The organism is Chryseobacterium ginsengisoli (assembly GCF_039542325.1).
Lineage (GTDB): Bacteria > Bacteroidota > Bacteroidia > Flavobacteriales > Weeksellaceae > Chryseobacterium > Chryseobacterium ginsengisoli.
Map to the genome: position 1 here is coordinate 576,715 of NZ_BAABHX010000001.1, position 230,686 is coordinate 807,400.

A 230,686-nucleotide genomic window follows, 5' to 3' on the forward strand; every position below is an offset into this window, starting at 1 on the left:
CAAAGGAGGGGAATTCCAAAACGCATATTTTCGCCGGAGATATTTACAATTGATTTACAAAGTAAATTGACGGTTCATATTTTATATCTCTCAAAAAAAATTAACAAATCACTTACAAACTAAAACCCACAATTCACATTTAACTCTTATTTTTGCAATATGAACTATTCTGCGGAGCTCAAAAAATTCGTAACCAGCCAATATGTGTATTCTGCCATCAGAATTACATTAGCTACTGTCTTACCTTGTTTGGTTCTCGCCCACTTCGGAATTTTAAAGGAATATTTTCTTTTTCCGTTGGGAACAAGTTTCGTTGCACTGACCGATCAGCCGGGACCATTTATCAGAAGAAGAAATGCACTGACTTTTGCCATTATCTGCTTCGTATTTGTTGCTTTGATTGCCAGTTTGGTCATGCATTTTAAAGTTTTGGTCTTTGCAGAAATCATCGTTTTCGGAATGTTTTTCTCCCTAATCGGAGTTTACGGACAGAGATTAGCGGCAGTCGGTTCGTTATCATTAGTTGTTCTTGCCATCTTTATCGACGGACATTTGACGGGTGTCAATATTTTAAAAAGTTTATTGATTTTTGCTTCAGGCTGCGCATGGTTTTTATTGATATTTTTAATTGTCACGACCATTCAGCCTTATAAACTGGCAAGTCAGATGATTGGAGAGAATTATCTTCAGTTAGCTGAATTTTTAAAAATTAAAGCGAATTATTATCAAAAAAATCCTGATTTTGATAAACTGACAACACAGGTTATCGCCAAACAGATCGAAATAAAAAACCTTCAGGAAGAAACAAGGGAAACCGTTTTCAAAACAAGGGTTATCGTCAATGAATCCACGACAACAAGCCGTTTATTAATGCTGATGTTGTTGAATTCAATGGATCTTCATGAAAAATTGATGACTTCAGAAAGTGATTATGAAAAACTTCAGAAAATTTTTGACGACACAACCATTCTGGTTAACATCCATGATTATCTGAATTTACTTGCAGAAGAAATAACTAACATCGGAATCTCACTTCAAATCGGAACGAGAGCAAAACCTATGTTTAATCTCGATGTTGAATTAAGAAGTTTAAATCACAATTATTTCGATCTCAGAAACAAAAAAATTTCTCCTGATAATTTTGAAAATTTCATGGTTTTGCGTCAGATTTTAATGCGTATCAATGAAATCACGAAAGAGATCAACGAAATTTATAAAGTTTTTTCACAAGATGTAAAATTGGCAAAAAGTCTTTCCACAGGTTTGGATTTAAAAAAATTCATGCCGAATGAAGAGAAACTTAATTTTAAAGTTTTAAAAAATAATATTTCATTTTCGTCGTCACATTTTCGTCATGCATTAAGAATAACGATAGCTTTATTGTTGGGATATTTGTTTTCATTATTTCAGCTTTTGGGAATCGGACATACATATTGGATCTTAATTACCATTGTTGCCATCTTAAAACCCGCCTACTCCATCACCAAAAAAAGAAATCTACTGAGATTATACGGAACGATTGCCGGTGCTTCGATTGCCTATGGAATTCTTCATTATCTTCATATTAATGAAATTTTGTTTGCCATACTTTTATTAAGCATGATCATGTGTTTCAGCTTTCTGAAAGGAAGATATTTTTGGGCGGTTTTATTTATGACCATTTATGTTTTCCTGAGTTTTAATTTTTTGAGTCCTGGAAATGTTAACATTATTTTCAGGGACAGAATTGTAGATACAATCATTGCTGGAGTAATTACTTCTTTGGTTGCTTATATTGTGCTTCCGGTTTGGGAACATACGCAGAATTTAGATTTAATGAAAAAATCTGCGGAATCTAATTTATTGTATTTTCAAAGTGTGATTTCTAAGTTTCTGGAAGAAGATTTTGACGTTGAAGATTATAAAGTAAAACGTAAAAATGCTATCATTTCATTAGCCAATCTTTCGGATAACTTTCAGAGAATGATCTCTGATCCTAAAAATCAACAGAAAAAACTGGAAGTCGTACATCAGTTTGTGGCAACTTCACATCTGATAACTGCTTACACCGCTTCCCTTTCTCAATATGTAAAAGATGACGAAAAATATCCTGAAATTGATGCAGAAGGCTGGAGCAGAAAAATTGAAGCAGAAATGCAGAAGATCACAAATATTCTGAACGGAGATAAAATCACGGAAACATTAAAAATGGAAAGCCGTATCGAGCCGGAAGATTCTTCTCTTGATGATCTTATTTTAAAAAGAAGAACCGAACTGCTTGAAAATGAAACTTACGACCTTAGAGATCCTGATAAAATTTCGCATTTAACGGAGCTTAAAAATATCCACGACGTTTTGGAACTGATTTTTGATGTTGCCAAAGAACAGCGAAAAGTGATCGAAAAATATAAAAACGAAACTGAAGGAATAGAAACAATTGAAACCGCTATTCCTCAACAATCGTAAAGCAGTAATCGTCGAAGAATTCTACTCTCGCTTTAAATTCGTCGGAAATCTGTTCGTCATAAACTCTGCATTTAATATGATGAAGATGTTTTAACTCAAAAGGTCTTACTTCGTAATGTTTTTTCAGCGACCAGTGTTTGGAATGGTGAATTTTATACATACTTTCTTTCACGCTCCAGATGATCGTATAATAGGTTGATTCATTATCGAAAGGAATAAAACCTCTTTCATTTTCGAATGTGAATTTATCGATTACCCTTAAAATTTTAGGATTAAATTTTTCAATATCAATTCCTATTTTATTTTTAGAAATTGCAATCGCAGCAAAAGGAAAAGAATGTGTAATTGAAATTTCTGCATCTTTCGGAGACAAAAATGGTTCTCTTTCTTTATATAATATTTTTGAATGCGGTTTTAAACCTTTCAGAAGTTTTCGAACCATCAAAACCTCTAATAATTTTTTCGGATGATAATCTTTTACTTTATCTGCGTTTTCAGGTTCTAAAAGTATATTGATATCCAAATCTTCCGTTTCATCGTATTTCCATACAAGAATCGTGGCATTGTCATCTGAAAAATCGCGGTAAAGAGGCATTGGATTATTTTATTTTGCAAAAGTAATAAAAAGATAACTATTTAAAACTTTGATAAGACCATGCAAAAATTCAACCATAAAAAATAGGTTAATTCATTTCTGAAAAAACCTATCATTATTTAAATCTAGAATTTCAATTTATTTAGACTGATGATTTACATCGTTTCTATGTTCCATAATTTCAAGATTCTGATCTACAAAATACGCACTTCCGAATCCGTTTACATAAGAACCTTTCACTGGATGAAGACCGATTAAGATAAAATCTTTCATTTCAGCAATTACATCAACTACTTTTCCGTGAGTTTCTTTTAATTGAGAAACGACAGCATTCCAGGTTTCAGAATCTCTTTCAACCTGAGAAGTTGAAGCTTCGATTGTTAATCTCTCACGAGCGTAAATTTGTTTTGTCGCAGATTCATCTTCAATGAACATCACTGAAGTTTTTCTTCCGTCAGCAAGATTTTTAGTATGTTTCGCCATGAAAGAAACAAGGATATAAAAAGTATTTTCTACCTGTACAAAAGGTGCATAGCTTGAATTAGGCGTCCCTTCTGCATCTACCGTTGCCAAAATAATACTTTTACTTCTTTCAATTAATTCCTTTACTTTCGGAGTCAATGGTTTTGCTTGTCTTTGTGCTTCTTCCTGAGTACTTGTATGATTCATAATAAAGATTTATTTCTGCAAAAATAGCTTATTTAGACTAAAGAAAAATAATTTTCTTTTATGTATAATTTCATGCAACCGATCTCAAAGTTCTGTTTTTGTATCTAAATTATAAATCGTAATTTTGCATCTTATTATAATTTAGAATTTAAACTTATTCATTAACATATGAGTACTACAACACAATACGTTCCTTATAAAGTTAAGGACATCTCCCTTGCAGAATGGGGAAGAAAAGAAATTACCCTTGCAGAAGCAGAAATGCCAGGTTTGATGTCTATCCGTGAAGAATACGGACCGTCTCAACCGCTTAAAGGTGCAAGAATCGCAGGATGTCTTCACATGACAATCCAGACAGCTGTTCTTATCGAGACTCTGGTAGCTTTAGGAGCTGAAGTTACTTGGTCTTCTTGTAATATTTTCTCTACGCAAGATCACGCTGCTGCTGCAATTGCTGCTGCAGGAATCCCGGTTTACGCTTGGAAAGGTCTTAATGAAGAGGAATTCGACTGGTGTATCGAGCAGACTTTATTCTTCGGTGAAGACAGAAAGCCATTAAACATGATCTTGGATGATGGTGGAGATTTGACGAACATGGTTTTCGACAGATACCCAGAATTCACAAAAGATATCAAAGGGCTTTCTGAAGAAACTACTACAGGAGTTCACAGATTGTACGAAAGAATGAAGAACGGAACTTTGGTAATGCCTGCAATCAACGTAAACGATTCAGTTACCAAGTCTAAATTCGACAACAAATACGGATGTAAAGAATCTGCAGTAGATGCTGTAAGAAGAGCTACAGATATTATGTTGGCTGGAAAAAGAGTTGTAGTTTGCGGATATGGAGACGTAGGTAAAGGTACTGCTGCATCTTTCAGAGGAGCTGGTTCTATCGTTACTGTTACTGAAATCGATCCAATTTGTGCGCTTCAGGCTGCAATGGACGGTTTTGAAGTAAAAAGATTAGATACTGTGGTTGATAACGCAGATATCGTAATCACAACTACAGGTAACTTCAACATTGTAAGAAAAGAACATTTCTTAAAATTAAAAGATAAAGCTATCGTTTGTAACATCGGTCACTTCGATAACGAAATCGATATGGCTTGGTTGAACGAAAACTATGGTCACACAAAATCTGAAGTGAAGCCACAAGTTGACATCTATACTTTGGAAGAAGGTAAAGAAGTTATCATCCTTGCTGAAGGTAGATTGGTAAACTTAGGTTGCGCAACTGGTCACCCTTCTTTTGTAATGTCTAACTCTTTCTCTAACCAGACTTTGGCTCAAATCGAACTTTGGAACAACTCTGCAGCTTACGGAAACGAAGTTTATATGTTACCTAAGCATTTAGATGAAAAGGTGGCTGCTCTTCACCTTAAGAAATTAAGCGTTGAGTTGGAAGTTCTTTCTACTGAACAAGCTGAATACATCGGTGTTGATGTAAAAGGACCATACAAACCTGAGTATTACAGATACTAAAAATTGTCATCCTGAGCTTGTCGAAGGATCTCAGCATATAAAAACTCTCCTATTTTGGGGAGTTTTTTTGTTTTAAGAGCTATTTGATTACTTTGAAATCTGGATTTATTTTTATCTAAAACTTTTTATTGTTCTTCTATGATTTTCAGGCTTTCGGGGATTCGGCGTGGCTTTGCCACGCCGAATCCCCGAAAGCCTGAAAAAAACTTAAACAATTGCCTTCATAATAATGCACAATAAAAATACCATATTCCAGTTGTTGGAGATAATTAAATAAAATTGATATATTTGAAGTCTTTAACAAAAACATTAAACATGAAAAAGCAAAATGTGTCAACCGCATTTATAGCGGCATCTTGGGTTGCCTTAGGAGCCGGAATGATCGGTTTTATCGTTGGTCTTGCAAGAGCTGAAATGCAGCTTAACGAAAAAGGTTATTATTTCACTATTTTATTATACGGTCTATTTGCCGTTGTTTCTTTACAGAAAGCCGTTCGTGACAGATTAGAGAATATTAAAGTTACAGATATTTATTACGGAATCTGTTGGTTTGCAACTCTGTCTTCTATCGTTTTATTGGCTATTGGACTTTGGAATGCCACGATTCTGCCTAGCGAAAAAGGTTTCTACGGATTTGCCTTCTTACTGGCTCTTTTCGGAGCGATCGCCGTTCAGAAAAATACCCGAGACAATATGCTTCAGGAATAAATAAAAAACTCTCCAAATTCGGAGAGTTTTTTATTTATAACTATTTTCAGGGATATGATTTTTTGTTAAAGTTTTTCATTTGTATCTATATTATAATTAATATTTTAAATAAATTATTATTTTTACAATAATTAATTCACAAAATATTGATATGTTTAAAAAACTAATAACCATTTTTCTATTTATTTCTTTAATTCAAATCATTAATGCTCAAAATGAGTTTATCACTATCTGGAAGCCTGGAACAGCACAACAGATTAAATTTCCGGGAAGAGGTACTAATTTTAATGTATATTGGGAAGAAGTTGGATATCCTATTCATAACGGAACAATAAACAATATAACATCTGATAAAGAATTTATTGTCAACTTCGGAATTTCTGCGAACCCAACACCTGCCAATGCAACTTACCGTATAAAAGTCAGCAACGGAAGCGGAAATTTTAATCAGGTAAGATTTTTTGACAATACTTTATCTCCTGCATATTCATGCACAGATATGTACAAAATTATAGATATTGCACAATGGGGAAATATTCATTGGCAGAGTTTTGATAATGCTTTTGTCCTTTGTGCAGAAATGAACGTTTCTGCAACAGATGTACCTGATCTAAGCTCTGTTACCACAACCAGAGAAATGTTCTTCCTTTGTGGATCACTCATCGGAAATGCAAGTTTTAATAATTGGGATACATCAAATATTACAGATATGTATAACATGTTTGGAGAAGCCATAAACTTTAATGCGCCTGTAGGAAATTGGAATGTCTCAAATGTGACGAATATGGCTTATCTATTTGATTATACTTCATTTAATTATCCACTTAATAATTGGGACACTTCCAACGCGACCAGAATGGAGCATATGTTTCATGCTTCTGCTTTATTTAACCAGGATATCAGAAGCTGGAATACTTCAAAAGTGACAGACATGACCGAAATGTTTCATGAAACTTCTTTTAACCAAAATTTAGGACAATGGAATTTAAATGCTCTTACCAATGCTGAAGATATGTTTTTGAATTCGGGAATGAGCTGCGAAAACTATGATAATACTCTTTACGGATGGAGTCTGAGCTCTGCAACTTCAAGTAATGTCAATCTGTCCAGTACTTCGCCTTTGGTTTATTCTCATCCCGAAGCTGTAAATGCAAGAAATTTTCTTATTACATCAAAAGGATGGACAATTTCCGGAGATAGCTATAACGGAGAATGTAATTCTTTTCTTTCAACTTCAGAAGCTTCCATAAAAAATGAGATGTCAATTTATCCAAATCCAACTTCTGATTTTATTTATATTAAAAATTTAAAAGGATCAAACAATTACAAAATTCTCGATCTAAGCGGAAGAATTATTCTTCAAAATACTTTAAGTAAAGAAAAAATAGATGTACATTCTCTTACAAACGGAAATTACATTTTGCAGATCATCACAAAAGATAAAACACAGAACTTTAAATTTATTAAAAAATAGAAAAAGCCTCACAAAATGTGAGGCTTTTTTAGTGAATTGTGATTGGTCGATTAAAATTTATAAACAAAATTGACCATTCAAAATTCGCTTATTTATCAAAGTAGTTCGGATGCTGAGCTTTAATATCATCAACCGTTCCCAAAACTTTATCTTTCAAAGAATTCTGATATTTTTGAAGATTTTCAGCTACCAATTCGTCTGAACTTCCAATGATCTTTGCAGCTAAAATCCCTGCATTCAAAGCTCCGTTCAAAGCAACAGTCGCTACCGGAATTCCGCCCGGCATCTGAAGAATCGACAAAACAGAATCCCAACCGTCGATAGAATTACTCGACAAAATAGGAACCCCGATCACAGGCAAAGTTGTACAACTCGCTACCATTCCCGGAAGATGCGCTGCTCCTCCTGCTCCCGCAATGATCACTTTTAAACCTCTTTGTTTCGCTGTTTTTGCATAATCGAACATTCTTTCCGGAGTTCTGTGTGCAGAAACTACCGTCAATTCATACGGAATGTCTAAAGATTTTAAAAAATTCGCTGCCAATTCCATGATCGGTAAGTCGCTCTGACTTCCCATAATAATTCCTACCATTCTTCAATTTATTAGATGTTCAAAGATAAAGAAATTTGTTTGGATTTTTCATTTCGAAATGCCGACGGTGAAACGTCATTTAGTTTTTTAAAGAAACGATTCAAGTGGCTTTTGTCTGTAAAACCAAATTCATCAGCAATTTCATTGATTCGCATTTCGCTGTGTTTTAACCGGTTTTCGATTAATTTAATTTTATAATCAGTAATATATTCATTTAAATTTTTCCCTGTCTGATTTTTAAAATATCGACCGATATATGTTTTTGAAACCCCAAAAATAGCACTAAGATTTTCACTTGTCAATTTTTCTGGTTCATAAATATTCCCGTGAATATATTGAATAATATCAGCAGCTCTGTTTTCCGTTTTTTCATCAATAAAAGATTCTCTTTGAATTAAATTTCGCGCAACAATCGTCAGAATCGACTGTACCAACAATTGAATAACTTCACTGGAGTACAGTTTTCCATTATTCATTTCAATAAATAAACTTTGGACTAAATAGTCAATAGTTTTTCCGTCTTCATTTCCATTAATTACACAACTTTCAAAACCATTTATACTTGAAAAAGCCTGTTCCATCCGTTTTAAAAAAGTATTTTCAATTTTATTATTTTGAAAAAATACGCGGTTGAATCTTATGAAAAATAATTGTGTTTCAGTTTCAAAAGTGAAACGGTGAGAATCTTCAGGTTTAAGCAAAAATAAATTTCCCCGTTTATAATTAAACTGATTTCCATTAATATCCTGAAAACCCGTTCCCGAAACAATATAAACTAATTCAAAAAAACTCACACTGTGTTCTCCTCTTGGGCAAATAGCCATGGGTTGTTTTAAATCCAATTCGAAAGGCTGTTGTAAAAAATCTTTTTTCATGACAATTATTTACACTTTTATGATGTAAAAATACAACAATTCAAGTTTAAAACATCCGAAATTTGTATCATAATTAATTCAATATCAAAATGAAAGCAATCGTATTAGAAGAATTTGGAAAACCATTAATTTTAAAAGAAATCGAAAAACCTCAACCAAAAGACAATGAAGTTTTAGTAAAAATAAAAGCAAGCGGGTTAAATCCTTTAGACATTAAAATCAAAAACGGGCAAGCTTCACATGCTCAAGTTACTACTCCCGCAATTTTGGGAATTGATATGGCTGGAATTGTTGAGGAAGTTGGTAAAAATGTGACAAATTTCAAAATTGGAGATGAAGTTTATGGAATGGTAGGAGGAGTCGGCAATAATCAGGGAACTTTGGCAGAATATATTGCTGCACACGCAGATCTTTTAGCTTTAAAACCTAAAAATATTTCATTCAAAGAAGCTGCAGCCACTCCATTGATTTTTATTACAGCTTGGGAGGGTTTAGTTAGCAAAATGAATATCAAAAAAGACGAAAATGTTTTGATTCATGCTGGAAATGGCGGTGTTGGTCATGTCGCATTGCAAATTGCGTTGGCAAAAGGTTCAAAAGTTTTCACTACAGTAAAATCTGAAAATATTGAAGTAATAAAAAATTATCCTGTTGAAATTATTAACTCAGATGAATTATCTGTAGAAAAATATGTTCAGGAATTTACCAACGGATCAGGCTTTGATGCCATTCTTGACACTGTTGGACTTTTGGATGATTCTTTTAAAGCTGTAAAACAATATTCGGGTCACGTCGCAAGTATTTTGGGTTGGGGAACTTATAGTATTGCTCCGCTTTCCTTCCGAAATGCAACCTATTCCGGAGTTTTTACTTTGTATCCTTTGTTATCGGGTGAAAACAGAAAACATTATCGCGAAATTTTAAACGAAGCCACAAAACTTTTCGAAGAGGGGAAATTAAAAATCAATGTTGATGAAAAATCTTATTCATTAGATCAGGCAAATGATGCCTATAATGATATTGAAAATAGAATTTCCAAAGGAAAAACCGTCGTTGAAATCGATTAATCACAAAAAGGCGTAAAAGTTGTTCTGTTACCATAAAAACCCTGCAAACTGTACCCGTTGAATATATTTTAAATTAAATATTTTTGCTAATTACACGCCACTATTTTGAAAGATTATAAACTTACGCTTGCTATCTGCACTGTTGCCATTGTTTGGGGAACGACATTTTTATCCATCCGTGTTGCGGTGGAAACAATTCCGGCGTGGTTTGTAGCAGGAATCCGTCAGTTTTTGGCTTCTTTGATTATGCTTTCAATCCTTCTCTATCGTGGACAGTTTCAATGGATCGGCTGGAAAAATCTGGGTTATCAACTTATCTTTTCATCATTAATGTTGATTATTGCAAACGGACTGACAACTGTTGCAGAAGAAACCATGACAAGCAGCCTGACTTCGTTGATAAGTGCAACCTCCCCTATTATTGTGTTCTTGGGAAGCGTCGCGCTTGGATTACAAAAATTCACAATCAGGGCTTTAATTGGAATTTTAATGTGTTTTGGAGGAATTCTTTTTATTTTTTGGGATGGAATAAAAGATCTTGCAAATCCAGACTATCGATTTGGAATTTTGCTTCTGTTTTGTGCAATCGGCGGTTGGGCTTCCGGAACGATTTTTACTAAAAAATTGAACATTCAAAGTAAAAATATTTCATTAAATCTGTTCTATCAATTTGCTTTTGCAGGAATTGTACAGATAATTTTCGCCTTTCTGTTTTCTGAAAATTATAATTTTGAAAACTGGAGTATCAAAAGTATTTCTGCAATGCTCTATCTTTCAGTTTTCGGTTCTGTAGCAGCTTTTTTTGCTTACCATTATGCTTTAACAAAAGTTTCTCCGGTTCAGGTTTCTATTTTAGCTTACATCAATACTATTATTTCTATATTTTTGAGCTGGCTGATTTTGGATGAACAAATTTCCGTTAAGTTTATTATTGCTGCAATTTTGATTATTTTGGGGGTATTTGTGATTAATTATAATCCGCAGATGTTTAAAAAACAGAGAATTGAGTAACTTATCAAATACAATAAGTGTTATTTAAATCTCTTTTACGATGATGAGTAAAGTTATTTTGGCTAAAAATAAAAACTGAATTATATTTGCATCCTTAAAAATAATAACCCTTTTCAAATGAAAAAGTTTTTTGCAATATTATCTATTTTATTTTTGTGTTCCTGTAATTCTGATGAGAATGACGCTTCTTTACAGGAGCAACAATGCTTAATCACAAAATTTAATAAAGCAAATATTATAAACGGACAACAGTTTTACACATCCGAATATGTTTATGATGGAAATTTAATTATAAAAAAACTTGATTACAATATAGTAGATAATACTCCTTCCGGGCAGATGTATCCTACCTATACTCTTCAACTAAAAACAACAACAGAAATTCAGTATAATGCTTTGAAGCAACCTGTAAAAATAATTGAAGGCGTAGATTATAACAACATGCAAAACATCGATTATTTACAATATGATAACCAAGGCAGACTGTCCGAAAAGAACAGGGTATCGACTTATTTAACAGATAATACTTCTTCAACTAAAAATTTTAAATATACCTATAGCTCAAGCAACAAAATAGTTCTGATCAATGAAAAAACCACCAACAGTTGGGGAGATGTATATGGTGAAAATACTAAAACATTATCTTATGATACGAATGGAAATCTTAGAGAAATTGAACAGATAAATGCAGGTAATTCAGGATTTAAAGTTGTTACGAAATATGATAATTATGATACCTATAAAAATCCGTATGCCAATGTAAATGTTCCTTTTGAAGATATATTTTTCTTACGACTTTCAAAAAATAATTATAGGAAATACATCAAAACAACATATATGAATGGTGTTCCAACGCCTCCGTACGAAAACTATGAAATTAGCGGATATGAATATAATGAAAACGGATATCCTAAATTTGCTGAATATAAGTGTAATTAAAAATAATAAAGACTGCTTTTTGAAGGCAGTCTTTTTCAATATCTAAAGGTTTTAATTACTCCGCAATCACTCTCACCATTCCTTTCACCATCACCAACTTTTCCATCAATTCTTCTTTAGAATCTGCCAAAACATTGATATGCCCCATTTTTCTTCCCGGTTTTGTTTCTGTTTTTCCGTAAAGGTGGATATAGGTTTCTGGCAGTCTCAGAACGTCTTCCATTCCTTCATAAATTACTTTTCCTGAAAAACCTTCTGCTCCAACTAAATTCAGCATTCCGCTGTAAATGATCGCATCCGTATCTGCCAAAGGTAAATTTTTTACCACACGATACATTTGTTCAAACTGAGAATTAGCATTTCCTTCCTGACTTTGGTGTCCTGAATTGTGCAATCTCGGAGCAGTTTCATTTACCCAGACTTTTCCTTCTTTATCTAAAAATAATTCGATTGCAAAAAGTCCTGGAGAATTGATCGCGTTCAAAAATTTCTCTGTTATCGAATTAATTTGTTCTTCAATACCTTCTTCCAAGAAAACCGGACAAATATTAAAATCCAACAAATTCAGTTTCGGATCGGCAACCATTTCCGTTACAGGGAACGTTTTTGTTTCTCCGTTTTCGTTTCTTGCAACAATTACAGAAAGTTCCTTATCGATATCCACCAATTTTTCAATGACAGAATCCTGAATCCAAAGGTTTTTCATATCTTCATTCGTACGGATCACCTGAACTCCTTTTCCATCATAACCTCCAGTGCTCATTTTCTGTACAAAAGGCAACGACATTTTAATTTCATCAGAACTTCCATCCATCACTTCAAATTCCGGACTTGGAATATCATGAGCTTTATAAAATTCTTTCTGAAGTATTTTTTGTTGAATAGTTTTAATAATATTAGAATTCGGAACGACTTTTATCCCCTGATTTTCCAGTTCTGCTAAAGCATCTGCATTTACATGTTCGATTTCGATCGTTACAACATCTTTATCTTTACCAAAATTCAGAACAGTTTCATAGTCATTAAAACTTCCTTGTGTAAAGTAAGAAATATTGTGACAAGGCGCATCAGAAGCAGGATCTAATGTATAAAATTCATCATCGTATTTCAAAGCTTCCTGAATCAGCATTCTGCCAAGCTGCCCTCCTCCTAAAATTCCTATTTTCATTTTTTTTACTTTTATTTTTTCTATTAGATTTAATTTTTAACTTAAAATTTTAAATTCTCGAATTGTCATTCCGACGAAGGAGGAATCTCTTTTTTATATAGATTCCTCACTCCACTTTATTCCGTTCTGAATGACAGCAAAATCTTAAATTTTATCAATTTTCAAATATCCCAATCCCATTAAGTTTTCCTGATTTTCTGCATCCGATTTTTTTAGGACGATTGAATATTTTTCTTTCATTTTTTCAGGCAGAATATCATTGACATTGAAAATATCATCGATATCAACGCCATGCTTATCATCAATATGACTTACTGCACCTTCGAATCCCATTGTTTTATAAAATTCCGTAGACTTTGCTTTTTTTACAATATCTCCCATCGAATTTCCAACCATCAAATGCTGCTCGTGAAATTCCTCAAAAAATCCTCTTTTATATCCTCCAAGATTAATAAAATACAGTTGTTCTTCTGAAGTTTTTTCACCTTTTCCAACAATTTCAACTTCATATCCGTCGGCAAATTTCACTTCCTGATAACAATCCAAATGAATCTTTCCGTCCGCTTCTTTCCAGAATTCTTTCATATCCGGAACAAGATCTTTCAGATTTTCTGCAATCCCGAAAAACACATCATGCTGCTCAATATTCCTACCTTTCGGTGTTGCGCCGAGGATGATATAAAATAATTTCATTTAAAATTCCGTTTGTGCAAAAATACGTCAAATTTATCTTTTTTAAACGTTTGGCAGACTAACGCAATAGTTTTATATTTGTAGCATGTCAGAAATCATTATTCTCTTCCTTGGAGCAATTTCGGCAGGACTTCTGGGTTCACTGACCGGTTTAGGAGGAGGAGTTATCATTATTCCTTTATTAACGCTGGGTTTCGGCGTTCCTATGCATTATGCAATTGGCGCTTCTCTTATTTCCGTGATCGGGACTTCTTCCGGTGCGGCGGTAGCTTTTGTAAAAGAAGGCTTTACCAATATGAGGATCGGAATGTTTTTGGAGATCGGCACGACAGCCGGAGCAATTATCGGAGCTTTGGTTTCGGGAATGCTTAATCCGAATACGATCGGAATTATTTTCGCCAGTATTCTTCTTCTGACGGTTATTTTAAATTTAAAAGGAAAACCTGATCATCAAGCTCCCGTTATTAAAGGAAGTCTTGAGGAAAAACTAAAGTTATACGGTACTTTTCCGGATAAAGGCATTTTGAAAAGCTATTCTGCAAGAAATACAGTTCCGGGATTTTTAATGATGATGTTTGCAGGTGCAATGTCTGGATTATTGGGAATCGGTTCTGGTGCTTTGAAAGTTTTGGCGATGGACAATATGATGAGATTGCCTTTCAAAGTTTCTACAACGACGAGTAATTTCATGATCGGCGTAACCGCAGTTGCGAGTGCAATGATCTATTTTCAAAGAGGTGAAATTATTCCTGTAATTGCAGCTCCGGTATTGGTAGGTGTTGTAGTCGGAAGTTTCATCGGGTCAAAAACTCTGATGGTTTCGAAAACAAAAAAATTAAAGGTATTTTTTGCCATTGTCATCACGATTTTATCAGTTTATATGATGTATAACGGTATCAATAAAAGTTTCAGATAATGAAAAAGAACTTCACTGATGTAGATCTGAATCGTTCCGTAGGAAATTTGCTAAGATTGGGGGTCATTCTTTCTGTTGCAACTTCACTGATTGGCTTTATTAAACTTTTTATAGAAGGTTTTGAAATGCCAAAAAAATATACGAGCTTAGATATTGGTTCTTCTTCCGAAAAAGTTTGGGGGCACTTTTGGCATTCTCTGTGCGCAGGAGAAGGAATGGCAATTATTCAGTTAGGAATCCTTATTCTGATCGTTACTCCCTTAATGAGAATCGTTTTTGCTTTGATAGGTTATTTAAAAGAAAAAGACTACGTTTATGTAGTCATTTCTTCGATTGTTTTGGCAATTATGGCAATCAGCTTTTTTACTGGTTATGCACATTAATATATTTTTTACTCGGCTATTTTTTTAAGATAATCTTTTTCTAAAGAATCAATTTCGTCCAGATATTCTTTTTTATTCATGAAAACTTCAGGATTATATGGATCTTTTGGCTGATGTTTTTTGTGTAGATCAAACTGACTTGCGTGTGAAGCCACCCAAATATCAAAATCAAGCTTTTTCATTTCTTCTAAAGTATATTCATAATCTTTCTGAATCGTGGGATAAGAAGCAACTTCAGAAAATTTCTTATCAATAATAATTGTAGGCATATTGGCTATTAAAACCTTATATTTTCTCTTATTATCTTTGGTTTCAAACAAAAAACTGCATGATCCTTTCGTATGTCCCGGATGGTGAAGCATCATCAGTTTGGTATCTCCAAGCGTTATAAAATCTTTATCTTTTAAAACTCGATCCGGATTAACAGGCTCAAATGTAACTCCGTATTTTCCCAATTCATAGTCAGATTTTCCACCGCTTTTCAAGACATCTGCATCTTCCTGATCGACATATAATTTTGCGCCTGTTTCTTTTTTTATCGCAGCCATTGCTCCTAAATGATCATAATGAGCCTGTGTAAGTAATAATATTTTGGTATCATTGTAGTTGAAACCGAGTTTCTTAATATTATTTTTAATCATCGGAAGCGAATCTGCTAATCCTGTATTAATTAAAATATTCCCTTTTTTAGTAACTATTAAATACGAAGCCAGATCATAAGTTCCCACATAATACAAATTTCCGGCAACCCTGAAAGGTTCATAAGGTTGCGACCATTTTGCAGGATGATCTTTAGGTTCATTTACAGTTTGAGCTTGAAACTGAGAATTCAGCAACGCAAGAGCGAAAACAACAATATATTTCTTCATCATTATAATTAATTTATCCTTTAAAATTAGATTATTTTTTACATTTCATAAAATTCCAATGGCAACTGATCCGGATCTTGGGTAAAGAAAAACTCCTTTCCTGTAAATTCATCTATTCTGATTTCTTCACAGTTTAACCCTTTTTGAATTAATTCCTGACGTTTTTCATTCACATTTTCAACGGAAAAAGCCAAATGCCTTAAACCACAGGATTCTGGTCTGGAAGGTCTTTTCGGAGGATCGGGAAATGAAAAAAGCTCGATGATATAATGATCTCCGATAGCCAAATCTAGTTTATAAGACTGTCTTTCTTCACGATAAACTTCACGGATGATATTTAATTCCAACACTTCAGTATAGAATTTTTTGGAAACTTCATAATTTGAGCAAATGATTGCAATATGATGGATTTTCATTTTAAATTTTATTTTAAATTTTTACAGTTATCTTTTCTTCTTGTATCAATTAAATATTGGATTTTCCATTCTCCATTTTGTTTTACCAACTGAAAACTGTTTGCTCCGCAATGAGAAAATTTGCCTTTAAAATAAAAAGAATATGGTGTAAAAACACTCGCAAGATTTCCATCAACATGAATGGCTTCAATCGTGATTCTTTCATCCAGATCATCTTTTGTCATTTTTGAAATCGAAGCAATGAAATCTTTTATATCCTCATTTTTTACGCCTTCTTTTGTAATGGTTTGAAGAATTGCGGTTTCTGAAAAAGTTGTTTTTAATAATTCCGAATCAGCATTTTTCATGGCAAGAAATAAATTACGGATCGGCTTTTCAACTTCTTTATTCTCGGTTTGCTGTCCGAAGCAAAAACTCCCGAACAATAAGGTAATAGCGAATATTTTATTCATAATATCTGTTTTATCTTGTGATCAAATAAAAATAGAAAAATAATTGTTAAACTATGTATCAATTCACAAAGTTTAAACGTCAATTCAGGCGAAAAGTTATAAAATTGAATTAAATTTATCCGTTTATTTTGATTGATATGTGGATATTTTATCTGGTTCTGACTTTTTTGTTTTTAATTTTAACCATACTTCCAAAAATTCAGCATTCTCACTGGATTTTTCGTGTTCCCGAATTTGGTAAAATACAGCTTACTTATTTTATATTTTTCACTTTTATTTTAGGGTTTTTGATTAATTCCTCGGAGAATTTCTGGTATTATCAAAGCCTTTTGCTTGTAATGTTTGTTCATCATGGTTTTACGCTTGTAAAATATACCCCGCTTTACCGTGTTAAAAAATACACTCAACAATATCAGTCTTCTGAAAAACTGCATTTTATTTCTGCCAATGTTTATCAGTTTAATAAAGAATATGAGCGATTTATTCAGTTAATAGAAAAATATCAACCGGGAATGTTCCTCACAATGGAAAGCAACGATGATTGGGAAAAAGCGCTTCAACCTTTGGAAAAAGATTATCCTTATCAACATAAAGTGACATTGGAAAATACTTATGGAATGCATTTTTATTCAAAAATTGAGATTAAAGATTCCAAAACGCATTATTTTGTTGCCGACGATATTCCAAGTATTGAAGCACATTTGAGAACAAAAGACGGATTTTCATTTGTCTTTTTTGGAGTTCATCCACCGCCACCAAGTCCGACGGAAGAAGAGACATCGAAGGAAAGAGATGGTGATTTGCTGAGTGCGGCAAAACGCGTGAGAGAAATTCACGAACCTATTATCGTTGTAGGTGATTTTAACAATGTTGCATGGTCAAAATCTTCTATTCTATTCAGAAAAACAAGCAATTTAATTGATCCCAGAATCGGTCGGTCTTTTGTCTCAACTTTTCACGCCAAATACCGTTTGCTGAGATTTCCGATCGATCTTATGTTTCATAATGAAAATATTTTTATTAATGATTTAAAGACACTTGAAAATTTTGGTTCCGATCATCTTCCTGTTTATTGTGAATTCTTTATTGATCATAAAAATGATGGACAGGAAGAACGAATTGATTACGCGACACAAGAAGAAAAAGCCGAGGCTGAAGAAATGATTCAGGAAGGAAAAAAAGAGGACGGAAATCGTGATGCTGTGGTGACGGAGGATTGATTTCTTTTGATTATCATAATAAATTTTGGCTAAAGCCAATTCTTTGGTCATAAAAAAAGCGGGCTAAAGCCCGCCTCTATCGATATTTTTTTATAAATTAAAACCTCATCACATCCCTCACTACTCCATTATTCTGAGTATGTTGTAATAATTCAGTTTCAATAAAAGATTTTATTTTTTCTTCAGAACCATCATTCGGGAATAGAAGATGTACATTTGCGCCTGCGTCTAAAGTGAAAAATAAAGGCAAATTAGTTTCTCTTCTGAAATCCCAAATTTTATTGATAACCTCCAAAGTTCCGGTCTTCATTAAAATAAATGCAGGATCACTCATCATCATCATGGCGTGAAGCGTCAATGCTTCGTGTTCCACCAATTTAATAAAACTCGGTAAATCTCCATTGGCTAAAATTTCTTTCATCGGTCCGAAGTTTTCTCTTGCTTCCTGAAATCTTCTGTCTGCATAAGGATTTGTATTCATCAAACTGTGTCCAACAGTTGAAGAAACAGTTTTCTGACCTTCATGAATCAATAAAACCCAATCGTTAAAGTTCTTGAAAATTTCATGAATTTCATCGTTCGGATATTGTACTGCAAAAAGATCTGAACTGTCTTTTATTTGAGACTGTCCCCAAACAACTAAGCCATTGTACAAGCTTCTGCATGCGCTTCCGCTTCCCAATCTTGCTAAAAAAGATGCTTTTCTTAATGATTCTTCTTTTGTGTCAATTTCTGAGAAAGTCTCATCCAATTTCATCAAACACTTTGCAATAGCTCCAAAACCTGAAGCCGAACTTGCAATTCCTGAGCTGTGGGGAAATGTATTTTCTGTTTTTATGATATATTTTCCTTTTAAAATCCAAGGAAGATATTGTTCGATATTTCTGAAATATTTTTCGATTTTTTCTGCGAATTTTACTTCTTCATTTCCCGCTAAGAATGTTTGCACAGAAAATGGCTCATCAGCTAAAAATTCCATTGTAGTGTTTGTTTTACAATGATTTAAAGTATAACTGATACTCGGATTTGCAGGAATCTGATTGTCATATTTTCCCCAATATTTAATCAGAGCGATATTTGACGGGCAGCTTTCTGAAACCGTTTGGTTATTTATCGTAAAATCTTCTTTTCCTAAAAATTCTTGTGTTGTTGTCATAATTTAGTTTAAAAATCAATTTAACCACAAATCGCACAAATATATTCACAAATAAAATCTTCGATTTCACAAATTTGAACGATGGGCTAAAAATTTTATTTAATACATCTTTTCAATAAGATCTGCATATTTCTTCAAAACCACATTTCTTTTCACCTTTAATGTAGGTGTGATTTCTCCTGTGTTAATGTCAAAATCTGAAGGCATCAAAGTAAATTTTTTCACCTTCTCAAAATCTGATAAATGGTTTTGTAATTCTTTTAATTTTTCTTTATAAAAGTCGTTTACCTTTTCGTTTTTCACGATTTCTTCCCAATTGGTAAACGTGATATTATTTTTCTTAAGAAAATCCTGTAAAAACTCAAAATTCGGAACGATCAACGCTGAAACAAACTGTCTTCCTTCCGCAATTAATACAATCTGATTGATAAAATTATTATTAGTCAGAACATTCTCAATCTGTTGTGGAGCGATATATTTTCCATTTGAAGTTTTCATCAAATCTTTGATTCGGTCTGTAATGATCAAATTTCCTTTTTCATCAAATTTCCCAGCATCACCTGTTTTAAACCAGCCGTCTTCTGTGAAAACTTTCTGCGTTTCTTCAGGTTTGTTATAATATCCTTTCATGATACCGTCTCCTTTTGCCTGAATTTCATCATTTTCACCGATCCTGATTTCAACGCTTGGTAAAGGAAGTCCACAAGTTCCATGCTCAAAATGAGTCAGAGGAAAGGCTGTTAAAGTTGCTGTAGTTTCCGTCAAACCGTAACCAACCGTAATGTGAAGTCCCATTGCTTCAAACAATTGCGTAACATCGGGCGAAACAGAAGCTCCTCCACAAGGCATAAACCAAAGTCTTCCACCCATTTTTTCCTTCACTTTATTAAAAACCAAAGCATCGGCAACCGAATGTTTCATCATCAATCCAAAAGGAACTGACTGCTCTTTTCTTTTTAATTCTGAAACCTGTTTCCCGACCTCTACTGCCCAATCAAAGATTTTTTTCTTTACTGATGAACCTTCTTCTGCTTTTTCCAACACTCCGGCGTAGACTTTCTGGAAAAATCTCGGAACAACGCACATCATCGTAGGTTTTACTTCTTCTAGTGCTTTTGCAATATTTTTCGGATCTTCAAGGAAATAAACTCTTGCGCCACCGTAAAGACAAAGCAAACTCCAGCTTCTTTCGAAAACGTGAGTTAACGGTAAAAAAGCAAGTGAAAGCTCCTCTTCAAAATTTTTAAACTTAAAAAATTCAAAATGCGCATCGAATGCTTTGATGAAATTTCCGTGAGTCAGCATTACTCCTTTTGGGGTTCCTGTTGTTCCGGAAGTATAAATTAAAGTAGCAATATCATCATATTCTTTCTTACAAAATTCAAGTTTTACGGAAGATTTTGCGATGAAATCCTCTAAATAAAAACTGCTAAATTCCTTCTTGATCCAAACCGCTTTTTTAGAAATAATAATCGTTTCAAGATTATTTTCTTCCTTCTTTAAAATTTCTAAAGAAGCATCATATTGAGCCTGATCTCCGACCAAAATAATTTTTGTGCCGGAATCATTGATGATATATTCTGCCTGTTCAGCATTGTTGGTTGAATAGATCGGAACCGTAACTGCGCCTATCGAAAGTGCCGCCAAATCAAAAATCATCCATTCGGAAGAATTTTCTGCATAAATAGCAACTTTATCATTTTCCTGAATTCCTGCATTTAAAAGCGCATTTGCTGTTTTGGAAACAACTTCACTGAATTTTTGCCAGCTCAATTCCTTCCATCCTGCATCTTTCTTTTTAAATCCAATTGCAGATTTTATAGCATGCTTTTCTACATTTTTTTTGATAATTGCCTCTGCAAGATTCATTTCTTCAACTTTTTATCGTTAATATAATTATTCAAATGAAAATCAACACTTTCTGAAACAGAAATAAATTGATAATCCAGTTTTTCTTTAATTTTTTGATTGGAAATCACATTGAGAGTAGAAATAGCTTCAATATTTGTTTTTGTGATCATTCTTAATTTTGGAATAAACCATCCGAACAGAATATTTGCCCATCTTCCCAAATTCAGCTGAAATTTTGAAAGGATTTTAGCTTCTTTCAATCCTAATTTTGATCTGATCTGTTTTCCTAATTCTGCGTAACCTTTATTTTCAGAAATGATGATAAAACGTTCTCCAAAAATATTTTTCTCCATCAACTCTAATGAAATTTTAGCAACATCTCTCACATCAACATAACTTGTTCCGCCGGAAAACGTAAAACTATTGTTCTCAAAAGTCGGAAAAATATCTCCGCTGCTGTTTCCCCAATTTCCGCTTCCGATAATCATTCCGGGATTGATGATGACAACGTTCAAACCTTCTGCAGAAGCTCTCCATGCTTCCATTTCAGAAAGATGTTTTGATAATGAATAGGCTGAATGTTCCAACTTCGGATTAAAATCAGATTCTTCGTCCAATTCTCCTTTTTCATTAAAGTTATCAAGTACAGCGATCGAACTTACATGAAGAAATTTTTTCACGTCAGAATTTTCGCACGCATACAAAAGATTTTCTGTACCTTTTATGTTGGTTTTATACATTTCTTTTTCATCCTTGGGATGAAAACTTACTTTTGCGGCACAATGATAAACCTCATCAACGCCTTTTAAAGTACTCTGTAAGGAATTGATATCATTAAAATCCACATCGATCCATTCAATTTTATTAAAAAAATCGTCGGGATTCTCCGTATAAAATGTATAGGAATGTCTTACTTCGTTTAAATTGCTCGTCGGCCTTTTCGCTGCACGAACGTTTTTCCCTTTTTTTAAAAGTTCTAAAACGATTACTCTGCCCAAAATTCCGGTCGCTCCCGTTACAAAAACCATCAGTTGATATTACTTGATTGCTTACTAAAATATGATAATATTCTGCGTTATGCAAATTTGCGATTTTTAAGGGAGAATTCAATTTTTAATTGATGAGAATAATAAATAAATTTGAAAATAAAGTTTAAAAATTTTATTTAATTTACTCTGTCAGGCTGAGGCTCTCGAAGCCTTATTGCAAACCCTTCGAGAACCTCAGGGTGACATATCGCTAATACTATCTGTTATATTTTGATATTGTTTAAAAAAGAAAACGGGCTAAAGCCCGTTCCTATTGATGTAAATATTTGTTTTAATTTAAATTTAAGCTAAAACCATATTATTTCTTCTCGGAGCTTTGTCGCATAAAAGATCTGCGATACTTTTAGAAATTTGATTTTCTTCTGTAAGATTATCAAGCCAGAAGAATTCTCCGGCTGAATTGATTTCGATGAAATAATATTCATCTTCAGGAGAAACGATCATATCAATTGCGCCATAATCAACATTATAAACATCTAAAAGTTCCAAGAGTTTGGCTTCAATGTCAGTCGGAAGTTCAGTCGGAATCCATTTATCTATAAGATTTACTCCATCTTTTCTCCAGTCTATTTTTGCCTTTTCGGATTGTTGAGAATCGATCTCGAAAGCGTAAACATCGCGACCGACAATTGTAATACGCAGTTCTTTTTGCTTTTCAATTTTCTTTTGAAACTGCATCGGACAATACAAAAGTGTATCTAGTTCTTCCAATTTTTCTTCATTGATAACATTTGTGAAAACTACACTTTCAACACCATCTTCATAAATTGCAAAACCTGTCTGCATTTTTGCTACAACATTTTTGTGCTTCAAAACGAACTGTCTTGCCTCTTCAGGATTATTGGTGATGGCTGTTTCAGGAATTTTCAATCCAATTTTATCAGCTATTTTCAACTGTTCTTCTTTGCTGTCTAACCTTCTGTAAACACTAGGTTTTCCCAAGGAATATGCATCAATTGATTCTAAAAATCCAAAAAGTGTATTACGAACTTCTCCCATCGCAGCTCCATAAAATTTAGGATCCAGTTCTTCTCTCAAACCATTTCCCATATTGTAAGCTCTTCTGTACCAAACTGCTGCAATATCATCCAAACGATGCTTTTTTTCCGGAGTTTCAAGAATTGTAATCCATTTTCCATCTTCGAAAGTTGTTGACAATTTATTTTTTAAAGGATAATCATCTACATCGAAACGAATAACTTCGCAACCGTTTTTATCTATGTATTGCGTTACTTTTTCAATCGAAAAATTATCTTGAGTATGTGTAATTATTAAAATTTTATTCATTAGTTTTTCATTCTTTTTATAAGGTTATCGGCAATTTTTTCTGCAATCGGGAAATTTAAATCTTTTTGCAGCATTCCCCATTCTCCCTGTGGATTGACTTCAAGAAAATAATAGTTTCCATCTTTTCCTTTGATCATATCAATAGCTCCGATGTATAGTCCCATTTCCTTCATCATTAATGTGAGATTTTCTTTAATATTTTTAGGCAAATCATAAGTTGACCAAAAATAATTTCCTTGGGCAATTCTCCAGTCGGTATTTTCGCTGTTATTAATTTTTCCCGTAAAAAATTCACCATCCAAATAGACGATTCTCAATTCATATTCTTTGTCAATATAAGGTTGGAAAATCATCGGACAGTATTCAATATCAGAAATATTTTCTAAAGAATTTTCATCGATCAGATTTGTTGAAAGAAAGTTTTCTCCAGCCATCGACTTTGTAATGGCTCCGTGAAGTTTGGCAACCATTTTTCCGTTGCAGTTTTCATGAAAAAATGCCGTGATTTCATCTGAACTATTGGAAAAAATCGTTTTTGGAATCGTTAAATTATTCTTTTTTGCCAATTTCAACTGATGCATTTTATTGTCATCAATTTTATTTTCATTCTGAAGAGGATTGATCCATGGAATATCTTCTAACAAAGTAAAAAGATTATAACGCAAACTTGCATATTCTTTTAGGAAAATTTTTGTGTAATCTTCATCCAATTCTTCTGGAACGGTAATTCCCCAAGCTTTTCGATGCCAAACAGCTTTTATTTCATTAGAATTTATTGTATTTCCAAACTCATCCGTTAATTCGAAAAAATCTTCATTAATACTAATTTTCTGAAGATGGTTCAACCGATCGGAATTCAATCTGAAATAAGGAATATTTTTAGTTTTTAAATATTCAAAAAAGATATCAATATTGTAAAAATCCTGAGAATGCGTAATACAAAGAATCATTTGCCGATTTTATTAAAAAAGGAAACTTAGAGTGTAAGTTTCCTTTAATGTTACTATGTGAATTTGTTGTCTTTAAATAACAAATTACTTTTTATACAGTTGGGACATCATCGTCTCCATCTGAAGGATATTTCATTGTATGAACCATATCTAAAGTCGGCTTTGTTGGCTGATCTGTGATCTTTGCCGTGATTACACCATCTTGTGTTGCAATCGTAACATCTGTTCCTCCTTTGATCTTTTCAGGATCCTGAAGTTGCTTTTCTAAAAATGAAGCGAAAAAAGGCTTCTTTTTTGAATCTTTGTTTTTCATAACTATTTTATTTGGTAAATTTTAAGGATGATAAGGCTCCAACGGTCCTCCAGGATTAAAACCACCTTCATCACTGTCAGACGGATACTTCAGCGTTACCGGAGTATCTGCTGCAGGTGTAGTTGTAGGGCTGTCTAAAGTCTTCAACGTAAACACTGTATCAGTAGTTGGAAGTGTAACAAAGTCAGTAGTTGGACTTGTAGATAAACCTCCTCCCTGAATTTCTTCAGGATTCTGAATTTGCTTCTCTAAAAATGAAGCGAAAAACGGCTTTTTTTTGTCGTTGTTTTTCATAATGTTTGTAATTTGAGATTGTTAGTAATATGGTCAAGTTTTTTTATACTTCGTTTCCACCTTCGTCTCCGTCGGATGGATATTTCATTGTCTGAGCTGTATCCAGAGTAGGTTTTGTTGGGCTGTCCTGAAGCGAGGTAGTCACAGAATCTTTAAGCGGTGCAGTTGCATTATCCTGCAAAGCAGTAGTGATTGTTCCTGATCCCCCTTTGATTTTTTCAGGATCTTCAACTTGTCTTTCTAAAAATGAAGCGAAGAAAGGCTTCTTTGGTTTTTTATTTTCCATAGTATTAATATTTAGTGATTTAGGAATGACTAAAGTATTAAAAAAATTCACACAAAGAAGAATAAATTTTCATTTTAAGAAAACTTTAACAATTTCAAACAAATAACAACATTATATTAATTTATATTCAAAAATTCTTTGACAACATTAGCAAAATCAATAGGATTCTCTGCCTGAACCCAATGTCCTGCATTTTTTATTGTTACAATTTTAGCTTTAGGGAATTGTTGTTTTATAGCGAATTCATCCTGAGGAAGAATATAATTTGACTTTTCTCCTGCAATAAATAAAGTTTCTCCTTCAAAAACTCCGAATTTTATCGCATTAGAGACAAACTCGTTGTATTTTTCTGCCAGAGTTTTCAAATTAAATCTCCAATTCAATTTTTTATTATCGTCCCAATACAGATTTTTCGTCAAAAACTGAATCGTAGATCTTTCAGGAATATATTGACTTAAAACAGCTTCCACTTCATTTCTGGAATTAACGGTATTAAAATCAACAGTTTCCAAAGCCTTGATAATTCCCTGATGATGTGGAGGATATGCTTTTGGAGTAATATCGACAACAATTAGTTTTTCAACTTTTTCCGGATATTTTATTGCAAACTGCATTACTGCTTTTCCGCCTAAAGAATGTCCTAAAATGTGAGCTTTTTCCATTCCGTAATGATCCATATAACGAAGAATATCGTCTGCCAAATCATCATGAGACATGTATTCAGAATGAAAACTTCTTCCGTGATTTCGAAGATCAATTAAATGTGTTGGTAAAAATTCACCAAAATCTTTTCCGAAAGTTCCCCAATTATCAAGCATTCCAAACAACCCGTGAAATACCAAAAGCGGTGTAGACGAAAGATTTTCGCCAAATATTTTTGAATTTAAAATTTCCATATTTTTTTATAAGATGTTAGAAGCTAGAAATTAGAATTTAGTTTTGCACTGCGTTTACTAACATTTAATTTCTAACTTCCAGTTTCTGTTCTACCATTTTGCCAATCTCTTCAAATACGCCTGAACCGTATTTTCTAATCCCATATACAAAGCTTCGGAAACCAAAGCATGACCGATGGAAACTTCCAATAAATTCGGGATATTGTCTGAAAAATATTTTAAGTTGTCTAAACTTAAATCATGCCCTGCATTTATTCCCAAACCAAAATCGGCAGCTACAATTGCTGTATCATAATAAGGTTTTATTGCAGATTCTTTATTTAAAGTATAATTTTTTGCGTAGGCTTCTGTGTACAATTCTATTCTGTCGGCTCCGGTTTTTGCGGCATATTCTATCAATTCCGGTGTCGGATCAAGGAAAATTGAAGTACGGATTCCTGCATTTTTAAACTCAGCGATAATTTCTGTAAGAAAATCTAAATGTTTTTTAGTATCCCAACCTGCGTTTGAAGTAATTGCATCGTCTGCATCAGGAACCAAAGTTACCTGTTCCGGCTTTACTTCCAAAACCATATCTATAAAAGATCTGTGAGGATTCCCTTCAATATTGAATTCCGTTGTAACCAAAGGTTTAAGATCATAAACATCTTTTCTTGTAATGTGTCTTTCATCGGGTCTTGGATGAATCGTAATTCCCTGTCCTCCAAATTCCTGAATTTTAATTGCGGCTTCCGTTACGCTTGGCGTTTCACCCCCTCTTGCATTTCTTATCGTTGCAATTTTATTGATATTTACACTTAGTTTTGTCATTTTTTACTAATGATTTTTTGAAATATGGTTTTGACGGATAGAGCATTAAGCGGAAATTCAGCAAGTACATGTATCATGCTGAGAACAAATAATACCGTCAAACCTGTTTGATAATTATATAAATACAAAGCTATCGATAAAATCCAAATTCCTAAAACGAAAATCATTTTTTTTAGCTCCAAAGACTTTGCCCAGCCTATCACTGAAGTCTTTGCAAACCAGTTCAGGTAATGATAAGTATAAGCAAATGCGATGAAAATCTGAGCTTTTAAAACTACATTGGTTTTAGAAATATTTTTCCCGAAAAAGAAAACGAGCTGATCATTAATTATTTTAAAACCTGTAGAATTAAATATTTTTTCAGCATTAATTCCGGAAAATACAAGATTTTCAACTGGCAGAAAATAAATTACAAAAGGAACAGATAACAGCAACATAATATTGATCAAGCCAAATGAATCAGGAGCTTTAAAATATCCAGAAATCATAAAGAAAGTCGTAAAAACGTAAACGTGAATTAAAGTAGGAATAAATAAACCTAACAAAATAATTAAGTTTGGCTTAAAAAAATATAATAGTCCTACAAACAAAATTAAAATTCCGAGAAGTAATTTTGAAGTTCTGTTTTTTAAGACAAAAAGCAAATAGCTGCAAAAAATAAAAAATATCGATAAAATAATCCCCGAAAAAATATCAGCTCTGAATAAATAGATATTAAGAAAAGGAAGAAAAAGTAATGCTGCAATCAGAACTGCGAAGAAAATAAATACGCCGACATCAGATTTTTCAAGGAAAAAATTTTTATTTTTCAACCATTGCAATTCTGTAAGATAATGTAAAGGACCAAGAAACGCATACGAAAACAAAAAAACATCAAAAGGCAAAGCACATGCAGCGATAAAGGAGATCAAGAGCATTAAACAATTGATAAGCTCAACATTTTTGTTGATAATAATTTTCCTCACCCAATATAATGCTAAACTTTCACACTTACCTGCATTACCTGCAAATCAAATTCTTTTGAAGCCACCAATAAATGGTCAAAAATATCTGCTTGAATCTGTTCAAAATGCTCCCATTTCGAATCATTGGCAAAACAATAAATTTCCAACGGCAAACCTTGTGGCGTAATATCCAACTGGCGAACCATCATCGCTCCGTCCTGATCTACATCAGGATCATTTTCAAGATATTTTTGAGCGTAGTATCTAAAAACTCCGATATTTGTTAATTGCCTGCCATTTACGATTTTATCACTATGTTTCAGATTTTCTTTTTCCTTTTTTAATTCAATGCTTTTTCCTTCCAGATATTCTGAAATGAGATTGATTTCTTTCAAACGGTCAATATCTTCTTCTGTTAAAAATTTAAAAGAATTGATATTAAAATAAATCGATTTTTTTATTCTTCGGGTATTCGATTCCGACATTACCTGAAGATTTTTGATCTCCGTTGTCAACAAATCGTAAGTAGGAATTGAGGAAATTGTTTTATCAAAATTGGTAATTTTTGTGGTCAGAAGACTTATGTCTGAAATATTCCCTTCAATACCGTATTTCGGAATACCGATCCAGTCACCGACCTTTAAACTTTTAGAAGTTGAAACGTGAATCCCCGTTACAAATCCTAAAATCGTATCACGGAAAACCAACACCAAAACTGCTGTAATTGCTCCTAAGCTTCCGACAATAGTAGAACCTTTTATCCCAAAAATAACACAGATTCCGACAATTGAAAAAATGAAAATCCCTAGAATTTTCATGGTCTCGGAAATGGCATTCAGAGCCATTATTTTGTAGAAATCCTGCTTGATTGTGAAATAATTTCTAAATGCAGTAAGACCACGGTAAAGCATTCCTGCGAGGATTAAAACAAATCCTAAATTAACAGATCTTATTATAAATATGTTGGTTTTCGGTAAAGAATTCGGAGGAAATATCGATGTCTGAATACCTGCAACAATTCCCAAAGCAAGAAGATGTCCCAAAGAATTGGTGACTTTAGACTGATAAATGGATTTTATAACAGGAAATTTTGTTTCATTTCTAAAAAAACGAAACACAAAATTGATTATAAATTTAAAAATAAAATCTGCCAATAAAAATATAGCTATCAGCAAAGACAACTTTACCATAGCATGAAAAATCCAATCTAAACCGGATGGAGAGATCTTAGTAATATAAAGATAAAGCTGCTCGCTCAGCTCCTGTATAAAATTCTTGGTTTCTTGTAATTGGTCGTTCATTATAACAAATTTAATAAAATTTAGATTCACATCAACCCTAATAAAATAGGAATTTTTCACAACATTCAGGAATAATTATTAACAATTATTTAAAATAAATTAACAATTAAGATACATTTAATAATAAAATCATTAATTTAGTCTTCTAATAAAAAACTATAATTTATGAGAAAGTTTAACCTCTTATTCATTTTTATTGTTCTCCTCTCACTTGGCTCTTGTAGTTCAGAGGTCGAGAATCCCTCACAAGTAGCAGTTGACAATACTGTAAAAACCGGAAAAATCACCGGAAAAGTGATGTCACAAAACGGAACCAAACCTATTGGAGGCGCCTCGGTTTTTACTTTTGATGAAAAGTATAAAATCTATTACACAGCTTCTGATGCAGATGGTAATTTCACACTAGATGCTCCCGTTGGAAATCATACAATTCACATCCAGACTGGTAATGGTAGCAATTTCCGTACAGAAATTTCCGCAACGGTAAAAAATAATGAAACTTTAAGTCTAGATGCTGGTCAAACTAAACTGAATCAGGTTGCAAAAATTGCTTACGTAAAAGGAACGTATGATAAAATTGAAGATATTATTCAGACTTTAGGATATACTGCCACTGAAATCACAAATAATGATCTTGCTAACTTAACGACTATTGCACAGTACGATATCATATTTCTTAACTGTGGCTCAAGAAACAATTATTCTTCAAATCCGGCACTTTACAATGTAATTGATGGTAATTTGGCAACTTTTGTTGCTAATGGAGGAAGTATTTATGCTTCAGACTGGGACGTTGCATATTTAGTAGGCGGAACAACCAATACCAATAACTGTTCCCTTGCGGGAGGATTTGTTCCTGATACAAAATTATGCTCTAAAAATATCGGAAACGTAGGTACAGTAGGCGCTACAGTAAATAATGCGGGACTTACAACAGCTTTGGGCTTCAATACACTTAATATTGATTTTGATTTAACTGCATGGCAAAAAATAGTGAATTATGACCCAACTTATTGGGAAGTTTTAGTTAAAGAAACTTCAACAAATGATGCTTTAATGATCAGAACAAATCATTTTACAGCAACAGGAACTCCGACTACACCAATTGGAACGACTACAACATTTGCAACTGTTTGTATTACTCTTCCGGGAAATATTCAGGTAACTATCTCGGTTCCTCAGGTATTAGTTCCTTATCTGGTTGCATTAGGCGCAACTGTAGGACCTTGTTCAGGAGCTTCTAATAGTGGATATATTTATTACACTACTTTCCATAATCATGCTTCAGGAAATATTGGAAATGCAGGTGTGATTCTTCAATATGTTATCTTAAACCTATAATAAAAACTTCAGCTTAAACATGGAAGTGGCTTTTATGAAGCCACTTTTTTTATATCTTGCATCTATAAATTTTTAAAGAATGGATACAACATTAATCAATATTCTTTGTCTCATCCTTTTATTTCTCGGAATTTTAGGAACCTTTCTTCCTGTTTTACCGGGATTGTTATTGAGTATTTGTGGCTTATTAATTTATAAATTCGGGACAGATTCGGATTTATCGATGATTTATATTTGGGCATTCGGAATTCTTACGGTGATTTCGGCTGTTTTAAGTTATGTAATTCCTGCAAAAACGAACAGAAAATATGGTGGAACACGTTGGGGAAGTATCGGTTCCATTGTTGGAACTATTGTCGGAATATTTTTGCCAATTCCTTTAGGATTTTTAGTCGGAATGTTTGCGGGAGTTTTTATTGGAGAACTTTTACATGACAGCAAAGACATGGCAAAAGCCTGGAAATCAACAAAAGGAGCTTTTATTGGGTTCATTTACGGAACAGGTTTTAGTCTTGTGGTAGGTGTGGCAATGTTTTTAGTTGTATTTTTGGATATGCTTAACGTTATTTAAAAAGATTATGTTTAATAAAGTCATCATATTTAGTTTAGGACTATTGTCTTTAATTAATTGTAATGCTCAGAAAGAGCCTAAAAAAAATGCAGAAAGAACATGGAGTTCTACTGAGATTAAAGAAACAACACCCATGAAAGGTGAAAATATTATTTATTTCAACGAAGGAGAAAAAAAATTCTTAAAAGAATATCAAATGAATGTCGCTTTCAAATGGATTTCTGAAGACAGCCGTTGCCCAAAAGAAGTAAATTGCATTTGGGCAGGAGTTGCCGTTGCCGAAATGGAACTCATGGGTACAACAACCCGACCAATGACTATAAAATTGGCAAGTCTTGACAATAAAGGAAGAAATTACAATAAATCTGTGGATTTCAATGGATATACGATTACTTTAGTAGACGTTAATCCTTATCCAACTCAAGAAGTTGGAGCAAATGCTCTTCATAGTAAATACAAAATAGGAATTACCATTAAAAAGGCAGGAGAAAATCCTACCACGAAATAGGCTTTTTCCCTTTTGAAACCAAATATTCATTAATTTTTGAAAAAGGTTTGCTTCCGAAAAATCCTCTGTGAACAGAAAATGGTGACGGATGCGCAGACTTTAAAATAAAATGTTTAGCCGGATCTATGAGTTCGGCTTTTTTTTGTGCAAAAGCGCCCCATAATACGAAAACAACATTCTCTTTTTTATCCGAAATTTCTTTAATAATATAATTCGTAAATGTTTCCCAACCTAGATCTTTGTGAGAATTCGGTGTATGTGCGCGAACCGTTAATGTTGCATTTAACAATAAAACTCCTTGTTTTCCCCAATCATCCAACTCTTTTGAAGTTCTTACAACTCCCAGATCATCTTTTAATTCAATAAAAATATTTTTAAGGGAAGGCGGCGCAGCAACCTGTTCGGAAACAGAAAAACACAAACCATTTGCCTGAAAATCGTTATGATAAGGATCTTGTCCGATAATCACTACCTCAACATCATCGAAAGGCGTAATTTCCAAAGCCCTGAAAATCTGATTTTTCGGTGGGAAAACTTTTGTCGTTGCATATTCCTGTTTTACTTTTTCCCAAAGATTGGTAAAATATGGAGTGTTTTTTATTGGTGCTAAAATTTCTGTCCAGGTCATAAATTTAATTTGAGAATAGTTCAATTTGAAAATTCAATTTTTACGCCAGACTGTCATTATGAAAGAATCGCGTAGTAAAGAATCTAATAGCAAATTTAATGATTAAAAAAGAAAAGTAGATTTCTCCTTCGTCGAAATAACAAGTGAAGTATCATTTCTTCAAGCTAAAAACCAAATTATCAGGAAAACCTTCATCTTCTCTACCCTCTTCCAACAAAAAATTATGTTTTAAAAGAATGCCTTTCGAGTTTTCATTAAATTTATTGGTCATTGCCACCATTTCTTGCAAATGTAAATCATTAAAAGCAAAATCTATAACTGCATTCAAAGCTTCCGACATGATTCCCTGTCTATGATAATCGGGTAATAATTCATAACCAACTTCTGCAATTTTTCGATCTTCGGAAAATTTCCAAAGGCAAATCGTTCCAATAAGATTGGGCTGATCTTTTAAAGAAATTCCCCAATAAAAAGTCTCATTATTTTGGGTTCTCTCTTTTATCGTTAAAATAAATTGCAGTGCATCATAATTGTTTTTCGGAGAAATTCTCTGTACAAATTGATTGATGATTTCGTTGCTTCTAATTTTCAAAATATCATCAACGTTACTTTCGTTGATTTCTTTTAATTGTAGTCTTTCAGTTTCTAGTTTCATATCTCAAATTTAGTAAAAGCTGATTAATAGATATTTTCAAATTTCCAAATTACATCATTTTCAAATAACATTCATATTTTCTCACTAAATTTGCAGTGTGTATATAAATAACGAAGATTTAAACGAATTAGAGTTTCCGCAATTGCTCGCGGAAATTTCTCCTTTTGCGTATTCTCCGAAAACGAGAGAAAAAATTCTTCAACTTCGTCCGATGGAAATTGACGAGGCAGAACTTTCTTTGAAAAAAACTTCCGAATATTTGTCGAGTTTTGAAAGTTCAAATGCGATTCCGTTTGATGAATATGAGGATATTGATAATGAGCTGAAAGTAATGCTTATCGAGAATTATCGTCTGGAAAACAGCTCTTTCATCAGAATAAAAACGCTTACGGAACAAATCGGAAAGCTGCAAAAGTTTTTCCCAACCATGCCCGAAACTTTTCCTACTTTGATTCAGGATGTTTCTGTGTTGGAATTCAAAAAAGAAATTATTGATAAAGTTGATAAAGTTTTTAACCGTTTTGGTGAAGTAAAAAGTGAGGCTTCTCCAATTTTAAAAGAGTTAAGGGCTGAAATGCAGGTTGCCAAAAAAGCAATTCAGGAAAATTTCAACCGTGCTCTGTTCAATTACGGGCAAAGTGATTTCTTGGATGATATTCGCGAAACGATTATTGATGATCAAAGAGTGTTGGCGGTAAAATCTGCCTACAAAAAAAGAGTGGCGGGAAGAGTTTTAGGACTTTCAAAAACAGGTTCTATCACTTACATGCAACCGGACAGCGTGGTAAAACATTACTTCAAACTTAAAGAAAGCGAAGAAGAAGAGAAAAAGGAAATCGACAAAATTCTGAGAAAATTAACCGCAGAACTGGCAGAATTTCAACCTCAGCTTTGGAGATATCAGAAGTATATTTTTGACCTTGATTTAACGAGAGCTAAAGCAAAATTTGCAGAGTTAATCAACGGAGTTTTACCGAAAATAAACCGTCACAGAACTTTAAGATTAAGAGAAGCTTTCCATCCTTTATTATTTTTAAGAAATAAAGCGGAAAACAAAACTATTTTCTCCCAAACCCTTACTTTAACGGATCATAACAGAATTATCTGTATTTCAGGACCGAATGCAGGAGGAAAATCAATCACTTTGAAAACTGTTGGATTACTCCAACTGATGATCCAGAGTGGAATTTTAGTTCCTACTCATCCAAAATCCGAAATGTTTTTCTTTGATAAAATCATGACCGATATTGGTGATAACCAATCTATTGAAAATCATCTTTCGACTTATTCGTCGAGGTTGAAGAAAATGGGAGGAATCATCCGTGAAGCTGATGCAAATACGCTTTTATTGATTGATGAATTCGGAACAGGTTCCGATCCTGAATTAGGTGGTGCTTTGGCTGAAAGTTTCCTTGAGTTTTTCTATGATAAAAAAAGTTTTGCGATCATTACGACGCACTACACAAACATCAAATTGGTTATTGAAGAGCTTCCGAATGCAGAAAATGCAGCAATGCTATTCAATGAAGAAACGCTTGAACCAATGTATAAACTGGAAGTCGGACAAGCCGGAAGTTCATTTACTTTTGAGGTAGCGGAAAAGAATAAAATTCCAAGATTTATCATTCATTCTGCGAAGAAAAAAGTGGAACATGATATTGTGAATCTTGATAAAACGATTGTAAAACTTCAACAGGAAAAATATGAGGTTGAAAAACTTAAAACCGACCTTGCCGAAAGAAAAGAATCTGTTGAAGACAAACGTGACAATCTGCAAAAACTGAATGAACAGCTTCAGCAAAAGTTATTTAATTTCCAGAAATTGTATGAAGAAGAACATCGTAAACTTCAGTTTGGAACCAAGATCGAATCGTTTATCGACAGTTATGTAAAAGGAAAATCGAGGAAAGATGTCGTGAAGGATTTTGTGAAGATTTTGGAACAGGAAAAGTTCAGAAAAATCGGAGCTGACAAAGATGAATCTAAACGACTTCAGGTTGTGAAAAGAAAAATTACGCAACAGTTGAAGAAAGAAGATGTTATCGAAAAAATCATTGAAACAAACGAGAAAATTGAAGAAAAACGCAAAGTTGACCGTGCTCTTTGGATGAAAATCGGACAACGTGTTCGTATTTCGGGAAGTACAAGTGTCGGGACAATCGAGAAGATTTCGAGGAATAAGGTAATTGTTAATTACGGAACGTTCAAGACAACAATTAATGCAGATGAACTGGAAAGGATTTAATATCTAATGATGACTGTAAAAACACAGATTACATTCAGGGATTTTTTGATGTTTCATTTGAAAAGTTCTTTAACGAGGCTTATTGCTTTCCCTTTATTAGTTTTATCATTTTTTGTATTAAAGCAATTTATGGATGGTGAATCTGAGAGAGATATTTTACAATCGGCTTCGATGTGGTTGGGAATTTTATTCTTATTTATTATTATCCGGTCTTTCCTCCGTTTGAGATTTGCATTTAGTTCAAATAAAAAAATTCAGGAAAGTATTTCTTATACTTTTACGAATGAAAAGATTCGTACAGAAGGTGAGACATTTGATGGAGAATTTGCATGGGATTCCGTTCATAAAGTAAAAGAAAACAAAGAATGGTTTTTGATTTATCAAAGTGCTCAAACAATGAATATGGTTCCGAAAAAGTTCTTTACGAAAGATCAGATTGTTGAGCTTAGAAATATTATTAAAAATAATAAAGTACGGTCAAAACTTAGAAACGATTAATTCAAAAAATAAAAAGTTAGTAAATAGATTAAACTATGACTGTAAAAACTAAAATCTCTTTTAAGGAATATGTTAAATTAACCATTAATATTTTATTTGAAAAAATTATACCCAAACTAATATTTATTTGGATATTTCTTGCTTTTGTTTCTAGTATTATTTCTTATATTTTCCATCCTGAAAATACCCAAAATTTATTAGGAAACATTGTACTTGTTTTGTTTATACTATTTCTATCTATCATTAAATATTTACAATTGAGGAAAATATACAAAACTAATACAAATATAAAAGAAGAATTAGCATATACTTTTTCAAATGAAAAAATCATTATACAGGGTAAAACATTCAAAAGCGAAATAGAATGGAAAACAATTTACGAGATTCGAGAGCTTAAAAATTTATTTTTAATACTTTACGATTCACATTCAAAAAATATGATTCCGAAAAAAGATTTCACAAAAGATCAGATTTTAGAACTTAGAAATATTATTAAAAGTAATAATGTAAAATCAAAATTAAGAAACGATTAATTCAAAATAAAAAAAGAGCGTCCTAATTGACGCTCTTTTTTTACGTTTTAATGAATTTCAATTTCACCGATTTTTCTTTTTCTTTTATATGAATAAAATAAACTCCCTTTAGTAAATGGCTTACATCTACAGTTTTATTTTTAATTTTTCCTTCTTTTACTTTTTGCCCAACTGCATTATAAATTTCAAAATCTGAATCGGAAATCATTCCTGAAATATTTAGAATATCAGAAACAGGATTTGGAAAAATACTAAGATTTTCGAATTTGGTTTCATTGGTTGACAAAACTTCTGGTCCCAATTTTACAACCCAAAAATCAGGATATGTCGGAATTCCGTAATGAGAAGAAACATCACCATCGTTCGAGTAAGAATATCCTGTCATGATAAAGCCACCATCCGTTGTCTGACTCACAGACTGTCCAAAGTCACCTAAACTACCTCCCATTGATTTTTGCCAGATTACATTTCCGCTACTACCTATTTTTACAATCCAAAAATTAGCTGAACCTGTAGGATTTCCGACTGCATCTCCATCGTTCGATGAAGAGTATCCGGCAAACACGTATTCTCCATTCCCTATTTCTTTTATGGAGTTAGCTACATCATTACCTGTTCCACCTTTAGATTTCGCCCATACGATATTGCCGCTTCCATCCAATTTGATTATCCAGGCGTCATTAGTAAATAAATTCCCATAGTGATTATGTATAAGACCATCGTTCGACCTTGAAAATCCGGCAACCATATATCCTCCGTCGGATGTTTGTATTACAGATTGTGCATTATCTGTACCACTTCCTCCAAAAGTTTTCTGCCATTGCAAATTTCCTGTACTATCTAGTTTTAACACCCAATAGTCATATTCACCATAATTTTGCGTTATATCACCACTATTAGACGCTGTAGCTCCTGCAACAATATATCCACCATCAGAAGTTTGCTTGGCATCTAAAGCTATTTCTGTACCATATCCCCCAAATGATTTTTGCCATTGGATATTACCCGTGCTATTAATTTTTACAATCCAAAGATCAGTATTATTATAAGATAAATGACCAATAGCGTCCCCATCCGTCGATGATGACTCACCTGCTACGATATAACCTCCGTCTGAAGTTTGCTGAATTGAGTAAGCTGCATCCTGACCGTTTCCTCCAATTGCTTTTTGCCATTGAATGTTGCCATTAATATCTAGCTTAACAACCCAAAAATCAGCATAGACACTCCCGTGATAACCAGTCACATCACCGTTGTTAGAATATGTTTGCCCGGCAACAATATAGCCACCATCCGAAGTTTGCTGTATAGAATAAGCATAATCGTAATCACTTCCTCCTAAAGATTTCTGCCATTGAATATTTCCACTGCTATCCAACTTTACTACCCAATAATCACCATTGCCGTGATTTCCTGTTACATTACCGTCTGTAGAAGGAGAATAGCCAGCTATAATAGAACCACCATCCGAAGTCTGACATACAGAGGATCCTTGATCCCAATTGCTTCCTCCAAGTGTCTTCTTCCACTGAATAGAAGGAGCAGTTTGCCCCGCCATTACAAGCGAGAGCATCAATGTTAAAATTGAAAATATGTTTTTCATTGTTAATGAGTTGTGAAAAGTAATTTAGAGAATTTACTTTCTTCATGATTAATTAAGCGTCAAAAATAAGAATTTTCAGTAAATAATATCCAGAAGTATTGGTTTATAAGAAATATCTAGTTTATATATTTGGGCTACAAAAATCAAGAATGATAAAAAGTGTAAAAATTTTATGGATTTTCTATTTAAAATTGTTAATTCCTGCCGTTTCATTTTCCCTTCTTATGGATTCACAACTGGGATTTACTATAAATGGCTTTGGATTATGCTTTTTAGTATTTTTTCCGTCACTTCACTTTTTAATTTATGAATTAAGGTTAAAAGATGAATATTATTTTTATGCAAACTTTGGATTCTCAAGATTATTTCTTTGGATATTTACTTTATTATTTAGTATAACCGTAAATATGATCACAAAATTTTTATGAGCAAGCTACATGTCGACAGTATCACAAAATCTTTTGATGAAAAGAAAATTTTAAGAGATATTTACATCAGTTGTGAAACAGGAAAAGTCGTTGGATTATTGGGAAGAAACGGGTCGGGAAAATCTACTTTGCTGAAAATTATTTTCGGAACAGAGAAAGGCGATTCTCAATTTATAAGAGTCGACGATGAAGTTTTGCAAAATCAAACGGACAGAAAAGGAAAAATTGCTTATTTACCTCAACATTTTTTTCTTCCTAAAGGTATTAAGATTAAAAATTTAATTCCGCTTTTTTGTAATAGAGAAAATTCTGACAAACTCTTTGAATTAAATTTAATTAAACCTTTTCTTAATGAAACTTCAAGAAATCTTTCAGGCGGAGAAAAGAAAATCGTTGAAGTGTTGTTGATTATTTATTCAGATTCAAAATTTGTTTTGCTTGATGAGCCTTTCAATGGACTTTCCCCAAAAATAACAACGGAAATACAAAATATAATCAAAGAACAATCGAAGCACAAAGGAATCATTATTTCAGACCATCGATATCAGGAAGTTTTGGATATTTCAGATGATATTTATCTTCTTTCCGATTCTTATTTAAAACAAATTAAAGATTTAAAAGAATTGCAACAATATAATTATCTGCCAAAAAGTATTTAATTTATATATTTGAACTGTCAAAAAATTTTTCATGATGATTTCCGTAAACAAAGCGTTTTATTTATCAGTTTTTAGTCTTTTTTCTTTGGGTTTTGCAAAAGGTCAGGATAAAGTTCCTTTCGGTGTTGTAAAAGCTGAGGAAGGTTATGCAATGGTGCGTGTTCACAAAGAAGATTACCGAAAAATCATTGATAAGATCCGCATGAAAACAGGAGACGTATTTATTTATGTAAAACCTGCTCCCGGAGAAACAGAATGGATCTGGATAAAATATCCTGAAAAAGAAGACACAGAAAAACCTTTCGTAAGATATGACAGCATCACGAAAGAAGGAATGGTAAATAAAAACCGTGTTGTTTTTGTTGATAAACTGCCACAATTCACTCCTTCAAAATCTAAAAATGGGAAATCAATAATTTTCACGGACGATACGAATCCAAAAATTCCCGGGAATCAGAGAACAAAAGTGATTATTGATGTTTATCCTTCTTATGCAAATATCAAAAAACAGGAAAAAGACGCCAACGGAAATATCATTAAAGTTGACAAAGTAAAATCTTGGGGTGTTGGCAAAGAAATTCCTGAAGGAATGACGGAAATTAAATCTGTACGAGTTCAGCAACCTGGAAGAGGTTCTGTTTTTGTGAGAGATGCTATTAAAAATATGTTCCAGCCGACAATGGATTTCAATAATGTCGGAGTTACTGCGATCGACAATAATCATATTTTCCTTTATATGACGAATGGTTCGGGTGAAAACAGATATACCACGATCTGGACAATAAAGCAGGGAAAAGCTGAAAGCCAGATCATTTACAAAAATCCGGAATAATTCGTTAATAATCATTATTTTTGCAACCGAAAAGTTATAAGTTTATAACTTTTCAGAAAATGGTTTTGCTTAACTGCAGATTAAAAGGGAATCGTGTGAAAATCACGGACTGTCGCGCAACTGTAAGTAACTGAAGTCTTTATTAAAAATCCACTGTGCAAGTCATGGGAAGGAAATAAAGATGTTACAAGTCAGGAGACCTGCCTTTTTCTTTCAACAAAAAACTTTCGCGATTTGAAGTTTATTGATCTAATGGATGTTCAGAGATTTCCGTCTCTGTTGTTTTCTGTTGTTTTAATACATTTCATTTTGCATTAATTTAATAATGAAATATGACTACAGAAGAAAGAATTGAAGCATCCGAAACCCGAATTTTTAAAGCGGTTTTTCCTAACACAACCAATCATTACGATACGCTTTTCGGTGGTACTGCGATGCAGCTGATGGATGAAGTGGCGTTTATTGCAGCAACAAGATTTGCAAGAAAACGCGTAGTAACCGTAAGCAGCGATAAAATCGATTTTAAAAGATCGATTCCTGCAGGAACAATTGTTGAATTGATCGGGAAAGTTTCTCACGTAGGAAATACCAGTATGAAAGTAAGCGTAGAAATATATACCGAACAAATGTATTCTTATGAAAGAGAAAGAGCCATTGTTGGTGATTTTACTTTTGTGGCAATTGATGAATTCAAGAAACCAATCCAAATACTATAAATAAAGAGCTCAGCGGCAAAGTTCGCTGAACTTTTTTTATTTTTTATTTCCCACAGATTTCACGGATTTTCACAGATGATTGCGTATATTTTTCTTTTTTAGTTTAAATTAAACCATAAACATCTGTGAAAATCCGTGAAATCTGTGGGAAAAATATAAATTATTTCAAAACTTTTTCAGTCTCTAAGTTTTTAATTAACAAATGCTGAAAAGCCTCCCCCATTTCATCAGAAGCTCTGACAATAGCATTTTCCAACATATTTCTGATCTGTTTTTCTGTAACTCCGGCTTCCGTCCAGCTTTTTCCTGAAGTGTGAGAATTTAAAATGAAAGGCATGATTCTGTCAATTGCACAGGCAAAAATCGCATCAGGAGTTTGTTCCTCCTCAAATTCCAGCCACATATTGAAAAACTCTGTTCTTAACGGTTCATCCAAAATTCCGAAAATCTTTTGAGCTGAAATCTTTTCTCTTTCAAATTTCCCAACCATTGCAGCTTCGTCAAATAAGAAAGTATCTCCAGCTTCAATTTCGACCAAGTCATGAATTGATAACATTCTGATCACTCTTAACAAATCAATATCCGCTCTGTTTTTCGCATATGGAAAAAGAATCTGAGCCAAAATAATGATCTGCCAAGAATGTTCCGCCGTATTTTCTCTTCTGGAATCATCTGCATTATAATTTCTCCTCTGTACATTTTTTAAGGCATCAACTGCCAGAATAAAATCGATTTCCTTTTGTATCTTCATTGTTAATCTTTATAATATTCGTTTATTGGATAGGTTTTAACGTTTTGTATCCATTTATCATCGATGAATTCACGTTTTGTCACGACTACTTTTTCTCCACCCATCGCATCTTCTTCCAATTCGTAGACTTTGAATAATCCTCTTTGAGGAAGAACAGAATATTCCGTTGTAATATGCCAACAACATCCTGATTTTGAATAGGTAATTAATCTTTTTCGTTCAGAATCCGTATTAAACATTCCTAAATTATCGTGAGCAAGAGCGGTTAATTCTTCACTTGGAACAAATTGTTTTCTGGTAATATTAAAAACATAGACATCATATGAAGGTCCGCCATAACTACTTTCATTTCCGTTTCTAATGGCGATATCTTCCGTTCCGTCAAAATTAAAATCATCAAAAATCAACGGACTTTGTTCATCATATAATTGAATGATATTTGCAGTTGGTTTTTGATTTTCATTTAAATAAAAATTCAAATCATCGGATGTTAAGGTCTGAAACTTTTTGAAAGTCTTTTTATTAAATAATTCAATAGTCGCTTTCCCTTTACATTCTTCTTTATCACAGTTTTCAACATTAATTTTAACATCATAATTCTTTGATGCATCTTTTAATTCAAACTGATTTTGGGCAAAAACTGTTGTCCCCAAAAGAATAAACGGTAATAAAAGTCTGGAATTAATCATATGTGATTTTTTAATTGAATTTTTTTCAAACAAATTCTATACAAAAATAAGGGTTTTGATTTAAAGCTATTTTATATAAGAGATTAATTGTATTTTTAATGGAAATATATCATATGTCTTCTCAATTCAATTATCCAACGGAAATTAAAGGAAAAAGAAAATTGTATTCTTTATTTAAAGGGGTAAAAAATCCGTTGGAAGTTATCAGTGGAAATCATGACATTGCGGGAGATAATTATTACATCAAAGCCAGTTTTACGGATAAAAACTTTATTTTTTCCCAGGATAAAGAATTCACAGAATATATTTTAAAGCAAAATCACAAAAATTATTTTAAATCTGAAATACAGTCCATCACTTTAGGAAAATATCTCGGAAACGGTCTGTTGACAAACAACGGAAAAGATTGGCTCAAACAAAGAAGACTGATTCAACCCGGTTTCAGTAAAGCAAAAATTGCGAATCTGGTTTCTATTATGGAAGAGGAAATTGATGCAGCTTTTCAATTATTTAATAAAGAAACAGAGGTCGATCTGTACGATTTTTTTCATACACTTGCTTTTAATATTGTTGCGAAAACTCTTTTCAGCTCAGATATTGACGAAAGTAAGGTTAAAGAATTAGGTAAGATCATTACCGAGGTTCAGGAAGTTTTTGCAAAAGAAGTTCGTTTACCTTTTTATTCACAAATTTTAAAAATATTTGGCGTAATTGATAAAACGATTGCGAAAAGTAACAGATCAAAAGCCATTATTCAAGGTGTTTTGGATAAACGAAGAAATTCGGGCGAAGAAAAAAATGATTTGCTTGATATGTTGATTCAGACGCGATATGAAGATACAAACCTTCCTATGTCCGATGAACAGCTTGTTGATGAAATGCTTATTCTTTTCATTGCCGGTCACGAAACTACGGCAAATGCTTTAAGTTTTATCTTTTTTGAGATCAGCCAGAATCCTGAAGCGGAAAAAAAATTAAAACAGGAAATCGCAGAAGAAGGGGAAAATATTTTCACAACTGAAAGCTTAATGAAAAAATCTTTCACTTCAAATGTTATCAAAGAAGCAATGAGACTGCATTCTCCGGCTTGGGCAATTGACCGACAAGCTTTAGAGGACGATAGTTTTAAAGAATATTCTTGGTCGAAAGGAACTTTAATTATTCTTTATATAACAGGTTTACACAGAAATCCAAAATATTGGAAAGATCCAAACTCCTTTATCCCGGAACGTTTTGATGATGAAAATGCGAAGAATTTTGCTTACTATCCTTTTGGAGCAGGTCCAAGACTTTGCATCGGTGAACACTTTGCCATGATGGAAATGGCTCTTATCGTCCGTAAATTCTACAAAAACTTCAGTTTTATATCATATCAGAACAAATTGGAGAAAAAGGCGCTTGTCACTTTAAGAACAACCAGCTTAAAAGGTAAAATTATTAATAAATTAATCTAATTTTTCTAGATTCTTCATTTCTCAAATTTCACCATTAAAAATAATTAAACTGATTTTCAAATAGTTACATTATTTATTTGTGTTTTTTCACTACTTTGTATTGCATATTACCATTTTAATTACATATCTTTGTAATGTAAAATCGGAATAGGTTCAACTAGCTAGGAACCAACCTTCGAAAATTATATAACTAATTAACAAAACTTATTAAAGATGAATACTGAAAATACCAAAGCGCAAATGCGAAAAGGAATTCTGGAATTCTGTATTTTAAGTCTCATCAATATTCGCGAAATGTACGTTTCCGATCTAATAGATGAACTGAAAAAAGGAAAACTGGATGTAGTGGAAGGAACACTCTACCCTCTTTTAACAAGATTAAAAAACGGTGAGTTTCTCTCTTACAGATGGGAAGAATCTACTGGAGGACCACCAAGAAAATACTACCAGATAACAGAAAAAGGTAAACTGTTTTTAGATGAACTTCAAAATACCTGGAACGAATTAACAGATTCAGTCAACCAAATCACTCAAAAAAATTAAAAAACAAAGCTATGAACAAGACACTCTCAATAGGACTCGCAGGTTTTTCTTTTACAATAGAAGAGCACGCATATATAAAGCTTAGCGATTACCTTAATGCACTGAGAAGCTCATTGGATGCTTCGGAAGCGGAAGAGGTAATGCATGACATAGAAATCAGAATGGTAGAAATCTTTAATGATACCATGGCAAAACGTGAAGTAATCAATGACTCCGATGTAGAAAGAGTAATTGCACAGATCGGAAGCCCTGAAAAAATTGAAGAACAGGAAGAAGCATATTATTCTGAGAAAAATACAAAAAGAACTAATACCTCAGGAACTGAATATTCTGACAAAAAGCAATTGTTCCGTGACCCTGAAAGACAAAAAATTGCAGGTGTTTGCGCAGGTTTAGCTCATTATATCGGAATGGATATTACTGCAATGAGAGCAATCTGGCTAGGAATTTTCATCCTAGGAATTTTCACAGCGGCTGTTTCATCAACCTTAGTTTTCTTGCTTTATATCATCCTTTGGGCGGTATTGCCAAAAGCAGAAACTGCAGCAGATTTCCTGAAAATGAAGGGAAAGCCTATGAACTTCGACAATCTTAAGAATGAGTCTAATAAATTGGTGCAGTTTGCCAACGAATCTACTCAGAGGGTCGGAGAAATCTACAACGAAAACAAACCATACATCGATAACGCCGGGAGCGGATTGTGGAATGTTGTAAGATATGTTTTAGGTGGAATCTTTGCATTTATGTCTTTATCTTGTTTAATCGGAGTATTCGTAGTATTCGGTTTCATGGGAGCAGACAGCGACTTCCCTCCTATCAGCCAAATGAATTTCTATTTTGATAATGACAGCATGAAATACATCATCATGGCATTGATCACTTTAGGAAGCTTAATTCCAGCGATGATCTTCGGGTTATTAAGCATCAAATTAATTTCTCCTAAAACAAAATTGAGAAATACAGGTTGGGTAATCGGAGCATTGTTCCTTGCATTGATCGCTTTGGGTACTTATTTCGGATTCAGCATGGCAAAACAGGAAATGTTCCTTAAAGGTCACAAAGAAGATACTGAAGAAGTTGCAATCAATACACAATCAGACAGTATTTATGTTGATTTCAAGCAGGTTTCTATTCCTCAAAACTTTAAAGGATATGATGATGATCTTTATTCTGATAAAGTTTCGGTATATGAAAGAGATTGGATTCATGTAGATGTAACGAGAAAGGCTGATATTAAAACTCCTTATTTAATCATCAAAAAAGAGGCTAAAGGATATAATCTTCCGCTAAACGTAAGTGTTCCTGTAGAAATCGTAAATAATAAAGTAGTTCTTCCGAATTATATTAGATACCCTTACGAACACAGATTTAGAGATTACAGCATCGATTATGAATTGGTACTTCCTTTGAAAACAGTGGTAATTCCTGTAAAACAAGACGGAATAAGCTTTAACGGAGATCTGAATGCAGACGGAATCAATGATGACGATCAGGAAAAAGACGAAAACGGAAAAATTAAAATCGAAAACAATAAAATCACAGTAAACGGTTCTACAATTGAATACAATTCTGATGATAACGACAGCGACAGCATTATCGTAAACGGAAAAAAAGTTCCGAGCAACCAAGCCGACAAAGTAATTGATTCTATGAAAAACAGCATCAAAAAAATGAAAGGCGGTAATGTAGACATCAAAGTAAACGAAGGTAAAAACGAGATTTCCATACAAACTAAATAACTAAACTGCAGAGAGTGGCAGAAGGTGTGAATGAATAACACAACCGTTTGAAATTCACACTCTTCTTCTCTCACAGAAAGCAAAAAATATAAATATTTAGTTCTCTATGTAAATAAAAATCTTTACATTTGTGTAGAAAAAAAATTATAACCAAAACACTCAAAAAAATATTCAATAATCATGGTACAACTAGCACTGGAAATTGTAATGAAAATTGTTGATTTAATCAGCAGTTTATTTTAAGAGCGATAATATTTCAATATATTTGTAAAGTATAACCACTTTGGTTATACTTTTTTGTTTTTAATTCAAAGTATATGAGAAAGCTGATTGGCAAATTAATGCTAAAATTAATGGGTTGGAAGGTCGTTTTACAAGGCGACGCAAACAGCCTGAACAGGTGTATTCTGGTCGTAGCACCACATACTCACAATATGGAATATATCCTGGGAAATCTTGCCTATTGGTCATTAAAAAAGCCATTAAAAATCATCATTAAAGATGCTCATACAAAAGCTTGGTACGGAAGCGTAGTAAGAGGTCTAGGTGGAATCGGAATCGACAGAAGCCAGAAAAATGATTTGGTGAATTTCGTAGCCAATCAGTTTGCAAAAGATAATTTCAGCTTGGTAATCACTCCGGAAGGGACAAGAAGCTGGGTTCCGAAATGGAGAAAAGGTTTTTACCACATGGCTTTGGCAGCAAAAGTTCCGATTGTTTTGGCGGCAGGAGATTTTAAAAGGAAGATCGTTTACTTAGGGTATACTATTCCTTATGAAAAAATTGCATCAGTTCCATTTGCAGAAATCATGCAGGAAATTCAGGATTATTATATTAAAAATGATATTGGTCCCAAAATTCCTGAAAACTGGAATCCGAATATCATGGGAAATGATTCAGACGCTAAAAGTTAGAAGTTAAAAAATTACTCATTACTTATCAAAATATGTATACGAAAGATAAAACAAAGGAAGAAATATTAGAATTCATCAATAATTGGGGTGAAGAAACATTCGCGAAAACCCTTGATATAAAATTCATAGATATTGATCTTGAAAATGAAACATTAACAGCAACAATGCCGGTTTCACCAAGAATTCATCAGCCTTTCGGAATTATGCACGGTGGTGCAAGCTGCGTTTTGGCAGAAACAATGGGTTCTAGCCTGTCTAATATTTTCATTGACGGAGAAAAATATTTTGGAGTGGGAACGAATATTAATTCCAACCATTTAAGAAGTAAAAAAGACGGAATTGTAACGGCTGTTGCAAGATTTATCAGAAAAGGAAAAACAATGCACGTTTCTGAAATTGAGATCCGTGATGAAAAAGGTCAGCTTATCAATCATACAACGATGACGAATAATATTATCAACCGATAGAATTTTAATTTTTATTAAAAAAATATAGAACTCAAAAAATTTTTTTTGAGTTTTTTTGTTTTCAGACTGCAACCTTTTATTTTTTCTGCATCTTATAAGAAAATTAACAACCATGAAAACTTTAATTTTACCTTTTTTATTTTTATTGATGTTTGCAGTTTCATGCTCTACAAATGACGACATGGAAGCTGTGAAAAAAAATGTTCTCTCATATGATGTATACGTTGCGGGCAGAGACAATTTTAAAGCTTGTTATTGGAAAAACAATGTTAAAACAGATTTAGCCTCTACCGACAGTACAACCGCCACCAAAATTATTGTTGAAAATAACGACGTACATATTTTGGGAAATAACAGTTCTAATGCTAACAGAACTTATTATTACTGGAAAAATAATGTAAGACAAAACTTAGGACAATATTTGGGAATTCCTATAGGACAATATTATCAGATTTTAGATATAGCTATTGATAATAATGATACTTATTTCCTTGGATATTATGATACAGTTTCTCCTATTGCTCATGAAAGATACGCTTTGTGTATCTGGAAAAATGGTGTAAAAACAGTTCTCAATACATCAGGAAGTATTATTTATACCACTTCAAAGCTTAATATTTACAATCATCAAGCGTATGTTTCTGCATTAATATATGATGTTACGACCAACCTAATTCAGTCTGGGTACTACATCAACTCCACTTTTCATTCCGTTCCAGGTATCACTTGGGTAGGAAATTTTGCAGAAACAATAAATGGTATTAGTTTTCTTTATATTAAAAATCAAAATTATTATTCCAGACAGTTATCTACTAATACAGAAACCCTTGTAGATAGCAATGTAAATTCAAACCTTAATTTTGGAAAAATCGTAGGTGAAACATCTTCTAATGATCAATATGTAATCGGATCTATTTTCCTGAATAATTATTATTACAAAAATAATGTTCAAACAATGTTTCCTTTAGATTCCAACTATCCGATGATTCAGGATATTTTTGTACTTAATAATAATTTATATCTCATAAAACAGCAAACAACATCTAATGCAAGTAAAGTTTACATTAATAATGTAGAAACTCAAAGCATTAATAACACTACAAATATATTCGGAAGTGGGTTCAATTCTATTTTTGTTTTGGCAAATTAAAAATATTTTCAAAAAAACTGCAACCTTTTTATTTTTTGGCATCTTTACAGTATAAAACCAAAGTTTTGTGAAAAATTATTTCATTTATCCTTTTTATTAAATTTACTCTCGTCCTGCGTAATTGCAGGATGGGGTTAATTTAAAATTTAAAAATATTTAAGATGAATAGTAACTTTATATTTGTCTTCACCGAATCAAGAAAGTATGATGCAAAAAAATAATAATTTAGACTGGCAAAAAGTCTACAGCAATTATTCCCCAAAACTTTTAGGGATTTGCCGAAGGTACATACAGGATATTTACACTGCCGAAGATATTGTGCAGGACAGTTTCATTACAGCAATTCAGAAAAATGACCAATTGAATGATGAAAAAGCATTGTTTGGCTGGCTTAAAAAAATTGTTGTAAATAACGCTTTGCAGCATATTCGTAAGCACAGTAAAGATACCTTTATCACTACAGAACCATCAGAAATTCCAGATACCTATTCAGAAATGGACAATCATCTTTTGGAAGAAAAAAATGTCTTCATTTACGATTTTACAAATGAAGAACTGCTGTCTTCTATAGACAGCCTTCCACCCCATCACAAATCTGTTTTCAATTTATATTTTATTGAAAATCATTCGCATGCAGAAATCTCCGGTTTATTAGGAATTACTGTAAATACCTCAAAATCTCATCTTTTGAGGGCGAAAAAAGCTGTTCAGAATTATTTATTAAATAACGTTGTCAATCACAACACGCCGAAAAAGAAAATGGCGCATTTGCTTGTTATTTTAGGACTTGGCGGATTACTTTGGGCACAGACATTTCAAAGTAAATTTTTGAATTTCACAATTCAGCCTTCTAAAAAACTACAAATTCCATCTGATATTGAAATTAATAATTTAAAATTTTCATCTTCAAATAAGACTTGGAAAAAGAATGTCATTGTCGGAGTAACTATTTTAATAATTATTGTAGCTTCTATCTTTTTATTAAATCCAAAAAATTCATCTTTTATAACAATAAATGATTCTACCGTTTCATCAAATTTGACAAATCAAAAAATTGAAACAAAGGAAAACCAAATTAATAGAAATGAAACGATTTCAAATTCAAATTTGGAACAAAATATAAATCAAGATCAAATCTATTCTCCAAATAATAACCATGAAAATTCATCAAAAATACAAGTATATGAAGAAGAAAAAAGCTTAAAAAGTAAACAAAATTTAAAAAAAACGATGATTAAAGATTCTGTTAAAGAGGTTCCGCAAAAAGTAATCGTGGTCAAAAAAATCATCAAAAGAGATACTATTTTTGTAGATTGATAAATTGAATAGCCAATGATTTTTTTAAAAAAAATATTATTTCTTTTTTTTATTCTAACTGTAACCTTTTCATTTGCCCAAAAGCATAAAAAAGGAAAAGTTGATACTGTCTATGTTTACGAAAAAGTAATTGTATATGATACTGTTTATTTATTAAAGCAATTACATTTCAAAAAAAATGACTTGATTTTTCCCGAATTAAAAGTTCAGGAAACTAAATTTGTAATCGATATTTACAAACAAGAATTGGAAAAACAGAGAGCTTCAAGAAGAGCAAGATTACGAAAACCCGTTACTTTTCAATATGGAATAGAAGGCGGGATTGGCTTTAAAAGTATAAACTGGGCAGTGCAAAATTCCGAAAGTAAGCCGCAATTCGGAGAAAATCTGGGACTTTGGGCTTCTAAAAGTTTCTTTAATTCTCAATTATCATTACTATTTTCAGCAAATGTCTATCATTGGAACTCTTCTTTTGATCTTGATGCCAACAAAGATGACACTTATCTCAATGGATTTTACTTTACCGAAGATAATCAGCCTTTATTATTTCAAAGATTTAATAATAAGCATTTTGAATATGCACTTCAGCTTAAATTTATTTACGAATGGAAGAACATTCGCCCTTTTGCGGGAGTTTTAGCCAATCGAAATACTTATAAAATGCAATTTTTGGTTCCTGAAAATAATATTCTGAATAAACAGGATGATTTTAAAACTAATCAGACGAATTTAGGGTTTTCTTTAGGACTTCAATACAGAGTTTTGAAACGCATTCTTTTGTCTGCCGAATATCAGCAATATAATATGAAGAATATTTCGCTAAAAAACAGTGATTTTGATTTTGAGATTTTTAAGAGTAATAATACCTTTGCTGAAAGAAAAATTAATTTTGGAATTTCTTACATAATTTCAAAGCTATGATTTTCGAAAAAGTATTAGATAATGATTTATTTCAAATTTCCATTCGACGAAAAACTGTACTCTACAGACGAAAATTCCAACAAAAACAACATAATTTTTTATTCTTTTGATGGTTTAACGCGAATTGATTTTAATGGAAATATTCTTGAAACAGATCAGGAAAATTTTGACCAAAAAGCAATTTCAAGTAAATCTTTACCGGAAGATAAAAACGAATTCGTCGCTGAAACCAAAAATGAATATTTAAAAAATCTTGAGAGAGTAATTGAAGTGATCAAAGAAAATCAACTTCCTAAATTGGTTTATTCCAGAAGAAAAATTTTCACAGATTTCAATGAAATTGATTTAAAAGAGAGTTTTAATAATCTTTGTAAATCTTATCCAAATGCTTTCAGATATATTTTCATTGATGGTGAAAATTCCTGGATGGGAGCTTTCTCCGAAGTTTTAGGAAAATTCAATAAAAAAACTCATGATTTTGAAACGATGAGCCTTGCAGGAACACTTCCTGTTTCAGAAAACTGGTCGGAAAAAGAAGTTGAAGAGCAAAAACCTGTCACAAATTACATTAGAAATATTTTAAAAAATTATTCTGAAAACATTAATGAATCAGAAACTTACGATCATATTTCAGGAAATATCAAGCATCTCAGAACAGATTTCAAAGCAAATATACAACCTGAATATTTAGATAAAATCATTCAGGAATTGCATCCAACTCCGGCTGTTTGTGGAATTCCGAAAGAGTTTTGTAAAGAAACTATTCAACGTTTAGAAAAATTTCCACGTGAATTTTATGCAGGTTATATTAAAATTGAAACTGAACAAACAGTGCAATATTTTGTAAATCTTCGTTGTTCAAAACTTTATAAAAATTCTGTTCATCTATTCGTAGGAGGCGGAATTACAGCCCAAAGCAACCCGCAAAAAGAATGGATCGAAACGGAACTGAAATCAGAAGCTGTTTTGAAAAATCTGGTGATCTCTTAAAAATTTTATGATAGAATGCTTCGAGAACCTCAGCATGACACCGTTAAAAATTTAATGTTTAAAAGTAAACAGTTAGTATTAGATATGTCATGTTGAGGCTCTTGAAGCATTATCTACAAAAAAACCTCATCCAAATTGAATGAGGTTTTTATATAAATCGTGTAATTCTAATTATTTTCTTACTCCTACTTTACTCCAAGTATTCATTACCAAAAGCAAAATAAGACCTATCGCTGCTGAAGCAATTGAAAATATTTAGGGCTTAGAACTATTTTTTATCTAAAAGGCTTTTTAGTAAAGCAATTTGTTCATCTTTTTCTTTTATTCTTTCTTCATATTGTTGAATAAGTTTTTCTGAAAGGAATTGATTCATTACATAACCTGCATTATTAGCGTGTTCACCACTGTTATTATTAATGATTGTCATTCCTTCAGGTAGTAAATCTGTTAAATCTTTATCGTAGATTTTTGCAATTTTGTCTAAAACAAATACATCAGGAAAACTTTTATCCGCTTCATATCTTCTGTAGGTAGATTCTGAAATATCCAGTTTTTCGGCAATTTCTATAGTAGAAAATCCTTTTTCTATTCTCATTCCTTTTAGTTTTTGACCAATTTTCATGCAATTTTGTATTTAAACAAAGGTATTTAAAGTTTTTAAACTTACAAAATAAATACTAATTCATAATTGAGTGAAAATTAGTCAAAAATGCATAATCTTTTGTCATTTTTGATTGTAATAGTTAGGGATTAAAATTTTAGTTTTGTAATATGTTCTCGCGATAACATAAATGTGTAAAAAAAATTAATTAAAAACATTTTAAAAAATTAAAATTGTATGAAAAATTTATTTAAATTAGTGTGTTTTATAGCAGTCTTAGCAGGAAGTTTTGCATTTGGACAAAGTACTTCAAATCAAAAAAAGCCAATCATTAAAGTTATTCATTGTAAAAAAATTACAGTTACTGTGCATATTGGTATTGTAGATGTAGGGACTGATATTACCGGTTGCTTGGTGACAGTAGATGGTTTACCAGTGATGGTCTGGACAAAACAGGCACAAAATCAAACCGATGGACAGCCAAAATATATTTATGTAAACGAGAAGGAAATGATGGAAGCCTTAAAAGTTAAAGATTCTAAGGAACTTGAAAACCTTAAAATAGTCAAGAGCGGTATTTGGGATTATGATGGCGAAAATTATATAATAAATTCAGAATTAGATTATAAAATTGTTGATCTTGACGGTCAGAGATATTTTGCGTTTCCTATTGTAAAAGCTGAATAAGTTATAACAATTAAAATTATAATCAATGAAGAATAAAATTATATATATTCTAATACTTTCACTTTCTATTTTATTATTAATATTCTTTTTCAAATCTACAATATTTAAGAATGCAACTATTACAGTTAATAAAAATGTGAAAATCGAAAACTCACCATTTTATAAAAAATATTATAGTCGTGATAAAGTAACCGTTGTGAATATCTGGGCGACTTGGTGCAAACCTTGTTTGGAAGAAATTCCTAGTTTAAATAAACTTAAACAAGAATTTAAAGGCAGTGAAATAAATTTTATTTCATTTTCAGTTGACAACATAAATGATCTTGAAAAATTAAAAAAGTTTAATGCTACTAAAAAATTCGAATGGGAAGATATCACTGTTGAGAATTTGGACTATAAAAAAGAAATAGAAAATTTATTTTATAACAATTCTTCAGGTTCCGGTTTTATCAGTGTAAATTCATTAGATGTTCCAAAGACTTTGATTATTAAAAATAAAAGTGTGATAAAGGAATATAATGGTTTAATTGATTATAATGAGATTTCAGAATTTTTAAACAAGGAATTAAAGAAAAACTAATTCTTATCTATCACATGAAAATTAAGAAAATTCTGTTTTTATTTTTCATAAATATTTTTCCGTTCTATTTAAAATCTCAGACTACAATGTCAGGTTTAGACAAAGGTTTGGCAATTGGTAATATTTTGGTACAGGGCTATATTGCTTTAAAGGGAAATGGCACAAAACCAGTAGATCCTAATGCAAAAACGGTAGACAGCTTCTGTTTTAAAAATAAAATGGATGAGAAGATTACCATAAAGTTCAATGGGAAAATAGAAGATGATGAGGTGAAAAAAGAGTTCGTCATACAAAAAGGCGAAAAAGAGTGTGCTTATAATTTGCCAAAAGGTATTTATACATATGAAGTTTTACTTTCAAGTAAGGATACTTATCAAAAAGGTGAATATAAAGTTTCGGAAGAAACTTTAATGACAATAAATCATTAAAAAATAATCCTTTCAGAACTATATTCTGAAAGGATTTATTTTTAATAAGTTTTAAATTATGTACTTTGGATTACGCATCAAAATTTAGCAACACATAATATGAGAAACAATTTTATACAGCTTTTAATTCTTTTATATGTAACATGGTACGCAAATGCCCAATCATTTGTTATACAATATGATTATTCTAAGCATGTTATGAAAGACAGCACGAGAATAGTTTCACAAAATACTTTTTTAAATATTGAGGAAAATCATTCTACATTTTTTAGTGAAGCTCCTTATTTAGCTGATTCTATTATTGCATCAGACGAGAAGCTCGGTAAGAAGATTAATTTTAAATCATTACCCGCTGATTTACTCGGCTGTTATATTCGAAAAAAACTCTCATCTAAAGAAGTTGTTTATTATTCTGATGAATTTGATGAACATGAATACAAATATACTGAAGAACCAAAATTCTTATGGAAAATAAGCAAAGAGAGCAAAGAAATATTAGGATTCAAGGCGTATTTGGCAACCACACAGTATGCAGGAAGAAACTATAAGGCTTATTTTACTTCTGAAATTCCTATTCAGGATGGTCCTTATAAGTTTTTTGGATTACCTGGTTTAATTCTTGAGATTTATGATGAAAAAAAAGATCACCATTTTTTGGCGATTGGTATTTCAAAAGAGAAGAAAATTTCTATTGATGATCGTATTTCAACAAGGAAGTATATTGAAACCTCGAAATCAAAATTTGTAGAAATGAGAAAAAGTCATATTGAGGCACCAATGAAAAGAACGTTTGAATTGATGAATAATACTCAAATCTATGAAAAAAGAGATGCAAACGGCAATATGGTCGACATGAGAAAACTACTTAATGAAATGCAGAAAAAAATGATTGAAGAATATAAAAATGAAAACAGAATTGAACTTTAAAAAAACAAACAATATGAAAAATAACTTTTTATTAGCATTCGTACTTTTATTATTTGCCTTTGCTACAGGCAAGGCTAACAACAATTATACAGACAGAGACGACAAAGAATATTTTAGTTCTTTTAGAAAAAATGAAGAACCAAAGAATAAAAAATTTAATATACTTAATAAAGATTCTGAAAATGCCGGTGAGTCTTTTTATGTAATTTATAAAGAAAATTCTTTAGGTCAAGGCTTCTATTTTAAAGTAATATTGGATAAAAATGAAAAGCCAATAGCAACTTATTATGCAAACGAGGGTCGTCAAAAGCTTTCTGACGCAACCATTAAAAATCTTAAAAAACTTTTGTCTGGTCCAACAGGAAAAATGTCAACTTCTACTGGTCCTATCACAACAACTCAATGCGTAACAAATTGTCATCGTACAAATGGATGCTATAGTAAACCTACAGAAACAGGCGTTTTACTATGCTCGCTTGAATGTGGAATTGCGTGTGCATAAATTTAAAAAAAACCTCTTTCAAATTGAAAGAGGTTTTTATATAAAATAGTGTAATTCTAATTATTTTCTTACTCCCACCTTACTCCAAGTATTCATTACTAAAAGCAAAATAAGACCTATCGCAGCTGAAGCAATTGAGAAAACAAACTTCAGGTTATCTTCAGATAAAATATCCGATTGCCAGTCCAGAGCATAAAGATTGATTGCGATAAAAACGATAAACAGTACCAAAAATACTTTATAAAACTTCTGCATAACTCTTAAAAATTAATATAATTCTGCACCAATTGCGCAAAATTTGCGGTGAATAATTTAATTGAAATCGCCAACAGGATAATTCCGAAAACTTTCTGTAAAATTGCCAATGTAGCATCTCCCATTTTCTTCTCCAGCCACGTCGCAGATTTCAGCACCAAATATACGAAAATTGTGTTGAGAATAATTCCAAAAATGATATTAATATCATGAAATTCAGCTTTCAAAGATAGTGTAGTCGTTAAAGTTCCTGCTCCTGCAACCAACGGAAATGCAATAGGAACGATAGACGCTGCTTTTGCTTCCGAAGTTTTATTAATTTCAATTCCCAAAATCATTTCTAAAGCAATGATAAAAATTACGAATGCACCCGCAATCGCAAAAGAATTTACATCAACTCCGATAAATTTTAGAATTTTATTTCCTACAAAAAGGAAAACAAGCATAATCGAACCTGCCGTAAGTGACGCTTTTCTAGCCTCAATCTGCCCGAACTTTTGCTGAAGACTTACCACAATCGGGATAGACCCGATGATATCAATCACTGCAAAAAGAACCATAAAACAGGTAATAACTTCTTTTATAGAAAAATCATTAAATATCTCCATTTCTTTGCAATTAATAATTTCGCAAAAATATGAAAATAAATTGATTATTTGCTAATCTGAGAATACAAATTAACGATAGCTTTTAAAAGTTCGTCTATTCCTTCAACAGATTTTACAGGAGCATATTTTTCGATCTGAACTTTTTGCGTAAGACTTCTGTATTCTTCGGCAACTGCAGATCCTTTAGAACTTTCCAGAAAGTTTCTGAAATCCTCCACAGAGCTTTGAGAATATTGATTTCTCACTTCAAGATCAAGCTCATCGAATGTTTGAAAGAACTTTTGATAATCTTCATTATCTTTAAGATTTTCCAAATAACTAAAATAGTCATTCACATCCATTTTGAGGCTTTCTCTGATCTCGCTTTCAGTTTCAGCTATAGAACCTAAAGGTTTTGAAGGTACAGTTTCTTTAACTGTTCTACGATTTTTTTGCCAAGTTTTAAATAGCAGATAAGCTATAAATAGCACCAACAAAATAGTGATATTGATGAAAAGTATATTCCAATGAAACTTACTTTTTTCTTTTACTTTAAATGAAGTCGTTTTTAAAACAGGTGTATTTACAGTTTCAAGGAAAGTATTGGTATATTCATTTACCTTTTCAACTGTTGTACGGGATTCTAAGATCTGTTCGTGAGAAAATGCATTCACAGCCAAAGTTTCCTGTCCAAGATCTACATATTCTTTACTGGAAGGATCAAAGAAAGCAAACTGTTCTGTTTTAATAACAATTTCGCCTGCTTTTTTAGGAATAATAACATAATTTGCCAAAACTTCACCTTTCATTCCCGTCATTCCTACAGAAACTTTTGAAGTAATTTTCGGAGCAAAAACTTCATAATCCGGAGATTCTGCAATTTTTGGAAGTTCCATATTTTTTATATTCCCTTCCCCGCTTACTTTTACAACAACATTGATGGGCTTTTTAACTTCAGCTTTTTCTGTTGAAGCATTAGCAACACTTACATTAAAATTTCCTACAGCATTTTTAAAACATTCAGGAGAACCTTCCGGAAGTTTTTTAACGTTGATTTTTACTTTATTGGAAACAACCTTGTTTTTATGCGAATAAGAGTTAATAGAAGCTGAAACTCCGGGAACATCAACATATCCTGATTCATTAGGAAACAGCATGAAGACGGCTAAAATCTGTGACGCCATATTTCCGTTATCAGAAGGATCAATCTCAGATTTTGCAAAGCTTACGGGATAGACATCTAGATTCTCCTGCTCAGGAAGATGAATATTTCTCACCTTTCTGAAATTATCCATACTTTTAGAATAAACCTTTAGAACAGCAATTGTAGGTTGATTTTGATACACCTCTTTATCTTCGATTTCCATGTTTAAATAAACATTCTTCGAAGTATTTTCAGCAACAGAAGCTTTCTTTTCGATATCTTTTATAAAAATATCAAATGGCTCAGTTTTGTAGATTTTATTATTGATTGTAATAAGAAACGACCCGATTTTAATTTTGCCTTTTTCTTTTGGTTCAAGAGCCAATCTTGTTACAGACTGTGAAACATAAGTGCTTGTTGTAGGATCTATGAAACCATTGCTTACTGATCCTGTCCCGATAAGATTAAATTTGGAGAAATCCGGTAAACGTAATTTGGTTTGCTGACTGTATTCATTTCCTTCAACTTCCAAAACAATACTAAGGTTTATAACATCTTTTCCGCTATAGCTTGTTTTATCCGGAGTTACTGTAAGACTTACCTGTCCGTAAGAGATTACGGACACCAAAAGGAATAATATGTAGGTAATTCTGTACTGCATCACCAATCTTTCTCGTTGCTTTCTGGCATCGAATAAGAATTTTTATTCAAAATTCTTCTGGCGGTTTCTTTTTCTTTGTCGCTTACTTTATTGAGTATTTGATTTTCAAGATCTTTTGGGATTTTGCCATCGTTATCCTGTTTTTGGTTGGGATCATTTCCCTGACCTTTACCTTGATTTTGCTGGCCTTGTCCCTGATCCTGTTTTTGATCTTTCGGACTTCCTTTTTGATCATCATTTTGTTGTTGGTCTTTACCACCGCCTCCTTTACCAGAGTTATTTTGTTGTTGTTTTTTTTGTTGGTTTTCTTTATCCTTCAATTTAGCAATTTCATAATTTTTTCTTGTTGCCTCGCTGTAAGGATTTTGTTTTAAGGATTGTCTATAAAATGTTGCAGCTTTATCAGGCTGGTTCATTTGCATATAGGTATTTCCTAAATTATGAAGAGCCGCCGCTTTATCCGGAAGTGTCTGAGAAAGTTTTTGTGCCGTCTCGAATTCCGCCTTTGCCTCTTCGTATTTTTTACTTTTATATAATGCGTTCCCTAAATTGTAATGTGCCGTAAAATCTTTACCATTGGTTCTTATCGCCTCCAGATACTTTACAGACGCTCCATCATAATCTTTACCGTTAAATTTTTCGTTCCCTTCATACACTAAAGTTCTATAGTTTTTCTGACCAAACAGAAATCCTGAGTGCATGAAAGCCATAATAAACGACAAAAAAATGATTTTAGTATTCATCAAGTGCAAAATTATTCCTTTAAATGTTAATAAACAGCGTTTTATTTGTTAAAATTGGGTTAAAGTAATTGTCTGAAATTGAGACAAAGAATCTGAATATTATACATTAAAATCTCTTTTAGGATTAAAAATATAAATTAAGAAGAAGAAAAATATCGAAACTGCCAGAAAATATTGATAATAATGGTTTGCATTCTGCGATTTCACCATCGTTTCGGAAGATCCCATTTTCTTTTTCAAAGCATCTAAAATTCTATCAGGAGCCTCGTTGATATTATTTCCGTCAATGTAAGATCCGCCAGTCGCTTCAGCCATTTTTTTCAGTGCCTCAGTTTGTCTTTTTGAAATTACGGTCTGTCCGTTCATATCATTTTTATAACCCATCAACTGACCGAATACATATTCCGGAACAGGTGCTCCCTCATCCGAACCGATCCCTACAGAAGTGATCATAATTCCTTCACTTTTCGCTAATCTTATAGCCGCATCATCGTTTCCTTCGTTATCCTCACCGTCACTTAGCAAAACCACTTTTCTCGCGTCTTTGCTTACATTTTTAAATTTTTCTGCAGCGATTTTCATTCCATTTAAGAAATCAGTTCCTTGAATCTGCATTGAGTTTGTTTCAATTCCGCTGATGTATGTTTCTGCAGAATTGTAATCTGTAGTCAAAGGCATAATTGAAGTTGCCTGTCCTGCAAAAATCACGATTCCAACTTTATCACTTCTTAATTTTTGCATAGTCTGAAGCATCAGATTTTTCGCTTCCGTCAGACGACTCGGGTTAATATCTTCCGCATTCATCGAATTTGAAACATCTAACATGAAAATCACATTATTTAATTTCTGATTGGTTTTAATCTCTTCCGAGCCGCTTAATAAATCAATGATTGAAAAAATTAAAAATAATGTTCCCAATAAATATAAAGCCGGAAAAAACTTAGTAAACCCAGATCTTTTCTCGAATAAATGCTCATGAAACTGGCTATCTGCAAAAATTTCCCTTTTCTTTTTTTTCCATTTTAAATAACGAACCAAAAAGAAAGCTAACAGCGGCAAAAGCAACAGTAATAATAAATACCAATAATTTCCTAAATACCAATCCATTAACTTAAAATTTTATACAATACCCATCTCAACAAAGCATCCAAGAACAAAATTCCCAAAGCAATCCAAAGGAAAATTTTAAAATATTCCTGATAATTAAATAATTTCGAAACTTTCACATCAGATTTTTCCAATTGGTTGATCTGATCATAAACTTCTTCCAAACTGCTATTCGATGTTGCCCTGAAATATTGTCCGCCTGTCATCTGAGCTATTTCTTTCAAAATAGGTTCATCGATTTTCACTTCCGTTTCAGTAAAAACCAAATCACCAAAAATATCCTGTTGAGTCGGCATCAAAGCATATCCGTTTGTTCCGATTCCGATGGAATATACTTTAATTCCGTTATTTTTTGCCAATTCTGCAGCAATTGCAGGAGGCATTGCATTTTCGATCGTATTGACACCATCCGTCATTAAAATGATGATCTTACTTTTTGCTTTGCTGTTTTTCAAATGATTTACCGCAACAGAAAGTCCTTCTCCAATCGCTGTTCCCGGTTGTAATTCTAATGGATTCAAATTATTCAATTCATCTACAACAACCTGATGATCGGAAGTTACAGGAACTTTTGTAAAAGCTTCACCAGAATATGCAACCAAACCAATTCTGTCATTTGGTCTTTTATTAACGAATTTAATTGCAATATCTTTTAAAGCCGTCAAACGATCAGGTGTAAGATCTTTTGCTAACATACTCAACGAAACGTCAACGGAAAGCATAATATCAATTCCTTTTGTATCATCTCTGTCCTGAGAAACTGTGAAAGTTCTCGGTCTTGCCATTGCAATAATTAAAGCGGAAAGAATGATATATTTTGAAATTTTCAAAAAAAACATCACAACCTGGATTCCGCTACTGTCGCCCATATTTTTGACGGTAGGAACTTTAATCCCCTTTCTTTTTTGTGTACTTACATCTCGAAATAAAAGTGGAATAAACAAAAAGAAAAGCGCTAAAAACCACGGACTAAAAAACTCAAAATTAAACATCTTTTCTCAAGTTTTCGAATTCCAAATCTTTTGATGATCTTTTCACAAAATCTCTGATGTCTGCCAAATCTTTTTCCATAGTTTGCTGATCAGGAAAAGTTTTCGCAAATTTCACAAGATCACCTCTCAAAAATACATCTTCCACCACTTTTTCGTTTTCCTGAGAAATCGTATTGTTTTTCTTCATTAAATCAATTAAATCATCCGTGAGCAAAACATCTGCCGGTAAACGGTATTGGTTTGTGATAAATTTTCGTGAAATATCAATCAATTCAACATAAAATGAACGATAATTTCCACTTTCCACATATTTTTTCTTTTTAAGAGAATCAAGCTCTTTTAAAGTCTGATTCGTTGCTACGGCTGGTGAATCTTTAGATTTCCTGCCGTATTTAATGAACATTACAATCGCAATAATTAAACAAATGACAGCAATTGCAGCCAAAATATAAAACTTATACAGTTGCCAATAATCTGTAACTTCGAGTTTTACATCTTTATTATTCATAATATCATTGATCTGATCGGCTTTTTGAGCAGTATTGATCACATCAATTTCGTAAGGAATCGTTTTTAAAACTTTTCCGTTTACTTTAAATTCAAGTTCAGGAATTGTAAATTTTCCTTCATCAAATACGGCAAATTCAATTCTTCTGTAATAAACATCCTGAGTCTGCGCAATACTGTCCTTTACCTCTTCAAAATGAAAAGGCAGAAGTTCGTTTTCAGCAGCGGCAGAAACTTTCTCATTATGAAGATTATTGATCGTTATAACGATATGATTCACCTCGCCCAATGCGATGGTTTTCTTCTCAACACTGGAAGAAAGTATCTGTGAAAAAGCATTTGCACAGATTAAAAAACAAAATATAAATAATAGTTTTTTCAATTTTTATCATTAAATTTTACCATTACATTTGTCATTCTGACGAAGGAAGATCTTTAATAGATTGCTTCGTCGCTACTCCTCGCAATGACAAAAGAATGTTTAATTTTTATTTCTTCTGAAAATAATTATACAACAATTTTGAATAATCCTCGCCAGTATTAATATTCATAAAACTCGTCGAACTATTGGCAAAATCTTCTTCCAGAGCTCTTAATTTCTTCTTCTGAGCTTCTGCAAAAGTATATCTCCATCTTGCACTCGAAGTATTTGCCCAAACTTGCTGTCCTGTTTCTGCATCATATAATAAGGTATAACCAACATCTGGAATTTCATTATCTTTTTCATCAAAAATCCTCATTCCCAACAACTGATGCTTTTTGGAAGCAACTCTCAACATTTTAGAATCATATTCATCTTCAAAATCCGAAAAAAGGAAAACCAAAGATTTTCTTTTGAAAATTCCCATCATATATTCCATTGCCTTATCTACTTTTGAAACTGCGGGAATATAATCTGCTGTCAAAATATTACTGATAATCGAAAGAATATGCTTTCTCCCCTTTTGTGGCGGGATGACTTTATATACTTTATCGGCAAATAAAATTAACCCAACTTTATCATTATTTCCTGCTGCTGAAAAACCCAAACTTGCGGCAATTTCTGCAACATATTCACGCTTCAGCTGATTTTTCGTTCCATAATCCATGGAGGAAGAAATATCAACCAACAACATCATTGTAAGTTCTCTTTCCTCTTCCATTACTTTCACGAATGGTTCACGGAAACGAGCCGTTTTATTCCAGTCAATTCTGCGGATTTCATCTCCGAACTGATATGGACGAACCTCTGAAAATGTCATTCCCTGACCTTTAAAAGCACTGTGATATTGCCCCATCAGAGAAGCTTCCGTCTTCTTGCGAGTACGGATTTCTATCTGCTTGACTTTTTTTACAATATCTTTTATCTGCATATTTTGTGTTTGAGCGTTTTAGAGTGTTTTAAAACTTTCATCTTATTTAAACTCAATCGAAACATTGAACCATTCATCATCAAATTTCGGACTGTATTTTCTATAGAAATTAATGGCTGGTTCGTTCCAGTTCAATACCTGGAAAACCATTCCGCTGTATTGATTTGATTTTCCGTATTCCATGGTTGCTTCAAATAGATTTTTTCCGATTTGTTTCCCTCTTAATCTCTCTGTTACCACCAAATCTTCTAAATATAGTCTTCTCCCCTTCCATGTTGAATATCTGTCATAATACAAGGAAATCCCAACAATCTCTCCATCAAATTCTGCTACAAAAGCTCCCCAAACCGGAGATTTCCCAAAGCCGTCCTCAATGAATTGCTCTAAAGTTAAAGTAACTTCGTGTAAAGCTTTTTCATAATCAGCCAATTCTTTGATCAACTCCAACATCGGAGCACAATCTTGCTGAACCGCCTTTCTAATTACTACTTCATTCATTTATGGAGCTTGGATTTTCGCTAAAATTCTATTTACGATTTCTTCTGACGAAATTTCTTCCGCTTCTGCTTCGAAAGTTAAACCAATTCTGTGTCTTAATACATCTTTTGCCAATTCTTTTACATCTTCAGGAATCACGAACGCTCTTCCTCTCAAGAAAGCGTAAGCTCTGGAAGCAATCGCCAAGTTAATTGACGCTCTCGGAGAAGCTCCGAAACTGATATAATTTTTAAGCTCAGAAAGACCATAATTTTCAGGAAAACGAGTTGCAAAAACCATATCCAGAATATATTTTTCGATTTTTTCGTCAAGATAAATTTGGTTGATCAATTCTTTTGCTGCAACAATATGTTCAAGAGAAATAACAGGCTTCACAGTTGGTTGGTGCGAAGTAGAAACCATTCTCATGACGGTTCTTTCATCTTCAAATTTAGGATAATCAATGGTACATTTCAACATGAAACGATCGCTTTGAGCTTCCGGCAAAAGATAAGTACCTTCCTGATCGATAGGATTTTGCGTTGCCAACACCAAGAAAGGTTTCGGAAGTTTCATTGTTTCGTCTCCAATTGTTACCTGCTTTTCCTGCATTACTTCCAAAAGAGCAGACTGTACTTTTGCAGGAGCACGGTTGATCTCATCTGCCAAAACGAAATTTGCAAAAACAGGACCTCTTTTTATAGAAAAATCATTGTCTTTTACATTATAAATCATCGTTCCCACAACATCCGCAGGAAGCAAATCAGGTGTAAACTGAATTCTCGAAAACTCACCATGAACAGCTTCTGCCAGAGTTTTTATCGCCAACGTTTTAGCTAATCCCGGAACTCCCTCCAAAAGAACGTGACCATTCCCCAAAAGACCAATCAAGAGACGGTCTATCATATATTCCTGCCCAATAATAACTTTATTGATTTCCTGTCTCAGGAGAGAGAAAAAGTAGTTTGCTTCTTTTACCTGTTCCGTCAATTGACGAATATCTTCAGCTTGATTTATCTCTGACATAGCTTAATTTAAAATAATTGGTAAATTTCTAATAAATACTTGCATTAATCAACACAATTAATGCCATATTTGAGTTAAAGTTTGTTAAATATTCCAGCATTAATGCGAGATTCTGAATACATGAAACCTTAAAACTCAATAGGATTATTTGAATTTTTCATAAAATTATATAAATTTTGCTTTAATCCAAGGTTCAAAAATTGTCATTTCCAGTTTATTAAACTATTTTTGGTGATTAAAAATTTTGCAAAATGAATTATCATTTTCAAGCTCACAGACAAGTTAGAAAGAACCTTTTGGATATTTTACAAAACACTTCTCACGAAGACCTTTTGTTGATTCCTGATGGTTTTAACAATAATATTTACTGGAACATTGCGCACACTGTTGCCACTCAGCAACTTTTACATTATTACTTGAGCGGAAATCCTTTCAGAATTGATAAATATTGGGTTGAAACATATAAAAAAGGAACTTTGCCCAATTTATCTGTTCAAAAATCTGAAGTTGAGGATTTGGAGTTTTTACTCGTGGAAACTTCCAAAATTTTGATGAAAGATTACGACAGTGATTTTTTTTCAGACTATACACCTTATACCACAAGTTTCGGGATGGATCTGAAAAGCATTCAGGATGCAATAATTTTTAATAATATGCATGAAAGTATACATTATGGATACATTTTATCGCAAAAAAGAGCAATTTTAGGAGAAAAAGGAAGATAGTTTTAAAAGTAAATTTTACTTCGCAAGTCAATCATTAAGTGTGAATCTTTTCAACTTAAAAATTGATTTCAAAGTAGGTCTACCTTTAACAATTCAATATTTAAAATAATAAGATGACAGATAAAAAAGACGATTTTATTTTCGGGCTTCGTCCCGTAATTGAAGCTATAGAAGCGGGAAAAACGATTGATAAAGTTTTCGTGCAGAATGCATTGCAGGGAGATATTTATGCAGAATTAAAAACAATTTTAGCGAAAAATAAAATCCGTCCCAATTATGTTCCGGTTGAAAAACTGAACAGATTTACAAGAAAAAATCACCAAGGAGTAGTTGCCTTCATTTCGGATGTTCCTTTCCATAAAATTGAAGATATTGTTCCTCAGTTATTTGAAGAAGGAAAAACTCCGTTTCTATTGATTTTGGATCGACTTACAGATGTTAGAAACTTCGGAGCAATCTGCAGAACAGCGGAATGTGTAGGAGTTGATGCTGTAATTATTCCTGAAAAAGGAGGAGCGCCACTTAATTCTGACGCTATAAAAACTTCAGCAGGAGCACTTTACAATATTAAAATTTGTAAAGAACCAAATTTAGCTCACGTTGTAGATTTTCTTCAACAAAGCGGTATTTCTGTATTTGCAGCAAGTGAAAAGGCTCAAAAATTAATTTATGATGTTAATTTCACAGAACCTTGCGCAATTGTAATGGGTAATGAAGAAACAGGAATTTCAAAAGAAGTTCTGCATCATTCAGACGAAAAAATAAAACTTCCAATTGAAGGAAAAACACAATCATTAAATGTTTCTGTAGCTTGTGGCGCCATTTTATATGAAGCTGTAAGACAGAAATTCACGAAAGCAAATTAATTCGATCACACTTAAAAAATCTGAAAATGAAAAACATAGCTGCATTAGCGCTAATTTCAACAATAGCATTGGTTTCTTGCAACAAAAAAGAAACTACAAAAGTTACCAAATTCGATCCTAAAACAGGAAAAACAATTACTGTAGAAGTTCCGGCTGATTCTGTAGCAAAAGTGGAAGAAAACCCGGCAATTAAAGATTCTGCAGGGATTTTTAAGCAAACTTTTAAATTAGAAAAAGGGAAAACTTATCCTTTGACAACGTATCAGAGAGATACAAAAACGATGACCGATCCTAAAGGTCAAACCATGAACGGAACGAGCGAATCTACGGATGAAATGTCGTTTACCGTAAATGATATTAAAGGAAATATTTATGATATTACTTTAAATCTTATCGCAAAAAGAAATTCTCAGACAGCGCAAGGGAAAACTATCGTTGTAGATACGAAACTACCGATTCCGAAAGAAGAAGACCTTAAAATGATCTGGAACATCAACAGAGCATTAACTGGAAATAAGCTAAACATGAAGATGGATACAAAAGGAAATGTAATCTCAATTACAGGTTTTGATGCTGTTTACGCTAAAGTTGCCAACTCTGTCGGTACCATTGTTAAAGATAAAAATCAAAAAGAAAGTGTTGTTGCAAGTCTTAAAGAATCTTTTAATGAAAAAGTTTTAAAGGATCAGTTCACTAAAAATTTAACGATTATTCCTAAAAAAGGAGCGAAGATTGGAGAAAAATGGACAAACAGCGAAAATGCTGATGCACAAGGAAAAATAAAAGTAACATCAAATTATATCTTAAAAAGTGTAGGAAATGGTATTGCTGAAATTTCTGTAACCGGAGGAATTCCTAAAAAAACAGAAAAACAGAATCAGGGAGAAGTTACTCACAGTTTGAGCAGTGAACTATCACAAAACGGAACGATTAAGTTTGACCAAAACACAGGATGGATCACCAATCAGAATATTTCTGTGAAAACTACGCAGATTGAGACCATTTCAAACGGGAAAGAATCTCAGTCGATGACAAGTGTTTCTAATTCTTCTGTGATGGTAAATCCTTCCGGGAAATAAATATACGAGTTTTAAAGTTGAAGTGTCGGAGAGTTAAAATAAAAAATTTGAGCATTTAATTATGATGAAACATATTTTTGAGTTCGTACTCGCAACGATTATCATCTATTTTGTCTGGAATATTTTGAAGAGAATTTTCTTTAAAACTTTCCATAGTTATGTGTTTGGAAACAAACATAATAACAAAAACAGACAAAATCCGGATCTGCAAAACTCAAATAATACGAAGAAAAAAATCAACTGGGATGCAGAAACTGTTGATTATGAAGAGGTAAAAGAAACAAAAGACAAAAGGTAATAATTCCGAAAATAAAAGATAATAACCATCAACATGGCGAAAAATAAAAACTTAATTTATATTGCAATTTCATTAGTTGTATTTATAGTTTTAGCATTTTTATACTCCACTCCTGTTTTCACGGGAAAACAGCTTTTCCAGCATGACATCGTCCAATATCGAGGCGGAGCAAAAGAACTTCTCGATTACAGAGCCGACACAGGAAACGAAACATATTGGAGTGATTCCATGTTTGGAGGAATGCCGACTTATCAGATGGGAAGCCAGTTTAAAGGTGATATCATCAAACAAGTTGACTCAAAATTGAACTTTCTTCCAAGACCTGTCAATTATCTTTTCCTGCTTTTCGGAGGATTTTTCCTTTTGGGAATGGTTGCTGTCAGAAACTGGAAATATGCACTTTTGGGAGCCACTTTTTTTGGACTTTCGACCTATTTTTATATTGCGATTGCAGCCGGACACAACGGTAAAATCAACACTATTGAATATTTCGCCCCGCTTTTAGCCGGAATTTTATTGGTTTACATTAGGAAAAGTTACATTTGGGGATTCATCGTCACGACTTTGTTTATGGGTCTTCAGATCGCAGCGAATCACCCACAGATGACGTATTATCTTTTCTTAGCCTTAGGATTTTTATTTATATCTGAATTAATCCGTGCAATCCTGCAGAAAGCTCCAATGAAACATTTTGTGATCTCTTCAGGAATTATTGCAGCTTCTTGTTTGATCGGAGTTGGTATGAATTCTCAAAGAATCATGGCGAATTCTGAATACATCAAAGAAACCGTTCGTGGAAAACAAATCCTTACTAATAAAGATCATTCGGAAGGAAATTCTGGAATGGATAAGAAAAGTATTCTTGGCTGGAGCTACGGAAGATTGGAAACTTTAAATCTTTTTATTCCGAGATTAATGGGAGGCGGAAGTCAGGAGCCGGAAGGAAAAGAAATGATGGCTAAAATTCAGGGACTTGTTCAGGAAAATATTTCTTCTCAAGCTGAATATAACAATTTCATGCAAAACTTTCAAGAGGGTTTTGCATCTCCAACTTATTGGGGAGATCAACCCGGGACTTCCGGACCAGCTTATCAGGGAGCAATTGTTTGTTTCTTAGCGCTTTTAGGATTCTTTTTTGCATGGAAAAAATATCGTTATTGGATTTTAGGTGCTTCTATATTGACCGTATTTTTGGCTTGGGGAAGCAATTTTATGGCACTTTCGGATTTCTTTATAGATTTTGTTCCGTTTTATAATAAATTCAGAGCACCATCATCAATATTAGTTGTAGTGGAATTATTATTTCCATTAATTGCTATTATTGGATTATACAGATTCTTTACCGATGAAAAACTGACGGAAGAATACAAAAAGAAAGTCCTTCTTTACGTTGGTGGCGGAACATTAGGTTTTGTTTTAATTTTATTGATTTTTGGGAAAGCTTTATTAGGTTTCCATACCGAAAACGAAAAAACGTATCTTCCTCCTTTCCTATTGGATTATTTGGTTGATGAAAGATTGAAATTATTCAGAATTGATGCTATCAAAGCATTTATTTATGTTGCAATTGCAGCGGGTGCATTGTTCTTGGTTTTAAAACAAAAATTAAATCAAAATATCGCCTTAATTATCATCGGACTAGTAAGTTTATTTGATCTTTGGTCGGTAAACAAACGTTATCTGAATGATGACAATTATGTTGATAAAATCTTTGCAGAAAATCCTTTTCAGACAGAAAGTTCAGATTTAATGGCTGAAAAAGTTCAGGGAAATCCAAATCTTGAACCTATTTTGGCAAACGTAAATGTTAACAAAACACTGGAAACAATTGCTGAAAAAGATAAAACGCATTATAGAATTTTCAACAATATTTTAGGGACATTCAGTGAGACGAATACTTCATATTTTAAATCTTCAATTGGTGGTTATCACGCTGTAAAACTGAGAAGATATGACGATGTAATTAATGAATACTTCCAAGTGATGGATTCTGTAAAAGTTCCGAATATCTTAGGACTTTTAAATGCAAAATATCTTGTTTTAGGCGGACCGGAACAACCACAGGCAATTCCAAATCCAAAAGCAAACGGAAATGCCTGGTTTGTAAGCGATCTTAAATTCGTAGAATCTCCTAATCAGGAAATCAAGGCAATTGGAGTAATCAATAGTAAAAAGACAGCTGTAATTGCTTCTTCCGACAAAAAATATTTTGATGGAAAACCTGTTCAGGCAGATTCGACAGCGTTCATTAATTTAACAAAATATCAGCCGAACGAATTAGAGTTTAAATCTCAATCAAAAACTCCGCAATTGGCTGTATTTTCTGAAATTTATTATCCTCACGGATGGAAATTCTTCATCGATGAAAAAGAAGTTCCGTATATCAAAGCTGATTATTTGCTTCGTGCCGTTCACGTTCCTGCCGGAAATCACCATGTAAGGATGGTTTTCGAGCCTGAAGTGATTGAAACAGGAAAATGGTTTTCTCTTATTTCATTCGGATTATTTATTTTATTAAGTGGTTTCGGAATTTTCTGGATGAATAAAAATAAGAATGAGAAAGTTCAGCCTAAGGCAATTTAAATTACACAATGTCATTCTGAACGAAGCAAAGCGCAGTGAAGAATCTCTCTAAAATGAACATAAACACAATGCGATGAAAACTTTAGGAACTCATAATTATTATGTCTACATATTGACAAATAAAATTAAAACAGTTTTATATACTGGAGTAACTAATGATTTAGAAAAAAGATTATATTGGCATCGAAATCCAGAAGCTGTAGATAAAAGTTTCACCTTTAAATATAAATGTTTTTATTTAGTTTATTTTGAACATTTTAAGGATATTGATACTGCAATAAACAGAAAAAAACAAATTAAAGGCTTGGTTAGAAGTAAAAAAGAAAGTTTAATTAACGAATTTAATCCAACTTGGAAATTTCTAAATGATGAAATTAAATGAGATTCTTCATTCCGTTTCACTTCATTCAGAATGACAAAAAGAACGCATAGTTTACATTAGAATTAATGGAACAAAAAAAAATATTGATCATCACCTATTACTGGCCTCCTGCGGGAGGTCCTGGTGTTCAAAGGTGGCTGAAATTTGCAAAATATTTACCCGAATTTGGATGGAAACCCATCATTTTTACTCCCGAAAATCCGAGTTATCCTTTGTTGGATGAAAGCTTGATGAAGGATGTTCCGAAAGATCTTGAAATCGTAAAAACAAAAATTTGGGAACCTTATCAGTTAGCCGAAAAACTTAATAAAAGCAATAAAAAATTCAAAGCCGGACAGTTTGATGTCGGTAAAAATCAAAGTTGGAAATCAAAACTTTCGATTTGGGTCAGAGGAAATTTCTTCATTCCGGACGCTAGAGTTTTTTGGGTAAAGCCTTCTGTGAAATTTTTAGAACAATATTTAAAAGAAAATAAAATTGATGTCGTGGTTACTTCAGGACCGCCACATTCTCTGCATTTAATTGGTTTAAATTTAAAAAAGAAACTTCCAAACCTAAAATGGATTGCCGATTTCCGCGATCCTTGGACTGAAATCTCTTATTATAAACATTTAAAACTCACAAAAAGTTCCGACAGAAAACATCGTCAAATGGAAAGTGATGTTTTTAAAAATGCAGATATTACATTAGCGACAAGCTATACCGATGCTGAAAATTTTCGTAAAAATGGAGCAAATTCTGTTTGTATTACCAATGGTTTTGATGAAACAGATGCTTCTCAAGCTCTAAAATCTTTAAGTTCTCAAACTTTTACATTAAGTTACATTGGCGTTTTGGAACAGTTGAGAAACCCTGAAAATCTTTGGAAAGTTCTTGATGATTTGGTCAAAACAAATGCTGATTTTGCCGAAAACTTTACCTTGAAATTTGCAGGAAGAATTGATGATAAAATTTTAAATGAGATTGAAAATTCAAGTTTAAAAAATCATATTCTGAATTTAGGATACATTTCTCATGACAAAGCTGTTGAAGAAATGGAAAAATCTTCACTTCTATTGATAACAAATTTCCCAAACGAATCTTCGAAAGGAATTATTCCCGGAAAAATTTTCGAATATTTGGCGACAGGAAAACAGATCATTTCATTTGGTCCGGACAAAGCTGATGTTGCAAAAATTCTTGATGAAACAAATGCAGGAAAACATTTTAATTACAACGATTCGGAAGCCATCAAAAATTTCATTTTAGAAAAATTTGAACTTTGGAAAAGTGGAAATCTTCTCGAAAACAATCAGAATATTGAGCAGTTTTCAAGAAGAAATTTAACTGAAAAATTGGCTGAAATTTTATAATTAAATTGTCCATTGATCATTAATCACAGCAATTAAATAATATTTTCCCTGAAATTCTTCAAAAACCAAACGAAGGCATTTCCAATCCATTTCGGAGTTGGCTTCTGAACCTTTGATAAAGTTTTCTGTAAAATCAGATTTTGGATAAATTTCCTTTAAATTATTCAGTGAATTTCCTTTTCCCTGGAATTTATTTAACGAAACCTGTCCGGTTACAAAATCTTTTGAATACACCCACTTTGTAAGATAATCATTGATTGTTGCTTTGTACAAATCTCCGGAACCATCCATTGATCCCCAAGTGAAAATAGTTTTCATTGGTTGATATTTCACAAAATCTGATTTTGAAAAAGTTTTATCTTCTTTAGGGTTTACAAATGCATACATCGAAAATCTTACTCCTTTCTCTGGATGAATAAAATCTTCGAATTTTGCATAATTTTTATCTTTTAAACTTTGTATAATTTCTTCATTGGCTTGTTTCAAAGCATCTTCTTTATTAGTAATATTCTGACTAACATTTATACTGTCAGTCTTTATGTTTTGTGTTGAATCTGTTTTATCATTAACAAATTTATCTGGATTTTTCTTACATGCAATAACGCTTAAAACAAATAATGAAATGAATATTTTTCTCATATTTAAAATATTTGATGAACAAAAAACAACCAAAACAGATGCCATAAAAATACCTATGATAGATAAGTTCTTTTGTTTTGTTCCAACTTTTTCTAAAGGTTTTTAAGTAAATTTGTTCAATGGAAATTTTGGATATTCTTATTATCGGAGGCGGACCAATCGGGTTGAATTGTGCGTTAGAAGCTCAGAAAAATAATCTCACTTATTTAATTATTGAAAAAGGAACAATTGTAAATTCATTATACAATTATCCGTTGTATATGAGATTTTTCTCAACTGCCGAAAAATTGGAAATTGACGGAATTCCTTTTATTTCAACAGCTCCGAAACCCGGAAGACAGGAAGCTTTGGAATATTATCAGGGAATTACGAGACAAAGAAATTTACATATTAATTTATACGAAAAGGTTGAAAAAGTGACTAAAGAAAATGAAGTTTTTGAAATTGAAACTTCAAAAGGAAAATATTTCGCCAAAAACGTCATTATTTCAACAGGATTCTATGATATTCCGAACTTAATGAATATTCCGGGAGAAAAATTACCCAAAGTAAAACACTACTATACAGAACCTTATCCTTATGCAAAACAAAAAATAGTTGTGGTAGGTTCAAGTAATTCTTCTGTGGATGCTGCATTGGAAACTTATCGAAAAGGAGCAGAAGTTACCATGATCATCCGTCATTCTGAAATTTCAAAAAATGTAAAATATTGGGTAAAACCTGATATTGAAAATAGAATTGCAGAAGGAAGTATTAAAGCATATTTTAATTCTGAATTGATTGAAATTAAAGAAAATTCGGTCATTTTTAAAGATGAAAACGGAGAAATCAAAGGAATTGAAAATGATTTTGTTTTGGCGATGACGGGCTATCTTCCAGATTTTGATTTTCTTAAAAAATCCGGAATTGACTTACAGGGAAAATGTTTAAATCCGTTTTACAATACAGAGACGATGGAAACCAACATTTCGAATTTATATTTAGCAGGCGTAGTTTGCGGGGGAAAAGATACGCATCTCTGGTTCATTGAAAATTCAAGAATTCATGCTGAAATGATCATGAAGAATATTATTTCGAAAAAATAGCTTTTTCATTAAAATAATATAACAAATACATCATTAAGTATTGTTATTTTTGAATACTTTACTTTTAATATGAAAAAAATTTCGCCCTTTTTAGTTTTCTTTACAATATTATTTGCCAATAATATTTCGGCACAATCAGATAGTATTAACGTTTACGTTACCGCAGCGCTTAATATTATGAAAGAAAAATCGGTCAATAAATCGAAGGTAAACTGGACAAAAATTTATAATAATACATTAAAAGAAGCTTCAAAAGCAAAGACCATAAAGGAAACTTATCCTGTGCTGAAAAATGCACTCATTGCATTAGAAGATGCTCATTCTAATTTTTATCCTGAAGATGTTGTCAGAATATATACATTAGGATATGAAGCGACAGGTCAGGAATTTCCAATAATTAAGGGTGAACTGTTAAAAAATAAATATGCTTACATCAGCTTACCCAATATCGGATCATTTAATAATGATGATTGGAATCTGTATATAAATACTTTTTATTCGAAAGTCAATGAGTTTCAAAAACATAATCCGAAAGGCTGGATTATTGATCTAAGAGACAATTTCGGAGGAATGCTATATCCGATGTACGCTGCTGTTGCTCCTTTTTTAGATAACAAAAATGTTGTCGGAACTAAAGATGCCGAAGGAAAAATTGATTATTTCAATTATAAAAGCGGTAAATTTTATGAAGGCTCAAAAGTAACTCAACAATTTCAACTAAAGGAAAAAGAGCCTAAAATTGCAAAAAAACCAATTGCCGTATTGGTGAATAAAGTAACCGGAAGTTCTGGAGAGTTTATTACGGCTGCTTTTGTCGGTCAAAAAAACGTAAAAATCATTGGTGTAAATACTCAGGGTTTAACTTCAGGAAATCAGGAATATAAGTTATCCGACGGGTCTTTTCTTGTATTAACCATAGGAAATATCGTCGACAGAACGGGAAGGGAATACTCAAAAATCGGCGAAGGTATTTCTCCAAATATCGCCGTTGAAAAAGTAACCGATACAATAAAAAGCAATGAATCTTATCTTAAAAAAGCATTTGATTATATTGACGGAAAATAATTTTAATCTGGAAAAAATAAATTGGAATTAAAATTTTCAGAATTCATAAAAATCAAAAAAAGCTGCAAAAAATGCAGCTTTCTTTATCTAATTTAGTTTTCTACTATTCCTTTTTTATCTTTTATCATCCACGGAACGATAAAGTAAAACGCAACAGCAATAATTGTCGCTAAAATTCCGGTTCCTATCCACAAAATTGTAAATCCTAATTTTTCAGCAATTAAAGTTCCTAAATAAGGAGTTACGATAAATGCGATGGAAAACGAAATTCCATTCAAACCCATGTACGATCCTTTATTATTTGTTCCCGACCTTAAAGCAGTAATTGTAGACATAAATGGTAATGCCCAGATTTCACCAACACAGAGTAAACTCATTGAAACAACTAAAGTTAAAATACTGTAATCAAAAGCCAACATTGCATAAGCAAATCCACAGATGAATGTTCCTAAAAGCATTGTTGCCGCCAAACTAAAATATTTTTCTGCAATTTGAACGAGCCCCATTTCGAGCAACACAACCAAAAATCCGCTATATCCTAAAATATAACCAATGTTTTGCTGACTCAAATGAGCCGTATCTTTATAGAAAATAGTCAATGTACTGAATAACTGAAAGAAACAGATCGAAAAAAGCATACAAAAGAAACAGTAAACCAAGAATTTACCGTCCCGATACGGCGAACTTTCTTTTTTAATTTCAATGACTTCTTTTACTTTTTTGGCTTTTAATTTTGCCAATTGATTACGTTTTCTGAAAAAAACAATGTATAAAATACCTGCCGACAAAGCAGCAAAAGCATTACTGAAAAATAAAAATTCATAAGAAATTGCCGATAAAATTCCACCCAAAGCAGGACCAATTGAGAATCCTAAATTGACCGCCATTCGGTTTAATGAAAATGCTCTCGTAATTTTGTCTGGTTTTGCATATTTCGTGATTGCTACTGAATTTGCAGGACGAAAAGAATCGCTAACAATACTTTGCAATAAAATAATCGTTGCAACTCCCACTTCAGTTTTAAAAAGAGGAATTAAACAAAACAACGGAACACTCAATAATAAACTGAGGTACTGCACTCTGTATTCTCCGATTCTGTCTGTAATAAATCCGCCCAGCCAAGATCCGATTACAGAACCAATTCCGAAAAAGCTGAGAACAATTCCTGTATTTTCTATGCTGAATTTAAGATTATCAGTCATATAAACTCCCAAAAAAGGAAGTACCATCGAGCCTGCCCGATTGATGAGCATTACCAACGCAAGCATCCAACTTTCCTTCGAAAGCCCTTTGAATGAGTTGGTATATAAATATATAAGTTTCACAATTTCTAATGTTTAGTTTAATAATTTGTTATTTGATTTTTACCATAAAAAAACAGGACTTAAAAAATTAAGCCCTGTTTCATTTATATGATATAAATAAATTTCTACTCCGGCTTATAAGAGTCTTTTAATGTAACAGTTCTGTTGAACACAAAATTTGTATCCGTAGAATCCTGATCCTTCGTGAAATAGCCAATTCTCTGGAATTGAAGAGGTTCTCCAACTGCCACGTCTTTTAAGCTAGGCTCACCAAATCCTTGAATAATATTGACAGATTCAGGGTTAATGAAATTTAAGAAATCTACATCTTTCTCAGCATCAGGCTGTTCTACAGTAAATAATTTCTCATAATTTCTTATCTCAACAGGAATCGCATGTTTTGCAGAAACCCAGTGAATGGTACCTTTCACTTTTCTTAAACTCTCCTCAGTTCCACTTCCGGACTTAGATTTCTCGTCATACGATGCGTAAATCGTAGTGATTTCTCCATTTTCATCCTTCTCTACTCTTTCACCTTTGATGATATAAGCAGATTTTAGACGAACTTCACCTCCTAATCTCAGTCTAAAGAACTTGTTTCCAGCTTCTTCCTTGAAATCTTCACGCTCAATATATAATTCTCTTGAGAACGGAATTTCTCTCGTTCCGGCGTCTTCCTGTTCGTTATTATTTTCCGTAGTCAACCATTCTTCATTTCCTTCAGGATAGTTTTCGATGACCAATTTGATAGGATCAACAACCGCCATTACACGTTTTGCAACCTTATTTAAATCTTCACGAACACAGAAGTCTAATAATTGAATTTCAATTAAATTTTCTCTTTTTGCAACTCCAACTTTATCAATAAAATTCCTGATTGCATTCGCCGTGAAGCCTTTCCTCCTCATTCCGGAAATCGTAGGCATTCTTGGATCATCCCATCCATTCACTACATTTTCAGCAATCAGCCTTTGTAGTTTTCTTTTGGAAGTGATCATATAAGAAACGTTCATCCTTGCAAATTCTCTCTGCTTGTTTTTAACCCTTCCTTCTTCATAAACCTGATCTAAATACCAGTTGTAAAGTGGTCTGTGGTTTTCAAACTCTAGAGAACATAGCGAGTGTGAAATTTGTTCGATATAATCAGATTCACCATGTGCCCAGTCGTACATCGGATAAATTTTCCAAGCTGTACCCGTTCTGTGGTGAGGTTTATTCAAAATTCTATACATAACAGGGTCACGCATATTCATATTTGGCGAAACCATGTCAATTTTTGCACGTAAAGACATTGAACCACTTTCAAATTCACCGTTTTTCATCCTTTCGAATAAATCTAATGACTCTTCAACAGGACGATTTCTAAATGGAGATTCAATTCCCGGCTCTGCAGGATTTTTTCTTTGCTCAGTAATCACTTCAGACGGCTGCTCATCAACGTAAGCTTTTCCTTCTTTGATTAACTGAACTGCCCAATCGTAAAGCTGCTGGAAGTAATCGGATGCGTACAAAACTTTATCCCATTTGAAACCTAACCATTCAACGTCTTTCATGATAGAATCTACGAATTCCTGCTCTTCTTTTTCAGGGTTCGTATCGTCGAAACGAAGGTTTACGGGAGCATTGTATTTTTCACCCAAACCGAAGTTGATGCAGATCGCTTTTGTATGACCTACATGCAGATAACCGTTTGGTTCAGGCGGAAAACGGAAACGGATCTGATCATTTTTCAGACCGTTTGCCAAATCATCTTCGATAATTTGCTCAATAAAATTGAGTGATTTTTTTTCTTCTTCCATTAAAATTCGCTTTAAATGCCGATTGAAACGACAATTTGCAAATTTAAGAAATTTTAAGGGTTTATGAAAATTATAATTTAGAACTATAATTATTAATGATTCAATATTTTTGTTTAACTTAGAAATGACTAAAAAAACCGCTTCTCAAATCTCTCAAACATGGCTGTTTACATCTTAAGCAATCGGAAAATCATTCGTCACAAAGGTGAAAAAGCAGATTCTTTTTCCAATGACGAATACTCGATCCCTAATTTCAGGATCGCAAAATGTGATTTTGACAACTATAAAGAACCCACTGCGGCGGCTAAAAAAAAGAAAGATTATACCAATCGGAATATTCTTGATTATAAATTCTTCTCCGAGCCCGAAAAACAAGGTTATCAAGATGTTTTGGACGTTTTGCTAAGTGAAAAAGGAATTAAAAAATCAACATTAATAGCCAATAATCTTGGCGGAACACAGAGAATGTTCTACGAATTGTATAAAAATATGTCTTCTACAAAAGATAGAAGTGATGTTTTGATATTTATTCACGGTTATGCCTATAATTTCGATGATGAATTAAAAGCTATTCTTGATCTTAAAAAACTATTTGTAGATAATCCGGCTTCTCCTGTTGAACATATTTTATTTATAAGCTGGCCTGCTTCAAACAGCATAGTTCCATTGACTTACTTTGATGATAAAGCTTCAAGTATCAATTCCGGAGCATCTTTGATGAGACTTTTTTATTTTTACACCCAGTTTTTAAAGGATATTTTTTCAAATCGTGACTTGATTCCCTGCAATCAGAGAATTCATATTATGGCGCATTCGATGGGAAATCGTGTTCTCCAAAGTATGTTGTATAGCTTAAAAAGAGAAAATATTCTGAGAGTAATCGATCAGGTTTTATTATTAAATTCTGATGTGACTTATAAAGTTTTTGAAGATTCGGAAGACTCATTTAATAAACTTCCTTTGTTGGCAAATCGAGTTTCTATTTACTTAAACAGAAAAGATCTTATTCTTGGAATTTCACAGTTTACGAAAAATATTCTGACGCCAAGACTAGGAAAAAACGGACCGAGCGATATTGAAAAATTCAAAGACATTGTTTCGGTTATCGACTGTACATTTGTGGAAGATGATGTCTTGAATTCGTTCAAGTTTGAAGTGGGAAATCATTGGGGATACCTTTCCAGTTCGATGGTTCAGAATGATATTTTCCAGAATTTATATGGTATTGACAGAAATTTAATAACAAACAGAACAAAAAACAGTGACAATATTTTTACAATTAGTTCATAATTAAGAAAACAGACTTCATGAAAAAAGTCATACTTTAACGGCTGAAATTATTTTTGGTTGTGGCATAAAGATTGTAAATTAGTTTGCACAGAAATATTAACATTTTAATATCATGAAAAAGGTTAAAAGCAAGTTTTCTTCATTGTTAGAATACATTAAGAAAGCTATTTTCGTAAAAGATGTGATTTAATAACCGAGTATAAACCGTAAAAACACACAATTATCCGACTAAAAAACTACTATTATTAACAAAATCAACGATTTAAATCTACAATACATTTCAAAGTTTTTTTTGGCTTTGATGTATTGTTTTTTTCATTTTTAAAAAGTAATTCACTTTAATGTGTGTTAATGTAAGTTAAAAACATTGTACAGTAGAAAAAAGAATTTCATATTTACATTACTAATCAAATTAAAATGTTCATTATGAAAAATCTACAAAAAATCAAAAGAGAGACATTAAAAACAATCAACGGAGGAAGACCTCCTCTTGGATGCAATAACTGGAATCCGGCAGCTATGTGCTGTAGATCATGGGCTCCGGACTACTGTGGTCAAGCTACCTGTCCAGATTCACCTGCTCCAGCGTGCTAATCAATTTATTTCAGTTATGTTTTGAACCATAACAACTCATTTCTGAGTTCCAAATCGGATTCAAAATTATTGACAAATAAAGCTCCGGTGCCCAAACCTTGCGGCATCGGATTTTTTTTGGTAAAAGTATATTGAGCAATTGCATTCAGACCAATATTGCTTTCCAATGCAGAAGTAATCCACCAACCGATATTGTATTTTTCAGCAAGAGAAATCCATTCATCAGATCCTGAAAACCCACCAACTAAAGCTGGTTTTAGGATAATATATTGCGGTTTTATTGTTTTTAAAAGCTTTTCTTTTTCATTAAAGTCAATAATTCCGATTAATTCTTCATCCAAAGCAATCGGAGTTGGAGTTTCGGAGCATAATTCTGCCATATCATTCCAATTTTCTGCTTTTATAGGCTGTTCGATAGAATGAATATGCAAATCCGCTAATTGTTGTAAAACGACTTTTGCTTCTTCTTTATTAAAACCTCCGTTTGCATCAACACGAAGTTCCAAAGTTTCATTTGAAAATTTTTGTCTTAATTTTTGAAGAACTTTATGCTCAGATTCCCAGTTGACACCAATTTTCAACTTAATACAATGAAAGCCATTTTCCAGTTTATCCTGAATCTGTTCTTCCATATAATCGATGTTGCCCATCCAGATCAAACCATTGATAATGATTGGACTTTTCCCTTCAGTAAACTCACTTGGGAAATAAAGATTTTTACCATGTTTCAAATTCAAAATGGCTTGTTCGTGTCCAAATAAAATAGATGGAAAATCTTTTAAATTTTCCTTTAAAAACTCAGAATCCTGTTGAATATTTTCACAAAGCCATTGAAGTTTTTCTTCATAATTCGGTCTGTCATCAAAACTTAGTCCCCGAAAAATAGCGCACTCTCCTATTCCTTTTCTTCCGCTATCTGAAATTTCAAGAAAAAAAGTTTCCTTTTCATGCAAAACGCCGCGAGATGTTCCACTCGGGCGCTTGAATTCTAATAAATATTTTGAATATTCTGCTTTCATTTATTTTACGCTGTCAATTCGCATAAATTCTTCTGCTTTTTCAACCATATTGACGCTTCCACAGAAAAATGGAATTCTTTGATGAAGTTCTGTAGGCTCAATTTCCAAGATTCTTCTGAAACCGTCTGTTGCCTTTCCACCTGCTTGTTCAGCCAGGAAAGCCATCGGATTACATTCATATAATAATCTTAGTTTTCCGTTTGGAGCCTGTGAATAAGATGGATAAATATAAATTCCACCTTTCAGCATATTTCTATGGAAATCAGCAACTAACGAACCAATATATCTTGAAGTATATGGTCTGTCGCCTTCTTCCATCTGACAATATTTAAGATAATTTTTAACTCCTTGAGGGAATTTAATATAATTTCCTTCATTGATAGAATAAATTTTTCCTGTTTCCGGAAATTTCATATTCGGATGAGAAAGATAATAAGTTCCTAATGATGGATCCAACGTAAAACCGTTCACACCGTTTCCTGTCGTATAAACAATCATCGTTGAAGAACCGTAAATAACATATCCTGCAGCAATCTGATTGATCCCTTTTTGTAAAAAATCTTCCAGCTGAACCGGAGTTCCAGGTTCAGTAACTCTTCTGTAAATTGAGAAAATAGTTCCTACAGAAACATTCACATCAATATTTGAAGAACCATCAAGAGGATCGATCAAAACAACATATTTACTTAAATGACCGTTTTCACCACATTTAATGTCAATAAAATCATCATTTTCCTCAGAAGCAATTCCGCAAACAACCTCTCTCTGAGACAAAGCCGTAATAAAAATTTCATTAGCAATTACATCAAGCTTTTGCTGTTCTTCACCCTGAATATTCTGGTTTCCGGCAGCACCTGTAATGTCTACAATTCCTGCTTTGTTTACTTCCCTGTTTACTACTTTCGAAGCTAATCTTATTGCACTTAGAAGGCGAGAAAATTCACCTGTAGAATATTGGAAATCATCCTGTTTATCAATAAGAAATTCTCCTAAAGTCTGTAATGGCTGATCTGACATATTTTTCTTTTTACGTTTTCCCCAAATTTCGTAAAATTTATCACATAAGGAAAGGTTTTCTTTTAAAACACCTTATCACTTACTAATCAACACTATATAAGACAATATACTTACTACACTCAAAATTTATTTATGAAAACACCTCCCGTTTTGTTGAAGCAATCTGAATAATTTAAACTATTTACTGATTTTAATAAAATCTTAAGCCCATCACATTGAAAGGCTATTTCATATCTCATTGTAAATTTATAATTTTGACACCCGTAAAATATTCCCACAAATTTTATCTAACAATTTTATTATTAACAATTTAATGAAAATTTTCAAGTTTGGTGGAGCATCAGTAAAGGATGCTGACAGTGTAAAGAATGTGTCCATGGTGCTACAAAGCCAAGGATTTGCTAAATGTTTGCTGGTAATTTCAGCAATGGGCAAAACGACTAATGAGTTGGAAAAAGTTGTAGAACTTTATTTCAAGAAGGATAACTATCAAACTGAGATTGAAAAGATAAAACGAAAACACATGGAAATCGCGGAAGGTTTATTCCCCGAAAATCATGCTGTTTTTGCCGAAATCGATTTATTTTTTGATGATATCGATTCTTTTTTAAGAAGAAACAAATCTCCGAATTACAGCTTTGTTTACGATCAGGTTGTAAGTTGTGGAGAAATGATTTCTACTAAAATTGTGAGCGAATATTTAAATGAAATCCAATTCACGAATCAATGGCTGGATGCAAGAGATTATGTAAAAACAGACAATTCTTACAGAGAAGGTATTGTAGATTGGGGGAAAACTGAAGAATTTATTTCAAACTTAAATAAAGAAATCTGCTACGTTACTCAAGGTTTCATTGGTTCGGATGAAAATAATTTCACGGTGACTTTAGGAAGAGAAGGTTCGGATTATTCAGCTGCGATTTTCGCTTATTGTTTAAATGCAGATGCGATGACAATCTGGAAAGACGTTCCGGGAGTAATGACAGGAGATCCTAGAAAATTCAAGGATGTAAGTCTTCTTTCGAATATTTCTTATGAAGAAGCTATTGAAATGGCGTATTACGGCGCGAGTGTGATTCACCCGAAAACATTACAGCCGCTTCAGCAAAAAAATATTCCTTTTTATGTAAAATCTTTTGTGGATCCTACCAAAGAAGGAACAAAAGTAGGTGCTTCAGAAAAAAATCAAAGTGAAGAATCTTATATTTTAAAAGAAAACCAAACATTGCTGAAAATCTCGACAAGAGACTTCTCTTTCATTGCAGAAGATCACATGAGTTTAGTTTTCGGACATTTATCTAAGTACAAAATTAAAGTTTCTTTGATGCAGAATTCAGCAATTTCACTAGCTTTATGTTTAGAAGATAAATATAATACGGTAGATGAACTTAATGAAGATTTGCAGAAAGTATTTAAAACAGAAATTGTAAAAAATGTATCTTTATTTACCGTAAGAAATGCGAAGATGGAGAACATTGACAAATTTTACCAAGAAAAAAGTGTATTATTGGAGCAGATTTCGAAGAATACTCTTCAAATGGTAACACAATAAAAACTAATTGCGACTAAACACAATATGAGTTTAATTTCGAAAAACGATCTAATTCAAGCTTCCGGCTTAAGTAAAATAGGATTTCTTAAAAATCCTGTAGCATCTGCTGTTATGAGCATTGCTAAAATAAATGAAGTAAACAGACTGTATGATAAGCTAAAAGATAAGGAAGGTAAAGACTTTTTCGACTCATTTGTGAGAGAGCGAAACTTAAGCTATGTAGCTTTTGAAGAAGATCTGGCAAAAATTCCGAAAACGGGACCGTTTATTTTGGTTTCGAATCATCCGCTTGGAGCGATTGACGGGATTTTGATGTGCAAGATCTTATCGGAAGTGCGTCCGGATTTCAAGGTGATGGGTAATTTTCTTTTGGAAAAAATCAAACCCATGGAACCGTATGTAATTTCCGTAAACCCTTTTGAAAACAGAAAAGGAGCTTACAGCAGTTCTTCCGGAATGCGCGAAACATTGAAGCATTTGCAAAACGGAGGCTGTGTAGGTATTTTTCCGGCAGGAGAAGTTTCGAACAAGAATAATCCTTACGGAGAAATTTTAGATAAAGAATGGGAAAAACCGGCTCTTAAGCTTATCAAAATGGCAAAAGTGCCGGTCGTTCCTATGTATTTTCATGCGAAAAACAGCAGATTATTTTATCAGGTTTCAAAAATCCATCCGAATCTACAGACTCTGATGCTTCCTGCAGAAATGATGAATGACAGGGAAAAGCCAATCCGTGTAAGAATCGGAAGACCAATTGCCGTAAAAGCAATGGATGACATGGAAACCATCGAAGAACTGGGCGAATTCCTAAAACGTAAGGTTTATATGATGAAATCTTACTATGAAAAAAGAAAATCTCTGGCGCAAAGTATCAATCTGCAGAATTTATCTGTAAAATTTCCTTTATTAAAAGAAGAAAATATTGTTCAGAATATCATCGACGAAACTCCGAAAGAAGATATTTTAAAAGATATCAATAAACTGAAAGGTACAGACAAAATGTTTTTCAGTAACGGAAATTACGAAGTTTACTTTACAAATTACGAAGAAATCCCTTCTATCATGAGGGAAATCGGACGTCAGAGAGAACTTACTTTCCGTGCGGTGGGTGAAGGAAGCAACCTTCCTTTCGATCTTGATGAATACGATAAACATTATCATCATCTTTTCCTTTGGGACAGCGCTGCGGAAAAACTGGTGGGAGCTTATAGAATGGCTTTAGGCAAAGAAGTCATGAAAAAGTCTGGAATTAAAGGCTTCTATACGAGTTCTTTGTTTGAATTCGAGCAAGACATTCATCCTTTCTTTAAAAAAGTGATCGAAATGGGGCGAGCTTATATTTGTCAGGAATATCAGCAAAAACCATTGCCGCTTTTCCTTTTATGGAGAGGGATTGTGCATGTTTGCTTAAGAAATCCGGATCACAAATTTTTGATGGGAGGTGTAAGTATTTCCAATAAATTTTCTGAATTTTCAAAATCTTTAATGATTGAGTTTATGCGTTCGAATTATTATGATTCTGCAGTTGCTCAATACATTACTCCAAGAAATGAATACAAAGTAAAGCTTCGCGACCGCGATAAAAACCTTTTCTTTGATGAAATGGAATCTGATTTAAATAAATTGGACAAAATCATTGATGATCTGGAACCGGAACTGAGATTACCTGTTTTAATTAAAAAATATATCAAGCAAAACGCCAAAGTAATTGCCTTCAATGTAGATCCAAACTTCAATGATGCGATTGACGGATTGATGTACATAAGAATTAGTGATCTTCCTGAAAACACGATAAAGCCTGTATTAGAGGAAATGAGCGAGCAAATAAGAAAGGAGCAGGAAAATAATCAGACTGAAAATCAATAGGTTTTAAGTTTTGTTAAAAAAAGTACTGTTAATACTTGCTTCATATACGAAAACTTACTACTTTTGCATCACTTTAAAACAACGAAGTAAAAAGAATGGTTTCTTAGCTCAGTTGGTAGAGCAATGGATTGAAAATCCATGTGTCCCTGGTTCGATTCCTGGAGAAACCACTTAAAAAACCACCTGTAAAAAGGTGGTTTTCTTTTCAAAAATGTTTTAAAATAAAATTTGCGAGAGTTAATAATTATTATTATTTTTGCACCACTTCAAAAACGAAGTACAAACCAAATGGTTTCTTAGCTCAGTTGGTAGAGCAATGGATTGAAAATCCATGTGTCCCTGGTTCGATTCCTGGAGAAACCACATCATTAACGAGTAAAAATCGTCGAAGCCCCTTAAATAGGGGCTTTTTTGTTACCTATAACTGAAAGTTTGTAGTATTCTGAGGTATTCTTTCCCAAAATTTATTCCCCCTATAACTACCCCTGTTGAAATCAAGGGGGAAATTTTGTACTTAATTTCTTATTTTGAGTCAAATTTGAAACGAAAATTAAGCTTGTAAAATTTAAAAGCTAAAAATAAAATGGACTACTCTATTCCAGAATTATTAAATTTTCGATTTTCGAGCTTCTTTTTTTGATTTATATAAGATATAAAAAATTTCCCCCTGTAAACCTCAAGGGGGAATTTTCGTAAATCTCCGATTTCAAACATAATATGAAAAGATTAGTTCTGATTTCAAGGTATAAATCGATACTAATGCAGCGTATCTAAATTTGATATTATTAGCTAATAAAACTTGAATTTCCATTTTTGAGGTATATATCGACATGGAAATTTGAGAATTATCGTCAAAATATAATTTTTTTATTTTATTAAAAATAATTAAATATCTGATTTTCAATGATTTAATTTTTATTATTGATGACAATTTTATAACTTCGCTCCTTTTTTAATTTTTAGAAGAGTTAATGTAAATGGAAGCAAGAATAGTTCTTGCGTAATTATTAAAAATTAAAAAAGAAAGGTTATGAAAAAACCATATTCAGTATCGATTATCCTAAGAACGGATAAAAAAGGAATTGACGGAAAATGTCCGCTTAATGTTCAGATAAGATTAAATTCTAAAGTATTAAAGCTTCCTGCAAAACAAAAGGTGTTTCCCGAAGAGTGGGATAAAAAAAGTAAGACTTGTATTGGTAAAGGCTTCGGGGAGATTAATATATTTTTAAAAGAAATTGAACTTAAACTAGAAAAATTCTGTATGAATAAGATTAATAACAATCAGCTTTTAACGATTGATATTATTAAAGATTACTACAATGGGATTAATCTTAACTGTTTTTATACTGTATTCGATAAAATGTTTGAAATCAAATCTCAAAAACTTAAAGAACCGACTATTTATAAGTATAATCTACTGAGAAAATACTTAAAAGAGTTCAAAAAACAAATAGATGTGGTTGAAGTCGATTTAATGTTTATTGAGAGGTTTGAAGCGTTCCTAAGAAAGAAGGACGTAGGTAAGCATGGAATCTCTAATCATCATAAGAATCTGGATGCTATTATAAATCTAGCGATTAAGCATAAGCTAATGATAGAAAACCCTTATATCAACAAAGAGTATAAGGAAAACTCTGAATGTTTAGAATTTCTTACCCCAGACGAGCTTGAAAGTTTTTCTAAAATAAAATTAAATCATGATTCTGGTCTAAAATTAACGAAAGACCGATTTTTATTTTCCTGTCTGACGGGATTAAGACATTCAGATATTAATACCCTTACGATAGGGGATATTGATTTGAAAAATAGGATGATTACCAAAGAACAGATTAAAACGGGTAGAATAGTTAAAGTCCCCTTAAATACAAGAGCTGTTCTAATGGTTAAGAAATACGGTAAAGGAAAAGATAAGGACGAGCTTTTATTTCCTAGCGTGGCGAATCAAAATGATAATATGAGATTAAAAACTCTTGCGAAAACGATAGAGTTAAATAAAAACCTAACTTTCCATGTATCTAGGCATACTTTCGGAACGATGATGGTTAATTATTATCAAACCCCTATAACGATTGTTAAAGAAATGATGGGACATACCGATATTAGTATTACGGCGAAGTATGCCAATGTAAATACCGATATAATGAAAGAAGCCATGAGAAATAAGTTTAAATTTAAAGTTTCTTAGATTCTAAATAAGGGTAACTACAACACTATAAAATTAGTAGTTACCCTAAAATTTTATCTATATTTGTAGCAGATAAAATATAATTTAAAGATAAAAGCGTAAGCTGTTTATTCTCGTAGTCGAAAACTGCCAATTTTCTTATACACCGAGACTGAATAGTGAAACGCCCCGTTATGCGTGGGCTTTTCCTATTAGGTGTATGGGTATGGCAGTACCTCGATTACTGATACGGTTAAGTTCCACGCTTTTTCTATGTATATATTTAAAGCTGTTTTGGAACTGACGGCATTAATTATTAATCGTGGGAAATCTTGATAATCGCTATTCTAACCGCAATTCTGGCGGTAACTACACCTCATTAATTGTAATCGTTTTATTGGTTTTGTTCTTTGGCACAGCAATATTTACTAAGCCTGATAAATTAAGTGTTGAAAACAAAATCGTAGATAAGCTAATGTTAACCCAACCCAACCTTGTTAAAATTTTTAAAAATTTACTTTTCGGAGAAGAAATGAACGAGCAATATGCCCAGAATTTTATAAAAAATACTCTCAGGAAAAATGGATATAAAAATATTGGGATATACGATGAAGATTATGTAATTCTAAGAAAAATTGAGTTCCGTAACGAAGATTCAGGCGAAAGCTTAATTACGGGTTACGGTATGTTTGATTATACAAAAGTTGTTATTGACTATACCAAAGGTAATATGAACGAAAACGATACTTCTGACGATAGAAATAGTTTAGACTATGGAAAACCTAATTACAAAAGAAAAATAAATGAATCCCATAATTATTACGAAAGTGCTGCTTATAAGTCCGAGCTTTCTAAGCAATCTGCTAATAAGAGTAACTCAAAAACAGAAGAAAAAGAAGCTGAATCGGCTATCGGTCGTTTGATTAAAAAACAAAATAAATCCGCTGATTCCGACGACTATAAAAAGAAAAACGAACCTAAAGAAGATTCTATAAAAATATAACCATGAAAAAACTATTATTAGTCGCTACCCTATCCATGTTTTCTATCGCCTTTTCTCAGACTCAATCTTCGGATTATGATAATAAGGTCAAAAATTTGAAAACTTTTGTAAAGAATGTTTATAACAACGATTCTACGAAAATTAAAACCTATATCAAAGATGAAAGTAACGGGAAAATATTTTCCTGTAAAAACAAAGGATATTGAGTCCGAGTTCGGTTTTGAATTTTCAACGGTCTATGAGTTTGTAAAGAAAAACGATAAAATTGCTTATATCAGAAAAACTCCGATTAGCCCTAGCGGTGATTCTAGTATAGAGTACGAATATTATTTTGATGAAAATAAAAGATTAATCGGTGCTGAAAAAAATGTAAGCTCATTTTACGGAGAAAATAGCGATGTACTACGTTATAATGTAGAATATCTATTAGATAACAAAACAGATAAGCTTGAACGAATAAACGAATATTACGCTGATATAGACGGAAAAAAATTTGACCCGAAATCTCCCAAGCTTAAAAAAGCTCTAAAGGAAGGAATGATTGATGGATTTATAGAATATTTAGATAAAATTACTTTCAGGGATTTGGAAAGTTTCATGAAAACGGAGAAGATTAAATATTACAAGTAAAATATTTTGTTAAAATAAAAAACTAATTCTATTAAAAATTAATATTCAATCAACATTGGGTTAAATTATCTTTAGTATTTTTTATATTAAAGGAAAATCTGCCCTAGTTTTTAGCTTGTACTAAGGATTCATGAAAAATAAAATAATACAAGTAAAATGTAAGTAAAAGCAAGATAAACTTTACTGAAATAATAAGGTAAAAGTTATAAGACCAAATGCAAGGAAAGCAAGTAATTATTTCCTACTCAGGTTATATGATATTAAAAACTGAAAAAATAGGAATATTTAGAGGGGATTTTACTTTTTTGCCTTGAAGAAGCTTCGGGAATGCAAGTAGAAGAGTTGAAAAGTGCCGAAAATCACTTTAAAAGTAATTTGAGTATAAAATTACGTCTCTCGATATGATAAGGCAAAAAAATATATGTTACGACGACTTTTGACGCTTCTGCGAAATAGATTTGTAAAATGAAATAAAATACAGGGAAAATACCTATGTCTCGAAATAGGATTTTACCGATATTGTCGCCAAATTAATTCGAGAAAGAATTATTGAAATTTCTTCCCTCAGGAATTTTGGTAATTTAATGATACTATAAACAAAATGATGATTTAAAATAATGAAAATTAATTTTACTGTTTTGATTTTTATTCTCTTCGGGATAAAAGGATTTTCGCAGATACCCGATATTCTCGGTATCCCGAATCCTACGCCCTCTGTAAATAAAAATCCTGCTCCCAAATCTTCAAGTTCTGTAATTGTTAATTCCGCTGTTCTTCCAACGGAAAAGCCTTCTTTTGATGTAAAGTCTTCCCGTCGTGAAAATATTCATTCTCGAACTGAAAAAATAATTGCGGAGGATATGAGGCAAATGACGAAAGATGAGGAAGTAAGAATACAAAAGGAGAACTACGAAAAGGCGGAGGAAAAAGAAAACGCTATCTATAATTTTCCCTCTCTTTCAGATAAAATTGGTGTAAAATCCTATTATGATGCCTTCGATAAGCTTTCGTCTTTAGATACTGATAATTATTCCGTCGGAGAAGCGAACTTTATTGTAGAAAACGCCTACTTCGATAATAAAAAAAGTTTTACGAAGTTCCGTTCCCAGACCAAAGAAACTGTAAAGCTCCTAAAACGTAAAATGAGAGAACTAAAATTAGATACTCTCAGTAATAGCTCTAAAAATCTGATGCTTTTTAAGTTTCTTTCCGAAGACATGAATATTAAGGGAAAATCCCATAAAGCCCTGAAATATGATTTCGAGGATTACATGGGAAAGAAAGATTGGACGAAAATATTTGTTGATAAGCTCATAGAAAAAGGAAGCGGTCAATGTCATTCGATGCCCTTATATTATTTAATTCTTGCCGAAGAATTGGGAGCCGAAGCCTATATATCTTATGCTCCAAATCATAGCTATGTTCGTTTTATGAATGAAGAAGAACAATGGATTGATGTAGAACTGACGAACGGAATGTTTACGGGAAATTCTTTGATTTTGGAATCGGGTTATATAAAATCCGAAGCCCTGCAAAACAAAATCTATATGAATAACCTTAGTAAAAGAGAGCTTTTATCCCAGTTTTATACTGATTTAGCGAATGGGTATATTCATAAATATGGCTATGATAACTTTGTATTTAAAACTATAAATAAAGCGCTGGAACTCTCTCCGAATAACATATTTGCGAATATGATAAGAGCTAATTATGATATTTCCCGATTTGAATTCGCCATGAAAAATTTAGGAATTAATCCTAAAAATAAAGAAGACCTCCAAAATATCCGAAATTATCCTAAAGCTGTTTTTCTTCTGAATAAAGCGAACGAAAGACAGGACAAAATAGAAAATCTGGGATATGAGTTTATGCCCGAAGAAGCTTACGAGAGTTGGTTAAATAACATGAAAAAAGAGGATAATAAGCAAAAAAGCGAAGAAATGGCTGAAAGGATGAAAATAATTGATGCTCAAAAACAAAAAGAAAGAGCCGAAGCCTTGAAGAAATCCTCACCAGCGAAAAAAGAAGAAAAACCTAAAAACAATGAAATCCCGAAAGCGTGGCTTTAATAATGATGAAAAATAAAAATTATTTAATAAAATTAAGTTTCCTGATAAGCTTTCTCCTTTGTAACCTTATTTCTGCTCAGGAAGTAAAAAATGTTTTCTTGGAAAACACCGATAAAGAAAACCGATTTTATGATGAAGCGTATCAGAATATTGATAATATGCTGAATGATAAGCAGGAATATAGCTTTAAAAGTGCTGTATTTGGTGTAGAAAATGCCTATTATCAGGGAAAGCTAGATATACCTCAGTTAGAAAGAGAAATAAGCTTTTTGAAAGCCTTTTCTGGTTCGATACTGAAAAGCCGAGAATTGAATTATTCTGAAAGCGATAAAGATAATGTAAGTAAATACGCTGCCGTTTTTTCTATTATGTGTCAGTCGCTTCCTGTAATGGTAAAAGATACCGTTATCCAATACAAACCTTTTAATTATGACTTTGAGGATGTATTCGGGCATAAAGAAATCTCTAACCTTTTTGTATCGAAGTTATTATTGACGAAAAAAGGGAATTGTAATTCTATGCCATATTTGTATAAAATACTAGCTGAAGAATTGGGGGTAGATGCGAATTTGGCGTTAGCTCCAAACCATGTTTATATAAAGCACCGCATAAAAACGGTAGGTTGGTATAATACCGAACTTACAAGCGGAATTTTCCCCGAAGACGGTTGGCTGATGGCTTCGGGCTATATCCATTTGGATGCTATTAAGAACGGAGTTTTCATGAAGGCTTTGAATAATAAAGAAAGTTTAGCGCTTTGCCTTTTCGACTTGGCTCAGGCTTACAATAAAAGTTTTCCCGAAAACGACGGAAGTTTTGTTTTGAAATGTACGCAAAGAGCGGTTGAGGTTTATCCTTTTTTCGCAAAAGCCTTGATATTGAGGGCTGAAACGCATAAGAAAATGTTTGAAGAGGTAATGAACGAAGAAAATCTAAGTCCCGATCATCCAGAAAATATAAAACTTGCTTTGAGAAATCCGAAAGCAAAAGAACTGTTTGAAATCATGAAAAAGGAATACGGCTATATCTATGAAATAGGATACAGGCAAATGCCCGAAGAAATGTACTTGGATTGGCTTGTATCATTAAAAACGGAAAGAAATAAATACGAGAATAAAAAATTAAATAACTTTGTAAAATAACCACAAAATGAATATGAAAAGAAGTTTACAGATTACTCTGTTATTGTTAGTTACGCTAGGAATAAACGGAACTTTCGCCCAGAAAAAGAGTTCCTCCCGAACGAAAACCGAAAAACCTTATGTAAACCCCGTAAAGCTTACAAAGGAAGAAAGAGCCAGACCGTACATGGATGAAGTTTTAAAAAGCCATGATGAACTTACTCCCGAAGAAGCCGAAAGAAGAAGAAAAAACATTGAAGCGGGAAATCCTTTTAAGAAATACGGCTATTATCCGAAAGTAGCAACGTTGAGTAAAGGAAAATATTTAGAATTTCATGATATGGATAGTATTGTAAGTATCGGTTCTATCCGTTACAATAAAAAAACGAAAGATATTATTGAGTTCAGAGAAATAGATTTAAGTGACCCCGATGCACAACCGTATTTAGATACCGCAGGACGTTGGTTTTCTCCTGACCCTTTGAGTGAAGAGTTTAGTAATTGGTCGCCTTATAATTTTGTATTTAACAACCCTATAAGTAATATTGACCCTGACGGTAGAGCGCCTTTAACTGATTATAAATTACTCCAAAATGGTGAAGTACAAAGATTAAATCCTTTGGACGGCAGTGAAAAAAGAAAAGATGATAGATTATTTACGACTGATGCTTCTGGAAAAGTAACGTCACAAAGTAGTGTTTTTACCGTAGACAAGAAAAGTGCAGGTGAAGTTTCTATAATAGGGCAACTAAGCCAAACTAATGACGGAAAATTGAGTGATTCTTTTGGGATGGCATTAAACCCATTTTTCTCTGAAGGATTTTCTAAAAACTTAGATACTGCTTTTAATCTTTATAACTTCTTAGATAACAATACAAATAGTGGTATTGAATTTTCTCTTGCTCAGTATAGCGATAAAAGTGGTGATTATTTTCAAATAGCTACTAAACATGCTTTAAATAGCTCGGATATTAAATCGAATAGGTTTTCAAATGATAATTTAGTTTGGTCGGCTCATAATCATGATGGAAAGATTGGACTAGACTATATGAATGTTGGAAATCAATGGGCGCAAGATAAAGTTACTATGAATAGTATCTTTAGAAGTAATGCAAGTAAAGGATTAGGTTTTCCTAGATTTTTTACTGTAAATGATAATAATCGAATGATAGAAATAACAGGAGCTGGGCAAAATACGAGTAAAACATATCCGTTTAATGTTCAGTTTTTAAAATCCCTTCAAAGAGTTTATGGTAAATAAAATAAAAAAAATAGTTTTCTTTCTCTCTCTTTTATTTTTATGTTTTTGTAATAAAAAACATAACGCTCCTCCTGCATTCAGTATTGATAGAAAAAATACTTTAACTGTAGAAAATCAATTGTATAATAAAATTAATTTATTTGTTGATTCATCAAATTGTAGAAAGGATAAAGTTATTGCTGTTAGATATCAGAAGCTTGATAATAAAGAGTTTGTGCAAATATCTGCACAGAATGTTTTTATTACTGATTCTTTATATGCTTTAAAAGAATATAATGGACATCTTTTGGCTGTTTATAATAAAGAGTTTTTTGATTATGTAATTATTTCAAATGAACTTGAACGGAAAAAAATGATTAAGAAAAATGATATTTTTGACTTTAATAAAAATAATCAAACCGAAACTAGTATTCCATGTTTTGATTTGTATGAAATAAATAATAAAAGATTAATTCCAGTACCTAAAAATACTTATTATTATAATAATCTTTTTGCTGATCCTCCAATGCTACCTCCACCTCCGCCTCCTGTAAAATAACGTTATTTAAGAAGGTATATTTAAATCAATAAACAAGAAATTTAGAAAGTATTGAAATATTTTACGGAAAACCGTATTAATATTTCGATACTTTTTTTTAATTTTTACTTTTTATAAAACTAAAACTTTAACTATGGGAATTACAAGAGGATCAGAATGGAGAAAATGGGATTTACACCTCCATACGCCTTATACTTTTTTAAATAGATATAAATGTGAAGAAGCTGAATTTATTGAAAAACTAAAGAATGAAAATATATCGTGTATAGGATTAACAAATTATTTTAAGTTCGACGATAGAGAGTTTGAATTAAAAGATAAACTTGAAAAAGAAGGAATAATAACTTTTTTGAATCTTGAAATTAGATTAGATTATCAGAATAAAGATGATGATTGTCTTGATTTGCATGTTATATTCTCTAATGACGTTACAAAGGAAAATATTGAGAAATTTCTACATAATATGAATGTAAATATTAGCGGAAATGATAAAAAATGTATTGATTTAACTGAAAAATCAGATTTTGAAAACGCTGTAATTAATTTCGATAAATTGAAAGAGTGTTTAGAAGAAGAATCAATTGGTTTACGTGGAAAATATTTAATCGGATTCTTGTCTAGAGGAAAAGGTAATGCTCGAACTAGTACAAACTATGAGAAATTAACGAAATATGCGGATATTCTTATTCATTCTACGGATAATCCGAAAAATATAGAAGAAGATTCTAAATTTTGGCTTAGTTATAAAAGACCACTTTTACAGAATAGTGATGCTCATAGTCTTGATAGTATAGGTAAAAAATTTACTTGGATAAAAGCTGAAACCACATTTGAGGGTTTAAAGCAAATAATATATGAACCTGATGAAAGGATAAGAATTCAAACGGATGAGCCTGAATCTGAAAAATTAGATAACTTAATGATTGAAGAGATAAGTTTTCAATCATCTGATAATAAGTTTACCCCTGAAATTATAAGATTTAATAAAAATCTAAATGTAATAATTGGAGGGAAATCATCAGGAAAATCTATATTACTCTACAAAATTGCCCGAACTTTAAATGCTGAAGTTTTATTAAATACTGCCGATGAAGATTTATTGAAAAATAATATTCTAAAGTACAAAGATACAGATGATAATAAATTTAAAGATTTGTATGACCTATCTGAAAGTGATAGCCATTTTAATTTTAAAGTTAAATTATTTTCTGGAAGTGAGCAATCAATCATTGATAGACCTGACCATTCGAGTATTCTTCCTAGTATAAAGTATATTCCTCAAAATCATTTATCTAATTTAGTAGATAAAAGTAGAAAGAATGGAAATACTTTAAAAAAATTAATTAGAGACTTAATTTTAGAAGATTCAGAATATAAAAAGAAATATAATGATTTTGTTGACAAAGCGATTAGAAACGATTATCAAAGAGAACAAGATGTAGATTATTATTTTTCGTTGAAAGATGCGATTAAGAAAAAACAAGAAGAATTATTAACAAGAGGAGATACTAAAGCTCTTGAGGAGGGTATCGCTTCTAATAAGAAAAAACTTGAACAATTAAGTATTGCCTTTAAGCCAGAAGAATCGGAAGAATATAAAAATTTGAATGAAAGAATAAATCATCTAAATATTGAGGAAGGTAAAATTAATTCTGATTTTGATAAGATTAAAACTTTCAACGATGAAATAAAGAGCGTTCTTAGTAGCTTTGTAAATCGTAAACGTCTCTTAGGGGAGTCGTTAGAAATTGAAATAATTAAAACTGATTTTTTACATAAATATAATTTTATAGATGATTCTTTGAATAGTGTTAATGAAATAGAAAATGAAATTAAGAAAAATGAAGAAGGAATATTTATCCAAGAAAATATATTTAAAACAAATCTATTAAGAATTAGAGAAGAACAAAATGATATAAAAAATAGATTAAGACCTTTTATTGAAAAACTTGATAATCAGAAACAGATTGAAACTATTCAAACAAGTATTTCCGAAGATCAGAAAAAGTTGAGTGAAATTCAACAATTTAAAAAAGAAATTGAGGATAATATTGTTGTTCTAAATGAACAAAAAGAGAAGATTTTTAGTGAATTTGAAAAAAACTTTGAACTTTACGCTAAAATCTTAGAGGAATTAAAACCTAGAATAATGTTGTTAGAGGGGCAAGACGATAAAGTTGATATTATAGGCTCTGTTAAATATAATTATCCTGAGTTTAGAAAAATGGTTGATTCAATAATTGACGGTAGAAGTTTTAATAATGAAGGATTCGAGTATTTATATCAATACGAAAAAACTAGTGGTGTAAAGACTGCTCTTTCAGAAGTTGATTTTAGCTCTATAAAAAATGGGTTGAAAAATCTATTTGAAAAAATTGAGAATAATCCTGGTATATTAAAAGGGAATAATTCAGAAAGGGATGCTTGTAAAAAAATATTAACAGATAATTTTTTTGACCATTGGGATGTAAAATCTGATAATGATGATATACATAAAATGTCGACTGGTAAGGCTAGTTTTGTATTATTAAAACTGATTATTAAACTTAGTAAAGATAATGGACCAATATTAATTGACCAACCAGAAGATAATTTGGATAACCGCTCTGTTTCAAGAGAACTAGTTGAATATTTAAAATTAAGAAAAAGAGAAAGGCAAATTATTCTGGTAACTCATAATCCAAATATTGTAGTAAATGCGGATGCTGAAAATGTTATTGTAGCTAATCAAAATGGGCAAAACGATACTGATAGTGAAAGTCCATATAAATTTGATTATATAAATGGCGCTTTAGAAGATTCATTTAGTCATGAAGATTGTAAAGATTTATTGAAAAGTATGGGTATTAGACAACATATTACGGAAATAGTGGAAGGAGGTATGGATGCATTTAAGAAGCGAGAAGAAAAATATGGTTTCTAAATTCTAAGATATATAAGATGTATATTAAACGTAAATATAGAAGATTAAGGATAATAGACCTCTTACAGCAATTTTTTTTCCGATAGGTAATGATAAATATGTTATTGAGCCTTTTGGAAATGCCTTAAAAATCAATTTAAAAGTGACTAGAGTATAAATTAGTCTTTAACGAATTTTAATTGATTTTTCTGTAGTTAGCTTTGATGCAGAATTTTATTTAATTATCTTTGATATGGTAGTTAATACAAAAAAATAAAATACCCAGTAAAATATTCTGAATTAGAGAATTATTTCTACGGTCTATATTCTACTGTTGATGAAAGTAAATTTTTGATAGTCAAAAAATAGAATTTGCTTTCTTGTAGCTTATTGTTTTGAAGCACTACAACATAATCTTGAAAATTTATAATTAATATGAGAATGACTTTTAAAGAAAACGATTTTGTTCGGTATATGGGAAAGCCAACTTGGGAATATGATCCAACTAAAGAAATAATAGCTCAAATTTATAAGATTGATAGTCAATTTTCGAGTTTGATTATTGGGACTAATAAAATTGATAGCCCAATAAATTTGTTAAGACCTATTACTTCTGTAAAAGAACATCTTGAAAATTTAGGGTTAGTTGCAGAACAAAAAGTAAATTTTACTATATATAGTCTTGGGAGTTTGAAAATTTCGAGTATAACTATTATTATTCCTCAAAATTTTATAAACCTTGGGTTTTGCTTAGGAGACGTATCAACTTTAAGCGATGAGGAAATAATAAAAAAATATTTTGATGAAGATTTAAATTTTAATAAAGAAAAATTTAATGATGATTATCCTGATTTAAATAATTTAAACGATTTAATATACGAGTATTCTAAATATTTTGACTTCAAAATAGACAAACTTTTTAAACACTTTGTGTCTTAATGTCCGAATAAAGCATGACTTTATTTCTTCTTAATGTATTGATTCTCTATAGATTTTGGTTTGGCAAAATTCTAGCGATGAAAATATTAAATTGAAAAATATAAATATGGAAAATAATATTACTTGTTTTAGTTGTGATTTTACTCTAGATAAACAATACAAATTTTGTCCTAGTTGTGGAACGAATGTTAAATGTAAAAATTGTGATACTCTTTTGGTAAAAGGGGCGAAATTTTGTTTTAATTGTGGAACTAGTATTTATGAGGAAAATAAAATAATTGTAAATGAAAACATTAATACAATAAAATTTAAAGAAACTAAAGAAGAAAGAGAATATGAAGTAAGATTTACTAACGAAACAGCTAGTCAGGTTACTAGTGTCGTTGCTGGAATGATACCCAATAATTCTAAAATTTTTAAATCGAATATTACAGATAGTAATTTAGTAGAATATGAGTTTGTAGATGAAGTAAAAGATGATTCTAATGAATCTGAAAATGTAATAAGTTTTAATTCTGACGAAAGCGGTGAAATAAACAATCCACTGCCTGTAGATGTGTCTGAAAAAGGTTTTTCTTTCCCGCATATTAATGATTTGGCTATAAAATATACAAACTTTAGCGAAAGAGAATGGATACTTATATATGCCTTCTATGAATCGGGTTTTGGGAAAAATCAATTTACCCGAGACGGAGTATATCAAAGTTATAAAGATGCTCGATATACGGTGATTAGAAGAAAAAACTTCGCAGGTAATTGGACTAAACTTTTTAAGGAAAATTTTTCTACTGTTAAAGATAATAATTTAATTCTCACATCAATTGGTATTGAAAATGCCAAGAAACTTTTGACTAATCACTCTGAAAAATTGTCTAAGCCTACTAATAAAGTAAAATCTAACGTTCAAAATAAAACCTCTAAATCTGTTGCTCAGCAAAGTATTAAGTTAGAAGAATTTGATATGTATGTAAAAGATGGATTGGAAAGTTTAATTAATAAAGTTAATCCAAATTCAACAAAAGAATATATATTATGTATAGGATATTATATAAATCATATCTTAAAGAAAGAATATTTTTCTGATGGAAATATTGATTTTGCATTTAAAAGTTTAAAATTACCTAAACGACCTACTGGTTTACGACAAGTGATTAAAAATATAAAATATCGAGATTTTTGGGTTGAAATTGTAGAGTCACAATATTGGAAACTTAGCCGTAAAGGAGAATTAGAATTTGAAAAAATGCTTGGTAATGCAAATTGAAGATTATATTGATAGTCTAGATGATTTTGATGGACTTTCAGCTAAAGAAAAGATAAAATATGTAGCTTATTTTTATTTGATTTCACAAAATGTAGATAATTTTAAATCTTCTGATCTCTTAAATGTATTTCGTACTCTGCATCTAACAACTCCTAATAGTATACCACAAATTATAAGTAATAATTGCAGTGGAACTAGTCCTTTATTTATTAAAAAAGAAGAAGGTTATGCTTTTAATAGGAGTATAAGAAAGAAATTAGATGATGAATTTAATTTAAAGCCGTTAAAAGTAACCTTAACAAATAATTTATTTCCTTTAGAATTATTAAATAATACAAGAGGCTATATTGAAAAAATAGGTAATCAAGCTATATTTTGTTATGACTACGGGCAATATGATGCATCTCTTGTAATGATTAGAAAATTACTTGAAACATTAATCATTGAAATATTTGAAAAATTTAAAATTCCAAATGAAATAAAAGATAGTGATGGAAATTTTTATATGTTAGCTCAGCTAGTTGATAATTTAATTTCTAATAGTAATTGGAACCTTGGAAGAACTACTAAACAATATTTACCTAAGATAAAAAAATTAGCTGATACAAGTGCGCATAATAGAAGATTTAACGCTAAAAAATCAGATATAGATCAATATAAAAATGAACTAAGAATGATTATAGAAGAGCTTTTACTTATAGTTAATTTTTAATTAAGAATTATAATATTCCAATTTTGGGGTATATATCGAAGACGATTTTAGAATCGTCTTTTTTATGTAAAATTTTTGCTACTGATAATTAACACTTTACGTTTTTTCAATAATTTAATAATCCTTAATTGGCTGTTTCCTGTTTTCAGAGAGTTTATATAAGTAGAATATAAAAATATATGCTATGGCAAAAAATTTAATCTACTTTATAAAGAAATATTTAAAACTAAAAAGACAAGTCAGTGAGTTGGAAGTATTGCTTCGAGAAATCTCTTTTAATGATATTATTAGTCGGGAGGAGTTTCTGAAAAATTATAGCCTTAATACTAAAACTTTTGATAAGTACCGAAAAGCTGGATTAGTTGTTTACCAGCCTGTAAGAAATGGGAAAATATTTGTAAGTTTAAAAGAATTTGAAAAATTTTTAAAAAAGAGATAATCATGGTTGATGTTATAAAGTTTTATATTGATAATATAGAAATTGATGAAAATATCCTCAAAACTAAATTTATAAAAACTTCTTCCTCAGAAAGCGATGTAATTAGGTATAAATATGATTTTCATAATTCCGAATTATTTAGTGATAGGAAAAAAAATGTCAAAGAAGGGAAATCTGACTATGAAAAAAAGAAACCGTCTAAGTTAACTCATCATTATATTTATTTTATAATTAAGGTTGGAGAAAAAAAGGGTAAACTAATATTTAATCAAAATATTAGAAGAAATTGGATTGATTACATGAAGGTTGCCGATAAAAAAGGGATTGAATATAATTGTAGTCCTTTTGATAAATCAATGCCCAGAGTTTTGTTAGATTTAGAATATGAAAACTTTATTGATATTATTGAATTATATGCCGTAGAGTTTAGAATCCCTAGAATTATATTTTGGAGTGCTGATGTTACTCAAGTCGAACTTGGAGCAAACTTAAAATTTTCTACTAAAATAAAAACTAAAAATGGTTTTGAAAGAGTAAGCTTAAATGGTATGCTTTCATCTTTTGGAAGCTTAAAGAATGTTCCTGAAAAAGATACATACGGCAGAAGTGGAGTCCGTTTTAAAGCAGATACGTTTGAAATAAGTATCTACGATAAATTGAAAAGGATAATCTTTACAAAAGAAATGTTTGCTAATAAAAAAGACTCTATAAAAGCATATAGAAGAAAAAAAATTAATGAAAGAAATCATTTTCTCCGATATGAATTAAGAGTAAAAGAGGTAAGTTCTTTTAGAAGAGAAAGTTTTTTTAGGAAATTAGATACTTTACAGGATATTAAAGATAATTGGAATAACCTTTTAACTGCACTCTTTGATACTGCTAAAGAAATTGATTTTGTAGACTTCTTATCTCCAGAAATAGAAACCGAACTTATCAAGTCTCAATTAAAAAGTAAAGCTAAGAAACCTTTTGTTGAATATTTAATTTATCAAGCCGTAAAAGAAATGGGATATACGGACTTTATTCGAGATATTATTCCTCTTGTAAATGTTAAAGAAAGAAGAAAATTTCAAGCTGAGGTAGATGAAATTTACGATAAATTCAGAGATAAAAATTACTATGCTACATCTTACGAAAAGATGTTTTTAGATGCTCTTGAAAAAAGATTGGATTCGTTAACTTAAAATTTCCTATTATATAATAGCTCTATCTATACCTTATAATTAGAATATATAGACTTAGCTATTAAAGAAGGTTATATACTTTGCGCAAAATTTTTGATTTTTTGATTTCGGGTTTCTTTAATAATCTTGATTGAATTAAAATTAAAAATTTTTAAGTGCTATAATCCCGATTACTTAGAAAATAATTATAATCTGAAACGTGCTTGATTAATAAGGCGAATTTCTGCTGATTTTCGCCCGAAGTATAAATTTATTATTTCTGAATTAAAATTGAAATTTGAATAGTGGAAAACCGAATTTGAAGCTGAAAGAAAAGTTACTTATCTACGGATTAAAAATTCTTTAGATAGCTCCGCCCTACTCTTTCAGAATAATATTCGTTTTCCTAGAAACTTTTAATAAGGTTTGAAAACTGGCTTTATTTTATTTTTAATAGAAACTTACCTTTCAGGATTATTAATTGATTTTCTCCTTATTAATCGAGCTTATATTTTATTTTTAAAATAATATTATGAAAAAAATTAGTGAACTATCGATAGCAGATTTAAAAGCTGCTCATGATTTTGTAAAAACCTCCTTAGATTCTAAGGAAATAGAAAATAATATGAAAGAAGAAGATGTTACTTCAGAACGTATTGAAACTTCTGAGAAAATGAGTAAATTGGAAAATTATCTCTATCATGAATTACTAAATAGGGTTCTTTCTTTAGAGCCTTAAAAATTAATTTTTATTTTTAACGGATTCTCATTTTTTAGTTTGTATTTTTGATTATAATTTATCATATTAAATACTTTGATTTAACTGTAAATAAAATTGATTTACTTTGATTAAAAAATGCGCAAATTTCCCCTATAATTCCCCCCGTTGAAAATCAACCCATGATAAGCGCTCTATTTATGTGGAAAGTTTATAAAATCGGTGGGTTCTGGAGAAACCACTTAAAGTCATCTCGATTGAGATGACTTTTTTGTTTTCATTCATCCGACTTTCAGATCGTATTGTTAAATCCTAGTTAATACAATAATAATCCCGCTTAATTTACATTCAAAATAAGTATATTCGCCTTTTAATTTTTATTTGGATAAAATGAAGAAGATTATCTCTGGATTATTTTTATTTTCTGCCATTACTGCATTTGCTCAGGAAGCCGTTAAATTTCAGGATCTTCCTTTCAAAGAGCTTGTAGCTAAAGCGAAGAAAGAAAACAAATTACTTTTCATCGACGCCTATACTTCATGGTGCGGTCCATGTAAAATGATGGAAAAAAATACTTTTACCCAAAAAGCTGTCGGAGATTATTACAATGCTAATTTCGTCAATGCAAGATTTGATATGGAAAAGGGAGAAGGAAGAGAAATTGCCACAAAATTTGGCGTACGTTCCTACCCTACTTATCTTTTTCTAAACGGGGACGGTGAGCTTGTTTCTCAGAATTTTGGGTATATGGAAGGCAGTCTTTTCGTTTCTATGGCACAGGATATAAATTCCCCGAATAACAAAAAAGGTTCTTTAAAGGAGCGTTTCGCAAAAGGTGAAAAAGATCCGGAATTTTTAATTAACATTATGAAATTAAATTCTTCATCAGATTTTGATTTTGCTAAACAAGCTTCCGAAAGATACTTTGAAAACAAGAAAAAAACGGAAGAATTCACAAAAGACGATGTCGGATTATTATTATTTTTCTTAAAGTCTACTGAAGATAAAAATTACAAAACTTTCACCGAAAGAAAAGCCGAAATCATTAAGTTTTTACCGGAAGAAACCTATAAGGAGTTTGATAATCAGATAAAATTAGGAAAAATTGTTGAGCAGTCTATTGACCAGCAAAATAAAAGAATCAATGATGATTATTTTATGAAAACCGCAGAACCTTTAGTTGGGAAACATGACGCGGAAGTAAAACTTAATCAGACAAAACTAAGTTATTACGAGCAAAATGCTAATTTTCCGGAATATGAAAAGGCAGCTTTAGCTTATTACAAAAATTCAGAGGCTTTTGAACCCAATGAATTATTAAAAGCAGCCTGGGTATTTTCTGAACATATAAAAACTGTTTCTTCTTTAAAAAAGGCAGCAGAATGGGCAGAAAAATCTGTAATGCGTGGCGAAACATCAGAAAATACTTATATTTTAGCAAAACTTTATTACTTAACAGGAAATAAAGACATGGCAAAAACATATGCTGAAATGTCTAAAAATATGGCAGCTCAGTCTCAAAAAGATTCTACTTTAGCAGATGAGTTATTAAAACAAATAAAGTAACGAATGTCGAAAATAAAATTTCTTACAGGATTTTTAACCTTATTCCTATTAGGTAATTTAAATGCTCAGGAACTGGAGCAAAAAACTGAAACCAGTGTTTACATAAAAGGAAATGCTCTGCTTATTCCTATCGGAGTTGTAAATGTAGCATTAGAGCATCAATTAAGTAAAAAGATTACCGTACAGGGCGATGTTCTTGTTTCTCCGTGGAAATCTTTTTCAGGACACGAACTGCAGTATTATTCTCTTTCATTAGAAGGCAGGTATTATTTCGATGAAGCTTTCAAACATTGGTATATCGGAGCAAATATTGCAGGTTCTCGCTTTATAGTACAAAAATGGAATTACTGGAAAGATGGCATCACCATAAATGAAGATACAGGAATCAGTTATAACAAATCTGATCTATATCAAAAAGGGTATTCCTTAATATTGGGTATTACAGGTGGTTACCAATTTAAGGTTTCGGATAGATGGAACGTCGATATTTATGCTGGTATAGGAACTTCACAGGATTTTTATAAAGGCTATGATCGTACAACCGGCAATCGTTATGACAGCGCAAAAGATTACAATAAAAGTGGCGAAATCATTCCTTACAGAGGTGGCGTCATGATTTCTTATAAATTAAAATAATCCAATGAAACTATTCGGAAAAAATCATATTATCATTTGTGTTATTACTTTTGTCATTCTGTTTTTAATGAACTATATCGGAAATAATCAGGCTGATAAATTACAAACCGCTTTAATGATTGCAGTTGCAGGAGTTATTGGTTTATCTATCGGGCTTATTATTATGAACAAAGGAAAGAATGATAAAACTCCGCCACAGGATTTTGATTAAATTAAATTTTAAATAAAATAAAAAAGGTCAATTGTGAATTACAATTGACCTTTTTTATCAGTTTTCGTAAACTATATATTTAGTTCTGATCTTTTCAAATTTATTTAAATCCGACTTCCAGGATTCTTTTATTTCTGATATTGACTTTCCTGCAATAATCTGTCTTCTCAATTCATCGGTTCCAGCCAAAGTATCAAACCAAAGATTTTTACCCGCAGCAGCTTTTAAGAAAAAATCTAATTCGGAATTTTTATAATTTTTGTAGGCTTTAATAACCCATTCAAGATTTAATTCTCTCAAATCAGTTTTATAATCTGAAAGATTTTCGCCATAACATAATTTTCCGTTTAAAAATGGATCTTTCGCTCCCGAAGTCGGTTTTGGAGTAAATTGATAAGGCAAACTTGTCGTCCAAGGTGAACCATAAATCTGGAAAGGTAAATCCGTTCCTCTTCCTACGGAAACCTGCGTCCCTTCAAAAAAACACAAACTTGGATATAGATTAATCGATTTATCGTTCGGTAAATTTGGTGAAGGTTTATCTAAAATCGAATAACGTAATTTTTTGTGATAATCTTTCATCGGAATTAAAGTATATTTTGCCTGAACTCCATCTTTAAGCCATTTTTCTCCATTCACCATTTTTCCGTATTCTCCGATCGTTAAACCATAAACAACAGGAACTTCGTGCATCCCGACAAAACTTGTCCATTTTTTCTTTAAAACAGGACCATCTGTATAACCGTCATGCGGATTTGGTCGGTCTAAAACCATAACCTCAACATTATTTTCCGCTCCGGCTTCCATTAAATAGGTTAAAGTTGAAATATAAGTATAAAACCTCACTCCAACATCCTGAATATCAAAAACTACGATATCAATTCCTTTTAACTGTTCAGGCGTTGGTTTTTTATTATTTCCGTACAAAGAAACAATGGGAATTTTAGTTTTTACATCTACTCCATTCTTTACTTTTTCACCTGCATCTGCATCACCTCTGAAACCATGTTCAGGAGCAAAAATCGACTTAATTTTGATTCCGTTTTTTACTAAAAAATCAACAACGTGAGTTTTGTCACTCATTAATCCTGTTTGATTCGTCACAACACCGATCGTTTTCCCTTTTAATAAAGGTAAATATACTTCAGGTTGGTCTGCGCCGGTTTTAAAACCACCGATATTAGTAACCTGAGAATAATATTGATTGAATACTCCTAAAAAAATTAGGCAAATAAGAAGTAAATTTTTAATTTTGAAATCTAAATTCATACGTTTGAAATTTCCTTTATATTTCTCTAGAAAAATAGCGTTTTCCAAAGATAACAAAAATAACCTATCAAGGGTTATCATCTTCATCGGCAGACTTTCTGTGGCGTTGGGAATTATTGTTTCTTTGATTACCGTTTCCACAGGATTTGGTTCCAAGAAAGCTATTAAAGAAAGATTAGCGGATTTCAGCGGACATATTACCGTAAAATCCACAAGATCAAATTCTTCTTATAACACTTCCGTTCTCGATAATCAAGGATTGAGCATAAAAAAAATACAGGAAATTCCAGATGTAGAAACCGTTCAGAAATATGCAATGGTGACGGGAATTATGCGTAACCAACATAATTTTGCCGGGATTATTTTTAAAGGAGTAGGTAAAGATTTTGATAGTTTAAGATTCAAAAAATTTCTGATTGCAGGAACTTCTCCAAAAGTAACGGAAGTTGGTTATTATAATGGTGTTACTATTTCACAAAAGATTGCGAACGATCTTCATTTAAAAGTAAACGACAGCATTGTGACTGTTTTTTCAAAAGCTGATCAAAAACCTATTTACAGAAATTTTCAGGTTGTAGGAATTTATAGAACCGACATCAAAATGATTGACGATCAGTTCGTTCTCGGAGGAATTAATCATGTAAGAAAAATTCAGGATATGAAGCCTGATGAAATTGGCGGACTTGATATTTTCTTAAAAAACGTAAATGATATCGACAGTGATTTTCCTGAAATCGAAAAACTGATCGGCTATAAAAATTACGCAGAAAAAGCTACAGAAAAATTCCCTCAAATTACCGATTGGATCAGTATTTTTGATACCAATATCGCATTGATTATCATCATTATGTTAATTGTTGTTGTCATCAATATCATTATGGTTCTTTTGATTTTGATCATTGAAAGAACGAATTCCATAGGTTTGTTGAAAACTTTGGGAGCAAGTAATTCTCAGATCAGAGCGACTTTCATTAATTATACTTTGATTATTATGATTCCGGGACTTTTGTATGGAAATGCGATTGGTCTTGGTTTGATCTTGATTCAGAAGTTTTTTGGAGTTATTAAATTAAATCCTGAAAATTATTATGTAAGTACCGTTCCGGTAGACCTGAATCCTATTGCAATTATTTCAATTTCTGTCGGGATTTTGTTTATTTCCGGACTGGCTTTAATTGTTCCGAGTTATTTGATCAGTAAGATTTCTCCAGTAAAAGCAATTAAATATAATTAATGGATAGTTGACTGGAAATGGTTGATTGTTGATGGGAAATTCTATAATTCCATATATATATTCTCAATGAATTAAATATTCATCAAGCTTATTATTCCATAGAAATTCAGACAATTTTTCTTGTTAATCTTAATGGTTTAGATTCCTTCGAAATGACAAAAAAACTGTTGATTTTCTTAAGATTTTCTAATTTGATTTCCTCGCAATGACAAATGTTCTGATGACGACAAAAATCCTAGCCCCGATTGCAGTGGAAATCCTTTTTTGAAAAAAAAGATTGCAACGGAAAGCGGGAAATAGCTCCTAAAAATTAATCAATAGCAAAAAATAATTACTGAAAATTAATTGATTGACTGATTATTTTTAATTCTTCATTCTTTATAATTCATTTTTAATTATCCTGAAAACTGTATCTTTACGCCGCATATAAAAAACATTTATGAAATACGCACAAAACATCCTTGAAACCATCGGAAATACACCATTGGTAAAGCTTAACAAAGTTTTAGGTGAAGATTTTCCGGCATTGGTTTTGGCAAAGGTTGAAACTTTCAATCCGGGGAATTCTGTGAAGGACAGAATGGCTCTGAAAATGATTGAAGACGCAGAAAAAGACGGAAGATTAAAACCTGGAGGAACGATCATCGAAGGAACTTCCGGAAATACAGGAATGGGATTGGCCCTTGCAGCGATCATCAAAGGTTACAAATGTATTTTTGTGACGAATGCTAAACAATCAAAGGAAAAATGTGATATTCTTCGTGCTGTTGGAGCTGAAGTAATCGTTTGTCCTACAGATGTTAAGCCTACAGATCCGCGTTCTTACTACTCAGTTTCAAAGAGATTGGCAAAGGAAACAGAAAATGGATGGTATGTAAATCAATATGATAATTTATCAAACAGAGCGGCTCATTATGAGTCTACAGCTCCTGAAATCTGGGAACAAACGGAAGGAAAACTGACTCATTTCGTAGTTGGAGCCGGAACGGGAGGTACGATTACAGGTTGCGGAACTTTCTTCAAGGAAAAAAATCCGGATATTAAAGTAATCGGAGTTGATACTTATGGTTCTATCTTAAAAGAAATTCACGAAACGGGAGACATCAATTTAGGAAATGCTTACACTTATATCACAGAAGGTATTGGTGAAGACATTCTTCCTGAAAATTATGATATGTCTGTAATCGATCATTTTGAGAAAGTTACGGATAAAGATGGTGCTGTTTACGCAAGAAAATTGGCTAAAGAGGAAGGAATTTTCTGTGGATATTCTGCGGGAAGTGCGATTGCTTCTCTGGTTCAGATGAAAGATCAGTTTACAAAAGATGATGTCGTTGTTGTACTTCTTCATGATCACGGTTCAAGATACGTTGGGAAAATCTACAATGATGAGTGGATGAAAGAAATGGGTTGGTTGGATTAATCAGCTTTTCATTATAAAATAAAACTCAGAGTGTTTGCTCTGAGTTTTTTATTTATTCTTTGATATTTTTGTTTAAAATTTGTTTTAATAAGCTGTAATCCTTTTCGCTCATTGACTTCTTCGGAAACATATAATTGTACTTTCCTTCAAGGGTAATAAATTCGTTATTACTGTCGAAATAATTAAAATCTTTCCATTCGCTAGTCTCTTTTTCACTGTCAATATTTACGGTGAAGAAATTTTGATCGAATGTGATTTCGTAGATTTTACAGTTTTCAAGTTTGTTTAAATAACTGTTAACCTGTTTTTTCCATCTAGAAACCTTATTAATACTTACAGAAAGAAAAACAGCACAAAGCAAAAACAGAAAACTTACAAAATAGAAAATCCCGAATTTCTCTTTTGTAAAATCATCTTTAAAGAAAAACAGAATCAATAAAATTAATCCAACAACAATCGTCGTAACTGTTTTTCCTCTCGTTGTCGATGAAAAAAACAAACTTCCCTGATTTCCGCTAAAATAGATGCCCTCGAAATCCTGTCTTTTAGGTTTTAAAACAATTACCTTTTCTTCGCTCATAATTATTAATTTGTTCTGACGTCTGCAAAGATAGAGTTTTCATCTTATCCTCAATAGATTCCATCAACAATCAACCACAAACTATTAATGATCTTCATATTTGTCGTTGATTCTCGAAAGTTTGTTCATCAGTTCACGATTTCTTTGCTTTAAATTTTCCATTTTTTGAAGCATTTCATGAATGACTTCCAATCCGGGAAGATTGATTTCCAAGTCGTAATGCCAGTTTGTAAACCTCTCAAATATTGGTAAATCTTCATACATCAGATAACGGATTTCATTTTCTGTCTGAATATTCAGCAATCCGGAATCTACCAATTCATCAAAAAAAGTGATCTCAATATTGTATATTTTTACGAGTTCTTCTCGCGATATTTTTTCACTCATTGCTTAGGAATTTTTAAGTTGTTCAAAAAGTTCTTTCTGCTTTTCAGTCAAATTTGTTGGTAATTTTACGTCATAAGTCACAAACAAATCTCCAAATTGTCCGTCTTTTTTGTAGACCGGAAAACCTTTTCCTTTTAATCGTACGGTTGTTCCGCTTTGAGTTTCGGGTTTTACTTTAAGATTTACACTTCCATCAAGCGTATTTACTTTTACGTCGCCTCCCAAAACCGCGGTATACAAATCAATCGGAACTTTTGTTTTTAAATCATCTCCAATTCTTTCAAAATTCGGATCAACAGCAATATTAAATGTAATGTATAAATCGCCATTCGGACCGCCATTAAAACCTGGATTTCCGTGACCTTTTAATTTGATTTGCTGTCCATCATAAACTCCTGCCGGAATCGTAATTCTGACTTTTTTACCATTAATATCAAAGGTTTGTTGGTGAGTTGTTGAAGCTTCTTTTAAACTTAAATTCAGTTCCGCATTAACGTCCTGTCCTTTGAATTTCCCCGAAGCACTTCCTCTCGAACTTCTACCGAAACCTCCTCCTGCTCCACCAAACATATTTTGGAAAAAATCTGAAAAATCTTCACCTTCCCCAAAATCAGCACCGGAAAATCCCCCTCCGAAATTTCCTCCCTGACTTTGATATTGTCTTTGCTGTTGCTGAGCTTTTTCATATTCTTCGCCATGTTTCCAGTTTTCACCATACTTGTCGTATTTTGTACGATTTTCGGCATTACTGAGAACTTCATTGGCCTCATTCAGCTCTTTGAATTTCTTTTCAGCTTCCTTGTCATCGGGATTAAGATCCGGATGCAGTTTTCTTGCTAATTTTCGGTAAGCTTTTTTAATGTCTTCCTGTGTTGCGTTTTTGTCTACGCCTAAAATTTTATAGTAATCTATATAAGCCATAGAAACGATGTTTACTCAAATTTAAGAATTTTATGACTGAAATTTATATAACGGAATGTTAAAAATTAAGCTATCTTTGATTAAAAAGCACGCATGAAAGAAGTGTTGAAAAACTACTCGGGAATCTTATTTTTACTTTTGGGAATCACTGTCGGAAGCATCATCGGAGTTGTTGCGCCGAATATTGTTGATTATCTGAAACCTTTAGGAGATATTTTCCTGAATCTTCTTTTTGTGAGTGTGGTTCCTTTGGTATTTTTTGCCGTTTCCAATTCGATTGCATCATTAGAACAGGAATCCAAATTTGGAAAAATCATGGTGACAATGGCTTTTACTTTTTTGTTTTTTATTTTAACAGCAGCTGTTTTCACTATTTGCGCAGTGTATCTGTTTCCGGTTTCTGGAGTTTCAGGAAGTAAGGAAATTGTGGAAGAAGCGACAAATAGTGACAGTTGGGGAAACAGAATTGTAGGATTTTTTACCGTAGGAGAATTTACCCAGCTTTTCTCAAGACAAAATATGTTGGCTCTTTTGATTTTTGCTTTTATGACAGGATTTTCAGCCAGAAAAGCGGGAGAAAAAGGACAGGCTTTCAGAGCGTTTATTGCTTCCGGATATGAAGTGATGAAAGAATTGCTTTTATTAATTATGAAAATTGCTCCGATTGGTTTGGGAGCGTATTTTGCTTTTCAGGTGGCAACTTTAGGACCTCAACTTTTCGGATTTTATGCTAAACCTTTAGGACTTTATTATATTGCCGGAATAATCTATTTCATCATATTCTTTTCATTTTATGCTTTCATTGCCAACGGGCAAAATGGGGTAAAAAGTTTTTGGAAAAACGCTATTTATCCAACATTAACAGCTTTGAGTACATGTAGTAGTTTTGCTACAATGCCTGCAAATTTACAGGCTGCATCGAAAATTGGCATTCCGAGTCAGATTTCTAATATTGTGATTCCGATTGGGACTACTTTGCATAAGAATGGTTCGTCGATGTCTTCTATTATTAAAATCTATGTAGCTTTTTTAATTATCGGAAGAGATTTTTTTGATCCGATGAATTTATTGTTAGCATTAGGAATTACTGTTTTCGTAAGTATTGTTGCAGGTGGAATTCCGAATGGAGGATATATTGGTGAAATGCTGATGATTTCGGTTTATAAATTACCTCAGGAAGCCATTCCTGCAGTGATGATTATTGGAACTTTGGTTGATCCTTTGGCGACTGTTTTAAATGCAGTTGGACAATTGGTAGCTTCGATGTTTGTGAATCGGTTTGTAAAAGTTTGATTCTATTTTAAACACAAATTACACAAATGTTTTGCACTAATTTTCATTAATGACTTTATTTAAATTGATATGAACTCTTTTTATAAAAATATAGGATTACATGATCATTTGAACTTCAGTATAGAGATGGATTCTTCTGAATTTGTTGAAAATCTGAAAAAAATTACTTATAAAACAAATACGACTTTCATATCATTTGTTCCTGATAATGCCATTCCTACACGATTTGAATATCGGGGAATTATCCATAAAGATCATTTCACAATTAAAAGAAGGTTACATTTCTTCGATTTTAATGTTCTTCATTCCATAATAAAAGGAAATATTTCAGAGGAAAATAATGAAACACTGATTAAAATAGAATTTACACCTTTTGTTACTCATTTTCTCGCTTTGATTTTTTTGCCTTTTTTTTGTTTATTTATTGCTATACAAATGATTAAAGCTGAAAACAATTATTTTATCATTGCTCTTCCGATAATTTTAACAGTCATTCAGTATTACGGTTTGAAAAGATGTATAAAAAGAGACAAGTATGATTTTGAAAGAGAATTGAACTTTATTGCTCAAAAAAATAATCAGTTTAAAAACTACAAATAAATTATTCGCTTCGTTTTACAGGTTCTAAATTTTCAAGTTCTTCACGAGTGAAAAGCTTATAAATGACCTTAAATGTTTTTCCCAAAGGCGTTTCCAAGGAAAATCCACCTGGTCCGAATCCGTCTGTAACATCTAATGTGAAGTGAGAATATTGCCAATATTCGAATAAATCGCGGTCGATCCAGAATTCGTGATGGTTGATAGTTCCGATCATGGCATCGTTCATTCTTGGAAAATATCCTCCTTTTTCGAAACATTGCGGCTGTGTTCCTTCACAACATCCTCCTGCCTGATAAAACATCAGATCTCCATGTTTTTTTTCGAGTTCCCAGATCACTTCCAAAGCTTTTTCTGTGACGGCTACTCTTGATATTTTGGTTTCCATTTTTTTTGTTTTGTTGAATTAATTACCTTGTATAAAGGCTTATCATAATTTTTGTCATTCCACAGGAATAACAAAGACGCTGAATTACTTTATTTTATTATTTCTTTGAGATTGCTTCGTCGCTTCGCTCCTCGCAATGACCTTTAGTAAAGTTATAAAAGTTCGGCGAAATTTCATTTCGCCGAACCCATAAAATTCAATATAATTTAGCTTGGACTTCCTGCAATATCAAGAACGATTCTTCCGTCGATCTGTCCGGCTTTCATTTTATCGAAAACTTCATTAATATCTTCCAGCTTCGCAGCCGTTACAGTTGCTTTTACCAAACCTTCATTGGCAAAATCAAGCGCTTCCTGAAGGTCTTTTCTTGTTCCAACAATTGAACCTCTTACTGTTATTCTCTTCAGAACCGTTTCAAAAATCGGCAGTTCGAAAGATCCCGGAGGAAGACCGTTTAAAGCGATTGTTCCTTTTCTTCTTAATACATCGATTCCCTGTTTGAAAGCGATTGGTGAAACAGCTGTGATCAATGCACCATGCATTCCGCCAACTTCTTTATGTAAATATTGTCCGGGATCTGTTTCTTTTGCGTTAACAACCAAATCTGCTCCTAGTTTTTTCGCCAATTCCAATTTATCATCTGCAACATCAATCGCTGCAACATGCATTCCCATTGCTTTTGCGTACTGAACTGCAACATGTCCCAATCCACCGATTCCTGAAATGGCAACCCATTCTCCCGGTTTTGTTTCTGTTTCTTTTAAACCTTTATAAACTGTAACTCCCGCACAAAGAATCGGAGCAATTTCTAAAAAGTTGACATCCGATTTTAAATGTCCTACATATCTTGAATCTGCAATCACATATTCTGCGAAACCTCCATCAACACTGTAACCTCCATTTTTTTGAGCTTCACAAAGCGTTTCCCAGCCTGTGATACAATAATCGCAACATCCACAAGCTGAATATAACCACGGAACTCCAACCGCATCTCCTTCTTTCACCTGGGCTTCCGGTCCGCAAGCAACGACAATTCCGACACCTTCATGACCGGGAATTAAAGGCATTTTTGGTTTTGCAGGCCAGTCGCCATCAACTGCATGTAAGTCTGTGTGGCAAACTCCACAAGCAATAACTTTTACCAATACTTCATATCTTCCGGGTACTTTTACAGGAACTTCTTCGATTTTTAAAGGTTGTCCATAGCCTTGAACAACTGCTGCTTTCATTGTTTTTGGAATCATAGTTTGATTTTTTGAGTTAGTTTTTTGTTTGATTTTTGGATATAAATTTCCTGCTCACCCGAAATTTCAGATAAGGACAAATGGTTGTTCGCGTGAGGGATAGGAAGGGTCTCGTTTGAAAAACGAGAGTGCGGAGCACCGAAACGAAGTGGAGCCCTGGATAGCCCGACCGTTTTTCCCCGTTGCCGAGACGGGGAAAACGGGCACGCCCTAATATTTAAAATTAAAAGAAACCTAGTTTGTTTTTGTTGTAAGAGATCAACATATTTTTTGTCTGACGGTAATGATCCAACATCATTTTGTGGTTTTCACGACCGATTCCGGACTGTTTGTAACCTCCGAAAGGTGCTCCTGCAGGATAAGAATGATATTGATTTACCCAAACTCTACCCGCTTCGATGTTGCGCGGAATATTGTATAACTGATGCGCATCTCTTGTCCAAACTCCCGCTCCAAGTCCGTAAATTGTATCATTTGCGATTTTCAAAGCTTCTTCTTCATCTTTGAATGTTGTAAACGCCAAAACAGGTCCGAAAATCTCTTCCTGAAAAATTCTCATTCTGTTGTTTCCTTTGAAAATGGTAGGTTGGATGTAATATCCGTTTTCCAAACCTTCTCCAACATTGTTTACATCACCTCCAACAAGAACTTCTGCTCCTTCTTCTTTTCCTAATTTGATATAAGAAAGTATCTTATCCTTCTGAATCTGAGACGCCTGAGCTCCCATCATTACAGTTTTATCCAAAGGATTTCCTACTTTTATGGCTTTTACTCGTTCAATAACTTTTGCGATGAAAGCATCCGCAATGTCTTCCTGAACCAGTAATCTTGATGGACAAGTACAAATTTCCCCTTGGTTTAAGGCAAAAAGAACTGCGCCTTCAATTGCTTTATCTAAAAATTCGTCATCTGCATCCATTACCGAACTGAAGAAAACGTTTGGTGATTTTCCACCCAATTCTAATGTTACAGGAATAATATTTTCTGTTGCATATTGCATTACCAAACGTCCTGTAGCCGTAGAACCTGTAAATGCTGCTTTGTTCACTTTTGGATTGGTAACCAACGCTCTTCCTAGTTCTGCACCAAAGCCATTCACAATATTTACAACTCCATCAGGAAGCAAATCACCGATCAATTCCATTAAGACCATGATAGAAATCGGTGTACTTTCTGCCGGTTTTAAGACAACACAGTTTCCTGCTGCCAAAGCCGGAGCTAATTTCCAAACTGCCATTAAGATCGGGAAATTCCAGGGAATGATCTGAGCGATAACTCCAAGTGGTTCGTGAACAATTAATGAAACCGTGTCTTTATCCAATTCATTGTGAGAACCTTCTTCTGCTCTGATTACCGAAGCGAAATATCTGAAATGGTCGATTGCCAAAGGAATATCTGCTGCTAAAGTCTCTCTTACTGCTTTTCCGTTATCAATCGTTTCAACCGTTGCAATGTATTCAAGATTTTGCTCGATTCTGTCGGCAATTTTGTTTAGAATAATACTTCTTTCCGTAGATGAAGTATTTTTCCAGCTCTGAAATGCTTTTTCCGCTGCGTTAACTGCCAATTCCAAATCTTCTTTTGAAGAATGTGCCGCCTGTGTAAAATTTCTTCCGTCAACCGGAGAAACTACGTCAAAATATTGTCCGTTTACAGGAGCTGTAAATTTTCCGTCAATATAGTTATCGTATCTGTTTTTGAATTCAGGCCACTGTAATAATGTCTCTGATTCTTGTTGTGTTGTAGTGCTCATATTTGTACAATTTTAATTTTTTATCTAAAGCCAAATTACACTTACCTGTGACATTCGTATAGCACAATCGTACAAAAAAACATCAAAATCGTACAGAGCATAAATTTTATCATTTCATTAACAGTTATGTAAATCGATAATTTTCTATATTTGAGTAAAGAGGCAATAAAAAATGTTTAGAAATGAATGATAATAAATTTTTATTAAATACTCCTGAATTAAAGAAGGAAAATCAGCTTTTAAGCCTAATTGAAAATCAGACAAAATTCAATCTAAACAACTGTGAATTTAGCATATATGAAACGCACAAAGCAGCTTTCGACGTAAAACTGCATTTTGAAACCATTGCATTTACCGCAATGCTTCGTGGAAAAAAACATATGAAACTGGATAATAAGACCAATTATTTCGATTATTTTCCGGGAGAAAGTGTTTTGGTTTCACCGGGAGAAACGATGGTCATTGATTTTCCTGAAGCAGATGAAACTCCCTCACAATGCATTTCTTTAAGCCTGAATTCTGAATTCATAGAAAACTCTTTGAACCATTTAAATTACCATTTTCCAAAAGTTGACGAAACTTCGCAATGGAATATTGAACTGGACGAATTTTTTCTTTTCAACAATCAATCTTTAGCTTCTGCCACCAACAATATTATGAGAATCGCGATGGATGATAATTCGCAAAAAGATATCATGGCAGATTTTGCATTAAAAGAGCTTTTGATACGATTGATGCAGACTCAGGCAAGAGGTATGATGGAAAAAAATATTGCTAAAAATAAGTCGAGAATAGGTTTTGTGGTAGATTATATCCGTAAAAATCTTCATCAGAAATTGTCGATTGACAGTATTGCAAAAATGGCGTATGTAAGTAAATCCAACTTCTTTAAAATGTTTAAAGACGAGTTGGGAACTTCTCCTAATGAATTTATTTTACAGGAAAGAATTAACAGAGCTAAAGAATTGTTAGCAAGCCAGAATAGTATTAAGGAAACGGCTTATCAGACAGGATTTTCTGATACTAATTATTTCACGAGGGTTTTCAAACAATTGGTTGGAGTTACACCGAAAAGTTATCAGGATAAAGTTTTGTTATTAGAATAAAAAAACACCTCAAATTGAGATGTTTTTAAGATTTATTATTGAATTAATTATTCTTGATAATCATAATACCTTGCTCCTTTCAAAACAGGATTTTCCAATTCCACAGACTTCAATCCAAAGCCTTTGTAATTTTCATTGACAGAATTTTGTAACTGTTTTCTGTGAAGCTTTTCGTAAGTATCAAAATCTATTGCTGTTCTGTTTTTTAAGCCTTCAAACAAATTCCATTTTGCGACAACATTTTTCCAGTTTCCTGAAACTTTTCCGGCAAAAACTTTTGATTTTGAACCACTTCCGTAACCTAAGAATCCGATTTCTTTTCCTGCTAATTCTGCATTTTCATTGAATGAAGTCTGCAAAGCGGAAAGTAAAGCCATAAAAATAGAAGCTGTGTACATATTTCCGATTTCCGAAGATGCTCTTTGCGATTTTTCAATTTTATCATTAATAAACTGAATATAATCTTCAGATTTTGCCACAGCCTTTTGCTCTTCTAAAGTTTCATAAGAAAGTCCGTTTTCTAAGCTGTAAATTTCAGTGAAAACCCTTTTCCCATGAAAAGCATAAGGAAGGTGAAAAATAAGATATTTCCAAGCTTCATAAGGTTTATTTTTTCCTGTAATTTCCTGATAATGGTTGTATGCTTCTTTGATTCTATCCTGATAACATTGGTTAGAATATTGCCCGTCAAAAACAGGCTCATCTGTAAAAATTTCAATTTTTTCAGGAAAATTTTCAGGGGCACTTACTAAACTCTCTTTGCTAAAATGACGTCTTGGCTTGAAAAAATCGAAAACACTTTCCGTAGCGACACCCCAGTTGTTTTCAATTTCAATTAAATCAGGATTTGAGGAAACCAAAACAGCAACCGCTCCTCCTCCTTGCGTATATTCACCTGAAGAAGCCAGTTCATATTTTGCGTAATCACTTGCAATGACAACCGCTTTTTTATCAGGATTTACCCTCACAAAATCTAAAGAATTGTGAAGCGCATCAACTGCTCCGATACAAGCGAAAGTAAGATCGACAACATCACAGTTTTTAAAACATCTTTCACCGAATTCTGCTTCCAGAGCTTTTTCAACCATCTGCATTGCATAAGAAGCTGTAGGTTTTGCCGCATCTAAAGCACTTTCCGTTCCCAGATAAATTCTTGATATTTCTTTTGGACTGAGATCGTAATCTTTTATTAGTTTCAATAAAGCTTCGGCTGCAAATGTTGCTGCGTCTTCGTGTACATCAGGAAATCCTATTTTATGTAATCCTAAACCTTTCTCCAATTTGGCAGGTTCGATTCCTCTTTTTTCTGCTAAATCTTTAATTTCCAAATACAATGAAGGTACATAATAACTTGCAGCCTCGATTCCAAAAGTCATATAATTTATTTTTAATACGAATTTAAAAAATGTAAACGTTTAATCACATATGATTTTTACCAAATTTCACCAAATCTTTACATTAAATCCATTTAAATAAAAAAAGACATCTCAAAAAAGAGATGCCTCGGTGTAAATTATGAAATTAAAGTGTAAATCTTTTCGTTTATTTAATATGTAATTAGTTTTTAATGATTTTAAAATTTTCAGTTCCATTATTTGCTTTGCCAGAAATAATATACATTCCATTATTTAAAGCTGAAACGTCTATACTCCCCTGATTTGAATTGATTTTATGATCCTGAACTTTTTTTCCTGTCGTATCGTAAATCGTTAAATCATTTATTATTTCCCTAGCTGAATAATTCAGTACATTTTTTACCGGATTTGGATAATATTTTATTGATGATTTTGAAGAATTTAAAACATCATTCACACTTAAAACATCATTACTGATCGTAAAATTATCAACCAATGTAGAATATCCCTGTGCATTTTCACATTCGATAGCGATTTGATAGGTATTCGGGGGAATTCCAATATTTCCGAAAAAATACCATGAACTAAATGGTGGCTGGAATCCCATCATCATATTCCATGGATCTGTCGCTGAAGATCTATAATAGATTCTTACCCAATTGGCATTTGCTCCCTGTTGCGGGTTTATGAGATAAAAACTTATTTTCGGAGCACTTAATCCTGTTGTATTCAAAGGCGGACTTACCAATTTTGTTTTGTCCGCGGTAGATGAATTTGCGGGAAAATTAGCGAATTTTGTTCCGCCAAGAGCAGTTACTCCTGCACTTCCGGTGGTTGCAGCGGATGAGAATGTCCAATTGACACTGTTGGTTTCATAAATTTGCGTCCAACTCGATCTGGTCGGCGAACTATCCTCGAACGTTTCCGTCCATGGAAATGTTGAAATCTGAGCTTCCACGCTCATTGCAGAAAAAACTGACAGAATCGAAAAAAGATATCGATTTTTCATTTTTCTTAAAAGTAAATTTGTTTTCACTAGCATTAAATTTTAATATTAATTCGATAACAAAATTAAATTATTAAAACAAATAAATCAAATATTTTTTAAATATTATAAATAAAATTCAATAAAAATCGTTTAATCAATAAAAATAACCGCTATAAAAATAACGGTTATCATATTTTTCAATAAATATATTTTGACTTAAAATTATTTAAAATCTTCTATCGCTTTATTGATCGCATCGATCTGTTTATTAATACTTGCAGCACTTTGAGGATTTTGTTTCAAAAGTTCCATCTTTTTACTTAAACCATCTTTAAGCATTTGAGTTATCATCATTTTTACCTGTGGATTGTCCCCCATTTGTCCTTTTGCCTGACTCACCATTTTTGTAATGCTTTCGGTTGCTTTCAGGTTGTCAGAACTCATGATCCAGTTATATCCTTCTTCCGCAGATTTTCCTAATTCCGGATTCTGGAATTTGATGAAAGGATAAAACGCTGCAATCTGAGCAATATTCGACATTTGAGAAGTTACCTTGTTTTTAACGATAATAGGTAACAACTTAGTCAATAAATTTTCTGGAGCACCTTCCAAATCAATTTTATCTGCTAAAGTATTTGCTCTAGAAGGATCAATTTCAATAATTGCACTTACGGAACTTCCTTTTACGGCATTCGAAACAGCATTTACTCCTTTTTCGAAGATTGGAATATATTTTTTATCTTTTGTTTTTGCCAAAGCTGAAATTGCAGCTGCTTGAGTCAAAGTTTTTGGATCATTTGAAGCTAATTTTTCGACATCGGCACCCATCGCTTTAAATTGCTCTGCATTTGATAAATCCATCAAGTTCAATGCCTTAATTCTTATTCTAAAGAAAGGATCTTTTATCGCTGCTGCCAATAATTTTGTTGCGGCTGGATTTTTCCCAACCTGACCTTTAATTCCGTTTAATGCTTCGTTTTTGCTCTTGAATTCTTTTGAACCTAAGAACTGCATTAAATTCTGTTCAGGAGTTTTTGAATCAGTAATATCTGCCACCAAAATTCCGTCCGCATTGATGTTTACCAAATCTGCATTTTTAGATACATCAAAATTGAAAATATTTTTTGCTTCAGCATTTACCCAAACATTATATCTTTTTGGTTTCCCATTGTCATAAACATCGATTGCCAAAGGAAACTGGAACGGCTGATCCTGAGTTTGCTCAATCACTACAGCGATTTGTTTTTTAACAGGCTCAAAAGTGTAAGAATATTTGATTTTCGGATTCCCGTTTCCAAAATACCATTGATTAAAGAACCAATTTAAATCCTTTCCTGAAACTTTTTCAAAAGATAATCTCAACTGATGAGCTTCTCCGTTCTGATATTCATAGGTTTTTAAATAGTCATTTAATCCTGCAAAGAAAGCATCGTCACCTAAATAATTTCTCAACATATGAAGAATTCCGCCTCCTTTCTGATATGTTACCAAATCGAACACATCTTCACGGGAATCATAATTGAATCTTACTAAGTTTTTCTCGAAATTTCCAGGCGTCGTAAGATATTGATTTACATCTTTCATTTGATGATAATCCGCCTGATCTTTTCCGTATTTATATTCGTTCCAAAGGTATTCCGAATAGTTGGCAAAAGATTCATTTACAGTAAGATTGCTCCAACTTTCTGCCGTTACCAAATCTCCAAACCATTGGTGGAATAATTCGTGAGCAATTGTATCTTCCCAGGTATTTTCGTCGATTAATTGTCCCGGCTTCTGCAAAATATCGCTTCCATGAAGAGTTGCTGTCGTATTTTCCATTGCCCCACTCACATAATCTCTTCCTGAAATTTGTGCATATTTCGCCCAAGGATAATCGTAACCCAATTTTTTAGAGAAAAATTCGATCATTTCTGGAGTATTTCCGTAAATCTGTTTCGCGTAAGGTTCATATTCTTTTTCGATATAATAATCAACCGGAATATTTCTCCATTTGTCTTTTACGATTGCATAATCACCCACTCCCATGAAGAAAAGATAGGTTGAATGTCTTTTATCCATCACCCAATGATCCGTTCTCAATCCGTTCGCTTCTTTTTGAGAATCTTTTAAGAGTCCATTGGAAAGTGTCACGTATTTATCAGGAACCGTCATGTAAATTTCCTGAGTCGTTTTCTGGTTGGATTTATCAATCGTCGGGAACCAAGCCGAAGAAGATTCCGTTTCACCTTGAGTCCAGATTTGTGTCGGTTTATCAGGATCTTTTCCTTGAGCATTAATGAAATACAGACCTTTTGCATCATTAATTGCCGCACTTCCCTGTTGCTTCACTTCGTTCGGACGAGAAGTATATTTGATGTAAACCGTATAATCCTGATTTTTCTGATAGGTTTTATCTAAACTAATTTTCAAAACATCATCCTTATAATCATATTTTAAAGGAGATTTTTTACCATTGATATCCAAAGCTACTTCATGAATCAACATTCCTTTTGCATCAAGCGTCAATTCGTTGGTAGGATAGAAAAAAGGAGCGGCAGTCAGCCATTCTTCTCCATTCATTTGTTCCTTCTGATAATCGAAATTTACTTTCAGCTTGGTATGTTTTAGTTCCGTTACTTTCGTGTGAGTGGCTCTGTACACCTTTTCTCTGCCCGAAATTTCGGTTTGCGCTGCTGCATTTGTGGAAAAGAAAATCCCACCCAATAAAGCAATCGATAAAATGGCTTTTTTCATTATTATTTTTTAGAATTATTTTTTGTTAAAATGTCGAAAATATCATTTACTACCGTTTCGTAATCCCCTTTTTTGAACTGTTCTTTTGTTTTATTAAAAGCTTTTTTCAGTTCACTCTCAGGATTTTCGTCGTCGATAATTTCTATAGAATCTACACCTTTCATTTGAAGAATTGCATTTTTTAACGCTTCAAGATCGGCGGTTTCTTCGGTATTTATTTTTAAATATTTCATTGTATTATTCTTTTGTAAAGGTATTTTTTGTTCCTCCCTGCATGATGATAAACTGATTTTTTGCCGGGAAAAATTCGACAACAATTCCTGCTGTATCAAATTTAAATCTTGTATTTGAAGTCGCTTCCAACGGGAATGCGCCTTGTCCGGTTGCTTGTGCCATCAGTTTTTTATCCTTGATAAAGATATCAATTTTTAAAGGGACATCAGTAGAAGAATACGTTCCTACATATTTCTGAAGTTCATTTTCCGGAATTTCCATTGTTTTAAAACTTGGAATTTCAAAATCTTTTCCCATTGCAGTTTCAGCCAATTTAATGGAAATTTCATTTGAATCCATATCCGTTTGATTGGTACTAAAAGCAACTGCAACTTTCAGATCCGGAAAATAAAACAAAGCCGAACTGAATTTATCGATTCCACCTGTATGACCAAATCCCCAATGTTTATCAAAAGGAACTTTAACCAAACCGTAACCATAATCGTCTACGAAATTTTTCATCTTTTCCAGACTTTCTTTTTTCACTAATTTTCCTTGTTCCAAACCAAGAATAAAGGTCAAAAGATCTCTCGGAGTCGAGATAATATTTCCAGCACCGATCGGAATTGTCATGTCCGTTTCAGATGAAACTTCATATTTCCCGTTGGTAAACTCATAAGATTTTGCCTGATTTTTGGAGGTGTCAATTTTTCCTCCAACTTCCGTTAAATTTAATTTTAAAGGTTTTGTAATTTTAGCTTTGATTAATTCAGCGTAAGATTTTTTGTATACTTTTTCAAGAATAAAACCCAGCAAAATATAGTTTGAATTGCTGTATTCATGTTTTGAACCAGGCTCAAAATCACTTTTATATTTTTTTATGATATTGACTAAACTGCTTTCGGTCTGAGGTTTTGTATTGTATTGCCAATATTCTGCTTCGTTCGTTAAGTTGTGAATTCCGGTTCTGTGTTGCAATAAATTTTCGATAGTGATTTTATTTGCATTGGGAATCTCAGGATAAAAATCTGATAATTTTTTGTCTAAAGATATCTTTTTCTCTTCCAAAGCTTTCATCATCAAAACTGCCGTAAATGTCTTACTAATCGAACCAATTCGATATTGAGTTTCCACATTTGCTTTCTGCTTTTTTTCAACATCGGAAAATCCAACCACTTTAATGAAAGTCGGACGATCATTTTCCGCAATGGCAAAACTTCCCATCACTTTATGATGCACAAACAGGGAATCAAGATAATTGCTCAGTTTTTCCTTTACATTATTCTGAGAAAATGCAACGCTCGAAATGCTGATTGTAGAGAGAAGAAGTAACTTTTTAAACATATTCTGAGATTTAACGAATAAGTTGAAAAATTTCAGGAGATGTTACAAAAAAAGTGAAGTTTTGAACTTCACTTTTTAGTTTATTTTTTGTTGAGAATATCTTTTAATTTTTTCGGATCTTGTTTGCAATGCCAGAATAATTTAATAAAAATCTCATTTGTCTTTATTTCATAAATCAATTTGATTTGCCTCTTTCCAACAAACACATACTTTACACTTGGAAATTTTTCAATAGACGGATGTTTTATAATACCATCAATTATTGTCTGTCTGAATTTTTTAATATCATTCTCTAAAACAGCAATTTCTTTTACAGTCCATTTAGCCCTTAGAAAATCAATAATTTCGTCTAGCGATATTCTCGCGGTTTCTGAAATTATTATTTTCATTTTTTATTAAATATTTCAGTCAATAAATCATCAGTAAGTTCCTGAGTTTTTCCGTTCTTGTAATCATTCTCACTTTGCTCCATTACTTTTGCAAAATATTCTGAATTTTCAATTTCTTCCCAAGAATATGTTTTGTCATTTTCAGAAACTTCAATATTTGTAATACCTTTTATTTGTGATAAAAGTTTTTTGATAAAGGGAACATCCGCATATTCATCTAAACTGATTTTAATTTCCATAATTTCTGTATTTTAATCAAAGTTAATGAAATTATTATCAAAAACTTAAATCGCAACAGGCGCTTTAATTCCTGGATGCGGATCATAATTTTCTAATGTAAAATCTTCAAAATCGAAACCGAAAATATCTTTAATTTCTGGGTTTAATTTCATTGTCGGAAGAGTTCTTGTTTCTCTGGACAATTGTTTATTTACTTGTTCAAAATGATTATTATAAATATGAACATCACCAAAACTATGAACATAATCTCCTACTTCAAGATCGCAAACCTGCGCAACCATCATCAATAATAACGCGTAACTTGCAATATTAAAAGGAACTCCAAGAAAAACATCTGCGCTTCTCTGATACAATTGAAGCGACAATTTTCCATCCGCCACATAAAACTGGAATAACGCATGACAAGGCGCTAAAGCCATATTCGGAATTTCCGAAACATTCCATGCAGAAACGATCAACCTTCTGGAATCAGGATTTTTTTTGATCTGGTCGATAACTTCTGTAATCTGGTCAACAACTTTTCCATCTGCTCCGTTCCAGCTTCTCCATTGTGCTCCGTAAACCGGTCCTAAATCTCCATTTTCATTCGCCCATTCGTTCCAGATTGAAACTCCGTTATCTTTTAAATATTTGATATTGGTATCACCTTTTAAAAACCATAGCAATTCATAAATTATAGATTTCAAATGCACTTTCTTAGTCGTAACCAAAGGAAAACCTTTCGACAAATCATATCTCAGTTGATACCCGAAAACGCTTCTTGTTCCCGTTCCCGTTCTGTCGGTTTTATCTGTTCCGTTATCTAAAATATGTTGTAAAAGGTCTAAGTAATTTTGCATCTTCCTGAAATTTTATCGTTAGGCTTGTTGTTCAAACTTTTTTATTTTGCTGTTGGAGTTTCGCAAAGGCGCAAATCGTATTATAAAATACTGTTTTTAAGGCGCAAAGATTTTATCTACGATAAAATTTCACACTTTTTTATTCTATAAATACTTGCTGAAAATCTATGATTTTCTTGCGCCTTAATAAGCAATTTCAAAAATAAAAAAATTTGCGCCTTTGCGAAATTCCAACAAAATCCCCAAGCAAATTTATTTAAACAAAATGTTTAAAAACCCGCCGTTGATTTTTTGCAAAATAAAGGATTTTTAATGGAAAAAAGTTCTTTTATAATTGGAAATTAAAAATCTGTAACGATAGAAAAAAGCAATACTTCTATAAAATCGGGCTGTTCGTCTAATAGTTTTGATTTTCTTTCGCAGATGAAGGAATTTTGTCACTGTAAATAAGAAAGATAATGAAAAAATACCTCACCATAGCGCTCTTCATCGGAATCCTTGCTCCGGCTCAAAAAGTATGGACGCTACAGGATTGTCTGGATTATGCGGTAGCAAATAACATCACGGTAAAGAAAACCGTTCTCGACAAAACAACTGCCCAACTGAATTATCAGCAGCAGAAAAACAATAAGCTTCCTACGATCTACGGTTCGTCTTCATTAGGATTAACCAACGGTTCGAGTATTGACCCGATCACAAGTAGTTTCGTAAATCAAAATATTTTATCAAACAGTTTTGGAATAAGTGGAAACATTGCAATATATCAGGGAAACAAACTGAATCTGCAGATCGAACAAAATAAAATGATCTTAGATCAATCTTCTCTATATCAAAAGCAAGCGGAAAATAATATTGTTCTGAATGTTCTGCAAACGTATCTGCAATCTTTATATTATTATGAAGGAATTGAAATTGCCAATTATACAGCCAATTCTTCTGCTCAGGAACTGAAGCTGACTCAAACTAAATATAAAAACGGAGCGATCTCAAAACTGGAACTTGCCGATGTAGAAACTCAGAATGCACAGAATCAATATACGGTCGTAAGCAGTGAAAACCTTTACAATCAGCAGGTTTTAAAATTAAAACAATTATTAGAACTCGATCCGAGTGTAGATTTTGAAATTGAAAAAACTTCGCTTCCCGATATTGAAGAATCTATTCCGGATAAACAGCAGGTTTTTGCTCAGGCAACGGAAAATCTTCCTGATCTTAAAATTTATGATGCACAGAATGAAATTTTAAACAAAGCATTACAAATTACAAAAGCAGGATATAAACCAACACTTTCTGCAACAGCAGGACTGAATACAGGTTTTACAAGCACTCAGGATTTTTCATATTTAAATCAGGTTAAAAACAATTTCAACAAATCTGTCGGACTTTCGCTTAACATTCCGATTTTCTCGAAAAAGCAGAATAACACCAATGTTGAACTTGCTAAAATAGATATTGAACAAAATCAACTGGATAAAATAAGTGCCGGAAAAACATTGTATTCAAGCATTGAAACCGCTTGGCAAAATGCTATCGCGAATCAGGCTCAGCAAAAATCTTCGAAAGTTGCGAGAGACAATGCTAAACTTTCCTACGATTTATCAAACAAAAAATTTGAATTCGGAGGATTAACGACAACCGAACTTTCAGTAAGCAGAAACACGTATTTGACCAATGAACAAACCTACATACAATCAAAATACATGGCTGTTTTGTATACGCAATTACTGAATTTTTATCAGGGGAAAATTTTAACGACAAACTAAAAGTAACAGGAAAATATCAAAGTTATGAACCCAAAATATAAAAAAACTTTCAGAAATTCAATCATATTTTTGGTAGCAGCCATCGTGCTTGTCTTCGGTTATCAGTTTTTTACAAAAAGTAAAGATATAGAAATCACTGTCCAAACAGTAAAATTGGCAAAACAGGATGTTACAACTTCTGTTACTGCAACAGGAACTGTAGAACCCGTCGACACTGTTCAAGTGGGAACGCAGGTTTCGGGATTAATCAGAAATATTTATGTTGATTATAATTCGCAGGTAAAAAAAGGACAGCTTTTGGCTGAAATCGATAAAACCAACCTTCAGGAATCGGTGAATAATGCTCAGGCTCAATATAATTCAGCTTTAAATGAGCTTAATTATCAACAGCAAAATTTTAACCGTCAGAATAACATGTTCAAAGCTGGTGTGATCAGCAGATCAGATTATGAACAAGCTTCTTATCAGGTGAAAAATGCTCAACAATCGGTAAATCAAATGAAAACAACTTTAGCACAGGCAAGAACCAATCTAAGTTATGCCAATATTTACGCTCCGATTGATGGAATTATTTTAAGTAAAGAAGTTCAGGAAGGGCAAACTGTTGCCGCAAGTATGACGACTCCTACCCTTTTCACGATTGCAAAAGATATTACAAAAATGCAGGTTCAGGCGAATGTAGATGAAGCAGATATTGGAAATGTTCAGGTTGGTCAACGTGTGACTTTCACCGTGGATGCTTTTTCTGACACAGAATTTAACGGAACGGTAAGAGAAATGCGTCTGAGTCCAAAAACCTCTTCTAATGTTGTGACCTATACCGTTTTGATTGATGCTGATAATTCTGAACAGAAATTAAAACCCGGACTTACGGCAACGATAACGATTTTTACAAAGGAATTAAAAGGAACGAATACAATTCCGGCGGCGGCGATCAGTTTTAGTCCGGATTCCGAAACATTGAAAAAATATTATCAGAAAAATAAAATCAACGCCAACATTCCTGAAACAAAAACCGGAAAAGGCAAAGAAAAATACGTCTGGATCAAAAATAATGACGGAAGTCTTTCTCAAAAGAAAATTACGATCGGAATTAATGACGGAATTAATGTCGAAGTAAAAAGTGGATTAACAGAGAATGAACAAATTGTGACTTCTTTAGACGAACAAACGGAAGCTGTAGCAAAATCAGATTCCGGAGAAAGCAGCCCGTTTATGCCGAAAAGACCGAGTAACAATAATAAAAAAGCGGATTCAAAACCTCCGGGAAATTAATTTGGTTGTTGGTTGATTGTTTTTAGTTGATGGAATTTCAACTTTTAAATTTAATCTAAATGCAATCAACCAACAACTATCAACCAACAACAAAACAACAATGAAATCAATCATCAAAATAGAAAATCTGAAACGTGAATTCCGAATGGGTGACGAGATTGTTCATGCATTGAAAGGAATTGATTTAACCATCAATGAAGGCGAATTTGTAACGATCATGGGAACCAGCGGTTCGGGAAAATCTACTTTTTTAAATACATTGGGATGTCTCGATCAGCCAACTTCCGGAACATATGAGCTGGACGGTGTTTTGGTAAAAGATTTAAATAAAAATCAGCTTGCCGAAATTAGAAATACCAAAATTGGATTCATCTTTCAGTCGTACAACCTTTTAGCAAGAACAAGCGCGTTGGAAAATGTTGAGCTACCCTTGCTTTACAATCCTTCCATTTCTTCGGAAGAAAGAAGAGAACGAGCCGTAAAAGCCTTACAACAGGTCGGTTTGGAAAGCAGAATGGAACACGTTCCGAGCCAGCTTTCGGGAGGACAGCAACAGAGAGTTGCTATTGCTCGAGCATTGGTAAATCATCCGGTTATTTTATTAGCCGATGAAGCTACCGGAAACCTCGATACAAGAACGTCTTATGAAGTAATGAACCTTTTTCAACAATTAAATGATGAAGGAATTACGATCGGATTTGTAACCCACGAAGAAGATATCGCAAAATTCAGTAAACGAACGGTGATTCTCCGAGACGGAATTATTAAAGAAGATAAAATGGTAATGAACAGACTCATTGCGAAAGCTGAACTGGAAAAATTACCAAAACCAGAATAACGTATATCAAATTATATTAGCTAAAATGAAGAGGATGTAATGCTGTTATCTTTTGCAGATCCGACATGAAGAGGATCAAAATATGAAGTGAAGTTGTTTTTAGAGTGTTAATGTAGGACGGATCTGCAAAAGATTTTTACGAATTTATTAAATGATATTTTTTGTTGTTAAACGCAAAGGCGCAAAGTTTTTTTATTTATCTAACTTTTTTAAGGCGCAAGAAAATCAAAGATTTTCAGCAAGGACTTATAGAATAAACTGTATTCAATTTTATCGCAGATAAAATCCTTGCGCTTTGAAGCATTGTAATATTTACAACTTCGCACCTTTGCGTTTACCAACAAAAAAATCAAATATTATCAATAAAAAATAGACAATTATATTAATTAGTTCCATAAAAATGAAGATGATTTGAATGCTGTTTTATCCTTTGTAAATCTGACATGAAGTTGAGATTTTTTGTAAATCAAAATTGTTTTAGAGTGTTATTAGTTAGCGTAGGACAGATTTGCAAAGGATATTTTTTAATCCAAAAAATGAAATTATGAATTTCTCAAACTTATTAAAAATAGCCTGGAAAGCTATTATCCTTAATAAAACCAGAGCCATGCTTACGATGCTCGGAATTATTATCGGTGTAGCTTCCGTTATCGCGATGTTGGCAATCGGTGAAGGTTCGAAAGAAAGCATCAAGAAAAATATTTCGAGTATGGGTGCGAATTTGATCACGATTCGTCCAGGAGCTGGAATGATGGGCGGTGTACGTTCCGATCCTTCTGCAATGCAAACTTTAACTTTGGCAGATTATAATACGCTAAAAAAAGAAGTGAAATTAATCAAAGAAATTTCGCCTTTGGTGAACGGAAGCGGACAAAGTATCGCAGGTTCCAAAAACTGGCCGACCTCAATTTATGGCTCATCTCCGGAATATTTAAAAATCCGTGATTGGGGCGTTGAAAAAGGTTCTATGTTCACTGATGACGATATAGAATCTTTCGGAAAAGTCGTGGTTATCGGAAAAACTGTTCAGGAAAATCTTTTCCCAAATGAAGATCCTATTGGAAAAATGATTCGTTTTAAGAATATTCCATTTAAAGTTATTGGCGTTTTAAAGGAAAAAGGTGAAAATACTTTCGGACAGGATCAGGACGATATTATTATTGCGCCTTACACTGCGGTTCAGAAAAGAATTTTAGCACAGACTTATCTTCAGTCGATTGTGGCTTCCTCTTTAAGCGAACAGGATTCTGAAGCTGCCGTGAACGAAATAAAAACCGTCATGGAAAAACAACATAAGGTAAAACCTAATGAAGACAACGATTTCAACGTATCGTCTCAACAGGAAATTATCTCTATGTTCAGTTCTACCAGTGAAATGTTGACGCTTTTATTGGTTGCTATTGCAAGTATTTCCCTAATTGTCGGCGGAATCGGAATTATGAATATCATGTACGTTTCTGTAAAGGAAAGAACTAAAGAGATTGGTCTGAGAATGGCAATTGGTGCAAAAGACAAGGATATTTTGATGCAGTTTTTGATAGAATCTGTTTTAATAAGCATCACGGGAGGCGTTTTGGGAGTATTTATTGGTTTAATTGCAACCTTTGGAATCAAATATTTTGCGGGATGGCCCGTTAATATTACAATGGTTTCTATTGTGATTTCATTTGCAGTTTGTACGGTAACAGGAGTATTTTTCGGATGGTATCCTGCGAGAAAAGCGGCTCAGTCTGACCCGATCAATGCATTGAGATACGAGTAAATGACTGTGATGTGATTGTTGGAAATCGCAAAGGCGCAAAGTTGTAATATACTAGACGTTTTAAGGCGCAAGGATTTTATCTTCGATAAAATTTTACGGTTTTAATTCTTAAATCTTTACTAAAATCTTTTGTTACACTGAGCCTTTCGAAGTGTTCTTGCGCCTTAAAAACAGAAGCAGATAAAAAAATCTTCATTAACCTTTTGTGCTTTTTGCGATCAAAATAAAAGTATACTTCAGTTCAACATAAAAAATGTAGGAGAAATGGTAGAAAAAATTCTAAATTCACTTATTCAAAAGTTCCATAGAGCTAGATTTTTTGAAGGTTTAAAAAAATATAAATTTTAAAATCTAAAACCTGTAAAATGGTTAATCTAAAAAATAAAAACGTTGAAATCAGCCTGCATCTGTTGATCTGGCTGGTTTTATTTTTTCTTCCGGCAGCGTTTTCGGTCGGTTCGGATGCAGATTGGAAAGATCTTTTCCGTCATTTTTGGTTGCAGCTTCTTTTTTTGGCAGTTGTATTTTATGCTAATTATGGTTATTTAGTAAAACATCTTTTTGAAAATAAAAAAGTATGGTTTTTTGTTGTCAATTTATCATTGATCTTAATATTAATATTTTTTAAAAATCAAATTTCCGACTGGCTCGAACCCAGACATCACAATCCCGACGGAAGAAGACCTCCGACAGCTTTATTCTATTTTATGGATACGCTGATTTACATGATTCCGGTTGCGTTTTCTATTGCAATTAATGCCGGAAAAAAGATTCAGAAAGCAGAGGAAATGAAAATTGAAGCCGATAATATTAAACTACAATCTGAACTTCAGCATTTAAAATATCAACTTCAACCGCATTTTTTCTTCAATTCATTAAATAATATTTATTCTTTAATAGATTTTGATCAGGAAAAAGCGAAACACAGCATTCACAGTTTAAGCAAGTTGATGCGACATCTCTTGTATAAAACCGATGTTGAAAAAATAAGTCTTTCCGAAGAAGTTGAATTTTTAAATAAATATATCGAATTGATGTCTTTGAGACTGACCGATAATACAAAAGTTTATACGAATTTTCCTAAGATAATTCCTGAGATGAAAATTGCGCCTTTGCTTTTTATTTCAATCGTTGAAAATGCTTTTAAACACGGAATTTCGGCAACACACCATTCTGATATTCATTTTAAAATGGAAATTGTTGATAAAGAAATTCATTTTACGGCTTCCAATTCTAATTTTCCGAAAACTGATGCAGATAAAAGCGGTTCGGGAATCGGTGTTGAAAATCTTAAAAAAAGACTTAATTTGCTGTATCCCGAAAAACACGAATTTCATTCTCACTTGAACAACGGAATGTATATTGCGGAAATAAAAATCATAACAGATTAACATGAAAAAATTGACCTGCCTGATTGCCGACGACGAACCAATGGCTTTAAATTTAATCGAAAATTACGTCCTGAAAACGCCTTTTTTAGAATTAAAAGCCAAATGCAGCAGTGCGATTGAAGCCATGCAAAAGTTGGAAGAAGAAAAAGATATCGACCTGTTTTTTCTTGATATTCAAATGCCTGATTTGACAGGCTTGGAATTTTCAAAACTGCTTCCACAAAAAAGTAAAGTCATTTTTACCACAGCTTTTGATCAGTATGCAATTGACGGCTATAAAGTAAATGCGTTGGATTATCTTTTAAAACCATTCGATTATACAGAATTTTTGAATGCTGCAACAAAAGCCAGAAATTATTTTGAAAGTCTTTCGCCAAGTTTGGAAAAACCGGAAAAAAAGCAGGAATTTTTCTTTGTAAAATCTGAATACAAACAAATTAAAATCAATTTTTCCGAAATTCTTTTCATTGAAGGATTAAAAGATTATGTGAAAATTTTCCTGAAAGACAATCCAAAACCGATCTTAACTTTAATGAGTTTAAAGAAACTGGAAGAAGAACTTCCATCGGAAAATTTCATGAGAATTCACCGTTCTTACATCATTGCACTCGATAAAATTGAGGCAATTGAAAGAAATCATATCGTGATTGGTGAACAGCAAATTGTCATTGCTCCGAATTACAAAGATTCTTTGATGGAATATATTGGCGGAAAAAGTTTTTAAATAAAAAAAAACGGGCTTCACAAAAACCCGTTTCTATCTTTAATAAATAAAACTTTGCTGTTAAACTGCGGTATAACCTCCATCAACAAGATAATAACCTCCTGTCATGAATGAAGATTTTTCAGAACTTAGGAATAGAACCAATTCTGCAACTTCTTCCGGTTTTCCCAATCTTCCCATCGGATGTTTTGCGATCAAAGCTTCTTTCATATCTCCGCTTGCACTTTCCAGAAGTGGCGTTTCAATATAAGCAGGACCAACTGCGTTACAACGGATATTTTTCTGTCCATACTCTGCGCCGATATTTTTTGTAAGACCTACAACAGCATGTTTTGCAGAAGTGTAAGCCGAAGAAAGTGGTGCTGCAACCGTTCCGTGAATAGACGCAATGTTTACGATAACTCCTCCTCCATTTTTGTCCATTTGTTCCAATTGATATTTACAGCCGTAGAAAACACCATCCAAATTCACACTCAAGACCTTTCTCCAACTGTCTAAACTGTAATCTCCCGTCAATTCCTGTTCTCCACCGATTCCGGCGTTGTTGCAGGCAATATCCAGTTTTCCGTAAATTTCGACTGTTGATTTCACCAATGCTTCTACCTGTTCAACATTCGAAGTATCCGCTTTCACAAATGAAGCTTCTCCGCCTTGCGATTTTATTTTTGCGACTGCCTCATTTCCATGTTCTTCATTGATGTCCGATACAATTACTTTTGCTCCTTCTTTCGCATATAATTCTGCGATTGCCAATCCGATTCCTGATCCTGCACCTGTGACAAGTGCTACTTTAGTGTCTAAAATTCCCATATTGATAAAATTTTAATATGATTTTTATTAAATTAACTTTATCTAATTTACGACTAAAACCGCCAATTGCTTCATAAGTAAGCAATAAAGTTTTCTTAAATTTTCAGGGGAAATATTAATTATTTTTAAAGAGCATTATTCTTGATAGAGGATTTTAAATTTATTTGAATATTAATTAAAAATTCTAATGATTAATTAATAATTAGAAACATACAGAGTTATTTTTTGATAAGTTTTTTAAGCTCTTCGTTTTCTTTTTTAAGGAATTCTATCATATTGTCTTTTTGTTGTAGAAGTTCGGTGTAAAGGTTTTTTATTTCTACTAAATTTTCAGTATTTTCAGTGTATATGTTTTCTACATAACCATTTCCGCTCGCATTTCCTGATGCATTTTCTCCGTTACCGATATTAAATACATTTCCTTTATCAATTTCTAATAAATCTAAAATTTCTTCTGCCTTAATACCCAAAGTTTCTGGTAAAAGTTTTAATTTATCTATTTCAAGATTTCTTTTTCCTGCTTCAACTCTTCCATAAGTTGTGACATCCATACCAAGTAAATCTGCTACTTCTTGTTTAGAAAGTTTTTTTGTTGTGCGGGTTGTAAATAATTTATCTGAAAGGTTCATTTATTTTTTTATTACAAATATAACTGTTTAAATTATTTAAAATTTTTATCCGATTTCAAATTTATTCAAAACTGAATAAAAATTGTTCAATTTTGATCGATTACACAATCCCTAGTTATATATATTTGCAATACAAACAATTTAAAATTTACACAATGAAAAAATTATTATTAGCTGGAGCTTTAGTTTTCACTGGCATTGTTAGTGCTAAAACATTTCCTTTTACAACTTCATGTGGTACAGTAATCCAAGTAAATGGAGATGGAATGGGAAGCATGACTTATGATCAAGTTATAAAAACCTTAAAATTAATGAATGGTGTTGTTTGTGGAACAACTAATGTATCAATCATCATTTATCAACATTAATTTTTTCAAAAAGCCAAGGCAAAATGTAAATTCTATATATTTTGCCTTTTCTATCTAAAAACTACAATGAAAATATTTTTTATTTTAATATTTGTTTTTTTAACAATTATTATAAAAGCACAAATTGGTTTTGACGTTGTTTATGAAGCTGATTATAAATTAACATATAAAGACCAGATTACAAATGCAACTACTCAAGAAGATGCTTTTGCACTTCTGATGAATACGAAAGAATCCTATTATAAAAACATGAAAAAATATATTATGGATTCTTTAAAGCTTGAAAAGAAAGTCTCCGAAAAATCGGATCTAGGAATCGGAATGAAATATTCAACTGATTTTCCTGAATATATAGGTACAACCATCGGAAAAATTTATATAACAACACCAATTTCCAATAAAATTTTTAAATACGAGGAAATAAATAATATAAATTGGGATTTGTCGAATGAATTTAAAATAATCGGAAAGTACAAGTGTCAAAAAGCAATGACAAAAAAATATGGTAGAACTTGGATTGCTTGGTTTACGGAAGAAATACCTTTTCCGTTCGGACCTTATAAATTCAATAAATTACCTGGATTGATTTTGGAAGTATACGATGATAAAAAAGATTACATATTCTCTATGTACAGTTTTAAAAAAAGAAAATATTTTGCTAAATCGGCAAATATGGAACCTAAAGCAACTTTAGTAAATAAATCAAAAATTTTCGACTATCAAAGGAGAGAAATTGCCGATCCCAATACATATAACAAATTAATTGATGATCCGGAAACCCTAAGATTTCTTATGAAAAAGGCACAAGAAAGAGCCAAAAATTATAATCCTATTGAACTAAGTCCGAATTAATTTGTATAAAATGCTATTTAAAACTCTCGCAATTTTGTGAGAGTTTTTCATTTATATATTGTAAATAATTTATCACCAAATTTCTTCAATCGTCTGATTTACATTATTAATTGAAAAATTCTGACCTTTACTTAATCCTGCCATTGCTTTTACTAAAGGAGATTCTGTAGAAACTGTCATTATTTTCTGGTCTTCCAAAATAATCTCTCCAATCGAAGCTGAAATATAAAATAAACCTTTATTAGTTTTTACCAACGCTCCGTTTTGAACTTTTGAGGATGGTTCTTCATTAATTTTTTGGATTAATGACTGCTGATTCAGACATTCATTCAGTTGTCTTTGCAGATTATTAATTTCCTGCTGCAGCATTTCCCGACCCGTTTCATATTTGTCGCCCATCGAACTTTTCGTATCATTATTTGAGGCACGCGTTTCTTCAATCAGACTTTCAAATTTTTGAATTTTATCTGCGAGTTTACTTTTAATAACATCTAATATTTTTGATTTATCCATAAACAAAAACTTTCATTTTAACATAAGATTTCAAATGTATTAAATAAATTTAATCTAATGTGATCTATTTTTGAACATAACATAATATTAAAAATCCAAATTAATTCAATTTTTATTGATTTATTTTCAACCTCCACACTCTTTACTACACAGCAATCTTTAGCGATAAAAATTTCTTTATTTTTAGAATTAATATCTTTAATTTAACATAATAATAATTTTAACGTTAATAAATTAAAAATAACACAAAATAAAACCAAATTAAAAACCTAAACATTATTAAATTTTCTTTAATTTAACCTCCATTTTAATTTTAAAAACACAACAAAACATATATTTGCGACCTAAATTTTATTAAAAAATACCATGACAAAAAAATTATTCGCTATTGCATTAATTGCAAATTATGGCTTGTTTTTTTCACAAGCCGGAATCAACACTTCAACTCCACATGCATCTTCAGCTTTGGACGTAAATTCAGACACAAAAGGAATGCTTCTACCAAGACTTACAACAGCTGCTGTGACGAGTCTTTCATCTTCTGCAAGTGAAGGTTTAATTGTATTCAACAAGGAAACAAAAACTTTTCTCGGTTGGGACGGAACCAAATGGCAAAACTTAGGATTTGAAGGATCAGGAACTAGTGGACAGACAGGAACTGTTTTTTCGCAGGGATTTGAAATTGGAAGCCCTGTAAATTATACTATTTCAGGATTTTCTCCATCAAGTTTTAGCTTCACATCCGGAACTACTACTATATCCGACGCTCCCTCTTTTTCACCACTATATTCCGAAGGAACAAGAGGTTTTGGATATTCAAATTCTACAACAGGAACAGTGACAAGTACTTATCTGGAGTTCAATACCGTTGATGCTTCGGCATATACAAATAACCTTACTTTGAGTTTTGATCTTGCAGCATTTTCTTACGGAAACACAACCAACGGTTTAGATAATACCGATTTGATTACAGTAGAAATAAGTACGGACAGCGGTGCAACCTATGCCACAAAACTGACACTTACGGGAGGAAACTCTTCTACAGGCTCAAATACAAGATGGGCATTTTCAGGAACAGGAAGTGCTACAAATACTTTCGCAGCATCAGGAATTACAGTAGCTTCACCAAACACCACTACAGGTTCAGGACAAACTTATACCGGAAATGATGCAATCACAAAATTATCTGTAACAGGAATTCCGAATTCAAATCAGTTGAGATTTAGAATTGGTGCGAGAAATAACGCAGCAACTGAACTTTGGGTGATTGATAACGTAAAATTACAGGCTTTGTAAGTTTAAATAGTTTAAAATATAAAAAAGCGGATTTCAAGTCCGCTTTTTTTATTTATCCTTTAAGTTAAAATTTTTTGATTAAATATTTCACTTTTCAAAAACAGCATAATCTCCAGGTTTGAAACTGAAATCTTTACCATCACTGAAATCTCTTTTCGTCTTATGGAATACATTTTTAAATGCTCCCGAAATATGATCATCGTCGATAGAGAAATTCACAGGTTCTTTTGACATATTTAAAACAACCAAAACCTCATCTTTATCATTTTTTCTGATATAAGCTAAAATTTTATCGTTGGCTGTTGTATTTAGAAGATAAGTTGTAACATTTGAATCACCTCCTCTTAACGCAGGATTAGAAGCTTTTAAATTTAATAAAGTTCTGTAAAAATCTGCGTTTTGGTAAGTATTTGTCCATTTGATAACATCTTTTTCGAAAAATTCCAGACGTTTCATATTCGGAAGTTCCTGACCTGAATATAATAATGGAACACCGTTCCAAGTTGCAGAAAATACTGCCATTGGCTTTGTAATGACTCCGTACTTTTCATATTCTGTTCCGTTCCATGAGTTTTCATCGTGATTTGCAGTGAACCAAGCTCTCATTGAGCTGTCTCCAATTTCAGAATATTTTCTCAAAAGATCAGTTAATTCTGAAAGAGGTTCATTTTTTTTATAATAATCTGCCGATTTGTGCATCCATTTCCATGAATAACTCGCATCGAAAACCTTTCCGTATTCAGGACTTTCCAGTTCGTCGAACTCGCCTAACCAGAAAAGCGGTTTTACTTTTTCAACTTCTGGACGAGCCTGTTGCCAGAAATCAACTTCAACCCAAGAAGCCAAGTCGCATCTGAAACCATCGATATTTGTTTCTTTTACCCAATATTTCATGGCATCAATCATGGCAAGACGCATTTCCTGATTTTTATAATCCAATTCGATGATGTCATCCATTCCCGAAGCACGGTGAAAACTTCCGTCCGGATCTTTCAAATAAAATTCGGGATGAGTTTTTGTCCAAACATGATCCCAACCTGTATGATTTGCAACCCAGTCGACAATAACCTTGAATCCTAATCGATGAGCTTCATTTACCATATGCTTGAAATCGTTCAAAGTTCCGAATTCAGGATTGATGGAAGTGTAATCTGAAGCTGCATAAGGACTTCCTAAACTTCCCTTTTTGTTTTCCTGAGCAATCGGCGTAATCGGCATGAACCAAAGCGTTTTCACGCCCATTGACTTCAATCTAGGCATTTCTTTTTCAAAGGCTTTGAAAGTTCCTTCTTTTGTATATTGTCTTACGTTGACCTCGTAAATATTTGTAGTATGTTTCCAGTTTGTAGGTAAATCCGTCATGTTTTTTGTAGCATTTTGAGTGGTACAGGAAACAATTCCCAAACCAATTACAGCAATTAAAATTAACTTTTTCATTAATTCTCTTTTAACAAAAGTAGGGATTGTGATTGAAAGAACGGAATTTTTTGAAAGTAAAAATGACTGAGAAAGTTATAAAAAGAAGTATTTTTCAATGCGAAACATATTATTTTCTAAGATTGTGAATTCATAATTATCTCTAAAAAATTCAATCATTTATTTTTTTGATGACGATTTGTATTTCCGACTGAAATCCTAGCCCCGATTGCAACGGCATCCTTTTTCTAAATGGTTTCGTAGAAAAGCGTTGGCGAAAAAAGATATAGTGGAAAGCGGGAAACAGCTCCTGAAAATAAATAATGAGCAATTGGTAATGAGTAATGGTTTTTATTTCTTCAAAATAATAGAGACAAATTTATTTAATAAAAAAGCCCTGAATTTTCATTCAGGGCGGTATATTTTTTTAGATCTTTCGATTATCTTTCATCATCGTTGTCATCTTCATCGTCGAAAGCATCGTCGTTGTAGTCTTCTTCTTCCTCATCATCAAAATTGTCATCATCTTCATCTGCAAAGTTGTTACTTCCGCCAAAATCATCATCAAAACCAAAATCATCTTCCATTAATGGCATTGCAGATTTCTTTTTAGACCCTCCAGTGCTTCCGTTTTTGCTTGGAGCTTTCAATGGAACATTTCCAAATCTGTACACTGTGATAGGGTAATTCACGCCTTTTGTCTCATCGATCACCTCAACCAATTCGCAGAAAAATTCCCAAAGGTCAAGAAGTCCGTACTGGAACTGAGCTTTATCTCCTGTGCTTTCGAAAGCCTCATCAATGTACACATCCGACATAATTTCGCCATCACCGTCATCACTCATATCTTCCAATGGAACACTTTTTACTATCGTTCCATCTTCTTCCAATAAATTAAAAGTTGAAAGCTCTTCGCCTTGAAGGCTGAACGCACTCTTAATTCCTAAATGTAAGTTCCATAGCGTCTGTTTTCCTTTAACTTCGATATCTCGGAAAATATCTTCTTTCGCATCTAATATTACGCGGATTTTGTAAACCATCAGTTTTTAAATTACTTTTTGCCTTTGTTATTATGATAAATCTCTATTGCAAATATAAAATAAATGAGATGTGACAAAAAAATATTTCGGGATTTTTTAAAATATTTTTTTTTCTTACATTTTGCAAAAATTATTTACTTTTCTCGAGCATAAAACTAAATTTAGTTCCTTCGAGATAAACACTTTCTACAGTAATGTTTTCGTTGTGAGCCTCAAGAATGTGCTTTACGATCGCCAAACCAAGCCCGGAACCGCCCTCTCTCCTACTGCGGCTGGTTTCCACACGGTAAAATCTTTCGAAAATTCTCGGTAAACTTTCAGATTTTATTCCCATTCCGTTGTCTATGACTTCTATTAAGACCTTATTTTTCAAAATATTGGTTTTTACGACAACTTTAGCTTCCTGTCTGTTGGCGTAATGAATCGCATTTGAAATTAAATTAATAAAAACCTGTGAAATCTTCTGTTTATCTGCCTCCACAAAAATTTGAGGCTGCAATGTCTGAATCTGTAATGTAGCATTATGTTTTTCTGCTTCGAGATCCAAAAGATCGAAAATTTCTTTGATTAATAAATTAACGTCGAATTTTGAAACAGTAAGATTAATTTCACCGGCTTCCAGTCTGTTGATCATATCAAGATCTGTAACGATAGCAATTAATCTTTCAACGGATTTGTCGATTCTTTCTAAATATTTATCACGGATCGTAAGATTATCAACACCGCCATCACGCAAAGTTTCAACATAACCCTGAATGGAAAATAGTGGCGTTTTAAGCTCATGAGATACATTTCCGATATATTCTTTTCGATAGCTTTCCATTTCCTTCATCATATCAAGCTCGGTCACTTTTTGCTGATTAAGGTCTGAAAATCTTTCTCCTAATTCTTTAATCGTGATATTTTCATCGTCATCGTGAACGATTTCTTGAGGCAAAAGCTGAGATAATCCACGAACCTGTTTTTTACCGTAATAATTAAACAGCAATTCCAATACTATATAATTAATGATAAAAATGAGGACAAGGCAGATGAAAAGCCCGATTTTAAAGAATGGTGTACTGTAATAGATATCTTTTAGTGAATCGAAAATGATTACTAATAGAAACATCACCAATGTCAGAAGACAAGAGGCGACAAGGGTAAGTCTGTAAAATTTCAATTTTACAAAAATTTTATTGGTTATATGTAAAGGTAAGAATTTGAAATTGAGTATTAAACAATAAGTTTATACCCAATTCCTTTTAAAGTCTGAATTGTATTAATTCCTAACTTTTCTCTTAGTCTTCTAATGTGAACGTCGATGGTTCTTTCTCCCACAATCACGTCATTACCCCAAACTTTCTCAAGAATTTCTTCTCTTTTGAAAACTTTCTCTGTGTTTGAAGCCAATAAATAAAGAAGATCGAATTCTTTTTTCGGAAGCAAAAACTGCTGTCCGGCTTTTGAAACTCTGAAGTTATCTTTATCAATTACCAAATCTCCGATTTCTATAAGTTTAGCATTATCAGAAACCTGAGAAGTTAACTGTAATAAAGCATTAACTTTAGAAATAAGAATTTTCGGTTTGATCAGCTTAACAATGTAGTCGTTTGCACCCGCCTGGAAACCTGCTAATTGTGAGAACTCTTCGCTTCTTGCAGAAAGAAAAACGATTAACGTTTTTTGTAATTCTTTAATTTTACGAAGTTCCTGACACGTTTCAATACCATCTTTTTCCGGCATCATGACATCTAATAAGATAAGATCGGGGATGATTTCTTTAGCTTTGTCGATACCTTCGTTACCGTTTGTGGCTGTATAGATATCATAGCCTTCCTTCTCTAGGTTGTAAGACAGAATCTCTAAAATATCCAGTTCATCGTCTATTAAGAGGATTTTCTTTTGGTTCATTTTCAATTTTTACGAGTCAAAGTTAATAATATTTTAATCACAGTTTAACAAAACGGACATCGTTCACATAAAGTTAACAATAATATCCTTTTATTAATGTTTAGTTAAGAAAAAATTAAATTTCGCTAAACCATTTACCCCGTCAATCTTTCATTCCTTTGCACCGAAAGAATATAGTAAAAAAGAAATGAATTTTAGAAAACTGAGTATCGCAGTTTTGTTTTTAACAACATCCGGAACTGTACTTTACGCTCAAGAGACCAAAAACGACACCGTAAAGAAAGAAAAGAAAATCGAAGGTGTAGTGATTAAAGGATCTACAAAAAAAGGAACTGAAGCAAACCTTATCAACCTGCAAAAGAAATCTGTAGAAGTTATAGAACGTGTTGGTTCTGTACAGCTTGCAAAACAAGGTGTAGGTGATGCAGCAACTGCAGTAACGAAAGCAACCGGAACTACAAAACAGGAAGGAAGCGGACAGATCTTCGTAAGAGGTTTAGGTGACAGATATAACAGTACTACATTAAACGGATTGCCAATTCCATCGGACGATCCGGAATACAAAAACATCAATCTTGAGATCTTCAAGACTTCAATGATCGAATATATTTCATTAGATAAAGTTTACAACCCAAAAATGCTTGGAGATTTCGGAGGAGCAAACGTAAACATTGTTTCTAAAGAACATACAGGAAAGCCTTATTTTAAAGTAGGTTTAGGAAGCAGCATCAATCTTCAGACATTCGATAAGAAAGATTTCAAAGTACAGGATGGATCTCCGGGATTCTTCGGATATAAGGAAACTAAATTTATTAAAGGAAATCCTTATCAAACATATCCTTTTACAACAAGCTGGAATTTTAAAAATGCCAAAAATCCTTTCAATACAGATATGAATATTGAAGGAGGTGCTAGTTTCGGTAAGTTTTCATTATTTGCTTATGCAGGATTTGAAAATTCTTATGAATACAGCAAAGGACAGGAGGGTTATTATTTCTTCGATAACACTCCAAGCAAAAGCTATACAAGCGTAGAACGTTTTAATTATAAAACTAATACAACGGCTTTAGTTAATTTAGGATATAAAATCAATTCTAATCATAAAATCAGCTTTACATCAAACTATATCCACTCTTCTGATCAGTCAGCTAAAATCTATCAGGGATATTCTTATGACGTAGACAGAAATGTGATCATCAACAGAGGTGATAATAAAATTACAACGACTTGGGTAAATCAATTATTAGGTACTCACAAATTAAGTGATACATGGACTGCAGATTGGGCTTTAGGTTATAACATGCTGAACAGCAAAAGACCAGACCGTATGCAGAATACTATTGATGCAACGAACTTGCAGCTTATTGCAGGAAGCGCTATCAATAACCACAGATATTTTGATGAGCTAAAAGATAATACAGTTTTAGGACACGCCTATCTTACGAAAACATTTGAAAAATTCAAGGTTACTGTTGGATATGACGGTCAGTATAAAGACAGAAAGTTCGAAAATACTACAATCGGTATGAACTTCAGTAATGTAACACCTGTAGATCCTAATAATATTGACGGATATATTAACGCAGGTAATAACTCATTATTCTCTTATACAACGTTCCAGCCAACTGATAAATTGTTTAATCCATTCCATTATACTGCAAAACAGAATATTCAGTCAGGTTTAGCGAATGTAGATATTACTCTTTCTGATAAATTCATTGTTCAGGTAGGTGGTCGTTTCGACTATATCGATATGCAGATGAAGTGGTTGGATCCAATTGCACAAGACGGTAAAAAGAACAAGCAATACAACAAATTTTTACCAGCTTTAAATGCTAAGTACAGCCTTAATGATAAGCAAAATTTAAGATTAGCTTTCTCTAAAACATATACATTACCACAGGCAAAAGAAATTATCCCGATTGCTTACTATGATGTAACAACCAATACATATGGTAACCAATTCCTTTATCCATCGGATAATTATAATGCAGATCTAAAATGGGAATTGTTCCCAAAATCAGGTGAAATTATTTCAGTAACTGCTTTTGGAAAATACATTCAGAACGCTATTGCAAGAACAAGTTATGCGAGTTCTGCGCCAAGTGACATGACGTATTTCAACATTTCAGACTGGGGATACATTGTAGGAGCTGAGGCAGAATTCAGAAAGGACATTTATTCTTGGAATAATTCTAAAGTTTATACTTTCCTTAATGCTACTTACATGCATTCTGATCAGGAATTTAAATCTGAAGCACAAATTGCAAAAGAAAACGGAGGTAAAACGATTGTATTCAACACTCCTAAAGATAAAATGCAGGGAGTTGCAGATTTTATTGCTAACGTAAACGTAGGATACAACTATAAGTGGAACAATGTAAACAGTTTAGACTTCGTAGCATCTTACTCACATATTGGTAAAAGTCTTTATTCAATAGGAACAGGATTTATCGGAAATTTCTATGAAGTTCCAAGAGAAATCCTTGATCTAAACTTAAGTTTTACATTAAACAAAATAGGAATCGGAATTTCTGCAAAGAACTTGCTAAATCCTCACTTCAAGATCGAGCAGGAAAATACAACTAAAACATTTATCCACAAGGACTATACAAAAGGTCGTCAACTTGGATTAAACCTGTCGTATAAATTTTAATAAATATTTAAATCTATAAAAGTTATGAAAAAAACAATTTTAAAAGCGGCTCTTTTCTTTTCATTAGCTGCGGCATTTTCATCAGTTGCAGTATCTTGTAGCAATTCTGATGACGATTCTACTGATACAATCTCATCAATTGATCCAAGTAACTTCAAAGGAAGCATTGCTGCTGGAACTACAGTAACGCTAGATCCTTCTAAAGTATATACAATTACAGGTAAAGTTACTGTTGAGAACGGTGCAAGCCTTATCATTCCTGCAGGAACAAGAGTTACTGTTGCAGAAGGTGCAAATTACCTTATCGTAGACAGAGGTGGTAAAATTTTTGTTAACGGTACTGCTACAAATCCTGTAACTTTCGAAGGTACAGCTCACAAGCAAGGACATTGGGGAGGTATTGTTATCTTAGGTAACGCTCCTTCAAACAGAACTTCTGCAGGTACATCAACTTCTGAATTAGGAGATTTAACTTATGGAGGTACAAACACTGCTGACAATTCAGGTATCATCAAATATCTTGTAATTAAAGACAGTGGATTCAAATATAATCCTGAAAAAGAATTCAACGGACTTTCTCTTTTCGGAGTTGGTAGCGGAACTACAATTTCTTATGTATATGTAACTGTTGGAGCTGATGATGGTGTTGAGTGTTTCGGTGGAAACGTAAATCTTGATCACATTGTAGTAACTGGTGTTGGAGATGATTCTTTCGACTGGACTGAAGGTTATAGAGGAACTGTAAACTACCTTTACGCTGGAAGAATGAAAGCATATCAAACTGCTGCTGAACCAGGAAACAGAGGTATTGAAGCTGATACTCAGGATACAAATCCTAATACAACTTTCGGAAACGGAGCTTCTAATCCTACTATCAACAATGCTACTTTCTTAGGAAACGCAGGAGGTTCAGAATCTCAAGGTATGAAAGTAAGAGCTGGATCTAACGGTCAGTTTGATAATATCGTTTTAGCAAACTACTCAACAGGTTTAGATTTCGAAACTGACAGAACTTTAACTTGGTTCCAAGGTGCTAATTATATTAAAAACTTAAGATTTGTAAACGTTGCAACAAAATCTAAAGCTAAAAACACAGCTGGAACAACTGTTGATATCACTTCAGTTTATACTGAAAACACTGCTGCATTAGGTGCAGGAAGCGGAACAGCTTTACCTGAATGGGCTAAAGGATGGACTGGTCTTACTAGTTTTGATACAACAGATGCAATGAACTAAAAGATATTAGTAATTAGTTTCTTCATATTAAATTAAAAACTGCATCGGAAATTGCTTTCCGATGCAGTTTTGATTTATAGCTCTTTAAATTTCATAAAAAACAGCGTTCTACTACATTTAGAATTGGGAAATAAACAGAAAAATGGTAATTTGGTCTTTTCAAATAGTATAGCTTTTTTAAAAGTGACTATTTACAGGTAAAATCTAAAATATTATGAAGAAAAATCATTTAAAGATAATCATTGCAGCGTTCATTATAGGTTCTTCTTTCGTTATTCATTCATGCAGTAAGGATGACGAAGAGACTGGAACAATTGCCGTTGTAGGAATAGCTCAGGATCCAAGCAATTTTAAAGGTGAAGTCACAAACGGACAGGTTGTAACACTTGATGCCACTAAAGTTTATGTGCTTAATGGTCCCGTTAAAGTTAAAGATGGAGGAAAACTTGTAATTCCTGCAGGAACCAGGATCGTAGCAACAACAGGAGCTGCATCATATATTTTAGTAGAACAAGGTGGACAGATATACGCCAACGGAACAGTAAATTCTCCTGTTTCATTTACATCATCGGCTGCGACTACAGGAACTTGGGGCGGTCTTATTATTTGTGGAAAAGCTCCGATCAATACAGGAACTACAAGCTCTTCTGAAATTGGAAACTCCACTTATGGAGGAACTTCTGCAGCAGATAATTCAGGATCTCTAACCTATGTGAGAATCGAAAATGCAGGAATCAATTTTGCTACAGGTATAAAATTCAACGGACTTTCTTTGTTTGGTATAGGCAGCGAGACTAAAGTAGAAAATATAGCTTTGGTAAACGGTGCTGAAGACGGCATCCAGATTTACGGAGGAACGGTAAATGTTTCTAATATCGTTTCGGTTGGCAATGAAGATGATGCTTTTGTCTGGACAGACGGATGGATCGGGACAGGAAATAATATTTATACTAAAAGAAAAACAAGCGGAACAGGAAATACAGGAATCAAAGGAATTAATAACGCTACGAATATTGCTGCAACTCCCATATCCAAACCTACCATTAGCAATGTAACCTTGCTGGGCGGAACTACTGGAGAATCTAATGCCATAAGACTTGAATCAGGATCTTATGCAAGTTTCAAAAATATCGTTATTTCCAACTGGGCAAATGGTTTTAATCTTGACAGTACACCTACGATAACTTATATAAATGGTCAAAGTAAAATCGAAGACGTCTTCTTTGACACGAATGTGACTAATAAAGTTGTAGCAACAGGTACGACTATTGCAGCTAACACTTTCACTGAAAAAGCCGATGCAACTGGTGCAGGAAGCGCAACAGCGAGCCCGGCTTGGGCGCTTGGCTGGTCTACTTTACAATAATAAAGAAATCAAATTTCATATAAAAACGGCATTAGAAAATATTCTGATGTCGTTTTATTTTTGATCTTCTATTTTCCAATCCAGTACTTCAATATTTCTTTCTGCATAATTTATGGCTTCCTGTATAGACAAAAATGGTTGTGAACAACTATCTGAAAAAATATTTCCTTCTTCGTTCATAAAATATTTTCCGAAATGAAGAAAATAAACCAACTCTTTCTTAGAAGACGAAAAACGACTCTGATTTTTTCCTTGAAAATTCTCCCAATCCTCCTCTACCAAAAGAATCGGCAGATAAGTATTTCCTGAATATTTCCATTCTCCTGATTTAATAATTCTTTGCATGGTTAAAATAACTTTGATTCATTCAAAAGTATTTTAATTAAAAATTTCTGGTTTTACTATTATGTTAAATCTGATATTAATTTTTGTATTTATTAAATAAAAAAAGGACGAAGTTCAAAACTTCATCCTTTTAATTTTTATATCTGATTGAATTTTAAGAATATTCAAATTTTCTGACAGCTTCTAATGTCATATCAATCTCTTTATCTTTAATTGCATCGCTGATGAAATATGTTTCATAACCACTTGGCGGAAGATAAATTCCATTCTGCAGCAGTTGATGGAAGAAATTATTAAATAATGAATGATTGGCTTCCTGAGCTTCATCAAAATTTGAAACTCTGTTGATATGGAAAAACACAGACATCATCGAACCTTTCCTGTTGATTTTATGTGCGATTCCTTTTTCATTTAAAATTTTTCCGATTTCAAAATCTAAAGTTTCTGTTGTTTTTGCTAATCTGTTGAAAAATTCAGGATCGTTTTTAATGATTTGCAACGTTTTTAACCCGGCTCTCATTGCTAAAGGATTTCCACTTAAAGTTCCGGCTTGGTAAACACCGCCTTTGGGAGCCAAATGATCCATAATTTCGTTTCTTCCGGCAAAAGCACCAACCGGAAGTCCGCCTCCGATTACCTTTCCGTAAGTTACTAAATCAGCTTTCACATTAAACAATTCCTGCGCTCCGCCAAAAGCCAATCTGAAACCAGTCATCACCTCATCAAAAATCAATAAAGCTCCGTTTTCGTCACAGATTTTTCTTAATTTTTGTAGGAATTCATTTTCAGGAAGAACACAACCCATATTTCCCGCAACGGGCTCGATAATTACCGCAGCAATTTCCCCCTGATTATGTCTGAATAAATCTTCAACCTGCTCAAAATCATTATATCTTGCCAATAAAGTATCTTTTGCAGTTCCCGCTGTTACACCCGGAGAATTCGGATTTCCAAAAGTTGCAGCACCACTACCCGCTTTAATCAAAAATGAATCTGAATGACCATGATAACAACCTTCAAATTTTATAAATTTATCTCTCCCTGTAAAACCTCGCGCCAATCTGATTGCACTCATACAAGCTTCCGTTCCTGAGGAAACCATTCTGATCTGATCGATATTCGGAACATTTTCTGTAATAAATTTTGCAATTTCAGTTTCCAGTTCTGTCGGAGCGCCAAAAGAAAAACCTTTTTCTGCCTGAATTTTCAATTCTTCCAGCACTTCAGGGTGAGTATGCCCTAAAATAGCGGGTCCCCAAGAATTTATATAGTCAATATACGTGTTGTCATCGGCATCGGTAAGGTAAGCTCCTTTTGCAGATTTCATAAAAACCGGCACTCCTCCCACAGATTTGAATGCTCGAACAGGAGAATTTACCCCTCCCGGAATGTATTTGTAAGCTTCTTCGAATAAAGCTGAACTTCTTTGGTATTTCATTTTTATAAGTTGATCGCTGATGGTAATTAGCTGATAGAATTTCTCTGCAGTTTTAAAACTAACAACTATCAACCAAAATCCAACAACAAATTTTAGTTTCTAGGTTTTTTATCAATCAAATAAATCAATTGTCCGGCAGAAGGTTGTTGCCCTTCATCCATTCTGTTTTTTGCGTATAATTTATTTAATTTGATTCCGAATTTTTGCGCGATATCGTGCATATCTTCGCCGGATTCGGCTTTGTAAGTTGCTGTATTTCCGTCGGAATTTTTAGATTCAAGGAAAACGATATCATTTTTTTGAAGAACATCATTTTCCAGCTCATTCCATTTAATCAGTCTACTTTCGCTTATTTTGAATTTTTTAGCAATGAACTGAACATTCGTATCTTCCGGAATGATAATATATTTTAAGCCGTCATTCGGATGACTTTTAATTAAAATTGAATTAAGAATCTCCGCTTTTGTCTTAATTCTTTCCACTCTTTTCTGCTGCTGAGCGTAAGAAGTGGCTTTATAAGGAACCTCAACTGTTACAGGCTCTTTCACTTTTTTTGTATATTTTTCAGGTTCTAGCTGAGCCATGAAAGATCTGTCGTCCTTCAAATCTGGATACAGTTTCAAAACGGCATATAAAGCTTCTTTTGAATTTGTATTGTCGAATTCGTATAATTTATAACGTTCAATTTTACCAATTAAAATGGAAGCATAACGAGGATTTGTAGCATAACCTGCTTTTTTCAGTCCATTTGCCCAAGCTTTGTAATCCTTTATATCAAGATTGAAAAGTCCTGTATAATATTTTCTTGTTGATAAAAATATAGAGTGATCTTCGTAAGACTGTCTCGGATCGTCATACACACGGAAACATTCGTTGGGAGCATCATCGGTATGTTTCATGGTTTTTCCTGTCCAATCTTCTTTACATTTGATTCCGAAATGATTTTTGCCTTCCTGAGCCAATATACTTTGTCCGCCTCCGGTTTCCAAAAGTCCCTGTGCAAGAGTGATAGAAGCCGGAATTTTGTATTTTTCCATCTCCTCCACTGCATATTTTGCAAATTTTTGGATGTATTGGTCTTCAGTTGCCCAAGTCTGAGCTGAGAATTTTGATAAAACTAAAAGGCTTATTAGTAAGAAAAGTCTTTTCATGTTTTTCAATTTTACTTTATATAATTAAATTTCTGTTCTGTTTTTCTAAAAGCAAATTTGCTCCTTCAATTCCCTGCAAACCGCCGGTATGAAAGCACAAAATTTTGCTGTCTTCAGGAAAAAAATCTTCTTCAATCAGTTCAAAAACTTTCTGCATCATTTTTCCTGTATAGATCGGTTCCAACGGAATTCCGTATTTCTCTTTAAAATCATTGATAAAACGAATATTTTCGTCTTTTATTTTACCATAACCTCCAAAAGCTGAATCTATTAGATTAAAGTTTTTACGTAAGGTTAATTCAAAGATTTTATTTTCAAGTGAATCATCGTCAACCGCCTTAAAACCGATAACTTTCTGATTTTCTTCACAATATTTCGAAATCCCGGCAATCGTTCCTCCCGTTCCGACTGCGGTGCAAAGATAATCAAAATCTTTTGTTTCGTTATTCAGCATCATTTTAACGCCTAAAACAGCATCTTCATTGGTTCCGCCTTCAGGAACAATCAAGGCTTCGGGAAATTCTTTCTGTAAAAATTCGGTTAATTTTTCTTTGTGTCGATATTCCTCCCGCGTAACAAATTGTAAATTCATTCCGTTTCTTTTTGCAAAAAGTAAGGTTGGATTATCGCGCCATTTATCTTTTAATTCCTCCCCTCTAATAATTCCTAATGTTGGAATTCCCGCTAAGTTTCCGACTGCCGAAACTGCCGAAACATGATTTGAAAAAGCTCCTCCAAAAGTTATAATGTAAGGTTTTTCAGGATTTTTAGCTAAATAATTATTAACGTTAAAAAATAACTTCCAATATTTATTTCCTGAAATCTGAGGATGAATTAAGTCTTCTCTTTTAATGAAAAGTTTTACATTTTTATCTATAGGAATTTCCTGAATGGGGATTTTTTCTGTCGGGAGTTGTAGTAACATTTTAGCCTAAATCATATTTAACAAAATTAATGTTTTTTCACTTTGTAAATTTGTTCAATCCTTCAATTCGAATGGATGCTTCGAGAACCTCAGCATGACAACGCTATATCATTAACTAATAAACAGATAGTATTAGGAATGTCATGCTGAGGTTCTCGAAGCATTTTTATTATCGTATGACAAAATAATTACAAATATTTTCTAAATTGCCAGAATTTTCTTTTTCTAAGGTAATTAAGATCATGTTCATTGGCATAAGCTTCTCTTTCGAAGGAGATTCTTTTGTAAGCCTGATAACCGTTTTTCAGTTTAAAAAACCAGTAATAATATTCAATGACATAAAAAATATAAAAGAAAATGATCAACATTTCCAATTGTTGTTTCAAATGGATTTTTTCATGATTGATCAATATCTTATTTTTCTTATCTTCGGGTCTCCTAATCAATATGAAAGGGAAAAGAGCAATGCCATTAATTTTTAATATTTTTAAAGGCTTTTGGCATACAATTATCATAATAACAAATATAAAGTTTTTTGACTTAGAGATTTAACTTATGGCACTTTTTGACATCAAAGAAGGTGAAGACTTTTACTACAACGAGCAAGGGTACAAGGTTTTTACAGAAAAATTTCATCTGAAAAGAGGACATTGCTGTAAAAGTGGCTGTAGACATTGTCCTTACGGATACGATAAAAAGACCGATACATTCATTAAAAACGATAAAAAAAATAAATAAAATGAAAAAATATATTTTTATTTTGTTAGCTTCGGCTACTTTGGGTTTAACATCTTGTAGTCCTTTCAACGTACGTTCTGATTATGCTGATACGGCAAATTTTACTTCATATAAAACTTATAAATTAAGAATTGATGATTTAAAATTAAATGACATTGATAAAGACAGAGTTTTGAACGAATTGTCGAGACAGCTTCAAAGCAAAGGTCTTCAGTCGGGAGAAAATCCTGATTTGATCGTAAATGTAAAAGCAAACCACAAAAAAGTGACTGATATCACCAACAATTCTCCTTACGGAATGTACGGTTGGGGCGGTCCTTTCGGATGGGGTGTCGGAATGAACAGAACATGGACAAGCAATTATAATGAAGGAGCAATTATCGTGGATTTGGTAGATGCAAGATCAAACAAATTGGTTTGGCAGGGAATCGGGAGCGGAATTTCTGTAGACCGTCCTAAAGCTAAACAAAAACAAATCCCTGAAATTGTAGCAGAAATCATGAAAAATTACCCTCCACAAAAGGGAAAATAAGATTTTAATTGATCAAATATATTGAAAGTCAATGCAGTTTTGCATTGACTTTTTTAATTATTAATGATGTCTGATTCCTTTTTGATGATAATCCACATTTTTTGGTTGAGCATCGTAGTTTTGTGGTGCCGTTTCGTATTTAAAATTTGTTTTTGGAGCTACTTCATTAATTTCCGGCGTTTTAAAATGTAGTTTTTTTCCGTTTTTATAAACTTTTCCATCGGAAGTAAAATACATTTCATCTTTTTTATAGGTATTTCCATCGGACGCTGTAAAAGTAGCAGGTTTGTTTCTCCTATTTTTTATTTTACGGCTTAAATAAACTATTGTTCCTCCCGTAATTAATGCCAAAGCGATTTTTATATTATTATTCATAATGGTGATTTTATAGAATAAGACAAAATATCTGCCAATTTTAATTTAAAATATACCACAAGTTTTCAATTAATAAAATTGAATCTGCTTTTGGTCTTATAATTGGATACCATTAAAAACACTATTAAATCATTAAAAATATAATATTATGGCAACTAAAACCACTTCACCGAAAAAAACGGCTTCAAAAACAACTGTAAAAAAAGCACAGGCAAAGACAAATTCAAAAATTCCTGCTAAAAAAGATGCAGCTAAAGATCTTCAGGATTTATTTGAAGATGCTTTGAAAGATATTTACTGGGCAGAAAAAGCATTAACAAAAGCTTTACCGAAAATGGAAAAGAATGCCACTCATCCTGAGCTTAAAAAAGCAATTGCAAGTCATCTTGAAGAAACCAAAGTTCATGTGATGAGGCTTGAAGAATGTTTCAAATCTATCGGCGTGAAAGCAGAAGCTAAAAAATGTGATGCTATGCAAGGTTTACTAGATGAAGGCAAAAGCATTATGGAAGAAACACAGATCGGTGCAATTCGTGATGCCGGAATCATTGCAGCTTCCCAAAAAGTTGAACATTACGAAATTGCAACTTATGGAACTCTTGCAGCTTTTGCTAAAGTTTTAAAAGAAAAGCAGTGCTTGAAGAACTTCATGGCTACCTTAAAAGAAGAAAAAAACTGTGATAAATTATTAAGCAAAATTGCTGATACAGCATTAAATACTAAAGCTAAATAAAAATTAACCAATTATATACAGAAAAGTCAATGCAAATTTTGTGTTGGCTTTTTTGATTAAAATAGAAAAGGCTGTTAATAAAATCAACAACCTTTTCGGATTTAAATTTAAAAAAAATTAGTTCTTGATTGTTTTAAAAGACTTTTCCGTTCCGTTTTTGAAGTGTAAAGTCACAAAGTAAATTCCTTTTTGTAGATCATTCAATTGTAGCGTTGTTGCAGGCTTTTCAAGTGTTTTTATGATTCTTCCTACGGCATCGTTTATTGTAATCGTTTGCACATTTTTAATATCGGAAATATTTACAATGTCGTTAAAAGGATTTGGATACACTTTTATCCCAGATGAAACATCACTTTCTTTAGTTCCTAAACTTACAATAGGTTCCCAAACTGCATCATCCCAATAATGTCCTGCAAAAGAAGTTCCCGGATTACGGATCGCTAATCTTGTTCCGTCCGGGACCGAAGTCGGAACTGTAAAAGTTCTTTGTGCAGCGACATCATTGTAACTTGTGTTATTGATGTTAATTCCCTGAAGAACTACAAAAGTGTCTGGAAGATTATCCTTGATATAACCAAATTCCAGATAACCTGCAGAGTTGGCTTTCATTTTCACTTTCAGATGATGAGTTCCCGCATTGATGTTTGAAATCGGCGGCATTATAACGATAGAAACTTTTCCCGTTCCATATCCAAACTGGTAGATCTGACTCGTTCCTGAAGCCGGAGAAGTCGAAGAAATAATCTGGCTTGCTCCATTTAAAATCACACTGTCCCAACAAGTCGGAACCACTCCCATATTACAACAAGAGTATGCATCAAAATTCTCAGAAAAACTGCTTACAGCACTGCATTGAGCATTCGCAGAAATTCCACCCAAAATCCCCAAAAGAGGAAGACAAATTTTAAAATATAAATTTTTAATCATTCTAAATAAAAATAATAAACACAAAAATAGCACATTTTATTATTGAGATTATTTAAAAATTTAATGATATTTATCAATTAATAAAAGCTTAATATTGAATTAATTCGGATATATTATAAATATAAGGCACTTTCATTATCAATATTTCATAATGAAGCAATAATGGAATTCAACTTAATTCATTGAAGATTGAAATTTAACAATTCCGTAATTTTTTATTCCTAAATTTATACTAATCTTACCAACTTAAAATATTGACATGAAAAAACCATTACTACTTTTAGCATTTGCTTCGATTTTAGCAAACGCTCAAGCTCCGGCTGGATACTACAATTCAGCAAATGGATTATCAGGAGCTTCTTTGAAAACAGCTTTAAGCACAATTATTACAAACGGTCATCAAGACAAAGGTTACAACGGACTTTGGACAGGTTATAAAACCACCGACATCGACAAAAATTACGAGAATGACGGTTCTATTTTAGATATTTACTCTGAAAAACCAGTCGGAGCCGATCCTTACAAATTTACTCCCGTAACAAACCAATGTGGAACTTATTCTGTAGAAGGAAATTGCTACAACAGAGAACATATTGTTCCTCAAAGCCTATTTAATGAAGCTTCGCCGATGGTTTCCGACATCAATTTCATCAGAGCAACAGACGGAAAAGTAAACGGGATGCGTTCTAATTATCCTTTCGGAAAAGTAGGAACGGCAACTTTCACTTCTAAAAACGGCTCAAAACTTGGAAATTCTGTTTCTTCAGGATATGCGGGAACGGTTTTCGAGCCTATCGATGAGTTCAAAGGTGATGTTGCAAGAATGATTTTTTATTTTGTGACAAGATATCAAAGTAAGCTTTCAACTTTTTCGTCAGGAAATATGTTAGGAAATACAACTTTTCCTGGATTACAGACTTGGGAACTGAATGTTTTATTGTCTTGGCATAATCAGGATCCTGTTTCTCAGGCAGAAATCAACAGAAATAATGCTACTTACACGTATCAAGGAAACAGAAATCCTTTCATCGACAATCCAAATTATGTGAATCAGATTTGGGGATCTGGCTCTACAGGAGGCGGCGGAACAACTACTCCTCCAACTTCAACAGGTTGTGCCAATGAAACTTTTGAAACTATTCCGACAGCAAGTACAGCTTCTTATTTAACAAGAACCTGGTCTAATAGTGGAATCAACTGGACAGCGACAGATGCAAGAACAGATCAAACAATTTCTACGAAAGCAATTACAGTAAGAGACGGAGCATTAACTTCAAGCAGCTCAGCAAACGGAATCGGTTCATTGACAGTGACAACTCAATTGAAATTTACAGGTTCAAATGGGACTTTCAATGTAAAAGTAAACGGAACGACCGTCGGAACAGTTCCTTACAATACGAATGCGACAACTACTACAATTAGCAATATCAATGTTTCAGGAAATGTAGTTGTGGAACTGGAAAATACCTCAACAAGCAACAGAGTAGCAATTGATAATCTAAGCTGGACATGTTATTCAGGGACTTCGAGACAGGTTCAAAATGTTTCTTCTGAGCTTAGTTTAGAGCAAAATACGTTACAGATTTCACCAAACCCTATCTCAAATAATGAAATCTTTGTGAAAGGTGAAACTCAAAATATTAAAAAAGCTGAGATCTATAATCTTCAAGGAAAAGTTGTACAAACTATTGATCAACCTTTTAAGAACAGTAAAAATTCAATTAGAATTAAAAATCTTGAACAAGGTGTTTATCTATTAAAATTAGATGCTTCTACGCTAAAGTTTATTGTTAAGTAAATTAAAGCATTTAAATAAATTTAAAATCCTTCTTTCGTTTGAGAGAAGGATTTTTTGGTTTAATTCTGAAATTTCACAAAAAAAGACCGCTATAATTGGCGGTCTTTTTTATTTATTTAAGTTTTTATTGTCCCTGAAGATCTCTGATTCTCTCTTGTAACAATTCAGGATTTGAAAGTGCATCCATTCCTACAGACGAAATGATATAAATGTAGTAAATTACAGAAAGTACATTCAGAACGATTCCGACAATACAAAGTATTCTTCCTACATTCAGATTTCCGTAATTACTGTATTCTGTTGGATTTTGCTTGTATAAGGCAAGATCTTTATTCGCAAGAACAAGCCCGATGATTGCAGCGATAAGACCTACAACCCCATAACAACAGCATGTTACAATAGATACAATTCCTAAAACTAAAACGACTGTTGCGTTTGGTAATTTTTGATTCATAGTTATAATTTTAATGTTTTTGTTTATTTAATGTATGAAAATATGATGTTTGTAAAAATAAGAAACCACCATGATAACTGAATTAATAATCGCTAAGGAAATCAATAAACTACCATAATTTCTTTTTTTATCTATAAAGTTTAAAGCTACCGCACCAAAAAATAACAATAGCGTATAAACTGCCGGAAACATGTGAAAAGCTTCTGCAAATCTCCCCTCAAAAACCATCAGAATAGCTCTTTGGCTTCCACAGCCGAAGCAATCTATCCCAAGAAATTTCTTGGTTGGACAAGGCAGCATGAAGTCTTCTATTTTCATATTTTATTTTGATTCTCAAATATATAAAAATTAAGAAGAAATCTTCGCTCTTAAATATTGATGTGGAAAAAAACATTCTTCTTTCATTTCAAAAGAACCCTGAACTGCAATATATGGATTTCGTAAAATTTCTCTTGCTATAAAAATTAAATCGGCATCACCTTTCTCAAGAATTTCTTCCGCATGAGATACTTTTTTAATTAATCCAACCGCTCCTGTTTTGATTTCTGCTTCATTTCTTACCTGAGAAGAAAGCGGAACCTGATATCCGTCAAAAAGCGGAATTTTTACGCCATGAATATTTCCTCCACTCGAAACATCAACCAAATCAACATTGTGATCTTTTAATATTTTTGCCAAAGCAACACTGTCTTCAATTTCCCAACCATTTTCAGCGTATTCTGTTCCCGAAATCCTTACAAATAAAGCAACATTTTCGTTTAGTTCTTCATTCACAGCATCAACGATCTCAATTAAAAATCTGATTCTGTTTTCAAAACTTCCACCGTATTCATCTGTTCTGATATTCGAAAGCGGTGATAAAAACTGATGAACCAAATAACCATGCGCTCCATGAATTTCAATAACATTAAAACCTGCTTTTACAGCTCTTTTTGCCGCTTCCTTGAAATTCTGAACCTGTTCTTTGATTTCTTCAATCGTTAAAACGTGAGGAATTCTTTCTGTCGGATGATAAGGAATTGGACTTGGCGCCACCGTTTCCCAACCTTCTTCAATCGGAATTTGAAGATTATTCCATGTTGAACCTTTTCTTCCCGAATGTGCAATCTGGATTCCTATTTTGCTTTCTGAATTTTTATGTACAAATTCTACGATTCGCTGAAGTTTTTCCGCCTGTTCGTCATTCCAGATTCCCATGCAGTGATTGGTAATTCTTCCGCGAGGTTCTATACCTGTAGCTTCCACCATGATTAAACCTGTTCCGCCTTGAGATCGGCTTCCGTAATGAACAAAATGAAAGTCATTGGCAAGACCATTTTCACTGGAATACATACACATTGGAGACATTACCCAACGGTTTTTCAACTCAACATTTCTGAATTTGATTGGAGTATATAACATTTCTGATTTGAATATTTTTGTTAAAATTTTGAAGGATGAGATAATATTGCCTACCTCATTAAAAAGAAGTAAATTTATCCCCCTTTTTTTAATCCACAATATATGAAAAAAGAAACTCAAATCAGTTACGAATATTTTAAGAATAGCGGTGAACTGAGCGATATAGAAAAAAAATTATTCGAAAGAGCTAAAGAGGCTCGCGAAAATGCATATGCACCTTATTCCAATTTTTGGGTAGGATGTTCCGTTCTATTGGAAAACGGTGAAATATATTCCGGAAACAATCAGGAAAATGCAGCTTATCCTTCCGGACTTTGTGCGGAAAGAACAGCTCTTTTCTGGATTGCAGCCAACTTCCCGAATGTGAAAATCAAAAAAATCTTTGTAGTCGGAGGTCCGAAAGAATTTCATGAGAAAAACCCGCCGATCCCACCTTGTGGAGCCTGCAGACAAAGTTTAATGGAATACGAAACAAAACAAAACGAAAATATCGACCTTTATTTTTCAAGCATGAACGAGGAAGTTGTAAAAGTTCATGCAATTAAGGATCTATTGCCGTTTTATTTTGATTCGACGTTTTTGTAATAACTGGTTAGGATTTATCAATAAAAATTTCGTAGAGATAAAAACAAAGAATAGCAAGGCACAGAATAAATGCCCAGATAATATAACTACTTTTTACATTACTGCTCTTTTCTTTCACAACATATGTTTCTGAAAAAGAATCGTGCCATCCTTTTTTTCCAAAAAATGAAAATGCTTCGAAGGGAATATGCCTGTAGAATGTTCTTTCAAAAATATTTACTGTATCTAGGATTTCAGATTTCAGAGTAATAACTCTTGAATTTGTTAAAAATTTTCCGGGTGTAGCACCAAAAATTCTTTCAAAAAACGTATAATATGTAAATCTTATGATGACGAAAAAGATCGTAATTACAAATCTGTTAATCAGCCAGTCAGGAATTCTGTTAGTTTGATATCTGTAATAGTTTATCATAAGTCCAAAAATTCCAAACATCAAAGAAACCATGATCATGGTATCAAAAAACAAATGTATAAATCGATCTATTTTTGGTGTTTCAGTAACGTTTATAATGTCAGAATTTTGTTTTTTAAAAGTATCTAATTCTGTTCCTAAACCCATAAATTTTAATAATTTATATCCTAAAGCAACATCAAATATGGTTAATAAAAAGCCTATAATTTTATGAATATACATCATGGTCTGAAATTCGGCATCTATATTAAAATCTTTTTTAAAAACCGTATTTCCTAAGATTAATTGCAATAACAAAAATATATTAGAAATTACTGAAACAGAATAAAAAAATCTAATTAATCTAAGCTCTTTTCCTTTTGATATGTAGAAAAAGATACTTCCGAAAAATAAGAGAATATAGAAAATGAGATTATAAACATTTAGTGAAGAGCGTTCAAAACCTATATAAACATATATCACTCTGAAAATCCACAAAAAATATTGAATAATCATATTAATTGTACCAGGTTTGTAATTTGTAAAATTAAAATAATCAAAGATTTCCGAAAATATCCCCATTACAGATATGACCAGCGATACAACGAAAATCAGTTTAAAGTAGTTTTTTTCCATATAAAAATTTGCGTAAAAATATAATTTATTAATGAAATTGATATCGCCTGATTAAATCAATTATCTATAAAAAATAATTTTTCTCTTAAAAACCCTATATTTGCAAAAATTTTGGTTTCCAATCATTTGGAATGAAAAGGGAATTGGGTGAAACCCCCAAACTGTCCCCGCAACTGTAGATCGCAATAAAGATTTCTACGAAAAACCACTGTGAAAACGGGAAGGTGTAGAAAGCGAAAGTCAGGAGACCTGCCAAAATCTAACCAAATAAATATTGCTTTCGGAGGAAAAGTAAAAGATAATGGATATAAAAAGATCTTTAGTACTGCTTTTTTCGTCTTACGGTTGTTTTCTTTTCGCACAAGAGAAAACTATTGACACTGTTTATATTTTTGACAGCCAAATGAATAAGGTAAAACTTTTTCATAAAGTCAATACTATTACCTCTAAAGACATAGAAAAAAATTCTACCAACCTTTCTGAAACATTACGTTTTCAGTCTCCGGTTTATATAAAAGAAAATGGTCGTGGTGCAGTTTCATCGCCTTCTTTCAGAGGAACGAGCGCAGGACACACAGCTTTTGTCTGGAACGGAATTAATATAAATTCTCAGTTTCTGGGACAGGGTGATGTGAATAATATTCCGGTTTTCGGGTATGATGAGCTTGAAGTGAAATCAGGTGGAGGAAGTGTTCAGTACGGAAGTTCTGCAATTGGCGGAAGTATCCATTTAAATAATAATTTGGATTTTAATAGAGGATTTAATGGTTCTCTTTTTTCTGAAGTAGCTTCTTTCGGCACTTTTAATAATTTTGCGAAAGCTTCTTTCAGTAATGAAAAATTCAGCTTCAAGGTTTCAGGAAATTATTCAATCAGCCAGAATGATTATGAAGTTCCGGAAAAAGAATATATCAACAGAAATGGAAGATATTACAATACATCTATTAACGTCGGTACAGCTTATAAAATTGCAGATCACCAGACAATTTCGTGGCAAAACCAAATTTTTGACGGTTCGCAATACTACCCTATTTTTGTAGAAAACGGAAATAAAACAAAATACAATTCTCAGACATTAAGGAGTTTGCTTGCATGGAATATTGATAAAAGTAAAATTTCCAACAGTTTAAAAGCCGCTTACACAGAAGATAATTTCCAATATTTTGGAGATATTGACAAACCGAAAGAAAGCGGTGCGGAAGGAAAGAATTATATTTTTAAAGACGATTTCAATTACTTTATCACACCGAAACTTAATTTCAATGCTATTGGAGAATTTCAAGTGAATAAAGGTAAAGGTTATCAGTCGGGAATTGGAGACATCAGCCGAAATGTAGGTTCTGTTGCCGGTTTACTAAGGTATTTTTTCACAAAAGATCTACGTATAGAAGCCGGAGCAAAAAAAGATTTTGTTGAAGGAATAAAATCGCCATTCCTGTATTCTTTTTCAGGGAAATGGAATGCTGTAAACTGGTATCACGTCGGAGCAAATTTTTCGAGGAATTTCAGATATCCTTCTTTTAATGATCTTTACTGGCAACCGGGTGGAAATTTAAACTTACTTCCTGAATATTCTACGAATGTAGATATGGATCACGAGTTCAGTTTTGGAAACTTCAAAATTACTTTGAGTCCGTATTATATGCATATTAAAAATTATATCAACTGGCTTCCGACACCTTATGGATATTGGTCTCCTTTCAATACCTATAAAGTAGAGTCTTACGGATTGGAATCCCAGATCAACTTTAATAAAAACTTTGGAAAACACGGTATAAGATTAAGTGCAAGTTATAATTACGCAAAATCGATCAACAAAGAAAAAAATACTCAAATGATGTATGTTCCGATCCATAAAGCGAACGGAAACATTGAATATCAATATGATTTCCTGAAAATTTATGTTCAGGGACTTTTCAACGGATTAACTTATACGACAACGGATGAAAAGAAAGCGGATGCGATCGGCCCTTATTTTGTAATGAATATAGGAATTTCCGCAACTCTTCTTAAAAAATATACTTTAGGATTTAAAGTAAATAATATTACAAATACTGTCTACGAAACGGTTTCCTATTATCCGATGCCGAAAAGAAATTACAGTATTTACGCAACCCTAAATTTTTAAACTAAAAAAGATATGAGATTAACTAAACTTTTAACAATTGCTTTTGCTTCTGCATTGCTTTTCACTGTTTCTTGTAATAGTGATAATGATGTAAATCAGGAAATGTACTACGGAAATGGCTTCCTGATTGCTAATGAAGGAAACTTCGGAAAACCAAATGCTGATGTAACGTATGTAAGTTCGGATTTAAGCATAAAACAAGATAACATTTTCTCAAGCAACAACGGAGGTTCGAATTTGGGTGATGTTTTACAGACTATCGCATACAATGGTGAGAACGCTTATCTTTTATTAAATAACTCTAATAAAATTCAGATCGTAAACCGTTATAATTTTAAAAAAGTTGGTGAAATTACTTCTAATCTAAATTCACCTCGTTATATGGCTTTTGCCAACAATAATCTTTATGTAACGAATGATAAATACGGAGGTGACAAATATGTGAGTGTTTATAAATCTTCAGATCTGTCTTTCGTTAAAAAAATTAATTTTACGGATAGTGTTGAAAGAATTGTAGAAGTTGGAAATAATCTTTTCGTACAAAATGCTTCTTTTGGTTTCGGAAATAAAATTTCTTATATCACAACTTCAAACAATGAAGTACAATCTACGATCACTTTACCAAGTGGAAATATCAACAAAATGATTACCTACAACCAATCTGTTTACGCGATTGCTGCAGGAACTGCGGATTCTTATATTTATCAAATTTCAAGCACAGGTGCTATCACAAAAACATTTACTTTAACCGGAATTACTGATGCAACAAACCTTGAAATAGAAAAAGGTAAGATGTATTTCTCTTCAGGTCTTAAAGTTTACGCAATGGATCTGACTGCGACAGCAATGCCTTCTACTCCATTGTTTACAGTTGCAAACAGTATTGATCCATATTCTAATTTATACGGATTCAGTGTTGTAAATGACAGAATTTTTGTTTCAGATGCAAACGGATTTACTGAAGACAGTAAAATCACGGTATATTCTACTACAGGATCAATCATTAAAACTTTTACAGCAGGTAAAGGTTCAAATGCAACGTATTGGAACTAAGAAATTAATGCTTCGGCATTCAATATAATTTTTTATTTTTTTTCATCATTTGTGTTTTTTTTCCGGGCTGTTTTTCGAAATGACAGCCCGGATTTTTTTTATCTTCTTGCTTGGAAATAAGATGTAAAAAACTCGCATCCGCTGATCATGTCTTCATACTGATCAGGATAATCTTTTTTAAGTTTTTGATAATAAGCATTCTTTTCGAATCTTTCATCTACATAATTATCAGAAGGATAAAAGTAATTTTCTCTTTTTTCCTGTTCAAAATCGAGCTTATTGTTTTCGCATCTTCCCTGCATTCTTAGGCATAATGATCTAAATTTATCTGTTCGGGCATTTTCAAAAGCTTTTCCATAATAGAATTTTGCAAGATTGGAAGAATTAAATTCTTCATTATCATCCCGAATAGAAAAATTCCTTGAACCTTTAAAATACCTTTTCATCATCCATACATTTCCGTATTGAGACATGTTGTAATAACAATTGGCAACCAAAAAGTAGTAATAATCACGGTCTTTTTCCTTAGAATTATCAGCTTTATTTTTATATTCGATCAGTTTCTGTGTGATAGAAATTTTATTTAATCTGAATTGTTCTTTTTCAGGAATAAAATCTGGAGTATATTTTAAATTGTAAAATGGATTTTCATCAAAGATCACATCGCTGTAGCTATATTCATTTTTATCATTTTCCCAAAGCGAATATTTATCATTATAATATTCTACTCCGACTTTCTGAAATATATTTAAAGCTACATTAAGTTTATCCTGTCTCATATATTTTGTTCCAAGTAAATCATACAATGATTGAAAGGAAGATTTTCTTAACTTAAAATTCTGAGAAAAAAGATCTGTTTTTCCTTCAATACTATGCGCTTTTTTAATGAAACTCAATAGCTGTTCCGGCGTATAAACTGCATCTAAATAATTGAACGAATCAACAAAATAATCTGAGTAAGTCTGATTTCTGTTTTTTAAAGACTTATAATAAACAAAATTATTGATAAAATAATCGTTTTCCGACTCCGGTCTATCCAAAGATGAATACAAAAGCGCTGCATCATCTGTATTTCCGAGATATTCCAATTCTCTTCCCAATGCGAAAATGAAGCGTTTGTCGTTTTTATTTTTTATAATAATTTCTTTAGTAACTTCAGGAATTATGGCATTCCCATAAATCTGATCTGCAAAAAGATTCAATGTTTTGATCTGGTCTAGATTTTCACGAATTTTTGAATCCACAGCCAAAGATTTTTCCAAAGCTGAAATTTGCTGTAAACTTTCTTTATAATTTTTTGTCATTAATAAAAGTTCGGCTTTTGCAAACTTCCAGAAATCCTGATTATTAACTTTAGAAAAATCTACAGAATTAATGAACTCCAACATTTCCGCAGCATATTCCCTGTCAAATTCTGATCTTTTTAAAACCTTTTGTACAGATTCACTTTCAGAGTCATCTTTCATCGCGTATCCCGACAATACTATAGAAGGATCAAATAAGGTATAATAAGGTGTATAAATCCAGTCTTCCAATTTATTGATCTCCCGTGAAAGTAAGAAGCCCAATCCTTCAGCATTTGGATTATGGGCGTAAATCTGTTTCAAATTATCAAGATTTTTCCCGGAATTATAAATACCATAAACTAATAAAATATTGGCTTTTTCTGCATCTGTTTTAGCATAATTTAAAACATTCTGTTCAGGTATTTTTGAATTAAAATATTGCCACGAAACAAAACGTTTTTCAGGACATTTGGCAAAAACATTGGCAAAATAAACATTTTGGAGAACCAGATCTTTTTCTGCAATCGCTTTAAAATACAAAGCCCAAACATCAATAATATCATCAGATCGATCAACAGAAAAATATTTTCCATACATCGAATTGATTTGCTTCATATCATTATTATAAAACGCCAAACGAATCGCTAAAAATGCATATCTTTTTCTTATTTCAGGTCGTTTTGCAGTATTGGCTAATGTGATCGCTTTATTTAACACTACACTTCTGTTTGTCTTAACTGTATTTTGATTTCTTTCCCAAGGATCTTCCTGCCAAGTATTGAAAAACTCACAGTTTTTAGCAAATCTTAAATAATCAATAGCTTCAGTATCTTTAATTTTAAATAAATACTGAATGAAAAGATTGCTGCTATTAGAATTAATATCCGAAAAACCGTAATTCCAAAGAACTTCTGTAATATCTTCCACAGAAACTTTATTGTTGCAGTATTTTCTCCAAAGTTCTTCATTCTGAGCATCAAAAACCTTAGAATCAGAATAGTAAGATGTATCACCAAAACTTAATGATGAATAATAAAATGAACTGTATTTCTCGTAAGAAAAATAATCCGGATTCAAAAAATGAAATCTTACATCTTCTCCGTACGGATAAAAACCACACGCAAAAAGAAAATTACTTAGTAAAATCGCTGTAAAAATGGTTAATTTCTGCATCTGTGTAATTTTTTAACTGGTTTTCGTCTAAATGAAAAAGTGTTACGGTAATTTCTTTATCAAGCTTTACATTTTTCTTAATCATTGCAATTGCCTGATCGATTTTAGAAGCTGTTATTTCTTCATATTTTATCTTATCTCCTACCCTCAGATAATTTTTGTAATCAATTGTTGTATCTTTTGTGACTTCATACCAAAGTGGTTTTGTTGGTTTAAGATATTTTTTCAGTTCATTTCCATCATACAAAACTCCGGTAAACTGATTGTTCTGATAAATCTGCATCCACGAATACAAAGGAAGCGCAACATCCATATGAAGCGGATATTTTTTGTCTGTGTTCAGATAACTTTTAAGCTCATCCAGATCCAAAATCGAATTTTTCGAATCATTTTCCAATGGATTGATCAGGTTGTAACACATCAAAGTTACTTTATCAACTGGCGGAACCCCCATTTTGTCGGGATATTTATACGGATATAACCTCAATGTACATGAAATTTCTTTCTGAGCAAGAGGTTTTAATTTTTTAAGAAAATAAAAGTATTTGTCTTTCGTAGAAGCAGTCCAGTCGCAATCGATCTGGATTTCAGAAATAGTTATATCATTAAATTTTTCTTTTGTAAACTTACTGATCAAAAAATTTATATTATCTGCCAATTTATCAAGATCTTTCTCAGCACTTTTTTTGAAAACAATATTTTTAATATATATTGCAGGAATAATTTCACAATTGATCATACTGTTTTCGGAAGGATAAGAAGGAACGCTTATCTGAGTTTTAGAAATAGGGAAATTACCCATTGCTTCCGTGTAATCCACTTCAAAGAATTTAATATAAAGCTTTTTTACATCGTGATCTTTTAAGATCTGATTCTCCTGATTTGAAATTGAATAACCGTCTGTTTTCCAATAATAAAAAGCACGATCCACCTTTTCCACTTTATTTTCACACGATAAAAAAAGAAAAAGAAGAGGCAGAAATAAAAAGATTTTTTTCACCAATAAAATTTTAAATATTAAACAAAAACTGAACTAAACACTTGATAAATGTATTAGCAAAATTCATGCAAATTTTAAGATTTTATTAACAAAATTTTAAGATTTCATTATAATTTAATTGTAAGCCTAAAAAAAAGCAACAGATAAAAATCCATTGCTCTATAATTTTATTTTAAAAATATAATTTTATGCTAAAGTCAGACCTAATTTCTCAGCTTCTGCAATCACAAAACTTTTGGCCTCTTCACTGTCATTTCCAATCTCACCTTCCAAAATTGCCTCTTTCACTTTTTCCTTTAAAATCCCGATTTCACGTCCAGGTTTCAGATTAAACATTGCCATAATTTCTTCTCCTGAAATTGGCGGCTGGAAATTTCTTACCTGATCTTTTTCTTCAACTTCCTTGATTTTAACAGCAACATATTCAAAGTTTTTCTTGAATTTTTCCTGTTTTTTGGAATTTTTGGTTGTGATATCAGCTTTACAAAGCGTAAACAGATCTTCCATATCTTCTCCGGCGTCGAAAAGCAATCTTCTCAAAGCAGAATCCGAAGCATCATCTGTAATCAAAGCAATAGGACGGGACGAAAGTTTTACCATTTTCTGAACATATTTCATGTCGCTTCCTAATGGTAACTTCAGCCTCTGAAACAATGTTTTTGTCATTTTTGAACCTAAAAACTCATGTCCGTGAAAAGTCCAACCCGTTCCTTCAACGAATTTTTTTGTCGGAGCTTTTCCGATGTCATGAAGCAACGCAGACCAGCGAAGCCATAAATTGTCTGTATTCACAGAAATATTGTCAACGACTTCCAAAGTATGGTAAAAATTGTCTTTATGGGTTTGTCCTTCAACTTCTTCTACTCCTTTCAGATCAACCAGTTCAGGGATAATTAATTTCATCAAACCCGTTTCTGCCATCAATTTTAATCCAACCGAAGGCTTTTCTGAAAGCATGATTTTATTAAATTCAACCATGATTCTTTCCATCGAAACAATTTTGATTCTTTCCGCTTCCTGTTTGATTGCTTCCAGTGAATTTTCTTCTATTTTAAAATTTAAAGTTGAAGCAAAACGAACTGCTCTCATCATTCTCAACGGATCATCAGAATATGTTTGAGCAGGTTCCAAAGGAGTTCTCAAAATTCCCTTTTCAAGATCATCAGTTCCGTTGAAAGGATCGATAAGTTCTCCGAAATTGTCTTTATTTAAAGAAATTGCCATCGCATTCACAGTGAAGTCTCTTCTTTTTTGATCGTCTTCTATCGTTCCGCCTTCTACTTCAGGTTTTCGGCTGTCTTCAGAATAGCTTTCTTTTCTTGCACCGACAAATTCCAGTTCAAGATCTTTATATTTGATCATCGCTGTTCCATACGTTTTGAAAACAGAAACTTTCATTTTAGGATCGATTTCTTTTCCTACGTTTTGGGCAAGTTCAATTCCGCTTTGTTCAGTCACAAAATCAATATCGGTAGAAGCTTTTCTTTTCATCAATAAATCCCGCACATAACCGCCAACAATGTACACAGACTGATTGTTTCCGGCTGCAACTTCAGAAATTATTTTGAAAAGTTTTAGATTTTTATTTTGATTAAGATTGATTATCATTATTATTTAAGATGTGAATATCAGATTTCAGCTATGAAAAATGATTTTTTGCAAAGATAACAATTACATTAAACTTTTAACAAATACAAAATCGTTTACAAAATATCCTTAACTTTAGTAAATAACTAACGACTATGAAAAAATTTTTATTTTTTGGCTTCGTGTGCCTGTTCTCGACTCTATTTTCTCAAGCCAAAAGTGTTCATTACACAGATTTTATAGATTTCACCGATAATTCCGGAGTAAAATACAATGTAATGATGGTTACAGATGAGCATGATGAAGACAATGGACGTGCAAATTCTACGGTAAGAATTCTTTACACAACCGACGGAAATGAACATTTGATAGAATTCTATGCCGATTGTTATCTGGAAAAATTAAAAAACGGAAATACAAAAATCTCGTTTATTCCCACAAAAAATGGCAGTGTACAAATTATAAAAGGCAAAGATGTAACCTACAGTCCCGATACTTTTGTGTATGAAATTGATTCAAAAACAAGCAAAATAACAGGAACTCAGTCTGACAAAAACAGTACTAAACCTAATCCGATCTTTTATAAAAACACTACGATGGAAACCCAGGACAGAAAAGATGAAGCTGACAGATTTTATTTCAGAACAGAAGCGATGTACAGTCTACTTAAAACTTTTTATGATAAAAAAACCGAAGATACAGAAAAGCCTTATTTTGATGCTTTAGGTTGGTTTGGAAGTGACGGAATTGCTTATCAAGCCTTTATTATTTCAGTTTTAAAGGAACAAGGACGTTTAAGCTCTGTCGTTAGAATACGTTATGAGAAAAATGGAGTAATCAATATTGTACAATATGATACGTTATCTGAAATTGTGTTACAAAATGACGATACCATCAAAATTTCCATCAAACCAAAAGATAAGATTATTAAAAATATCAAAGGAAATTCCAGCTATAATGCAGACAGCTTCTCGTATACTTTGGACGCGAACGATAAATTCATAAGCGGAAAACAATCGGACGACAATTCTTCTGCAGATTTATCTTACATTAAGGTAACTAATAATCAGGAATTTGCATTGAAATTCTATTCAGAAAATGATGAAATTTATCAAAAATACTTTAAATAAATCAATAAAAAAGACGCTGTTTGATAGCGTCTTTTTTTATAAATATTTTTATTCCCGAAGAACTTTTATTCTATTATCACTCCATATTTTTATCACCGAAGAACCAGAATATTTTGAAACTTTCTCGCGGTCTTCTTCTACTGCATAATCTACCAGATCAATCATTTCAGGAGAAATATCGGAAAATTTCAACGGGCTTTTGTCTCCACTGAAGTTCGCGGAGGTTGAAACTAATGGTTTATTCAATTTTGTAATTAATTTTTTACAAAAATCATTTTTTACCAGACGAATTCCTATACTTCCGTCTTCTGCCAATAATTCTTTCGGTAGACCTTTTGGGTTTTCATAAACGATGGTTACGGGTTTTTCGCTCAAGTCAATAATTTCCCAAGCCATTTCTGGAACGTCTACCAAATCCTGTAATCTTTTTTCAGTTTCCACCAAAATGATCATAGATTTGTTTTTTTCGCGTTTTTTGATGTCAAAAATTTTGTTGACAGCTTCTATGTTTGTTGCGTCACAACCAATTCCCCAGATTGTATCTGTTGGATATAAAATTGTTCCGCCTGATTTTAATATTTCTACGATTTTTTCCATTTTCGCTTATTTAATTTTAATTAATCAATTTTCCCTTGCAATAAGAAAAGACCTGTAATTTTCATTCCTTTTTCGATTATCAATTCGCTGTTTTCTTTATTTAAAAACATTTCAATGGTGAAAAAATCCTCCTCTTCTTCATAAGTAATTAATTGCACATCCAACATATAACCTTCAATAAGAACTGGATTGTTTGTACTTACCGGACGAATATTTTTCACAATTCCGATAAAATCAAAACCTCCGATATAATTTACCTCCTGATTAGGCATATACATGGTGAAGTTTTCAGACGTTCTGAATTCCTGATCCGGATCATCTTCATGTTTTTGAGCATGTAAAATAATTCCGCTTAATTGGATGTCTAAATTTTTTGAAGTTTTATATTTTTCTTTATTGTAAGAATAATCTGTTGCGAAAAATGTAAGACCAAAAGTATCTTTTCCTGATCCGTAAATTACACCTTCCATATTTTCCATGTGATTCCATTCTGAAACGGTTTTCATCGTTACATTGATCGATTTATCTGTTTTAATAACAGGAAAAGCTGTTCGCATATCATTTTTCTTATCCTCAACAGATCTTAACAATAAGAAATCACTTTCAATATCTTTCACTTCAATTTCAGAAGAAACTTTCTCTTCTCCTGATACAAAAACGGCAGCAACAAGATGCGAAATAAAACTTCCGTTTGCTTGGGAAACTCTTTCAAATCCTAAAGTTCCAGCCCATAAATCGCCCAGTCTTCCTTCATTGGCACTTTCGATCTCAATTCCATATTCATTAATAATTGAAGGCGGTTTTATTTCATCACGCTCTGTGTAATATTGTTTTCCTTCATCAAGTTGTGTGTTAAAAACGATGTTGTTTTCTTCCTCCGTAAGCTCTGCAATAGGAGCATATCCAATTCCTTCTTCACCGTATTTGTAAGGAAGATTGATCATTGTAATCGAACCTTTTCCAAAATTACAGTAGAAAGTTATTGCTCTGAAATTTTCCTGTTCTGTTGATGGTTCATAATTTTCATCATTATTGAATTGAGAATGATAACCAATTATAAATGATCTTATTTTATTTTCAGGTAATAGCTTTTCGAACTTCTCCTTCATTCCGGAAATGGCTTCTTCAGGAGAAAAAGCATATCTCCCCGTTTTACTGCTGAGCATAAAAACAAAACCTTTAATCGTTCCGTCAAGCTCTTCATAAGCTGAAATCGGTGCAAAACTATCCTGATGCTGAAGCATGATTGCAGAAATTACATACTCAGAATATTTTTTAAAATCCTGAAAATCTGCCATAATGATTTTTCTTTCGGATGTATTTAAAATTGGCTGTTCATCGATTTCCTGAGTTTTTTCAATCGGAATTTCAGGTTGCTTTTTCTCTGCAGGATTATTATTTTCAGGGGAAAAATTATTTTGTGATTGTTCTATTGTCTCGTTTTTTTTCTTTTTAAAGAAATCAAAAAGTCCCATTCTATGTTTATTTTTATTTTTGAAGGCTAAATGTACAAATTAATTTTCTCAGAGAAATAAGTAAGAATTTATTAAATTTTTTAATTAATAGGATCATTAAAGAACCTATCAAAATAACTTTTCTTTGGATTTAAATCAAACTTTTTCTGATTTAATATCTTTTTAAAGTCCTTCCTGATAAAATGTTGTGAAATTAAAACAGGAGCATTTGTTTTTCTTCCATTTTGAATTACTGTGTAAAAAATCGACTGATCTTGAAAAAAAATCACAGTAGTTTTTTCTTCACCCCATCCACTAAATCCGTTTATTGGTTCATTAAAAAATATCAAGTTTGAGGATATTTTAGAAATCCTGTATTTATATTTTTTTCCATATTCCAGAATTCTTCTTTTTGCTTCCTCTTTATGGATATAGAACTTAATTTCTTTAAGATTTTTTTCCGTGAATTTACAATACGAACTGTATAAACAAAATGTTAATAAGCTAGAAAGTACAAAATAATCTAAACTGTTATTAGGAGAAGGTTTTATTTCCTTGAAAACAAGAAATGAATAAAATATCAATATTGAAAAGATAAAATATCTCCCAACAGCATCAAATTTATCCGACCAACTTTCCTCATAGACAAGTTTTTTTGATTCAATACTTTTTTCAATATCTAAATTCTTTAAACTACGCATTTTTTTTCTCTGTAACTTTTAAATAAATCGAAGAAAAAGTTATAAATAAAATGGAAGCCAGCCATAAAAAATAACCTGATTTCAATTCAATTATCGGAGCAATTCGACCACTTTTAGTCATCGTCAAATTTTCAAAACTTAAAAATACTAATGCCAGAATCGAAGAACAAATAAGCGGAAAAACAGCTCTTTTATTTTTCTTAAATAGTAAAAACAGACCAATAAAATAAAGAGGATTCGCCAACCAAATACAGCCTTCCCAAAAGCCACCACCCCAAAAATGCATCCATCCTACAAGAAAGGCCAAATAAGAAGGATAGTTTACAATTTCAAAATATTGATAAACAATACAAACTTGCGTTAATGATATAAAAAATATTATTAGACTGATGAAAATTGCAATATTCGCTGGAGATTTAATCACAACTTCGGCAAATATCTTTCCTCAATAATATTCAAATGATGCACATTGTGACCCACAATCAATTTTCCGATTGTTTCTGCAGAAATTTGATTTCCATTGGCAGTTCCTAGATTATCTAAAACTGATGGATTTAAAGTTTCCAATAAAATCTGAGAAGATTTTCTGATCAATTGATATTCTTCTAGTAAAGAATTTATGCTTCTTTCATTGGCAAAAGAATTTTTGGCATACAATTCCTCATCAAAACCGGGCAGTTCATTTTTGTCACCTCTTGCAAAAGCCAGAATTCGATATTGAAAAATTCTTTCCGTATCCGACAAATGCAACAGCAATTCTTTCAACGTCCATTTTCCCTCTGCATAAGCAAAAAGTGATTGTTCTTCTGTAAGCTTTGAATAAATTTCAACGGTATTTTCACCCGATTTTTTCAATTCTTCCAACCAGTTTTCAGATGGAATCAAATCTAAATATCTTTGAACGTATTTTTGAAAATCAGTCATGTTTTTTTTAGTTATAAGGTATTAATTATAAAAATAATATAAATGATAATTTAAGTCTGCAAATATCATTTATAATTTATCAATCATCATTTATCAGTCTTTATTTGTCCATTCGTAGAAATTCACTTCATCGTAAATTTCGAATCCGCAACTTGGATACAATTTATTTCCGATGTCGTTAGATTTTCCTGTTTCAAGAAGAACTCCGCAAGCGTCAGTAGATTTTGCCAAATCTTTTGATTCTTCAATCAGTTCTTTTGAAAAACCTTTTCCGCGATAATTTTCATTGACGTACAAATCATTCAACAGCCAATAGCGTTTCATTCTTGTCGAAGAAAATATTGGATATAATTGAACAAAACCAACTAATTTCCCATTATTTTCAGCTATGAAAATTTCAGAATCTTTATTTTCAATTCTGTCTTTTAAAAAGTTTTCTGCAGCCGGAATATCCGAATCTTTATGATAAAAAATTCTATATTGATCAAACAATTCCGCCAATTGAGGCAAATCCTGAAGTGTAGCTTTTCTTGTGGTTTTCATAGTAAATTATAAATGGTGGTCGTAACTTAAAACACGTTTCATTTTCCAGTCTTTACCGTCCAAAATCCAGAGAATGGTAAATTTTGCACGGCTTCCTTTGTTCCATTTTCCTTTGTAAAATTCAGAAAAATCATTTTCTCCTTCCTGAACAAATGCATACAAAACATTATCGTTGTATAAAGGATACACTTTCATGCTGTTCGGAACCAATTCGCGTTTCACTTTATTGGGTCCTCCGCAAATATTGTTTTTGATCGAAGCTATGAAAGCTTCTTTTCCTGAAGTAATTCCGCCTTTGTCGTGGTAAAATTCAAGATCGTTGCTGATAATAGAATCATAATGAGAAAGGTCACATTTATTAAATCCGATATCGAATATCAGACTGTCTAATTTTTTTGCTGTTTTGTATAATTCATCGGTATTTTTTACCTGAGAATATGCAATCTGACTTAAAATTAATAACAATAAAATCCGAATCTTTCTCATTATGTTTTATTTTAAATATTGTTCAACGTTTTGTCATTCTGACGAAGGAAGAATCTTTTTTAAACTATAATAGATTCTTCACTACGCTTCGCTTCATTCAGAATGACAAAATACGAGATTTATAACTAAGAAAAAGCTCTTTCCAAATCCGCGATAAGATCTTCCGCATCTTCAATTCCAACGCTTAAACGAACCAAGTCATCGGTGATTCCCAATTCAGCACGTTTTTCGGCAGGAATAGAAGCGTGAGTCATCAAAGCTGGATGATTTGCCAAAGATTCTACTCCGCCAAGAGATTCTGCCAATGTGAAAACTTTTACTTTCTCTAAAAATTTGATGGCATCTTCTTTTTTACCCGATTTGAAAGTGAAAGAAACCATTCCTCCGAAATCTTTCATCTGAGATTTTGCCAATTCATATTGAGGGTGAGATTCCAATCCAGGATAAATTACTTGCGCAACTGCAGGATGAGACTCAAGATATTTCGCTACAGCCATTCCGTTTTCCGAATGTCTCTGAACTCTTAAAGCCAATGTTTTAATTCCTCTCAACACCAAATAAGAATCGTGAGGTCCTAAAATCCCACCACTCGCAAATTGAATGAAGTGAAGTTTTTCTCCCAATTCAGCATCTTTAGCAATTAAAGCTCCGGCAATAACATCAGAGTGACCTCCTAAATATTTTGTCGCAGAGTGCATGACAATATCCGCTCCCAAATCGATTGGTCTTTGAAGATATGGCGTCGCAAAAGTATTGTCAACGGCAACAAGAATATCTTTTCCTTTTGCAATTTCTACAACATCTTTAATATCAACCAATTTCATCAATGGGTTTGTTGGTGTTTCAACCCAGATCAATTTCGTTTTATCAGTGATAACATCTGCAATTTTAGAAACATCATCAAAATTCACGAAGGTAAATTTCAACTGATACTTTTCGAAAAGTCTGGTGAACATTCTGTATGTTCCACCGTATAAATCATCAACTGCAACTACCTCATCACCAGGATTTAATAATTTCAAAACACAGTCTATTGCAGCAAGTCCAGAACCGAAAGCTAGACCTCTCGCTCCGTTTTCGATGCTTGCCAAAGAGTCTTCCAAAGCCTGTCTTGTAGGGTTTGCCGCTCTTGAATATTCATAACCGGAATGTACTCCCGGACTTTTTTGTGCGAATGTAGACGTTAAAAATACAGGAACGTTCACGGAACCTGTTGCAGATTCGTGGTGTTGTCCTCCATGTATAACTTTTGTATTAAAATTCATATTTTTTGCTTTAGGCTTTAAGCTTCAGGCAATAAGCTTAATTTATATTGCTTTAAAACTTAATGTTATTAATATTAAAAAATAAGCTGCGTGCAAAAAGCTTTACCGCTTACTGCCTACAGCTTAAAGCATTATTACATTTTTATTGCAGATTTGATTGCAAATTCTTCCGCCATTTGCTCGATCCATTGTGCTACATCTTCCTCTCCGGTCGCTCTTTGGTAAGTACTCCCAAGAGAAACCAGAATCTGATGCATGAACATTTTCATTTGATCAACAGGCATTTCTTTTGTCCAAAGATCAATTCTCAAAGCTTCCATTGCTTTTTCATCCCAAACGGAAATCATTACCGCTTTTGTCTCTTCTTTTTCCACACCTCCATCTTGTGCGTTCCATGTCATCAGCTCAGGAATATGGTTTTCGTCCAATTCTACATCTATCGTAATCTGAGTTTTTCTCATACCTTCTATTTATTTCTAAAATTTTAAATTTTACTAATTTCTATTTGTTATTTAACCTTCGGTTTATATCCCGATTGATTAAATATTACCGTTGCATCCATATTCAGGAAATCCTGCAATTTGGTCTCTGGTTTTTGTTTAAAATATTCTTTACAGATCTGCCATCCTGCAAAAATTCCCACTTGTGGTGAAGATTCGTTGTCAATTTCAGTATAAAATTTTGAGAACGGTCCAGGAGCGATGAAACGATCTTCCAATCTGTGATCATCTCCATAAATAAGGTTACTTTCTACAAAATAGTTCCAGATATTGGCTTCGTTTGCAGTTGCCCATTCATATTGTTTCTGTGTATAATTCATTTTCAGATACTCAGGATAAGTCGGTAAAAACGCATCTTTAAGAATCATAATTTTTCCGTTAAGAATCATCATATCAATAAATTTCTGATGATCGGGAGATTCTTTCACAAAACCTTCCGCAAAAACCTGCGCAACTTTCGGAACAATATTATTAGGATTCATCGACTTTTGGAAATACAATTCCAAACCTTTGTAATTTGGATTTCCATCACCCATAAAACCTGTAATATCTATGAACAGAAGATTTCCTTTTGCATCATAAAAAATAGGATCCTGAATCATCTGTAAAGCCGACGAAAACAGAAATACTTTCGGACTTTTAAATGACGGGAAATAATATTTAATGTGAGAAAACAAATCCTGAAGATCTGTCTGAAGCTTTTTCTCATCTATTTTCCCGATGGCTTCTTTATAGATTTTAATTTCCTCCGGATCGACTCTTCGTTTTCCAAAATCAGTATCGCTTACCGTTCCCTGAAACCACGGAAATTTAGCTTTAAACTGATCCAACGAAATATTCGGATCATACAATTCTTTGGAAATATCTGTGATTTCTACTTTTTCGGCTGGGTTTTTCACTTCCACGTTCCATTGATTCTGAGATTCTTTTTTACAAGAATTCAAACCCAAAACTAATACTAAAGAAAGCGCTGCGATTCTGAAAATCTTCATACTTTTACATGAAATTTAAGTTTACAAAAATAATGATTTAAACATAATTTAATGATGAAAAACAAAATAATTACAGCCGTTGCTCTGATTTTGGCAATCCCCCTTTTACATGCTCAAAATCTTACATTTAAAGATAAAAATTTAGAAAAAGCTGTTATTGAAAATTTTGATCTGAATAAAGACGGAGCAATCAATCAATTTGAAGCCGAGAGAATTGAAAATTTATTTCTGGTAAAAAAAGGAATTACATCTGTTGATGATCTTTCTTATTTTAAATATGCAAAAATGATTGTTCTGGATGATAATATGATTCCAATTGTATCATTAAAAAATATGGATCATGTTCAGCTGTTTTCCTGTACAGGCTGTAAAATTTCAACCTTTAAAATTGAAAATGCAAAAAGTCTGGCTTCATTGTATCTTGACAATAATGAAATCGAAAATATTTCGTTAAAAACAACTCCAAGAATTGATCAATTAACCGTATCTTTAAATAAAATAAAGACAATAGATTTAAGCCCACTCAAAAACCTGAAAAACTTAAATCTTGAACATAACCAGATCCAAAAACTGGATATTTCAACAAATCTGAATTTGCAGACCTTGAATGTCAAACAAAATCCGTTAAAGGAAACCGACATCAAAAAAGGCGCAAAAGATGTTACCATTTTTGGATTTCAGCAACAATAAGACATGCATCTAGAAACAGAAAGACTTATTTTGAGGAAATTTGAGGAAACAGATTTTGAACGCATGTTTCTCCTGGACTCGAATCCTGAAGTGATGAAATACATCGGAATTCCTCCCCTTTCAGACATCAATGAATCTAAAAAAATCATTAAAATGATCCAACAGCAATATCTCGACAATGGTGTCGGAAGATTGGCTGTGATCGACAAAGAAAGCGGGCTCCTAATCGGCTGGAACGGATTAAAATTATTAACCCAGGAAATCAACGGTTATAATAATGTTTACGATCTTGGTTATCGTTTTTTACCTGAATCTTGGGGAAAAGGTTATGCCTTGGAATCTGCAAAAGTTTCTCTTGATTTTGGATTTAACGATTTAAAAGCTGAAACAATTTACGCCCATGCTCATTCTGAAAACGGAGGTTCCAATCACATTCTAAAGAAATTAGGTTTCAAAAAAACCAGCGAATTCACCGAACCGGATGGAATTTGCTTTTGGTATGAACTTAAACGTGAAAATTATATCTAAAAACACCATCAAAATTTTTAATTTTGAACTTCTTTAATTAAAACAGACTAAAAAATATAAACAATGCAGACACAAAAAGTAATAGATCATCTTGTAAGCTGGCTGAAAGATTATGCAACGAAAGCAAATGTAAACGGATATGTAATTGGCGTTTCGGGAGGAGTAGATTCCGGTGTGGTTTCTACACTTTGCGCAATGACGGGACTTGAAGTTTTATTGCTTGAAATGCCGATCCGTCAGAAAGAAGATCAGGTAAACAGAGCACAGGATCATATTGCAGATCTGAAGAAAAAATTCCCGAATGTTCAGGCAAAAACAATCAATCTTACTCCTGTTTTTGAAAGCTTTGAAACTGTTGTACATGATCATATAGAAGGAAGATGGAGTAATAATCTGGCTTTAGCGAATACAAGATCACGTTTCAGAATGCTGAATTTATATTATTTTGGCCAGCTTCACGGGCTTTTGGTTTGTGGAACGGGAAATAAAGTAGAAGATTTCGGAATTGGTTTTTATACAAAATATGGAGACGGCGGTGTCGATGTTTCTCCAATCGCAGATCTTTATAAAACTGAAGTGTATGAATTGGCAAGAGCTTTAAATTTAATTGAAAGTATTCAAAATGCAATTCCTACAGACGGACTTTGGGATGCTGAAAGAACTGACGAGGATCAAATTGGGGCAACTTATCCTGAACTTGAAAAAATCCAGAAAGAGTATGGAACAAAAACGGTTGAAGATTACGAAGGTCGCGACAAGGAAGTTTTCATGATTTTCGACAGAATGCATAAAGCAGCGAAACATAAAATGGTTCCTATTCCGATTTGTGATGTTCCGGAGGAATGGAGAGCGTAAATTAATATAACGATTTAACAATGTAACAATTGATTAGTAAATAGTAGATTGTTATATTTTTTAATTTAAAAATATGAATGGTAAAATAAGATCTGTATTTTTCATTTTTTTAGGGCTTCTTTTTGGAATGCCCGCGATGTATGTTTATAATAATTTTATTGCCGATAAAAAGAATAGTTCTTCCAAGCCTACAATTGAATATAGTAGTTCTGACGTTTCAAGTGCAAATTCTTACTCGAATCAACAATCTATTGATCAATTAACAGAGGAAAAAACGGTAATTAATTATGTAAAACAAAATCATAAGCTTCCTGATTATTATATCACGAAAAATGAAGCCAGAAAACATGGTTGGAACCCTTCGAAGGGAAATCTGTGTGAAGTTTTACCGGGAAAAGCAATTGGGGGAGATAAATTCAGCAACAGAGAAAGAACTTTACCCGAAGGGGAAAAATATTTTGAAGCCGATGTGAATTATAATTGTGGAAACAGAAATGCAGACCGAATCATTTTCACAAAAAACGGCAATATTTATCTGACTAAAAATCATTATAAAAGTTTTGAAAAACAGTAGTTTTTACTTCCTGTTGCTTTGTTTTACCTTCCTATTTTCCTGTTCAGAAAAACACGAAAATATCAAGGAAGAAAAAGCCATTACAATTTTGATTCAGCCATTTAAAGATATAAAATCTGAAAATGTAGAATCTGTAGCCAATGAAATCAAAAAGGTTTATCCTTATGTGAAGATTTTAGAGCCAATCGATTTACCGGAAATGGCTTATTATAAAGAAAGAAACCGTTACAGAGCAGATTCTATTATTTCTTTTTTAAGTAAAAAAACTGAAAAAGGCTTTGTAACGATTGGTTTAACCTCAAAAGATATTAGCACAACCAAAGGAAAAATAAAAGATTTCGGAGTGATGGGTTTAGGTTTCACACCGGGAAAATCCTGTATTGCATCAAGTTTTAGATTAAATAAAAAAAATTCAAACGAACAGTTTTTTAAAGTTGCCATTCATGAGCTTGGTCATACACAAGGTTTGAAGCATTGCCCCGTAAAAATGTGTTTTATGAGAGATGCGGAAGGTAAAAATCCAACCAATGAGGAAACCGATTTTTGTAAAAAATGTAAACAAATTTTAATTAATAAAAACTGGAAATTCAATTCAATATGAGTACAATATATATAGATTTTATGGACATCGGAGATTATGAAGATTTTTATGTTCAATTAAAAGAAAAGATCAAACTTCCTGAACATTTTGGAGATAATCTTGATGCACTTTCAGACGTGATCACAGGTGAACTGGAAATGCCGCTTCATATCGAATTTGTAAATATGACAGTCGATCAGCTGGAAATTTTTGAAGATCTTCTGACAACTTTGGAAGATGCCGAAGATGAAGTTGAAGATTTTACCTTCACTTATTTCCTTGAACAATATGAAGATGATGAGGACGATTTTGTAGAAGACCACGAATAAAATTAAGAAATAAAAAAACAAAACTCGCAGATTGCTCTGCGAGTTTTTTGGTCTAAGTTCTTTTAAGTGCGTGTTGTGTATTGTCCAATTTTATTTTTAGTGTTTTATAAACTTAAAACGCTGTGAAACTTCCCCTTTCACGAATAACTGTAACACATAATTTCCCTTAGATAAAGACGATACATCAATCTGACTCTCAACAGACGAGAACGTCTTTATCTTTTGACCGACCATATTATAAATTTCAGCCTTATCAATTTTACTTTTTCCTTCAATGTGAATAACATCTTTTACAGGATTTGGATACATCGAGATATTTCCATTTGCAACAAGATCATTTGCAGCAAGATATCGTGTAAGATCCAAATAAAAAGCTACTATCTGATTAGAAGCATTCACTCCTGTTCCCGCTATTTTTTTACCATCTTTGGAAATTGCTGATGGCAAAGACATTTTCACTCCATTTGTTTCAATTCCTAAACTTGCAGCATAAGCATTTAAATTAATACGTCCTGTTGCTGCAGTCCATATAAAGCCTTCTCCAGCCATTGGCAGTCCCGGGAATGGTCTAAAGAAGCCAATAACTAGTTCTCCGTTTCCGGAGATTCCCGTTGCACCACCTCTGAAGAAGGCAGAGGAATTAGGATGTGTAATGTATGTAAGCCCGGAAAATGCATTCCAGACATAAGGATTGTGCATTGCCGATCCTATGATGGTGTTTCCGTCGGCAGAAACAGCTCTTGCTTCACCAACTTTATCACCATTATTATCTAATATAAAACTTTCAGTTCCGTTGATCCATTTTGCGCCGCTCTTGGTTCCGTCAGATTGCTCTTGCCATCCTACAATCACTGTTCCGTCAGCATTTACAGCATTTGTTTTTGAATTTCTTTCCGATTGAGGAAATTCATTCGTTAATGCTCCTATTGAAACCATTCCATTTGTGGCGTCCCATTTATAAATTTTTCCTTTGCGGTTATCAACATTTACAATTCCGTTATCCGAAATTCCACTTATATTAAAATTCCCAATAGCAATTATCGTTAGTTGTGCTTGCGCCAAAAAACAATTAAAAAAAAATACAACAGTCAAAATCTTTATTGATGACCGGTAAATCTTTTTCATAATTTCTTTGGTTTAATATTTTGAATTGATGTGAACAATATTAATATTATATTTACCTTTTTAAAAGCTTTTGACTTGTAGAATTCATGAAATTTAAAAGAACTTAAAAATTAAATAGCTAAAAATCAAAAACATACAAATTTTCACTTTGAAGACGGATTTTAAGAAGATCGAGAAAAATCAACATAAAAACATTCTTTTACAAAAAGAAATATTGAAAAAAAGCATCCAAATATTGCTCATCCTTTTGTTTTCAGTTTTTATGAAAGCACAATCCGGTCCCGACTTTAGCATTTTGGCGGATAAAGCTTTTCAAAAATTATATCAAAATCCGGATGAATGCATCAACTATTCTCTAAGCATATTAAACAGTGATCAAAATATTGAGCATAAGATTGTCTTAAGAAATATTATTTCTCAGGCTTATGTTTTAAAAGGCGATTATGTACAATCTGTAAATATTGCTAATCAACAGGAGGAGTTTCAGGAAAAGAAAAATCTTTCCTATTTTATGCAGATTTTCGGAGATTATAATCTTGCAGACCAGTATCAAAATCTGGATCTTTATAATCAGTCTCAGATTATTATTTCTAATTTACTTTCCGACAATAAATTATTAAAAACTGAAGATAAAAAAATGCGGATTACAGTAGCGAAACTTTATCAGCTTCAAGCTCTTAACTTCGGTATTGGCAGAAATCAGGCACTAGCGTTACAAAACCTTCAAAAAAGTGATCAATACATTGATAATCAAAATGAAGAAAATAAAATCATCAGTTTTGAGAATAAAATTTTCCGCTCTACTTATTTATTGAGGCAAAATAAATTAGAAGAAGCAAAAAAGATCATTTCTGGTGTAATCTCCAGTCTTGAAAAACAAAAAAATCAGCCATTATTATCGGCTTTGGCTTATGAAGATCTTTCACGGTATTATTTTATGAAAGGTGATTATCACGAAGCAATCAATCAATTAGAAAAAGGACTTTCAAAAATAGAAAATCTACCTTTTAACTGTTTGAAAAGCAAAATTTATGCTTCATTATCTAAAAATTATTTTGCCCTTCATAACGATGAAAAGTATCATGAATACAATAGTCTTTACACAGATCTCAAAACAAAAATAGACGCCAATACAAAAGAAGGAATCCGATATATTGTAAAGCTTGTTGAAAATTCCCAAAACAAAAACCTTGAATTTCAGAGACAGAATCAATCAAGCCGTTTGTGGATTTTAATATCGGCTTTCTCTTTGATTATCATCAGTTTAATTATTTATTTTTTCAGTTTAAAAAGTAAAAATAAAGATTTAAAAAAACAATTTGAATTCTTCGAAAAACAGAAGAAAAAGGAAAAAACAATTCCGATTCACGTAAATGTTCCGAAAGAGGAAGAAATACTGACCGTTACTAAAGATTCAAATAAAATTTCAAAGGAAAAAGAAGACGAAATTCTCCAAAAATTGGAAGAATGGGAAGAATCTGATCAATATCTGAATAAAAGTATGTCGCTTTCGATGCTTTCTGCACAAATGGGTATTAACACTAAATATCTTTCAGAAGTAATTAATAATAACAAAGAAAAAAATTTTAACGGATACATTAACGAATTAAGAATCAATCATATAGCAAATTTATTAAAAACAGATTCCACATATCTTAATTATAAGGTAAGTTATCTTGCAGAATATTCAGGATTTTCCTCTCACAGCGCGTTTACAACTATTTTTAAATCCGTTACAGGAATGTCGCCAAATGCATATATTCAGGAAATCAGTAAAAGCAGAACATCATGAAATTATTTTTAAAATTTATTTTAATCATTCTTTTAGCTTTCCAGGTTTCGACATTTGGGCAGAAAATTTCTGACGACTCTTTGTTGAAAAAGGCACGTCTCGAAATCTACAATAATCCTGAAAACACAATAAGTATCGCTAATAGTTTACTTAAAAAAGAAAAGGACATCAAAAAAACAATTTCGCTTTATATGCTTCTTTCCACAGCGAATATTGCAAAAAGAGATTTTGACGAGTCGCTGAAATATATCTTAAAAGCCAAAGAATTAGCACCCAAAACAAACGATCCCAAAACGCAGACTAATGTTTTGGTTTCCGTTGCCATTCAATATCAGCAGATGGAATTGTTCAGCAAAAGTCTGGAAATATTAGATGAAGCCGATGAGTATTTAATAAAACTTCCGGACAATTCTTTTGAAAAAAACACTGAAACAGCCCGAAGCTATGCTATTCGCGGAATGATCTACAAAAGCCAGTCGAATCCTGAAATTGCTCTTGAGAAATTCTTAAAATCCATTGAAAGCTTCAAAAAAGTGAACCCAAAAGAAGCAACTTATGCCAATATGAGCGTTGTTTTCTATAATATCGGCTATTGTTATCTCAACCTCAACCAAATTGATAAAGCTGAGAAATCATTTTTAGAATCGATTGATTATGCTCAGAAAAAGAAAGCAAAAAGTCTTGAAGCTTTTGCATTAAAAGGAATAGCTGAAGTTTATAAGCAGAAGCGACAAAACGAAACTGCATTGAAACTTTTGATTAAAGCTGAAGATCTTTGTAAAGACACAAATGATCTCGTCCTTAATGAAGGAATTTTCAAAGAAATGGCAGATAATTATCTGGCAATCGGTAATCAAAATTCTTATCAGATCTACAATAAGAAGTATTTTGAAATGCGTTTCAGAAGAGAACAAAACGAACTAAATTCCATCAATCAATCCATCGATAATCACAATAAGGAAACTTTAATAAAAAGCGAAGAACTCAGACAAAGATTTACATATTGTCTTGCTTCCGTGGTAGGTTTCGGAATAATAATTATTGCCATATTTCTTTCATTTATCTTTAAAATCAGAAAACAGAACAAAAAATATCACGCGGAAATACAAAAGTTGATCCGTTCGTGATTTTCACTTTTTTTCTTCTTTATGAACTTTTAAAATCACAAATTGATTAAAACTGCCAAAAAGTCTCTAAATAAGGCATTATTGGGGCATCTATGTGGTATATGTAAGCTTTCCAGCGATAGGTTATTTTACTAATTTTAAATTTTATAATAACTACTAAAATTAATCTATGATCATCTGTGAAAACCTATTGTTTTCTCATGGAGCTGAACTGCAAAATTATCATTCGGGTGAATTTATCATCAAAGAAGACAGCACCGCAAAATATTATTTACAAATAAAGTCCGGCACTGTAAAATTAAGCAGCTTTTTGGAAGACGGTAAAGAGTTTATCCACGGGATTCCTTTTGATGGTCATTGCTTTGCGGAAACTTATCTTTTCCATGAAAGAAAATATGCTATCAACGCAATCGCTGTTACAGATTGTGAAATTATAAAGCTTGAAAAGAATAAACTGATCGATCTTTTATTAGAAAAACCTGAATTGATCCTTAATGTATATTCTTACACTGCCGATCGAATGCATTACAGATATATTACTTCCGGTCCATTTTCTTTCAAAGATCCGATTACCAAACTGCATCTTGTGATGGATCATATTAAAGATCATTTTGGATTCAAAGAAAAATTTTCCTTTCCGATTCCGTATACAAGGCAGCAATTGGCTTCTTTGACAGGAATGCGAATCGAAACCGTGATCAGAGCTATCAAAAAAATGGAAAAACAGAATATTCTGAAAATCGATAACAGTAAAATTTATATTTAAAATCAATAAAAAATCCTTAACCAGAACAGTTAAGGATTTTAATTTTTATATCACCAGAAAATTACTTTCCGATTGCTTCCGTAATAGGATTTCCTACATTTCCACTTGGAAACTGGATCTTTAATAATGACGAAACCGTCGGTGCAATATCTGTCATGAAATATGGTTTATTGCTTTCACCATGCTGAATTCCCCATCCCATAAAAATCAATGGAATATGTGAATCATAAGAATTCCAAACACTGTGTGTTGTTCCTGTTTTTGAATATGGAGGCAGCATAGAATCATGAGAAATCAACTGAATATCGCCGCTTCTCTGTCTGTTGATCCCGTTAATAATTCTTTGTTTGATAGGCTCCGGAATTGTAGATTCCTGAACTTTTTCCACAGAAACTACATACAGAACTGTAGGATCTTTTTCCAATTCTTTGATGGTGAAATTTCTTACATCATCCAATTCCAGTTTATTATCTCTCAACAATTTTCTGTCGAAATAAATCTGGTAATTGTCAACAGCATTGATCAGTTTATCAACCCCGAATTTATCTTTTAATTTTTGATTAATATTTTTATCCATTCCTTCTCCAAAGAAACCTGTCGTGATTTTATGCTCCTGTAAAAAACCTACGGAATGCGCTCCACCGTGATCTGCAGAAAGGAAAACTGTATACTGTCCTTTCCCAACTTTTGAATCTAAGTAATTGAAAAACTGAGCCAAATCCTGGTCTAATCTCAAATAAACATCTTCAACTTCAATAGAATTTGGACCAAATTTGTGACCTGCATAATCTGTTGAAGCTAAATTAATTGCCAACATATCCACAATATCATCTCCTCCTAACTTTTCGCCTTCTACTGCAGCTTCCGCAAGTTTCAACGTCAAAGTATTTCCGAAAGGTGTATAACGAATATTGTCTTTTTTAGCCTGATAATCAGCCGCTAAATTAGAATAAGGAAAAGTCGGAGTTTTTGCACTTCCCAACAAACCTTCCCAAGGCGAATTGTCCGGCGCACTTTCTGTATATTGATTGATAGGAAGTAAAGTATTCCAGCCATTTGCAACCAGTTTATCCGGTAAATTCTGAGAATTGAAAGATTTCACCCACTGTGGCAAATCATTCATATACCAAGTACTTGTAATGAAATCTCCCGAAGAATCGTCAAACCAAAAAGCTCCGTTTGGTGTATGACCAGCCGGAAGAATCGAAGCACGGTCTTTTAAAGAAACACCGATTACTTTTCCCTGAAAATTCGTTGCCAGTCTCAATTCATCAGAAACTGTTGTAGACCAAAGATTTTTGGGAGAATGACTTCCTACTTTTGCATTGGTAGTTCCTACCGGTTGCACACTTTCATCTGTCGTACAATATACGTTTTGTCCTGTTTCTTTATCGTTCCAGTCGTTTCCTGCAATCCCGTGAATCGCCGGAACCGAACCTGTATAAATACAAGTATGCCCCAAAGCTGTAACTGTAGGAACATAAGGAATATGAACATTATTCAGAGAATAGCCCGTTCCCAATAATCTTTTGAAACCGTCATTACCATATTTATTGTAAAAACGGTACAAATAATCCCACCTCATCTGATCTACTACCAAACCTACTACCAGTTTTGGTCTTTCTAACTGAGAATTTTTGTTCTTCTGCGCATTGATTGTAAGTACGGACAAAAAAGTAGCCGCTGCAATCGAAATTTTCCTAAGCATCCAGTAAAATTTTTATTCGGAGCAAATTTAAGGGTTTTGAAAATTTTGGTGTGTGAAATTTTAATTAATTTTGGAAGCCTGTTTAGTTTATTTACATTAAAATTTTACATCAAATATTCCATTAATGATCATAAAACTCTTCTTTTCTCTGATTTTAGCGATAATTATTATTTTCTTTTTAGCCATTGTTCTTATTATGCTTGGAACTGCAAAAATATTTTTCTCAGCTTTCAAAGGAATTAACGGACGAAAAACACCTGCCGATTTTGAAAATGAAAGAATAAAAATGGAAGGCAAAGTACATCAGATGAAAATGTCATTGGTTCCGTGGAATGGTCATACTATAAATGATATTACCAATGATCTGGATTATAATTCTCTCAAATGGTTTCCGAGTAAATTGACAGGCTACATCATCTCTCCCAACAACGAAAACTTGATTGCTTTTCAAAGAATTGAAGCGAATGACTGCAGAATTTTGGCAGAATCCACAGAATTCAAAATTTTCATGGAATACAACTATCCAGAGCTGACTGTTGATTTTAATGGAATTTATTTAGGTAAGATTGTAAATTTCATGCAAATTCTTGATCATGACGGCTATCTTATTGGACATTTGGACAGAAACAATCCTTCAGATTCTTATACTGTGACATTCAATTCAGGAAGAGAAATCAAGATCAGGAAAAGCCGCGACAATAAAGGTTACAAAAGAAAGAATTCCATGATAACAAGAAGGCGCGGAAAACTGGAACCTTTAACTGTAAAAACTGAACAATACACACCTTATAGTCTCATTAATGTAAGATATCATGATCTGGATTTTGAAGAATTGAAGTGGATCGCTGCCATTGCGGTTTTTGAGTCTGTGAACTATAGTTATACTTTTGATTGATAAATGATTAAAAACTTTTCAAAATTTTATTTAAAATTTGACGTTATATACTTGAAATAAACTTAACCATCATGAAACTCAAATCATTTTTATTATTGATTTTAACCGTTTTAAGTTATAATTTGTTCGCTTATCCCATTTCTCCGATGCCTTTGAGAAAATTAATCATTGAATCTGAAAATATTGTATATGGCGAAGTTTTAGATATAAAAGAAAACAAGAAAGTTAAAAAACATGATTGGTTTAAATCTGAAATTGTTGTATTAAAAATACATGATGTTTTACATGGAAATATTAAACCCGATCAAATTATTGAAATCTATACAAGTTCTTATATATCCTGTCCCGCTCCTGCATACTACGAAAAAGGAAAATTAACATTGGCATTTTTATATAAAGAGAAAAACGACGACAGATATTCTACCCATTCTTTATCTTACGGTTCGAAAACATTAGAAAAAGAAGAATATTCCGTTTATAAAAAGAGGATTCTCGAGATGCAGGATATTCTGAAAATTAAAAACGAAGAAGAAAAACATATTCAAATAGTAGATTGGCTTGTAGAATGTGCATTACAAAAAACGACAAAATGGGAAGGAACTTATGAACTTTCTCCTGAGAGTGATTTTATGTCTTTTTATGATCGCGATAAAGATATTTTTGTAAGAAAATTTGAATTAAACGATACTCAAAAAGGAAAACTGAGAAATTCTTTCTTTTCACAGAAGACATTAGAATATCAGGATTTGGGGTTAATAGATCTTATAACAAAGCCAAATGATAAAGAATTATTAGATTTCCTGATTACCCGTTTCAAAGAAACTCACAAAGACTTTCTTTTTGAAGGGAATTTCTTCATGTCCAAAATAGCGGATTTATCAGACAGAAATGATCTTAAGGAAATTTCAGAAAAGAATGAAAAACTTGATATGCTTAGTGAAAATTATGACCAAAAAACTAAAGATATTTTGAACGAATTTGCAAGTAAGCTATAAATTAATGAAAACAATTCTTGCTACATTATTTTTCATTTTCTCTCTGATAAAAATTCAGGCAACAGAACAGCAAACTGATCTACTTTATATTAACGGTGAAAAATATCATATTTTAAATAAATTTTTACATCAAGATATATTAGGTCAATATATTGAGGATAATAAACTCAATTCTGAAATAAACACTGGACTTTGGAGAGGTTACATTGGTGAATTTATTGTTGAAAATAATATATTTAAAATGAAGGATGCTATTATTCCTATTGATTATCAAAAAGATACTAATCTAAGATTAAGTAAAAATCATTTAACCATTCTGGAAAATCTTAATAAAAAAAGCATCAATACTGTATTATTTCTTTCTAAAATTGATAACAGTATACATCGCTTAGACCAAAATTTTTCCACTATTAAGGTTTTAGAAATAAAAGATAATGAAGTTGTCAAAAACTTTGACTTGAATTCGGATTTAGAATACAATCAGTTCAAATGTGATCAGTTTCAGAAGTACAAACAAACGAAAGCTTATAAAAGAAATTACTATTACAGCCTAAAAACAATTCAAAATTCAAGGGAAAAGTACGATTATGAAGACGAAATACTTCCCATTCAGGAAGAAGTAGAAAATTTTATTGCTGATCTTTTATTTGAGGAAGAAGATTTTACACATATTTTGTGAATTTAATTCTTTGTTACAGTTGATTTTATTTAAATTTGGAATCAACACAAAATGTCATCATGTTCCAACAAAATGCCTCTTTATTTATAAAGATTACAAGACCATTTCTTCTATTGGTTTCGATGCTGTTATTCGGATGGTTGTTCCTTAACAATGCCAATTTTATTGATATAGCTGCAACAATGAATAATGCAGAAAGTAACTCCGAAATATCCGAGATTAATAGTTTTACAAATATTGATGAATTGAAACAATTCTCAATCACCAAAGTAAATCAAATGAAATCCAACAGAGAAAAAGATTCGGAAAATGCTATCACAAGATCAATTCTTATCTTGGCTTTAATATTTGTGCAAATCATATTGTATTCTACAAAAGGAAATTTTCCCAGATCAAAAACGCTGGATTTTTAATACATGGAAATCAAAAAATTAGAAAAACTCAGCTCTAATCCCACTCTAAATTGGGGATTTAATGGCTATGAAACGGAAAAGATATTTGCTGTTTCTACCATAGAAATTGGAAATTCTTTTGAATTTAATCTAAGAGAGAAAAATCAATATTATAAAAAAATTGGGGAGACAACTTCTGATGATATTTCTGAATTAAATACAATTATTGAACAGGGAAATTCTTTCGGAGTTTTTGAAAATGATGAATTAATTGGTTGGGCAATTTGTGATTTCAGAGAATGGAACAATAGTCTTTTCATTGAAAATATTTTAATTGATGAAAAATTCCGCGGACAAAATATCGGAAAATTATTAATTAAAAACATCAACAGAAAAGCAAGAGAACTGCAATGCAGACTGGTCGAACTGGAAACTCAAAACACCAATTATCCGGCAATACAATTCTATCAAAAGGCTGGTTTTGCCATTACAGGAATCAATACAAAACTATATAAAGATTCATCAGAAACGGCTTTATTCATGAGCTTTGAAGTGTTAATTTAAAAACAATTCACCCATTATTGATAATAATATTTTTAATTGAAATAGAAATATTATCTTTAAAAATTACTTATTATCATGAAAAAAGCATCAATTTTTATATTCATTCTTCTCTTTAACCAAATTATTTTCGCTCAGAAAAATCAATATTATGATTTTATAAAAACTTGGAATTTCATTAAATATTATCATCCAGATGTTGCAAGCGGAAAAATCGATGCAGATAGTTTGTTTTTAAATACTGTCAAAAATATTAATTCAAAAGACAATTTTAATTCAATCATTGGAAAGTTATCTCAAAATTTAAATAAAAATCTTACAACTCAAGCTCCGACAGAAACTTCAAAAGATGTTTTAACTAAAAATCAAAATTTCGAATGGTTTCATAAAAACGGAAAAATTTCCACCGAAAATAAAAATTTGCTGAATACTATTTATAAAAACCGTTTCGATTACGGACTTTTAAAAGAAGGAAAATCAGTCAGTGACGAGAAAAAATATCCTTTTCCAAAAGAAGAAAATCTTTCGTTGGAATATAGATTATTGACGATGGCAAAAATTCAGGGAATTGTTGATTATCTTTTTCCACACAAATATTTAATGAACAAAAATTTTGATTCTTACTTTAATAATTTGCTGGAAGAAGCCGTAAAATCACCTTCACGAAAAGACTTTGAGATCGTTCTTGCTAAAACTGTTTCATACTTTCAGGACAGTCATGCATTTGAATTTTACCGTCAATTGAATTTTAGGGACGAAATTTTATTCAACATTTCTTATTATTCACCTTTTGATTTTCAGATTGTTGATGATCATTTGTTGGTAACCAATCTTGTCTTTCCTGAAATTTGTGATAAAGCTCAGATTAAAGTTGGCGACAAAATCACGGAAATTAATGGAAAAAGTATTCCGCAGATTATTAAGGAAAAAAGCAAATTACTTTCTGTTTCCAACCATCAAAAACTATTATATGTTCTTTCAAAGTATGAATATAACCTGATTTGGTCTGATAATCTTCCGCAAAAAACATTAAAAATACAATCCGGTTCTAAGAAATTTTCAACAGAAATTCCATTAATCAACACAACGGATAAATCAAATGTTGCTATTCTTTCGAATTATATAAACAATAAAAATCTTAAGATTGAAAGCCATCGTTTGGCTAATAAAGATATTGCTTACTTTAAAACCAATGAAACTTTGGAGTTCATTAATAATGTAGATGATAATAAAATAGATGCGGTAATGGACAGCATTTTGAAAGATGCTTCACAGAAAAAAGCCATCGTTTTCGATATGAGAGCTTATCCGGACTGGGGTGGTTTTGTCTATCATTATATTTATAAATATTTTTCGCCAAAAGAGAATTATTTCGGAAAATATTACAAACCAAATCTGAAAAATATTGGCACTTTTGCTTACAAAGATTATGACTATTTTCCGACGATTGAAAATAAAACAACTCATGTTTATAAAGGAAAAGTTTTCATTCTTGTAAATCCTGAAACCCGAAGTGCAAGTGAATGGTATTCTATGAGTTTGCAGAAAATTTTCCCACAATCATTAACGATTGGTCAACAAACTTCGGGTGGAGACGGAGATTTGGTGAGGGTTAATCTTCCCGGAGATTATGTTTTACCCTTTACAGGAAACGGAATTTTCTATCCTGATAATTCGCAGACTCAACAAACAGGAATTAGAATCAATGAATTGATAAAATATAAAGATCAGGATATTCTTGATAATCGTGATCTTGAATTTGAAAGGGTCTTGAATTCTGTAAAGTAAATATTGTGGAAAACGAGAACGCACAAAAAATCAATTTTATCGTAGATAAAATCTTTGCGCCTTAAAAAAGGTGGTCATTCAAATTCCTTGCGTCTTTGCGTTTTCCAACAAACAAATAGTCAACAAAACTTTATCGACAAAAACTATAAAAGATATTTGAAATTTAATTTTGTACTAATTGGTACAATTATATACCTTTGTCTCATCAAAATAAAGAAATGGCAGGAAGACCAAAAATATTCGACGAGCAGGAAGCGATCCAAAAAGCAACCGAAGTCTTCAGAAATAAAGGCTACGACACTGCTTCTGCAGACGAATTGCTGAATGCTATGGGAATCGGGAAAGGCAGTTTTTATCTGGCTTTCAAAGGTGGAAAGCAAGAACTGTACGTTCGTTCGATCAAACAGTTTTCTGAAAATTTTAATAAAAAGATTGGTCAGGCAATTGAAAATTCCGAAGATCAGATTGAGTTTATCAGACAATTTTTTCTGGTTCTTGCCGATGCAGAAGATTGTGATATTGAAAGAGGTTGTTATTTGGGAAATGCATTGGTTCAACTTTCTGAAAAAGATGAAGATATTAAAAGAATAACTGCAGAATTACTAAAAGGTTTGCAGAAAGTTTTTGCAAAAGCTATTAAAAAAGCACAGCAAAACGGACAATTGAAAACACAGGAAGATCCTGAAATTCTGGCTTGGCATTTAACAAATCTGTGGAACGGAATTCACGTAACAAGACGCATGGAAAATTCTCCGGAAATCCTTCGTTCGATGATTGAAATGAATCTAAAATTACTAAAATAAAATTTTTTATCATATTTTGTACCAAATAGTACAATATTTAAATTAAATATAAATAAAACTAAAACAATTTATTATGAACACAACAAACAACACAATTTTGATCACTGGCGGAGGTTCAGGAATCGGTTTAGAAATTGCAAAAGCATTAAGTCCTGCGAATAAAATCATCATCGTTGGAAGAAACAAAGAAAAATTGGATGCTGCGGCGAAAGGTTTAGAAAATGTATTCACGATTCAGGCGGATATTACGAATGAAAACGATATCAACAGATTGTATGAAGAAGTAAAAACCACTTTCGGAGGATTAAATATTCTGATCAACAATGCAGGAAACGCATATGTTTACAATATTGCGAATGACGGAGATGCTTACAGTAAAGCTGTCGCAGAATTCACAACCAATTATTTTGCGCCGATCAGACTTTCAGAAAAATTTCTTCCTCTCTTGAAACAACAGAATGAAGCTGCCATCGTGAATGTTTCGTCTATTGTAGGATTTGTTCCGGGTGCAAATCTTCCGACATATTCAGATTCAAAAGCTGCTCTTCACTCTCACACAAAATTGTTGAGATACGAACTGGCAAAAGATACCAATGTAAAAGTTTTTGAATTAATGCCACCCTTAGTTGCAACAGATTTTTCCGCAGAAATCGGCGGAAAAGAAAACGGAATTCCAGCTTCAGATGTTGCCAATGATCTTGTAAAAGCGCTACAAGAAGACATTTATGAAATTCGTGTAGGAAATACAGGCTTATTATATGACAATTTCTTTGCCGCTACAGAAGGTGCTTTCGCAACTTTCAATAATTAAAAAATTTCATCGTTCCTGATTGGAATTGATTCCATATATTTTATCTCTCGCGGGTTTTTCGTGGGAGATTTTTTATGATAAAAAAAAATTAAATCAACTGAATATCTGACCTCCACAACAAACAAAACTTGAACCCCACAACAAAATCCCAACTCCAAATAATCCCCAACTTTGTACTGTAAAATTTAAACAAAAATGAAAAACGTACAGACAAAAGAAACAGTTTTGGTAACAGGAGGAACAGGATTTTTGGGAGTTCATACCATTCTTCAATTATTGCAGCAAGGATATAAAGTGAAAACAACACTTCGTTCACTGGCAAAAAAAGACAGCATCATCAAAGCATTGGAAGAAGGCGGAATTACAGACTTTTCGCACCTTTCATTCATTGAGGTAGATCTTACAAGCGATGACAATTGGGACGAAGCCGTAAGAAATTGTGACTATGTTCTTCACGTCGCATCACCTTTCCCTACGCAAGATCCGAAAGATGAAAACGAGCTCATCATTCCGGCGAGAGACGGAGCTTTGCGAGTGTTGAAAGCGTCGCGTGATGCGGGAGTGAAAAGAGTCATTTTGACTTCTTCTTTCGCTGCAGTTGGTTACAGTAAAGATATTAAAGACCATATTTTCACAGAAGAAGACTGGACGGATGTGAATGCGGAACTTCCGGCATACATCAAATCGAAAACAGTTGCTGAAAAATCGGCATGGGAATTCATCGAAAAAGAAGGCAACGGCTTGGAATTGTCGGTAATCAATCCTGTCGGGATTTTCGGACCTTCAATTGGCGGAATTACTTCGGCTTCATTGGATATTGCGGTTTCGGGAATTCTGAACGGAACATTGAGCTACACTCCTACTTTCACGATGGGCGTTGTGGATGTAAGAGATGTTGCGGATATTCATATCAAAGCAATGTTGAATCCGAAAGCTGCAGGAGAACGTTTTATTGCGACCTCAAATGGTGTAATAAGTTTTTACGATGTTGCCGAATTATTCAAAAAAGAAAGACCGCAATACACGGAAAATATTCAGAAATTAGAACCGATCGGCAAAGAATTCTATAAAGAAATGTCCAACGAAAAAGCAAAAACAATCCTTAACTGGAATCCAAAAAGTCGTGAAGAAGCTTTGTTGGCAAGTGTGGATAGTTTGATGAAAAAATTATAAATTTATATCTGATTTTAAACGACATAGGAAAATTGAGCGTTAAGAAAAATAATTTTGCGAACGTAAAGAAAATCCCACTGTTTGAGTGCGACATAAATGTTCAATCAAAGAACCAATATTTAATTCGCACGAGTTTTGGGATTTTTAGAGAACAAAAATATTTTTTAGCGAAAGTTTCCAAGTCTTGAACTTTTGTTTCTTTTGCTTCAAGGCAAAAGAAATTAATTAAGAATAAAATGAAATTCAACAATATACAATCCTGTCATCTCGGTCCCGAAATATCACCGGAACAGTTTATTCCAGAACATTTCTTTTTGTTTTTGCTTAAAGGATCAATGGTTTCTTATGATGGTTACAAGCATTACTCGATGAAACCAGGAGATTATTGTATTGCAAGAAAAAATCATTTGGTTCGTTACACGAAATATAAGGAAGACGGCGGTTTCGAGAAGGTCATTATCGCTTTTGATGAAGCATTTTTAAAGAAATTTTTGAAACGCCATTCTTATAAGATTGAACCGACAGATAACAATGATTCTTTTTTATTCATTAAAGAAGACAAGCTGATCAACAATTTTATTCAATCTTTAGAACCTTATTATAACGGATCTGAACAATTGGATGATACTTTTGTCGATATCAAGCGTGAAGAATTGTTGATGATCTTAATTAAAAATAATCCTGATCTGAAAAATATTTTCTTCAATTTCAATGTTCCGCATAAAATTGATTTGGAATTATTTATGAATCATAATTATAAATTCAACATCAGTTTAGAACGTTTTGCATTTATGACAGGTCGAAGTTTATCAACTTTTAAAAGAGAATTTAAGGCAATTTTCAATACAAGCCCTGGAAAATGGTTGATGAAAAAACGTCTTGATGAAGCTTATTTTCTTTTGGATAAAGAACATAAAAAACCGACAGATATTTATATAGATTTGGGATTTGAAGACCTCTCCCACTTTTCTTTTGTTTTTAAAAAGGAGTTTGGAATTTCGCCTTCGGAGATTGGGAAGTTGAAAGTTTAAGATTTTTTGAGGGCGATTTTTTCTGATCTTTTTTGTTAAAAGTAACAAGGTTTTAGGTTTAATTTTAATAGATTCTAAATCCTGATTACAGAATTTATTTTTTACTTTTGTAGAAAATTACCATGAAACCAAATAAACATATTAGTCTTCTTTTGATTATTAGTTCATTATTTATTATAAGTTGTCAAACAGATGATACTTTAGAAAGTGAGCCTCAAAATAATGTACAGAATTTCGAAAGTTATCACTATATGTACATGCACTATCCCAATAATATTTTACTAAGTAATACAAATGGGATTATAAGAATTGAGTACGATAACCAAAACCGACCAATTAAACGCATTGGTGGCATGGCAGCACTTCCAGCATCTACAGGCTTTGGTTACATATTTTCAGGTACTTATGCTGAAGAAATTACTTATGAAAATAATGATATATCTCTATTTGTAAAAAGTACAGATCCAAATATTTACCCTGATCGTTTAAAAACTATTTTTAAAACCGAAAATGGTAAAATAATAAGAAGAGTAGAGGTAAATGTAAATTATCCAAATGCCAATGATACTATCAATTATTTTTATAGTAACGACAGATTAGTAAGATCTTTCAGAAAAAAAATATTTCCTGTTTCCGAATCAAAATATTATTATAATTCTGCAGGAAATGTTGACAGTATAGTTGCAAGACCATTAAACTATGATGCTGTAACACAAACTTGGACAGTCGATAATATCACAAACTACAGAACAGTACAGACTTTTAGTAATTACGACAGCTCTCTTAATCCAACTAAAAAGCTAATGCTTTTTGAGGAAATTTTTAACAGATCACTTTCTAATAATAATTACAGATCTTACGAAAGTAAATCATATGACTTTAATGGAAGTGTCTTGGAATCTTCTACAAGGAATTGGACATTTAATTACGTCAATAATCAAATAATTTTCGGAAACTAACGCTTAAATTGATTTTAATTCTCAAATACAAAATCTATTTTCATTAATTTGAAGATGGATTTTTTTTCGGCTACACAAAAAGAAGATTCGGCTACATACAACTTCGAAACAATCCTGAACTTTGTTTCAATAAAAAATCAAACAAAATGAAAATCATTGTAACAGGTTCTTTAGGAAATATCAGTAAACCATTAACAATAGAATTAATCGAAAAAGGTCATGATGTAACAGTGATTAGCAGCAGTCCGGAAAGAATATCAGAAATAGAATCTTTAGGTGCAAAAGCAGCAATCGGAACAATGGAAGATGTCGATTTCTTAACTGAAACTTTCACGGGAGCAGATATAGTTTATGCAATGGAAGCATTGAATGCAGGAGTATTTTTTGATCATAATATTGATTTTATTCAGGCAAATATTCAAATCGCAAAAAATTATAAAGAAGCGATTGAAAGATCAGGAGTGAAGAATATTATTCACCTCAGCAGCATTGGAGCCCATATGGAAAGCGGAAATGGAATTTTGAAATTTCATCATGAAGCGGAAAAAGTTTTGAATGAACTTCCTGAAAATGTTTCCATTAAATTTATGCGTCCCGTTGGATTTTATTACAATATGTTCGCATTTATTCCTACCATTAAATCTCAAAATGCCATTATCCAAAATTATGGAGGAGACGACAGAGAACCTTGGGTTTCCACTATTGATATCGCATCTGCTATTGCTGAAGAGATCGAGAAACCTTTTAACGGAAGAGAAATCCGTTATATCGCAAGTGAAGAAATTTCCCCAAATGAAATTGCAGAAACTCTAGGAGAAGCTATAGAAAAATCTGATTTAAAATGGATCACGATTTCAGATGAAGATCTCTTAGATAACTTAATTAAAGTTGGAATGAATCCTGAAACAGCAAAAGGATATGTTGAAATGAATATCGCAAGACGAAGTTCCGTTTTATACGAAGATTATTTCAAAAACAGACCGGTTTTAGGAAAAACTAAGGTTAAAGATTTTGCGAAGGATTTTGCTAAAGTTTATCAAAATGAATAATTTCTTTTGTCTTGAAAAAAAAGAAACAAAAATTCAAGACTTGGAAACTTCAAAATCAAGTAAATTTATAAAATGAAACAGCCCATCAGAATAAAAACCATCAACGAATTCCATGAATTTCGTAAACTTCCGAAGCCTGAACATCCTCTGATCAGCGTGGTAGATTACAGTACGATTCAGCATGATCCGGAAGTGAATGAACTTAGCTGGATTTTAGATTTTTATTCGATTTCAATTAAAAGAACTTCCAATGCCAAAATGAAATACGGGCAACAGGAATATGATTTTGACGAAGGAGTCATGTTTTTTATGGCTCCGGGACAGGTTTTTGGAGTTACCATTGATCCGAATACTCAACAAAAAGCAGAACATACGGGATGGATCCTGCTTATTCATCCCGATTTTCTCTGGAATACTTCTTTAGCTAAAAACATCAAAAACTATGAATTTTTCGATTATTCTGTAAATGAGGCTTTATTTCTTTCAGAAAAAGAGGAAAAAATGCTGCATCAGATCATCGAAAATATTCAGCAGGAATATCATTCAAACATTGATAAATTCAGTCAGAATATTATTATTTCACAGATAGAAACTCTGCTGAATTATTCGGAACGTTTTTATCAGCGACAATTTATTACCAGAAAAATTACCAATCATAAAATCCTCAATTCTTTGGAAGAATTGTTGGCTGATTATTTTAATCATGAAGATTTAATCACAAAAGGATTACCAAGCGTACAGTTTGTAGCCGATCAATTGAATGTTTCCCCAACTTATTTGACGGGACTTTTAAAAGTTTTAACCGGACAAAGCACACAACAGCACATTCATGAAAAATTAATTGAAAAAGCGAAGGAAAAATTATCTACAACACAATTATCCGTCAGTGAAATTGCTTATGAATTGGGCTTTGAGCATCCTCAATCTTTCAGTAAATTATTTAAAAATAAAACGAATTTTTCTCCTTTGGAATTCAGGCAGTCGTTTAATTAATTTCAAAAAAAATTAAGTTGAATTTTATTCAGTAAAGATATTTTTTATATTTTTGTATCGATCAATACAAAATAAAATGAGAGGAAGACCCAACATTCATGAAAACTCGGAACTGATCCAAAAAGCTCAGGATATTTTCTGGAAAAAAGGTTATACAGCAACTTCTTTAAATGACCTTTTAACCATTACAGGAGCAGGAAGCGGAAGTTTTTATAATACTTTTAAAGGCGGAAAGAAGCAGATTTTCAAGGAAGCTATTAACCAAAGAAGACAGGCTTTTGCTGAATTTAAAAATGAATTGGAAAAAAGTGAATCTCCAATAGATTTGATTAAAGATTTTTTCAGAAGTATTGCCAATGAAGCTGAAACTTCTCATTTGAAAGGTTGCATCATAGCAAACACTGTTGTAGAAATGACATATATTGATGATGAACTGGAAAATGAAGCTGCACAGATCCTTAAAGAAGTTGAAGAAATGTACACAGAAGCAATCCGTAAAGCTCAGGAAAAAGGCAACATTAAGAATCTAACCGAACCGTCAGTTTTAGGAAAATATTTAATCACCTTTTGGTGCGGACTGAATACATTGAGAAGAATGTATCCCGACAAAACAATCCTTTCTCAACAAATAGAAATGCAATTGGCTGTTCTCAGCTAATTTTTTTCTTCATTTTTGTATCGATCATTACAAAATAAAATTTAATTAAAATGAATTTACAACTAACCTCAAAAAAAGCATTTATAAGCGGTTCTACACAAGGAATCGGTTTTGCTATCACCAAGCAATTATTGGAAGAAGGCGCAGAAGTTATTATCAACGGAAGACAAAAAGATAAAACTGAAAAAGCAGTTTTACAATTGCAACAGGAATTTCCGGAAGCAAAAATTTCAGGCATTGCAGCAGATTTTTCTGATAAAAATGAAGTTGATGAACTTTTGAAACAATTGAATAATATTGATATTTTAATAAATAATATCGGAATTTTTGAATTAAAAGATTTTGAGAATATTTCTGATGAAGAATGGCTTCAAATTTTCGAGATCAATGTAATGAGCTCTGTCCGTTTATCTAGACATTTATTCCCAAAAATGCTGGAGAAAAACTGGGGAAGAATTATTTTCATCAGCAGTGAATCTGGTGTGAATATTCCGGGAAACATGATTCATTATGGGATGACAAAAGCAGCTATGACAGCAATTAGCAATGGATTATCAAAGCTGACAAAGGGAACTGAAGTGACTGTAAATACGATTCTTGGCGGACCAACCTATTCCGATGGAGTTGCTGAAACGATCGAACAGATCGCAAAAGCTCAGAATATAAATATTGAACAAATGAAAGCTGCCATTGTCCAACAAACCAATCCTGATTCTTTACTGCAAAGATTTATTGAACCTAAAGAAATTGCCAATCTTGCGGTTTATCTTTCAAGCCCGCTTTCAGTTGCGACCAATGGATCCGGTTTAAGGGTTGACGGAGGAGTTTTGAAAACAGTTTAGGTAATTTGTATTTCAATCAAAACATAATATTTAACGTACTTTGGTGCGTTTTTTTATTTTATCTTTATTTAAAATCTATTCAAAAAATGATCACCAAAGCTTACATCCACGAATACGGTAACTGCAAAATCGAACCTGAACATAAGGATGTAAAAGATGTTTTGGAATCAAGAGGAATTGAATGTGAGTTATTTACCTCTAAACGTTTACAGCGAAATCAATTACAGCTCGATATGGAAACATTAGTCATTGGTGATCATACAACAATACTTCAGGTTTTCAAAAAACTGGACATCAATACATTTACCTCATCTTATCCCGAAAGTTTAAAAAAATATTTAAAGAGAAATATTTGGGAAACTACTGTCCGAAAATTATTGAAGGAAAACAGTGGAGAATCTCCGAATATTTTTGTTAAGCCAAAATCAAAGACTAAGCTTTTCACAGGATTTGTTATTCAGTCGAATTATGATTTATTTAAACTTGATGCATTAGCAAAAGACACAGAATTATCCTGTTCATCTGTTATTGAATGGCTTTCTGAATTTCGGGTTTTTGTTAACCAATCTAAAATTGTTGGCATCAAAAATTATAATGGGAATGAAAATTTAGTTTTAGATATGAAAGTCGTCGAAACCGCTATTCAGGATTTTGAAAATTCAAAAGAAAGAACTGATGGTTACGGAATAGATTTCGGGATTCTAAAAAATGGAGAAACCGCTCTCGTAGAATGGAATGATGGTTTTGCATTGGGTTCATATGGTTTGGATAAGGAAATTTATACGGATCTGATTGTGAATAGATGGAAGGAAATTTTAAGAAAAAGTAATTTAAATTTGTGATTACGGTTTTCCTCAACGGTAATATATAGGAAACACAATTTACATGGGTGTAATAAACATTTATTTATAGAATAATCTTTATCAACATCTATATAAATAGTTTTTTCTTATGTATGCAGAACTCTTTAATTAACTGCGCACCACTTTCAACTTACTGTTAAAAGACATTGATCACACAGGCAAAACGGTTGTATTGCATGGGAAAGGTAATCAGCCTCTGTGTGCAGTATTTTCAATCTGCATATTTCTGAATTATATGCACAACTATATATTGTTTTTATTGAAAAATAATTATTAAGTTTGTGTTAACTATAAATCAATTAATATGTATATAAAACAGGAAGAATACCTTCCGCTTGCCAAAGATCTTATGGCAAGCTTCAGCAGAGATCTGATATATTTTACGGAAGAAGATCACAATTACACACAGGCATATAAAGATGCTTTTCAGGCAAAAATTACCGAAATAGAGCAAAAAGAAGCAAGCAGTACAACTTTGGTACAGCAGAAACAGGCTACCCAAAATCTGTATTTGCTTGGTGAAGAGCTTAAAAAACCACTTAAAAGCCTTAGAATCCGTATTGAAAGAGCAGATATCCCTACAAGAATCACTACAGAAATTCTAAAGGATATTAAAAACCGCAATTTTGAAGGTGTTGGTAATAAACTTCTGGATCTTATTTCTTTAGTGAATGCCAATACAGTAGTCCTACAGGAAAAAGGTATGAAAAGTACCTTATCTCAGGATCTGCAGAATTTTCAGCTTGTCATTGCTGCAAAAGCAGACGAGCAGACACAGCTTATGAAAAAAGTGACGAGTATTGTCGGCATTCATAAGGAACTGTACGAAAGTTTATATAAATATATTTCCGAGATATGTGAAGACGGCAAACTTATCTTCGAAGGCGAACAAAAAGCAGACGAATATATTATCAGAAAGATGCTTGCGAAACTTCATGTAGGTAAAATAAAAAATTCAGCAGAAAAAGAAGGTACAAATTCTTAAGGTTCACATTGAAGTTTAAGAAAACAATCTTTACATTTGCAACTCATACAACAAACAAACTGATATAAGATAAAATAAAAAATTACATTACGACATATTGCGTTTAGCAGTTCATTTTCTTCGTTCAAATACTCGAAATATCAAATACTAAAGAAAAAAAACTGCAAGATGCACCCGACTGGGTGTGTTTTGCTGCATTTCTTTAGTAGGTTATTCGAGTAGCCTGAACGAAGGATGACAGTCAATTCACATCCTTTTTTTTATTTCAGAAATTGATGTGATAAAACAACAACCAATGAAATAAATAATTATATTTGACACAAACACATCAAATTATGGAAAACGAAAATTTCGAATCCGTCTACGTTACTTCACGTAGATTTGAAGACTGGCTTCATGACCCCACCAATCCCTTAGTGTATTGCCTGTTGACTTTAGACGGCAAAGATTTTATCCGGAAAAACAGCTACGAAGTAAAACTTGTTCAAAAAACAGCAGATCATGATACTTTCTGTATTACTGTTCCTGATGATGCGCTGGACAGTTTTCAGGGTTTTGTAATGGAAAATTCTAAAAAACTTCTCGGTCAGGAAATCGGGATCACCTATTGGCGCTTCGGTAAACCCCGTCATTATTTCAGAGGCATTATCGGGAAAATACGCAACAAAAAAGATGAAGGCGGTGGATATGGAGAGCTATATATTACAGGATATGCACCAAGCATTTTACTGGAAAGCGGAAAAGACTGCCAAAGCTTTGAAGATAAAACACTGGAACAGATCGTAAAAGAAATTACGGAAGAATATCCAAAGGAAGCCAAGGTAGAAATTTCATCTAACTATTTGAACGACTACAACAGAAAACCCCTTCCCTACACCGTTCAGTATAAAGAATCCGATTATCAGTTCATCAAAAGACTGGCGATTCGTCACGGAGAATTTTTCTATTACAACGGAGAAAAGTTAATATTTGGAAACAGTGTCCAGCCCATCATCAAGCTGGGAGAAAATGTAGACCTCATCGATGTAGAATTTGAAATGCAGATGCAGGCTCAGGATTTCACTTTTGTAAGTTACGATGCTCAAAGCGGAACTAAAATAGAAAAAGACAGCGGCAGTATAAAATCAGAATTTAAAGAAAGTCCGTTTCAGAGTATTGCAGTGAATTCTGCCGGAAAGATATTCAGGAAGAAACCAAAAATGCACTTCAACCATACCGGAATCAATAATAATTCTGAAGCACAGCTTTCAGAAGCTGTTCGTCTGGAAAAAGAAAGAAGAGAAAACCTGATGCAGGTAAGAGGAAAAAGCAAAGACCCTGAATTAAAGATCGGAGGAAGAGCTGAACTTTCGGACATCAACAGGAAAGCAATGGAAACTTACCGAATTATCGAGATCACGCATCACTATGATGGTGAAGATTATTATAATGAATTTGTAGGAATTCCTGATCTTTTCAATGCAGCATCTTATATAGACATTGAAGCTGTACCTAAAGGTGAAGAGCAACCCGCGAGAGTAATAGACAACAACGATCCGATGGGAATGGGAAGAGTAAAAGTACAGTTCCCGTGGCAGGAGGAGAAAAACCAGACAACGCCATGGATCAGGTTGATACAACCCCACTCCGGAGCAGGAAAAGGTTTTCATTTTATTCCCGAGATCGGAGAAGAAGTTTTAGTCGGTCATGAATCTGGAAATGCAGAGAAGCCTTTTGTGATGGGAACGCATTATAATGGAAAAGAAACCAGCGGTTATCATACGGCAGGAAATGATATAAAAGTTATTAGAACAAGAAGCGGAATCGAAAACCTCAGCAATGATGCAGAAGGAAGCTGGAAACAAAGTACTCCCGATGGAAATTTCCTTCATTTTGATGGACAAGGAAATGCTACATTAAACGTGCCTCAAAAATTAATTATCAATGCAACAAACATAGAAATTAATGCTTTTAATAATGTGGAAGCAAATGTTTCTAACAACATGATTTTAAATATCATGTCTCAGTTCTTCGTATTTGCTCCTTTTATGAAACAGGTAATTAGTGGATTTATGAATTTATTTAGCGGTAAGGCTCTCATCAATTCCAAAGAAACCATTCATATAGAAGCCGAAGAAGTTACGACACATGGAACAGAAAAAATGTTGGTACATTCGGATAAACTCACAACGATAAACAGTATGGAAGTAGCAGAAATGCACGGTGCTACTGGGAATAGCTTTACTAATAAGCCTACTCCTCAAAAGAAAAAACCAGCAGATAAAATAACAAATACACTGGTAGAATTCAGACCTTTAACCAGTTGGAATGGGGAAGTTGGGTATGATTGGCTAAGAATTGATGATAATATCACAGGACAGGAAACTCCTTACTATGATTGCTTGGAAAGTGGCTATGAAGCTCCCAATGGAAGGGATACCAATACCGAATTTGATAGTAAGGCTGAAGCATTTAAAGCATTGGAAAAAGAATATTTGCAAATCCCTATAAACAGAGCCAGTAATCCAAACCTGAAAAAATACTACGTTCCTTGGCTCAATTTATATCCAGAAGCAGTAAACATTGCTTGTAGTACGTCTCCTAAGCCCCCTTGTGAAATGGAATTGAGAGTTTTGGTAGACGTAGAAACAGAAGAACCAGACCAGATACGTATTGTTTTTAGCAAAGATTATTTTACCATAAATGGTAATGATGGAACCGATGCCAATCCTGTACTAATAGCCGATAAAGCAATTGCCACCAAACACGACACAGGTACAACTATAAAAATAAAGTGCATCAAAGAATTTTCTACAAGGCAAGAGATTACCGTTTATGCCTATCCTAAGGATTCTCTTCTAAAAACCCCTGCCGAACAGCTTACCTTGCGTAAAGTAGCGGGCAGAATTGTGTTAGAACCTAATAAAAATACGGTCGCCTCTAATGGGAAACCTACCGTGAAAAACACAAAAGAGCTGAAGGTGGTGTTGGTAGGCGTGAAAACGAATATTTTTAATGTTGTGAACGGCGAAACAACAGGAATATTTGATTCAGGACTCTTTGCAGGAGAAAAAAATAATATGGTAAACATGCTGCACCAATCGTTAATTCACGCCACGTTTATTGAGAATGATAGTGCTGGAAATCCTTTAGAATTAGATGTTTCCGCGAATGCTGCATTCCAGCAACGATATAACAGCGCAGGGGTTGCGATAGGCTCTACCTATATTAGCATTGATGATAAAATAAAAGCCAATGCTCATTCTGCATTGAAGACCTTGTTTAATGCGCAAACCCACAACGCTTATGCCAATGACCTGCTTGTTTTTTCTTTTGATGCAGAAGGCGCTGGTAGTTTTGTAGGCGTAGCAGAAGATATAGGAAAGAAAAGCCTAATATTAGTAAAGACACGGAATCCGATGACCATGCCACACGAGGGATCGCATTGCTTGGGACTATGGCATACTCATCAAGATGCCTCAATAGTATGGCTTAATAATACTACTCCTACTAACTCTACTGGATTTAATTATCCTAATAACAGAGGTTGCATCTATGTAGGTACCGATAACAGCCAATGGATGTACAATGGCACTACATATGTAGCTTATAATTTCTATGCTTTTCCTGAAACAATACCGAGAGATAAAAAATTAATCTATCACCACGCCCATATCGCACCTACATTGGCTACTTATAATATTATGAGTTACAATGGCATATTACGGAAATATACATGGCACTGGCAATGGAAGCTACTAAAAAAGAATGCAAGATGAAACAATTAATAATTATTACTATTTTATCATTAAGTATGATAAATTGCAAAGGGCAACAAAATGATACACTTAAATCTAACAATTCAATAAAGGATACGATGGAATATATTACTATAGAAGAATTTAATAAAAGGAATTACATTAATAATCAAGGAGATTTTGTACAACAGTTTAAAGGAAGTAATAATATTGATTTTATTCAAAATATCCATAAAAAGGGTACTCCGATAACTCTAATTAAAGCATTTTATGAAAAAACAAAATCTATTAAAGGAACAGGACAAAGATTTAATAATTTTGTTTATGGTATTTGGAAAGAATACGACGAAAGCGGTAAACTGATAAAAGAAACCAATTGGGATAAAAACTATCTTTTCAAAGTAGAAGATTTGTGCAAATTAATAAAGGCAGAATACGGAGTAGACTTAACGATAGTATCAGAACCTAATAAAAACAGTGTAGAAAGACGATACGAAGAAGATTATAAAAAACATTGCTACGTTGTCATTTTTCGACATTTACCTCTTGACGAAGGAAATGATGCACGTTTTAAAGAAATTTATATAGATGGAGAAACAGGAAAGATTATGTATGAAGATGGATGGACATGGGGAGATTTACCTAAATCCAAAACTCCAGTTCCAAGAAAAGGAGAAAAAGAAAAAAAGACATCGGGAGTCTACAAAACCTACCAAGGTAAAGACTATACACAAGCCGAATGGAAAATCTTCGAGCAGGAACAATACAACGAGCATCTCCGTAAAACAGGTCGTGCAGATTTGGTAAAACCAACTGAAACTCCGAAAACAGAAAACAAAAAGAGCTTTCTTGCGGATGAAAATGAGGTGAAGCCTAAGAAGAAAGGGTTTTGGGGCTAAATTAATTACTTAAAAATAACAAAATGAATTCTAAAATTTTTATTCTAATTTTTGTTGTAATCTTTACGTCTTTATCTTCACAGAAAATATTCAATATAAAAGCCACTCTAAATACAGAAAATAATATTTTTGATGTTTCTGATTCTATTCGTAGATTATTATTCATACGCTGCAACGGAAATTTAATGCTCCCAGAATATGGTTATTATATTGATGTCAGCAAAGAAGACACAGAAAAATTAAAAAAGAAAACCATCGCGTACATTCCTATGAATGGGGAAGAGTATGATGACTTGGAAAAAGGTATTGACGAAGGTGTTCTCAAACTATCAGATAGTCTCTATTATTCGGCAGCAACAAATTCAAAAAACTTTTTTAGAAAGATAGTGATAAATCCATCCTTAAAAGACACCATATATATAACGGATATAAATAATTATCTGAATATGCAAAATACAAAAGAATGGATAGAAATGCTTGACAGCAAAAGAAAGATTATTGTTGGAGATAAAATATGTGCAGAAACTACAACAGGAGGATATACATTCAACAGTTATCGCAAAGAAAAAATGTGCGATTTAGCAAAAAAACGATTGTATTACGTCAATATACTATTTCCGGAAACAAATATCGACTGGAGTAAAAAACAATGGGAATTTTGGTACAAAAACCTTATAAAATCTCAGTAAAATTATTAAAATATTTATAGGATGTGTAATACACCAAAAGATTTCCGTGGATAATCTGAAAATTTTAAAACAATGCCACAAAAACTCACCGAAAAAGCAATATTACTCTGTGATAAAGGAGCAAAACCATCACAACTAAAAGTAACAAGCCAGACTTTCAGTAAGACAGAAAATAAGCTCATTGCAACAGAACAGGATAAACAGGCAGAAACTAATATTCCAAATTTCGGAGTCTGTACGGTTACCAGAAGTACATGCAGCCCCGCCATTACAAAGTGGGATAAAACCACAGAAAAAGACACCTTAAACGATTATAAAATATTAACGGAAGAAAGCACTTGCCAGTGTACCGTAGGCGGTAAAATTACTGTACAGCACAAAGGACATGGAGAAAAGCACGAAATAGAATAATAAAAACTTCATTCTGATTGTTTCAATGAAACTAAAAAACCGCGCCCTTCGGGCGCGGTTTCTTTATATTAAGTTTAATACAATTAAAACTTCAAATCTCCATTCACCTCTCTCACTGCATTAGCAGCTTCAGCGAATTTCAATTGCTCTTCAGCAGTAAGCGTTACGTTTACAATGCTTTCTACCCCATTTTTTCCGATAATTGCAGGAACACCTAGGCAGATATCGTTTTGTCCGTATTCACCTTCAAGCATTAGAGAACAAGGGATCATTTTCTTTTGATCACAAGCAATCGCCTGAACCATTACAGAAACAGCTGCACCTGGAGCATACCAAGCAGAAGTTCCTAATAATTTAGTAAGAGTTGCTCCTCCTACTTTAGTTTCTTCGATTACATATTTTTGTTTTTCTTCGTCAAGGAATTCAGTTACAGGAACACCGTTTCTTGTCGCTTTGCTCAATAGAGGAAGCATACCCGTATCACTGTGAGCTGCGATTACCATTCCGTTTACGTCAGAAATTGGAGCTTCTAAAGCTTCAGCCAATCTGTATTGGAATCTTGCAGAATCTAAAGCGCCACCCATTCCGATGATCTTGTGCTTAGGAAGACCTGAAGTTTTGTGTACCAAATAAGCCATTGTATCCATTGGATTAGAAACCACGATGATAATAACTTCAGGAGAATGTTTTACTAAGTTTTCAGTAACTTCTTTTACGATTCCAGCGTTGATCCCGATCAATTCTTCTCTCGTCATTCCCGGTTTTCTTGGAATACCTGAAGTGATAACCGCTACATGAGAACCTGCAGTTTTGCTGTAATCTCCTGTTGTTCCGGTAATTTTTGTATCGAATCCGTTTAATGATGCTGTCTGCATCAAATCCATCGCTTTACCTTCTGCGAAACCTTCTTTAATGTCTACTAAAACTACTTCTGAACAGAAGTTTTTCATTGCGATGTATTCTGCACAACTTGCTCCTACAGCACCTGCACCTACTACGGTTACTTTCATTTTGATTTATTTTTTAAATTATTTAGTTTAAAATTGAAAACTCCCAAATTTAACAATTCCTGAAAAATTGAGCAATCTTTCAGGAATTTAATTATCTTCAAAAGTGATATTTATATTTATTTTGGGAAAATTAATTGACGTTTAACAAGAACGTATATAATTTTTTAGCTCCGGACAATACCTCATCATAGTTTTCTTCAGTCACTTCCGTGTCCAAAACTTCTTTAAAGTTTTTCCACATCGGTCCCGTATTTTCCTGATAGCATCCAAAGAAATTGAATGTTACATTATCAAAACCTTCCGTTTTAGAAAGCTGTTTTGCAATCACATTTCCACCTAAAGTAGAACCTTCGATTACGTACATTGCTCCTAAAGCTTCATTTTCATTAGCAAATTCCAATTCGTGAGAAACATTTTGATTTTCTAAAGCTAAACTTGCCAAATCCTTTTCAATCAAAGGAAGTTTTTTTCTGTTATCCAACTGAAGTTTTTCAGAGAATTTATCGGAAAGGCTGTTGAAGATTTGATCTTCAGAATGAAGAAGCATCAGATAATTGGTTCCGATAATCTTTTTATAATCTTCAAGCGTGAAAGTTTTGTTAAAAATTTTTTCTGAGTTAAAAAGTTTTTCAGCAGCATCGTGATATTCTGCTGTATTTTGTTTTAGATATTCAGATACCATAATAAGGATTTAAAAATTCTTCCAAATTTAAGGCTTTTTGAACGTTAAAATGAAAGAAGTACCATCTTTATTGCTCTCGTAATCCACATTTCCTCCAATTCTGTTCATAATTCTATATACAATCGACAATCCTACTCCGTTTCCTTTGAATTTCTTGGCGTTATCCATTCTGTTGAAAATCTTGAACATCTTATGTTTCTGCTCTTCAGGAATTCCGATTCCGTTGTCTGAAATTCTGTAAATGATCATATCATCTTCTTCAGTTCCTCCGATTTCTACTTTTGGTTTTTCCTGCTGAGATGAATATTTTATCGCGTTGTTGATGATATTTAAAAATACTTGATGAAGCATCGTTTTATCGGCAAGAACGTCGGGACATTCTTTAATGATAATTTCACTTTTTGCACTGTCGAAAGTAATTTTTGCGTTTTCAGAAATTTTTTCGATCGTGCGCATTGTCGAAAGCTTTTCAAGTTCGATTTCGCTGTGTTTTGCTCGGCTCAACTGTAAAACATCATGCATCATTTCCGCCATACTGTCGATTTCTTCAATGATGGAATTGATCTTATTTTTACTTTTTTCAGAACCGTCTGTCAGACTTTTCAGCAACATCTGAGCGTTAAGCTTCATCACAGTTAAAGGTGTTCCCAAATCATGAGAAATTGTGTAAGAAAAACTGTCGAGTTCTTCATTCACCTTTTTAAGCTCATCATTAAGCCTTTTAATCGTATTATAATTTTTATGTGAAGTTTCAAGAATTAAATCTCTTACAGCCTGTATTGCCGCAAGATTTCTCGAATTCCATCTTCTTGAATTTCCTTTAATATTCTCCGTAAAAAGATGAAAAGAAGTTCTCGGTGAAACGATTTGTCTCTCTTCTCCGTTTTGAGAAAATACCCCGATCTGTTTTTCCGGATTTCCTGCCCAATTAATATGTTCATCAAATTCTTTTCGAAACCAGATCAACAAATTTTTCTTACTTCTTTCAATAAAATAGATGGCAATTCCTGCAGAATTTTCATCCAAATTCAGTTCTTTGCCGTAGTCTTTTAAAAAGCTTCGGCTTACATAAATATTGTTTTCCGTATTTTCATGTGCCCATTGAGAAATTCGCTCAATTGTTTCGCGATCAGGAACATTCCCTTCCGTTACAACATTTTCGTCTGCAATAATGGCTAAACCATCAGCTTCCGGAAGATTTTTTATTTCAGCTTTATTTTCAATTAATGAATCGAATAAACTGTTATGTTTTAAGAATTCTGTTTTTATTTTTGAAGATTTATCGTTCAGTTCCAAACGATAATTCAGTTCATTTTTAGATCTGAAAGACGAATATGCATTAGAAGCCAATGCCGTAAAAATTCCTGCCTGAACTCTGTCTTCAAGGTCAATATGTTTGGGATCAGGATTTTGACATGTAACCAATCCCCAAAGATGATCATCAATAATAATAGAAACACTGAAACTTGAAGAAGCTCCCGAATTTTTAATATACTGCCCATGAATAGGCGACATTCCGCGTGAAGCCGAATAGGTAAGATCGATCGTTTCGTGGGATTTGCTTAAAATAGGAACTGTTTCCGCATGTACATTACTGAAAATTCTTTTTCTCTTTTTCAAATACAATTCTCTTGCCTGTTTCGGAATATCACTTTCCGGATAATGCAGACCAAGATAGCTTTCCATGTTTTCGTTTCTTCTTTCCGCAATTACTTTTCCGGAACCGTCCATCATAAATTTATACACCATCATTCTATCATAATTAATGATACTTGAAAGTGTATTTAAAAGCTGTTCCCAGATTTCCTGTGCATCATCAATAATATAAAAATTATCGTATTTATTGGAAATTTTTTTGTTGGGATTCGCGACTACCGCTTCAAATTCGAGAAAAATATTTTTTTTGCTTTTGAAAACAGAAAAATGATAATCTTTTCCTTCGATAACAATTTTATCAAAATATGTTTCGTTATCTCTTCTCGTAAATTTGCTTAGGAAATTATAAATATCAGAATCGATAATACTTTTGAAACTTTCGGGAAAATCTGTAATTTCCTTATCGAAAAGCTGGCTTGTGTTTTCGATATTAAAAATGTCCCCAATATTCTTACTAAAAAAAGTAATGGAACGAGACTCCGCATCAATGCCAATCAGATAACCAAAACTTTGTATATAGCCCGGAATATGGATGGGCTCTTCATGACACTCTACAAAATTCATATAATACTTTGATCTATCAAAGATAACGCTTTTTTTAAACGTATATTGTATTTTGAAGTAAAATAGATACCACAAAAACAAATTAAATAACGAATAAAAAAAAATAATCCGCTGAAATGTTGTTTATTAACTTAAATTTCACAAAATTTTTCACAATTTTATATTAAATAAAGAATTCATTCTTTAAACATTCTAGGAATTATAATTTTCTGAGGATTATTTTCGTCGTACATGATCTCAATCTTCCCTTCTTTTGGAACAGATGCAAGATTAAGAAGATCTACTATTTTCTTATAAACCGTAATATGTTCTTTCCCTTTAAAATCTTTAAAACTCACCTGAAACATGATTTGAGGCTGATCATTAACCGTCAATCCGGTTTGGCTTACATTGATAATTTCTGCTTCTGCATTTCTTCCGCCAAAAAGAATTTGCTCATCTTTAGAATTTTTAAAAAATTTCCCCATTATCATTTGGTACGCCAAAATCGTCAGTAAAAACATCACACCACTGAAAATAATCGGATGCATAAAAGTCAGAAATCTCCAGCCAAAATCAAAAGATTCTTTGGTATAAAAATAATAATACAAACCAATCACATACACAATCATGAAAACCGTAAAGAAAACCCTCAAAACCATACCTAGAGTATTGAATTTTGTTTTTTGTCCATCCAATAAGAAATAAGGATCTTGTGACGGATTCGGATTCAGTAAAACTTTTACCGTATTTCCAGCATTAAATCTTTTTTCCTGAGGTTTTATGTCATGAAAAATCATTTCGTGCTCAATTAAAATATTCCTGAGATTATGAAAAGAAAGAATAATCTGAATTAAATTAATATTCGATTTAGCATTATACTTTATCAATTTATAATCTAAAATCTTTGCGTTTCTTGCAATTCCGTTGCTTAAAATATTGCTCATTATATTTTTAGCCTTAAAAGTTTTCAGGAAAAGATTATTGACGAAAAAAATAAGGACATACAACCAAATTGCTAAAGAAACACCAAGATAAATATAGCTTATCATTAAAGAATTTCTTGGCTCTGCTACTGTTTCCGAAGTCATTGTATAAATAAAAATCGGAAACGGAATACAAAAAACCAGCATGTATAATGCCCAGAAAACGATCATGAACTTCATAATTATTATTTTGTGATAGATTATAAAGTTATGATATTATAAATTAACCGGGCAATTGTAAGATTTAAACTTCTTTATCGAAATACAACATATAATATTTCCCTTTTTCATCCTCACCTGTAGCCAATTTCTGACGGTCACCGTGAATATAAATATGGAAATTTTTGTCTAATTTAATGATGCTTTTAAAGTGTCTCTGCGTTTTTTTCACGGCAGCTTCACTGATCGGGAATTCTTCTGCAATATTGATCTGCATATCCTGTTCGTAATCTGTTTTAAAATTATTAAAACTTTCGATCACATGTTCGTCTCCCAAGACTTCGCTTGCAAATTCATCCAGCTTAAATTCTTCTTTTTCTTTAAAGAAATTGATTGATTTATTTAAAAAATCTGCCTGATCCGCTTTTGAAACTTCGAATTCCTGAGGCAACTGTTTCGTGATGTAATCTTTATACACCATCAAAGCTTCCTGAGTGTGAAAATATTCGTCGTCACGCTGTTTTACCTTTAAAAAATCCTCGAACCAGTAATACATATCTCCGTTTTTGTTGTTATCAACCACAGAAAGTACATATCCGGTTTCTTTGTCATTATTGTAAATTAAAGCAGCTTTGTCGATTTTAGACAAACCGATTCCCAAATCTTTTTCTATATCAAAAGTTTCTTCATTAGGAGAAATTTTAAGGAAAGATTCTCTTTTTTCGGTTTTAAAAATTCCGATTTTATCTACTTTTTCACCATTCTCTCTATCGTCTTCAAAATAAACGATAAATAATTCTCCACCCTGAACTCTTGGATTTTCAGCAGCTTCGAAAAGATGTTTTGCAATGTTTTCAGATTCCCAAAGGAATTTTGCTTTATCATCAAAAATTTCTGACACAGAACTGTAAACCGGATTATTCACCAAATAAGAATCACTGTAAAAATGAAATGTCTCTTCAGATTTGAAAGAACCTAAAAAGTAATTCTCAAGCAATTCTGCCATTCCTTCTTCCAACTGCAACTCTTCCTGAGAAAGCGTTAAAGATTCTCCGTTGATTTTATTTCCGACTCTGTGTACTACTATTTTTGAAAACATCTCTTGAATATTTTTTGGATTGCAAAGATATTAATTATCTCAACAATCAACAGTATTTCATTCTGATAAAAACCTTATCATTTTGACACGGTCTTTCTTCTTTAAAATTTAAATTAAAAGCATTTAAAAAATTAAATATCAGATAATTAAATTAAAAACATTTTCAAAGGAATACAATTTGGCATTATGATTTTCAAAACAGAAACAAAATGGACTTAAAAACATTAAACAGAATCGACAAGCTAAGAAGATTAAAAAGTAAAGGACCGGAAACTCCGAAATGGCTGAAATCTTACCGAATGTTGGTATTGGCTTTTTTGGCTGTGTTGGTTTGGTTCTTTTTTGAAAAATTTTAATTAAATCAAATTTAAATATGAATTATTTACAGGCTACTCAGGAAATCACAGAAATTATTCCCGAGATTGAAAACGAACTGAAAAATAACAGAACACAAAATTCTTACAGTGTCATCCAAACATTCACAGACAGAATTAAAAATATGATTCGGCAAAACGACAGAAATTTATTATTCAAATGTCTGAAAAAGATGGATGATATTTACCGAAACGGAGATATTGTATTAAAAAATGCAGTGGAAAGCACTTTCATTTATTCGCTGGACAATTCTACCGCTTTTTGCAATGAAGAATACAGAAAAGTGATCTTTAGTCATATTTCAAAAGAGTTGCAGAAGATCTATTCGAGACAGATTTACAGCCATGGAATATAGTTTTATTACATTTTTCATGACTTTCGTTACAAAAGCATTAAAACTATAAAAAATTAAATCTATTAACAATCAATCATTTATGAAATCAAAAATAAGAAAAATTTCCGACTGGAAAACCTTCAAAACAACGACCAACAAACATAATATTGAAATTTTAGCAACTCACATTGCTGTGATTCTAGGTGTATTTATTTTTGCTGCGTGTTTATAAACTTTGGTACAGTTTTCGCGGAAATAAAAATGCTCGGAAAATATTAATTATGATGAATGTACAAATGAAAACGATTAATCAGAAAATAGCTATTGAATATTTAAAATTTTTCTATCCGCCACTTCGCACCGAAATAACACAATTATCTGGACAGGATAACTTCGCTGGAATTATGCAGGCAATCGTAAATTATCTAAAAAACCTCTTACAGGAATCAAAAGTAAACATCATTGCCCATCACATCAAACTCATGGATATGATCTATAAAATCGGAGATTCTTATGTAAAAGATATGATCGAAAATCTTTTTGTAAGATCATTCGAAAGCTTTAAAAAGCATGCTAAAATTTCACATTGGAAACTTCTTTATCAATATATGCCTATCACTTTTCAGGTGATCTATAATGATCAGCGAAAACAGGATAGAGTATTCTTTGGTAAATAAAATATTTAACTCTAAAACAGCTCCGGCGAAACCTTTGGTTCTGCCGTTAAAAATCGTAATCAGCCTATTAATGATGGATTGCGATTTTTTTGTTTGGAAAAATTCCAACATTTTACCGACATTCAAATTTCAAACCCTTTCTAAAAAACTCTACCGCAAAGATACAAATACTATGCCTTTTCATTAATGTTAAGTACCATTTTAAATATATAGAATAATAAAAGTAATATTATAATTTAATACCATAATTTATTTGCAATAATAATTATTTCTCATACATGGATTGTTATTTTTCTTAATTTTTGATGTGCTTCTACCTTAAATTTTATTATATTTTAAAGTAGTTACACGTCTTGTCTTTTGACGGCACAATGCAATAAACATTTGTATATTTGTTTAGCTAATCATGATAAACCACAATTAAATTTTAAAATTAACAATGAAAATAATACACATTACAGATTTTCATTTAAAAAATGAAGAATTAAATATTCAGCACTCCAGAATAGTAAAAGCTCTATTAGAAGACTTAATAAATTATATAGATAAAAATACTATTTTACTTTTTACAGGTGATTTTACTAATATGGGTGGAAAGGATTTCAGTAATCCATCACAAGCTTTTACAGCATTCAAAGAAATTATATTTGATAAAATACTTAATAAATTTCCTATGCTAATTAATAAAATATTTTTTGTTCCTGGAAATCATGATCTTGATAGAAAGTCAATTACAATAAGAGATAAATACATTAAAACAGCTTTGCTTAATGATACTTCTAACAGAACTATATTTTATGAAGATTTACAAAATGGAATTCCTGCTTTTAAAACATATCAAGAATTTAAAGAAGTTTTTTACAGCCATTATCCTAATAAAACTATTACACAACTAGAGGATACTTTTCAAATTGAAATAGAAAATGAAAATATTGGTATTACATGCATTAATAGCTCTTGGCTTTGTTATGAAAATGATGATGATGGCAACATTCTTATTTTAGAAGATCAATTAATGAATTCTTTAAACCTTATTGTTAATTGCAATATTAAAATAGCCCTATTACATCATCCATTAACTTTTTTGCATAAGAGCGAATCACTAAAAATAAAGGAAATTTTAGAAAAAGAATATGATCTTGTTTTTATTGGACATACGCACAAACAAGAAAGTGAATTCAACCAAACTTTAAATGGCAATTGCTATTTTTCCGTTGGAAAATCCTTGAATAGTGAGGATACTGAAAGCATAGCATATACAAATGGATATAGCATTTTAGAATATATACCTAATAAAAAACTTCTTGTCAATTTAAGAAAATATAATATAAAAGCTGAAAAATTTCTACCAAATTCAGATTTCGGATCAGAAATCGGGATTCAAGAAATAAATATAAATAAAAATTTAAGTAATGAAGATGCTACAGAATTACATATTAGTGACAGCTTTCGTACTTATTTAGAAGATATAGGAGCTAACCTTAGACATAAAAATAAATCCAAAATTAAATTAAATGAAATTTATGTTTATCCGAATCTGGAAAATTACGGATACTCTTCTGAAGAAGATAGAAATTTAACTATCAACTCAGAAAAACTATTAGATGAAATCAATGAAACCGAAACAACAAGAATAATTATTTCAGGAGAAAATTCATCTGGTAAAACAGGTTTATGTAAAAAAGCGTTTGAAAAAATATTACAAAGAGAGAGCTTATACCCAATTTTTATAAAGGGTGAAGATATTAAATCTACAGATTTAAAAGATTTAGAAAAACTCAAAAACAACACCCAAAATGAGCAATATAAATCAAGTAAAATACCTCCAATAAAAAATCCTTTTTTTATAATTGATAACCTAAATGATTCTAAGCTTTCGCCAATTTATTTGAAAAAATTTCTATCAAATCTAATTGAAAATAATTCTTCGTTCATTATCACATGGGAACAACTGTTTACATTTAATGAAATATTTGATAGCATAATCGCAAAACTTAAAATTTATGAAATTTTGCCGTTAGGTCGTAAATATAGATTTCAATTAATAGAAAGATGGATTGATTTTGACCAATATACAAATAACCAACAAAGAATAAGTAATTTATATGAAGCAGAGAAGTTAATTGATTCTATTGTAGGAAAGAATTTAGTTCCCGCATATCCCCTTTATATTTTAACTATATTACAAGCTACAGAATTATTTCCAACACAAAACTTTGAACATAGTACTCTTGGACATTACTATGATGTTCTAATTAAATCTGCTTTAGGTAAGGTTCTAACTAAAAATGGCGATATAGAAAAGTATTATACATATTTAGCCGAATTATCAAATAAAATGTATGAAAATGATGATAAATTTCTTCCCGAAAGTGATTTTATAGATTTTCATAAAATACATGTGAAAGAGTATGGATTAAATCAAAATGGTTTTATTGAGATAGAAAGGAATTTGATCAATACTGACATAATTATCTTGCACAAAGAAACTTATAAATTTAAATATGATTATATCTACTACTATTTTTTGGGAAAATATCTTTCAGATAATATTGAAGATCCTGACATACAAGATAAAGTAATAAAACTTGCTAATACATTAGATAATACTGATAATGCAAATACATATCTATTCTTAGCACATCATAGCAAATCTGAATTCGTTATTAATACAATAAGTGAAATTGCAAAAAATATTTTTAAGGATGAAAAAATAGTAAATTTTTCAGAAGATATTAAAGAAATAAATGAATTAGCTAACACTGCATCAGAGGTCATAACATTGAATATATCAAAGTCTTATAGTGAGCATAAAATGGATGAATTAGAACATTTGGACGAAATTGATAATGATTATGATTCATTCAATAGCAAAGATGCTTCTAATATTATAGATTATATCTCAGAAATTAATAAATCCTTTAAAACGATCGAAATTCTGGGTCTTATTTTAAAAAATCGCTATGCGTCTATAAAATCACAACCAAAACTGGATATTGCTCAAGAGACATATTTTTTAGGTCTTCGAGCAACATCTTCAATTTTTAAAACTTTTTCAGGTAGTGAAGAATTTATTAAAGATGAAATTATTAATTTAATCATTAAGGATAAATCATTATCAAAATCTGAAAAAGAAGGATTGGCAAAAAAAGTTATTTTCAATATGTATTACATGACTGCATATTCAGTTATAAAGAGAATCTCAAATTCTTTAGCTACAAAAGATCTAGCAGTAACATTTGAGGAAATTAGAAATAAACATAAAGATAATAATGCAATTAATCTTATTGATATATCAAATAAATTAGAATATTCTACTAATTTTCCTTTTGATGATATTGATAGATTAAAATCTCAGTTTAAAAACAACCAGTTCCCTTTCTATCTACTTAAAAGACTCTCATTAAACTACTTGAGAATGTTCCCTATGAAAGAAATAGAAATGCAGAAGGTTTGCAGTCAATTAGAAATCCCTATGAATACACAAAGACAGATTGCAATGCAAAATTTTAATGGTAAGCATAAAAATTAAATGATAATTAAGAGTAAGGTAAACTAATCCTTACTCTTATTTTTCACCTTTTGAACAGTTCCAATGCTGACTGCACAAATCTTTGCTGTATCTCTGATAGAATTTCCTTTCTTTAGGCTCTTAATCACTTCTTTATACTTAGATAGAAAATCTTCTATGCTCTCTGTAGAACCTTTCTCACGCCCTTTATAGATTCCTTTAGCCTTTGCGAGTGCAATTCCTTCACGCTGACGCTCTAAAAATAGTGTCACGTTCCATTTCGGCTATGTTTGCCATAACAGAGATAATAAGTTTGAAGGCTTGATTTTCCTTGCCTTTGATTAAGCTTTCTATTCCGAGATTATCCACTTTGAGAATAACGCCCTTTTCTTTGAAAAATTCCAAAGTCGTAAGAATGTCATAAAGATTCCTTCCGAGCCTGTCAATTGAACTTACCGAAACATAATTTATTTCGTTCTCTTCAATCGCTTTTATCAGTTCCTTTCCCCGTTCCCTGTCCTTAAAAGGTGTCGAACCGCTAACAACATCAATAAAAACCTTTTCGTCTTTTGCTTGACGTTCCTCCTGTCTTGCCGTGTTTTGCGCTCCCGTTGAAACTCTAATATATCGTGCTTTCATAATTGTAAATGTTATAAAACACCCTGCATTTAAAGCAAGGTGCAAAGATTTTTATTGTAATTAATTTTTGAAATAATAGCCGTTAGAACTCATATAATCATACACCAGATGTCTAGTGGTCGCTTCCCAATCAATGTAAATATAAGAGGGCAAATTTTCAGGAATTGAGCCGTCTTGTTCTAAAGTAGTCTGGGCAAAATCCTCATCTGAACTGTACTCGCCATAATATGAATCTGAAAGACTGTTTAATAAGTCGCTTACATCCTCATGATAGTAACTCATGCACTCTGCATAGGCTTCTATAATGTTGAAATCATAATCTGAACTGTTGATTTGTTCGGCTATCTCATAAATGTTTGATGAAAAATGGCATTCGCTGATTAGCTTTTGTTTGATAAAGAACTCCGAACATTCATAGTCCTGAAACATAAATTCGGGGTCTTGTTCGTCTTGGTGAAGTTCCTGCATAGCTCCTAAAAGCTCATCATAACTTGAATAATTTGATAATTGAAGCCACTCTCCATAAATGCTTCCTGAATTGTACTTGCTATAAAGTACCTACATAGATTTGGAAGTCCTCCAAACAATTTTGTAACTTTGTCATTGTAGATAAGTTTTAATTACACGTTAGAATTTTTACACTTCCCCATTCAATATTGGTAGTATTGACGGGGTTTTTTGTTGTTTTATAGTAGTCGAAAACTGTGCCAAGTGTGTGAATTTTAGGATGCTTTTTAATGAAACAGGAGAAATATTTTAAACCTGTACAAAATTCTCTCAAACCCTTTCTAACTTTGGGTTGTTGGATTTTGTATCGACAATGTTCCAACATTTGCGAAATCTGTTGAAAGAATCTTAAATTTTCATAGGCAAATAGCTATATCCTAAAAAAGAAAACCCCTGAAAAGAGCCGTTATTGTACGAAACTCCTTTCAAGGGTTTTCATTTGATTTCAAGCGTACCAGTACCTTTGGTTTCGCCGGAGCTATTTTTAATTCTTTTTCAAAAAAGCTTTTTGTATAACTTGAAGTTCATTGTCGTTCATTTTAGAAGATTTTTTAAGTTTTGAAACAAAAGCATCTACTTCTTCCACCGTTGAAGGACAGCCAAGATTTTCATTTTTATCATTAAAGGAATCTGCAAGAACTTCACCTTTCGGATTCAAAACCAACCAAAACGGAAGTCCTGCATCTTTTCCTTTATATTTATTCATCAGCTCTTCACCTCCGGAATTTTCAAGTTTTTTCTTCTCTCCCATTTCCTGAACATCAACATAAGTTGTCACAAATTTTTTATCGAAAATCGGTTTTGTTTCAGGTAGAGTCATATTTTTCTCCATTACATGACACCATTTGCACCATGACGCATGAAACATCAAAAGAACGTTTTTATTTTTTGCTTTGGCTTCTGTAAGTGCTTTGTTTAAGACAGCATCAGCTTTTTCCTGAGCAAAGTTTAATTGAAATAGGAATAATCCTAATATGAGAAGTATTTTAGAGAACTTCATTTTAAATTTTGTTTTTTGTGGTTAAACTTATACGAATGTAGAGATTTTTTGTTTTATTTAGAGTAAAATTTCATTTCAAAAACTATTTCATGAAACTTAAATTTGTCTTCATATTGTTAATTCAGACATTTATGTTGAATGCACAACTTTCCAATAAGGCAAAGATATTGGCAAAACGTTTAGATACACTTTTGTATGCAGAATCTTCCCATATTGGAATTGATGGTGAGGAAAATAGAATCTATAATTATTTTAAAAAATTATCCAAAATAGCTTCTAATGATGAACTTTATTATTTTGCTAAAAATGGAAGTAATGCTTTGAAATTATATTCAAGTAAGGAATTATTAAAAAGAAATGATAAACGATTTCTTGAAATTTATAAATATTATTCCGACAATCCTTTAATAATGAAATATTGGGAAGGGTGTATAAGCAAAAAAGAAAATATTGCCAATTATTTGAAAGGTGAACTGTATTCTGCAAAATTTATTGTTTCACTAAGAGATTCCATTTTAAAAGAAAAAAGAAGTAATCTTATTGAAAGTCAATTAAAAAGTATTTATGAAGAAGGTTATAAAAATCTTAGTCAGAAAAATTTAGACTTTTATTTAAATGAGATTGAAAAATAGAATTCAGGAATTTCTCAGATCTCAATTAATTAAAAAACAAAAAAATCCCCTCACTCACGCTCGGGGATTTCTATTTTATCAGTCTCTGACTGCTTATTTCACTTCTTCGAAGTCTGCATCCTGTACATCTTCACCTCCTGCATTTCCAGCATTCTGAGCTCCTGCATCTGCACCACCTTCAGCACCTTGACCTTGTGCGTACATTTCTTCTGAAGCTGCCATCCAAGCTGCATCTAAAGCTTCTGTTTTAGCTTTTACATCATCTCCGTTTTTAGCTTCGAAAGCTGCTTTCAATTCTGTGTGAGCCGCTTCGATTGCTGCTTTTTTATCAGCAGATAATTTATCACCAAACTCTTTCAATTGTTTTTCAGTCTGGAAGATCAATCCGTCAGCTTTGTTGAAAACTTCAACTTCTTCTTTTCTCTTAGCATCAGCTGCAGAGTTTTCCTGAGCTTCTTTCTTCATTCTTTCGATTTCTTCGTCAGAAAGACCTGAAGACGCCTGAATTTTGATAGTCTGCTCTTTACCAGTTCCTTTATCTTTAGCAGAAACGCTTAGGATACCATTCGCATCAATATCGAAAGTTACTTCAATTTGAGGAACTCCTCTTTGAGCTGGTGGAATATCTGTTAAATCAAATCTACCAATTTCTTTGTTATCGTTGAACATTGGTCTTTCACCCTGTCCTACCCTAATGCTTACAGCTGGCTGATTGTCAGAAGCTGTAGAGAATACTTCAGATTTTTTAGTTGGGATTGTGGTATTTGCTTCAATTAATTTAGTAAATACAGAACCCATTGTTTCGATACCTAAAGAAAGCGGAGTAACATCTAATAAAAGAACATCTTTTACATCACCTGTCAATACACCACCTTGAATAGCTGCACCGATTGCTACAACCTCATCCGGGTTTACCCCTTTTGAAGGTTTTTTACCGAAGAATTTTTCTACTTCCTCTTGGATAATTGGGATTCTTGTAGAACCTCCTACTAAGATTACTTCGTCGATATCAGAAGTTGATAAACCTGCATCTTTTAACGCTTTAGCAACAGGATCCATAGATCTTTTTACTAATTCTGCAGATAATTGCTCGAATTTAGCTTTAGTTAAAGTCTTCACTAAGTGTTTAGGACCTGTAGCTGTAGCTGTAATATATGGAAGGTTGATTTCCGTTTGTGGAGAAGAAGATAATTCGATTTTTGCTTTTTCAGCAGCTTCTTTTAATCTCTGTAATGCAATTGCATCAGATTTCAATTCTACTCCTTCTTCAGCTTTGAATTCGTCTGCCATCCAGTTGATGATTACATCATCAAAATCATCACCTCCTAAGTGTGTATCACCGTTTGTAGACAATACCTCAAATACACCGTCTCCTAAATCAAGGATAGAGATATCGAAAGTACCACCACCAAGGTCATATACAGCGATTTTCTGATCTTTGTGAGCCTTATCCAAACCGTAAGCTAACGCTGCAGCTGTAGGTTCGTTGATAATTCTTTCTACTTTAAGACCAGCGATTTCACCAGCTTCTTTAGTAGCCTGTCTTTGCGCATCATTAAAGTATGCAGGAACAGTGATTACCGCTCTTGTAACTTCCTGTCCAAGATAATCTTCAGCAGTTTTCTTCATTTTCTGAAGCGTCATTGCAGAAATTTCCTGTGGAGTATATTCTCTGTCGTCGATTTTTACTTTTACAGTGTCATTTGGTCCTGATACTACTTCGTAAGGTACTCTTGAAATTTCTTTAGCATCTTCTTTGAAGTGAGTTCCGATAAATCTTTTGATAGAATATACCGTTTTCTTTGGATTCGTTACAGCCTGTCTTTTTGCAGGATCTCCTACTTTTCTTTCACCATCTTCTGTAAATGCTACAATAGAAGGAGTTGTTCTTTTACCTTCTGCATTAGGGATTACAACAGGGTCTTTACCCTCCATTACAGCAACACACGAGTTGGTCGTTCCTAAGTCAATTCCAATTATTTTACTCATAATATTTTTTATTTTTTCTAATTTTTAAAATTAATTTACACTCAGTATTTCTCAATATTTATACCATTCAACTTTTTGTGACAAATTGACACAATTGATTAAAAAACTAACCCATCAATCAACTTTTGAAAGTCATTTAATTTTGAAATATCTTGATTTAAATTAAGTCAAACATCATTTATTTCATGATCGTATTTTTGTCATCAATTTTATTATTTAAATTAAATTTTTATCAATTTTGTCACTTCTTATCCTCCAATTTTTATTTTATTCACTTATTGCAAAAATTATTTATCAGCCATTTACATATTCAATTAGTTTTAATAACTTTAATCACTTACAAAAACTCATCATCTTAAAACCATTTAATATTAAATTTAATTAAACCTTAATGTTAAAAAGATGCTTTGAGATACCATGAATCATTATTTTTACCAAATTATAAACTAAAGAATGTCATTACATTTTAATCCGAGAGATATTACCTGGCTTGCCTTTAACGAAAGGGTTTTACAGGAAGCGATGGACGAAAACGTCCCTTTACATTTAAGAATCCGTTTTTTAGGAATTTTTTCAAACAATTTAGATGAATTTTTCAGAGTGCGGGTTGCCGGATTAAAGCGCGCCATGGATTTTAAGGAAAAAGTAATTGCTGAATCTTTTTATCAGCCACCTTCAAAAATCCTTCAAAAGATCAATGATATTGTGATGACGCATCAGCTGAATTTCGATAAAACCTGGAAGAAAATTCAGGCGGAAATGGCTGAACATAAAGTGATTATTAAAACATCAAAAAATTTAACTGCAAAACAGAAAGAATTTGTCAGAAGATATTTCGATGAAGTCGTAGAATCCAATGTTATCCCCATTTTACTTCACGAAAATACGCCAATGCCTTACATGAGAGATAAAAGTCTTTATCTTGGCGTTGCGATGAGAAAAAAAGACTGGCAATATTCGAGTAATTATGCGATTATTGAAATTCCTTCGCGTTTTGTAGGAAGATTCGTTTTACTTCCGACTGAAGATCCTGAAGAAAAAGACGTAATGCTTCTTGAAGATGTAATTACTTTCAATTTACCGCACATTTTCTCTTATTTCGGATATGATGAATTTGCAGCAAATGCTTTTAAAGTAACCAAAGATGCAGAACTTGAGCTGGATAATGACATCAAAACCAACTTCGCAGAAAAAATTGAAAAAGGACTGAAAAACCGTAGAAAAGGAAAACCTACACGTTTCGTCTTTGATAAAGATATGGATAAAGCATTGCTGGAAATGCTTATCCGAAAATTAAACTTGACAAAAAAAGACAGCATCATTCCGGGAGGAAAGATTCATAATTTTAAACATTTCATGGATTTCCCTGATGTTTTCGAAAAATATGAAAAGCCTGTCGAAAGAACATCATTTACACATCCCGCTTTTGAAAATACAGAAAGAGTAACAGACGTTATTTTAAAACATGATGTTCTTCTAACTTTCCCTTATCATAAATATAATCCTGTGATTGATCTTCTTCGTGAAGCAGCAATGGATCCGGATGTAAAATCGATTCAGATTACAGCTTATCGTTTGGCGAGCAGTTCAAAAATCATCAATGCTTTGATCTATGCAGCAAGGAACGGTAAAGAAGTTACGGTAATGCTGGAACTTCAGGCAAGATTTGACGAAGAATCCAACTTGGAATGGAAAGAAATGCTGGAACCGGAAGGAATTACTGTTTTGGTAGGAATTCCGAATAAAAAAGTTCACGCGAAACTATGTGTTATCAAAAAAAGATCACATAATAAAACGATTCAGTATGGTTTTATCAGTACAGGAAATTTCAACGAAAAAACGGCAAGAATTTATGGAGATCATTTAATAATGACTTCTGATCGTGGTATAATGGCAGATATTAATAAAGTATTTAATGTCTTAAAAAAGCCAAAAGACGATTTTCTTCCTGTTTTGAAAACCTGCAAAAACCTTTTGGTTTGCCCGCAGTTTATGCGTGAAAAAATCGTTCATCATATTGATAAAGAAATTGAAGAAGCAAGGGCAGGACGAAAAACAGAAATAATCGTTAAAGCCAATTCCGTAAGTGACAGAGCTTTAATTGAAAAATTATATGAAGCCGCTCAGGAAGGAGTTCATATCAGAATGATTGTGAGAGGGATATATTGCGCTGTCAATCAAAGTGATTTCAAAGAGAAAATTAAAGCAATAAGTATTGTTGACGAATATCTTGAACATGCAAGAGTCATGTATTTCTACAACAAAGGAGCCGAAGATATGTACATTTCTTCCGCAGACTGGATGACCAGAAACTTAGACTACAGAATCGAAGCTGCCGCAAAGATCACCGACAAAAGTTTAAAGAAAGAATTGAAAGATATTCTCGACATACAGTTGAAAGATAACGTAAAAGCTCGTATTTTAGACAAAAAATTGAGCAACGAGTACATCAGCAATGGAAAAGAAGAGTGCCGTTCTCAGATTGAAACATACAGATATTTAAAAGCTAAAACGAACAAAAAATGAAGATTGCAGCCATAGATATAGGAAGTAATGCAGCCAGACTGTTGATTAATGAAGTGAAAATCAATAATAAACAGCCCGAATTCATCAAGCTTAATCTTTTAAGGATACCTTTAAGATTGGGAATGGATGTTTTTACCCTTGGAAAGATCGGTGAAGAAAGGGAAAAAATGGTGATCGACTCGATGAAGATTTTCAGTGACCTCATGAAAATCTATAAGGTTGAACATTACAGAGCCTGTGCTACAAGTGCAATGCGTGACGCTGCAAACGGACAGAATATTATCGAAGAAGTAAAGAAAACTTCCGGAATTGATATTGAAATTATTACCGGCGATGAAGAAGCCACTTTGGTCTTTGAAAACCACGTTGCAGAAGGTTTAGATAAAGAATTTGCCTATTTATATATTGACGTTGGAGGTGGTTCTACAGAGCTTACTTTCTACGAAAACGGAAAAATGAAATATGAAAAATCTTTCAATATCGGGACAATTCGTTTATTGAACAATCTGGTAACTCCTGATAACTGGAAGGATATGAAGGAAGAAATCAGGATCAATATCAACAGCAAAAAGCCAATCGTAGCAATCGGTTCAGGAGGAAACATCAACAAAGTTTTTTCAATGAGCAAGACCAAAGACGGCAAACCAATGTCATTGTCTCACCTTAAAAAAGTTCATAAAGAATTCGACGATCTTACTGTTGATGAAAGAATGACAAAACACAATATGCGTGAAGACAGAGCAGATGTTTTGGCTCATGCTTTAAAGATTTTTAACAATGTTATGACATGGTCTGAAATCAACCGAATTTTTGTACCGAAAATATCTGTTGCAGACGGATTAATCCATAATATTTACAGCAAATTATACGATAAGAAATAATTTCACTTAAAATAAAATTAGAAAGCCGGTCATTCTTTGATCGGTTTTTATTTTTTAGGAGCTATTTCCCGCTTTCGCTACTCGCTTTTTCCGGGTTTCGGCGGCTTCGCCGCCGAAACCCGGAAAAGAGCTCAAACATGCCGCTCAATCGGGGCTAGGAAATGATTATATTAAATCAACCTAGCCAAAAAAAGTAAATTTCCACAAAAATTAAAAAACTTGTATAATTTTTGCTACCACATAAAGTAAAAGCACGTCACAAAACGTCATCAAAAAAAGAATAGTAAAGAAATGAACTCAATAAAAATAATTCTCACAGGAGCAACAGGAATGGTAGGTGAAGGTGTTTTAATGGAATGCCTTGAGAATCCGAACATTTCAGAAATTTTAAGTGTAAGCAGAAAACCTTCAGGAAAAAAGCACGCCAAGCTTAAAGAATATATTGTTTCAGATTTTCTGCAAATCGATCTGAATGATGAAAACTTTAAAGGTTACGATGCGGTTTTCTTTTGCGCCGGAATCAGCAGTGTTGGAATGAATGAAGAAGATTACACCAAAATTACTTACGATACAACGATGCATTTTGCAAAAGCGGTTCTCAGCCAAAATCCGGATATGGTTTTCAACTATGTTTCAGGAGCACACACAGATAAAACAGAAAGTGGAAAACTTATGTGGGCAAGAGTAAAAGGAAAAACCGAAAATGCTTTAAAAAAGCTTGGATTCAAAGCTGCCTACAATTTTCGTCCCGGATTTATGAAACCCGTTGAAGGTCAGGAAAATGTAAAATGGTTTTTTAGACCTATTATTTGGCTTTTCCCTGTTATATTACCGGCAAAATCATTAACTTTACACGAGGTGGGTAAAGCAATGATCAACGCAGTGCAAAAAGGATATCCCATCTCAACATTAGAAATTAAGGACATCAAAAATCTGGCGATATGAAGGAAATGCTAAAAAGAATTTTTCTGGTTGCTTTTATTTTACTCGTTCTGACTGCAATCTCAGGATTTTTTTATATGCAAAAACATCCGTTGGACGGAAATAAAACAACAGGGAAAAATTTACATTTTTCAGGACAAGTTTCAAAGTAACTTATTTGTAATAGGCGAATAAGCTGATAAACATGTATGTTTGTCTTTTTGGCTGATTAGCCATATGATTTCTTGTGCCTATTCGTTATTTTATGTCTTAAAATTTTTATTATTAATTAAAATTCTTGATAATTACCTATTTATTAATCATTTCTTAAAATTAGCTTAAAATGTTTGCAAAGTAGAAACTTCATTTTTGCATAAATTTAAAGTAAGTAAAAAATGATTAATAACTACTTGTTAAAAGGATCTGTAATTGCCGCATTTTTCCTTCAGGGAGCGGTTTTCGGACAGACATCTCTTATCCATTACTGGAATTTTAACAACAATGCTTCCGCAGCTTCTATCACGACTCCGACCTCAACTTTGGTTGGAGGCTCTATGATTGCTGTCACAAACGGAACTACAGAAGTAGATTTCGCGGGCGGAACAGGTCAAAACTTCAATGTAGACAATTTAAATGCAAGAAACGGAGACGTTTCAGGAACGCATTTGAGATATAATTTTCCTATCAATGGTAATTTGCAGTTCAATTTACCGACAACAGGCTACAATAATGTCATTGTAAAATTTACAACGAGAAGATCTGGTTCAGGAGCTGGAACACAGACTTGGTCATATTCTACGAACGGAACGACCTTCATTCCTTATCAAACGGTTTCTCCACAAGATGCGAATCCGCAGTTGATAACATTTGATTTTTCAGCAATTTCAGGCGTTGCAAACAATCCGAATTTCAAATTAAAAGTTGAATTCGCTGCAGGAACAGGTGGAACTGTCGGAAACAACCGTTTTGATAATTTCACAGTAGATGCAACACCAGCTACAGCAGCAGACACTACTCCACCAACTGTCGCTTACCTACCTACAAACAACACAAATAATGCCTCAACAACTGTAAATCCTACGATTTCTTTTAACGAAAATGTAAGATTAATAGACAACTCAACGATCAACGATTCTAATGCACAAACACTTGTAGATTTCCGTCTTGGAAATGCTTCAGGTACTCAGGTTCCCTTTACAACTACTTTTGCTAACAATAAAATTACTGTAATCCCAACTACAGCTTTAACGCCAAATCAAACATACTATTTGGCGTTAAAACCAAATATGGTTGAAGATACAAGTGATAATGCAGTAACGACAGCAACTTCAACGACATTTACAACTGCAGGAACTTCCATTTCTTTAGATAAAAACTTTATTAAAGTCAATGAAAATGCAGGAACGTTAGCATTTAAAATAAATGTTGCGAATCCTTCAAATTCAACGGTGAATCTGGTTGTAAAACCTGCGCCTTTCAGTACTGCAAACAGTAGTGATTTTACTTTAGCGAATCAAACTATTAACTTAACTCCATCAATGACGAGTTACACCGTTAATATTCCGATCATTGATGATACTTTAGAAGAGCAACAGGCTGAATATTTTGTAGTAAGCTTAGAAAATCCGGTTGGAGCAACAATTTCAGGAGATAATAATGCGACAATTTATATTGTTGATAACGATAAACCCGCTCCGGTTCCATCAAATCAGATTCAGTTAAATTATATCGGAAGTTTTGATCCTTCCGGAAGCAATAACAGCTCTACGGAAATTGTAGTTCATGATCCAACGACACAGAGATTATTCACGATCAGTTCGATTACGGATGTTTTTGATATTATTAATTTCAGTAACCCAACAACTCCAACGGTTGTAAATACAATCAATATGGCTCCTTACGGCGGAATTACAAGTATCGCCGTGAAAAACGGAATCATTGCTGCGGCTTCTCCAAACACAAATCCGCAACAAAATGGTTCAGTTGTTTTCTTTGATATTAACGGAAACTTTTTGAAGCAAGTTACAGTCGGTGCTTTACCGGATATGATTACTTTCTCACCAGACGGAACCAAAGTAATGACAGCCAACGAAGGTGAACCAAACGATGCTTACACCGTAGATCCGGAAGGAACAGTAAGTATTATTGACATCTCAGGAGGAATTGCCGGCTTAGCTCAAAGTAATGTTACCACACTTAACTTCAATGCTTTTGATTCTCAGCTTGCAGCTTTAACGGCGACAGGATTAAGAAAAGTAAGAACCAACAATACGCTTTCTCAGGATTTAGAACCTGAATATATTACGATAAGTTCTGACAGTCAAAAAGCATGGGTTACCCTTCAGGAAAATAATGCGATCGCGGAAGTTAATTTAGCTACAAAAACAATTACAAGCATTTGGGGATTAGGTAAAAAAGATATGAGCATTCCAGGAAATGGTTTTGATGCTTCTGATAACAATGGCGAAGTTTTAATCGCAAACTGGCCTGTAAAAACTTATTACACTCCCGATGGTGTTCAGAATTTTAAAGTTGGCGGAACAAATTATATTGTAACTGCGAACGAAGGTGACGAAAAAGATCTTTCAGGATTCAGCGAAAGAACTACGGTTGGAGCAAATGATTATACTTTAGATCCTGCACTTTTCCCTCAATCGGCAATTTTAAAGGCTTCTTATAATTTAGGAAGATTCAGAGTTTCCAATGCTACAGGAAATACTGACGGAGATGCAGAATTTGAGGAAATTTCAGCTTTAGGAGCTCGTTCTTTCTCGATTTTCAATGCAGATACAAAACAGATCGTTTATGACAGTGGTGACAGATTCGAAAGATATATTGCAGCCAATCATCCATTGATTTTCAATGCTGATAATGAATCTAATACCGTAAAAAACAGAAGCCGCGCAAAAGGTCCTGAACCGGAAGGTGTTACTTTAGGAACTATTAATGGGCAGACTTATGCTTTCATCACGATAGAAAGAACAGGAGGTGTAATGGTGTACAATGTTTCAGATCCCAACAACCCTACTTTCACAGATTACAAAAATTCCCGCTCAACTTCGGCTTACGGTGGTGATAACGGACCGGAAGGAATTATCTACATCGCCCCTGAAAATACAACAACAGGAAAAGGATATGTTGTAATTGCCAACGAAATCAGCGGAACTCTGTCTATGTATGAAGTAGCCAATGCGCCTACTTTGGCAACAGGTGAAGTAAAAGCGGAAAAGGCAACTTTCAACGTATTCCCGAATCCGGTTGCAAGAGGAAATACATTGTATTTCAACAGAGCTCAGGATTACGAATTGTATGATATGTCCGGAAAATTACTTGGAAAAGAGAAAAATGCTTTAACAATCGAAACTTCAAAACTTTCTACAGGAGTTTATATTGTAAAAACTTCTGAAGGACAGCTAAAAAGAGTTATTGTAAAGTAGAATATATTATTTAGTTGATTGAAAATGAGCCTCGATTTTTCGGGGCTTTTTTGTTGGCTTAAAATTTCTTAGTTTTAGATTTTATAAAACCATGAAAGAGCAATTAGAAGAAATCATCCATCAAGTTTATCATAAAGAAAAGCGGAATCTTTTCACTTTTCTTACAGGCGCAGGAATCTCGTCCGACAGCGGAATTCCAACCTATCGCGGGATCGACGGAATCTGGGTAAAAGGAACTCAGTTTCATAAGCCTGAAGAATTCGGAACGCTGAAATATTTTAAGCAAAATCCAGAAGAAGTTTTACAGTATTCTTTATTCAGAAAGAAAATGTTTGAAGAATCAGAGCCTAATCAGAGTCATTTTGAATTGGTTGAAATTGAAAATATGCTGCAGGAAAGATTTCATTTAATTACTCAAAACATTGATAATCTTCATCGTCGAGCAGGAAACCAGCGAATCTATGAAATTCATGGAAATAATCGCGAAATCAAATGTTCTAATGGTTGTAAGGAAATTGTAAATATCCCTGAAGAAATTAAAGGAAAAAATATTGATGAAGATCTTACAGAACGAGATATTGAACTTTTGACTTGTCCGACTTGCGGACATTGGATGCGACCGAATATTTTATGGTTTGATGAATATTATGATGAGAAAACAAATAAAAAATTTAGTTCGTTGAAAGTTGCTAAAAATAGTGGAGTTCTTTTTATTGTCGGAACATCAGGCGCAACGAATCTTCCGCTTGCAATAGCCGAAACCG

230 protein-coding genes, 2 tRNA genes and 2 riboswitches (1 of these 234 cut by a window edge) are annotated in these 230,686 nt (G+C 32.6%); of the genes, 133 read left to right on the forward strand and 99 right to left on the reverse strand.

Going from position 1 to position 230,686, the window contains the following annotated elements; genetic code table 11:
- Nucleotides 1-159 precede the first annotated feature (159 nt).
- Nucleotides 160-2,445 carry an FUSC family protein gene (locus ABD940_RS02640; RefSeq protein ID WP_345200135.1) on the forward strand — a complete coding sequence of 762 codons (2,286 nt, stop codon included), beginning with the start codon at nt 160-162 and terminating at the stop codon, nt 2,443-2,445.
- Here ABD940_RS02640 and ABD940_RS02645 read toward each other — a convergent pair.
- Both ABD940_RS02645 and ABD940_RS02650 read right to left on the reverse strand, forming a co-directional pair.
- Nucleotides 2,426-3,040 carry a 4'-phosphopantetheinyl transferase superfamily protein gene (locus tag ABD940_RS02645; protein ID WP_345200137.1) on the reverse strand — a complete coding sequence of 205 codons (615 nt, stop codon included), beginning with the start codon at nt 3,038-3,040 and terminating at the stop codon, nt 2,426-2,428. The genes ABD940_RS02640 and ABD940_RS02645 overlap by 20 nt on opposite strands.
- Nucleotides 3,041-3,178: 138 nt before the next feature.
- Nucleotides 3,179-3,709, reverse strand: a complete 531-nt coding sequence (locus ABD940_RS02650; RefSeq protein WP_345200138.1) for a HugZ family pyridoxamine 5'-phosphate oxidase — start codon at nt 3,707-3,709, stop codon at nt 3,179-3,181.
- A gap of 168 nt (nt 3,710-3,877) precedes the next feature.
- Here ABD940_RS02650 and ahcY point away from each other — a divergent pair, with 168 nt between their 5' ends.
- From ahcY to ABD940_RS02665, 3 genes are all read left to right on the forward strand, one after another.
- A complete protein-coding gene (gene ahcY / locus ABD940_RS02655) occupies nt 3,878-5,194 on the forward strand; it encodes an adenosylhomocysteinase (protein ID WP_345200139.1) in 1,317 nt (438 codons plus the stop codon).
- 315 nt (nt 5,195-5,509) lie between these two features.
- A complete protein-coding gene (gene yiaA, locus ABD940_RS02660) occupies nt 5,510-5,902 on the forward strand; it encodes an inner membrane protein YiaA (protein WP_047397905.1) in 393 nt (130 codons plus the stop codon).
- 151 nt (nt 5,903-6,053) lie between these two features.
- A complete protein-coding gene (locus ABD940_RS02665; protein ID WP_345200141.1) occupies nt 6,054-7,376 on the forward strand; it encodes a BspA family leucine-rich repeat surface protein in 1,323 nt (440 codons plus the stop codon).
- An 88-nt stretch (nt 7,377-7,464) separates the two neighbouring features.
- Here ABD940_RS02665 and purE read toward each other — a convergent pair whose 3' ends face one another.
- A complete protein-coding gene (purE, locus tag ABD940_RS02670) occupies nt 7,465-7,968 on the reverse strand; it encodes a 5-(carboxyamino)imidazole ribonucleotide mutase (RefSeq protein WP_345200142.1) in 504 nt (167 codons plus the stop codon).
- 11 nt (nt 7,969-7,979) lie between these two features.
- Nucleotides 7,980-8,843 carry an AraC family transcriptional regulator gene (locus ABD940_RS02675; RefSeq protein ID WP_345200144.1) on the reverse strand — a complete coding sequence of 288 codons (864 nt, stop codon included), beginning with the start codon at nt 8,841-8,843 and terminating at the stop codon, nt 7,980-7,982.
- Between the two features lie 89 nt (nt 8,844-8,932).
- Here ABD940_RS02675 and ABD940_RS02680 point away from each other — a divergent pair, with 89 nt between their 5' ends.
- The 3 genes from ABD940_RS02680 to ABD940_RS02690 all read left to right on the forward strand — a co-directional run bounded on the left by ABD940_RS02680 (nt 8,933) and on the right by ABD940_RS02690 (nt 11,860).
- Nucleotides 8,933-9,910: a zinc-dependent alcohol dehydrogenase family protein gene (locus tag ABD940_RS02680; protein ID WP_345200145.1), complete on the forward strand. Its 978-nt coding sequence runs from the start codon at nt 8,933-8,935 to the stop codon at nt 9,908-9,910.
- A 105-nt stretch (nt 9,911-10,015) separates the two neighbouring features.
- A complete protein-coding gene (locus tag ABD940_RS02685; protein WP_345200146.1) occupies nt 10,016-10,921 on the forward strand; it encodes a DMT family transporter in 906 nt (301 codons plus the stop codon).
- A gap of 117 nt (nt 10,922-11,038) precedes the next feature.
- The gene (locus tag ABD940_RS02690; protein WP_345200147.1) at nt 11,039-11,860 is read left to right on the forward strand and encodes a hypothetical protein; all 822 of its coding nucleotides are present in this window, start codon (nt 11,039-11,041) and stop codon (nt 11,858-11,860) included.
- A 55-nt stretch (nt 11,861-11,915) separates the two neighbouring features.
- On the opposite strand, the gene ABD940_RS02695 is transcribed toward ABD940_RS02690, so the two are convergent.
- On the reverse strand, nt 11,916-13,028 hold the full coding sequence (locus ABD940_RS02695) for a 5-(carboxyamino)imidazole ribonucleotide synthase (RefSeq protein ID WP_345200148.1): 1,113 nt from the start codon (nt 13,026-13,028) through the stop codon (nt 11,916-11,918).
- A 144-nt stretch (nt 13,029-13,172) separates the two neighbouring features.
- The gene (locus ABD940_RS02700; RefSeq protein ID WP_345200150.1) at nt 13,173-13,721 is read right to left on the reverse strand and encodes a DUF1543 domain-containing protein; all 549 of its coding nucleotides are present in this window, start codon (nt 13,719-13,721) and stop codon (nt 13,173-13,175) included.
- A gap of 85 nt (nt 13,722-13,806) precedes the next feature.
- On the opposite strand from ABD940_RS02700, the gene ABD940_RS02705 reads away from it, so the two are divergent.
- Together ABD940_RS02705 and ABD940_RS02710 are read left to right on the forward strand one after the other, a co-directional pair.
- On the forward strand, nt 13,807-14,637 hold the full coding sequence (locus tag ABD940_RS02705) for a sulfite exporter TauE/SafE family protein (protein ID WP_345200152.1): 831 nt from the start codon (nt 13,807-13,809) through the stop codon (nt 14,635-14,637).
- Nucleotides 14,637-15,020, forward strand: a complete 384-nt coding sequence (locus ABD940_RS02710; protein ID WP_345200153.1) for a DUF1634 domain-containing protein — start codon at nt 14,637-14,639, stop codon at nt 15,018-15,020. The genes ABD940_RS02705 and ABD940_RS02710 overlap by 1 nt, the downstream gene beginning before the upstream one ends.
- 8 nt (nt 15,021-15,028) lie before the next feature.
- Here the strand turns inward: ABD940_RS02710 and bla are convergent, their stop codons facing one another.
- The 3 genes from bla to ABD940_RS02725 are packed head-to-tail and all read right to left on the reverse strand — an operon-like array spanning nt 15,029 to nt 16,757.
- Complete coding sequence (gene bla / locus ABD940_RS02715; RefSeq protein WP_425550347.1) at nt 15,029-15,892, reverse strand: subclass B3 metallo-beta-lactamase; 864 nt, start codon at nt 15,890-15,892, stop codon at nt 15,029-15,031.
- 35 nt (nt 15,893-15,927) lie between these two features.
- Entirely contained in the window at nt 15,928-16,305 is a 378-nt protein-coding gene (gloA2, locus tag ABD940_RS02720; RefSeq protein WP_345200155.1) for an SMU1112c/YaeR family gloxylase I-like metalloprotein, read from the reverse strand.
- An 8-nt stretch (nt 16,306-16,313) separates the two neighbouring features.
- Nucleotides 16,314-16,757, reverse strand: a complete 444-nt coding sequence (locus ABD940_RS02725) for a nuclear transport factor 2 family protein (protein WP_345200157.1) — start codon at nt 16,755-16,757, stop codon at nt 16,314-16,316.
- A 338-nt stretch (nt 16,758-17,095) separates the two neighbouring features.
- Between ABD940_RS02725 and ABD940_RS02730 the strand changes: the two genes are divergently transcribed.
- The gene (locus ABD940_RS02730) at nt 17,096-17,977 is read left to right on the forward strand and encodes an endonuclease/exonuclease/phosphatase family protein (RefSeq protein WP_345200158.1); all 882 of its coding nucleotides are present in this window, start codon (nt 17,096-17,098) and stop codon (nt 17,975-17,977) included.
- Between the two features lie 97 nt (nt 17,978-18,074).
- Here ABD940_RS02730 and ABD940_RS02735 read toward each other — a convergent pair whose 3' ends face one another.
- From ABD940_RS02735 to ABD940_RS02790, 12 genes are all read right to left on the reverse strand, one after another.
- Nucleotides 18,075-19,133 (reverse strand): diphosphomevalonate decarboxylase, encoded by a 1,059-nt coding sequence (locus ABD940_RS02735; protein WP_345200159.1) that lies wholly within the window; start codon nt 19,131-19,133, stop codon nt 18,075-18,077.
- A 99-nt stretch (nt 19,134-19,232) separates the two neighbouring features.
- Nucleotides 19,233-21,002: an AMP-dependent synthetase/ligase gene (locus tag ABD940_RS02740; RefSeq protein WP_345200161.1), complete on the reverse strand. Its 1,770-nt coding sequence runs from the start codon at nt 21,000-21,002 to the stop codon at nt 19,233-19,235.
- Nucleotides 20,999-22,012: an NAD-dependent epimerase/dehydratase family protein gene (locus ABD940_RS02745; RefSeq protein ID WP_345200163.1), complete on the reverse strand. Its 1,014-nt coding sequence runs from the start codon at nt 22,010-22,012 to the stop codon at nt 20,999-21,001. The genes ABD940_RS02740 and ABD940_RS02745 overlap by 4 nt, the downstream gene beginning before the upstream one ends.
- Nucleotides 22,013-22,315: 303 nt before the next feature.
- Nucleotides 22,316-23,320, reverse strand: a complete 1,005-nt coding sequence (locus ABD940_RS02750; RefSeq protein ID WP_345200164.1) for an MvdD family ATP-grasp ribosomal peptide maturase — start codon at nt 23,318-23,320, stop codon at nt 22,316-22,318.
- Nucleotides 23,320-24,270, reverse strand: a complete 951-nt coding sequence (locus ABD940_RS02755; RefSeq protein WP_345200166.1) for an MvdC/MvdD family ATP grasp protein — start codon at nt 24,268-24,270, stop codon at nt 23,320-23,322. The genes ABD940_RS02750 and ABD940_RS02755 overlap by 1 nt, the downstream gene beginning before the upstream one ends.
- Before the next feature lie 91 nt (nt 24,271-24,361).
- On the reverse strand, nt 24,362-24,583 hold the full coding sequence (locus ABD940_RS02760) for a microviridin/marinostatin family tricyclic proteinase inhibitor (protein ID WP_344832229.1): 222 nt from the start codon (nt 24,581-24,583) through the stop codon (nt 24,362-24,364).
- Nucleotides 24,584-24,604: 21 nt separating this feature from the next.
- On the reverse strand, nt 24,605-24,877 hold the full coding sequence (locus ABD940_RS02765) for a microviridin/marinostatin family tricyclic proteinase inhibitor (RefSeq protein WP_345200167.1): 273 nt from the start codon (nt 24,875-24,877) through the stop codon (nt 24,605-24,607).
- 43 nt (nt 24,878-24,920) lie between these two features.
- Nucleotides 24,921-25,163: a microviridin/marinostatin family tricyclic proteinase inhibitor gene (locus ABD940_RS02770; protein WP_345200168.1), complete on the reverse strand. Its 243-nt coding sequence runs from the start codon at nt 25,161-25,163 to the stop codon at nt 24,921-24,923.
- 116 nt (nt 25,164-25,279) lie between these two features.
- Nucleotides 25,280-26,059 (reverse strand): alpha/beta fold hydrolase, encoded by a 780-nt coding sequence (locus ABD940_RS02775; RefSeq protein ID WP_345200169.1) that lies wholly within the window; start codon nt 26,057-26,059, stop codon nt 25,280-25,282.
- Between the two features lie 90 nt (nt 26,060-26,149).
- Nucleotides 26,150-26,869, reverse strand: a complete 720-nt coding sequence (locus ABD940_RS02780; protein WP_345200171.1) for a pyridoxine 5'-phosphate synthase — start codon at nt 26,867-26,869, stop codon at nt 26,150-26,152.
- Nucleotides 26,866-27,834, reverse strand: a complete 969-nt coding sequence (locus ABD940_RS02785; protein ID WP_345200172.1) for a hypothetical protein — start codon at nt 27,832-27,834, stop codon at nt 26,866-26,868. Before ABD940_RS02785 ends, ABD940_RS02780 begins: the two co-directional genes overlap by 4 nt.
- 11 nt (nt 27,835-27,845) lie before the next feature.
- The gene (locus tag ABD940_RS02790) at nt 27,846-29,114 is read right to left on the reverse strand and encodes a mechanosensitive ion channel family protein (protein WP_345200174.1); all 1,269 of its coding nucleotides are present in this window, start codon (nt 29,112-29,114) and stop codon (nt 27,846-27,848) included.
- A gap of 165 nt (nt 29,115-29,279) precedes the next feature.
- Between ABD940_RS02790 and ABD940_RS02795 the strand changes: the two genes are divergently transcribed.
- The 3 genes from ABD940_RS02795 (at nt 29,280) to ABD940_RS02805 (ending at nt 31,534) form a co-directional block, all read left to right on the forward strand.
- Nucleotides 29,280-30,455: a carboxypeptidase regulatory-like domain-containing protein gene (locus tag ABD940_RS02795; RefSeq protein ID WP_345200175.1), complete on the forward strand. Its 1,176-nt coding sequence runs from the start codon at nt 29,280-29,282 to the stop codon at nt 30,453-30,455.
- Between the two features lie 79 nt (nt 30,456-30,534).
- Nucleotides 30,535-31,026: a DUF456 domain-containing protein gene (locus ABD940_RS02800; protein WP_345200176.1), complete on the forward strand. Its 492-nt coding sequence runs from the start codon at nt 30,535-30,537 to the stop codon at nt 31,024-31,026.
- Between the two features lie 7 nt (nt 31,027-31,033).
- Nucleotides 31,034-31,534: a hypothetical protein gene (locus tag ABD940_RS02805; protein WP_345200177.1), complete on the forward strand. Its 501-nt coding sequence runs from the start codon at nt 31,034-31,036 to the stop codon at nt 31,532-31,534.
- Here ABD940_RS02805 and ABD940_RS02810 read toward each other — a convergent pair.
- On the reverse strand, nt 31,521-32,162 hold the full coding sequence (locus ABD940_RS02810) for a uracil-DNA glycosylase (protein WP_345200178.1): 642 nt from the start codon (nt 32,160-32,162) through the stop codon (nt 31,521-31,523). The genes ABD940_RS02805 and ABD940_RS02810 overlap by 14 nt on opposite strands.
- Before the next feature lie 151 nt (nt 32,163-32,313).
- On the reverse strand, nt 32,314-32,817 hold the full coding sequence (locus tag ABD940_RS02815; protein ID WP_345200179.1) for a GNAT family N-acetyltransferase: 504 nt from the start codon (nt 32,815-32,817) through the stop codon (nt 32,314-32,316).
- 97 nt (nt 32,818-32,914) lie between these two features.
- On the opposite strand from ABD940_RS02815, the gene ABD940_RS02820 reads away from it, so the two are divergent.
- From ABD940_RS02820 to ABD940_RS02830, 3 genes are all read left to right on the forward strand, one after another.
- Complete coding sequence (locus ABD940_RS02820; protein ID WP_345200180.1) at nt 32,915-35,062, forward strand: endonuclease MutS2; 2,148 nt, start codon at nt 32,915-32,917, stop codon at nt 35,060-35,062.
- A gap of 6 nt (nt 35,063-35,068) precedes the next feature.
- On the forward strand, nt 35,069-35,560 hold the full coding sequence (locus ABD940_RS02825) for a YcxB family protein (protein ID WP_345200181.1): 492 nt from the start codon (nt 35,069-35,071) through the stop codon (nt 35,558-35,560).
- 257 nt (nt 35,561-35,817) lie between these two features.
- On the forward strand, nt 35,818-36,093 hold the full coding sequence (locus ABD940_RS02830) for a YcxB family protein (protein WP_345200182.1): 276 nt from the start codon (nt 35,818-35,820) through the stop codon (nt 36,091-36,093).
- Between the two features lie 40 nt (nt 36,094-36,133).
- Here ABD940_RS02830 and ABD940_RS02835 read toward each other — a convergent pair whose 3' ends face one another.
- A complete protein-coding gene (locus tag ABD940_RS02835) occupies nt 36,134-37,696 on the reverse strand; it encodes a T9SS type A sorting domain-containing protein (RefSeq protein WP_345200183.1) in 1,563 nt (520 codons plus the stop codon).
- 424 nt (nt 37,697-38,120) lie between these two features.
- Here ABD940_RS02835 and ABD940_RS02840 point away from each other — a divergent pair, with 424 nt between their 5' ends.
- From ABD940_RS02840 to ABD940_RS02850, 3 genes are all read left to right on the forward strand, one after another.
- Nucleotides 38,121-38,783, forward strand: a complete 663-nt coding sequence (locus ABD940_RS02840; protein WP_345200184.1) for an ATP-binding cassette domain-containing protein — start codon at nt 38,121-38,123, stop codon at nt 38,781-38,783.
- 31 nt (nt 38,784-38,814) lie between these two features.
- A complete protein-coding gene (locus ABD940_RS02845) occupies nt 38,815-39,615 on the forward strand; it encodes a hypothetical protein (protein ID WP_345200185.1) in 801 nt (266 codons plus the stop codon).
- 43 nt (nt 39,616-39,658) lie between these two features.
- Nucleotides 39,659-39,837: riboswitch (cobalamin riboswitch) on the forward strand.
- Nucleotides 39,838-39,947: 110 nt separating this feature from the next.
- Nucleotides 39,948-40,331 carry an acyl-CoA thioesterase gene (locus ABD940_RS02850; protein WP_345200187.1) on the forward strand — a complete coding sequence of 128 codons (384 nt, stop codon included), beginning with the start codon at nt 39,948-39,950 and terminating at the stop codon, nt 40,329-40,331.
- Nucleotides 40,332-40,491: 160 nt separating this feature from the next.
- On the opposite strand, the gene ABD940_RS02855 is transcribed toward ABD940_RS02850, so the two are convergent.
- Together ABD940_RS02855 and ABD940_RS02860 are read right to left on the reverse strand one after the other, a co-directional pair.
- Nucleotides 40,492-41,082, reverse strand: coding sequence for an HD domain-containing protein (locus ABD940_RS02855; RefSeq protein ID WP_047397855.1), 591 nt, complete (start codon nt 41,080-41,082; stop codon nt 40,492-40,494).
- Between the two features lie 2 nt (nt 41,083-41,084).
- Complete coding sequence (locus ABD940_RS02860; RefSeq protein ID WP_345200189.1) at nt 41,085-41,771, reverse strand: XAC2610-related protein; 687 nt, start codon at nt 41,769-41,771, stop codon at nt 41,085-41,087.
- A 98-nt stretch (nt 41,772-41,869) separates the two neighbouring features.
- On the opposite strand from ABD940_RS02860, the gene ABD940_RS02865 reads away from it, so the two are divergent.
- From ABD940_RS02865 to ABD940_RS02905, 9 genes are all read left to right on the forward strand, one after another.
- A complete protein-coding gene (locus ABD940_RS02865) occupies nt 41,870-43,225 on the forward strand; it encodes a cytochrome P450 (RefSeq protein ID WP_345200190.1) in 1,356 nt (451 codons plus the stop codon).
- A 213-nt stretch (nt 43,226-43,438) separates the two neighbouring features.
- Nucleotides 43,439-43,768, forward strand: coding sequence for a PadR family transcriptional regulator (locus tag ABD940_RS02870; RefSeq protein ID WP_345200191.1), 330 nt, complete (start codon nt 43,439-43,441; stop codon nt 43,766-43,768).
- A gap of 11 nt (nt 43,769-43,779) precedes the next feature.
- Nucleotides 43,780-45,507 (forward strand): PspC domain-containing protein, encoded by a 1,728-nt coding sequence (locus ABD940_RS02875; protein ID WP_345200193.1) that lies wholly within the window; start codon nt 43,780-43,782, stop codon nt 45,505-45,507.
- Between the two features lie 317 nt (nt 45,508-45,824).
- Nucleotides 45,825-46,421 (forward strand): 1-acyl-sn-glycerol-3-phosphate acyltransferase, encoded by a 597-nt coding sequence (locus ABD940_RS02880; protein WP_345200194.1) that lies wholly within the window; start codon nt 45,825-45,827, stop codon nt 46,419-46,421.
- A gap of 32 nt (nt 46,422-46,453) precedes the next feature.
- On the forward strand, nt 46,454-46,888 hold the full coding sequence (locus ABD940_RS02885) for a PaaI family thioesterase (protein WP_345200195.1): 435 nt from the start codon (nt 46,454-46,456) through the stop codon (nt 46,886-46,888).
- Between the two features lie 112 nt (nt 46,889-47,000).
- On the forward strand, nt 47,001-48,038 hold the full coding sequence (locus ABD940_RS02890) for a hypothetical protein (protein WP_345200196.1): 1,038 nt from the start codon (nt 47,001-47,003) through the stop codon (nt 48,036-48,038).
- A 204-nt stretch (nt 48,039-48,242) separates the two neighbouring features.
- Nucleotides 48,243-49,355: an RNA polymerase sigma factor gene (locus ABD940_RS02895; RefSeq protein WP_345200198.1), complete on the forward strand. Its 1,113-nt coding sequence runs from the start codon at nt 48,243-48,245 to the stop codon at nt 49,353-49,355.
- A 15-nt stretch (nt 49,356-49,370) separates the two neighbouring features.
- Complete coding sequence (locus ABD940_RS02900; protein WP_345200199.1) at nt 49,371-50,276, forward strand: hypothetical protein; 906 nt, start codon at nt 49,371-49,373, stop codon at nt 50,274-50,276.
- A gap of 21 nt (nt 50,277-50,297) precedes the next feature.
- A complete protein-coding gene (locus ABD940_RS02905) occupies nt 50,298-51,266 on the forward strand; it encodes a chorismate-binding protein (protein ID WP_345200200.1) in 969 nt (322 codons plus the stop codon).
- Nucleotides 51,267-51,534: 268 nt separating this feature from the next.
- Here the strand turns inward: ABD940_RS02905 and ABD940_RS02910 are convergent, their stop codons facing one another.
- The gene (locus ABD940_RS02910; RefSeq protein ID WP_345200201.1) at nt 51,535-51,888 is read right to left on the reverse strand and encodes a helix-turn-helix domain-containing protein; all 354 of its coding nucleotides are present in this window, start codon (nt 51,886-51,888) and stop codon (nt 51,535-51,537) included.
- A 216-nt stretch (nt 51,889-52,104) separates the two neighbouring features.
- Between ABD940_RS02910 and ABD940_RS02915 the strand changes: the two genes are divergently transcribed.
- The 5 genes from ABD940_RS02915 to ABD940_RS02935 all read left to right on the forward strand — a co-directional run bounded on the left by ABD940_RS02915 (nt 52,105) and on the right by ABD940_RS02935 (nt 54,991).
- The gene (locus ABD940_RS02915; RefSeq protein WP_345200203.1) at nt 52,105-52,554 is read left to right on the forward strand and encodes a hypothetical protein; all 450 of its coding nucleotides are present in this window, start codon (nt 52,105-52,107) and stop codon (nt 52,552-52,554) included.
- A 25-nt stretch (nt 52,555-52,579) separates the two neighbouring features.
- Complete coding sequence (locus ABD940_RS02920) at nt 52,580-53,134, forward strand: TlpA family protein disulfide reductase (protein ID WP_345200204.1); 555 nt, start codon at nt 52,580-52,582, stop codon at nt 53,132-53,134.
- Between the two features lie 86 nt (nt 53,135-53,220).
- Nucleotides 53,221-53,562: a hypothetical protein gene (locus tag ABD940_RS02925; RefSeq protein WP_345200205.1), complete on the forward strand. Its 342-nt coding sequence runs from the start codon at nt 53,221-53,223 to the stop codon at nt 53,560-53,562.
- Between the two features lie 99 nt (nt 53,563-53,661).
- Complete coding sequence (locus ABD940_RS02930; protein ID WP_345200206.1) at nt 53,662-54,489, forward strand: GLPGLI family protein; 828 nt, start codon at nt 53,662-53,664, stop codon at nt 54,487-54,489.
- Nucleotides 54,467-54,991, forward strand: coding sequence for a hypothetical protein (locus tag ABD940_RS02935; RefSeq protein ID WP_345200207.1), 525 nt, complete (start codon nt 54,467-54,469; stop codon nt 54,989-54,991). The genes ABD940_RS02930 and ABD940_RS02935 overlap by 23 nt, the downstream gene beginning before the upstream one ends.
- 60 nt (nt 54,992-55,051) lie before the next feature.
- On the opposite strand, the gene ABD940_RS02940 is transcribed toward ABD940_RS02935, so the two are convergent.
- From ABD940_RS02940 to ABD940_RS02985, 10 genes are all read right to left on the reverse strand, one after another.
- Nucleotides 55,052-55,246, reverse strand: coding sequence for a hypothetical protein (locus tag ABD940_RS02940; protein WP_345200209.1), 195 nt, complete (start codon nt 55,244-55,246; stop codon nt 55,052-55,054).
- Nucleotides 55,247-55,251: 5 nt separating this feature from the next.
- Nucleotides 55,252-55,854 carry a MarC family protein gene (locus ABD940_RS02945; RefSeq protein ID WP_345200211.1) on the reverse strand — a complete coding sequence of 201 codons (603 nt, stop codon included), beginning with the start codon at nt 55,852-55,854 and terminating at the stop codon, nt 55,252-55,254.
- Between the two features lie 44 nt (nt 55,855-55,898).
- Nucleotides 55,899-57,638, reverse strand: coding sequence for a BatD family protein (locus ABD940_RS02950; RefSeq protein WP_345200212.1), 1,740 nt, complete (start codon nt 57,636-57,638; stop codon nt 55,899-55,901).
- Entirely contained in the window at nt 57,638-58,381 is a 744-nt protein-coding gene (locus ABD940_RS02955; protein WP_345200213.1) for a tetratricopeptide repeat protein, read from the reverse strand. Before ABD940_RS02955 ends, ABD940_RS02950 begins: the two co-directional genes overlap by 1 nt.
- A 99-nt stretch (nt 58,382-58,480) precedes the next feature.
- Nucleotides 58,481-59,488: a vWA domain-containing protein gene (locus ABD940_RS02960; protein ID WP_345200214.1), complete on the reverse strand. Its 1,008-nt coding sequence runs from the start codon at nt 59,486-59,488 to the stop codon at nt 58,481-58,483.
- Nucleotides 59,488-60,480: a VWA domain-containing protein gene (locus ABD940_RS02965; protein WP_345200215.1), complete on the reverse strand. Its 993-nt coding sequence runs from the start codon at nt 60,478-60,480 to the stop codon at nt 59,488-59,490. The genes ABD940_RS02960 and ABD940_RS02965 overlap by 1 nt, the downstream gene beginning before the upstream one ends.
- Nucleotides 60,473-61,369, reverse strand: coding sequence for a BatD family protein (locus ABD940_RS02970; RefSeq protein WP_345200216.1), 897 nt, complete (start codon nt 61,367-61,369; stop codon nt 60,473-60,475). Before ABD940_RS02970 ends, ABD940_RS02965 begins: the two co-directional genes overlap by 8 nt.
- Nucleotides 61,370-61,475: 106 nt before the next feature.
- Nucleotides 61,476-62,339: a DUF58 domain-containing protein gene (locus tag ABD940_RS02975; protein ID WP_345200217.1), complete on the reverse strand. Its 864-nt coding sequence runs from the start codon at nt 62,337-62,339 to the stop codon at nt 61,476-61,478.
- A gap of 42 nt (nt 62,340-62,381) precedes the next feature.
- The gene (locus tag ABD940_RS02980) at nt 62,382-62,837 is read right to left on the reverse strand and encodes a GNAT family N-acetyltransferase (RefSeq protein WP_345200218.1); all 456 of its coding nucleotides are present in this window, start codon (nt 62,835-62,837) and stop codon (nt 62,382-62,384) included.
- Nucleotides 62,838-63,842 carry an AAA family ATPase gene (locus ABD940_RS02985; protein ID WP_345200219.1) on the reverse strand — a complete coding sequence of 335 codons (1,005 nt, stop codon included), beginning with the start codon at nt 63,840-63,842 and terminating at the stop codon, nt 62,838-62,840.
- A 251-nt stretch (nt 63,843-64,093) separates the two neighbouring features.
- On the opposite strand from ABD940_RS02985, the gene ABD940_RS02990 reads away from it, so the two are divergent.
- The 7 genes from ABD940_RS02990 (at nt 64,094) to ABD940_RS03020 (ending at nt 71,127) form a co-directional block, all read left to right on the forward strand.
- Nucleotides 64,094-64,567: a DinB family protein gene (locus tag ABD940_RS02990; RefSeq protein ID WP_345200220.1), complete on the forward strand. Its 474-nt coding sequence runs from the start codon at nt 64,094-64,096 to the stop codon at nt 64,565-64,567.
- A gap of 113 nt (nt 64,568-64,680) precedes the next feature.
- Nucleotides 64,681-65,433 carry a 23S rRNA (guanosine(2251)-2'-O)-methyltransferase RlmB gene (gene rlmB, locus ABD940_RS02995; protein WP_345200221.1) on the forward strand — a complete coding sequence of 251 codons (753 nt, stop codon included), beginning with the start codon at nt 64,681-64,683 and terminating at the stop codon, nt 65,431-65,433.
- Nucleotides 65,434-65,459: 26 nt separating this feature from the next.
- Nucleotides 65,460-66,512: a DUF6263 family protein gene (locus ABD940_RS03000; RefSeq protein ID WP_345200222.1), complete on the forward strand. Its 1,053-nt coding sequence runs from the start codon at nt 65,460-65,462 to the stop codon at nt 66,510-66,512.
- Between the two features lie 61 nt (nt 66,513-66,573).
- Nucleotides 66,574-66,810 carry a hypothetical protein gene (locus ABD940_RS03005; RefSeq protein WP_425550348.1) on the forward strand — a complete coding sequence of 79 codons (237 nt, stop codon included), beginning with the start codon at nt 66,574-66,576 and terminating at the stop codon, nt 66,808-66,810.
- Between the two features lie 33 nt (nt 66,811-66,843).
- Nucleotides 66,844-69,393 carry a hypothetical protein gene (locus tag ABD940_RS03010; protein ID WP_345200223.1) on the forward strand — a complete coding sequence of 850 codons (2,550 nt, stop codon included), beginning with the start codon at nt 66,844-66,846 and terminating at the stop codon, nt 69,391-69,393.
- Nucleotides 69,394-69,466: 73 nt separating this feature from the next.
- A complete protein-coding gene (locus ABD940_RS03015; protein WP_345200224.1) occupies nt 69,467-69,775 on the forward strand; it encodes a GIY-YIG nuclease family protein in 309 nt (102 codons plus the stop codon).
- A gap of 65 nt (nt 69,776-69,840) precedes the next feature.
- Entirely contained in the window at nt 69,841-71,127 is a 1,287-nt protein-coding gene (locus tag ABD940_RS03020; protein WP_345200225.1) for a glycosyltransferase family protein, read from the forward strand.
- Here ABD940_RS03020 and ABD940_RS03025 read toward each other — a convergent pair whose 3' ends face one another.
- Nucleotides 71,128-71,766, reverse strand: coding sequence for a hypothetical protein (locus ABD940_RS03025; protein ID WP_345200226.1), 639 nt, complete (start codon nt 71,764-71,766; stop codon nt 71,128-71,130).
- Between the two features lie 119 nt (nt 71,767-71,885).
- On the opposite strand from ABD940_RS03025, the gene ABD940_RS03030 reads away from it, so the two are divergent.
- A complete protein-coding gene (locus ABD940_RS03030) occupies nt 71,886-72,851 on the forward strand; it encodes a YpdA family putative bacillithiol disulfide reductase (protein WP_345200227.1) in 966 nt (321 codons plus the stop codon).
- Between the two features lie 69 nt (nt 72,852-72,920).
- Entirely contained in the window at nt 72,921-73,916 is a 996-nt protein-coding gene (locus ABD940_RS03035) for a S41 family peptidase (RefSeq protein ID WP_345200229.1), read from the forward strand.
- A 92-nt stretch (nt 73,917-74,008) separates the two neighbouring features.
- Here the strand turns inward: ABD940_RS03035 and ABD940_RS03040 are convergent, their stop codons facing one another.
- Both ABD940_RS03040 and ABD940_RS03045 read right to left on the reverse strand, forming a co-directional pair.
- On the reverse strand, nt 74,009-75,184 hold the full coding sequence (locus ABD940_RS03040) for an MFS transporter (RefSeq protein WP_425550352.1): 1,176 nt from the start codon (nt 75,182-75,184) through the stop codon (nt 74,009-74,011).
- A gap of 161 nt (nt 75,185-75,345) precedes the next feature.
- Nucleotides 75,346-77,019, reverse strand: coding sequence for a glutamine--tRNA ligase/YqeY domain fusion protein (locus ABD940_RS03045; protein WP_345200231.1), 1,674 nt, complete (start codon nt 77,017-77,019; stop codon nt 75,346-75,348).
- A 159-nt stretch (nt 77,020-77,178) separates the two neighbouring features.
- Between ABD940_RS03045 and ABD940_RS03050 the strand changes: the two genes are divergently transcribed.
- Both ABD940_RS03050 and ABD940_RS22880 read left to right on the forward strand, forming a co-directional pair.
- The gene (locus ABD940_RS03050) at nt 77,179-78,309 is read left to right on the forward strand and encodes an alpha/beta hydrolase (RefSeq protein ID WP_345200232.1); all 1,131 of its coding nucleotides are present in this window, start codon (nt 77,179-77,181) and stop codon (nt 78,307-78,309) included.
- A 426-nt stretch (nt 78,310-78,735) separates the two neighbouring features.
- Nucleotides 78,736-78,903: a bacteriocin-like protein gene (locus ABD940_RS22880; RefSeq protein WP_425550349.1), complete on the forward strand. Its 168-nt coding sequence runs from the start codon at nt 78,736-78,738 to the stop codon at nt 78,901-78,903.
- Between the two features lie 14 nt (nt 78,904-78,917).
- Here ABD940_RS22880 and ABD940_RS03055 read toward each other — a convergent pair whose 3' ends face one another.
- Nucleotides 78,918-79,922, reverse strand: coding sequence for an o-succinylbenzoate synthase (locus ABD940_RS03055; protein ID WP_345200234.1), 1,005 nt, complete (start codon nt 79,920-79,922; stop codon nt 78,918-78,920).
- On the reverse strand, nt 79,923-80,939 hold the full coding sequence (gene fbp, locus ABD940_RS03060) for a class 1 fructose-bisphosphatase (RefSeq protein WP_345200235.1): 1,017 nt from the start codon (nt 80,937-80,939) through the stop codon (nt 79,923-79,925).
- A 313-nt stretch (nt 80,940-81,252) separates the two neighbouring features.
- Between fbp and ABD940_RS03065 the strand changes: the two genes are divergently transcribed.
- The 22 genes from ABD940_RS03065 to ABD940_RS03170 all read left to right on the forward strand — a co-directional run bounded on the left by ABD940_RS03065 (nt 81,253) and on the right by ABD940_RS03170 (nt 103,696).
- Nucleotides 81,253-82,491 carry an aspartate kinase gene (locus ABD940_RS03065; protein ID WP_345200237.1) on the forward strand — a complete coding sequence of 413 codons (1,239 nt, stop codon included), beginning with the start codon at nt 81,253-81,255 and terminating at the stop codon, nt 82,489-82,491.
- A gap of 24 nt (nt 82,492-82,515) precedes the next feature.
- A complete protein-coding gene (locus tag ABD940_RS03070; protein ID WP_345200239.1) occupies nt 82,516-84,357 on the forward strand; it encodes a bifunctional lysophospholipid acyltransferase family protein/GNAT family N-acetyltransferase in 1,842 nt (613 codons plus the stop codon).
- Between the two features lie 97 nt (nt 84,358-84,454).
- A tRNA-Phe gene (locus ABD940_RS03075) sits at nt 84,455-84,527 on the forward strand.
- 120 nt (nt 84,528-84,647) lie between these two features.
- Nucleotides 84,648-84,720 (forward strand) — tRNA-Phe (locus tag ABD940_RS03080).
- A 667-nt stretch (nt 84,721-85,387) separates the two neighbouring features.
- Nucleotides 85,388-86,545: a tyrosine-type recombinase/integrase gene (locus ABD940_RS03085; RefSeq protein ID WP_345200240.1), complete on the forward strand. Its 1,158-nt coding sequence runs from the start codon at nt 85,388-85,390 to the stop codon at nt 86,543-86,545.
- 301 nt (nt 86,546-86,846) lie between these two features.
- The gene (locus tag ABD940_RS03090; RefSeq protein WP_345200241.1) at nt 86,847-87,527 is read left to right on the forward strand and encodes a hypothetical protein; all 681 of its coding nucleotides are present in this window, start codon (nt 86,847-86,849) and stop codon (nt 87,525-87,527) included.
- Nucleotides 87,528-87,529: 2 nt separating this feature from the next.
- Nucleotides 87,530-87,733 carry a hypothetical protein gene (locus ABD940_RS03095; protein ID WP_345200242.1) on the forward strand — a complete coding sequence of 68 codons (204 nt, stop codon included), beginning with the start codon at nt 87,530-87,532 and terminating at the stop codon, nt 87,731-87,733.
- Nucleotides 87,687-88,157 carry a hypothetical protein gene (locus ABD940_RS03100; protein WP_345200243.1) on the forward strand — a complete coding sequence of 157 codons (471 nt, stop codon included), beginning with the start codon at nt 87,687-87,689 and terminating at the stop codon, nt 88,155-88,157. Before ABD940_RS03095 ends, ABD940_RS03100 begins: the two co-directional genes overlap by 47 nt.
- A 617-nt stretch (nt 88,158-88,774) precedes the next feature.
- Nucleotides 88,775-90,226, forward strand: a complete 1,452-nt coding sequence (locus tag ABD940_RS03105; RefSeq protein ID WP_345200244.1) for a hypothetical protein — start codon at nt 88,775-88,777, stop codon at nt 90,224-90,226.
- 2 nt (nt 90,227-90,228) lie between these two features.
- Complete coding sequence (locus tag ABD940_RS03110) at nt 90,229-91,368, forward strand: hypothetical protein (protein WP_345200245.1); 1,140 nt, start codon at nt 90,229-90,231, stop codon at nt 91,366-91,368.
- 13 nt (nt 91,369-91,381) lie between these two features.
- Nucleotides 91,382-92,608: an RHS repeat domain-containing protein gene (locus ABD940_RS03115; protein ID WP_345200247.1), complete on the forward strand. Its 1,227-nt coding sequence runs from the start codon at nt 91,382-91,384 to the stop codon at nt 92,606-92,608.
- Entirely contained in the window at nt 92,598-93,146 is a 549-nt protein-coding gene (locus ABD940_RS03120) for a hypothetical protein (protein WP_345200248.1), read from the forward strand. Before ABD940_RS03115 ends, ABD940_RS03120 begins: the two co-directional genes overlap by 11 nt.
- A 133-nt stretch (nt 93,147-93,279) precedes the next feature.
- Nucleotides 93,280-96,069 carry a TrlF family AAA-like ATPase gene (locus ABD940_RS03125; protein ID WP_345200250.1) on the forward strand — a complete coding sequence of 930 codons (2,790 nt, stop codon included), beginning with the start codon at nt 93,280-93,282 and terminating at the stop codon, nt 96,067-96,069.
- Between the two features lie 420 nt (nt 96,070-96,489).
- Nucleotides 96,490-96,987 (forward strand): hypothetical protein, encoded by a 498-nt coding sequence (locus ABD940_RS03130; RefSeq protein WP_345200251.1) that lies wholly within the window; start codon nt 96,490-96,492, stop codon nt 96,985-96,987.
- Nucleotides 96,988-97,093: 106 nt separating this feature from the next.
- On the forward strand, nt 97,094-98,251 hold the full coding sequence (locus ABD940_RS03135; RefSeq protein WP_345200253.1) for a zinc ribbon domain-containing protein: 1,158 nt from the start codon (nt 97,094-97,096) through the stop codon (nt 98,249-98,251).
- Nucleotides 98,241-98,963, forward strand: a complete 723-nt coding sequence (locus ABD940_RS03140; protein WP_345200254.1) for a hypothetical protein — start codon at nt 98,241-98,243, stop codon at nt 98,961-98,963. The genes ABD940_RS03135 and ABD940_RS03140 overlap by 11 nt, the downstream gene beginning before the upstream one ends.
- Before the next feature lie 184 nt (nt 98,964-99,147).
- Complete coding sequence (locus tag ABD940_RS03145; RefSeq protein ID WP_345200256.1) at nt 99,148-99,402, forward strand: hypothetical protein; 255 nt, start codon at nt 99,148-99,150, stop codon at nt 99,400-99,402.
- Between the two features lie 2 nt (nt 99,403-99,404).
- Nucleotides 99,405-100,586: a hypothetical protein gene (locus tag ABD940_RS03150; RefSeq protein WP_345200257.1), complete on the forward strand. Its 1,182-nt coding sequence runs from the start codon at nt 99,405-99,407 to the stop codon at nt 100,584-100,586.
- Between the two features lie 511 nt (nt 100,587-101,097).
- On the forward strand, nt 101,098-101,304 hold the full coding sequence (locus tag ABD940_RS03155) for a hypothetical protein (protein ID WP_345200258.1): 207 nt from the start codon (nt 101,098-101,100) through the stop codon (nt 101,302-101,304).
- 369 nt (nt 101,305-101,673) lie between these two features.
- On the forward strand, nt 101,674-102,849 hold the full coding sequence (locus tag ABD940_RS03160; protein WP_345200259.1) for a thioredoxin family protein: 1,176 nt from the start codon (nt 101,674-101,676) through the stop codon (nt 102,847-102,849).
- Nucleotides 102,850-102,852: 3 nt separating this feature from the next.
- Nucleotides 102,853-103,485, forward strand: coding sequence for a DUF3575 domain-containing protein (locus ABD940_RS03165; RefSeq protein ID WP_345200260.1), 633 nt, complete (start codon nt 102,853-102,855; stop codon nt 103,483-103,485).
- Between the two features lie 4 nt (nt 103,486-103,489).
- The gene (locus ABD940_RS03170; protein ID WP_345200261.1) at nt 103,490-103,696 is read left to right on the forward strand and encodes a hypothetical protein; all 207 of its coding nucleotides are present in this window, start codon (nt 103,490-103,492) and stop codon (nt 103,694-103,696) included.
- A gap of 57 nt (nt 103,697-103,753) precedes the next feature.
- On the opposite strand, the gene ABD940_RS03175 is transcribed toward ABD940_RS03170, so the two are convergent.
- Complete coding sequence (locus tag ABD940_RS03175; protein WP_345200262.1) at nt 103,754-104,965, reverse strand: exo-beta-N-acetylmuramidase NamZ family protein; 1,212 nt, start codon at nt 104,963-104,965, stop codon at nt 103,754-103,756.
- A gap of 4 nt (nt 104,966-104,969) precedes the next feature.
- Here ABD940_RS03175 and ABD940_RS03180 point away from each other — a divergent pair, with 4 nt between their 5' ends.
- Nucleotides 104,970-106,199 (forward strand): ABC transporter permease, encoded by a 1,230-nt coding sequence (locus ABD940_RS03180; RefSeq protein WP_345200263.1) that lies wholly within the window; start codon nt 104,970-104,972, stop codon nt 106,197-106,199.
- A 439-nt stretch (nt 106,200-106,638) separates the two neighbouring features.
- Nucleotides 106,639-107,622, forward strand: a complete 984-nt coding sequence (locus ABD940_RS03185) for a PLP-dependent cysteine synthase family protein (RefSeq protein ID WP_345200264.1) — start codon at nt 106,639-106,641, stop codon at nt 107,620-107,622.
- Between the two features lie 52 nt (nt 107,623-107,674).
- Here ABD940_RS03185 and ABD940_RS03190 read toward each other — a convergent pair whose 3' ends face one another.
- The 3 genes from ABD940_RS03190 to ABD940_RS03200 form a co-directional block, all read right to left on the reverse strand.
- Nucleotides 107,675-108,202 carry a Rossmann-fold NAD(P)-binding domain-containing protein gene (locus tag ABD940_RS03190; RefSeq protein ID WP_345200265.1) on the reverse strand — a complete coding sequence of 176 codons (528 nt, stop codon included), beginning with the start codon at nt 108,200-108,202 and terminating at the stop codon, nt 107,675-107,677.
- Nucleotides 108,203-108,286: 84 nt separating this feature from the next.
- Nucleotides 108,287-108,589: a chaperone modulator CbpM gene (locus ABD940_RS03195; RefSeq protein ID WP_345200266.1), complete on the reverse strand. Its 303-nt coding sequence runs from the start codon at nt 108,587-108,589 to the stop codon at nt 108,287-108,289.
- A gap of 3 nt (nt 108,590-108,592) precedes the next feature.
- Entirely contained in the window at nt 108,593-109,510 is a 918-nt protein-coding gene (locus tag ABD940_RS03200; RefSeq protein ID WP_345200267.1) for a DnaJ C-terminal domain-containing protein, read from the reverse strand.
- A gap of 93 nt (nt 109,511-109,603) precedes the next feature.
- Here ABD940_RS03200 and ABD940_RS03205 point away from each other — a divergent pair, with 93 nt between their 5' ends.
- Nucleotides 109,604-110,803 carry a dicarboxylate/amino acid:cation symporter gene (locus ABD940_RS03205; RefSeq protein WP_345200268.1) on the forward strand — a complete coding sequence of 400 codons (1,200 nt, stop codon included), beginning with the start codon at nt 109,604-109,606 and terminating at the stop codon, nt 110,801-110,803.
- 69 nt (nt 110,804-110,872) lie between these two features.
- Nucleotides 110,873-111,403: a hypothetical protein gene (locus ABD940_RS03210; protein WP_345200269.1), complete on the forward strand. Its 531-nt coding sequence runs from the start codon at nt 110,873-110,875 to the stop codon at nt 111,401-111,403.
- Between the two features lies 1 nt (nt 111,404).
- On the opposite strand, the gene ABD940_RS03215 is transcribed toward ABD940_RS03210, so the two are convergent.
- From ABD940_RS03215 to ABD940_RS03225, 3 genes are all read right to left on the reverse strand, one after another.
- Nucleotides 111,405-111,788 (reverse strand): DUF779 domain-containing protein, encoded by a 384-nt coding sequence (locus tag ABD940_RS03215; protein ID WP_345200270.1) that lies wholly within the window; start codon nt 111,786-111,788, stop codon nt 111,405-111,407.
- Between the two features lie 206 nt (nt 111,789-111,994).
- On the reverse strand, nt 111,995-113,032 hold the full coding sequence (gene adhP, locus ABD940_RS03220) for an alcohol dehydrogenase AdhP (protein WP_345200272.1): 1,038 nt from the start codon (nt 113,030-113,032) through the stop codon (nt 111,995-111,997).
- A 223-nt stretch (nt 113,033-113,255) separates the two neighbouring features.
- Nucleotides 113,256-114,785 carry an aldehyde dehydrogenase family protein gene (locus tag ABD940_RS03225; protein WP_345200273.1) on the reverse strand — a complete coding sequence of 510 codons (1,530 nt, stop codon included), beginning with the start codon at nt 114,783-114,785 and terminating at the stop codon, nt 113,256-113,258.
- 182 nt (nt 114,786-114,967) lie between these two features.
- On the opposite strand from ABD940_RS03225, the gene ABD940_RS03230 reads away from it, so the two are divergent.
- Nucleotides 114,968-115,891 (forward strand): helix-turn-helix transcriptional regulator, encoded by a 924-nt coding sequence (locus ABD940_RS03230; RefSeq protein ID WP_345200275.1) that lies wholly within the window; start codon nt 114,968-114,970, stop codon nt 115,889-115,891.
- Nucleotides 115,892-115,938: 47 nt separating this feature from the next.
- Here the strand turns inward: ABD940_RS03230 and ABD940_RS03235 are convergent, their stop codons facing one another.
- The 8 genes from ABD940_RS03235 to ABD940_RS03270 form a co-directional block, all read right to left on the reverse strand.
- The gene (locus tag ABD940_RS03235; RefSeq protein ID WP_345200276.1) at nt 115,939-117,267 is read right to left on the reverse strand and encodes a hydroxymethylglutaryl-CoA synthase family protein; all 1,329 of its coding nucleotides are present in this window, start codon (nt 117,265-117,267) and stop codon (nt 115,939-115,941) included.
- A gap of 181 nt (nt 117,268-117,448) precedes the next feature.
- Nucleotides 117,449-118,255: a T9SS type A sorting domain-containing protein gene (locus ABD940_RS03240; RefSeq protein WP_345200278.1), complete on the reverse strand. Its 807-nt coding sequence runs from the start codon at nt 118,253-118,255 to the stop codon at nt 117,449-117,451.
- A 201-nt stretch (nt 118,256-118,456) separates the two neighbouring features.
- Nucleotides 118,457-120,970: a M1 family metallopeptidase gene (locus tag ABD940_RS03245; protein ID WP_345200280.1), complete on the reverse strand. Its 2,514-nt coding sequence runs from the start codon at nt 120,968-120,970 to the stop codon at nt 118,457-118,459.
- A gap of 2 nt (nt 120,971-120,972) precedes the next feature.
- Entirely contained in the window at nt 120,973-121,203 is a 231-nt protein-coding gene (locus tag ABD940_RS03250; RefSeq protein ID WP_345200281.1) for a hypothetical protein, read from the reverse strand.
- Between the two features lie 4 nt (nt 121,204-121,207).
- Nucleotides 121,208-122,527: a serine hydrolase domain-containing protein gene (locus tag ABD940_RS03255; protein ID WP_345200283.1), complete on the reverse strand. Its 1,320-nt coding sequence runs from the start codon at nt 122,525-122,527 to the stop codon at nt 121,208-121,210.
- Between the two features lie 80 nt (nt 122,528-122,607).
- Nucleotides 122,608-122,916, reverse strand: a complete 309-nt coding sequence (locus ABD940_RS03260) for a type II toxin-antitoxin system RelE/ParE family toxin (RefSeq protein WP_345200284.1) — start codon at nt 122,914-122,916, stop codon at nt 122,608-122,610.
- On the reverse strand, nt 122,913-123,155 hold the full coding sequence (locus tag ABD940_RS03265; protein WP_345200285.1) for a hypothetical protein: 243 nt from the start codon (nt 123,153-123,155) through the stop codon (nt 122,913-122,915). The genes ABD940_RS03260 and ABD940_RS03265 overlap by 4 nt, the downstream gene beginning before the upstream one ends.
- 45 nt (nt 123,156-123,200) lie before the next feature.
- Nucleotides 123,201-123,995, reverse strand: coding sequence for a thymidylate synthase (locus ABD940_RS03270; RefSeq protein WP_345200286.1), 795 nt, complete (start codon nt 123,993-123,995; stop codon nt 123,201-123,203).
- Nucleotides 123,996-124,453: 458 nt separating this feature from the next.
- Between ABD940_RS03270 and ABD940_RS03275 the strand changes: the two genes are divergently transcribed.
- The 6 genes from ABD940_RS03275 to ABD940_RS03300 all read left to right on the forward strand — a co-directional run bounded on the left by ABD940_RS03275 (nt 124,454) and on the right by ABD940_RS03300 (nt 131,748).
- Complete coding sequence (locus ABD940_RS03275) at nt 124,454-125,758, forward strand: TolC family protein (RefSeq protein ID WP_345200287.1); 1,305 nt, start codon at nt 124,454-124,456, stop codon at nt 125,756-125,758.
- A 24-nt stretch (nt 125,759-125,782) separates the two neighbouring features.
- On the forward strand, nt 125,783-127,033 hold the full coding sequence (locus tag ABD940_RS03280; protein ID WP_345200289.1) for an efflux RND transporter periplasmic adaptor subunit: 1,251 nt from the start codon (nt 125,783-125,785) through the stop codon (nt 127,031-127,033).
- Nucleotides 127,034-127,133: 100 nt separating this feature from the next.
- Nucleotides 127,134-127,871 carry an ABC transporter ATP-binding protein gene (locus ABD940_RS03285; RefSeq protein ID WP_345200290.1) on the forward strand — a complete coding sequence of 246 codons (738 nt, stop codon included), beginning with the start codon at nt 127,134-127,136 and terminating at the stop codon, nt 127,869-127,871.
- Nucleotides 127,872-128,415: 544 nt separating this feature from the next.
- On the forward strand, nt 128,416-129,633 hold the full coding sequence (locus tag ABD940_RS03290) for an ABC transporter permease (RefSeq protein WP_345200291.1): 1,218 nt from the start codon (nt 128,416-128,418) through the stop codon (nt 129,631-129,633).
- Nucleotides 129,634-129,998: 365 nt separating this feature from the next.
- Nucleotides 129,999-131,024, forward strand: a complete 1,026-nt coding sequence (locus tag ABD940_RS03295; protein WP_345200293.1) for a sensor histidine kinase — start codon at nt 129,999-130,001, stop codon at nt 131,022-131,024.
- A 1-nt stretch (nt 131,025) separates the two neighbouring features.
- Nucleotides 131,026-131,748, forward strand: a complete 723-nt coding sequence (locus ABD940_RS03300) for a LytR/AlgR family response regulator transcription factor (protein ID WP_345200294.1) — start codon at nt 131,026-131,028, stop codon at nt 131,746-131,748.
- Between the two features lie 60 nt (nt 131,749-131,808).
- On the opposite strand, the gene ABD940_RS03305 is transcribed toward ABD940_RS03300, so the two are convergent.
- A complete protein-coding gene (locus ABD940_RS03305) occupies nt 131,809-132,558 on the reverse strand; it encodes an SDR family NAD(P)-dependent oxidoreductase (RefSeq protein WP_345200295.1) in 750 nt (249 codons plus the stop codon).
- Nucleotides 132,559-132,776: 218 nt separating this feature from the next.
- Nucleotides 132,777-133,187 carry a helix-turn-helix domain-containing protein gene (locus tag ABD940_RS03310; protein ID WP_345200296.1) on the reverse strand — a complete coding sequence of 137 codons (411 nt, stop codon included), beginning with the start codon at nt 133,185-133,187 and terminating at the stop codon, nt 132,777-132,779.
- 155 nt (nt 133,188-133,342) lie between these two features.
- On the opposite strand from ABD940_RS03310, the gene ABD940_RS03315 reads away from it, so the two are divergent.
- Both ABD940_RS03315 and ABD940_RS03320 read left to right on the forward strand, forming a co-directional pair.
- Nucleotides 133,343-133,555: a hypothetical protein gene (locus tag ABD940_RS03315; protein ID WP_345200297.1), complete on the forward strand. Its 213-nt coding sequence runs from the start codon at nt 133,343-133,345 to the stop codon at nt 133,553-133,555.
- 66 nt (nt 133,556-133,621) lie between these two features.
- The gene (locus ABD940_RS03320) at nt 133,622-134,407 is read left to right on the forward strand and encodes a GLPGLI family protein (RefSeq protein WP_345200299.1); all 786 of its coding nucleotides are present in this window, start codon (nt 133,622-133,624) and stop codon (nt 134,405-134,407) included.
- A 72-nt stretch (nt 134,408-134,479) separates the two neighbouring features.
- Here the strand turns inward: ABD940_RS03320 and ABD940_RS03325 are convergent, their stop codons facing one another.
- Nucleotides 134,480-134,920, reverse strand: coding sequence for a hypothetical protein (locus ABD940_RS03325; RefSeq protein WP_345200300.1), 441 nt, complete (start codon nt 134,918-134,920; stop codon nt 134,480-134,482).
- Between the two features lie 366 nt (nt 134,921-135,286).
- Between ABD940_RS03325 and ABD940_RS03330 the strand changes: the two genes are divergently transcribed.
- Entirely contained in the window at nt 135,287-136,216 is a 930-nt protein-coding gene (locus tag ABD940_RS03330; RefSeq protein WP_345200302.1) for a hypothetical protein, read from the forward strand.
- An 87-nt stretch (nt 136,217-136,303) separates the two neighbouring features.
- On the opposite strand, the gene ABD940_RS03335 is transcribed toward ABD940_RS03330, so the two are convergent.
- From ABD940_RS03335 to ABD940_RS03350, 4 genes are all read right to left on the reverse strand, one after another.
- Nucleotides 136,304-137,653, reverse strand: coding sequence for an alpha-amylase family glycosyl hydrolase (locus tag ABD940_RS03335; RefSeq protein WP_345200303.1), 1,350 nt, complete (start codon nt 137,651-137,653; stop codon nt 136,304-136,306).
- 419 nt (nt 137,654-138,072) lie between these two features.
- Nucleotides 138,073-138,672 (reverse strand): IS1096 element passenger TnpR family protein, encoded by a 600-nt coding sequence (locus tag ABD940_RS03340; RefSeq protein ID WP_345200304.1) that lies wholly within the window; start codon nt 138,670-138,672, stop codon nt 138,073-138,075.
- Between the two features lie 130 nt (nt 138,673-138,802).
- Complete coding sequence (locus tag ABD940_RS03345; protein ID WP_345200305.1) at nt 138,803-139,834, reverse strand: sensor histidine kinase; 1,032 nt, start codon at nt 139,832-139,834, stop codon at nt 138,803-138,805.
- A gap of 53 nt (nt 139,835-139,887) precedes the next feature.
- Nucleotides 139,888-140,565 (reverse strand): response regulator transcription factor, encoded by a 678-nt coding sequence (locus ABD940_RS03350; protein ID WP_345200306.1) that lies wholly within the window; start codon nt 140,563-140,565, stop codon nt 139,888-139,890.
- 187 nt (nt 140,566-140,752) lie between these two features.
- On the opposite strand from ABD940_RS03350, the gene ABD940_RS03355 reads away from it, so the two are divergent.
- The 3 genes from ABD940_RS03355 to ABD940_RS03365 all read left to right on the forward strand — a co-directional run bounded on the left by ABD940_RS03355 (nt 140,753) and on the right by ABD940_RS03365 (nt 145,823).
- The gene (locus tag ABD940_RS03355) at nt 140,753-143,221 is read left to right on the forward strand and encodes a TonB-dependent receptor domain-containing protein (protein ID WP_345200307.1); all 2,469 of its coding nucleotides are present in this window, start codon (nt 140,753-140,755) and stop codon (nt 143,219-143,221) included.
- Between the two features lie 24 nt (nt 143,222-143,245).
- Nucleotides 143,246-144,457 carry a hypothetical protein gene (locus tag ABD940_RS03360; RefSeq protein WP_345200308.1) on the forward strand — a complete coding sequence of 404 codons (1,212 nt, stop codon included), beginning with the start codon at nt 143,246-143,248 and terminating at the stop codon, nt 144,455-144,457.
- Between the two features lie 214 nt (nt 144,458-144,671).
- On the forward strand, nt 144,672-145,823 hold the full coding sequence (locus ABD940_RS03365) for an autotransporter outer membrane beta-barrel domain-containing protein (RefSeq protein WP_345200309.1): 1,152 nt from the start codon (nt 144,672-144,674) through the stop codon (nt 145,821-145,823).
- A gap of 54 nt (nt 145,824-145,877) precedes the next feature.
- On the opposite strand, the gene ABD940_RS03370 is transcribed toward ABD940_RS03365, so the two are convergent.
- From ABD940_RS03370 to ABD940_RS03390, 5 genes are all read right to left on the reverse strand, one after another.
- Nucleotides 145,878-146,168 (reverse strand): hypothetical protein, encoded by a 291-nt coding sequence (locus tag ABD940_RS03370; RefSeq protein WP_345200310.1) that lies wholly within the window; start codon nt 146,166-146,168, stop codon nt 145,878-145,880.
- 154 nt (nt 146,169-146,322) lie between these two features.
- Nucleotides 146,323-147,606, reverse strand: a complete 1,284-nt coding sequence (hemL, locus tag ABD940_RS03375) for a glutamate-1-semialdehyde 2,1-aminomutase (protein ID WP_345200311.1) — start codon at nt 147,604-147,606, stop codon at nt 146,323-146,325.
- A 92-nt stretch (nt 147,607-147,698) separates the two neighbouring features.
- Nucleotides 147,699-148,757, reverse strand: a complete 1,059-nt coding sequence (locus ABD940_RS03380; RefSeq protein WP_345200312.1) for a glucosaminidase domain-containing protein — start codon at nt 148,755-148,757, stop codon at nt 147,699-147,701.
- A gap of 16 nt (nt 148,758-148,773) precedes the next feature.
- Nucleotides 148,774-149,682: a 1-aminocyclopropane-1-carboxylate deaminase/D-cysteine desulfhydrase gene (locus ABD940_RS03385; RefSeq protein WP_345200314.1), complete on the reverse strand. Its 909-nt coding sequence runs from the start codon at nt 149,680-149,682 to the stop codon at nt 148,774-148,776.
- A 188-nt stretch (nt 149,683-149,870) separates the two neighbouring features.
- Nucleotides 149,871-150,197, reverse strand: coding sequence for a hypothetical protein (locus ABD940_RS03390; protein ID WP_345200315.1), 327 nt, complete (start codon nt 150,195-150,197; stop codon nt 149,871-149,873).
- Nucleotides 150,198-150,237: 40 nt separating this feature from the next.
- Here ABD940_RS03390 and ABD940_RS03395 point away from each other — a divergent pair, with 40 nt between their 5' ends.
- Both ABD940_RS03395 and ABD940_RS03400 read left to right on the forward strand, forming a co-directional pair.
- Entirely contained in the window at nt 150,238-150,420 is a 183-nt protein-coding gene (locus ABD940_RS03395) for a C1orf53 family protein (RefSeq protein WP_029294953.1), read from the forward strand.
- Nucleotide 150,421: 1 nt separating this feature from the next.
- Nucleotides 150,422-150,952 carry a DUF4136 domain-containing protein gene (locus ABD940_RS03400; protein WP_345200317.1) on the forward strand — a complete coding sequence of 177 codons (531 nt, stop codon included), beginning with the start codon at nt 150,422-150,424 and terminating at the stop codon, nt 150,950-150,952.
- 60 nt (nt 150,953-151,012) lie between these two features.
- Here ABD940_RS03400 and ABD940_RS03405 read toward each other — a convergent pair whose 3' ends face one another.
- Complete coding sequence (locus ABD940_RS03405; protein WP_345200318.1) at nt 151,013-151,327, reverse strand: hypothetical protein; 315 nt, start codon at nt 151,325-151,327, stop codon at nt 151,013-151,015.
- Nucleotides 151,328-151,475: 148 nt separating this feature from the next.
- Here ABD940_RS03405 and ABD940_RS03410 point away from each other — a divergent pair, with 148 nt between their 5' ends.
- Complete coding sequence (locus ABD940_RS03410; RefSeq protein ID WP_345200320.1) at nt 151,476-152,060, forward strand: YciE/YciF ferroxidase family protein; 585 nt, start codon at nt 151,476-151,478, stop codon at nt 152,058-152,060.
- Between the two features lie 117 nt (nt 152,061-152,177).
- Here the strand turns inward: ABD940_RS03410 and ABD940_RS03415 are convergent, their stop codons facing one another.
- The gene (locus ABD940_RS03415; RefSeq protein WP_345200321.1) at nt 152,178-152,987 is read right to left on the reverse strand and encodes a T9SS type A sorting domain-containing protein; all 810 of its coding nucleotides are present in this window, start codon (nt 152,985-152,987) and stop codon (nt 152,178-152,180) included.
- A 259-nt stretch (nt 152,988-153,246) separates the two neighbouring features.
- On the opposite strand from ABD940_RS03415, the gene ABD940_RS03420 reads away from it, so the two are divergent.
- Nucleotides 153,247-154,785: an endonuclease gene (locus tag ABD940_RS03420; protein ID WP_345200322.1), complete on the forward strand. Its 1,539-nt coding sequence runs from the start codon at nt 153,247-153,249 to the stop codon at nt 154,783-154,785.
- 124 nt (nt 154,786-154,909) lie between these two features.
- Here the strand turns inward: ABD940_RS03420 and ABD940_RS03425 are convergent, their stop codons facing one another.
- The 3 genes from ABD940_RS03425 to ABD940_RS03435 are packed head-to-tail and all read right to left on the reverse strand — an operon-like array spanning nt 154,910 to nt 156,640.
- Entirely contained in the window at nt 154,910-155,239 is a 330-nt protein-coding gene (locus ABD940_RS03425; protein ID WP_345200324.1) for a CCC motif membrane protein, read from the reverse strand.
- Nucleotides 155,240-155,266: 27 nt separating this feature from the next.
- Nucleotides 155,267-155,557 carry a DUF2752 domain-containing protein gene (locus tag ABD940_RS03430; protein ID WP_345200325.1) on the reverse strand — a complete coding sequence of 97 codons (291 nt, stop codon included), beginning with the start codon at nt 155,555-155,557 and terminating at the stop codon, nt 155,267-155,269.
- Nucleotides 155,558-155,587: 30 nt separating this feature from the next.
- Nucleotides 155,588-156,640, reverse strand: coding sequence for an NADH:flavin oxidoreductase/NADH oxidase (locus ABD940_RS03435; RefSeq protein ID WP_345200326.1), 1,053 nt, complete (start codon nt 156,638-156,640; stop codon nt 155,588-155,590).
- Nucleotides 156,641-156,742: 102 nt separating this feature from the next.
- Here ABD940_RS03435 and cdd point away from each other — a divergent pair, with 102 nt between their 5' ends.
- Complete coding sequence (gene cdd, locus ABD940_RS03440; protein WP_345200327.1) at nt 156,743-157,225, forward strand: cytidine deaminase; 483 nt, start codon at nt 156,743-156,745, stop codon at nt 157,223-157,225.
- 7 nt (nt 157,226-157,232) lie between these two features.
- Here the strand turns inward: cdd and ABD940_RS03445 are convergent, their stop codons facing one another.
- Nucleotides 157,233-158,252, reverse strand: coding sequence for an RDD family protein (locus ABD940_RS03445; protein WP_345200328.1), 1,020 nt, complete (start codon nt 158,250-158,252; stop codon nt 157,233-157,235).
- Nucleotides 158,253-158,347: 95 nt separating this feature from the next.
- Nucleotides 158,348-158,523: riboswitch (cobalamin riboswitch) on the forward strand.
- A 30-nt stretch (nt 158,524-158,553) separates the two neighbouring features.
- Here ABD940_RS03445 and ABD940_RS03450 point away from each other — a divergent pair.
- Nucleotides 158,554-160,380 carry a TonB-dependent receptor plug domain-containing protein gene (locus tag ABD940_RS03450; RefSeq protein WP_345200329.1) on the forward strand — a complete coding sequence of 609 codons (1,827 nt, stop codon included), beginning with the start codon at nt 158,554-158,556 and terminating at the stop codon, nt 160,378-160,380.
- A gap of 12 nt (nt 160,381-160,392) precedes the next feature.
- Nucleotides 160,393-161,433, forward strand: coding sequence for a hypothetical protein (locus ABD940_RS03455; RefSeq protein ID WP_345200330.1), 1,041 nt, complete (start codon nt 160,393-160,395; stop codon nt 161,431-161,433).
- 98 nt (nt 161,434-161,531) lie between these two features.
- On the opposite strand, the gene ABD940_RS03460 is transcribed toward ABD940_RS03455, so the two are convergent.
- The 3 genes from ABD940_RS03460 to ABD940_RS03470 all read right to left on the reverse strand — a co-directional run bounded on the left by ABD940_RS03460 (nt 161,532) and on the right by ABD940_RS03470 (nt 166,500).
- A complete protein-coding gene (locus tag ABD940_RS03460; RefSeq protein ID WP_345200331.1) occupies nt 161,532-163,892 on the reverse strand; it encodes a hypothetical protein in 2,361 nt (786 codons plus the stop codon).
- A complete protein-coding gene (locus tag ABD940_RS03465) occupies nt 163,852-164,832 on the reverse strand; it encodes a hypothetical protein (protein ID WP_345200333.1) in 981 nt (326 codons plus the stop codon). The genes ABD940_RS03460 and ABD940_RS03465 overlap by 41 nt, the downstream gene beginning before the upstream one ends.
- Nucleotides 164,833-165,078: 246 nt before the next feature.
- The gene (locus ABD940_RS03470) at nt 165,079-166,500 is read right to left on the reverse strand and encodes a CCA tRNA nucleotidyltransferase (protein WP_345200334.1); all 1,422 of its coding nucleotides are present in this window, start codon (nt 166,498-166,500) and stop codon (nt 165,079-165,081) included.
- A 134-nt stretch (nt 166,501-166,634) separates the two neighbouring features.
- On the opposite strand from ABD940_RS03470, the gene ABD940_RS03475 reads away from it, so the two are divergent.
- A complete protein-coding gene (locus ABD940_RS03475) occupies nt 166,635-167,609 on the forward strand; it encodes a hypothetical protein (protein WP_345200336.1) in 975 nt (324 codons plus the stop codon).
- 48 nt (nt 167,610-167,657) lie between these two features.
- Here ABD940_RS03475 and ABD940_RS03480 read toward each other — a convergent pair whose 3' ends face one another.
- From ABD940_RS03480 to gldB, 10 genes are all read right to left on the reverse strand, one after another.
- Complete coding sequence (locus ABD940_RS03480; RefSeq protein ID WP_345200337.1) at nt 167,658-168,206, reverse strand: L-threonylcarbamoyladenylate synthase; 549 nt, start codon at nt 168,204-168,206, stop codon at nt 167,658-167,660.
- Nucleotides 168,207-168,226: 20 nt separating this feature from the next.
- Nucleotides 168,227-169,681, reverse strand: a complete 1,455-nt coding sequence (locus ABD940_RS03485; protein WP_345200339.1) for a hypothetical protein — start codon at nt 169,679-169,681, stop codon at nt 168,227-168,229.
- 80 nt (nt 169,682-169,761) lie between these two features.
- Nucleotides 169,762-170,361, reverse strand: a complete 600-nt coding sequence (locus tag ABD940_RS03490; RefSeq protein WP_345200340.1) for a hypothetical protein — start codon at nt 170,359-170,361, stop codon at nt 169,762-169,764.
- The gene (locus ABD940_RS03495; RefSeq protein WP_345200341.1) at nt 170,354-170,785 is read right to left on the reverse strand and encodes a hypothetical protein; all 432 of its coding nucleotides are present in this window, start codon (nt 170,783-170,785) and stop codon (nt 170,354-170,356) included. The genes ABD940_RS03490 and ABD940_RS03495 overlap by 8 nt, the downstream gene beginning before the upstream one ends.
- Nucleotides 170,782-171,285 (reverse strand): DinB family protein, encoded by a 504-nt coding sequence (locus tag ABD940_RS03500; protein ID WP_345200342.1) that lies wholly within the window; start codon nt 171,283-171,285, stop codon nt 170,782-170,784. Before ABD940_RS03500 ends, ABD940_RS03495 begins: the two co-directional genes overlap by 4 nt.
- A gap of 93 nt (nt 171,286-171,378) precedes the next feature.
- Entirely contained in the window at nt 171,379-171,828 is a 450-nt protein-coding gene (locus tag ABD940_RS03505) for a GNAT family N-acetyltransferase (protein ID WP_345200344.1), read from the reverse strand.
- A gap of 6 nt (nt 171,829-171,834) precedes the next feature.
- Nucleotides 171,835-172,314 carry a nuclear transport factor 2 family protein gene (locus tag ABD940_RS03510; protein ID WP_345200346.1) on the reverse strand — a complete coding sequence of 160 codons (480 nt, stop codon included), beginning with the start codon at nt 172,312-172,314 and terminating at the stop codon, nt 171,835-171,837.
- Nucleotides 172,315-172,439: 125 nt separating this feature from the next.
- The gene (locus ABD940_RS03515; RefSeq protein WP_345200347.1) at nt 172,440-173,579 is read right to left on the reverse strand and encodes a cystathionine gamma-synthase; all 1,140 of its coding nucleotides are present in this window, start codon (nt 173,577-173,579) and stop codon (nt 172,440-172,442) included.
- A 134-nt stretch (nt 173,580-173,713) separates the two neighbouring features.
- On the reverse strand, nt 173,714-174,040 hold the full coding sequence (gene gldC, locus ABD940_RS03520; RefSeq protein ID WP_345200349.1) for a gliding motility protein GldC: 327 nt from the start codon (nt 174,038-174,040) through the stop codon (nt 173,714-173,716).
- A 47-nt stretch (nt 174,041-174,087) separates the two neighbouring features.
- Nucleotides 174,088-175,071: a gliding motility lipoprotein GldB gene (gene gldB, locus ABD940_RS03525; protein WP_345200350.1), complete on the reverse strand. Its 984-nt coding sequence runs from the start codon at nt 175,069-175,071 to the stop codon at nt 174,088-174,090.
- A 51-nt stretch (nt 175,072-175,122) separates the two neighbouring features.
- Here gldB and ABD940_RS03530 point away from each other — a divergent pair, with 51 nt between their 5' ends.
- The 6 genes from ABD940_RS03530 to ABD940_RS03555 all read left to right on the forward strand — a co-directional run bounded on the left by ABD940_RS03530 (nt 175,123) and on the right by ABD940_RS03555 (nt 178,627).
- Nucleotides 175,123-175,761, forward strand: coding sequence for a leucine-rich repeat domain-containing protein (locus tag ABD940_RS03530; protein WP_345200351.1), 639 nt, complete (start codon nt 175,123-175,125; stop codon nt 175,759-175,761).
- A gap of 3 nt (nt 175,762-175,764) precedes the next feature.
- Nucleotides 175,765-176,289 (forward strand): GNAT family N-acetyltransferase, encoded by a 525-nt coding sequence (locus tag ABD940_RS03535; protein ID WP_345200353.1) that lies wholly within the window; start codon nt 175,765-175,767, stop codon nt 176,287-176,289.
- A gap of 63 nt (nt 176,290-176,352) precedes the next feature.
- Entirely contained in the window at nt 176,353-177,144 is a 792-nt protein-coding gene (nadE, locus tag ABD940_RS03540) for an NAD(+) synthase (protein WP_345200354.1), read from the forward strand.
- Nucleotides 177,145-177,217: 73 nt separating this feature from the next.
- On the forward strand, nt 177,218-177,718 hold the full coding sequence (locus tag ABD940_RS03545; RefSeq protein WP_345200356.1) for a ribonuclease domain-containing protein: 501 nt from the start codon (nt 177,218-177,220) through the stop codon (nt 177,716-177,718).
- The gene (locus ABD940_RS03550; RefSeq protein WP_345200357.1) at nt 177,705-178,319 is read left to right on the forward strand and encodes a matrixin family metalloprotease; all 615 of its coding nucleotides are present in this window, start codon (nt 177,705-177,707) and stop codon (nt 178,317-178,319) included. The genes ABD940_RS03545 and ABD940_RS03550 overlap by 14 nt, the downstream gene beginning before the upstream one ends.
- Complete coding sequence (locus ABD940_RS03555) at nt 178,316-178,627, forward strand: barstar family protein (protein ID WP_345200358.1); 312 nt, start codon at nt 178,316-178,318, stop codon at nt 178,625-178,627. The genes ABD940_RS03550 and ABD940_RS03555 overlap by 4 nt, the downstream gene beginning before the upstream one ends.
- 96 nt (nt 178,628-178,723) lie before the next feature.
- Here ABD940_RS03555 and ABD940_RS03560 read toward each other — a convergent pair whose 3' ends face one another.
- A complete protein-coding gene (locus tag ABD940_RS03560) occupies nt 178,724-179,752 on the reverse strand; it encodes a T9SS type A sorting domain-containing protein (protein WP_345200359.1) in 1,029 nt (342 codons plus the stop codon).
- Nucleotides 179,753-180,014: 262 nt separating this feature from the next.
- Between ABD940_RS03560 and ABD940_RS03565 the strand changes: the two genes are divergently transcribed.
- The 3 genes from ABD940_RS03565 (at nt 180,015) to ABD940_RS03575 (ending at nt 183,437) form a co-directional block, all read left to right on the forward strand.
- On the forward strand, nt 180,015-181,544 hold the full coding sequence (locus ABD940_RS03565) for a helix-turn-helix domain-containing protein (RefSeq protein ID WP_345200360.1): 1,530 nt from the start codon (nt 180,015-180,017) through the stop codon (nt 181,542-181,544).
- The gene (locus ABD940_RS03570) at nt 181,541-182,671 is read left to right on the forward strand and encodes a tetratricopeptide repeat protein (protein WP_345200361.1); all 1,131 of its coding nucleotides are present in this window, start codon (nt 181,541-181,543) and stop codon (nt 182,669-182,671) included. Before ABD940_RS03565 ends, ABD940_RS03570 begins: the two co-directional genes overlap by 4 nt.
- A 169-nt stretch (nt 182,672-182,840) precedes the next feature.
- The gene (locus ABD940_RS03575) at nt 182,841-183,437 is read left to right on the forward strand and encodes a Crp/Fnr family transcriptional regulator (protein WP_345200362.1); all 597 of its coding nucleotides are present in this window, start codon (nt 182,841-182,843) and stop codon (nt 183,435-183,437) included.
- A gap of 61 nt (nt 183,438-183,498) precedes the next feature.
- On the opposite strand, the gene pafA is transcribed toward ABD940_RS03575, so the two are convergent.
- Entirely contained in the window at nt 183,499-185,145 is a 1,647-nt protein-coding gene (gene pafA / locus ABD940_RS03580; RefSeq protein ID WP_345200364.1) for an alkaline phosphatase PafA, read from the reverse strand.
- A gap of 124 nt (nt 185,146-185,269) precedes the next feature.
- Here pafA and ABD940_RS03585 point away from each other — a divergent pair, with 124 nt between their 5' ends.
- From ABD940_RS03585 to ABD940_RS03685, 21 genes are all read left to right on the forward strand, one after another.
- Nucleotides 185,270-186,040 carry a hypothetical protein gene (locus ABD940_RS03585; protein WP_345200365.1) on the forward strand — a complete coding sequence of 257 codons (771 nt, stop codon included), beginning with the start codon at nt 185,270-185,272 and terminating at the stop codon, nt 186,038-186,040.
- A 71-nt stretch (nt 186,041-186,111) separates the two neighbouring features.
- Nucleotides 186,112-187,035, forward strand: a complete 924-nt coding sequence (locus tag ABD940_RS03590; protein WP_345200366.1) for a hypothetical protein — start codon at nt 186,112-186,114, stop codon at nt 187,033-187,035.
- A gap of 4 nt (nt 187,036-187,039) precedes the next feature.
- Entirely contained in the window at nt 187,040-187,714 is a 675-nt protein-coding gene (locus tag ABD940_RS03595) for a hypothetical protein (protein WP_345200367.1), read from the forward strand.
- Nucleotides 187,715-187,749: 35 nt separating this feature from the next.
- Nucleotides 187,750-188,127: a hypothetical protein gene (locus ABD940_RS03600; RefSeq protein WP_345200368.1), complete on the forward strand. Its 378-nt coding sequence runs from the start codon at nt 187,750-187,752 to the stop codon at nt 188,125-188,127.
- A 3-nt stretch (nt 188,128-188,130) separates the two neighbouring features.
- Nucleotides 188,131-188,670: a GNAT family N-acetyltransferase gene (locus ABD940_RS03605; protein ID WP_345200369.1), complete on the forward strand. Its 540-nt coding sequence runs from the start codon at nt 188,131-188,133 to the stop codon at nt 188,668-188,670.
- 75 nt (nt 188,671-188,745) lie between these two features.
- Entirely contained in the window at nt 188,746-190,455 is a 1,710-nt protein-coding gene (locus ABD940_RS03610) for a S41 family peptidase (RefSeq protein ID WP_345200370.1), read from the forward strand.
- A gap of 218 nt (nt 190,456-190,673) precedes the next feature.
- A complete protein-coding gene (locus ABD940_RS03615) occupies nt 190,674-191,258 on the forward strand; it encodes a TetR/AcrR family transcriptional regulator (RefSeq protein WP_345200371.1) in 585 nt (194 codons plus the stop codon).
- A 73-nt stretch (nt 191,259-191,331) separates the two neighbouring features.
- Nucleotides 191,332-192,069, forward strand: coding sequence for an SDR family oxidoreductase (locus ABD940_RS03620; protein ID WP_345200372.1), 738 nt, complete (start codon nt 191,332-191,334; stop codon nt 192,067-192,069).
- 195 nt (nt 192,070-192,264) lie between these two features.
- A complete protein-coding gene (locus ABD940_RS03625) occupies nt 192,265-193,242 on the forward strand; it encodes an SDR family oxidoreductase (RefSeq protein ID WP_345200373.1) in 978 nt (325 codons plus the stop codon).
- A gap of 236 nt (nt 193,243-193,478) precedes the next feature.
- A complete protein-coding gene (locus ABD940_RS03630) occupies nt 193,479-194,273 on the forward strand; it encodes a helix-turn-helix transcriptional regulator (protein ID WP_345200374.1) in 795 nt (264 codons plus the stop codon).
- Between the two features lie 122 nt (nt 194,274-194,395).
- The gene (locus ABD940_RS03635) at nt 194,396-195,232 is read left to right on the forward strand and encodes a hypothetical protein (protein WP_345200375.1); all 837 of its coding nucleotides are present in this window, start codon (nt 194,396-194,398) and stop codon (nt 195,230-195,232) included.
- Between the two features lie 146 nt (nt 195,233-195,378).
- Entirely contained in the window at nt 195,379-196,281 is a 903-nt protein-coding gene (locus ABD940_RS03640; RefSeq protein ID WP_345200376.1) for an NmrA family NAD(P)-binding protein, read from the forward strand.
- A gap of 72 nt (nt 196,282-196,353) precedes the next feature.
- A complete protein-coding gene (locus ABD940_RS03645) occupies nt 196,354-197,274 on the forward strand; it encodes a helix-turn-helix domain-containing protein (RefSeq protein ID WP_345200378.1) in 921 nt (306 codons plus the stop codon).
- A gap of 76 nt (nt 197,275-197,350) precedes the next feature.
- Nucleotides 197,351-197,932: a TetR/AcrR family transcriptional regulator gene (locus ABD940_RS03650; RefSeq protein WP_345200379.1), complete on the forward strand. Its 582-nt coding sequence runs from the start codon at nt 197,351-197,353 to the stop codon at nt 197,930-197,932.
- A 50-nt stretch (nt 197,933-197,982) separates the two neighbouring features.
- Entirely contained in the window at nt 197,983-198,774 is a 792-nt protein-coding gene (locus ABD940_RS03655; protein WP_345200381.1) for an SDR family NAD(P)-dependent oxidoreductase, read from the forward strand.
- An 86-nt stretch (nt 198,775-198,860) separates the two neighbouring features.
- Entirely contained in the window at nt 198,861-199,616 is a 756-nt protein-coding gene (locus ABD940_RS03660; protein ID WP_345200382.1) for an ATP-grasp domain-containing protein, read from the forward strand.
- 325 nt (nt 199,617-199,941) lie between these two features.
- The gene (locus ABD940_RS03665) at nt 199,942-200,622 is read left to right on the forward strand and encodes a hypothetical protein (protein ID WP_345200383.1); all 681 of its coding nucleotides are present in this window, start codon (nt 199,942-199,944) and stop codon (nt 200,620-200,622) included.
- 335 nt (nt 200,623-200,957) lie between these two features.
- Nucleotides 200,958-204,380 carry a type VI secretion system Vgr family protein gene (locus ABD940_RS03670; protein ID WP_345200385.1) on the forward strand — a complete coding sequence of 1,141 codons (3,423 nt, stop codon included), beginning with the start codon at nt 200,958-200,960 and terminating at the stop codon, nt 204,378-204,380.
- Nucleotides 204,377-205,258: a hypothetical protein gene (locus ABD940_RS03675; RefSeq protein WP_345200386.1), complete on the forward strand. Its 882-nt coding sequence runs from the start codon at nt 204,377-204,379 to the stop codon at nt 205,256-205,258. The genes ABD940_RS03670 and ABD940_RS03675 overlap by 4 nt, the downstream gene beginning before the upstream one ends.
- 23 nt (nt 205,259-205,281) lie before the next feature.
- On the forward strand, nt 205,282-205,947 hold the full coding sequence (locus tag ABD940_RS03680) for a hypothetical protein (RefSeq protein ID WP_345200387.1): 666 nt from the start codon (nt 205,282-205,284) through the stop codon (nt 205,945-205,947).
- Nucleotides 205,948-206,019: 72 nt separating this feature from the next.
- Nucleotides 206,020-206,358 carry a DUF4280 domain-containing protein gene (locus ABD940_RS03685; RefSeq protein WP_345200388.1) on the forward strand — a complete coding sequence of 113 codons (339 nt, stop codon included), beginning with the start codon at nt 206,020-206,022 and terminating at the stop codon, nt 206,356-206,358.
- 83 nt (nt 206,359-206,441) lie between these two features.
- On the opposite strand, the gene ABD940_RS03690 is transcribed toward ABD940_RS03685, so the two are convergent.
- From ABD940_RS03690 to ABD940_RS03710, 5 genes are all read right to left on the reverse strand, one after another.
- Complete coding sequence (locus ABD940_RS03690) at nt 206,442-207,368, reverse strand: malate dehydrogenase (RefSeq protein ID WP_345200389.1); 927 nt, start codon at nt 207,366-207,368, stop codon at nt 206,442-206,444.
- A 130-nt stretch (nt 207,369-207,498) separates the two neighbouring features.
- On the reverse strand, nt 207,499-208,050 hold the full coding sequence (locus ABD940_RS03695) for a biliverdin-producing heme oxygenase (protein WP_345200390.1): 552 nt from the start codon (nt 208,048-208,050) through the stop codon (nt 207,499-207,501).
- A 27-nt stretch (nt 208,051-208,077) separates the two neighbouring features.
- Nucleotides 208,078-210,270, reverse strand: a complete 2,193-nt coding sequence (locus ABD940_RS03700; protein WP_345200392.1) for an ATP-binding protein — start codon at nt 210,268-210,270, stop codon at nt 208,078-208,080.
- Nucleotides 210,271-210,446: 176 nt separating this feature from the next.
- The gene (locus ABD940_RS03705; protein WP_345200393.1) at nt 210,447-211,415 is read right to left on the reverse strand and encodes a hypothetical protein; all 969 of its coding nucleotides are present in this window, start codon (nt 211,413-211,415) and stop codon (nt 210,447-210,449) included.
- 64 nt (nt 211,416-211,479) lie between these two features.
- Complete coding sequence (locus ABD940_RS03710; protein ID WP_345200394.1) at nt 211,480-212,493, reverse strand: nucleoid-associated protein; 1,014 nt, start codon at nt 212,491-212,493, stop codon at nt 211,480-211,482.
- Between the two features lie 209 nt (nt 212,494-212,702).
- Between ABD940_RS03710 and ABD940_RS03715 the strand changes: the two genes are divergently transcribed.
- The 5 genes from ABD940_RS03715 (at nt 212,703) to ABD940_RS03735 (ending at nt 217,411) form a co-directional block, all read left to right on the forward strand.
- Complete coding sequence (locus ABD940_RS03715; protein WP_345200396.1) at nt 212,703-212,849, forward strand: hypothetical protein; 147 nt, start codon at nt 212,703-212,705, stop codon at nt 212,847-212,849.
- A gap of 17 nt (nt 212,850-212,866) precedes the next feature.
- Nucleotides 212,867-213,223 carry a DUF7674 family protein gene (locus ABD940_RS03720; RefSeq protein WP_345200397.1) on the forward strand — a complete coding sequence of 119 codons (357 nt, stop codon included), beginning with the start codon at nt 212,867-212,869 and terminating at the stop codon, nt 213,221-213,223.
- 79 nt (nt 213,224-213,302) lie between these two features.
- Nucleotides 213,303-213,434, forward strand: a complete 132-nt coding sequence (locus ABD940_RS03725) for a hypothetical protein (RefSeq protein WP_345200399.1) — start codon at nt 213,303-213,305, stop codon at nt 213,432-213,434.
- A gap of 49 nt (nt 213,435-213,483) precedes the next feature.
- The gene (locus ABD940_RS03730; RefSeq protein WP_345200400.1) at nt 213,484-213,879 is read left to right on the forward strand and encodes a DUF7674 family protein; all 396 of its coding nucleotides are present in this window, start codon (nt 213,484-213,486) and stop codon (nt 213,877-213,879) included.
- A gap of 439 nt (nt 213,880-214,318) precedes the next feature.
- The gene (locus ABD940_RS03735) at nt 214,319-217,411 is read left to right on the forward strand and encodes an anti-phage protein (protein ID WP_345200401.1); all 3,093 of its coding nucleotides are present in this window, start codon (nt 214,319-214,321) and stop codon (nt 217,409-217,411) included.
- Nucleotides 217,412-217,633: 222 nt separating this feature from the next.
- On the opposite strand, the gene ABD940_RS03740 is transcribed toward ABD940_RS03735, so the two are convergent.
- The 3 genes from ABD940_RS03740 to ABD940_RS03750 all read right to left on the reverse strand — a co-directional run bounded on the left by ABD940_RS03740 (nt 217,634) and on the right by ABD940_RS03750 (nt 219,536).
- Complete coding sequence (locus ABD940_RS03740; RefSeq protein WP_345200402.1) at nt 217,634-218,029, reverse strand: recombinase family protein; 396 nt, start codon at nt 218,027-218,029, stop codon at nt 217,634-217,636.
- Nucleotides 218,030-218,089: 60 nt separating this feature from the next.
- A complete protein-coding gene (locus tag ABD940_RS03745) occupies nt 218,090-218,557 on the reverse strand; it encodes an antirestriction protein ArdA (RefSeq protein WP_345200712.1) in 468 nt (155 codons plus the stop codon).
- A 463-nt stretch (nt 218,558-219,020) separates the two neighbouring features.
- Nucleotides 219,021-219,536, reverse strand: a complete 516-nt coding sequence (locus ABD940_RS03750) for a thioredoxin family protein (RefSeq protein ID WP_345200403.1) — start codon at nt 219,534-219,536, stop codon at nt 219,021-219,023.
- Between the two features lie 89 nt (nt 219,537-219,625).
- Here ABD940_RS03750 and ABD940_RS03755 point away from each other — a divergent pair, with 89 nt between their 5' ends.
- Nucleotides 219,626-220,168, forward strand: a complete 543-nt coding sequence (locus tag ABD940_RS03755) for a hypothetical protein (protein WP_345200404.1) — start codon at nt 219,626-219,628, stop codon at nt 220,166-220,168.
- Nucleotides 220,169-220,261: 93 nt separating this feature from the next.
- Here the strand turns inward: ABD940_RS03755 and dnaK are convergent, their stop codons facing one another.
- The gene (dnaK, locus tag ABD940_RS03760) at nt 220,262-222,157 is read right to left on the reverse strand and encodes a molecular chaperone DnaK (protein WP_345200405.1); all 1,896 of its coding nucleotides are present in this window, start codon (nt 222,155-222,157) and stop codon (nt 220,262-220,264) included.
- A gap of 453 nt (nt 222,158-222,610) precedes the next feature.
- Here dnaK and ppk1 point away from each other — a divergent pair, with 453 nt between their 5' ends.
- From ppk1 to ABD940_RS03790, 6 genes are all read left to right on the forward strand, one after another.
- Nucleotides 222,611-224,683: a polyphosphate kinase 1 gene (gene ppk1 / locus ABD940_RS03765; RefSeq protein WP_345200406.1), complete on the forward strand. Its 2,073-nt coding sequence runs from the start codon at nt 222,611-222,613 to the stop codon at nt 224,681-224,683.
- Nucleotides 224,680-225,564: a Ppx/GppA phosphatase family protein gene (locus tag ABD940_RS03770; protein ID WP_345200407.1), complete on the forward strand. Its 885-nt coding sequence runs from the start codon at nt 224,680-224,682 to the stop codon at nt 225,562-225,564. The genes ppk1 and ABD940_RS03770 overlap by 4 nt, the downstream gene beginning before the upstream one ends.
- A 291-nt stretch (nt 225,565-225,855) precedes the next feature.
- Nucleotides 225,856-226,509, forward strand: coding sequence for an NAD-dependent epimerase/dehydratase family protein (locus tag ABD940_RS03775; RefSeq protein WP_345200408.1), 654 nt, complete (start codon nt 225,856-225,858; stop codon nt 226,507-226,509).
- Complete coding sequence (locus tag ABD940_RS03780) at nt 226,506-226,658, forward strand: hypothetical protein (protein ID WP_345200409.1); 153 nt, start codon at nt 226,506-226,508, stop codon at nt 226,656-226,658. Before ABD940_RS03775 ends, ABD940_RS03780 begins: the two co-directional genes overlap by 4 nt.
- Nucleotides 226,659-226,880: 222 nt before the next feature.
- Nucleotides 226,881-229,922 (forward strand): choice-of-anchor I family protein, encoded by a 3,042-nt coding sequence (locus ABD940_RS03785; RefSeq protein WP_345200410.1) that lies wholly within the window; start codon nt 226,881-226,883, stop codon nt 229,920-229,922.
- A 91-nt stretch (nt 229,923-230,013) separates the two neighbouring features.
- Nucleotides 230,014-230,686, forward strand: partial view of an SIR2 family NAD-dependent protein deacylase gene (locus ABD940_RS03790; RefSeq protein WP_345200411.1) — the 5' portion only. It continues 155 nt past the right edge of the window; 673 of the gene's 828 nt are visible here — the first part of the coding sequence; the start codon lies at nt 230,014-230,016; its stop codon lies off the right edge, out of view.

Excerpts from the sequence above, each read along its gene's own strand:
- ABD940_RS03535 (WP_345200353.1), top strand. The coding sequence starts at position 175,765 with ATGCATCTAGAAACAGAAAGACTTATTTTGAGGAAATTTGAGGAAACA.
- ABD940_RS02690 (WP_345200147.1), top strand. The coding sequence starts at position 11,039 with ATGAAAAAGTTTTTTGCAATATTATCTATTTTATTTTTGTGTTCCTGT.
- ABD940_RS03625 (WP_345200373.1), top strand. The coding sequence starts at position 192,265 with ATGAAAAACGTACAGACAAAAGAAACAGTTTTGGTAACAGGAGGAACA.
- ABD940_RS02965 (WP_345200215.1), bottom strand. The coding sequence starts at position 60,480 with ATGTTTAATTTTGAGTTTTTTAGTCCGTGGTTTTTAGCGCTTTTCTTT.
- ABD940_RS03620 (WP_345200372.1), top strand. The coding sequence starts at position 191,332 with ATGAACACAACAAACAACACAATTTTGATCACTGGCGGAGGTTCAGGA.
- ABD940_RS03020 (WP_345200225.1), top strand. The coding sequence starts at position 69,841 with ATGGAACAAAAAAAAATATTGATCATCACCTATTACTGGCCTCCTGCG.
- ABD940_RS03290 (WP_345200291.1), top strand. The coding sequence starts at position 128,416 with ATGAATTTCTCAAACTTATTAAAAATAGCCTGGAAAGCTATTATCCTT.
- ABD940_RS03505 (WP_345200344.1), bottom strand. The coding sequence starts at position 171,828 with ATGAAAACCACAAGAAAAGCTACACTTCAGGATTTGCCTCAATTGGCG.
- ABD940_RS03530 (WP_345200351.1), top strand. The coding sequence starts at position 175,123 with ATGATGAAAAACAAAATAATTACAGCCGTTGCTCTGATTTTGGCAATC.
- ABD940_RS03630 (WP_345200374.1), top strand. The coding sequence starts at position 193,479 with ATGAAATTCAACAATATACAATCCTGTCATCTCGGTCCCGAAATATCA.
- ABD940_RS03570 (WP_345200361.1), top strand. The coding sequence starts at position 181,541 with ATGAAATTATTTTTAAAATTTATTTTAATCATTCTTTTAGCTTTCCAG.
- ABD940_RS03690 (WP_345200389.1), bottom strand. The coding sequence starts at position 207,368 with ATGAAAGTAACCGTAGTAGGTGCAGGTGCTGTAGGAGCAAGTTGTGCA.
- pafA (WP_345200364.1), bottom strand. The coding sequence starts at position 185,145 with ATGCTTAGGAAAATTTCGATTGCAGCGGCTACTTTTTTGTCCGTACTT.
- ABD940_RS03770 (WP_345200407.1), top strand. The coding sequence starts at position 224,680 with ATGAAGATTGCAGCCATAGATATAGGAAGTAATGCAGCCAGACTGTTG.
- ABD940_RS02960 (WP_345200214.1), bottom strand. The coding sequence starts at position 59,488 with ATGGATTGGTATTTAGGAAATTATTGGTATTTATTATTACTGTTGCTT.
- ABD940_RS03615 (WP_345200371.1), top strand. The coding sequence starts at position 190,674 with ATGGCAGGAAGACCAAAAATATTCGACGAGCAGGAAGCGATCCAAAAA.
- ABD940_RS03575 (WP_345200362.1), top strand. The coding sequence starts at position 182,841 with ATGATCATCTGTGAAAACCTATTGTTTTCTCATGGAGCTGAACTGCAA.
- ABD940_RS02795 (WP_345200175.1), top strand. The coding sequence starts at position 29,280 with ATGAGAAAGTTTAACCTCTTATTCATTTTTATTGTTCTCCTCTCACTT.
- rlmB (WP_345200221.1), top strand. The coding sequence starts at position 64,681 with ATGACAGATAAAAAAGACGATTTTATTTTCGGGCTTCGTCCCGTAATT.
- ABD940_RS03785 (WP_345200410.1), top strand. The coding sequence starts at position 226,881 with ATGATTAATAACTACTTGTTAAAAGGATCTGTAATTGCCGCATTTTTC.
- ABD940_RS03245 (WP_345200280.1), bottom strand. The coding sequence starts at position 120,970 with ATGAAAAAAGCCATTTTATCGATTGCTTTATTGGGTGGGATTTTCTTT.
- ABD940_RS03565 (WP_345200360.1), top strand. The coding sequence starts at position 180,015 with ATGAAAGCACAATCCGGTCCCGACTTTAGCATTTTGGCGGATAAAGCT.
- ABD940_RS03045 (WP_345200231.1), bottom strand. The coding sequence starts at position 77,019 with ATGGAAGAAGAAAAAAAATCACTCAATTTTATTGAGCAAATTATCGAA.
- ABD940_RS03050 (WP_345200232.1), top strand. The coding sequence starts at position 77,179 with ATGGCTGTTTACATCTTAAGCAATCGGAAAATCATTCGTCACAAAGGT.
- ABD940_RS03640 (WP_345200376.1), top strand. The coding sequence starts at position 195,379 with ATGAAAATCATTGTAACAGGTTCTTTAGGAAATATCAGTAAACCATTA.
- ABD940_RS03310 (WP_345200296.1), bottom strand. The coding sequence starts at position 133,187 with ATGAACCTTTCAGATAAATTATTTACAACCCGCACAACAAAAAAACTT.
- ABD940_RS03700 (WP_345200392.1), bottom strand. The coding sequence starts at position 210,270 with ATGAATTTTGTAGAGTGTCATGAAGAGCCCATCCATATTCCGGGCTAT.
- ABD940_RS03105 (WP_345200244.1), top strand. The coding sequence starts at position 88,775 with ATGAAAATTAATTTTACTGTTTTGATTTTTATTCTCTTCGGGATAAAA.
- ABD940_RS03545 (WP_345200356.1), top strand. The coding sequence starts at position 177,218 with ATGAATGGTAAAATAAGATCTGTATTTTTCATTTTTTTAGGGCTTCTT.
- ABD940_RS03430 (WP_345200325.1), bottom strand. The coding sequence starts at position 155,557 with ATGAAAATAGAAGACTTCATGCTGCCTTGTCCAACCAAGAAATTTCTT.
- ABD940_RS03340 (WP_345200304.1), bottom strand. The coding sequence starts at position 138,672 with ATGGTTTACAAAATCCGCGTAATATTAGATGCGAAAGAAGATATTTTC.
- ABD940_RS03195 (WP_345200266.1), bottom strand. The coding sequence starts at position 108,589 with ATGAGTGAAAAAATATCGCGAGAAGAACTCGTAAAAATATACAATATT.
- ABD940_RS03190 (WP_345200265.1), bottom strand. The coding sequence starts at position 108,202 with ATGAGCGAAGAAAAGGTAATTGTTTTAAAACCTAAAAGACAGGATTTC.
- ABD940_RS03735 (WP_345200401.1), top strand. The coding sequence starts at position 214,319 with ATGAAAATAATACACATTACAGATTTTCATTTAAAAAATGAAGAATTA.
- ABD940_RS03350 (WP_345200306.1), bottom strand. The coding sequence starts at position 140,565 with ATGAACCAAAAGAAAATCCTCTTAATAGACGATGAACTGGATATTTTA.
- ABD940_RS02745 (WP_345200163.1), bottom strand. The coding sequence starts at position 22,012 with ATGGTTTTTGTAACGGGAGCGACCGGAATTTTGGGCAGAGTAATCGTT.
- ABD940_RS03070 (WP_345200239.1), top strand. The coding sequence starts at position 82,516 with ATGAGTTTAATTTCGAAAAACGATCTAATTCAAGCTTCCGGCTTAAGT.
- ABD940_RS02930 (WP_345200206.1), top strand. The coding sequence starts at position 53,662 with ATGAGAAACAATTTTATACAGCTTTTAATTCTTTTATATGTAACATGG.
- ABD940_RS02700 (WP_345200150.1), bottom strand. The coding sequence starts at position 13,721 with ATGAAATTATTTTATATCATCCTCGGCGCAACACCGAAAGGTAGGAAT.
- ABD940_RS02860 (WP_345200189.1), bottom strand. The coding sequence starts at position 41,771 with ATGATTAATTCCAGACTTTTATTACCGTTTATTCTTTTGGGGACAACA.
- ABD940_RS03660 (WP_345200382.1), top strand. The coding sequence starts at position 198,861 with ATGATCACCAAAGCTTACATCCACGAATACGGTAACTGCAAAATCGAA.
- ABD940_RS03175 (WP_345200262.1), bottom strand. The coding sequence starts at position 104,965 with ATGAATTTAGATTTCAAAATTAAAAATTTACTTCTTATTTGCCTAATT.
- ABD940_RS03485 (WP_345200339.1), bottom strand. The coding sequence starts at position 169,681 with ATGGGACTTTTTGATTTCTTTAAAAAGAAAAAAAACGAGACAATAGAA.
- ABD940_RS03125 (WP_345200250.1), top strand. The coding sequence starts at position 93,280 with ATGGGAATTACAAGAGGATCAGAATGGAGAAAATGGGATTTACACCTC.
- ABD940_RS02980 (WP_345200218.1), bottom strand. The coding sequence starts at position 62,837 with ATGAATGAAGTAGTAATTAGAAAGGCGGTTCAGCAAGATTGTGCTCCG.
- ABD940_RS03370 (WP_345200310.1), bottom strand. The coding sequence starts at position 146,168 with ATGCAAAGAATTATTAAATCAGGAGAATGGAAATATTCAGGAAATACT.
- ABD940_RS02640 (WP_345200135.1), top strand. The coding sequence starts at position 160 with ATGAACTATTCTGCGGAGCTCAAAAAATTCGTAACCAGCCAATATGTG.
- ABD940_RS03135 (WP_345200253.1), top strand. The coding sequence starts at position 97,094 with ATGGAAAATAATATTACTTGTTTTAGTTGTGATTTTACTCTAGATAAA.
- hemL (WP_345200311.1), bottom strand. The coding sequence starts at position 147,606 with ATGAAATACCAAAGAAGTTCAGCTTTATTCGAAGAAGCTTACAAATAC.
- ABD940_RS03655 (WP_345200381.1), top strand. The coding sequence starts at position 197,983 with ATGAATTTACAACTAACCTCAAAAAAAGCATTTATAAGCGGTTCTACA.
- ABD940_RS03280 (WP_345200289.1), top strand. The coding sequence starts at position 125,783 with ATGAACCCAAAATATAAAAAAACTTTCAGAAATTCAATCATATTTTTG.
- ABD940_RS03670 (WP_345200385.1), top strand. The coding sequence starts at position 200,958 with ATGGAAAACGAAAATTTCGAATCCGTCTACGTTACTTCACGTAGATTT.
- ABD940_RS03360 (WP_345200308.1), top strand. The coding sequence starts at position 143,246 with ATGAAAAAAACAATTTTAAAAGCGGCTCTTTTCTTTTCATTAGCTGCG.
- ABD940_RS02695 (WP_345200148.1), bottom strand. The coding sequence starts at position 13,028 with ATGAAAATAGGAATTTTAGGAGGAGGGCAGCTTGGCAGAATGCTGATT.
- ABD940_RS02975 (WP_345200217.1), bottom strand. The coding sequence starts at position 62,339 with ATGCAGATAAAAGATATTGTAAAAAAAGTCAAGCAGATAGAAATCCGT.
- ABD940_RS03300 (WP_345200294.1), top strand. The coding sequence starts at position 131,026 with ATGAAAAAATTGACCTGCCTGATTGCCGACGACGAACCAATGGCTTTA.
- ABD940_RS03720 (WP_345200397.1), top strand. The coding sequence starts at position 212,867 with ATGAATTATTTACAGGCTACTCAGGAAATCACAGAAATTATTCCCGAG.
- ABD940_RS03275 (WP_345200287.1), top strand. The coding sequence starts at position 124,454 with ATGAAAAAATACCTCACCATAGCGCTCTTCATCGGAATCCTTGCTCCG.
- ABD940_RS03460 (WP_345200331.1), bottom strand. The coding sequence starts at position 163,892 with ATGCAGAAATTAACCATTTTTACAGCGATTTTACTAAGTAATTTTCTT.
- ABD940_RS02750 (WP_345200164.1), bottom strand. The coding sequence starts at position 23,320 with ATGAATAAAATTTTAATAATTACACATACTCAAGATAATTTTTCGATT.
- ppk1 (WP_345200406.1), top strand. The coding sequence starts at position 222,611 with ATGTCATTACATTTTAATCCGAGAGATATTACCTGGCTTGCCTTTAAC.
- ABD940_RS03755 (WP_345200404.1), top strand. The coding sequence starts at position 219,626 with ATGAAACTTAAATTTGTCTTCATATTGTTAATTCAGACATTTATGTTG.
- ABD940_RS03210 (WP_345200269.1), top strand. The coding sequence starts at position 110,873 with ATGAACTCTTTTTATAAAAATATAGGATTACATGATCATTTGAACTTC.
- ABD940_RS03710 (WP_345200394.1), bottom strand. The coding sequence starts at position 212,493 with ATGTTTTCAAAAATAGTAGTACACAGAGTCGGAAATAAAATCAACGGA.
- ABD940_RS03115 (WP_345200247.1), top strand. The coding sequence starts at position 91,382 with ATGAAAAGAAGTTTACAGATTACTCTGTTATTGTTAGTTACGCTAGGA.
- ABD940_RS02985 (WP_345200219.1), bottom strand. The coding sequence starts at position 63,842 with ATGTCAGAGATAAATCAAGCTGAAGATATTCGTCAATTGACGGAACAG.
- ABD940_RS03025 (WP_345200226.1), bottom strand. The coding sequence starts at position 71,766 with ATGAGAAAAATATTCATTTCATTATTTGTTTTAAGCGTTATTGCATGT.
- ABD940_RS03260 (WP_345200284.1), bottom strand. The coding sequence starts at position 122,916 with ATGAAAATAATAATTTCAGAAACCGCGAGAATATCGCTAGACGAAATT.
- ABD940_RS02730 (WP_345200158.1), top strand. The coding sequence starts at position 17,096 with ATGTTTGTTCATCATGGTTTTACGCTTGTAAAATATACCCCGCTTTAC.
- ABD940_RS02650 (WP_345200138.1), bottom strand. The coding sequence starts at position 3,709 with ATGAATCATACAAGTACTCAGGAAGAAGCACAAAGACAAGCAAAACCA.
- ABD940_RS02895 (WP_345200198.1), top strand. The coding sequence starts at position 48,243 with ATGATGCAAAAAAATAATAATTTAGACTGGCAAAAAGTCTACAGCAAT.
- ABD940_RS03685 (WP_345200388.1), top strand. The coding sequence starts at position 206,020 with ATGCCACAAAAACTCACCGAAAAAGCAATATTACTCTGTGATAAAGGA.
- ABD940_RS03120 (WP_345200248.1), top strand. The coding sequence starts at position 92,598 with ATGGTAAATAAAATAAAAAAAATAGTTTTCTTTCTCTCTCTTTTATTT.
- ABD940_RS02765 (WP_345200167.1), bottom strand. The coding sequence starts at position 24,877 with ATGAAAAACAACGACAAAAAAAAGCCGTTTTTCGCTTCATTTTTAGAG.
- ABD940_RS03695 (WP_345200390.1), bottom strand. The coding sequence starts at position 208,050 with ATGGTATCTGAATATCTAAAACAAAATACAGCAGAATATCACGATGCT.
- ABD940_RS02990 (WP_345200220.1), top strand. The coding sequence starts at position 64,094 with ATGAATTATCATTTTCAAGCTCACAGACAAGTTAGAAAGAACCTTTTG.
- ABD940_RS03595 (WP_345200367.1), top strand. The coding sequence starts at position 187,040 with ATGAAAACAATTCTTGCTACATTATTTTTCATTTTCTCTCTGATAAAA.
- ABD940_RS03145 (WP_345200256.1), top strand. The coding sequence starts at position 99,148 with ATGGCAAAAAATTTAATCTACTTTATAAAGAAATATTTAAAACTAAAA.
- ABD940_RS02890 (WP_345200196.1), top strand. The coding sequence starts at position 47,001 with ATGAAAACTTTAATTTTACCTTTTTTATTTTTATTGATGTTTGCAGTT.
- ABD940_RS03775 (WP_345200408.1), top strand. The coding sequence starts at position 225,856 with ATGAACTCAATAAAAATAATTCTCACAGGAGCAACAGGAATGGTAGGT.
- ABD940_RS03680 (WP_345200387.1), top strand. The coding sequence starts at position 205,282 with ATGAATTCTAAAATTTTTATTCTAATTTTTGTTGTAATCTTTACGTCT.
- ABD940_RS03035 (WP_345200229.1), top strand. The coding sequence starts at position 72,921 with ATGAAAAAAATTTCGCCCTTTTTAGTTTTCTTTACAATATTATTTGCC.
- ABD940_RS03435 (WP_345200326.1), bottom strand. The coding sequence starts at position 156,640 with ATGTTATATACTCCAATCAAATTCAGAAATGTTGAGTTGAAAAACCGT.
- ABD940_RS02900 (WP_345200199.1), top strand. The coding sequence starts at position 49,371 with ATGATTTTTTTAAAAAAAATATTATTTCTTTTTTTTATTCTAACTGTA.
- ABD940_RS02905 (WP_345200200.1), top strand. The coding sequence starts at position 50,298 with ATGATTTATTTCAAATTTCCATTCGACGAAAAACTGTACTCTACAGAC.
- ABD940_RS03510 (WP_345200346.1), bottom strand. The coding sequence starts at position 172,314 with ATGAGAAAGATTCGGATTTTATTGTTATTAATTTTAAGTCAGATTGCA.
- ABD940_RS02920 (WP_345200204.1), top strand. The coding sequence starts at position 52,580 with ATGAAGAATAAAATTATATATATTCTAATACTTTCACTTTCTATTTTA.
- ABD940_RS02855 (WP_047397855.1), bottom strand. The coding sequence starts at position 41,082 with ATGAAGATACAAAAGGAAATCGATTTTATTCTGGCAGTTGATGCCTTA.
- ABD940_RS03450 (WP_345200329.1), top strand. The coding sequence starts at position 158,554 with ATGGATATAAAAAGATCTTTAGTACTGCTTTTTTCGTCTTACGGTTGT.
- ABD940_RS03285 (WP_345200290.1), top strand. The coding sequence starts at position 127,134 with ATGAAATCAATCATCAAAATAGAAAATCTGAAACGTGAATTCCGAATG.
- ABD940_RS03470 (WP_345200334.1), bottom strand. The coding sequence starts at position 166,500 with ATGATAATCAATCTTAATCAAAATAAAAATCTAAAACTTTTCAAAATA.
- ABD940_RS03150 (WP_345200257.1), top strand. The coding sequence starts at position 99,405 with ATGGTTGATGTTATAAAGTTTTATATTGATAATATAGAAATTGATGAA.
- ABD940_RS02835 (WP_345200183.1), bottom strand. The coding sequence starts at position 37,696 with ATGAAAAACATATTTTCAATTTTAACATTGATGCTCTCGCTTGTAATG.
- ABD940_RS03270 (WP_345200286.1), bottom strand. The coding sequence starts at position 123,995 with ATGCAAAATTACTTAGACCTTTTACAACATATTTTAGATAACGGAACA.
- ABD940_RS03665 (WP_345200383.1), top strand. The coding sequence starts at position 199,942 with ATGTATATAAAACAGGAAGAATACCTTCCGCTTGCCAAAGATCTTATG.
- ABD940_RS03425 (WP_345200324.1), bottom strand. The coding sequence starts at position 155,239 with ATGAATCAAAAATTACCAAACGCAACAGTCGTTTTAGTTTTAGGAATT.
- ABD940_RS02910 (WP_345200201.1), bottom strand. The coding sequence starts at position 51,888 with ATGAAAATTGGTCAAAAACTAAAAGGAATGAGAATAGAAAAAGGATTT.
- ABD940_RS03065 (WP_345200237.1), top strand. The coding sequence starts at position 81,253 with ATGAAAATTTTCAAGTTTGGTGGAGCATCAGTAAAGGATGCTGACAGT.
- ABD940_RS03705 (WP_345200393.1), bottom strand. The coding sequence starts at position 211,415 with ATGAAGTTCATGATCGTTTTCTGGGCATTATACATGCTGGTTTTTTGT.
- ABD940_RS03635 (WP_345200375.1), top strand. The coding sequence starts at position 194,396 with ATGAAACCAAATAAACATATTAGTCTTCTTTTGATTATTAGTTCATTA.
- ABD940_RS03130 (WP_345200251.1), top strand. The coding sequence starts at position 96,490 with ATGACTTTTAAAGAAAACGATTTTGTTCGGTATATGGGAAAGCCAACT.
- ABD940_RS02935 (WP_345200207.1), top strand. The coding sequence starts at position 54,467 with ATGAAAACAGAATTGAACTTTAAAAAAACAAACAATATGAAAAATAAC.
- ABD940_RS03730 (WP_345200400.1), top strand. The coding sequence starts at position 213,484 with ATGATGAATGTACAAATGAAAACGATTAATCAGAAAATAGCTATTGAA.
- ABD940_RS03160 (WP_345200259.1), top strand. The coding sequence starts at position 101,674 with ATGAAGAAGATTATCTCTGGATTATTTTTATTTTCTGCCATTACTGCA.
- ABD940_RS03165 (WP_345200260.1), top strand. The coding sequence starts at position 102,853 with ATGTCGAAAATAAAATTTCTTACAGGATTTTTAACCTTATTCCTATTA.
- ABD940_RS03390 (WP_345200315.1), bottom strand. The coding sequence starts at position 150,197 with ATGATAATTGTATGCCAAAAGCCTTTAAAAATATTAAAAATTAATGGC.
- ABD940_RS03320 (WP_345200299.1), top strand. The coding sequence starts at position 133,622 with ATGAAAATATTTTTTATTTTAATATTTGTTTTTTTAACAATTATTATA.
- ABD940_RS03140 (WP_345200254.1), top strand. The coding sequence starts at position 98,241 with ATGCAAATTGAAGATTATATTGATAGTCTAGATGATTTTGATGGACTT.
- ABD940_RS02725 (WP_345200157.1), bottom strand. The coding sequence starts at position 16,757 with ATGAATAAAATATTCGCTATTACCTTATTGTTCGGGAGTTTTTGCTTC.
- ABD940_RS02945 (WP_345200211.1), bottom strand. The coding sequence starts at position 55,854 with ATGGAGATATTTAATGATTTTTCTATAAAAGAAGTTATTACCTGTTTT.
- ABD940_RS02775 (WP_345200169.1), bottom strand. The coding sequence starts at position 26,059 with ATGGAAATTTTAAATTCAAAAATATTTGGCGAAAATCTTTCGTCTACA.
- ABD940_RS03385 (WP_345200314.1), bottom strand. The coding sequence starts at position 149,682 with ATGTTACTACAACTCCCGACAGAAAAAATCCCCATTCAGGAAATTCCT.
- ABD940_RS03355 (WP_345200307.1), top strand. The coding sequence starts at position 140,753 with ATGAATTTTAGAAAACTGAGTATCGCAGTTTTGTTTTTAACAACATCC.
- ABD940_RS03295 (WP_345200293.1), top strand. The coding sequence starts at position 129,999 with ATGGTTAATCTAAAAAATAAAAACGTTGAAATCAGCCTGCATCTGTTG.
- ABD940_RS03265 (WP_345200285.1), bottom strand. The coding sequence starts at position 123,155 with ATGGAAATTAAAATCAGTTTAGATGAATATGCGGATGTTCCCTTTATC.
- ABD940_RS02755 (WP_345200166.1), bottom strand. The coding sequence starts at position 24,270 with ATGATTCTTTGTATTACGCATTCTCAGGATTTTTACAATATTGATATC.
- ABD940_RS03155 (WP_345200258.1), top strand. The coding sequence starts at position 101,098 with ATGAAAAAAATTAGTGAACTATCGATAGCAGATTTAAAAGCTGCTCAT.
- ABD940_RS02800 (WP_345200176.1), top strand. The coding sequence starts at position 30,535 with ATGGATACAACATTAATCAATATTCTTTGTCTCATCCTTTTATTTCTC.
- ABD940_RS03335 (WP_345200303.1), bottom strand. The coding sequence starts at position 137,653 with ATGAAAAAGTTAATTTTAATTGCTGTAATTGGTTTGGGAATTGTTTCC.
- ABD940_RS03515 (WP_345200347.1), bottom strand. The coding sequence starts at position 173,579 with ATGAATTTTAATACAAAAGTTATACATGGAGGACAACACCACGAATCT.
- ABD940_RS02770 (WP_345200168.1), bottom strand. The coding sequence starts at position 25,163 with ATGGAAAATAAAAAACCAAAGAAGCCTTTCTTCGCTTCATTTTTAGAA.
- ABD940_RS02825 (WP_345200181.1), top strand. The coding sequence starts at position 35,069 with ATGATGACTGTAAAAACACAGATTACATTCAGGGATTTTTTGATGTTT.
- ABD940_RS03715 (WP_345200396.1), top strand. The coding sequence starts at position 212,703 with ATGGACTTAAAAACATTAAACAGAATCGACAAGCTAAGAAGATTAAAA.
- gldB (WP_345200350.1), bottom strand. The coding sequence starts at position 175,071 with ATGAAGATTTTCAGAATCGCAGCGCTTTCTTTAGTATTAGTTTTGGGT.
- ABD940_RS03200 (WP_345200267.1), bottom strand. The coding sequence starts at position 109,510 with ATGGCTTATATAGATTACTATAAAATTTTAGGCGTAGACAAAAACGCA.
- ABD940_RS02850 (WP_345200187.1), top strand. The coding sequence starts at position 39,948 with ATGACTACAGAAGAAAGAATTGAAGCATCCGAAACCCGAATTTTTAAA.
- ABD940_RS03725 (WP_345200399.1), top strand. The coding sequence starts at position 213,303 with ATGAAATCAAAAATAAGAAAAATTTCCGACTGGAAAACCTTCAAAACA.
- ABD940_RS03170 (WP_345200261.1), top strand. The coding sequence starts at position 103,490 with ATGAAACTATTCGGAAAAAATCATATTATCATTTGTGTTATTACTTTT.
- nadE (WP_345200354.1), top strand. The coding sequence starts at position 176,353 with ATGCAGACACAAAAAGTAATAGATCATCTTGTAAGCTGGCTGAAAGAT.
- ABD940_RS03405 (WP_345200318.1), bottom strand. The coding sequence starts at position 151,327 with ATGAATAATAATATAAAAATCGCTTTGGCATTAATTACGGGAGGAACA.
- ABD940_RS03110 (WP_345200245.1), top strand. The coding sequence starts at position 90,229 with ATGATGAAAAATAAAAATTATTTAATAAAATTAAGTTTCCTGATAAGC.
- ABD940_RS02780 (WP_345200171.1), bottom strand. The coding sequence starts at position 26,869 with ATGACAAAACTAAGTGTAAATATCAATAAAATTGCAACGATAAGAAAT.
- ABD940_RS03380 (WP_345200312.1), bottom strand. The coding sequence starts at position 148,757 with ATGAAAAGACTTTTCTTACTAATAAGCCTTTTAGTTTTATCAAAATTC.
- ABD940_RS02735 (WP_345200159.1), bottom strand. The coding sequence starts at position 19,133 with ATGACAACAACACAAGAATTTTTAGGAAAAGAAGATTTTACGATAAAT.
- ABD940_RS03420 (WP_345200322.1), top strand. The coding sequence starts at position 153,247 with ATGAAAAAACCATTACTACTTTTAGCATTTGCTTCGATTTTAGCAAAC.
- ABD940_RS03255 (WP_345200283.1), bottom strand. The coding sequence starts at position 122,527 with ATGTTTAAAAAGTTACTTCTTCTCTCTACAATCAGCATTTCGAGCGTT.
- ABD940_RS03305 (WP_345200295.1), bottom strand. The coding sequence starts at position 132,558 with ATGGGAATTTTAGACACTAAAGTAGCACTTGTCACAGGTGCAGGATCA.
- ABD940_RS03215 (WP_345200270.1), bottom strand. The coding sequence starts at position 111,788 with ATGGAAACCAAAATATCAAGAGTAGCCGTCACAGAAAAAGCTTTGGAA.
- ABD940_RS03490 (WP_345200340.1), bottom strand. The coding sequence starts at position 170,361 with ATGCGTAGTTTAAAGAATTTAGATATTGAAAAAAGTATTGAATCAAAA.
- ABD940_RS02705 (WP_345200152.1), top strand. The coding sequence starts at position 13,807 with ATGTCAGAAATCATTATTCTCTTCCTTGGAGCAATTTCGGCAGGACTT.
- ABD940_RS03500 (WP_345200342.1), bottom strand. The coding sequence starts at position 171,285 with ATGACTGATTTTCAAAAATACGTTCAAAGATATTTAGATTTGATTCCA.
- ABD940_RS02870 (WP_345200191.1), top strand. The coding sequence starts at position 43,439 with ATGAATACTGAAAATACCAAAGCGCAAATGCGAAAAGGAATTCTGGAA.
- ABD940_RS02845 (WP_345200185.1), top strand. The coding sequence starts at position 38,815 with ATGATGATTTCCGTAAACAAAGCGTTTTATTTATCAGTTTTTAGTCTT.
- gloA2 (WP_345200155.1), bottom strand. The coding sequence starts at position 16,305 with ATGAAAATCCATCATATTGCAATCATTTGCTCAAATTATGAAGTTTCC.
- ABD940_RS02950 (WP_345200212.1), bottom strand. The coding sequence starts at position 57,638 with ATGCAGTACAGAATTACCTACATATTATTCCTTTTGGTGTCCGTAATC.
- ABD940_RS03085 (WP_345200240.1), top strand. The coding sequence starts at position 85,388 with ATGAAAAAACCATATTCAGTATCGATTATCCTAAGAACGGATAAAAAA.
- ABD940_RS03740 (WP_345200402.1), bottom strand. The coding sequence starts at position 218,029 with ATGAAAGCACGATATATTAGAGTTTCAACGGGAGCGCAAAACACGGCA.
- ABD940_RS03005 (WP_425550348.1), top strand. The coding sequence starts at position 66,574 with ATGATGAAACATATTTTTGAGTTCGTACTCGCAACGATTATCATCTAT.
- ABD940_RS03030 (WP_345200227.1), top strand. The coding sequence starts at position 71,886 with ATGGAAATTTTGGATATTCTTATTATCGGAGGCGGACCAATCGGGTTG.
- ABD940_RS02955 (WP_345200213.1), bottom strand. The coding sequence starts at position 58,381 with ATGAATACTAAAATCATTTTTTTGTCGTTTATTATGGCTTTCATGCAC.
- ABD940_RS03225 (WP_345200273.1), bottom strand. The coding sequence starts at position 114,785 with ATGAGCACTACAACACAACAAGAATCAGAGACATTATTACAGTGGCCT.
- ABD940_RS03415 (WP_345200321.1), bottom strand. The coding sequence starts at position 152,987 with ATGATTAAAAATTTATATTTTAAAATTTGTCTTCCTCTTTTGGGGATT.
- ABD940_RS02810 (WP_345200178.1), bottom strand. The coding sequence starts at position 32,162 with ATGACCTGGACAGAAATTTTAGCACCAATAAAAAACACTCCATATTTT.
- ABD940_RS03555 (WP_345200358.1), top strand. The coding sequence starts at position 178,316 with ATGAGTACAATATATATAGATTTTATGGACATCGGAGATTATGAAGAT.
- ABD940_RS03480 (WP_345200337.1), bottom strand. The coding sequence starts at position 168,206 with ATGGAAAAAATCGTAGAAATATTAAAATCAGGCGGAACAATTTTATAT.
- bla (WP_425550347.1), bottom strand. The coding sequence starts at position 15,892 with ATGATGAAGAAATATATTGTTGTTTTCGCTCTTGCGTTGCTGAATTCT.
- ABD940_RS03455 (WP_345200330.1), top strand. The coding sequence starts at position 160,393 with ATGAGATTAACTAAACTTTTAACAATTGCTTTTGCTTCTGCATTGCTT.
- ABD940_RS03610 (WP_345200370.1), top strand. The coding sequence starts at position 188,746 with ATGAAAAAAGCATCAATTTTTATATTCATTCTTCTCTTTAACCAAATT.
- ABD940_RS03330 (WP_345200302.1), top strand. The coding sequence starts at position 135,287 with ATGACAAAAAAATTATTCGCTATTGCATTAATTGCAAATTATGGCTTG.
- adhP (WP_345200272.1), bottom strand. The coding sequence starts at position 113,032 with ATGATTCCAAAAACAATGAAAGCAGCAGTTGTTCAAGGCTATGGACAA.
- ABD940_RS02940 (WP_345200209.1), bottom strand. The coding sequence starts at position 55,246 with ATGCAGAAGTTTTATAAAGTATTTTTGGTACTGTTTATCGTTTTTATC.
- ABD940_RS03780 (WP_345200409.1), top strand. The coding sequence starts at position 226,506 with ATGAAGGAAATGCTAAAAAGAATTTTTCTGGTTGCTTTTATTTTACTC.
- ABD940_RS02645 (WP_345200137.1), bottom strand. The coding sequence starts at position 3,040 with ATGCCTCTTTACCGCGATTTTTCAGATGACAATGCCACGATTCTTGTA.
- ABD940_RS03650 (WP_345200379.1), top strand. The coding sequence starts at position 197,351 with ATGAGAGGAAGACCCAACATTCATGAAAACTCGGAACTGATCCAAAAA.
- ABD940_RS03400 (WP_345200317.1), top strand. The coding sequence starts at position 150,422 with ATGAAAAAATATATTTTTATTTTGTTAGCTTCGGCTACTTTGGGTTTA.
- ABD940_RS03205 (WP_345200268.1), top strand. The coding sequence starts at position 109,604 with ATGAAAGAAGTGTTGAAAAACTACTCGGGAATCTTATTTTTACTTTTG.
- ABD940_RS22880 (WP_425550349.1), top strand. The coding sequence starts at position 78,736 with ATGAAAAATCTACAAAAAATCAAAAGAGAGACATTAAAAACAATCAAC.
- dnaK (WP_345200405.1), bottom strand. The coding sequence starts at position 222,157 with ATGAGTAAAATAATTGGAATTGACTTAGGAACGACCAACTCGTGTGTT.
- ABD940_RS03585 (WP_345200365.1), top strand. The coding sequence starts at position 185,270 with ATGATCATAAAACTCTTCTTTTCTCTGATTTTAGCGATAATTATTATT.
- ABD940_RS03675 (WP_345200386.1), top strand. The coding sequence starts at position 204,377 with ATGAAACAATTAATAATTATTACTATTTTATCATTAAGTATGATAAAT.
- ABD940_RS03590 (WP_345200366.1), top strand. The coding sequence starts at position 186,112 with ATGAAACTCAAATCATTTTTATTATTGATTTTAACCGTTTTAAGTTAT.
- ABD940_RS03100 (WP_345200243.1), top strand. The coding sequence starts at position 87,687 with ATGAAAGTAACGGGAAAATATTTTCCTGTAAAAACAAAGGATATTGAG.
- ABD940_RS02760 (WP_344832229.1), bottom strand. The coding sequence starts at position 24,583 with ATGAAAAACAAAGATTCAAAAAAGAAGCCTTTTTTCGCTTCATTTTTA.
- ABD940_RS03230 (WP_345200275.1), top strand. The coding sequence starts at position 114,968 with ATGAATGATAATAAATTTTTATTAAATACTCCTGAATTAAAGAAGGAA.
- ABD940_RS02740 (WP_345200161.1), bottom strand. The coding sequence starts at position 21,002 with ATGAATCTTGCAGAGGCAATTATCAAAAAAAATGTAGAAAAGCATGCT.
- ABD940_RS03095 (WP_345200242.1), top strand. The coding sequence starts at position 87,530 with ATGAAAAAACTATTATTAGTCGCTACCCTATCCATGTTTTCTATCGCC.
- ABD940_RS02790 (WP_345200174.1), bottom strand. The coding sequence starts at position 29,114 with ATGAACGACCAATTACAAGAAACCAAGAATTTTATACAGGAGCTGAGC.
- ahcY (WP_345200139.1), top strand. The coding sequence starts at position 3,878 with ATGAGTACTACAACACAATACGTTCCTTATAAAGTTAAGGACATCTCC.
- ABD940_RS03000 (WP_345200222.1), top strand. The coding sequence starts at position 65,460 with ATGAAAAACATAGCTGCATTAGCGCTAATTTCAACAATAGCATTGGTT.
- ABD940_RS02680 (WP_345200145.1), top strand. The coding sequence starts at position 8,933 with ATGAAAGCAATCGTATTAGAAGAATTTGGAAAACCATTAATTTTAAAA.
- ABD940_RS03325 (WP_345200300.1), bottom strand. The coding sequence starts at position 134,920 with ATGGATAAATCAAAAATATTAGATGTTATTAAAAGTAAACTCGCAGAT.
- ABD940_RS02880 (WP_345200194.1), top strand. The coding sequence starts at position 45,825 with ATGAGAAAGCTGATTGGCAAATTAATGCTAAAATTAATGGGTTGGAAG.
- ABD940_RS02875 (WP_345200193.1), top strand. The coding sequence starts at position 43,780 with ATGAACAAGACACTCTCAATAGGACTCGCAGGTTTTTCTTTTACAATA.
- fbp (WP_345200235.1), bottom strand. The coding sequence starts at position 80,939 with ATGTCAGATCAGCCATTACAGACTTTAGGAGAATTTCTTATTGATAAA.
- ABD940_RS03315 (WP_345200297.1), top strand. The coding sequence starts at position 133,343 with ATGAAAAAATTATTATTAGCTGGAGCTTTAGTTTTCACTGGCATTGTT.
- ABD940_RS02710 (WP_345200153.1), top strand. The coding sequence starts at position 14,637 with ATGAAAAAGAACTTCACTGATGTAGATCTGAATCGTTCCGTAGGAAAT.
- ABD940_RS03250 (WP_345200281.1), bottom strand. The coding sequence starts at position 121,203 with ATGAAATATTTAAAAATAAATACCGAAGAAACCGCCGATCTTGAAGCG.
- ABD940_RS02840 (WP_345200184.1), top strand. The coding sequence starts at position 38,121 with ATGAGCAAGCTACATGTCGACAGTATCACAAAATCTTTTGATGAAAAG.
- ABD940_RS02865 (WP_345200190.1), top strand. The coding sequence starts at position 41,870 with ATGGAAATATATCATATGTCTTCTCAATTCAATTATCCAACGGAAATT.
- yiaA (WP_047397905.1), top strand. The coding sequence starts at position 5,510 with ATGAAAAAGCAAAATGTGTCAACCGCATTTATAGCGGCATCTTGGGTT.
- ABD940_RS02675 (WP_345200144.1), bottom strand. The coding sequence starts at position 8,843 with ATGAAAAAAGATTTTTTACAACAGCCTTTCGAATTGGATTTAAAACAA.
- ABD940_RS03055 (WP_345200234.1), bottom strand. The coding sequence starts at position 79,922 with ATGAAAGCAGAATATTCAAAATATTTATTAGAATTCAAGCGCCCGAGT.
- ABD940_RS02885 (WP_345200195.1), top strand. The coding sequence starts at position 46,454 with ATGTATACGAAAGATAAAACAAAGGAAGAAATATTAGAATTCATCAAT.
- ABD940_RS02665 (WP_345200141.1), top strand. The coding sequence starts at position 6,054 with ATGTTTAAAAAACTAATAACCATTTTTCTATTTATTTCTTTAATTCAA.
- ABD940_RS03475 (WP_345200336.1), top strand. The coding sequence starts at position 166,635 with ATGAAAAAATTTTTATTTTTTGGCTTCGTGTGCCTGTTCTCGACTCTA.
- ABD940_RS03560 (WP_345200359.1), bottom strand. The coding sequence starts at position 179,752 with ATGAAAAAGATTTACCGGTCATCAATAAAGATTTTGACTGTTGTATTT.
- ABD940_RS03605 (WP_345200369.1), top strand. The coding sequence starts at position 188,131 with ATGGAAATCAAAAAATTAGAAAAACTCAGCTCTAATCCCACTCTAAAT.
- cdd (WP_345200327.1), top strand. The coding sequence starts at position 156,743 with ATGAAAAAAGAAACTCAAATCAGTTACGAATATTTTAAGAATAGCGGT.
- ABD940_RS02815 (WP_345200179.1), bottom strand. The coding sequence starts at position 32,817 with ATGAAACTAGAAACTGAAAGACTACAATTAAAAGAAATCAACGAAAGT.
- ABD940_RS02805 (WP_345200177.1), top strand. The coding sequence starts at position 31,034 with ATGTTTAATAAAGTCATCATATTTAGTTTAGGACTATTGTCTTTAATT.
- ABD940_RS03010 (WP_345200223.1), top strand. The coding sequence starts at position 66,844 with ATGGCGAAAAATAAAAACTTAATTTATATTGCAATTTCATTAGTTGTA.
- ABD940_RS03015 (WP_345200224.1), top strand. The coding sequence starts at position 69,467 with ATGAAAACTTTAGGAACTCATAATTATTATGTCTACATATTGACAAAT.
- ABD940_RS03365 (WP_345200309.1), top strand. The coding sequence starts at position 144,672 with ATGAAGAAAAATCATTTAAAGATAATCATTGCAGCGTTCATTATAGGT.
- ABD940_RS03445 (WP_345200328.1), bottom strand. The coding sequence starts at position 158,252 with ATGGAAAAAAACTACTTTAAACTGATTTTCGTTGTATCGCTGGTCATA.
- ABD940_RS03410 (WP_345200320.1), top strand. The coding sequence starts at position 151,476 with ATGGCAACTAAAACCACTTCACCGAAAAAAACGGCTTCAAAAACAACT.
- ABD940_RS03645 (WP_345200378.1), top strand. The coding sequence starts at position 196,354 with ATGAAACAGCCCATCAGAATAAAAACCATCAACGAATTCCATGAATTT.
- ABD940_RS03040 (WP_425550352.1), bottom strand. The coding sequence starts at position 75,184 with ATGCTTGCGTTGGTAATGCTCATCAATCGGGCAGGCTCGATGGTACTT.
- purE (WP_345200142.1), bottom strand. The coding sequence starts at position 7,968 with ATGGTAGGAATTATTATGGGAAGTCAGAGCGACTTACCGATCATGGAA.
- ABD940_RS02915 (WP_345200203.1), top strand. The coding sequence starts at position 52,105 with ATGAAAAATTTATTTAAATTAGTGTGTTTTATAGCAGTCTTAGCAGGA.
- ABD940_RS02925 (WP_345200205.1), top strand. The coding sequence starts at position 53,221 with ATGTCAGGTTTAGACAAAGGTTTGGCAATTGGTAATATTTTGGTACAG.
- ABD940_RS03185 (WP_345200264.1), top strand. The coding sequence starts at position 106,639 with ATGAAATACGCACAAAACATCCTTGAAACCATCGGAAATACACCATTG.
- ABD940_RS03395 (WP_029294953.1), top strand. The coding sequence starts at position 150,238 with ATGGCACTTTTTGACATCAAAGAAGGTGAAGACTTTTACTACAACGAG.
- gldC (WP_345200349.1), bottom strand. The coding sequence starts at position 174,040 with ATGAGAAAAACTCAGATTACGATAGATGTAGAATTGGACGAAAACCAT.
- ABD940_RS03235 (WP_345200276.1), bottom strand. The coding sequence starts at position 117,267 with ATGACTTTTGGAATCGAGGCTGCAAGTTATTATGTACCTTCATTGTAT.
- ABD940_RS03240 (WP_345200278.1), bottom strand. The coding sequence starts at position 118,255 with ATGAAAAATCGATATCTTTTTTCGATTCTGTCAGTTTTTTCTGCAATG.
- ABD940_RS03750 (WP_345200403.1), bottom strand. The coding sequence starts at position 219,536 with ATGAAGTTCTCTAAAATACTTCTCATATTAGGATTATTCCTATTTCAA.